Genomic DNA, 226,864 nt, shown 5'->3' on the forward strand with positions numbered 1-226,864 from the left:
CAGGACCGGCAGATGAGGTGGTGGTGGTGGCCCTGCGTCGTGCAGGCGCGATACAGCGCCTCACCCTCGGGACTCTGCAGCGAATCCGCGTCACCGGATGCGGCGAGCCCGGCGAGAGCGCGGTACACGGTGGCGAGGCCGATGCCCGTGTTGTCGTCGCGCAGCGAGGCGTGCAGGTTCTGCGCGCTCACGAAACCGCGCGCGTCGGCGAGTGCTTCGCGCACGCGTTCGCGCTGCCAGGTGTTCCGCTGAGCCATACGAAGAGTCTAGGCCGCGGCGGTTGGCGACGGCTGGGAGTGGATTTCAGGCTGCGACACGCCGCACCCTGGCGCGCGAACGCTGCACGATCCAGCACACGACGTAGATGGTGAACGAGAGGGTCGTGATGTACGGGCTGACGGGCAGGGTGCCGGCGAGGGCGAGCAGGATCCCGCCGACGGCCGAGACGAACCCGAACAGAGCGGACAGCAGCGGCACGGCGATGGGGCCGGCCGTGACCCGCATCGCGGCGGCTGCGGGTGTGACCAGCAGCGCCATCACCAGCAGCGCGCCGATGATGTGCACGCTCACCGCGACGATGAGACCCAGCAGCACCATGAACAGCAGGCTCACGGCGCGCGTGGGCACTCCGCGGGCGGCGGCCGATTCCGGGTCGAGCGAGTCGAACCGCAGCGGGTTCCACATCACCAGCAGCCCGATCAGCACGACCATGCTGATGCCGATGAGCCAGCCGAGGTCGGGGCTGGACACCGAGACGATCTGCCCGGTCAGCAGGCTGAACCTGTTGGCGCTGCGGCCGTCGTACAGGGAGAGGAACAGGATGCCGAGGCCCAGGCCGAACGGCATCAGCACTCCGACGATCGAGTTCCGGTCCCTGGCCTTGGCGCCGAGGATGCCGATCAGGATCGCCGCGACGAGGGCGCCGGCCAATGAGCCGAACACCACGCTGCCGCCGAACAGCAGGGCAGCTGCGGCACCCGCGAAAGACAGCTCGCTCACGCCGTGCACCGCGAAGGCCAGGTCGCGCTGCATCACGAAGACGCCGATCAGACCGCCGACGATGCCGAGGACAGCGCCCGCGATGATCGAGTTCGAGAGCAGGGCGACGAGCTCGCCGTAGTCCTGGAACGAGAAGACGTCGCTCCAGTCGACCATCGGCACCATGGCCGCGGAGACGCTCATGCCGCTCCTCCGTGTTCGTGGTGGTCGCCGTGGTCGTGGTGCGGCTCGGCATCCGGCACGCCGACGACGACCAGCCGGTCGCCCGCGCGGAGCACGAACACCGGGGTGCCGTAGAGGTCGCTGAGCACGCGGGTCTGCAGCACCTCATCCGGGGTGCCCAGGAGGAACCGGCCGCCGGCGATGTACAGGATGCGGTCGACGCGGCCGAGGATCGGGTTGATGTCGTGCGTGACGAACAGCACCGCGGCCTCGCGCTCACGGCGCTGGCGGTCGATGATGTCGGTCACGGCGAGCTGGTTGGCCAGGTCGAGGTTCGACAGCGGCTCGTCGCACAGCAGCAGCGCCGGCTCGTCGGCGAGAGCCTGTCCCACCCGCAACCGCTGCTGCTCGCCACCCGAGAGCAGGCCGACACGACGATCGGCGAAGTGCGAGGCGCCCACCGCATCGAGCAGCCGGTCGACCTTGGCGCGGTCACCGCGGTGCGGGACCGGGAACCCGAAACGGCTTCCGCTGACGCCGAGCCCCACCAGATCCCGAGCTCGCATACTGGTGTCGGGAGCGAGGTTGCGCTGCTGCGGGATGTACCCGATGCGGGAGTTGCCGCGGTGCACGGGCTCCCCCGCGACGCGGATCGACCCGGAAGACAGCGGCTGCAGGCCGAGGATGCTGCGCAGCAGCGTGGTCTTGCCCGACCCGGATGGGCCGAGCACCGCGATGAACTCGCCGGGCTGCACCGTCAGGTCGAGCCCTGACCAGAGTTCGCGATCCCCGCGGTGAAGTGCGGCGTCGGAGATCTCGAGGACCGGAGCGCCCCCGCTCACGGCTGGACGGCGGCGGCGAGGCTCTTGATCGCGTCACTCATCCACTCAGAGTACGACGATCCGTCCTCGAGCAGCTCCGTGAAGGCGACGACGGGGATGCCGGCATCCTTCGCGGCGGCCTCCACACGCTCGGTCTCCGCTCCTCCGGTCTGCGCGTTGGTCAGCAGAGCAGTGGCCTGTTCGTCTTCGATCACCGTGAGCGCTTCGAGCAGCACGGCAGGCGCGACATCACTGCCCTCCTCGACCGACTCGGCGAATCCCCCGGGGGTGACGTCGGTCAGGCCGGCGGCAGCAGCGAGGTAGCCGGGCAGCGGTTCGGTCATGAAGACCGTGGCCCCTGCGGCATCCGTCTTGATGGTCTCGAGGTCGGCCTCGAAGCCCTCCAGGTCGGCGATGAGGTCGTCGGCGTTGGCGGCGAACTCCTTCGCCCCGTCGGGGTCGAGCTCGGACAGCTCGTCGGAGATCGCCTCGACGACATGGATCATGGTGTGCGGGTCGAACCAGACGTGCTCGTTGAAGCCCTCGATGTGGTTGTGGCCCTCGTGACCCTCTTCGCCCTCGGCGTGATCGTGGTCGTGGGACTCATCCTCGGCGTGGTCGTGCTCGGCCTCGCCCTCGTGCCCCTCGTTGCCGGGGAAGTCGTGCGAGAACTCGACCGCCGTGACGACGTGCGGGTCGTTCGCGTCCTGCAGCAGCGTGTCGACGAAGGCGTCGTACCCGCCGCCGTTCTCGATCACCAGATCGGCCTTCTGCACCGTGAGGCGGTCGCGCGCGGTCGCCTCGTAGGAGTGCGGGTCCTGCGACGCGGAGGTGATGAGCGACTCGACGTCGACGCGGTCTCCGCCGATCGTCGCAGCGATGTTTCCGTAGACGTTGGTGCTCGCGACGACCGTGATGGTGCCGTCGTCGCCCTCTCCCGCTGCCGGGGTGGTGGAGCATCCGGCCAGCGTGAGAGCGGCGACGGATGCGAGGGCGAGGGCGACGACGGGCTTCTTCATGCCCTCACTCTAAACGCTAATGAGAACCATTATCAAATCGCCTACTCGGCCTCAGCCGAGCAACGCCGCCGGGGCGACCCACGCGGTGGCCTCACCGGGAAGAGCGGAGCCGGAGAGCGGAGCGCTCGAAAGCACGACGTCCGCGGCATCCGCACCGAGGTCGAACGGCTCGGTGCCGAAATTCGTCACGATCTGCCATCCGTTCGGGCGGGCGAAGCGCAGCACGTCGGCGCGTCCGGTGTCGATCCACTCCAGCGTCTCGCCGGTCTGCAGCAGGCGCCTCAGGCGCAGCGCCTCGCGGTACAGCGACAGCGTCGACGAAGAGTCGGCCGCCTCGACGTCGACGGCGGACTCGGCGAACCAGGCCGGTTGCGGCAGGTGCGCGCCCTCCGCGCCGAAGCCGTACGAGGAACCGCCGGCGGTCCAGGGCAGCGGCACGCGGCATCCGTCCCGGCCGAGACCGTCGAAGTCGGCGCCGCGGAAGAATCCGGGATCCTGACGCTGCTCCGGTGTGATCTCGGCCACCTCGTGCAGACCGAGCTCCTCTCCCTGGTACAGGTATGTGCTGCCGGGCAGGCCGAGCAGCAGCAGGGTCGCGGCGTGCGCCCTGCGGAGTCCGCCCTCGCGATCGAGGGCTTCTGCCGGACCGCCCGCCTTGACCCACTCGGTGCCCTGCTTCACCGCGCGCCCGTGCAGCGGAGCGAGCCCGTAGCGCGTGGCGTGACGGGTGACATCGTGGTTCGAGAGCACCCAGGTCGTCGACGACCCGGTGGCCTGCGCCTGCTCGAGGTTGTCGACGATGATCTCGCGGAACTGCGTCGCATCGAAGTCGGCGACCAGCAGATCGAAGTTGAACGCCTGTCCCAGCCCCTCGGCGGAGGCGTAACGCGCGCGGCGCTCCGGAGTGTCGACCCAGGCCTCGGCGACGGCCGTGCGGGGCGGGTCGTACTCGTTGAAGACCCGGCGCCACTCGGCGTAGATCTCGTGCACGTCGTCGCGGTCGATCATCGGATGGGTCCCCGAGGTGCGGTCCATCGCGTCGAGCTCGACCCGGCTCGGCAGCGGATCCCTCAGATCCTTCGTGAGCATGTGGGCGACGTCGATGCGGAACCCGTCGACTCCGCGATCGGACCAGAAGCGCAGGGTCTTCAGGAAGTCCTCGCGCACCTCCGGGTTGTCCCAATCGAGGTCGGGCTGCTCCTTCGCGAAGTTGTGCAGGTACCACTGGCCGTCCTCGACCCGCTCCCATGCGCTGCCGCCGAACACCGACACCCAGTCGGTGGGCGGCTCGGACCCGTCGGGGCCGGTGCCCTCGCGGAAGATGTACCGTCCGCGCGCAGCCGAGCCGCGACCGGCGGCCAGCGCCTCCTGGAACCACGCGTGCTGATCCGAAGTGTGATTCGGGACGATGTCGACGACGACGTGGATGCCGCGCGCGTGCAGCGCCTCGACCATCGCATCGAAGTCGGCGAGGGTCCCCAGGCGCGGGTCGACGTCGCGGTAGTCGGCGACGTCGTAGCCCCCGTCGGCGAGCTCAGAGGGATAGAACGGGCTCAGCCAGACCGCGTCGATGCCCAGCTCGGCGAGGTAGTCGACACGGGAGACGATGCCCGGGATGTCGCCGATCCCGTCGCCGTTCGCGTCGGCGAAGCTGCGGGGGTAGATCTGGTACACGGCGGCCTGGCGCCACCATGCAGCCGTCCTGTCGTCTTCGCGGGTCTCGGTGAGAAGCGAATCGGTCATGAGGGGTGAGTACTCCTTCTTCTTTCTTGCGGTGGTTCTCGTGGTGGGCCCTTCGACAAGCTCAGGGACCCAGTGTTGGGTTGCTGAGCCTGTCGAAGCATCCCTAGCCCTTGACGGCGCCTTGCGTGACGCCCTCCATGACGAAGCGCTGCGTGAACAGGTACGCCAGGATCGCCGGGGCCATCGCCATCAGGTACGAGGCGAAGGACACGTTGTAGTTGTTGCTGAACTGGTTCTGGAACAGGTTCTGCCGCACGGGCAGGGTCTGCATCGCCGGATCGGAGATGATCAGCGACGGCATCATGAAGTCATTCCAGGCGTAGAGGAAGGCGAAGATGCCGACCGTCGCACTCATCGGGGCGAGCAGCGGGAAGATCAACCTCCAGAACGTCTGCCACGTGGTGGCTCCGTCGATGCGGGCGCTCTCCTCGAGCTCGATCGGGATCGAACGCAGGAACGCGGTGAACAGCAGCACGCTGAAGCTGAGCTGGAACATCGTCGCCAGGATGATCACACCGAGCGGATTGTCGAGTCCGACACGTCCGGTGAGCTGGATCTGCGGCAGGGCGACGACGGGGAACGGGATGAACATCGCCGCGAGCAGGTAGAAGAACGAGTAGCGGAACAGGCGTCGGTCCCAGTTGCGCACGATCGCGTACGACGCGAAGGCCGCGAGCACGATGGTCGCGACCACGGTCCCGGCGGTGACGAGGAGCGAGATGCCGGCTCCGACCGGGAACTTCGTGAGGTTCCAGGCCTCCACGAAGCCGTCGATGCTGAACGGCGCGGGAAGCGAGAACGCATTGCCGTCGACAGCCTGCCCCGTCGTCTTGAATGCCATCGAGATCGTGACGTACAGCGGTAGCAGCACCGTGACGGCGCACAGGATGAGGATGATCGTGCCCGACCAGTTCACGCGCTCCATACGGGTGCGCGGCTTCTTGCCGGAAGCGGTCTGCGTGGTGATCGTCTGCGTCGACATCAGAGGGCGTTCCTTCCGCGCGTCAGCGACAGCTGGAGGAGGGAGATGAGCACGGCGACGATGAAGAAGATGGTCGCGTTGGCCATCTGATAGGCGTAGTCGCCGCCGTTGAAGCCCGCGATGATCGTCATCGCGACGCTCCGGGTAGAGGTTCCGGGTCCGCCGTTGGTGAGGCCGACGATGATGTCGTAGGCGTTGAGGAAACCCTTGAATCCGAGGATCACGTTGATCACGACGTAGCCCGCGACGAGAGGGATCGTGATGCGGGTCAGCTGCTGCGTCCTGCTGGCGCCGTCGATGCTGGCCGCCTCGTAGACCTCGCCGGGCACCGACAGGAGTCCCGCGATGTAGATGAGCAGGGTGCCGGGTACGGCCTGCCAGGCGGTGACGATCACGATGGCCACCCAGGCCAGGTCGGGGTTGGCGAGCAGGCTCGTCTCCAACCACGGGATGCCGGCCGCCGCGCCCGCCGCGGGGATCGAGTTCGAGAAGAGGAAGTTGAAGACGTACGCGATGATGATGCCCGAGATCACCATCGGGATCACGAAGATCGTGCGCAGCCCCGTCTTGAAGCGGATGCGGGAGGTGAGGCCGACCGCGAGCAGGAACGCGATCACGTTGACCACGATGACCGTGGCGATCGAGAAGCCGAACGTGAACAGGTAGCTCTGCAAGATCGCCGGATCACTGAACAGGGCGATGTAGTTCGTGAAGCCGTTGAAACTCCACGCGCCGATGCCGATCGAATCGGTGAAGCTGAAGAAGATGCCGATGACACCCGGGACCGTGATCGCGAGGGTGAAGATCACGAGGGTCGGCAACAGGAACAGGTAGTAGATGGGCTCGACCCGGCGGCTGCGCCGACGGAGCGTGCGTGCGCCACCGCCGGTGACGATCGCGGTCGTGTCGGTCGGGGCCGTCGTGGTGGTCATGGCGCGGACTCCTCTGTCTCGCCGGATGCGGAAGCGTCGCCGGACGAGGTTTCGCCGGTCGACGGGATGGGGGCGCGGAAGGCGATGCGCGCCCAGTCCGCGTCCATGGTGCGCAGGATGCCCGCCGGGGAGGCCCCGAGCACCATCGCCTGTGCGTAGTTGAAGATCGGGAGGGTCTTGGGCACCAGCACGGAGGGCCCCTGATAGATCCGTCCCTCCTCGTAGTAGGGGATCATCCCCTCGATTCGAGGGTCTTCCGGAGCCGGAGCATCCTTCGTCGGGGTGAAGCCGAGCTGCGAGGCGTTGTACTCCTCGATGTGCTCGGGCAGGTACAGGTACTCCAGGAAGTCGCGGGCGGCCTCCTGATGCTGCGACTCCTCCGGGATCATCACGGCGAGGTCCATGTTGACCCGCACCTCGAGGTCGGCGGGGTCGTCGGTCATCGGGAGCGGGAAGGTGCCGAGGGCCAGGTCGGGCGCGGTCTTCGCGATCTCGCTGAACGCCCAGGGCCCCTGGAGGTACATGGCCGCCTCACCCTTCCCGAAGGCCAGGTTCCCGTCGCCGTACGCGCGGCTCGCGGCATCCGCGTTGGTGTAGTCGTTCGCGAGCTGCAGCATCCGGTCCATGGGCTCGGCGAAGTCCTTCTCGAACGACACCTCCGAGTCAGGTCCGACATCCGCCCCCTCCTCGGCGAGCGCGTCGAAGAACTCGATGACGTCGACCGAGCCTCCCGCCGTGTAGTCGTACCAGCCCTGACCGACTGTCCAGTCGTCCTTGAAGGTGCCGTAGAACGGGTCGATGCCCGCGGCCTTCAGCTGGTCGCAGACGGCGAGCAGCTCGTCCCAGGTCTGCGGGACCTCGAGTCCCTGCGCCTCGAAGATGTCCTTGTTGTAGATGACGGATGCGGCCATCACCGAGTAGGGCAGGGCGCTCTGCCGCCCCTCGCACGAACCGTACTGGTCCATGAGTGGCTGCAGGTCGTCGCGGATGCTCGCCGCCGCATCGGTCTCGGAGAGGTCGGTGAGTGCGCAGCGCTGCACGAACCTCGCGACCTCATAGTTGTAGTTCGCCAGCATGATGTCGGGCGGGTTGCCGCGCACGAAGCTGGCGGAGACGACGTCGACTCCCGAAGTGTCGATCTCGACCTTCACGTCGCTCTGCGAGGAGTTGTAGTCGGCGACGAGAGCGGTCATGAATTCGATCGCCTCACGCTTGCTGAAGGTGAAGCGGATGGTCTCCGCCCCCGAGTCGGCGGAGCAGCCCGCGAGGGCGGTGCCGACCAGTGTCGCGCCGAGGGCTGCGGCTACGAGCCGCGTCGCGCGTGTTCGTTCAACAGACACCGTCGTCCTTTCGATGGGTAGATCCGCAAAGTAAATCTAGTGAGCGAATTTACTCTGACGAACGGTACTCTCTCATTCGGGCGACAGGAAGGCAAGGGGCGTGACAGAAGTCTCCGCAGGACTCGGCACCGGCCGCGCGAGCGTCGGCGCCATCCTCGGCTTCGCGTGGGACGCGGGCGAGTTCACCGCCACCGACGTCATGGCGAGCACGTCGCTGACCCGCTCGACCGCGATCGACGCGATCGACACCCTGGTCGGCGCGGAGGTGCTCCGTGAGCTCCCGAACGCTCGCGTCGCCGGAAGCTACCGCTCGGGGCGACCCGCCCGCCGATTCGCGCTCTCCCCCGACCTCGGCGTCGTGGTCGGCATCGACGCCGGCGACACCCACATCGCGGTCACCGTGGCCGATCCGCTCGACCAGACCCTGGTTCATCACCGCGTCTCGGCCGACCAGACGCAGTCCGCGGCCGCACGGCGCGCGCTGATCGTCGAATCCCTGGGCGCCGCACTCGATGAGGCGGGAGTCGCCCGCGACCGCGTGCTGGCCGTCTGCGTCGGCGTCGCGGCACCCGTCGACCGTGACGGCATCTCGCCTCCACACCCCGACGGCTTCTGGGAGCGCACCAACCCCGGCCTCGCCGAGGCGCTGGGCGCATGGGCACCCGTTGTCGAGATCAAGAACGATGCGCAGCTCGCCGCTGTCGCCGAGGGAGCACTCGGCGCGGCCATCGGATGCCGGGACTACGTCGCCCTGCTCTCGAGCGAGCGCTACGGCGGCGGGGTCGTCGTCGACGGGCACGTGCTCCACGGAGCCCACGGCGGCGTGGGCGAGGGCGTCGTGTTCGACCACATCGTCGGAGTCGGCTCCGCCAACGGACTGCCGTACTCCCTGCAGGAGGCGGCGCGAGCAGCTGTGGCCGAGCGCGCCGTCCCGGCCGACGGCGCGCTCGGCCGCCTGGTGGATGAGGAGCGCATAGACCCGCGCCTCGTGCTGACTCTCGCCGCGTCCGGTGACCCCGACGCCCTGCTCGTCGCCGAACGCGTGGGCGCGGTGGTCGCTCGAATCGTCGGCGTGCTCGGCAGCATGTACGACCCGGCACGCGTGGTCGTGTGCGGCGCGGTGGCCGAGAGCATCGAGCCCGTGCTCGCTGCCGCCCGACGCATCCTCCCGGAAGAGCTGCACCTCCCCGCGCCCGAGATCCTCGCCTCGACGCTCGGCGCCGAGGTCGTCTCGGTCGGCGCGGTCGCCACCGCGCGGCGCGCCGCCCGCGAACGCACCGTGCCGCTCCTCGCCGAGCAACGCCTGCGCGTGACCGCGTAGCGCAGGATCAGTCCGCGGCGCCTCGTCCGGCCTGTCCCCCGCCCCGCCCGGCCGCGCACAACGCGAAGGAGATCTCGCGTTGCGAAGGAGCATCCCGGGGATGGGGTCCTTCAGAACGCGAGATCTCCTTCATTCCGGATGCTGCGGCTAAGCCTCACTCAACCAGCAGCGCAGGCTCCTCGAGCACGGATGCCACGTCGGCGATGAAACGGCTCATGCCGTCGCCGTCGATCACGCGGTGGTCGAAGGATCCGGCGACGGTGGTCACCCAGCGCGGACGCACCTCGCCGTCGACGACCCACGGCTTCTGGCTGATGGTGCCCATCGCCACGATGCCGGCCTCGCCGGGGTTGATGATCGGGGTGCCGGCATCCATCCCGAACACGCCGATGTTGGTGATCGTGATGGTGCCGCCCTGCTGATCGGCCGGCGGCGTCTTGCCCTCGCGCGCCGTGAGCGTCAGGCGGTTCAGCGCCCGTGCCAGGTCCTTCATGCTCAGGTCCTGCGCGTCCTTGATGTTCGGCACGAGCAGGCCGCGCGGGGTGGCCGCGGCGATACCGAGGTTCACGTAGTGGCGCACGGCGATCTCGGCGCCGGCATCCGTCTCGATCCAGGCGGCGTTCACCATCGGCGTCCGGCGAGCCGCCCAGATCACGGCGCGGGCCACGATGAGCAGCGGCGAGACCTTGATGTCGGCATAGTCGGGCGAGGCCTTGAGTCGCTTCACGAGCTCCATCGTGCGGCTGGCGTCGACCTCCTTCCAGACCGTCACGTGCGGGGCCGAGTACGCGCTCTGCACCATGGCCGAGGACGTGGCCTTGCGCACACCCTTCACCGGAATGGACTCGGTGCGGTCGTCGCCGGCGGCGGAAGGACGGGTCGCGGTGAGGCCGCGAGCGAGGCCGGCTGGAGCGGCCTGCGGCGCGGGCACCGTCTCCTCGCGGACGTCGCCCCACTCCGGGGTCTCGATGTTGCGGAAGACGCTGGCCTGGGAGGCGTGCTTGACGACGTCGTCGCGGGTGACTTCGCCGTCGGCGCCGGTCGCGGCGACCGCGGTGAGGTCGACGCCGAGGTCGCGGGCGAGCTTGCGGATCGGCGGCTTGGCGATCACGCCCACCGAGGAGCGGACCGGGCGCTCTGCCGGACGCTTACGGCGCGAGGTCGCACCGCCGCCTGTGCCGTACCCGACGAGCACCGAGCCGCCGCCCTCCTCCGGCGCAGGGGCCTCGGCCGTGGCGACGACGCCGGGACCTGCGTCGTCGCGTGCATCCGTCACGAACGTGATGATCGGCGAACCGACCTCGACCGTTGATCCTTCGGCGGCGAGCAGCTCGCCGACGACGCCCGCGTGCGGAGACGGCAGCTCCACGAGCGACTTGGCCGTCTCGATCTCGCAGATGACGTCGTTGATCGCGACCGTGTCACCGGGGGCGACCTTCCAGGCGACGATCTCCGCCTCGGTCAGGCCCTCTCCGACATCGGGGAGGTTGAAGTTCTGCGTGCTCATGACGAGTCCTTTCGGCCGAGCGGGGATGTCAGTAGGCCAGTGAACGGTCGACGGCTTCGAGGATGCGGTCCGCATCCGGGAGATATGCGCCCTCGAGCTTCGCCGGCGGGAACGGGGTGTCGTAGCCGGAGACGCGCAGCACCGGAGCCTCGAGCGCATAGAACGCGCGCTCCATGACGGTGGCCGCGATCTCGCCGCCGATGCTCCCGAAGCCCTGGGCCTCCTGCGCGTAGACCATGCGTCCGGTCTTGCGGATGGAGTCGAGGATGGGCTCGTAGTCGACCGGCGAGAGGGAGCGCACGTCGACGACCTCACAGCTAGTGCCCTCGGCCTCGGCGAGCGCGGCCGCCTGCAGCAGCGTGGTGACCATGGCGCCGTGGCCGACGAGGGTCACGTCGCTGCCCGTGCGGACGACGCGCGAGGAGTGCAGCGGGACGGCGGAGGAGTCGAGCTCGACCTCGCCCTTCTGCCAGTACCGGCTCTTCGGCTCCATGAAGATCACGGGGTCGTTCGAGGCGATCGCCTCCTGGATCATCCAGTAGGCGTCGTTGGGCGTCGACGGCGAGACCACGCGCAGGCCGGGAGTGTGCGCGAAGTACGCCTCCGGGCTCTCCTGGTGGTGCTCGACCGCGCCGATATGCCCGCCGTACGGGATGCGGATCACGATCGGCATGCTGAGCGCACCCTCGTGCCGGTTGGTGAGCTTCGCGAGCTGCGTGGTGATCTGATCGAAGGCCGGGAACACGAAACCGTCGAACTGGATCTCGATGACCGGGCGGTATCCGACCATCGCCATGCCGATCGCGGTGCCGACGATCCCGGACTCGGCGAGTGGGGTGTCGAGCACCCGGCGGTCGCCGAAGTCCCGCTGCAGGTGCTCGGTCACGCGGAAGACGCCGCCGAGCTTGCCGATGTCCTCGCCCATGAGCAGGACCTTCGGGTCGTTCTCCATCGCCTTGCGCATGCCCGCGTTCAGGGCCTTGCTGAGCGGCATCGTCTCGAGGGTCATCGGGCTTCTCCTTCGAAGGACGCCTCGTACTGCGCGTGCCAGGCCTTCTGCTGGTCGATCAGCGGATGCGGTTCGCTGTACACGTGGTCGAACATCTTGTCGGCGCTGGGCGGTCCGAGCTCGACGCTGCGGGCGCGAAGGTCTTCCGCAGCATCCGCCGCCTCCGCCTCCACGTCGGCGAACAGCTGCGCGGATGCACCGCGGTTCTCGAGGAACGCGCGCATCCGGACGATCGGGTCGCGGCCGGCCCAGTACTGCTCCTCGTCGCTGCCACGGTACTTCGTCGGGTCGTCGCTCGTGGTGTGCGCGCCGAGGCGGTAGGTGACGGCCTCGATCGCCTGCGGGCCCTTGCCGCTGCGGGCCTCGTCGAGCGCGACCCGCGAGACCGCGTAGCTGGCGAGCACGTCGTTGCCGTCGACCCGGACGCTCGGGATGCCGTAGCCGGCGCTGCGCTGCACGAGCGGGACGCGCGACTGCGTGGACACGGGCACAGAGATCGCCCAGTGGTTGTTCTGGAGGAAGAAGACGGTCGGCGCCTGGTAGCTCGCGGCGAAGACCATCGCCTCGTGCACGTCGCCCTGGCTGGAGGCGCCGTCGCCGTAGTAGACCATCACGGCCTCGTCGCGGTCCGCATCACCGGTGCCCGTGCGACCGTCGAACGCGAGACCCATCCCGTAGCCGGCCGCGTGCAGCACCTGCGATCCGAGCACGAGCGTGTAGAGACGCGTGTTGCCGTTCTTGGGATCGGTCGGGTCCCATCCGCCGTGCGAGACGCCGCGCATCAGCTTGATGATGTCGACCGGGTCGACGCCGCGGATGCGGGTGACGGCGTGCTCGCGGTACGAGGGGAAGATCGTGTCCTGCGCTCGAGCGGCACGACCGGAGCCGACCTGCGCGGCCTCCTGTCCACGGCTCGGCGGCCACAGGGCGAGCTGCCCCTGCCGCTGCAGGTTCGTGGCCTGGGTGTCGATCGCGCGGATGACGACCATGTCGCGGTAGAACTGCTCGAGCTCCGCATCGCCGATCGCCTCGATCAGGGGAAGATATCGCTCGGCGGCGGCGGATGGCGCGAACCGTCCGGTCTCGTCCAGAACGCTCACAAGGGGGGTCTCGGGGGTGGTCACGCTCTCACGCTACCCGCGTCGGCATGCCCGGTCACGCATACCTAGGGGCCCCTTGTAACTGCCCGGAAGCCGGAGAAAACCGCGGAAAGCCGCGGCGAGCGCGGATCAGCGAACCGAGGCGGCGACCTCGAGCACGCGGTCGAGGGAGGCTTCCTCGCCGACGGAGATGCGGATGCCGTCGCCCGAGAACGGACGCACGATGAGGTCGTTCTCGACGAAGGCAGCAGCCACCTCGTCGGTGCGGTCGCCGGTCGGCAGCCACACGAAGTTCGACTGGGAGTCCGGGACGTCCCACCCCTGCGCGCGAAGCCCCTCCACCAGACGGCCGCGCCGCTCGACGATCACAGCCACGCGCTCGAGGAGTTCCGGTTCGGCGTCGAGGCTCGCGATGGCGGCGTTCTCGGCGGCGGACGTGACCGAGAGCGGGATGCCCGTGGTGCGTGCGGCATCCAGCACCTTCTCGTGCCCGATCGCGTAGCCGACCCGGAGGCCGGCGAGGCCGTAGGCCTTCGAGAAGGTGCGCAGCACGACCACGTTCGGATGCCGCTCGAACACGCGCTCGGCCAGACCGTCGACGGCATCCGGCGCCGTGACGAACTCGGCGTACGCCTCGTCGAGGATGACGAGGATGTCGCTCGGGACCCGCTCGACGAAGGCCGCGAACTCCGCCGAGGTGATGATCGGCCCGGTCGGGTTGTTCGGGGTGCAGAGGATGATCGCGCGGGTGCGCTCGGTGACGGCATCCGCCATCGCGTCGAGGTCGTGGCGGGAATCGGCGGTGAGCGGTACTTGCACCCCGGTCGCGCCGGCGACGAGCGGCAGGCTCGGGTAGGCCTCGAAGGAGCGCCAGGCGTAGATGACCTCATCGCCGACGGACGCGGTCGCGAGGATCAGCTGGTGCAGGATCGAGACGCTGCCGGAGGCGACGTGCACCTGCTCGGGGTCGACGCCGTAGCGCGCACCGAGGCGCTCGCGCAGACGGCCGGCGGTGGCGTCGGGGTAACGGTTGATCGGCGTCGTGCGCTGCAGCGCTTCGAGCACGGAGGGGAGCGGCTCGAACGGGTTCTCGTTGCTCGAGAGCTTGAACGCGTCGGGCCCTGCCTGCTTGCCTTGCCGGTACGGCGCGAGGGCGGCGATGGCGGGTCGGATGCGGGGCAGGGTCGGCTCGGTCACGGGTCGAGTCTACGAGGGGGCGGAGGCGGGGATGGCCCTGTTCACGCGACATCGGCGGTGGTACCATTTTGGTATGGCGATGACGGTGCGGCTCCCGGAAGAACTCGATGCACAGCTCGAGGCGATCGCGCGTGCGCGGCACATGTCGAAGCACGCGGTGATCATCGAGGCGGCGACGCGGTTCGCGAATGACACGAGCCGCTCGGCTCTCGTGGATTCCGCCGTTGACTTCGTGCTCGACAATGACAAAGCCCTGCTCGAGCGCCTCGAAGACGCATGACCGAGTACCTCACCCTGGAAGACGGTCTCCAGATCGTCGAAAGGCTCGGATTTCACGTTCGGGATGCAGGCCTGCTCGCCTCGGCCCTCGCGAGACCCGCGGCTTCACTGTTCGGCGACGACGCCTACGAAACGATCGATCGAAAGGCCGCTGCGCTCCTCGAATCTCTCGCACGCAACCACCCGCTGTTCGACGGCAACAAGCGGACAGCGTGGACGAGCTTCGTGGCGTTCCTGTGGATCAACGGATGGAAGCACCGCTTCACGACAGATGACGCATTCGATCTGGTCATCGGCATCGCCTCCGGCACGATCGATCTCGACGAGTCGGAGCAGCGCATCCGCGCGAACCGAATTCCCGTGAGCGACACCGCAGGCTGACACGTCCCGGCGTCCGTGCGACACTGGTCGGACTATGCGCTTCATCATCCGTGTCGTCGTCAACGCGTTCGCCATCTGGGTCGTCACGCTGATCCCCGCCCTCCAGGTCACGATCAGGGCGTTCCCGCCCGGCGAGACCCTGCAGGTCGTCCTGACACTGCTGGCGGTGGCCGCGATCTTCGCCATCGTCAACACGATCATCGGCACGGTCGTGAAGATCGTCGCGTTCCCGCTCTACATCATCACGTTCGGCCTGATCGGATTCCTGATCAACGGGTTCCTGCTGTGGCTGACCGCGTGGATCACGAGCGGCTTCGGCTGGGGTCTGACGGTCGGCGACTTCTGGTGGGGCGTGCTCGCTGCGCTCATCATCTCGGTGATCAACGGCATCTTCGGCTTCATCCTCCGCCCGCAGAAGAATCGCTCGCGCCGCGACTGAGCCCGGCGACTACGCCTCGACGTCGAGCCGGAGCGGACTGATCTCGGCGAGGAACTCGAAGTCCCTGTCAGCGTGCAGGAGCGGGATGTCGCGGCGTATCGCGACGGCGGCGATCAGGCAGTCGACCATGCTGCGGACCGGGTGCCCGTTCGCCGCCGAGGCTCGGTAGAGCTCTGCCGCATCTCGGAAGTCGGTGAGTGTGCGCAACGGCGCGAGCGGCAACCCGTTCGCGAGCGCCTCCACCCTCGCGAGCTCCTGCGGTCGCCGCGCCCCGGCGAGCAGCTCCATGATCACCGGCTCTGTGATCGCGATGTCCGCGCCCGCGCCGATCAGTCCATCGAGTCGTTCGACGACCGGCACGTCGAGGCCACGAAGGTAGGCGATCCACGCGGAGGATTCGACGAGGATCACGCGTCGCCCCACGGGGACGGCGGATCGTCGCGCATCGCGTCGAGGTCTCCGCTCCATCCCGTGCCCTTCAGACCGAGGAGGAAGTCCTTGGTCAGGGGCACGCCGACGAGACGGCGAAGCGCGAGATCGACCGCCTCCTTCTTCGTGGAGAGGTCGTATCTGCGCATGACCTCACGGACGAGATCGTCGTCGATGTCGATGTTCGTGCGAGCCATACACGCACGATACACCTCCGATACACCACCCCCCAGGGTCATTGCTCCCGCACCCGCTCGGCATGGAATTCGGTGCGTTCGATCTCGACGGCATCGCCGAGCTCCCGCCAGTAGGCGTCGAGCGCCTCGGCACGCGGATCGGAGGAGGCGTCCACCAGCTGCGCGGTCTCGATATAGGCCTCGAGCGCGTGCGGCTGCAGCGACAGGTCGTACAGGCCGTCCTGCGGGTCGACCTCGCGTGACGCGGTAAAGCTGTCGGGCGATCCGGTTCCCTCGGCCGATCCTCCCGCGGCGAGCCTGGCGACGACGTCGTCCGAGTGCGAGAGCTGGATGAGAGTCTGACCGTCGTCGAGCGACGATTCCTGGGGGCTGCCCGCCGTCAGCTGCATCGCGACGTCGTAGTCGCTCTCCATCGCGAGATGCGCGGCGATCATCCCGCCCTGCGAGTACCCGACGACGTCCACGCGGTCTCCGGGCTCTGCGCCCGCGGCGGCCAGGGCGTCGACGGTCGCCTGATACGACGCCGACCGCTGCCCCTGATAGAGCTCCAGGTTCGACTTCATGTCCCACGGATCCTCTTCGCCGGCCTCCCACGGCACGGAGTTCTGCGTGCCTTTGACGTAGGTCACATACCGGGTCGCGCCGTCGGCCATCGTGTACTTCTCGACCGCCACCTGCGCACTCGTCGACGGCATGCGCGTGAGCGCGCCGGCCACTCCCTTGGGCGCACCGGCCGGGGTCGACGTGGCGGTGGGCGTCACGCGCACCGGGTCGGCCACCCCCTTCAGGACGGTCCCGGCGGGCACCTTCCCGAGCAAGGAGGTGATGCCGGCGAACCCGCCGGCCAGGAGCAGCGACGGCAGCATCCCGAAGACTCCCATCGGCTCGGGCAGACCTCCGTGGCGGCGCCCCACCCAGTCGGCCACCAGCCAATCGGCCATCACTCCGACGCGCGCGTCGCCGTCGATGAGCCGATCGATTCGCGCCTGGATCGTCTTCGCAGCTGCATCGTCCGCGAGAGCGAGGGCGTCGGCCTGCGCGCGGAGCTCCACCACCTCGAACGCGTCCGCCATCAGGAGCGTGCCCGCACAGGCGTCCTCCAGTTCCGCCCGCAGCACGCCGACGCCTTCCCCGGTGCGATGCAACGCGCCGATATCGACCTGCGGGGCGACCTCGGGTTCAGTGGCCAGCAGCGCGCCGGCGCGGATGATCGCGGCCCGAGCCTCCTCGCACTGCATCGCCACCGTCCGCATCCGGCGCCCGACATCGCGCAGCTGCTCGGTGTCGACGGCGATCACCCCGCCGTGCTCGATGTTCAGGCCGCTCATCCCACTCCTCCGGCGTTCAGCTCCCACTGACGCACCTGAAGATGCCCGATCTCGGCGCCGCAGTCTTCGCGCAGTCGCGCCAGCCGCTCATGCAGGGCGCGGAACCCCTCGGACTGCCAATCCGACGCATCGACGAGCGACACCAGCACGGCTCCGACGTCTTCGAGCAGCGAGATCGCCGTGCCGATCTCGGAACTGGTCAGCATCCAGACCCAGCTGGCGTCGGAGGCGATGGCGTGATTGTGCGCGAGGGAGTACATGACCCTCAGCCTCGGCGTTCGGCGGGACCTCGACCGACCGGATTCCCGCGGTCGGTGGAGAGAGGAAAGCGGGATTTCGGTGTGCAGAGGAAGCGCGCCTGACCACTTCCGCTGTGCACGATCGGCGGAGGCGGGCAGAATGTATGTGTGACATCCCCGGATCCCTTCCGCGTGATCTTCGTCTGCACGGGGAACATCTGCCGCTCTCCCATGGCCGAGGTCGTCTTCCGCGACCTCGCGGAGCGGCAGGGACTCGGCTCTCGCATCGTCTCGCGCAGCGCCGGCACCGGCGACTGGCATCTGGGCGAGCGTGCCGACGACCGCACGATCGACTCCCTCGCCCGGCGCGGCTACGACGGCTCTCGGCATCGAGCCCGCCAGTTCACCGCAGCGGCCTTCGCCGACAACGACCTCGTGGTCGCCCTCGACCGCACCCACGAGCGCATCCTGCGGGAGTGGGCGCACGACGAAGACGAGGAGGGCAAGGTCACGCTCCTCTTGGCGTTCGATCCGAACGCCTCCACGCACGACGTCCCCGACCCGTACTACGCGGGGGCGGCGATGTTCGATTCGGTGCTCGGTATGATTGAGGCCGCGACTCAGGGCCTGTTCCGTCAGCTCGAACCTGCTCTTCGTCTCCCCCGCTCGCCCCGAACCTTCGGGGCCTCATCAGGAGGACTCCCCTGACTTTCCAGCCTTCGCTCCCGCCGCAGCCCCTGAGCCCCCTCGACGGTCGCTACCGCGGCGCCGTCACCGGTCTCGCCGACTTCCTCTCCGAGGCAGGGCTCAACCGCGCACGGGTCGAGGTCGAGGTGGAGTGGCTGATCGCCCTCACCGACCGCTCGCTGTTCGAGACGAGCCCGCTGTCGGATGCCGACAAGGAGCGCCTGCGTGCGCTGTACCGCGACTTCGGGCAGGACGAGATCGACTGGCTCGCCGAGAAGGAAGCCGTCACCCAGCACGACGTGAAGGCCATCGAGTACCTCGTGCGCGATCGGCTCTCGACGCTCGGACTCGACGGCATCGCCGAGCTCACGCATTTCGCCGCCACCAGCGAGGACATCAACTCCGCCTCCTACGCGCTCACCGTGAAGCGCGCCGTGGAGGAAGTCTGGCTGCCGGCCCTCGACACCGTGATCGCGAAGCTGCGCGAACTCGCGGTCGAGCACGCCGACGCCGCGATGCTCTCCCGCACGCACGGCCAGCCCGCGACGCCCTCGACCATGGGCAAGGAGCTCGCGGTCTTCGCGTGGCGCCTCGAGCGCGTGCGCGGCCAGATCGCCGCATCCGACTACCTCGCGAAGTTCTCCGGCGCGACCGGCACCTGGTCGGCGCACCTCGCCGCCGACCCGGATGCCGACTGGCCGACCATCGCCCGCGAGTACATCGAGGGCCTCGGGCTCGGCTTCAACATCCTCACCACGCAGATCGAATCGCACGACTGGCAGGTCGAGCTCTACGACCGAGTGCGTCACGCCGGCGGCATCCTGCACAACCTCGCCACCGACATCTGGACGTACATCTCGCTCGGCTACCTCGCACAGATCCCGGTCGCCGGCGCCACCGGCTCGTCGACGATGCCGCACAAGATCAACCCGATCCGCTTCGAGAACGCCGAGGCGAACCTCGAGATCTCGGGCGCCCTGCTCGCTTCGCTCGGTCAGACCCTCGTCACCAGCCGCCTGCAGCGCGACCTCACCGATTCGACCACGCAGCGCAACATCGGCGTCGCGTTCGGGCACTCGCTGCTCGCGCTCGACAACCTGCGCCGTGGCCTGAACGCCATCTCGCTCTCGCGTGACGTGCTGCTGGCCGACCTCGACGTGAACTGGGAGGTTCTCGCCGAGGCGATCCAGACCGTGATCCGGGCCGAGGTCGTCGCCGGTCGGTCCACGATCACCGACCCGTACGCGCTGCTCAAGGAGCTCACGCGCGGTCACCGGGTGGGCGCGGCAGACCTCGCGGAGTTCGTGCAGGGTCTCGAGATCGGCGATGCCGCCAAGCAGCGCCTCCTCGCTCTGACCCCCGCCACGTACACCGGTATCGCCGAGCGCCTCGCCCGCTAGCCCCGGTCTCCCTCTCCCACTCCCTCTCCCTCTCCCTCTCCCACTCCCCGCCCCGCATCCCGCGGGGGCGCCGAGCGCACGGGTTGTTGCCGAGCGGACGGCGTATTCGCGCAGGGATCCCGTGCGCTCGACGCGAAGCCGTGCACTCGGCGATGGCTGGGCGGGACGGACGGGACGGACGGGGCGCGGGATGGGCAGGATGAGCGCGGGCTAGGGGGCGGGCTCGCCGGAGTGGTCCTCGACCTTGTCCTTCGGCATGAACGCGGCGGCGAGCAGGGTGAGCAGGGCGGTCACGGCGACCGCGACGAACACCCAGACCGACGCGTGGATGATCGTGTCCGGGTCGTCTGGCCCGTCACCCTGGGCGATGGCCGCGTTCGAGATCGCCCCGAACACCGCGACGCCCACGGCGCTGCCCGCTGACCGCGCGAACGCGTTCATGCCGGTCACGGCTCCGCGCTCGCCCCAACCCACCGAGGACTGCGCCGCGATCAGGGTCGGCGCGGCGCTCCATCCCAGCCCGAACCCGAGGACGAACGCGATCAGCGACAGCACCCAGGGGTTCGGCCACGACGACACCGACGCGAGGACGATCGCGGCGACCGAGGCGATGCTCATCCCGATCAAAGTGGTGCGGCGGAACCCGATGCGCAGATACAGGCGTCCGACGTTCGCTGCGGCGATCGGCCACCCGAGCGTCAACGCCGCGACCGCGAGGCCCGACAGCAGCGGCGCGATGCCCAGTGAGCCCTCGAGGTAGGCGGGCGCGAAGCTCGTGACGCCGATCATGAGCGCCCCCACCCCGAGCGAGACGAGGGTCGTGGTCAGGATCAGCGGTCTGGCCGCGAGGCGGAGGTCGACGATGGGCTCGGCAACTCGTCGCTCGACCATCCCGAACAGCGCGAGCGCGACGATGCCGATCCCGAAGCACAGCGCGCTCTGCACGGAGATCCACGCCCAGGCGTTGCCACCCTCCAGCATCCCGAGGATCAGGCCGGTCAACCCGACGGTGAGCAGCACGGCTCCCGCGTAGTCGATCCGGTGGCGCTCTGTCTGCTTCTGCTCCTTGTACTTGAGCTGCAGCATCCAGGCCGCGATCAGGCACAGCGGGATGTTGACCCAGAAGATCCAGCGCCACGCGTCGAGCTGCGCGAAGACACCGCCGAGCGCCGGCCCGACGACGGACGAGATCGCCCACACGCTCGCGATGTAACCCTGCACCTTGGCGCGCTCGGCGACCGTGTAGATGTCACCGACGATCGTCATGGCCATCGGTGCGACGGCGCCGGCGCCGAGCCCCTGGATGATGCGGAACACGATCAGCGCCGGCATGCTCCACGCGAAGCCGCAGAGGATCGACCCGAGCAGGAAGAGTGCGATGCCGAGCAGGATGATCGGCTTGCGGCCGACCGTGTCGGCGAACCGGGAGTAGATGGGGACGCTCACGGCCTGCGCCAGCAGATACACCGAGAAGAGCCACGGGAACTGCTGATAGCTGCCGAGATCGCGGACGATGCTGGGCACCGCGGTCGCGAGGATCGTGGCGTCGATCGCGATCAGCCCGGTCGCGAGCATCAGCGCACCGAGGATGGGGCCTCTCGGCGACCGGAGTCCGATGGAGGCGCGGTCGACGGAGGCAGTCACTTCAGGGACAAGCCGATCCGCCGCGGCTCTATTCCGGATCCGCGGGCAGCGGTGCCGACGCCCGAAGACGCCGGCACCGCGACACAGCGTCGTCGACGCGTGCTCAGTCGGCCGGGCCGAGGTCGCGCATCGGCTTTCCGTTCTTCGGGTTGCCCGGCTTCACCTTGCGGCGCTGCCCGTTCACGACCACGATCACGTTGCTCATGTTCGGCGCCCGGTCGGCGACGACGTCGTAGGTCACGACCTTCCCGTCGCGCCACTCGCAGTCGACGCGGTAGCCGCCGCGTGCGCGGAGCCCCTCGAACGACCCGGTCGCCGACCAGTCCCCCGGAAGCGCGGGAAGCAGACGGATGACTTCACCGTGACTCTGCACCAGCATCTCGACGATCGCGCCGACGATGCCGAAGTTGCCGTCCAACTGGAAGGGCGGATGATTCGCCCACAGGTTCTGCAGCGTGTTGTAGGTGAGCAGCCCGCGGACCATGATCCCGGCCCGCTCGGCGTCTCCGAGTCGGGCGAATAGGCCGGCGCGCCACGGCCAGGTCCACGAGCGACGGCTGTCGCCGGAGACGGTGGCGGCGGTGAACGGCACCCCGTCCTTCTCGCCGCAGCGCGCCTTCAGCGAGACCAGGGCCGCTGCAGAGAAGTCGGGCGTCTCCGGGGTGATCTGGCGCCCCGGGTACACGGCGAACAGATGCGAGGTGTGCCGGTGGATGTCGTTCGGGTCATCCCGGTCGGTCTGCCATTCCTGCAGCTGCCCCCAGCGTCCGATCCGGTTCGGCGCGAGCCGCTCCTGCATGTCGGCGACGGTCCGTCGGTACTTCTTGTCGACGCCGAGGGCTTCCGCGCACTCGAGGTAGTTCTGGAACAGATCCCAGATGATCTGCTGGTCGTGCATCACGCCGTCTTCGCGAGGGCCGTGCTCGGGAGACCAACCCATCGGTGCGACCAGTGTGCCGTCCGGGAGCTCCTTGAGCTGGTCCTCCCAGAACTGGCAGATCTCCTTGATGAGCGGGTAGGCGAGGTCGCGCAGGTACTTCTTGTCCTGCGTGAACGCCCAGTGCTCGTAGAGGTGCTGCGCATACCAGGCGCTGGCGATCGTGTTCCACTCCCAGGCGTTGCCGCCGAAGATGCTCTGCGATGTCCGCGCCGTCCACCCGCGCACATCCGTCCCGAACGCGTTCCGCGTGGCGATCCTGCTGGGCACCGCCACCTCGCGGATGAAGGCGGCGAGCGCCTCGTGCGACTCCGGGAGGTCGGCGGTCTCGGCCCCCCAGTAGTTCATCTGGATGTTGATGTTCGTGTGATAATCGCTGGCCCACGCCGGCTGGTTGCTGTTGTTCCACAGTCCCTGGAGATTCGCGGGGAGCCCGCCGGGCTTCGACGAGCTGAGGAGCAGGTAGCGGCCGTAGGCGTACAGCGTCTGCTCGAGGGTCGGGTCGGCCTCGCCCTTCCCGTAACGGAGCAGTCGGCGGTCCATCGGCAGGGCCAGCACAGCGTCGTCGGTCAGACCCCACTCGACCTTCGCGCGCTGCATGAGGCTCTTGACCTGTTCGACGTGCGCTGAGCGGAGTTTCTTCCAGGATCGGGAGGATGCCGCGGACAGCGCCTTCTCGATCGCCGGCTGCGGGGCGGCGCCGCGCCAGCCGTGGGCGGCGCTCAGCCGGTAGTCGGTGCGTGCGTCGAGCAGCAGCGTGATCGATGTGGCACCGGAGATCTGCAGTCCGCTCTCCGCCGCGACCACCTCGCCGTCGGTCTCCGCGATGCGCACGACGGCGGCATGTGTGAGGTCGTTCGCCATCGTGCCGGAGAAGCTCAGCCGTCGGCCGGTCGCGTCCACCGCGGTCGCGACGCCTTCCTGCTTCGAGGTCATCGTGATCAGGGCGGTGAGCGCGCCGGGCCGATCGGTCGTGAACCGCACCGCGATGAGGTCGGCATCCCGACTCGCGAAGGCCTCACGCAGCACGGTGCCCTGTGCCGTCGCGAAGTGCGTGCTGTGGGTGCCGTCGGCGATGTCGAGCGCACGACGGTAGTCGACGACCGCCTTGGCCCCTGCCGTGCTGTAGCCGCTCCCGGTGAACGCGATGCCTCCGATGCGGATCGCGCCCGGCGCCGAGAACGAGATGCGGTACATCGCGAAGGCGGTGGAGTTCGCGAACGAGAAGGCCCGACCGCTGCCGCGCTGCGGGAACGTCTCCCCGGAGCGCGTGTCGAGCGTCTTCCAGTCGAGACCGTCGTCCGAACCGGAGACGACCCAGTCCCGCGGATCCTGTTCCGGAGCATCCGGCGCGCTCGTGAGCACATATCCGCCGAGCACGCGCTTCGCCCCGAGCTCGACCTGCCACACCGCCCCGGATCGGGCGGTCGGAACCGCCCACACGGTGGTCGGGTCGGCGTCGATGCTGCCGACGAGGGAATCGGCATGGCCGCTCGGGGAGGAGACGTAGACCGCACTGCCCTGCGCGAGGTCGACGCCGCCGAGAGCGATCTCACCCACCTGGAAGTGACTGACTCCCGCCTTGGGCGCGAAGACGATTCGATAGTGCGCGTAGGCCGTGGTGTTGGCCAACGTGAAGCTCTTGGTGAGGAGCCGCTGCGGGAAGGGCGCCTCGGCGCGGGTGTCGAGGGTGATCCAGGTCGTCCCGTCGGCGGACCCTTCGACCCGCCAGTCCTGCGGGTCGCGTGCCGGGACATCGTTGGCACTCGTGAGCGCATACGACGACACCGCCACCGGCTCGGCGAGGTCAGCCTGCCAGATCACCTCGGCCGGCGGTGCGATCAGACACCACTTGGTCGACGGGTTCCCGTCGAAGGTCTTCTCGACGGTCTCCCCACCCGAGACCTCGTAGGGCCCGCCGGGGGACGAGACCTTGCTGCGGGCGCCGAACGCCACCGTCACCTCTCCGAAGTCGCGGAAGGAGCCGAACCCGGTGACGCTGGTGTCGTATGCGCCGTCGGGCTGTCCGGCGAGGGCGTTGTCGTAGTCGTTGACACCGCCCCACAGGCTCTGTTCACTGAACTGGATGACCTCCGCATCGGGGTTGCCGAACAGCTTCGCGCCGAGTCTGGCGTTGCCGATCGGGAGCGCCTGCGTCTCCCAGTTCGTCGCCGGAGTCCCGTACCAGAGCGCATACGGCGACAGCTGCGGTCGCGGGATCGCGCGGTCGGCGACCCCGCGCAGGGGCGCCTGAGCCGAGATTCCACTCGCGCCGGCGGGCCGAGCCGCAAGGAACTGAGGGACGAGCGGGGCGAGGAGGGCGAGGCCGCCCACCTGTAGAGCCTGTCGGCGGGAAATGGGGTCCATCATCACAGCAAACCTCCGGAGCATCGTTGATCATCTGGTGCCGTGCGGTCCCGCCGGTCACTGCTGCGGGACGCGACAGGAGCCAGTGTGCGACAGCAGACATCGGATGTCTAGAGACGATCGGCCAGAGGGGCAGCCGAAAGTACCGCCGATGAGGGGGATCGGATCATGCTTTAATCCGATGTTCAGCGCGAGCAACCGAGCGTGCGGGCCCGATGCTCAGCTGCTCAGGAGGATGCCGGACGACCCGGCGCCTCGGAATCGGGGGTCTCCCCCTCGAGCGCCTCGCCCTCGGGCTCCGGGTCGTACAGCACCGGACGGTCGATGGTCTTGGTGACGTCGGCGGGGTCGACCGCGAGGATCAGCATCGCCAGGATCAGCAGCGTGACGATGAACGCCCCTCCGCCGACGACGAGGCCGAGCGCGACGGGAGTCAGACCGTCGTAGGTGCCGTTCGCGATCGCCGTGTTCACACGCGCGGTGAAAGCGCCGGTGGAGACGAGCGTGACCACCATGGCGAAGACGCCGCAGCCCAGCGCGATCAGCAGCAGGTGCAGCGGGCGCAGGATGTCCCGACGGGTGGGCTTCTCGTCGCTCATCGCTCTCCTCCGTGCTCCGCAGGGGCGGCGCTGTCGTTCGGTTCGGCGGCCGTGGCGGCGGCATCCACCCGCTTCGGGGTGAGTCCGGCGATGCCGAGGAAGACCGCGACGATCGCCGCGTAGCCGCCGAACATGCCGACACCGAGGATGATGCCGGACAGCACGAACGTGCCGGCCTTGTCGATCGTGTACTCCTGGAGGAAACCGGCCGGGATCAGCAGCAGGACGATTCCCAGCAGCACGCCCAGCGCGCCGACGGTGATCGCGTCGCGCGACAGCGGATCAGCGGTACGACGCGAGCGGATGCCGGCGAGGATCTCGACGCCGCCACTCACGATCGCCCAGGAGGACACCACGATGAAGAACAGGTCGTCGGAACGCCAGGCCGGGATGCCGCTCACACCGCCGGCGACGATGCCGAGCGCGGCGAGCAGGATGTACGACCAGCGCGAACCCGCCGGGAGCACCAGCCACGCCGCGAGCAGCTGGACGAGAGCAGTGGTGAAGACGAAGCCGCTGAAGACCGAGAGGCCGACGGGGGCGGAGTGGTCCGATGAGAACGTGATCATCAGTGCGGCGACGGCGGCGAACAGCGCGCGCAGCAATTGCACGTGGCGCATGGTGAATGCGCGAGCAGGGGCAGACATGACGGTCCAGAGTCCTCCGGGGTGTTCCTCCCAGTCTACGCGGGGGCGCGGAGCCGCGACGCCGACGGGCGTGCGGAGGAGGATTCGTGAAGCCCGGCGGATCTCCCCAGATCGATTGCCGGGCTTCACGACGTACGCAGCACGGGGGCATCACTGCGTCAGGTCGGTTTCGCAGGGACGGGCACCCTGCCTGCGATGACGACCAAGTGACCCCACATGCCCACCCGGTCCCCTGAGGTGTGCGCGTGCGGTCGTATGCTCACTTTAGGACGGTGGTATTCACATACCGGACGGGGGCTGTGATGAGTTACGAGTATGACGAACGCAGGTCCGGCTCCGATGCTTTCGCGGCGACTCTGCGCGACGCGATCAACGCGAGGCACGTGACGCTGTCGTGGCTGCATCAGCAGCTCAACATGCGCGGGAACCGGGTGTCGATGGCGACGCTCAGCTATTGGCGTTCGGGGGCGCGTCGCCCGGAAGGTGCGCAGTCGCTCGCCGCACTGGTCGACATCGAGGATCTCCTCTGTCTCGACGCCGGGGCGCTGCGCCGACACCTCGGCCCCACGAACAGGACCGGCCCGCTCGGACCGAACCAGTTCCCCCTCGACGAGGAGGAGCTCGAGCGCGCCGTCATGATGGCCTTCAGCGCGCTGGGCGCGTCGTACCCCGACACCTCGCGCGAGCTGACCACCCACTCCGTGACCGACGTCGACGCCGACGGGAACGTCGCCTACAGCATCACGCGCAGCATCGTGCAGTCCACGATCGGCACGATCACGGCCATCCCGTTCCTCGAGATCACGCCGGGCGTCAGCACCCCCGCGCCGATTCTGAGCGCGGTGTCGGGCGGACGCATCACCGCGCGCTACTCGCACCCCGATGGCGAGGTGCACGGGGTGCTCTTCGAACTCGACGTGCCGCTGACCGCGCCGGATACCGCGATGGTCGAGTGGTCGGTGACATATCCGCCCGACTATCCGCCGATGCGCGACACCGGCCATGCCCTGGCGCAGAAGGCCAGAGAACTGCTGGTGTGGACGCGCTTCCACCCGGATGCCGTGCCGGACTGGTGCGAGGAACGGGTCGAGACTCCGGACGGCGTCACCGTCACCGACGTGCCACTCACCCGAGGGACGTCGGTGCACCTGGTGCGTCGCGCGTTCGGCCCCGGCGCGCTCGGGCTGCACTGGGGATACGGCCCGCGGGAGGATCAGCCGGGCTGATCGCCCGTGGCGACCGGGCGGCCGGGCGTGTTGGACCACTGGCTCCACGAGCCGGGGAAGACCCGGGCGTCGATGCCCACCTCGTGCAGGACGAGTGCCGTGTGCGCGGCCGTGACACCGGATCCGCAGTAGGCGGCGACCGGAGTGCCGGGCGTCACCCCGATCTCGGCGAAGGACGCGAGGATCGTCTCGCGGTCGAGGATCCGGCCCGCAGCATCGAAGTGCACGGGCTCCGGGAGGTTCCGCGCGCCGGGGATGTGTCCGGCGACCGGGTCGTACGGCTCCGAGTCGCCGCGGTACCGGTCTGCCGCTCGCGCGTCGATCAGCACGCCCGACTGCGGGAACGCGGCCGTCTCGTCGATCGACAGCGCGTCGCCGCCGATCTCGTCGAGCACGACGTCGCCCTGCTCGGGCACCACGTCGTCGGTCGCGACCTCGAACCCCGCGGCCTGCCAGCCGCGGATGCCGCCGTCGAGCACCCGCACATCGACGCCGCCCTGACGCAGCAGCCACCAGGCGCGCGCCGCGGAGATGCCCTTGAAGTCGTCGTAGGCCACGACGGTGTCGCCGGCGCGGACTCCCCAGCGACGGGCCGCGGCCTGGAGCGTGGCGGTCGACGGCAGCGGGTGCCGCCCCTCCGACGGTTCGCCGTGCGTGGCGAGCTCGGTGTCGAGGGAGACGAACACGGCACCGGGGATGTGGCCCGTCAGGTAGTCGTCGTGCCCGGCCTCGGGTCGATCGAGCCGCCACCGCACGTCGATCACGCGCACGGGGGCACCTCCGCTCAGCAGGTCGTTCAGCTCGGATGCACTCACGAAGTCGCTCATCCTGCGAGGCTACCGAGTCCGCAGCGGCATCCGGTCCGTGGCCGTCTTCCGGTGTCACTTTCGAATCGCGCGAATGGCCCGATCCGACGGCCGTGTCGAACCCTCTGCGCGATTCGAGACCTCGACGCGCGACTATGCTCGATCCGGCCACGTCGAGAAAGGGGCTGCGAATGCCCCTTCGGTGGATGCGGTTCCGCCCGCAGGAGGCCGCGCTCATCGCGATCACCGCGGTGTGGGGCGGCACGTTCCTGCTCGTGCACTGGGCGATGGAGCACTCGGGTCCCTGGTTCTTCGTCGGCATCCGGTTCCTGATCGCCGGGCTGATCAGCGTGGTGATCTTCCATCGGGTGCTGCGCGGCATCCGCTGGCGCGATGTCGGCGCCGGCGTCGCGATCGGCATCATGATCTATCTCGGCTACGGACTGCAGACTCTCGGGCTGCAGACCATCGACAGCAGCACCTCGGCGTTCATCACGGCGATGTACGTGCCGCTGGTGCCGCTCGCGCAGTGGGCCGTGTTCCGAAAGCGACCGCCGGCGATGGCGTTCGTGGGCGCGGGGTTGGCGTTCGTGGGGCTGCTGCTGATCGCCGGGCCCGACGCCTTCGCGCTCACCCTCGGCACGGGCGAGATCGTCACCATGATCAGCACTCTGCCCATCGCGGCCGAGATCATCCTGATCAGCCTGTTCGCCGGGAAGATCGACCTCGGCCGCATCACCGTCATCCAGCTGCTGACCGCCGGGGTGCTGGGGCTGCTCACGATGCCGGTGGTGGGTGAGAGCGTGCCGGAGTTCTCGTGGATCTGGGTCGGCTGCGCGGTGGGGCTGGGTGCGGCGAGCTGCCTGATCCAGCTGACCATGAACTGGGCCCAGAAGTCGGTCTCCCCCACGCGCGCGACCATCATCTACGCCGGAGAGCCGGTGTGGGCAGGGGTCATCGGCCGTATCGCCGGAGAACGCCTGCCCGCGACCGCGCTCATCGGCGGCGCGCTCGTCGTGCTCGGCATCCTGGCCAGCGAGCTGAAGCTCGTGCGTCGGCGGGCTCGGGCCCGGGCGGCGCAGGCGGCCACCGAGATGACCGCACCTTCCGACGGCCAATCGCAGCTCTGACGGCCGGATCTGGCGGATCCGGCCGTCAGAACTGGATTTCACCGCACGAAGCGCGGGGCGAAGCGCGGAGCGAGGGTCGCGGACGCTCGGATGCTCGCGATGTCAGACCGTGAGCAGCACCTTGGTGGCGCGGCGCTCGTCCATGGCGCGATAGCCCTCGGCGGCATCCTCGAGCGGGAGGGTGAGGTCGAACACCTTGCCGGGGTCGATCTTCCGGTCCCAGATGAGCTGGATCAGCTCGGGCAGGAAGCGCCTCACCGGCGCGGGGCCACCGTGCAGGTGCACGCCGGAGAAGAACAGCTCTTCGCCGGGCAGTGCCACCTCGTGCGACACGCCCACGTAGCCGACATGTCCGCCGGGACGGGTCGAGCGGATCGCCTGCATCATCGACTCCTGCGTGCCGACCGCCTCGATCACCGAGTGTGCGCCGAGCCCGTTCGTGAGCTCCTTGATGCGCGCCACCCCCTCGTCCCCGCGCTCTTCGACGATGTCGGTGGCGCCGAACTCGCGCGCGAGCGCCTGCCGGTCGGCGTGCCGGCTCATCGCGATGATCCGTTCGGCGCCGAGTTCGCGGGCAGCGAGGATGCCGAGCAGGCCCACCGCTCCGTCGCCGACGACGGCGACCGTCTTGCCGGGTCCCGCCTCAGCGGCGACCGCCGCGAACCACCCCGTGCCGAGAACGTCGGATGCCGCGAGCAGCGAGGGGATCAGGTCGGCGTCGGGCTGCCCGGGCGTGACGACGAGCGTGCCGTCGGCGTGCGGGATCAGCGAGTACTCGGCCTGCGTGCCGTACTTTCCCATCGGGACGACGTGCACGCAGCGGGACTGGTAGCCGGCCTGGCAGATCTCGCAGGTGTTGTCCGAGGCCATGAACGAGCCGACCACGAAGTCGCCGACCTTCAGGGTCTGCACCTCGTCGCCGATCTCCTCGACGACGCCGACGTACTCGTGACCCATCGGCGTGTGGTCGACGTTGTCGTCACCGCGGTACGGCCACAGGTCCGACCCGCAGATGCAGGTCGCGGCGAGCCGGATGACGGCATCCGTCGGCCGGGTGATCGTCGGCTTCTCGCGCTCCTCGACCCGGACGTCGCCGGGGGCGTACATGACTACTCCACGCATTCGTGCTGCTCCTTCTGTCGTGTGGATCCAGTCAACGCTCATTCCGTCCCGGGTGGGAGGCTCTGTCGGGGCACCCCTCGGATCGCGATCCACGGGAATAGTTCGTCGAGCGGCGCGTTGCACCCGACATGATTGAAACTTCAACCGTCGCTCCGGTCGCCACGGAGCGCACCCGCGTCCGCGTGCCGCTGCGCTTCGGCGACGGCTTCTCCACCACCGCCGACGTCGTCACCTTCGACGGCCTGGTCGACGGCCGCGAGCACCTGCTGCTCGGTCTCGGCGACTGGCGCGCGGCACTCGAACGCGCCGTCGACGGCGGGGGTGCACCGCTGGTCCGCCCGCACAGCGAGTGCCTGACCGGCGACGTCTTCGGCTCGGAGCGCTGCGACTGCGGGCCCCAGCTGCGCGAGGCCGTCGAGCGCATCGCCGACGAAGGCGGCTTCCTGCTGTACCTGCGCCAGGAGGGTCGCGGCATCGGTCTGTACGCCAAGCTCGACGCGTACGCGCTGCAGGATGCCGGACTCGACACCTATGAGGCGAACGTCGCCCTGGGCCACGGCGAGGACGAGCGCGACTACACCGTCGCCGCGCAGATGCTGAACGCGGTCGGCGTCGACGGCATCCGTCTGCTGAGCAACAACCCCGACAAGGCCGTGCAGCTCGAGGCACTCGGCATCCGCGTGACCGAGCGGGTGCGCACCGAGGTGCACCTGTCGGAGGCCAACTCCCGCTACCTGCAGGCCAAGCGGGACCACACCGCCCACACGCTCGACCTGTCGGCGGCGTGACACAGGAGTGAGACTCGAGGAGGCACCATGACCGCGGAGCAGCAGCATCCGCGTCGACTCGACGACGGCGAGATGGCGACCTGGCTTCCCGTCATCCGGTTCGTCCAACTGCTCCCGCAGGTGCTCGACCGCACCCTGAAGGAGGAGGTCGGGCTCAACCACGCCCGCTATGCGTTCCTCATCACCCTCGCCGGGCAAGGTGAAGGCACGGTCACGATGACGGAGCTCGCCCGCATCGCCGGACTCAGCCGCTCGCGATTGAGCCATGCTCTGGACTCGCTCGAGGAGCGCGGCTGGGTGGAACGCACCTCGTGCAGCTCCGACAAGCGCACACTCTCGGCCACTCTGACCGCCGAGGGCCGCGAGATGCTGCGCACGGCCGCGCCGGTGCACGTCGAGCAGGTGCGCGAGCTGGTGCTCGACCCGCTCACGGATGAGGAACGCGAGCAGCTCGGCGCGATCCTCGGCAAGCTCCTGCCCGGCGTGACCGCGGCACTGTAGCCGGCGGCCGCTTCAGCCCCGGAGCGACCGCATCCGGATCATGCCTCCGGGATCGCGCGACCGAAGGTCTCGAGGGTGACGTCCTCGGGCTCCGGGCCGCGACGCTCGCCCGTGTCGAGCTCGTCGATCGAAGACAGCTCCGCCGCCGTGAGCTCGAAGTCGAAGACGTCGAAGTTCTCGGCGATGCGTGCCGGACGCACCGACTTCGGCAGGGCCGAGCGGCCCTGCTGCAGGTGCCAGCGGAGCATCACCTGGGCGGGCGACTTGCCGTGCGCGGCGGCGATCGCCTGGAGGGTCTCGTCGTCGAAGACGGAGGCTCCGGTGGGGCGGTACGCGGTGATCCCGCCGATCGGCGACCACGCCTGGGTGACCGTGCCGGCCGCGGCATCCGCCTCCTGCACGGCGCGCTGCGAGAAATAGGGATGCACCTCGATCTGGTTGATCGCCGGCACGATGCTCGTCTGCTCGGCAAGACGCGCAAGGTGGTCGACCATGAAGTTGCTGACCCCGATCGCGCGGACCCGGCCGTCGGCGAGCAGCGCCTCGAGCGCCTTGTATGCCCCGATGGTCAGGTCGAACCGGGTCGGCAGCGCCTGGTGGAGGATCAGCAGGTCGAGCTGGTCGACGCCGAGCTTTCCGGTCGACTTCTCGAACGCGTGCAGCGTCTCGTCGTATCCGTAGTCGCTGATCCAGACTTTGGTCTCGATGAACACATCTTCGCGCGGGATACCGGAGCGACGGATCGCCTCCCCCACCTCGCGCTCGTTGCCGTACGCCGCGGCGGTGTCGATGAGCCGGTAGCCGGTCTCGAGCGCGGTGGCGACGGCATCCACCGTCTCCTCGGGGGCTGCCTGGAAGACGCCGAAGCCGAGAGCCGGCATGGTGACGCCGTTGTTGAGGGTGAGATTCATGGTCATGCCTCCAGTGTGCGCCGCCGTCGAGATCGGAGGGAGGGCCTGGCATACCCCCTCTCTGCCCGGTACCGCCAGTACCTCCCTCGTCCGAGCCGGAGGGCGTAGCGTCGGAGCATGGACACCCGCAGCGAGGTGCGCGAATTCCTCTCGACGAGGCGCGCCCGCATCACCCCCGACCAGGCGGGCCTGCCCGTATTCGGCGGCAACCGCCGCGTTCCGGGACTACGCCGCGAAGAGGTCTCGCTGCTCGCGGGCGTCAGCGTCGACTACTACACGCGCCTCGAACGCGGCGACCTGTCCGGGGCTTCCGACAGCGTGCTCGACGCCCTCGCCAGGGCGCTGCAGCTCGACGAAGCCGAGACGGCTCACCTGTTCGACCTCGCCCGCGCCGCGAACGCCTCGCCGATCGTGCGGACTCCGCGGAAGAAGTCCGGTGAGCTGCGCGCCAGCATCCTCCGTCTGCTCGATGCGATGACCGAGGCCCCGGCGGTCGTGCGCAACAACTACTTCGACTACCTGGCCGCCAATGCGCTGGGCCGTGCTCTCTACGCTCCGGTGTTCGCGCAGCCGAAGCCGAACAGCGCACGCTTCGCCTTCCTCGACCCGGCCGCGCAGGACTTCTACCCCGAGTGGGATCGCAACACCCGGGAGCTGGTCGCGGCGATGCGGGGCGAGGCGGGACGCGACCCGTTCGACCGGAAGCTGACCGACCTCGTCGGCGAGCTCTCGACGAGGAGCGAGCGGTTCCGCACGCTGTGGGCCGCCCACGATGTGCGCTTCCATCGGACGGGCGTGAAACGCATCGCGCATCCGGTGGTCGGCGAGATCGAGTTGACGTACGAGGCGTTCGCGCTGCCGGCAGACCCCGGGCTGCACCTGTCGACGTACACGGCCGAGCCGGGGACGCCTTCGGCCGACAAACTCCGGATGCTCGCCAGTTGGGCGGCGACCGAGGCGGCAGCATCCGAAGCGGTGGCACCCGACGCCGCTTCGGAACGCACCGCTTCCGAACGCACCGCCGGCCGCGCCGACGCCTGAGCGCACGGTTCTGCTCTGAGCAGAACCGCTCGAACCCGCCGGATGCCGCGGTTTATCGTGAGGCATGGCCGACCTGATCTCGTTCCCGCGCACCCCTCGCACCGATCGCCCGAAGCCGAACGGTCCCGAGCCGCTGTGGCGTCAACTGCTGGGCGACCAGCTGCGTCGCCGTCGGCACGACCGCGAGGAGACCCTCACCGAGACCGCGGAGAAGGCTGGCGTCTCGCCGCAGTACCTCTCCGAGGTCGAGCGAGGCCTGAAGGAGCCCTCGAGCGAGATGATCGCTGCGATCGCCGGGGCACTCGACACGAGCCTGATCGAGCTCACGAGCGCCGTGGCTGATGACCTGCGCGCGGCCGCGGAGCCGGCATCCGCTGCGGTCTCGGTCTCGGTGTCGGTCTCGCGCGGCGCGTTCGCCCTCGCCGCCTGACCCGTACCCCGTCCGCTCCGCCCTCCCGCCGTTCGTTCCGCCGTCCGTTCGGCCACCCGTCGGGAGAATTCACGGATGTCGGGAGACACGCCGTCGATCCATCCGACATCCGTGCATCCTCCCGACATCCGCCCCCGACATCCGCCCCCGACGTCCGCGGGAAGCGTCCGACTCACACCGCCCGCGGGCCGAGCACCGTGTCGATCAGCCCGTAGTCCAGCGCCGCGGATGCCGTGAACACCCGGTCGCGGTCGGTGTCGGCGCGAAGCTCTGCGACCGTGCGTCCGCTGTGCCTGGCGAGGATCTCCTCCATGTCGGAACGCACCCGCACCACCTCGTCGGCTGCGAGGATCAGGTCGGGGATCGCGCCGCGCGACTGTCCGGCCGGCTGATGCAGCACGATGCGGGCGTGGGCCAGAGCGGCACGCTGCCCCGATCCTCCGGCGGCGACGAGCAGCGCGGCCGGGCCGATCGCCTGCCCGACGCACGTCGTCGCGATGGCGGGACGGATGTGCTGCATCGTGTCGTAGATCGCCAGCGCCGCCCCCGGATCGCCGCCCTCGCTGTTGATGTAGAACTGGATGCCGCTCTCCGGGCTGTCCGCGTCGAGGTGCAGCAGCTGCGCGATGAGGGCGTTCGCGACCCCCGCATCGATGCCCGTGCCGAGGTAGATGACGCGCTCGGCGAGCAGGTGGGAGTAGACGTCCATGATGCGCTCGCCCCGCGGATGCTGCGCGATGACGTTCGGGATCGAGTACGTGCTCATGCGTTCACCCCCAGTCCGACGCGCGCGCGTTGTCGCGGCATCACCTCGGCGATCGAGGCCACGATCCCATCGATGAACCCGTACTCCTGCGCCTGGGCCGCGGTGTACCAGCGGTCGTGCAGCGAGTCCTCGAAGATGCGGTCGAGGGGCTGCCCGGTGTCTGCCGAGATGAGACCCAGCACCGTGTCGCGCATGTGCCGCAGGTCGTCGGCCTGCGTCTCGATCTCGCCCGCGGAACCGCCGATGCCGGCCGAACCCTGATGCATGAGGATGCGCGCGTGCGGAAGCGCCCGCCTCTTGCCCGGGGTCCCGGCGGAGAGCAGGAACTGCCCCGCGCTGCACGCAAGTCCGAGGGCGAGGGTGGCGACGTCGTTGGGGATCAGCCGCATGATGTCGCGGATGGCCAGCATCGACGGCACCGAGCCGCCGGGCGAGTGGATCCAGAGGGCGATGTCGGCGACGGGGTCCTCGGCCGACAGCGCGAGCAGCTGCGTCATGAGCAGCGTGCCGTTGTCGTCGTCGAGCGCACCGTCGAGCACGAGCACCCGCTCGTGGAACAGCGCGCGCCGGGCCTCGGGGCCGAACTGCGGGATTGCGGGGTTGTCTTCGCTCATGTCCCCAGCATCCGTCGCCGCCGCACGCGATCGGCCGGATTCTGCCCTGAGCCGCTCTGCCCTGAGCGGATGCCGGTGGGAGGGCATCCGCCCCGGGCAGGGGTGGGGGTGGGGTGTGGTCAGGCGGCGAGGGCGAGGGAGCGGCGATGGCTGACGCGATGACCGACCCAGAAGCCGATCGCGATCAGGCCGGCGAGCGCGATACCGAGGATCCAGGGCAGCATCGACGGGGCGGCTCCGGCCGTGGCGGTCGCGAGCGTGCCCGATCCTTCCGCGATCAGGCCGTTGCCGTCGGCCAGGTCGGCGGCGCCGGCTTCAAGCTTGTCGCCGCCGGCCGCGAGGTCTCCCGAGCCCTGCGCCACGGCATCGGCTCCGGTCGCCAGCTTTCCGATGCCCTCGTCGAGGTCGCCGGCACCGGACTGGAGGGTGCCGACCCCCGTGGCGAGCGTGGTCGCGCCGTCGTTCAGCCGGGTCGCACCGGCGCTGAGGTTCGAGGTGCCGGCGTACAGCGAGGAGGCTCCGGAGGACAGCGTCTGCAGTCCCGTGGCCAGCTTGGCCGCACCGGCCGAGAGCTGCGCGGTGCCGGACTTCAGGGTCTGCGCGCCGGCGGCGAGGGCGGGGGCCGCTGCGGGGTCGACGAGGGCGACGGTTCCGGGCCATCCCTTCGACGGGTCGCCGTTCACGATCGCGCCCACTCCGGCCGTGACGCTCGTCGCACCGTCTGCGGCGCCGATGAGCCCCTGCGCGAGGGCGGGGGCCGCATACGTCGGTGCCGCCATGGCGTCCACCTGCTGATCCACGCCGGCCGCGAGGCGCGCGAGCGCCTTCAGCTGCGCGTTGTCCTGGTCGGCCGCCGACATCGCGGCGAGAGCGTCGGCGAGCTGTTGGGAGTTGCCCGGCGCGGAAGCTGCGAGGCCTTCGAGGGCAGTCTTCGTGTCGGGGTGGGCGAGGGTCTGCACCGAGGGGGTCACGCCCGCCGTCAACGCGTCCCTCAGTTTGGTCGCACCGTCGAGCACGGCGTTCGTGTACCGATGAGCACCGTCGACCCCGGCCGCGAGATTCGCTGCTCCCGTCGCGACGGTCTGCGCTCCGGCATCCGCCTTCACGAGCTTCGACGCGAGCTCCTGCGCTCCGGCGAGTGCGGTCTGGGCTCCCCCGCTGATCCTGCCCGCGCCGTCTACGGCCGAGGCGGCACCTGCGGCGAGACTTCCGGCGCCCTCCGCGAGGGTGGTCGCGCCGGCTGCCGCCTTCGTCGCACCGTCGCTCACCTTCTGCGATCCGTCCTTCACGCTGGCCGCACCGGATGCGAGGTCGTCGCTGCCCTCGGCGAGTCGGTCGGCGCCGTCCGAGAGATCGGTGGCGCCGGCGGCGAGTTCGGCCGAACCGCCCTTCGCCGAGGTCGTGCCGTCGGCCAGTTCGGAGGCGCCGGCGGCGATCTTGTTCGTCACCACGAAGAACAGGATCACCATCGCGGCCAGCAGCAGGCTGAGCACGATCACGGCGATGCGCATGCCGTTGCCGTGCGCGTGGGGTTTCGTACTCGTCATCGAGGACTCCCGGGGGTCAGTGGCGTCGTTGCCACGGGTGACTGTATGGGCGCGCCGGTACACGACCCGCGGATTTGCCGCTCGAAACCAAGTCTCAGCGATGCTGGCACTCAGTTTCTTGTGGCGAGTCCACAAACGGAGCCTGTGGCGGTCCGTCGTCGCCCCGAAAACGCCTCGTAACATCGCGGACTCACCCCCGGCCTACTCTCATGCCCATGGCGAAGCAGAAGGCACCGGCCTGGCAGTGGTCGGAAGACGGACTCAACTTCCGCACCCGCAAGTGGGTGCGGCCCGAGGATCTCAACGCGAACGGCTCCCTCTTCGGTGGGAGCCTGCTGAAGTGGATCGATGAGGAGGCGGCGATCTACGCGATCGTGCAGCTGGGCAACTACCGCGCGGTCACCAAGCACATCTCGGAGATCAACTTCGAGGCATCGGCGGTGCAGGGCGACCTGATCGAGATCGGCCTGCAGGCCACGCACTTCGGCACGACGTCGCTGACGATGCGCGCGGTCGCCCGCAACATGATCACGCGCAAGCGCATCCTCACGATCGAGAAGATCGTGTTCGTCAGCCTCGATGAGGACGGAGTGCCGACCCCGCACGGCTACCGCGAGATCACCTACGACCGTGACCGGATGCCGACCGAGCACAGCACGACCGGGACGATCCGACTCCCCTCGCTCTGACTGCCGCGACCGCGAACCGCCCGAACCACCCCGCTATGTGCGAACGGCCCCCCTGCGCGCGTCACTCATGGGGGTGGCTCGGACGGAGAGGGGTGGCTCGGCGGACGAAGACGCCGCGACTGCCGCGAACGCCTGAGCGAGGTCGGCGATCAGGTCGTCGACGTCCTCGAGGCCGATCGACAGACGCAGCACATCGGCGGACGGGCGGGCTTCGGGCGGCACCGGGCGGTGGGTGAGCGCGGCCGGATGCTGGATCAGCGAGTCCACTCCGCCGAGCGAGACGGCGTGCGTGAACAGGCGCGTCGCGGTCGTGACGGCGGATGCCGCGGCGAACCCGCCCCGCATCCGCATCGCGATCATCGCGCCCGTGCCGCGCATCTGTCGCTCGAGGATGCCTCGCGGGTCTCCGTCGAGACCCGGATAGAAGACCTCGGCGACCTCGGGACGGTCGATCAGCCACTGCACCACCCGCCGCGCACTCTCCTGCTGGTGCCGCACACGCACCGGCAGGGTCGTGAGACCGCGGTGGAGCAGGTACGCCCCGAGCGGATGCAGGAGCCCCCCGGTCACCGCCCGCACGCGGCGCAGCGCCTCCGCGGTCTCTTCGCTGCAGGCGACGACTCCGGCGATCACATCGCCGTGGCCGCCGAGGTATTTGGTCGCGCTGTGCAGTGACATCGCGGCGCCCAGGTCGATCGGGTTCTGCAGGATCGGGGTCGCGAACGTGTTGTCGACCACGACCGGCACCGGACCTGCCTGGCGCACCACTTCGGCGATGTCGGCGATGTCGAGCGTGGGGTTCGCGGGGGTCTCGACGACCACGAGCCCGGTGTCGGACCGCATGGACGCGGCCACCTCGTCGGGGTGGCAGTACGTCGTCTCGACGCCGAGCAGTCCGGAACCGAGCAGGTGGTCGGTGCCGCCGTAGAGCGGACGCACCGCGACGACGTGGCGAGCACCCGTCGCCCCCGTGTGCGCGAGGATCACCGCCGTCATCGCGGCCATGCCCGAAGCGAAGGCCACCGCGGCCTCGGCGTGCTCGAGCTCGGCGAGCGCCTCTTCGAAGCGGGCGACCGTCGGGTTCCACAGCCGCGCGTAGACCATGCTGCCGTCGGCGGGCGGGCGGCCACCGGTGGCCATCGCCTCGTAGGAGTCTCCGCCGCGTTCGATGTCGGGGAGCGGGTTGGTGGTCGACAGGTCGATCGGCAACGCGTGGACCCCGAGACCCTCGAGATCGGAACGCCCGCTGTGGACGGCGACGGTGTCGGGATGCAGCGGTGCAGTCATGCCTCCACGTTGCCGGATTCACGGCATCGGCGCAGGAACTCGACAGAACATGCAATTGATTCGGCATCCAACGCTATTCTGTGCAGCATCCGGCATCCGAAAGGGGAGCACATTGGCGAAAGCACAACTCGACGAGACGGATCTCGAGCTGCTCGCGATCCTCAGTCATGACGCCGAGACGACGAACAAGGCCCTGGCGCATCGCCTCGGCCTCGCCGAGTCGACGTGCGCGCACCGTGTGCGGGCGCTGCGCGAGCGCGGCGTGATCCGCGACACCCGCATCCGCATCGACGGGGCGGCTCTCGGCTTCCCCCTGCAGGCGATCATCAAGGTGCGCCTCGCCAACCACACCGGCGCAAAGGTGACTGCGCTGTTCGATGCGCTCGCCGACATCCCCCGGGTGCTGCAGGTCTTCCACGTCGCCGGCGTCGACGACTTCCTGGTGCACGTGGCCGTGCAGGATGCGACGGCGCTGCGTGACATCGTGCTCGAGCACATCACGGTGCACCCGGTCGTGCGCGGCACCGAGACCCAGCTCGTGTTCGAGCTGCGCGATGGCCCCGGCGTGCTCCCCCGCTGACCCCGGACCTGCCTCGCCTGCGTTCCGGTCGCACCCTTCCTCCGTGCCACCGCCTTCGTTCCGGTCGCACCCTTCCTCCGTGCCACCGCCTTCGTTCCGGTCGCACTTTCTGTCGCCCTGCGCGCGCGAAGGCGGCATGAACTGCGACCGGAACGGGCGAAGCTCGACACACGAGGCGGCAGGACTGCGACCGGAACGGGCGAAGCGCGACCGGAACCAGCGAAGCGCAACGGACTGTGCGCGAAGATGGAACGCACGCCAGCAAGGGAGCACCATGAGCCGCAGCGCTACCGCCGCCACGCACACCATCCGCGAGATGCGCGACTTCCTCTTCGCGAACGCCACCGACTATGCCGCGGCCCGCGCCGGGTTCGCCTGGCCGGAGGCTCCGGAGTTCAACTTCGCACTCGAGTGGTTCGACGTCATCGCCGGCGAGAACCCCGATCGTCCCGCGGTGCAGATCGTCGAAGCCGACCTGAGCCTGCGCACCTGGACGTACGGCGAACTCTCGACGCGCTCCGATCAGGTCGCGGCCTGGCTCACCAGCCTCGGCATCCGCCGCGGCGACCACGTGATCGTGATGCTCAACAACACGATCGAGCTGTGGGAGGTGATGCTCGCGATCACCAAGATCGGCGCCGTATCCATCCCGACCTCGACGCTGCTCTCCGCCTCCGATCTCGCATACCGCGTCGAACACGGTCGCGCCGGCGCGGTGGTCACCCTCGGCCCTCTCGCCGACCGTCTTGCCGACATCGACCCCGGCATCCTCCGCATCGGCGTGGGTGACGGCATCCCGACGGAGTGGGCGCGCTTCGCCGACTCGGCCACCGCACCGACCGTCTTCGAGCCCGACGGTCCGACCCCCGCATCCGACACCGCGCTGCTCTACTTCACCTCGGGCACCACGAACCGGCCGAAGCTGGTGCAGCATACGCACGTCTCGTACCCGGTCGGGCACCTGTCGACCATGTGGTGGCTCGGGGTGCGGCCCGACGACGTGCACCTCAACATCTCATCCCCCGGCTGGGCGAAGCACGCCTGGTCGAGCTTCTACTCGCCGTTCCTGGCCGAGGCGACCGTGTTCGTCTACAACTACGACCGGTTCGACGCGAACACTCTGATGCAGGTGATGGACACGCATCACGTCTCGACCTTCTGCGCGCCGCCGACGGTCTGGCGGATGCTGATCCAGGCCGACCTCGCCCGCCTCACGCACCCGCCGCGCGAACTGGTCGGCGCGGGCGAGCCGCTGAATCCCGAGGTCATCGACCGGGTGCGCGAGGCCTGGGGCGGCACGATCCGCGACGGCTTCGGGCAGACCGAGATGACGGCGTGCATCGGCAACTCCCCCGGTCAGACCGTCAAGGTCGGCTCGATGGGACGCCCGCTGCCCGGCTACCCCGTCGTGCTGCTGGATCCGGTCACCGGAGTGGTCGTCGAGAGCGAGGGGGAGATCGCCCTCGACCTGTCACAGCCGCCGCTCGGACTCATGGCCGGCTACTACGACGACCCCGAGAAGACCGCGGAATCCCGCGCGGGCGGCTTCCACCACACCGGCGACATCGCGGTGCGCGACGACGACGGCTACCTGACATACATCGGTCGCTCGGACGACGTGTTCAAGGCTTCCGACTACAAGATCTCCCCGTTCGAACTCGAGTCGGTGCTGCTCGAGCACGACCTGGTGATCGAGGCGGCCGTGATCCCGAGCCCCGACCCGACGCGTCTGGCCGTGCCGAAGGCGTACGTGTGCCTGACCCCGGATGCCGCCTCGAGCGCGGAGGATGCTGCCCGCGCGATCTTCACCTACGCGCACGACCGCCTGTCGGCGCACCTGTGGGTGCGGATCATCGAGTTCGTGCCGGAGCTGCCGAAGACGATCTCCGGGAAGATCCGCCGCGTCGAGCTGCGCGCGCGCGAGGCGGCGCGGGTCGAATCCGGCGATGAGACCGGACAGCACCGCGACCGCGACTACCGCTGAGCGCTCAGGGCACGACCGGTATCGACGCCGTCGCGGCGGACTTCGTCGCGAGCGACGGCTTCGACACAGCGGCCGGCTTGGCTGTGGAGGCCACCCGTGGCAGTGTGCCGACGGCGAGATCGTCGGTCCGCCCGACTCCGGCCGCGCTCATGATGGCCCGCACGACGCCGCCGATCACGAGCATCCCCACGAGTGAGGCGCACGCCAGTATCAGCGGCAGCCACTGCTGTGCGAACGACGCGGTGAAACTCATCAGCGCGCCCACGATCCACACGCCGACCGCGCCCCCCACGAGCCCCCCGGACCCGCGGATCACGGCCACCGCGGCGACGATCGCGCAGGCGCCGGCGATCGCCGCGCCCACGTACCCGATCGGCACCATCACCTCGGCCAAATCGTTGGCCACTCTCATTGTCGTCATGACGACCCCCCGGTCCAGCGGAAACTCCGCTACCTCGACACTAGAAGTGTGTCGTGGAAAGGCCATCCGTCTCAAGTCCCATCCGCATCATCCTGCAGACGGAGATCTCGCGGCGTGGAATCGGGTGTGGCGAGGGGTCAGCGGCGGCTCGGCCACCGCAGGCGACGGGCGCGGAGCACGCGCACCGGCTGGGTGACGACGGCATCCACCACCATCGAGCCGTCGGTCGGGCCGACGATCGCGATGGCCGAGGTCTCGGTGGCCTCGGCCGGTGCGACCGGAAGCCGGCCGAGCTCGCGGTGCGCACGCACATAGGCCGGGACCAGCAGCACGATCGCGCCGATCCAGGCGAGTGGGTTGCTCAGCGCGACGCCGTCGAACCCGATCCACGCGCCCAGTACGATCGCCGCGCCCACGCGCATCACCAGCTCGATCACGCCGGTCACCGTAGGCACGAGAGTGTGGCCGAGCCCCTGCAGCGCACCGCGCAGCACGAACAGCATGCCGAGCGCCCAGTAGCCGCAGCCGTTGATGATGAGCATCCGGTGGGCCATGTCGACCACGTCGTCCGAACCGGCGCCGATGAACAGACGCACCATGGGCGCCCCGAACGCGATCAGCAGGCCGCCGAGCACCACACCGGCGCCCACTGCCATCCAGGTGGCCTCGACGACCCCGCGACGGATGCGATCGGGGCGGCGGCCGCCGTGGTTCTGTGCGGCATACATCGAGACCGCGAGGCCCAGCGATGACAGCAGCGCGACGGCGAGGCTGTCGACCCGGGAACCGGTCGTGTAGGCGGCGACCGCATCGGCGCCGAGGGTGTTCAGCGCCACCTGCACCGTGAGCGTGCCGATCGCGATGATCGACGCCTGGAAGCCCATCGGCAGGCCGAGGCGCAGGTGCTCGGAGATGTCGTCGCGACGGATCCTCCAGTCGGCGCGACGCAGGTGCAGCATCGGCAGGCGGCGGCGCACGAACTCGAGACACAAGGCGACCGACACGGCCTGGGCGACGACCGTCGCAAGCGCGGCTCCGCCCACCCCCCACTCGAGAGGGCCGACCATCAGCACGACGAGCCCGACGTTCAGCGCGCACGAGACGGTGAGGAACACCAGCGGCGTCTTGGAGTCGCCGATCGCGCGGATGATCGCGGACAGGTAGTTGAAGAACATCGTCGCGCTGGCACCGAGGAAGCTGATCTGCGTGAAGATCGTGGCCTCGGCCATCAGCTCGGGTGGCGTCTGCAGCAGGGTGAGGATCGGGCCGGCGAGGAGAGGAGCGGCGACCGTCAGGATCACGCTCGTGATGGCGCTGAGGAGCACTCCCGTGGCCACCGAGCGGCGCACGGCCGCGTCGTCCCGCGCCCCGAAGGCCTGGGCGATGGGGATCGCGAATCCACTCGTCAGACCCCAGGCGAACCCGAGCAGCAGAAACAACAGGCTGCCGGTCGCGCCCACCGCCGCGAGGGAGGTGACGCCGAGGTGCCGTCCGACGACGATCGCATCGGCGAACTGGTACAGCTGCTGCACCACGTTGCCGAGGAGCAGCGGGATGGAGAAGGCGAGGATGACGCGCCACGGGCGGCCCGTGGTGAGGGAGGTGGCCATGAAGAAGCGGCTCGCAGAACTGAGGGGATGGATCGGGGCCGAACCAGACTATCGAATCGATTCGGCGAAGTGGTATCCCGGATCTCGATTCTGTCGCTCGGGATGGTGAAAGGTACCGTCGGAGCGACACCGTCGACGCAGACCGGAGGACGAGAGTGACGAAGCAGTATTCGGGGGGAACCGGAAGCCAGAGCGATACGGGAGCCGCCGGGGAGGAGGAGCACCTGCGGCGAGCGCTGAGCAACCGCCACATCCAGCTGCTCGCGATCGGCGGAGCGATCGGGACCGGCCTGTTCATGGGGAGCGGCAAGACGATCTCGGTGGCAGGACCGTCGGTGATCTTCGTCTACATGATCATCGGCTTCATGTTGTTCTTCGTCATGCGGGCGATGGGCGAGCTGCTGCTGTCGAACCTGAAGTACAAGTCGTTCAGCGACTTCGCGAGCGATCTGCTCGGGCCGTGGGCGGGATTCTTCACCGGATGGACCTACTGGTTCTGCTGGGTGGTCACCGGCGTCGCCGACGTGATCGCGATCGCCGGATACACGGATGCCCTCATCCCCGGCATCCCGCTGTGGATCCCGGGCGTCCTCGTGATCGTCATCCTCCTCGCGCTGAATCTGCCGACCGTCGCCGCGTTTGGCGAGATGGAGTTCTGGTTCGCCCTGATCAAGATCGTCGCGATCGTGGCGCTCATCATCACCGGACTCGTGATGATCTTCACCGGTTTCCAGCACGACGCGGGGACCGCCAGCTTCTCGAACCTGTGGGACCACGGCGGCATGTTCCCGCACGGCTTCATGGGCTTCGTCGCCGGGTTCCAGATCGCGGTGTTCGCATTCGTCGGCGTCGAGCTGGTCGGCACCGCGGCCGCCGAGACCAAGGATCCGAAGCGCAACCTGCCGAAGGCGATCAACGCCATCCCGATCCGCATCCTGCTCTTCTACGTGGGCGCACTGATCGTGCTGATGGCGGTGACCCCGTGGACCGAGTACGTCGCCGGGGAGAGCCCGTTCATCGCGATGTTCGCCCTCGCCGGGCTCGGCATCGCGGCGACGGTCGTGAACCTGGTCGTGCTCACCTCGGCCATGTCGAGCGCCAACTCCGGCATCTACTCGACCTCGCGCATGGTGTTCGGCCTCGCGCAGGACGGCGACGCCCCGCGACTGTTCGGCCGGCTCTCCCGCCGTCGCGTGCCCCAGAACGCCCTGTTCCTCTCGTGCATCCTGCTGCTGTCCGGCGTGGTGCTGCTGTACGCGGGCAAGGACATCGGCACCGCCTTCGACATGGTGACCACGGTCTCGGCGCTGTGCTTCATGTTCGTGTGGACGATCTTCCTCTGCAGCTACCTCGTGTACCGGCGCACCCGCAAGGACAAGGTCGCGGCATCCACCTTCCGGATGCCGGGCGGGGTCTTCATGGTCTACGTGGTGCTCGCGTTCTTCGTGTTCATCCTGTGGGCACTGACGACGCAGCCCGACACGCTGACCGCGCTGCTGGTGACGCCGATCTGGTTCGTGCTGCTGTTCGTGGCATGGCTGTTCGTGCGGAAGTCGCCGAACCACCTCTCACGCCATGCGGCGCACATCGCGCACCTCCGGGACGACTCGGTCGAGGCGGACACGGACTGAGCTCGGGCGGTCGCTGCCCACAGGTCAGGCCGCGACGGCGGCGGGTGCGGTGGGTGCGGCGGCGAACAGGCGCTTGCGCAGCGCCAGGAACAGCAGCACCATACCGGCGCTGAGCAGGATGTGCCCCATGCCGGCGATACCCGCGATCATGCTCGACGACTCCAGGCCGAGCACGGTCAGGCAGCCGTGCCAGATCATCATGGCCGACGTCAGCACGAGGCCCGCGTTGTACAGCCAGAAGAACCAGCCGAACAGGCGGCTCTCGGAGAGCGCGAACGCCTTCTCCAGCAGCAGGACGATCAGCAGCACGACGAAGCCCAGCACGAGCAGGTGCGTGTGCACGAGCCCCAGCTGCGTCGGCTCCCCCTCGGGGAAGTCGTTGATCTTGGTGAACTCCCGGTAGAAGAGTCCGGAGGCGACGCCCACGATCATGTAGGCGAACGCGGCGGAGAAGAGGCGGCGCATCGGGTTCCTTTCGGTCTGACTCCAGCCTCGGCGCAGCGGCCGATTCCGGGGATCCATCGAACGGTTGAGAAGCGAAAGCTCGATCTGACCGCCAGGCGCACAGAATCGACGTAACGGTGCGTGGCGAGTCTGCGGGCCGCCCTAGGATCACTCCATGGATCTGCGGAACATCTGGCCACTGTTCGAGCTCGAGATCGAGACACCACGACTGATGCTTCGACCGGTTCGCGACGAAGACCTCCCCGGTTTGGTGCAGGCGGCGCTGGACGGCGTGCACCCCCCGGGGCCGACGCCCTTCGGCGCCCCGTGGACCGATGCCTCCGCCGATCAGCTACCAGCCAATCTCGCGCAGTTCCAATGGGGTCTTCGCAATCGGGTCTCACCGCAGAACTGGATAGTCGCATTCGCCGTCCATCACGAAGGGCGCGTCATCGGTGCACAAGATCTCGGAGCGTACGGGTTCCCTGATCGGCGCACGGTGAACACGGGTTCATGGCTCACTCAGGCCGCTCAAGGGCGTGGCCTCGGGACCGAGATGCGTGCCGGCCTGCTCTCTTTCGCGTTCGAAACCCTCGGCGCCGAATGGGCGGAGTCCAGCGCGGCAGGCTGGAACACGGCCTCGCTTCGCATCTCGGAGAAACTCGGGTATCAGCCCAATGGGATCACGCGCGTCTCGCCCCGCACCGGCGAGCCGGTCGATGAGCAACGTGTCCGGCTGAACCGAGCGGACTTCGTCAAGCCCGACTGGTCGATCGCGGTTCGAGGCGAAGCCGCTGCGCTGAGACAGCTCGGCATCTGAAGGACCGCCGTGGGGACACTCCACTCGCCGGCGCGGTGTTGCCCCCGGTGCTCGATGGCAACGTAATGCGCGACCTCATCGCCTGCATGCGTCGGTCCCGGGGCTGAGGACTCCCGCTCAGAGGAGCCCGGAGTCGCGGGCGATCGCGATGGCGCGGGCGCGACTGTCGGCGCCGAGCTTCTCGAACACGTGCACGAGGTGCGTCTTCACGGTCGCCTCTGTCACGAACAGGGTCTTCGCGATCTCGCGGTTCGATGCGCCCGTGTCGAGCAGCCGGAGCACGTCGAGCTCCCGGTCTGTGAGCCGCACCCGCGGCGCGCGCATGACCTGCACGACCCGCTCGCTGAGCTCGGGAGTGAGCACGAGTCCGCCGGACGCTGCCTGCCGGATCGCGCGCACGATGTCGTCGGGCGCCACGTCTTTGAGCAGGTAGCCGGCCGCTCCCGCCTCGATCGCGCCGAGGATCTCGGCGTCGCGGTCGAACGTCGTCAGGATCAGCACCGCGGGGGCCGGATGCTGCGCGCGCAGCGCCGCCGTCGTCTGCACGCCGTCCATACCCTCGCCGAGCCGCAGGTCGCAGAGCACCACGTCGGGGTGCAGGTGCCGCGCGAGGGCGACGGCCTCTTCGCCGGATGCCGCCTCGCCGACCACCTCGACGTCACCGCGACGATCGAACAGCGAACGCACTCCGGCGCGGACGATGGGATGGTCGTCGACGAGCAGCACACGCACCGCGGTCATCCCTCCCCTCCGCTCCGTCGCGCCTGCACCGTGCCGCCGAACGGGACGTGCGCCGAGAGCGCGGTGCCGTCGCCCGGGGCGCTCTCGACGTCGAGTCCGCCGCCGAGTTCCCGCAGCCGCGCTCGCATCGAGCGCAGCCCGTAGCCGCCGCCCTGCCCGGCCACCCCACCCTGAGCATCCCACCGCGTCGCGTCGAACCCGATGCCGTCGTCGACGATGTCGAGTCGCACCGCATCCCCGGCATCGGCCAGGGTCACCACCACGCGCGACGCGGATGCGTGCGAGCGGACGTTCGCGAGCGCCGACTGCGCCGTCCGCAGCAGTGCCACCTCGACGTCGAGGCCGAGCGACGGCAGGTCATCGTCGGCGTGCAGGGTCGTCGCGATCCCGGTCTCGTCGGCCAGGCGCTCCAGCATCCGGGCGAGGGCGTCGCCGAGAGCCGTGGATTCGAGCTCCGCCGGCATCAGCGCGTTCACGATGCGTCGCGCATCGGCCATCCCCTCCGCGGCAAGCGCCCCGATCTGCTCGAGGGCGCGGGTGCGCTGCGCCGGATCGTCCGCCTCCAGGGCCGAGCGCGCCAGCATCCCGATCGACGACACACTCTGGGCGACCGTGTCGTGGATGTCGCGCGAGACCCGGGTGCGCTCCTCACTCGCCCCGGACTCGCGCTGAGTGCGGGCGAGCTCATCCTGCAGGGCCGCCATCTCCTCCTGCGTCGCCACGAGCGAGGCGATCAGCCGACGACGCTCGCGCCCGTCGCGCACGAGCTCGAGATACCCACGGGAGATCCCGAGGGCGAAGACGCCGCCCACCAGAGGTCCGATCACGTTCGCGTAGCTCGTCGTGCCGGTGTGGAGCAGCGGGGCGGTCACGACGACCGCGAGGATCGCGACACTCAGCAGCAGCGCCCATCGCAGCCGCATCACGAATCCGGCGAGCAGCCAGAGCGGGAATGCCAGCCATACGAACTCCGGCGAGACGACGACCGCTCCGAGCCAGATGAGCGTCAGCCCGAGCAACCACCAGGTGGCCAGACGGCGGTCGGAAATGCGATCGCTGAGCAGCAGTCCGCCGCCGTACCAACCGAGGAAGACGAGAGAGAGCGCGAGGACCCATGGGAGCGGCACACCGTCGGCGGCCGCACGCCACGCGCCGATCGCGAGCAGCACCACCGTGATGACGGCCTGGCCGATACGGATGGATCCGACCAGGCTCGCCCACGTGCGCGGGGTGCCGCGGACCGGCGACGCGGTGGACGGCGACTCGGCGGGCGGCATGCTGACATTCTTCCCCCGACGGGCCGCGCGCGCCTCCATCGTTCGATCGATCCGAGTGGCCAGGGAGGCTCCCGCGAACGGGGTTCCGTCAGGCCCTCCCCCGCTGCGGCCGCCGCGCGTAGCGTCGATTCCACGGCCGCAGATCGGATTCGCGGCCACGACGAAGGGACAGCTCATGCACACACGCACTCTCGGACAGGGACTCCAGGTCTCGGCGATCGGACTCGGCTGCATGGGGATGTCGCAGAGCTACGGTCCGAACCCCGGCAGCCGCGACGACATGATCGCGGTGCTGCGCTCGGCGGTCGACCACGGTGTCGACTTCTTCGACACCGCCGAGGTGTACGGCCCGTACGTGAACGAGGAACTCGTCGGCGAGGCGCTCGAGCCGATCCGCGACGAGGTCGTCATCGCGACCAAGTTCGGGTGGGACATCGAAGACGGCAAGAGCGTCGGGCTGAACAGCCGCCCCGAGCAGATCCGCCGGGTGGCCGAGGCGTCGCTGCGGAGTCTGCGCACCGACGTGATCGACCTCTTCTACCAGCACCGCGTCGACCCCGACGTGCCGATCGAAGACGTCGCCGGCACCGTGGGCGAGCTGATCGCCGAGGGCAAGGTGCGCCACTTCGGGCTCTCCGAGGCCTCGGCAGCGACCATCCGCCGCGCTCACGCCGTGCACCCGGTCACGGCGCTCCAGAGCGAATACTCGCTGTGGACCCGCGAGCCCGAGGCAGAGATCCTTCCGGTGCTCGCCGAGCTCGGCATCGGATTCGTGCCCTTCAGCCCGCTCGGCAAGGGGTTCCTGACCGGCACGGTCGACACCGCGGCAGACTTCGCGGCCGGCGACATCCGCGCCACCATCCCGCGCTTCACGGCCGAGAACCGGGCGGCGAACCAGGCGCTCGTGGCACACATCGCCGAGCTGGCCGCAGCGAAGGAGGCCACCCCCGGTCAGATCGCTCTCGCCTGGCTGCTCGCGCAGCAGCCGTGGATCGTGCCCATCCCCGGCACCCGGCGCACCGCGCGCATCGCCGAGAACGCGGGCAGCACCGCCGTCGCCCTCTCGGCCGACGAGGTCGCCGATCTGTCGGCACTCGCCACGCGGATCGGCGTGGCAGGCGACCGCTACAACCCGCAGCAGATGGCCTTCGTCGACCGTTGAGCCACCGGCGGCCTCGGTATCGTGAGGCGGGTGACCTCCGCCCGCAGCTACCCCGCGACCATCGCGGCCGCTGTCGAGCACGAGACGGTCATCCGCAAGTCGCGCTTCCTCACGCGCATCGAACCCGTCTGGTCGGTCGAGCAGGCCGAGGCCGTGATCGCCGGCATCCGCAAGCGGGCCTGGGATGCGAACCACAACTGCACCGCGATGGTCACCGGACTGCTCGGCGACCAGGCACGGTCGTCGGATGACGGCGAGCCCTCCGGCACCGCCGGCATCCCGATGCTCGAGGTGCTGCGACGCCGAGAGCTGACCGACGTGGTCGCGGTCGTTACCCGGTACTTCGGCGGCGTGAAGCTCGGGGCGGGCGGTCTCGTTCGCGCGTACTCCTCGGCGGTGTCGGAGGCTCTCGACCTGGCCGCGCTCGTGCGTCGCGCGGCGCTCCGGCAGGTGACGCTCGAGGTTCCGCATGCGGATGCCGGGCGCTATGACAACCTGCTGCGCGACTGGGCGTCGCATCACGGCGCGACGCTGGGCGAGCCGACGTACGCGGCGACCGCCACGCTCGAGCTGTGGGCGCCCGAGGACGAGCTCGCTCGCCTCACCGCCGACCTGGCCGCGGCATCCGCCGGTTCGGTCGTCCCCGTCCCGGGGGTCGAGCGCATCGTCGACGTCCCTGACTGACACCAGCGCCTTCGAACCGGGATCGGCGAAACCACAAGGATCGGCGGATATCCTGGATGCCGCGGTCGCGGAGGGAGAGCGATGTTCGACAGTCCGCTCTCGGCTTCGGCCTACGAGATCCTCGAGGTCGACCCCGGCGTCGACGACGTCGAGCTGCGCCGCGCCTACCGTCTGCGTCTGCGCCAGACCCACCCGGACACCGGTGGCGACGCGGCGATCTTCATCCAGGTGCAGCGCGCCTGGGAACTGGTCGGCACCGCGGAGGGCCGTGCCGCCTACGACCGCCGGACGGGTGTGACCCACGAGGCCGGCACGGAGTGGAGCGGATGGCGGCCACCGCCGACCCGCACCGACACCCGCCCCCGTGCCCGGTCGTACGGCCACCCCGGCGGTTGGCGGCGCGAGCGCTATCTCGACCTCATCCGCGAATGGGCCGGCCGCGGTGTCGAGGTCCCCGACCCCTACGACCCCGCACTCGTGCGCTCGGCGCCCCGGGATCTGCGCCGGCTCCTCGCCGATGCCTTGGCGGAAGAGGCAACGGCACGCACGGTCTCCGACCTCGGCATGGGTTACACGGTGTGGCACGACGTCGTCGCCGGAGCCGATGCCGACGACAAGCTCGACCACGTGGTGCTCGGCCCCTCGGGCCTGTACGGCGTGATGTCGGAGGACTTCGGCGGAGTCGTCGGCTTCCGCCGCGGTGAGATCACGGGCCCGAGCCTCGGCACCCGCGCGCCCGTCACCGCCGCGCTCGGCCGCATGCGCACGGTCGCCAAGGCCGCCCGCGTCAAGTTCGGCGGAGCGATCATCGTGCTGCCCGACGACGACCTCTCGCAGGCGGTCACGCCGCTCGGCACGACCCGGGGCGTTCCGGTCGTGGTAGTGCGACGCAGCGCGCTGGCGATGGTGCTGCGTCAGGGCGTTCCGCAGGCACGGGCGATCGGCGGTAACGAGCTGTTCGACGTGCGCACCCGGCTGCAGCAGACCGTCCGCTTCGTCTGACCCGGCCCCGACGGCCGGCCCCGGCCCGGTCAGCCCCGACCCGGCCCGGCCCGGCCCGACCCGGCCCCGGCCCGGTCAGCCCCGACCCGGCCCCGACGATCCGCGGAGTCCCGGACGATTCACCGAGAGATCCGGAGGGATGCCTCGGCGAATCGTCACCACCTCGGCGAATCGTCCGCCGCCGGGACTGTCGACCCACCGGTCCGGCGCCGACATCCGTTGACAGCCATCATCAAACCGGTTTACACTCATCAAACCGGTTCACCGATGAACATCTCGGTGCGTCCAGGTCCACGAGGAGGTGGCTATGAGCCGCACGACCATCGCTGATGTCGCCCGCGAGGCCGGCGTGACCAAGGCCACCGTCTCCCACGCACTCAGCGGCAATCGCCCGATCTCCGAGGAGACCAGGACGAAGGTGCTCGCCGCCGCCGAGAAGCTCAACTGGGTGCCGAGTCAGAGCGCACGCGCCCTCGCCACCCGACGCGCCAACGCCATCGCCGTTGTGCTGGCCCGCGACCCCGAGGTCATCGCGAACGACTCCTTCTTCCCGGCTTTCATCGCCGGCGTCGAGTCCGTGCTCGCCACGACCGAGACGGCGCTCCTGCTCCAGGTCGTGCCCGACCGCGCCGCTGAGGAGCGGGCCTACCGCACCCTCACCCACGGCCGCGCCGACGGTGCCCTGCTGCTCGATCTGCGCACCGACGACTGGCGCGTGCCGTTCCTCGACGACCTGGGCCTGCCTACGGTGCTGGTGGGCGCCTACGACCGGCCGACCCGGTTCTCGTGCGTCCGCACCGACGACGCCGCGCCGGTGCGCGAGATCATCGCCCGGCTCCGCGCCGACGGCCACGAGCGCATCGCCCACGTCTCCGGGCCGCTCGACTACGTGCACTCGAAGGCGCGCGCAGAGGCGTTCGTCGAGGCGATCGGCGACGACGAGCTGCTCCGCGAGGGCGACTTCACCGCGGCGAGCGGACGCACCCGCACGGCCGAGCTCCTCGCCCTGCCCGACCGCCCGACCGCGATCCTCTACTCGAACGACACCATGGCCATCGCCGGCCTGTCCTACGCGCGATCGCAGGGTCTCGCGATCCCGCGCGACCTCGCGATCTCCGGGTTCGACGACGACCACCTGTCCGCCCATCTCTCCCCCGCGCTGACCAGCGTCTCGTCGGATCCGGCCGCGCGAGGTCGCGCCGCAGCCCGACTGCTGCAGGCCGACATCCTCGGGGCGGAGCCGCGCACCGAGATCGTCGACTGCAACGTCGTGCACTTCCGCGAGAGCACCGCGTCACCCGCAACCGCATAACCCGCCAGTCATCACCCACCGTGTCGAGGAGGACACCATGAACAAGAAGATCAGTGCTGTCGCACTCATCGGCGCCGTCGCGCTCATCGCCACCGGATGCTCCGGCGGAGGAGGTGGCGGAGGGGAGGGCGAAGCTTCCGGCACCGGGCCCATCGACGTCTGGCTCTCGAACAACGAGCAGGAGGTCGCCTGGGGCAAGGCCGTCGTGGACGCCTGGAACAAGGAGCACCCCGACGAGAAGGTGAACGCCCAGGAGATCCCCGCCGGCTCGTCGTCGGAAGAGGCGATCACCGCCGCGATCACCGCCGGCACCGCGCCCTGCCTGGTGTACAACGTGGCACCGGCTGCGGTCTCCGGCTGGGTCAAGCAGGGTGGCCTCGTCGACCTCAGCAGCATCGAGGGGGGCAGCGACTACATCACCGAGCGCGGCGGCGACGTCGACGCGTATGCGACCGACGACAGCTTCTACCAGCTGCCCTGGAAGTCGAACCCGGTCATGGTCATGTACAACAAGGCGCTGTTCGAGGCGGCGGGCATCGACCCGGAGAACCCGCAGATGAACACGTACGACGCCTTCCTGGAGGGATCGCGCGCGATCGTCGACTCCGGCGTGCAGAGCGCCATCTGGCCCGCACCGACCAGCGAGTTCTATCAGCCGTGGTTCGACTTCTACCCGCTGTATCTCGCGGAGACCGACGGAACGATGCTGGTCGAGGACGGCAAGTCCACGTTCGATTCGGATGCCGGACGCACCGTGTCCGAGTTCTGGAAGACGTTCTACGACGAGAAGCTCTCTCCGAACGAGGCCTCCACCGACGACGCGATGTCGGCCGGCACCACCGCGATGCAGCTCGCCGGCCCGTGGGCGATCCCGTCGTACGCCGAGACGGTCGACGTCGGCTTCATGCCGGTGCCGACCAGCGACGGCCGGGAGAACCCGACCACCTTCGCCGACTCCAAGAGCGTGTCGATGTTCACGGCGTGCGAGAACCAGGGCACGGCGTGGGAGTTCCTGAAGTTCTCGACGAGCGAGGAGAGCGACGGACAGCTTCTCGAGGCCACCGGGCAGATGCCGATGCGTACGGATCTCACCGACACCTACGGCGACTACTTCGACGCGAACCCCAACTACGTCGCGTTCGCCGAACAGGCCGAGAAGACGGCCGACGTGCCCAGCATCCCGAACTCGGTCGAGGCGTGGCAGGCCTTCCGCGACGAATACTCGTCCGCCGTGATCTTCGACAAGGAGTCGATCGACGACTTCCTCGGCAACGCCGCGTCGAAGATCGATGACCTCGTCGCCGAGTGACGTCATGACCGACCGAAAGCGGTTGCGCACCCGATGGCTGGGTGCGCAACCCATCGGCGGCCTGTTCGCGCTGCCGTACTTCGTGTTCGTGCTCGCGATCTTCGCGTATCCGCTCGCGTTCGCGGTCTACATCGCCTTCCACGACTACTTCTTCACGGCACCGGGCACCGAGGTCGAGCGGCCGTTCGTCGGCTTCGACAACTTCGTCACGGTGCTCACCGACCCGCGGGTGCTCGGATCCTTCCGCAACACCCTGATCTTCCTGGTCATCAATGTGCCGCTCACGGCCGTGCTCGCACTTGTGCTCGCGGCGGCCCTGAACACCGGCATCCGGTGGGTCGCGGCCTACCGGGTCGCGTTCTACGTGCCGTACCTGACGGCGAGCGTCTCGCTCGTGGGCGTGTGGATGCTGCTGTTCTCGGGCAACGGCCTGATCAACACGATCCTCGGCCCGCTCGCGCCCGATCCCTCCTGGCTCGTGAACAGCGGGCTCGCGATGCCCATGATCGCGCTCTACGTGACCTGGAAGCAGCTCGGGTTCTACATCCTGCTGTACCTGGCCGCGCTGCAGAACGTGCCCAGGGAGCTGTACGAATCGGCCGAGACCGACGGCGCCGGGGTGCTCTCGCGGTTCCGTCACGTGACGATCCCCGGCGTGCGCAGCGCCACGACCCTGGTGCTGATCCTGTCGATCATCACCGGGGCCAACCTGTTCACCGAGCCCTACCTGCTCACCAACGGCGGCGGCCCTGACGGCGCATCGACCACGCCGGTGCTGCTCATCTACCAGCTGGGCATCCAGCAGCAGAACCCCGACACCGCAGCAGCCATCGGCATGATCCTCGTGGTCCTCGTCGGCATGCTGTCGCTGGCGGCCAACCGCGCGACCAGGGAGCGATGATGCGAAAGAAGCGTTCACTGCCCCGCATCCTGAGCATCATCCTGCTCACGATCGCGGCCATCGGTTTTGCCTTCCCGTTCTACTTCATGATCGTGGGGGCGTTTCAGGAGAGTCCGACGAACTCTCCGAGCGAGCTGTTCCCGACCGGCGGATGGACCGTCGACAACTTCGTCGCGATCGACTCGCGCATCGATCTGGTCGGCTCGCTGCTGAACTCGCTGATCTTCACGGCCGGCGTGCTGCTGGGCACGGTCGTGTTCGGCCTGCTCGCCGGCTATGCGATCGCCCGCCTCGACTTCCGCGGGCGGGGCGTGATCTGGGTGCTGATGCTGCTCGTGCAGATGGTGCCGTTCCAGCTGCTGATGATCCCGCTCTACGTGCAGATCACCCGAAGCTACGGCCTCGGCGACTCCTATCTGGGCATGATCCTGCCGTTCCTGATCAACACGACGGCGGTGTTCATCTTCGTGCAGTTCTTCAAGGCACTGCCCGTGGAGATCTTCGAGGCGGCGCGCATCGACGGCGCCGGCGAGATCCGCCTGCTGACGTCGGTCGCGATCCCGCTGATCAAGCCGGTGCTCGTGACTGTCGTGCTCGTCACCTTCATCGGGCCGTGGAACGAGTTCCTCTGGCCCTTCCTCATCACGAAGGATGCGAGCCTGCAGCCGCTGGCCGTCTCCCTCGCGAACTACATCTCCAACGTCGCGCAGTCCACGGCGAACCCGAACGGCGCGATCCTCGCGGGTGCCGCGGCGCTCGCATTCCCCGTCGTGATCCTGTTCATCGTCTTCCAGCGGTTCTTCCGCGCCACCGACCTCGGTGCAGCCGTCAAGGGCTGACCCCGCAACTCAGCCAGAAAGGGCATCCATGTTCACCGGAGCATCCTTCCCCCTCGGTCCATTCGTCCCGTTCGAGGGCAACCCGATCCTGCGTCCGCGCGGCGCCAGCTGGGAGTCGGCGAACCTCTACAACCCGGCGGCGCTCGTCGACGGCGACGAGGTGGTGCTGCTCTACCGGGCGCACGCCGACGACATCATCTCCCACATCGGCATCGCCCGTTCGAGCGACGGCGTGAACTTCACGCGCGAGGATGCGCCGATCCTCTCCCCTTCGGAGGACTACGAGACGTACGGCTGCGAAGACCCGCGCATCGCACTGATCGACGGCACCTACTACCTCACGTACACGGGCTGGGATCGACGGAGCGCTCAGCTGTGCCTGGCGACCTCGACCGACCTGCGCACGTGGACCAAGCACGGTCCGCTGTTCCACGACTTCGACACCTTCAAGACCATGGACCCGCGCGGGTTCAACTGGTCCAAGGCGGGAGTGATCGTGCCGCAGCGGATGCACGGCAAGTGGTGGATGTACTTCGGCGAGGGCGCGATCTACTGGGCGACCAGCGACGACCTGATCCACTGGACTCCGGGCACCGCCGACACCGAGCCGATGTACTCGCCCACGCCGGGCACCTGGGACGAAGCGCTGGTCGAGATCGGCACCTCACCCGTCGTGACCGACAACGGCCTGCTGCTGTTCCTCACGAACGGCGCCACCCGGGTCGTGCACGACGACGGCACGGTCGACGTCGACTACCGCTGCGGGCAGATCGCGATCGATCCGGATGAGCCGACCAAGGTCATCGCGCGGCTGCAGGAGCCCTGGCTGCGCCCACAGACGTTCGAGGACATGCACGGGCTCGTGTCGAACGTGACCTTCGTGGAGGGGCTCGTGAAGTTCCAGGACAAGTGGTTCGCGTACTACGGGCAGTCCGACACGACGCTGGCCGTGGCGATCCACGATCCCGCCGAGCCGTGGGGCCGGGCGCTGCGAACCTGACCGGAGCCCGTGGCGCGGAGGGGGCCGGCGGGGGTTACGGTGTCGTTGTGCCCGCACGCGAATCGACACTCGACCACCCGGCCCCCGAAGCACCGTCCGGAAAGCTCGTCCTCCTGCGCCACGGCGAGACCGAATGGTCCAGGGCCGGCAGACACACCGGGCTCACCGACATCCCCCTCACGGCGCGCGGGGAGGATCTGGCCCGCCGCGCCGGCGCCCTGGTGGCGGACTACGACTTCTCGCTCATCCTGACCTCCCCTCTCGTCCGGGCGCAGCGCACCGCGGAGCTCGCAGGTCTGCACGCCGAGATCGATCCCCTCCTCGTGGAGTGGGATTACGGCGGATACGAGGGCCGCACGACGAAGGACATCCGAGCGGAGCTCGGCTACGGCTGGAGCACGTTCACCCACGGCGTGATCAGCGGGCGCACCCCCGGGGAGACCGTGGAGGAGGTCGCCGCGCGGGCATCGCGGGTGCTCACGCGGGTCCTGCCGGCGATGGCCCAGGGCGACGTCGCGCTCGTGGCGCACGGCCACTTCCTGCGCATCCTGACGGCGGTGTACCTGCGGCTCGCTCCGCGGTTCGGCGCCCAGATCAGCTTGGATGCCGGATCGGTGTCGGTGCTCGGCTTCGCACGCGAGCAGCCCGCGATCCTGTCGTGGAACTATGGCCCGGAGCTGCCTTCGGCACCGGCCGAATCCTGATCGGACGGCTGTCGGTCCGCCTCGCCGAAGAGTAGCGTGCCCGCATGGCGATCTCGACGGAGACGATGGACTGGCTGCTCGACGGTGACCCCGCGCTGCGCTGGCAGGTGGAGCGCGACCTGCTGCACGAGCCCGAAGAGGTGTGGCAGGCGACGCGAGCCCGAGTGGCGACCGAGGGAATCGGCGCCGCTCTCCTCGCGCGACAGGATGACGACGGCCAGTGGGCAGGAGGCGCCTTCTTCCCTGCGGGCTTCTTCGGCAGCCCGGAGGCCGAGGAGCCGGGGCAGCCATGGACGGCCACGACCTGGTCGCTGAACGACCTGCGCGAGTGGGGCGTGGATGCCGATGTGCTCGGCGACACCGCAGAGCGCCTGGCGCGGAACAGCCGATGGGAGTACGACGACCTGCCGTACTGGGGCGGCGAGGTCGACGTGTGCATCAACGCCTACACGTTGGCGAACGGCGCGTGGCTGGGAGCCGACGTCGCAGCCCTCGCCCACTGGTTCCCGGCCCACCGCCTGGAGGACGGCGGGTGGAACTGCGAGGCGGAGGAGGGCGACTCGGTGCGGTCGTCCTTCCACTCCACGCTCAACGCCGTGCGCGGGATGCTCGCCTATGAGCGGCTCACCGGCGACACGTCGCTGCGCGAGGCGCGGCACTCGGGCGAGGAGTACCTGCTGCGGCGGCGGCTGCTGTACCGCGAGTCGACCGGCGAGCAGGTCGGTCCGTTCGTGGGGCGCTTCGTGTATCCGAGTCGTCACCGATACAGCGCGCTGACGGCCCTGGACCACTTCCGCGAGGTGTCGCTCGTCGAGGGCGTCGACCCCGACGACCGGATCGCGGATGCCGTCGAGCTGGTGCGGGCCGCGCGACGGGCGGACGACACGTGGGTGCAGAGCACTCCGCTCGCCGGTCGCACCTGGTTCCCCGTCGACGTCGGGGAGGGCCACCCCTCCCGCTGGCTCACGCTGATCGGCACCCGCGTGCTCGACTGGGCTGAAGGCGTCTGAGCCGCGAGATCACCGGCGCGGGGCAGCATCCCGATATGCGTTCTTTTGAGTTATTCAAATGAACGGGTATGCTCGAACCATGGAGACGGAACTCGACTCGGCGCTTCGCGTTGCCGGGCTGCGTGCGACAGCGGGCCGCGTCGCCGTTCTCGAGGCTCTGGACTCCATGGCCCATACGGATGCGGAGCGGGTCTACCGCGCCGTGTCCGAAGTGCTGCCGACCACGTCGATCCAGTCGGTGCACAACATCCTCGCGGACCTGACGACGGCGGGCCTCATCCGCCGGATCGAACCGGCAGGCTCCGCGGCGCTCTACGAGCGGCGCATCGACGACAACCACCACCACGTCGTCTGCACCTCCTGCGGTGCGGTCGGCGATGTGGACTGCGTGGTCGGCGAAGCGCCGTGTCTCACCCCGTCCTCGACGGGCGGATTCACCGTCCAGACCGCCGAGGTCACCTTCTGGGGCCTCTGCCCCAGCTGCCAGAACGCCGCGCAATAGCCGCTCGCCGATCGCCCATCCGCGGATGGGTGTATTCGTCGCGCCTGCGCGCAGAAGGAGAGAACCATGACGAACCCTGTTCCCGGCCGTCCGGCCACCACGACCCAGGCCGGCACCCCGATCGTGAGCGACGAGCACTCGCTGACGGTCGGCCCGGATGGCCCCACGGTCCTGCACGACCACTACCTGGTCGAGAAGATCGCGGCGTTCAACCGTGAGCGTGTGCCGGAGCGCAACCCGCACGCGAAGGGCGGCGGCGCGTTCGGAGAGTTCGTCGTCACCGAAGACGTGTCGCAGTTCACGCGGGCGGCCGTGTTCCAGCCGGGTGCGAAGGTCGAGGCGCTGATCCGCTTCTCGTCGGTCGCCGGCGAGCAGGGCTCTCCCGACACCTGGCGCGACGTGCGCGGCTTCTCGCTGCGGCTCTACTCGGAAGAGGGCAACCTCGACATCGTCGGCAACAACACCCCGACGTTCTTCCTGCGCGATGCGATGAAGTTCCCCGATTTCATCCACTCGCAGAAGCGCCTCGGCGACTCGGGCCTGCGCGACCCCGACATGCAGTGGGACTTCTGGACGCTCTCGCCCGAGACCGCACACCAGGTGACCTACCTCATGGGCGACCGCGGCCTCCCGCGCAGCTGGCGGCACATGAACGGCTACGGTTCGCACACCTTCTCGTGGGTGAACGCCGCCGGCGAGCTGTTCTGGATGCGGTACCACTTCGTGTCCCACCAGGGCGTCGAGGCGATGGGTGCCGAAGAGGCGCAGCAGCTCGCCGGATCCGACGCCGACCACTACCGTCGCGACCTGTTCGACGCGATCGCCCGCGGCGAGTACCCCTCCTGGGACCTCTACGTGCAGATCATGCCGTACGGCGAGGCGAAGGACTATCGCTTCAACCCGTTCGACCTCACGAAGACCATCTCGCTCAAGGACTACCCGCGCATCAAGGTCGGCACGCTGACCCTCAACCGGAACCCGGAGAACTTCTTCGCTCAGATCGAGCAGGCGGGCTTCACCCCGGGCAATCAGGTGCCCGGCACCGGCCTGTCGCCGGACAAGATGCTGATGGGCCGCATCTTCGCCTACCCGGATGCGCAGCGCCACCGCATCGGCCCGAACTACAACCAGCTGCCGGTGAACCAGCCGCACGCCGCCGAGGCGCGCAACTACCAGCACGAGGGTTCGATGCGGTACCAGTTCAACGACGCCGCGCACCGCACGTACCACCCGAACTCGTTCGGCACGGCCGGGGGCCCGGAAGCAGATCCGACCGTGGCGCACGAGGCGAACTGGGAGGCCGACGGAGAGCTCGTGCGCTCCGCCGCCACCCTGCACGCCGAAGACGACGACTTCGGTCAGGCGGGAACGCTCTACCGAGAGGTGTTCGACGGGGAGCAGCGGGCACGCTTCCTGGAGACCCTCACCGGTCAGGGCCGCTCGATCACGATCGACGACATCCGCGAGCGGTTCTTCCAGTACTGGACGAACGTGGATGCCGAGCTCGGCGCAGCGCTGCGGGATCGGGTCTGATCCGCGTCATCCGCTGAGACCCCGTCTTCGCGCCGAGACCCCCTCCTGCCCACGTCGGCAGGAGGGGGTCTCGGCGTTGAGGTGGGGTCTCGGCGTTGCGCGGGGGTCACCGCGCATGCCGCGGGAGCCGCGCCATCGGCACAGGAACAGGGCCAAGATGGAGGGGTGGCCACCCCCCTCTCCGACCTGACGAGCATGCCCGACCCTCAGCACGTGTACGCCGCGGACGGCACACGGCTGGCGACCTACACCTGGGGCGAGTTCGACGCCCCGGTGGTGGTGATCGTGCACGGCTTCGCGTCGAGCGCCCGCGACAACTGGGTCCTCACGGGCTGGGTGCGCGAACTCACGCGCGCCGGCTACCGCGTGCTCGCGCTCGACCAGCGCGGGCACGGGCGCAGCGAGAAGCCGCACGACCCGGAGGGCTACCGCATCCGGACTCTGGTGACGGATGTCGAGACCGTGATGGACACGTATCTCGTGGACGATGCGTTCTACGTCGGCTACTCGCTGGGCGCACGTGTGGGCTGGGAAGTGGTGCGCGAGCTGCCGCACCGCATCGGTCGGGCGGTGCTCGGCGGAGTGCCGGACGGCATCCCCCTGGCCCGCCTCGACCTGGACCAGGTGCGTGCGTACATCGCCGACGGCACTCCGGTCGAAGACCCCACGACGCAGAACTACATCTCGCTGACGGAGCGGGTGCCCGGCAACGACCTGCAGGCGCTGGTCGCGCTCGCGGAGGGAATGCGGTCGTCGGGCATGATCGACCCCGACCCTTCGGATGCCCCGACCCGGCCGATTCTGTTCGCCACGGGGTCGAAGGATGCGATCATCGAGGGCTCACGGGCACTGGCGTCCGCCGCCCCCGACGGTCGCTTCTTCGAGATCCCGAACCGGAACCACTTCAACGCTCCGGGCTCACGGGACTTCAAAGAGGCTGCGCTGGGCTTCCTCGCCGAGGCCTAGCCGCCCGCCCGCCCGTCCGTCCGCCCGTTGCGAAGGAGTTCGCACGGAATGAAGGAGCGGATGCGGCATCCACTCCTTCATTCCGCGAGTTCTCCTTCATTCCGTGCGAGCGGCGTGAAGAGCTCGCAGAGCCAGGCCTAGACGGCGGAGCTCTCCGCGCGCTTGGGCAGCACCCATCCCGCGCGCGGGAAGTGGCAGGTGTAGCCGTTGGGGTACTTGATCAGGTAATCCTGGTGCTCTTCCTCGGCCTCCCAGAACGGCCCCTCGGGCTCGATCGTGGTGACGGCCTTGCCCGGCCACAGGCCCGAGGCGTCGACGTCGGCGATCGTGTCGCGCGCGACCGTCTCCTGCTCGGGAGAGAGCGGGAAGATCGTCGAGCGGTAGCTCGAGCCGATGTCGTTGCCCTGACGGTCCTTCGTGGACGGATCGTGGATCTGGAAGAAGAACGCGAGGATGTCGCGGTACGTCGTCTTCGTCGGGTCGAACACGATCTCCACGGCCTCGGCGTGGCCGGGGTGATTGCGATAGGTCGCGTGGTCGTTCGAACCGCCGGTGTAGCCGACGCGGGTGCTGAGCACGCCGGGCTGGCGGCGGATCAGGTCTTCCATGCCCCAGAAACAGCCGCCGGCGAGGACGGCCGTCTCGGTCCCGGGCGTGCGGGTGATGGTTCCGGTGTCGGTCATGACTGCTCCTCAGAGGTGGTGGGGGTGTCGGGCGTCTTCGCGAAGAGGGGACTGTAGCGACCGTACCCCTCCTCCTCCAGCCTGTCAGCCGGGATGAAGCGCAGCGCCGCGGAGTTCATGCAGTAGCGAAGCCCGCCTTCATCGCGGGGACCGTCATCGAAGACGTGGCCGAGGTGGCTGTCGGCGTTCGCCGAGCGCGCTTCGGTGCGCTTCATGAACAGCGAACGGTCGGTGCGCGTCGTGACGGCATCCGCCTCGATGGGCTTGGTGAAGCTGGGCCATCCGGTTCCGCTGTCGAACTTGTCGGTCGACGAGAACAGCGGCTCGCCCGAGACGACGTCGACGTAGATGCCGTCGTCGTGGTTGTTCCAGTACGCGTTGCGGAACGGCGGTTCGGTCGCGTCCTGCTGGGTCACCTCGTACTGCAGGTTGGTGAGGCCGCTGACGGCCTCGGGGGTCTTGCCGTAGTCGTTCGACATGATCTGACTCCTTGTCCGACGTCGCTGGCTGCGGCGTCACAGAGAAGAACCGCGGACGGCGCTGTTTTGGTCCCTCAGGGCTGGGAGCGCGCTGTGAGTTTCGGCGGACTCGATAGAGTTGCCTCCGCACTGCACACCGCCCGAGGGGAACCACATGTCCGTTGGACTGCTCGCCGTCGTCGACGACATCCTGAGCGCCGCGATGAAGGCCTCGGCAAAGGCGGCGGGTGTCGTGATCGACGATGCCGCGGTCACGCCGCAGTACGTGCAGGGCATCACGCCCGCGCGCGAGTTGCCCGTCGTCGGCAAGATCGCGCTCGGCTCGCTCGCGAACAAGTTCCTCATCATCATCCCGGCGGCGCTGCTGCTCACCGCGTTCGCGCCGTGGGTGCTGCCATATCTGCTGATCCTGGGCGGCACGTACCTGTGCTTCGAGGGCGCCGAGAAGGTGCTGGAGTGGTTCGGCGTGCAACACGGCCACGCCGACGAGGGCGCCCGCGACGAGAAGAAGCTCGTCCTGGGCGCGGTGCGCACCGACCTGATCCTCTCGACCGAGATCATGCTCATCTCGCTGGCGAGCCTGGAGAAGGGCCTCGACATCTGGGCGACGCTCGCCATCCTCGCCGTGATCGCGCTCCTGATGACGGGAGTCGTCTACGGCGCCGTGGCGCTGCTGGTGAAGATCGACGACATCGGACTGAAGATGGCGAAGAACCCGGTGCGGCGCGTGCGGCACACCGGCACCCGGATCGTGCGTTCCATGCCGGCGGTGTTCCGCTTCATCAGCATCCTGGGCACGGTCGCCATGCTCTGGGTCGGCGGCCACCTCGTGCTGGTGAACCTGGGCGAAGTCGGCTGGCACTTCCCGGTCGACGTGCTGCACGGCGTGGAGCACGCGCTCCACAACCTCGGGCCGGTCGTCGTCTGGATCGTCGACACGATCATCTCGGCGATCGCCGGTCTCATCCTGGGGCTGCTCATCGTCGGGATCATCCTGGGCGTCGCGAAGCTGTTCGGCAAGAAGCCGAACTTCCACGAGGGCGAGGAATCCCCCGCCGACGTGCACGTCTGAGTCGGACGGCCCCCGAGCGCGAGTCACGGCCGGACACCTATTCGAACGTGAGCGGTTTTCTGGGGCCGCCCGGGCAACGGCACCACGGGCGGCCCTGTCGGGTGTATGGCCAGTCGACCAATTCTCCTTATGATCCGCGACTACTGCGCGTGCTGGGTCAGCGACGACTTGTTCACCGTGTAAATCGCCTTGAAGGTCGCAGCGAAGCTGACCGGTCCCCCCTTGATAAGGGCATGAAAAGTGCCCTTGCTCAGCACGTTGAACGACCCCTCAAACCAGGAATAGTTCGGAGACCATTGGAACGCACAGACACCCTCCTGGTACGAATTGCCGCGCAGGCTCTTGGAAGTGACCCTGTAGTTGCTCACGGTGGCGGCGAAGTCCTGTTTGACCCAGCATGCGCCCCCTGCAGGCACGCCGGCGAAGACACTGGAGGTGTAATAGGCGCGCGGTGTCAAGCTGACACGTTCCTCCGCCGCAGCATCATTCTCGAACGCAGTCAAAATATCCGCGGCGTAGGCTTCGGCGTCTCCACCGTAATGTGCGATGACGTCGCGATCCGCCTCGATCTTGACGTCGCCGAACGATGCGTTGAGATCTTTGCCGGAGACCGCGGCGTCCAGTTGCGACTTCAGCACCAGTTCAGCGTGGGAATTGAACTGCGCTATGTCGTCCGTCTCGACTGCCATGGCAGGAGTAGCTCCTGCCATGGCCCCGACGATGAAAGCGCATCCCAGCACAATGCTGCTGAGTTGGAGTCGTTTCATGGTGATTTCCTTTCTCGGTGGCTCTCCTCGCTGGCACTCACCACGACGGTGGCTGCAACCTTGTCAGCGAAGGTCTGTGCACGGCGGTCCCAAAGCGGCCAGAGGAATCCGATACCGAAACTCAGGATGTCGAGAAGGTGACAGGCGCCACGTACGGCCTGTTGGCTCCGGCGCGCCTCGCCACCGTGCAGATCGAGGGTCCGTAGACCGAACAGTCGTTGGGCCGGCGTCTGACCGTTCCTCGACAAGGTGGAACCGATGGCCACGATGAGCGCGAACGCGGCGAACGCGACCAAAGTGGCGGCCCGACCATCCGGCCAAGATCGGCGAAAGAAGATGGTGCCGAGGATCTGAGAAAGAAGTGACCAAGGGGCTACGGTCCCCAAGAGGAAATCGCCTGCTCGTCTCCACCAGAGGTTCTTCAAAGTTCCCCCTGGCCAGAGCTAGGGCACTGTAAGTCGGCCTTCATCGCTCTCATCCTCCATGTCGCTGCGGGGCCGTCCGTCGGAGTGCAGATACTCTGCCTGCCCGCTCCTGTGCACTGTCCGCACCGCCCGCATGGTCGTGCAAGATCGCCGCAGCGACACACCCGAGAGCGGAAGGCCCTATAGGTAGACGGTAGACAACCGATGAATGTCGACCGGTATACGATCAATCCGGCGCACCCGAGCGCAGCAGAAGAGAGACCACCCGCCGATGACAGCCGTCCGAATCAGGGACGCGGAGACCGCAGACCTCGAGACGATCACCGCGATCCACAACCATGCGGTGCTGCACACCACCGCGATCTGGAACGAGGATGCGGTCGACCTCGCGGACCGCGTGGCCTGGCTCGCCGATCGCACCTCCCGCGGCTACCCGGTGATCGTCGCGTTCGACGACTCCGGCGTGCTCGGCTACGCGTCGTACGCGCAGTGGCGTCCGCACAGCGGCTACCGGCACACGGTCGAGCACTCCGTGTACGTCGTCGGCGGTCAGCACGGCCGCGGCATCGGCACCGCGCTGATGGCCGCACTCGTCGAACGCGCCCGCGCCGCGGGGATGCACGTCATGATCGCCGGCATCGAAAGCGGCAACGCCGCCTCCATCGCCCTGCACCAGCGACTCGGTTTCGCCGAAGTCGGGCGGATGCCGCAGGTCGGGGCCAAGTTCGGACGCTGGCTCGACCTGAGCATGCTCCAGCTCGTGCTCGACGACCGCGCCGAACCCGGCGCAGCGTCCTGACCATGGATCTGCTGCAGTGGTTCGTCGACGCCTTCAACTCGAACTGGACGCTTCCCGGCGGGCAGACGCTCCTCGTCCGTGAGGTCGTGGGCAACGTATTCGGCCTGGCGAGCGCGCTCGGCGGCATGCGTCGGAAGATCTGGGCGTGGCCGGTCGGCATCATCGGCAACCTGCTGCTGCTGACCGTCTTCCTCGGGTCCGCTCTCAGCCCCGACCCCTCACTTCCGCATCTGCTGGGTCAGGCCGGCCGGCAGATCATGTTCATCGCCGTCGCGATCTACGGATGGGTTCGCTGGCGCAACGCCGAGGGTGGACAGGTCGTGCCGAGGTGGGCACCGACGGGGGCGCGCATCGGTCTGGTGCTCGTGATGATCGTGGGAACGGTCGCGCTGACCCCGCTGTTCCGCGCGCTGGGCTCGTGGGAGCCGGTGTGGGCCGATGCCTGGACCTTCGTCGGCTCGCTGCTCGCCACATACGGCATGGCCAAGGGGTGGACCGAGTTCTGGCTCATCTGGATCGCGGTCGACGTGGTCGGCGTGCCGCTGCTGTTCAGCTCCGGCTACTACGCGACCGGTTTCATGTACGTCTTCTACGGCGTCTTCACCGCGGTCGGATTCGTCATCTGGTGGCGGGCGCAGCGGAGTGCCGCGCATCCGGTCGTGATCCTGCCGCCCGATCCGAGCCCGCGGCGCCCGGAAGACGACGAACTCGCCTGAGGCCGACGGGCCAGGAATGTGTCCGCGCATTTCGGCGGCCCTGGACCCACCCCGCGCCGTTCGCCTTTCATGGGGGCATGACCCGTCAGATCCGCTTCAACGCGTTCGACATGAACTGCGTCGCCCACCAGTCATCCGGCCTGTGGCGGCACCCCGACGACCGATCCCGGCAGTACAACACCATCTCGTACTGGACCGATCTGGCGAAGCTGCTGGAGAGCGCGACCTTCGACGGGATCTTCATCGCCGACGTGCTCGGCACGTACGACGTCTACGGCGGCACGAACGAGGCCGCGATCCGCAACGGCGCCCAGGTGCCCGTGAACGACCCGATCCTGCTGGTGAGCGCGATGGCCGCGGTCACCGAGAACCTCGGCTTCGGCATCACGGCGGGCACCGCGTTCGAGCACCCTTATCCGTTCGCCCGTCGACTGAGCACGCTCGACCACCTGACCCAGGGGCGGATCGGCTGGAACGTCGTGACCGGATACCTGCCCAGCGCCGCGCGCAACATGGGCCAGGACGATCAGCTCGCGCACGACGACCGCTACGACCACGCGGACGAGTACGTCGAGGTGCTCTACAAGCTCTGGGAGGGCTCATGGGAAGACGACGCCGTGGTCGAAGACCGCGAGCGCGGCATCCTCACCGACCCCGCCAAGGTGCATCCGATCGGGCATGAGGGGAAGCACTTCAGCGTGCCCGGCATCCACATCTCCGAGCCTTCACCGCAGCGCACGCCGGTCATCTATCAGGCCGGCGCGAGCCCGCGCGGAGTGAAGTTCGCGGCCGAGAACGCCGAAGCCATCTTCGTCGCGGCGCCGTCGAAGGAAGTGCTCGCCGGCACCGTCAAGCGCATCCGCGACGCCCTCGAAGTGGCCGGTCGCGACCGCCACGACGCCCGCATCTACACGCTGCTCACCGTGATCACCGCAGCGACGAGCGAGGAGGCGACCGCGAAGCACGCCGAGTACCTGTCGTACGCGAGCCCCGAGGGCGCACTCACCTTCATGTCGGGCTGGATGGGTGTCGATCTCTCGCAGTACGCCGAGGACGAGCCGGTCGGGAACGTCGAGTCCAACGCGATCCAATCGGTGCTGCAGCATCTGAAGGAGGAGGCAGACCTCGGCCGCGAATGGACCGTCGGCGACTTCGGGCGCCACAACGCGATCGGCGGCCTCGGTCCCACGATCGTCGGTTCCGGCGCCGAGATCGCCGACGAGTTGCAGTCCTGGGTGGAGGAGACCGATATCGACGGCTTCAACCTCGCCTACGCGGTCACGCCCGGTACCTGGCAGGACATCATCGAACACGTGATCCCGGTGCTGCGCGAGCGCGGCGTCTACCCCGACGAGTACGCACCGGGCACATTGCGCAACAAGCTGCAGGGCAAGGGCGACCGTGTGCAGGACACGCACCGCGCCGCGAAGTACCGCGTCGGAGCGTTCGCACCGAGCGCCTGAGAGCAGTACTCCGATTGAGGGTTCGCTGACACCGGACTCCCGACTCGATACCCTCCGTAGATAAGTCACCTGACGCACCTCCACGGAAGGAGCAGACCATGGCTCGAGTGATCGTCCACGCGACCGTGACCCTCGACGGGTTCCTCGCGGAAGCGGACGGCGGAGTCGAGTGGATGTTCGGCCGCCCATCCGCTCCCGAAGACGATGTCGTCGTCGAGAACGTCATGAAGAACATCGGCGCCATCGTCGGCGGGGCGAACAAGACGCAGACCATCGACGACGGAGAGATCCCCTACGGCGGCATGCTCAAGGTGCCGGTGTACCTCATGACCCACACCGATCACCCGCCGATCGAACGCGACGGGATCACGTACACCTTCGTGGTCGACGACATCGCCCAGGCGGTCGAGTCAGCCACACAGGCGGCCGGCGACAAGTGGGTCAGCCTGCTCGGAGGGAGCATCTCGCGACAGTGTCTCCAGCTCGGACTCGTCGACGAACTCCACCTCGACGTCGCACCGGTCCTGCTGGGCGACGGCATCTCGCTGTTCGCCGGTCTCGGGCAGCGCATCGAGTTGGAACGCCTCGAGACCTCGGCCTTCGCGAGCGAGACCCACCTTCGCTACCGCGTGCTCCGCTAGAGACTCTCGCCGAGAACGCGTCCGACGAGGGGGCCGCGCCGTCAGTCGTCGCTGCGGCTGAAGATCCCGCGCAGAACGAGGAACACCACCACGGCGACGACCGCGACGATCGCGAGCTTGAAGATGAACGCGAGCACCGAGAACAGTGCGCTCACGATCCACCACGCGATCACGACGGCGAGGACGACGCCGAGGATGGTCCAGATGTTCTTGGTCATGCCTCCAGCCTACGGAGTCACGCGGCCGGGATCTCGTCGAGCGAGCGGTAGACCGGCAGCCCGCGCTGTTGCGCGATCTCCACGTCCTTGTCGGCGCCCGACGACTCGCCGGGCAGACGAAGCACGGCGTCGCAGTGCTGCAGCAGCCGGTGCGCCGTCTCGTACATGACGTCGCCGTCGCCGGCATCCGCCTCGTCCAGGGTGCGCAGGATCGGCAGCGCGACCCACTCCCCGATCATCGGAACGTGGCCGAGGCGGAAGATCGGGCCGGAGGCGTCTTCGAGGCGGGCGAGGTTCTGGGCGATGAGGTCGGGGTCGCCGTTCGTCCCCGAGCGGTAGGGGCCGGCGATCAGGATCAGGAGTGGTTTTGTCATGGAGGAGACTGTAGTCTGAATCATGCAAGAACGTGCAACTTCGGGAGAAAACATATGTTGGCCGCGCAACGCAAGGACCACCTGCTCGACCTCCTCGACCGTGACGGGCGAGTGGTGGCCAAGACCGTCGCCGACGACCTCGGGGTGTCGGAGGACGCCATCCGGCGCGATCTCCGGGAACTCGCCGACGAGGGAAAGCTCCTCCGCGTGTACGGCGGCGCCCTGCCGATCCCCGCGCCGGAGCCCCCGGTTCGCGAACGCACCGCGCTGGCGACCGCCAGCAAGGAGCGCGTGGCGCGCGAGGCCGTCGCCACCATCCGGCCCGACTCGACGATCATCCTCGATGCCGGCACGACCACTCTCGCCATGGCCCGGATGCTGCCCTCCGGCACGGGGCTCACGGTGATCACGGCGAGCCCGGCCGTCGCCCTCGCAGCGGCGGAGCACTCGGACGCGCGGGTGATCATGATCGGCGGCGAACTCTCCCGACACTCACTGGTGACCGGCGGCGGCCTGGCGATGGAGGCCATCCAGCATCTTGCAGCCGACACGTTCTTCCTCGGCGCCACCGGCATCGATCCCGAACGCGGCCTCACCACCGGCGAACTCGACGATGCCGTCACCAAGCGGGCGCTGGCCTCACGCTGCACCTCGACCGTCGTGCTCGCGAGCGAGGAGAAGATCGGCGCCGTCGCGCGCTATCCCGTCGTCGCGCTCGATGCCGTCACCGCGATCATCACAGACCCGACCGACGCCAATCCGCTCATCGCGAAGGTCAAGGGCAGGATCGGCGCATAGGAGTGATGGGCGTCGGCGGCGACGGCACTAGCGTGATGCCATGAGCTTCACGCCCCTCCGGTCCCGGTCGCGCAGTCTCAACGCCTGGTTCGCCGCACGCCCTGATCTCTTCGTGTCCGAGCGCTCGCCCCGGAAGTCGGCGACCTGGCTCGTGATCGCCGGGCTGATGGTCGTCGTGATGCTCGTGGTCTATCTCAACCCCGAGGCGACGGTCGAGACCCTCGGCGGACGCGTGCGAAGCGGACTCGCGATCGCCGGTGCCTTCTTCCTCCCCCCGGCGATCTTCGTCGCCAGCATCGTGATGTTCTTCGTCAGCGCTCGGCGGTGGCGGGTAAAGGGCGGCGGCGTGCTGACGAATCCGGTGATCCACGGCGTCGTCGCCGGATTCCCTCTCGAGCGGGCCACCGCCGCCCTGCAGCGTGGTAGCTCCGACAGCGCCGGCGTCGTCGCGGCACTCAAAGACGTGATCGAGCACCGAGGCGATGACCGACTGCTCACGATCTGGACCTCCGACGCCGACCGGGCGATGTACATCGGCGTCATTCGCGTCGCGGGGAAGGAACTCTGGATCGACTCCGAGCCGACAGCCGTCGATCCCGCGCTCTTCTTCGACGCGAAGGCGCTCGACCGCACCGCGATGCGCGAGCAGGCCGGCCTCGGCGGTCGCTGAACTGCGCCGGCGCCCCGGAGGCGCTGATCAGACCTGGGCGCTACCGAGCCCGGGGAATTCGAGCGAGGCCTGTTCCGGATCGCGCCAGGCACGGTGCACGAGGACGTCGGGACTCGTCACGCCATAGGCGTCGCGCAGCGCGGCGACGCACCGTTCGGCGAGTTCGCGGTAGTCGCTCGCGTACGCGGGCAGCGGGAGCTCCGAGGTCCAGTTCGGCTGCGCGGCTCCCGGCTCTTCCCAGCCGGTGGTCCGCAGCACCGTCTCGTCAGCATCCGCGACCAGATCGGCCGCCGGTGCCTCGGCGTGCAGCCTGTCGGGGCCACCGGCGAACTGGACGTAGCGCAGCGGGTCGCCGTCGACCGAGACGACGAGGAACACGCGGTCGGACACACCTCGCAGCGCCGTGATGAGACGGAGCGTGAACGCTCCCCACGCCGACGGCTCCGCGCCGGACGGCCGCGGGACCGCACGCTGCGCGACGGCGTCTCGGCTCGCCGGGGCCCACGGCATCGGCTCGGGCGTGCGGGTGGTCGTGAAGACGAGGTCGGGGTCGTCGACGGGCACGAACTTCAGCCACGACTGCAGCTCCGGCCGTTCGAACCCGAACCTCTCGAATCCCTGCTCGGCTGCGCGCGGATCGCGGGTGTCGAGCCGCGCCGATCCTCGACCGTCCGACTCGCCTCCCCCGGGCTCTACTGTGACCGGGATGCCTCGGTAGGTGCCGCGGTGATCGACGCGGAAGCACTCCAGCTGCTCGTCCGGCGCGATGTTGCGGACGTACCCGTTCCCGATCTTTCGGAAGCCTTCGACCGGGGTGCGGCTCCAGAGCGCCCAGTTGCCTCCGGGAGTGGCGAGCGGGTACTCCGTGTTCCCGAGCCGGACGTAGCGTCCCGACTTCTGCACGATCAGCACCCTCGCGTCCGGGTCGGCGCCACGATCGCGAGCATCGTCGTCGGCCACGGAACGCTGCATGTCATACGAGCCACCCTAGGCGAGCCGTCCGACGTCTCGGATGCCGGCGCGGATGACGAAGGGACTCACTCCGAATCGACGCGATCGGCGAGCAGGACGTGCAGATGCCCGGCCGCCGCGAGCAGCGCAACGCTGCGCCGTGTGAGCACGACCAGCCGGTCCTGGAGGATGCGCTCCATCTCGCCCGTGTCGGCATGCAGACGCACCTGTTCGAGGATGCGCGCGATCGCGGGAATGCCGTATCCGCCGGCCCGCAGCGCGGCGACGATGCGCGCCTCCGTGATCGCCGTCGAGTCGTAGGACCGCGACGACGCCGTACCGCGCAATGGATGCACCAGACCCTCCGCCTCCCAGTGGCGCAGGGCCGAGGAGCGCACACCGAGCGCCTGGGCGAGTTCGCCGATGCTCATCGCATCCGTGTCGTCGAAGTCGTCGTCGGCTTCGGCCAGGGCGACCCCGAGTCCGCGCAGCGCCTCGCGGACCCGGGCGCGCTCATCGGCGATTCCGGCGTGCAGCACGTCGATCCGCTCGGCCGCCTCCTCGACCGAACCGTCGATCAGGGCGGGCATCAGCTGCCGGGCGGGCACCGGTCCGATGGCCGCTGCCATCGCGCGATAGGCGCGCACGGCGATCTCGTGCCCCGACCCGTAGCGGCGATACCCGTTCGTTCCGCGCTGAGCGCGCGGGATGACCCCGAGCCGCTCGAGATCGCGCAGCTGCTGCGTCGAGTACCCCACCCGTCGCCCGAGCGCGACCGTGGTCATGACCTGCTCTGGAGGGTTTGGCATGATCTTCCAGGTCCTTTCGACATCCGAGTCCACATAAGCACGTGAAGCTCATCATTGAGGGATGGAGATCCAGGAGATCATCGAGACAGTCCGCGGCTTCGACGGCGTCCTCGTCGTCGCCCCCGAGGAGGGCAGCGATTTCCCGGCACTGTCGTGGGGAGACGCCTACTTCTCCTACGCGCCCGATGGACGGATGCCCGAGCGCACCCAGCCGTACGGAACGATCATCACGAAGGACTACCCCGACGACGTCGCGTCCGCGCTGAACGCTCCCGGGCGATTCCGGGTGAACATCCATGTCCGGCGGGAGCAGGTGCAGACGCTCGTCCCCGCGGATGGCGAGCCGACGGAGACGGACGTGTTCCATCGGCATCCGCTGTACGGCGCGTCCGGGTGGGTGTGCGTGGTCGACCCGGCGGAGCGGACGTCGGATGCCGTGCTCACCTTGCTCCGTGAAGCGCACGAGGCCGCCCGGCAGCGTGCCGAACGGCGGGCGGGGTGAACATGACCACCGTGCAGGGCATGACCGAGGCCGACCGGCGGATCGTCGCGGTGTGGGCGGCCGACTGCGCCGAGCGGGTGCTGCCCCTGTTCGAAGCGGAGGCGCGGGACGATGGCCGTGCACGCGATGCCATCGCGCGAGCGCGAGCCTTCGCGCGGGGTGCGCTCACCGCTGCCGAAGAGATCCGTCGGCGATTCGTCGCGGGCAGGGCCGCTCACAGCGCGACCTCACCGGCAGGGGTGGCTGCCGCCCGGGCGGCTGCGCAAGCGGCGGGCGTCGCACACATGGGCGCCCATGCGCTCGGGGCTGCGGCTTACGCCGCGAAAGCCGTGGAGCTGGCGCACCCCTCGGCCCCCGAAGCGCGCACCGCCGAGGTGCGCCGGCAACTCGCGGCCCTCTCCCCCGAAGCATCCGCCGCCCTGCGCATGCTTCCGCCTCTCGGTGAAGACTCCGCCGGTCCGCTCGGCCCCGGCCTGCTCGCCACCGGGACGCTGGGCGCGGTGATCCGCGAGATCCAGCAGCACCTGCGGCTTCTCCCCTGACCACTTTCGAATCGGCTTCAGCCCCGATTCAGCGGCGGACCGGCACACTGGAGGAATGCGGATCCTGGTGGTGGACGACGAGGTGCGCCTCGCCGAGGGCGTGCGCCGGGGCCTCGAGGCCGAAGGCTTCGCGGTCGACGTCGCGCACAACGGCGTCGACGGACTCTGGCGTGCACGGGAGACGCGGTACGACGCGATCGTGCTCGACCTGATGATGCCGGGCATGAGCGGCTGGAAGGTGTGCGAGGCCCTTCGCGCCGAGGAGAACTGGACACCCGTGCTGATGCTGACCGCCAAGGACGGCGAGTGGGACGAGGTCGAGGCGCTCGAGACCGGGGCCGACGACTACGTGACCAAGCCGTTCTCGTTCGCGATCCTCGTCGCGCGCCTCCGCGCCCTCGTGCGCCGCGGGGCCGTCGCACGCCCGGCGGTCCTGGAAGCCGGCGATCTGCGACTCGACCCCGCCGCCCACCGCGTGTGGCGCGGCGACACCCCCGTGACCCTCACCGCACGGGAGTTCTCGGTGCTCGAGTACCTGATGCGCCATCGAGGCCAGGTGCTGTCGAAGCGCGCACTCATCGAGGGCGTCTGGGACGACGACTTCGACGGCGACCCCAACATCGTCGAGGTCTACGTCGGCCACCTGCGCCGCAAGCTCGACAAGCCGTTCGGCCGCGAGGCGATCGAGACCATCCGCGGCGCGGGCTACCGACTGGCGGCCGACGGTGGCTAGTCGCAGCTGGCGCTCGGTGCGCGGCAGGACCACGCTCGGGGCGACCGTCGTCGTCGCTGTGGCCTTGCTCATCGGCGCCTTCTCGTTCTACGGCGTGCTCAGCGCGAGCATCCACGGCAGCACGGAGCGGGCGGCCGAGCAGCGCCTCGATGAGCTCGCCGAGCGCAGCGACGGACCGGGCCGCGGTGGGATCGACACCCTCGAGGACGAGTTCGTGCAGCTCATCGGCGCCGACGGATCGGTGCGCGCGGCCAGCGAGGACGCGAGGGAAGCGCTCGGTTCCACGGCCCTGCCGGTGTCCGACGATCCGCAGACCACGACCGTCGACGGTGAGCAGATGCTCGTCGTCTCGGACGACCTCGATGATGACCAGACGCTCGTGCTGGCCGTGTCGATGGACGACGACGCCGAGACCCTGACGACGGTCGCGACTCTGCTCGCCATCGCGGTCCCCCTGCTCCTGCTGCTCGTCGCGGTGACCACCTGGCTCGTGGTCGGGCGCGCGCTCCGCCCGGTCGAGCGCATCCGCGAGAAGGTCGACGGCATCACCGCCGAGCGCCTGCACGAGCGAGTGCCGGTGCCCCAGACGGCCGATGAGATCGCGGCACTCGCGACGACCATGAACGGCATGCTCGACCGACTCGACGCCGCCGCCACCGCGCAGCGGCGCTTCGTGTCGGACGCCTCGCACGAGCTGCGCTCCCCGCTCGCGACCATCCGTCAGCACGCCGAGCTCGCGCAGGCTCACCCCGACGTGACCAGCATCGGCGAGCTCGCAGAGGTCGTGTCGGAGGAGGGGCTCCGCCTTCAGGGCATCGTCGAGTCGCTGCTGCTGCTCGCCCGGCTCGACGAAGGCGCGAGCACGCACGACGAGCCGATCGACCTCGACGACATCGCGCTCGGCGAGGTGCGCCGGCTGCGCGCGGCCGGGCACGAGGTCGACGGCTCCGGCATCCAGGCGGCGAGGGTGCACGGTGATCCCCGCCTGCTCGGCCAGCTGGTACGCAACCTCGCCGACAACGCCGCGCGCCACAGCCGCGGCCGGGTCGCGATCAGCGTGATCCCCTCCGGTGGGCATGTGTTCGTGACTGTCGAGGACGACGGCGCCGGCGTGCCCGCCGAGGAGCGCGAGCGCATCTTCGAGCGTTTCGTGCGCCTCGATGAAGCGCGCAGCCGCGATGCGGGCGGCAGCGGGCTCGGTCTCGCGATCGCCCGCGGCATCGCCTCCTCCGCTCGCGGGACTCTCGCGGTCGATGATTCCCGCTGGGGCGGCGCGCGCTTCGTCCTCACGCTGCCGCTCAGCTGACGGCATCCTCCCGCCCCTGCCCCCTGCCCCTGCCCCTGCCCTTGCCCCTGCCCTTGCCCCTGCAGCACAACTTCGGAGATCCGAAGCGACACCCCCGAAGGCTTGGTCATCCGCGCGGCGTGGCGCGGCTCATCTCCGAAGTTGTGCCGGGAATCGCGCCGATACACCGGTTGCTGAAGAGTCCTTCAGGAGGCTTCAGGGAGGCTTCAGCGCCCGCGGGAGACCATCGGGACATGGACGACAAGACACCTACCCCGGACCAGACTCCCGACCAGACCCCCGCGAGCACCCCGGATGCGCAGACCGTCCCGGTCGCCCCCGCTCCGGACGCGGCAGCCCCGACGGCCGGCGCCGGTCAGCACCCGATGTTCTCCACGGCCGACCCGGTCGCCACCCCCGCGGCATCCGAGCCGAAGCCCGGGCGCAAGCGCGCTCTCCTCATCGGCGGCGGCATCGCCGCGGCCGTGATCCTCGCGGGCGGCGGCATCGCGGTCGGCGCGGCGATGGGCGACGAGTTCGGCGATGACGACGACCGGTCCTCGATGTCGGACGGCCCCCGTCACGACGAGGGAGCTCCCCAGGGCGATCACGACGATCGACACGACGACGACAGCGCCTCGTCGAACGAGCGTGGTCCGGTGACCGGCATCGGCACGGCATCGGCAGACGAGCTGATCGAGATCGCGGATGCCGCACGCGGTGCCGCCGAGGGCGAGGTCACATCGATCGACGCGAAGCGCGACGGCACGTGGGAGGTGCAGCTCACGACGGCTGACGGCACCGAGACCGACGTCCGCGTGGACGAGAGCCTCACGGCGTCCGTGATCGAGACCGATCCCGCCGACGGCGACGACACCGGCCCCGCGCTCACCCTCGACGACGCGACGATCCGCTCGCTGGTCGAGGCCGCGCTCGCGGAGGCCGACGGCATGATCACCGACCTCGACGTGGACGGCGACGACGTGAGCCCGTACGACGCGTCGGTCCTCACGTCGGACAACCGCTCGATCGACATCAACTTCGGCGCCGACTTCGCCGTCGTCGGAACCGACATCGACTGAGCCGGGGCCTCACCCCGGGCCGTCCTGCGACGTCCGACACTCCCGATGCCGCCGCCTTCCCCCCGGGGCGGCGGCATCGTCATGCGTGGCGGCGGACGCAGCGACGGATAGCATTCAGGGATGACGAACTCCGGACCGATCGACGACATCTCCATCGGCGGCGAAGTGATCCGCCTCGGACAGTTCCTCAAGTTCGCCGGCCTCCTCGACTCGGGCGGCGACGCCAAAGAGGTCATCATCGACGGATACGTGACGGTCAACGGCGAGGTGGACCGACGCCGTGGACGCCAGCTGCGCGACGGTGACCTGGTGTCGTTCGAAGGCCGAACGGTGCGCGTCCGCCCCTGACGCGGGAGTTCAGGTCCTTCAGGGAGGGCAAAAGAAAACTCGGCCCCGGAGGGGCCGAGTGGTATGACGACAGTCTAGCGCGAACGACGGTCAGGCAGTCACCGATCATCGGCTTCTGATTCACCGGAGAGCGTCGATTACCAACCAGGGGGTCGCGTGATCTTTCCGACGTTGGCCGGCAGCTGCGATGCCTCGATCTGAGCAGAACGCAACTGATGCCACCAGTGGCGGCCCACACCATCGGCAGCATTCCCGGCGAGCGCACCAGCGAGATAGCCGACCGTGGGGTTGACCGTACCGACGGGCACGCGCATCCGTGCCTGCACGATCGGGAACTTGAGATCGCTGTCGTTGCTGATGACTATCGCCGCATCGACGCGCTGCTCGAGAACGTCCAGCAACAGATGAGATGCGACATTGACATCCGAGCCCTTTTCTTCACGTCGCGCAACCGATGCCATGAAGGTCGCCTGCGGACTGTCGGCACCCTGCGAGTCTCGCACCATCAAGGGCCAGCCAGGGTGCGTGAGGACCGGTCGCTGGCGCCTGTCTGCAACCGCGAGCGGGGCGGTGGCGACGCGCGAGACATACGTGCCCATCTCCAGGACATCGACGGCGCCATGCGCCTTCAGCGCACGTAGGTAGACGTCCTGGTCACGCTGACCGGACTGATCTCCCGCACCCTTGATGCGTGCAGTGCAGTACACGACTCGTTCGATGGTCGCGCCCGGCCATGAGAATCCGGGACCAGCCAGGATCGCGTGCGACAAGGCGCGCAGGTCAAGCCACCGCCACCCCGGGGCGCCGCGGCCGCACAGGCGCCGTGCTCCGTAGTACAGGTTGAAACCGTCGATGTAGACGCCGACTCGCATGCGGGCAACCGTATCCATCTGGCGTGATCCTTGCTGCAGGGGTGTGCACTACTTCAGCCCTGGTCGCCCGGCAGGACCCGCCGCACGGTCACGACGATCAGGGCGATCAGCAGGCCGACCAGAGCCACGTCGGCCGCGATGTACGCGTAGTGCGCCCAGTTGGTCCCCGGCGCCGCGGCTCCCGAGATCACCAGGTCGCTGCGCTGGTTCAGCACGGGGCGGATGACCGAGACCTCGATGAGGTAGACGAGCCAGATCGCACCGAGGAGGCTCAGCGTCGCGCGGCTCGCCCGCGCGCGCACGCTCACCACTGTGAGCAGGATCAGCACGACGCCGGCGAGCACGTTCAACGCGGTGAAGACGAGCCGCCCGATGCCCAGCCCGATCGGATGGTGACACCGGGAGCGAGGAACTTCAGCGGCGCCTCGAGGAACGAGATGGCGATGATCGCTCCGAGCAGGAATGCCGGCAGCAGCAGACGGAGGGCCGTGGTCGTGCGTGCCATGCGTGTCACCTGTTCCCTTCGCACGTTGATGGTTCCGCGTTCGACGCTACCTCCGCGTGACCGGTGCGAGCGGGGCTGACGGCCGGGGATATGCGACCGTCACAGCCACTCGAGAACCTGCTCGATGAGGATCCCGACGCCGATGACGGTCATCGCGATCCCGGCGAGGCGGGTGACCAGCGAACTCGCGCGCGGGCGGGTACGCAGCAGGCGGCGGGCGAGGAGTCCGACCGTCGTGTAGACGACGGCGATGTTGAGCAGATGCAGTCCGCCGAGGGCGAGCATCTGCGTCGTCGATGACCAGCCGGCCGGGCTCGTGAATTGCGGCAGCAGCGCAAGCAGGAGGAGCAGTCCCTTGGGATTGATGCCGCTCACCCCTGACCCGCGCAGGAACTGGGACCATCCTCCGGTCGCGATCGGCTCACCGCTCTCGGCGATGGGTGCCGGACGGCTGGCGAGCGTCGTGGCGCCGAGGAAGATCAGGTAGAGCGCGCCGACGACGGTCAGGGTCGTGAGCGTGACCGGATACGCGGTGACGAGCGCGCCGAGGCCCAGCGCGACTGCGACGATGACGACCGTGTAGCCGGCGAGCATCCCCAGGATGGATGGCGCGATCGAGCGGGCCCGCAGACCGGCCGAGATCGCGTACGCCCAGTCGGCGCCGGGGGTCAACGCGAGCATGACCGCGACCAGCCAGAACTGCATGACCAGTGCGATATCCATCGGTCCTCCTCAATCCGAGGAAGAGACTACGAAGTATCCCGCGAAAGGTGCTTCGATTCTTCGCGTCAGGCGGGCTGTTTCCTGCAAGACTTGTCGCCATGGACGCACTTGATCGGGAGATTCTCTCGCTGCTGCAGGATGACGGCCGGATGAGCGCCACCCACCTGGCCTCGCACGTCGGCCTGAGCCTCTCCGCCTGTCATCGACGGCTCAAGGAGCTGGAGCAGTCCGGGGCGATCGAGCGCTACCGCGCGGTGGTGGCGCCGAAGGCGGTCGGCCTCACCTTCGAGGCGATCGTGTTCGTGACGATCGGGCGCACCGACAAGGACACCATCGTCGCGTTCGAGGAGGCCGTGGTGGCGATCCCGGCGGTGGTCGAGGCGCAGCGCCTGTTCGGTGACCCCGACTACATGCTGCGCATCCTCACCCGCGACATGGGCGCGTACCAGGAGCTCTACGACAACACCCTCGGCGCGCTCCCCGGGGTGCAGCGGCTCACCTCGACGATGGTGATGAAGCGGCTCGGCGCGGACCGTGCGGTGCCGATCCTCTGACGCGCCGAAGCGACACTCGCACAGGCGGTCACTCCCGTGCGAACCGCGCGGCCAGCGCCGGGTCGACGGCGACGTCGCCGAAGGATGCCGTCCACGCACCGTCCACCGCGATCGACTCGCCGCTGAGGTAGGGGGCTTCGTCCGAGAGCAGGAACGCGGTCACCGCGGCCACCTCTTCGGCACGGGCGATGCGTCCTATCGGCGGGCCCTCGGCGAGCCCGCGCTCTTCGGCGTCCGGGTCGGGTGCTGCGGCGATCATCGCTTCGAGGTGCGGGGTGCGCACGCCGCCCGGGGCAACCGTATTGGCACGGATGCCGAGACGGCCGTAGCTCACGGCCACGCTGCGGGTCAGCGCATCGATGCCGCCCTTGGTGAACTCGTAGGCGGCGTGGTGGGGGTGGCTGGCGCGGCCGTGGATCGAGCCGACGTTGACGATCGCCCCCGGGATGCCCTGATCGATGAACGCCGACACGGCGGTCGAGCAGCCCCAGATGTACCCGAACCCGTTGATGTCGAGGATCTCGCGCACGACGCTCTCATCGAGCTCGTGCAGCGGGGTGTGCTTGGTGATGCCGGCGTTGTTCACCCAACCGGCCAGCGGCGCCCGTGCGAGCGCGGCCTCCGCGGCCCGCTGGTGGACGGCGCGGTCGGAGGCGTCGCCGAGCACGACCTCGGCCACGATCCCCTCCTCGAGGGTCCCCGATCCGGGCGACCGTTCCAGCCCCACGACGACCCATCCGTCGGCGGTGAGTCGTTCGGCGATGGCGCGGCCGATGCCCTTTCCGCTGCCGGTCACCACGACGCTGCGTGCGGATTCGGTCATGACGTGTCCTCTCGGCGCTGTAGCGGCTCGGAAGCGAACCGCGTTTTGCTATAGCAATCACGAGCATAGCCGGGAGGACTGTCGTGGGCGCAAGCGGATCGGTGCGGAACAGCGGCCGCGGCTCCTCGTCGCGGAGGAAGGCTGCTCAGACCGCGACCGCGCTGATCGACGCGTGCGGGCGCCGGCCCTCCTGCACGCGGGCCTCACTGTCGATGACCGCGAACCCCGCCCGTTCCAGGTGCCCGGACATACCGCCGATCGACCAGAAGTGCGCGGTCGTGACGGCGTGCGCGAACGGCTTCCCGTCGGCGCCGTCGAAGAATCCGAGGAGCAGGGCGCCGCCATCGCGGAGCGCGAGCCGAGCCGCAGCGAGCAGGGCGGGAAGCTCCTCCGGAGCGGCATGGATCAGGGAGTACCACGCGAGGATGCCACCCAGCGAGCCGGGTTCGGTGCCGGACTCGGCGAGCGATGCGACGCGATAGGAGACGTGGGGAAACCGGGCGCTGGCCGTGGCGACGAAGTCCGGGACGAGGTCGATCCCCTCCACCTCGTTGCCTCGTTCGGCGAGGAACGCCGTCCAATGGCCGGGGCCGCACCCGGCATCGAGGATACGGCCCTCGACGCCGTCGGCCCACCGCCCGATCCACTCCCGGTCCACCGCATCCATCTGTGCGATCTCGCCGAAGAGCTCGGTGTACTCGGTCGCCCGTGCGGCATAGCCTTCGCGGATACGCGCGTCGCTCGTCGGGTTCGCCGTCACGGCAGGTCTCCTCGGGGATGGCGGATGGTGTGGGTGCGCCGGACTCATCTGAGCGCGATCGCACCCAGCCCGTCGGAGGCGATCGCTCCAGACGACATGCCGGGAACGAGGACGCACGGCTGATAGCTGACGCCTGGCTGTCGTGCCGCGGGATCGTCCGCCAGCAAAGCCTCGGCCGCCATCCTGCCCAGGCTGTTCAGCCGAGGGTCCACCGAGGTGAGGAATCGATCGGGGCTCCCGCTGTATTTCGACCAATTGTCGTAGCCGACCAACGCGACGTCGTCCGGGACCCGGACCCCCGCCTGTTCGAAGGCGCGGGCAACGCCGAGCGCGATGTAGTCGTTGCCGCAGAACACGGCATCGAACTCGCCCCGGCGTTCGAGGAGCTCGAGACCCGCTCGGTAGCCCCACGGGATGGTCCAGTCGCCGAACAGGGGTTCCGACAACGCGATCTCCGCGCCCGCGCCACCGAGCTCGGCGCGAAAACCGCTCAGACGATCCTGGACCGCACGCGAATACTCCATCGCGGTGACATGCGCGATCCTCGTTCTCCCCTGGCTAAGGAGGTGCCCGGCGGCCAGCCGCCCGGCCTGCACGTCGTCAGGAAGGAAGCACGTGTCTTCCGGGTTGTCCGAGAGTCCGAAGACGTGGATCACCGGCGTCTGGAACGACTCCGAGATCGAGGGGAACGGAACGTCTGTGCCGTCACCGACAACGATGATCCCGTCGACACGACGGGCCTGCAGCGTGCGGAGATTCTGCGGCCGGGCGGCGACATTGTCCTCGTCGTCGTAGACCAGCACGGCGACGTCGTGCTTGCTGAGCTCCCCGATGATTCCGGTGATGACCGGAGTCGAGAAGTTGCCCGATGCCTTCTGGGCGAGCACCCCGACCGTGAAGCTGCGGCCGAGCGCGAACGACTGGGCCAGCGCATTGGGCCGGAAGTCCAGTCGGCGCGCGGCCTCGTGGATGCGCTGCCTCGTCTCGGCGGAGACATGTCCGCCGCCGTTGAGCACGCGCGACGCGGTGGGGACAGAGACACCCGACTCCGCCGCGACATCCTTCAAGGTGACTGGCCTCATCGCGCTCCCTCCCCGCTCCTCATCCTCTCAGGATCCCATGGGCCTCCGAGCAGCGCGCATCTTCTATGACCCGGCGAGGTCCGAGATCGACTGCCCGGACAGCCAGGATTCGTTCATCGTGACCTCGGCGTCGGAGACCGCTTGCGCGAGTGCGGAATCGAACATCTCCCGCGCGACGACCTGCGCGGCGATCGTGCGATCTGCGGTATCGGCCATGTCCAGACCTTCGGCCGCGTCCGGTCGAGCGCGGATCGCGGCGTCCAGGGCTTCCGGATCATCTGTCAACGCGGCGGCATCCGCCTTCTCCTGCTCGGATGCCGCATCAGCCATCTCCTGGAACTCATACTGCTCGAGGGTCTTCTCCACCGGCCCATAGAGCACTTCCCCTGCCTGAGCGGCCGCCTCCCGGGCAGCGTTGTCGGCGCTCCACCGCTCGACCAGGCTCTCGAAGGACGCATCGTCGATGAGCGTGAGGGCGACCGCGCCCTGTCGACGGACGACTCCATCGGTGCATCGCGCCGCTGCACGGTCGACCAGAAGCTCGCCCGCGCGGCTGTCGCGCACCGGGTCCGCGTCGTCCACGGCCCATCCCTTCTTGGACGCGGTATCCCACACGGTGGCGCGAACCTGCCCGACGCAGTGCCGGAACTCATCCGCATGAACCGGTGTCCCGTTCACCGTCATCGCGGTGTCGTTCGTGGTGGAGCCCGGCGATGCGGGGGCGGGAGCACATGCAGAGAATCCCAGCGCCATGAGAAGGGCGATGCATGCCGCGACATACGGTCGTCTCACTGTCGTCTCCTTTCCATCTCGGCCGTAATCACGGCGTCGGTTCTGACTCCACCGGGTGCTCGAACGATCGATGCTCCGACCGCTCGAACACCCGGCGGTGAGGCGACTACTCGCCCTTCGGCACGACCGCGCCGTTGTAGGCGCCGATGTTCGGGCCTGTCGTCTCCGGCACCGCGTTGCCCCAGTAGTCGCGGCCTCCGTTGCCGGGGATGACACGACCGGCGGCGATCGCGGGCGATCCGGCCGTCAGCTTGTAGCCGTCGACGGTGCCGAGACCGTCGCCGCCCTTACCCGGGTCGGCGAACAGCGGATCGGCGTTGATGGCGTTGATGTCTGCCGTGGGGCCGTTGAACCCGTGGTAGACGTTGCGGTCGACCGTGATCCCCCGGTCGGTGTCGAACCGGGTCAGGCTCGAGCCGACGAAGATGTTGTTGGCGACCAGCGAGTTCGCGGCAAGCCGGATATCGAACGCGCCGCCGGGGTTGTAGAGCGTGTTGTTGTACATCTCGAGCTTGACATCGGCGTTGCCGCCGTTGCCGGCATTGACGATCCGCTCGCCCTGGGAGACGTTGTACCGCACGACCAGCTTGGGGGTGTCGGTCTGTGCCGGACCGAAGCACGTGAGGCACTCGAGGTAGAACCCTCCGGCGTTCTCATGGCTGTAGTTGTACTGGTACGTGCAGGAGCCGGTGATGCCCCAATCGCAGTCCCACCCCATCGAGTCGGGTCCTGGCTGGGTGCGGGCGGACTCGTTGAACTGAAGAACCGGATTCGCACTCGTATAGGCCCAGATGCCGGCGATGGCTTTACGGTTCACCGCGCCCTGTCCGGCGTCATAGCTCACGTTGCGCTCGACCAGGGGGTCGATGGAGACGCCGATCAGGATCGAGTCCGCGGCCGCGCGAAGCACGGAGTTGCCGCGGATGACGACGTTGCGGTTGTGGTTGATCGTGTCGTCCCCGTTCGGGGATCCGACGACCGCGATGCCCATCGATTTCACGTCGCGGATCGAGTTGTCCTCGATGGTGACCCCATCGAAGGACCCCGTGAGTCCGCTGGCCTTGGCCGGCAGCCGAACCTGGATTCCTGCCGAGACGTAGCGGTCCACGGCGTCTCGGTCCGAGCGGCCGGTGACGTCGTGCACATTCAGGTTCTTGATGGTGATGCCGGACTTCACCTCATTGCCGGTGTTCTCCACCAGCACGCCGCTGCGCTTTCCCTCCTCCGCAGCGATGTTCGTCACCTCCAGGTCTTCGACCGTCCAGTAGCTGACGTCTCTCAGGGCGACGGGCGCTTCGACAGCGCCTCCCCCATTGATGATCGGCTTCGCCCCGGTGCCGTAGCTGCCCAGGACGATACGTTTCGCGGAAGTGCCGCTCCCCGACGCGGTGAAGGAACCCGTGCAGGTCGTCCCGGTTTTGAGTCTGATCGAGTCCCCGGCAGCGAAAGACCCACCGGGAGCCTGGATCGCGGCGAGCGAGTTCCACGGGCTGTCCTGCGTGCCGGTCCCGTTGGCCGTCGCTGCGCAGTCGACGAAGTACGACGCATCCTCGGCCTGAGCGGGAGGCGCTCCGGGCCCGATCAGGGCCAGGAACGCCACGGCGGCAGCGATCGCCGCTGCGGCTGCGGTCCTCACGTGACGCGGCTTCTGTCGTGTTGCCGCGATGGCGGCTGGAGCAGAATGCATTTTCTCTTCCTTTCTTCAGAGGTCCGAGCGGGCGCTCAGACCGGGGGTCAGGTCTTCACGGCACCCGCCGACATGCCGGCGACGACGTAGCGCTGCAGGAAGCTGAACACCAGAACGAGAGGCAGGACACCGAGCAGCGCTGCCGGGAACAGGGTCGTGGGCTCCACCGTGTTCGGGTCGATCAGGGCGTAGGCGTTGGCCATGATCGTGCGGTTCTGCTCGCCCTGGAGGAACACGAGCGGCACGATCAGGTCGTTCCATACGACGAGGCTGATGTACGTCACCAGGGTCGCCGTCACGGGAGCAAGCAGCGGGAAGATCACGACGAAGAAGATGCGCAGCGGACCCGCGCCGTCGATCGCCGCGGCTTCCTCCAGCTCCGTCGGCACCTGGCGCATGAAGCTCGTGTAGAAGAACACGGCGATCGGCAGGTTCATGGCCGTGTAGACGAGGATGACGCTGAGATGCGTGCCCAGGATGTGCAGATCACGCACCAGCAGATACAGCGGCGCGATGAGCACGTAGATCGGGATCGTGGTCCCGATGATGAACACGCGGTACGTGGTGTTCGTCCAGGAGCGTCCGATCCGGCTCAGCGGGTAGCTGGCCATGGCCCCGAAGGCGACGGTCAGCACGCAGGAGGACACCAGGATGATCAGGGTGTTCGCGACGCTCTGCGCGTAGTTGATGCGCTGGAAGGCATCCACGACGTTGTCGAGGGTGAGGTGCTCGGGCCAGCCGAGTGGATTCGCCGACACGTCAGCGGCCGGTCGGATCGCTGTCAGCACCGCGAAGGCGAACGGCGTCACGAGCAGGGCGACTCCGATGATGAGCCCAATGTCGCCAAGCCGCCGTTTACCGGCGTTCCACAGTCGGTGGTCGCGTGACCCGGTCGGTGCGGGGAGAGATGCGGACATGGGCTCAGATCCTTTTCTCGCGCATGCGCAGCACCGACGTGGCGACGCTGCTGAGCACGACGACGATGACGAGAAGGAGGACCGCGATCGTCACTCCGTAGGCGAACTCGCCCGCCCCGCCGAAGACCTTGCGGTAGACGAGGAGGGTGAGCGTGGTGGTCGACCCCGCGGGACCGCCGTTGGTGAGCACGAACGGGAACTCGAACACCTTCAGCGAGCCGATGAGGGAGAGCGTGATGTTCACCGTGAGCGACGGTGCGAGAAGGGGCCACTCGATCGTGCGGAAGCGGCGGAATCCCGTCGCACCGTCGAGGTCGGCGGCTTCCAGCACGTCGGCGGGCAACGCGAGGTATCCGGCCAGGAAGATGGCCGCGGAGTATCCGGCGAACATCCAGATGTTGACCAGGGCCACGGCGCCCAGTGCCGTGCCCGGCTCCCCCAGCCAGATTCGGGTGAGGGAGTCGAGCCCGAGGGCGCGGAGCACCTCGTTGATCGTTCCATCGGGTGCATAGAGGTAGGAGAAGATGAACGATGCCATCACCGGAGCGACGAGCGTCGGCATGAGGATGAGGACGCTGACCGGCTTGCGGATGCGCGGCCGGTTGTAGAGCGCTCTGGCCAGAAGCAGCCCGAACAGGTTCTGGAAGACGACGACAAAGACGGCGTAGATCACGGTGGTGCCCACCGCTCGGAGCACCTCCCCGTCGGTGAGCAGTCGCGAGTACTGCTCGAATCCGACGAAGTCCGCCCGAGGACCGCCGCTGCTGTCGGTGAAGCTGAGCCAGAGGCCGTTGGCCAGCGGGTAGAGGATGAGGAGCCCGTAGACGACGAGCGCGGGAAGAAGGAACCCGAGAGCGACGAGGGGACGTTTGGAGATCATGACACACCTTCAGCGAGTGCGGTGCGGCCGCCGCACACAGCGCAGCCGCACCAGGAACGGGACTACTCCGCCTTCTTCGCGATCCCGTCCATCTCGTCGAGGAACTCGTCGACGGTGATCTCGTCGAGGAACAGCGCCTGCAGGCGAGAGCCCATCTGCGTCTGCACGTCTCCCGCCATCCAGGTGTTCGTCTGCATGAAGCGGTAGTTCCCGGCCTCGTAGGACGCGAGGAACTCGGCCGTCGCGTCGGTCTGAGGGCTCGTGCCCGATGTGAACGGAGAGATCGCGTTCTCCGCCTCGAGGAACAGATCGAGGTTCTCGGGCTGTGACCAGAAGTCCACGTACTTCTCGGCGGCCTCCTTGACGGGAGACGCCTCGTTGACACCCCACATCGTGCCGACGAACAGCAGCTCGTTGGGGTCGACCCCCGCCGCCCCACCGGGCCACGCAGTGAACCGGCTGTCGACACCGGCTTCGGCGACACCGCCGAGGTTCCATGCGCCCTGGAGCCAGAAGCCCGTGTCGCCCGCCGTGAAGTCGTCGACGCCCTGCGACCACTCGTCTTCGCCGAGCTCGGTCTTCCAATCGATCAGACCCTGCTCCTGCAGGTCGAGCAGCTGCTCGACAGCCGGCTTCCAGTCCGAGAAGCTCGCATCGCCGCGGTAGAACTCCTCGTCCCAGCCCTTGTCGACGGTCGTGGCCGCGGCATTGAGCAACGCCATCGCGCCCGTCCACCCCGCCTTGTCGGGAAGGGTGATGGGGACATGGCCGGCAGCCTTCAACTTGGCGAGCGCATCGACGAAACCGTCCCAGTCCTTCGGCACCTCGGTCACGCCGACCTCGCTGAGCAGTTCCGTGTTCGAGTACAGGCCGACGCCGATGGCTTCCATGGGCATGGCGAGCACATCGCCGTCGTAGGTCGCGAAGCTTTCGACCTCGGGCGTGATGTCGTCGGCCCATGACGCCGAGGACAGGTCTGCGAGGTATCCCGACTTCCCCCAGGTCGCGAGAAGGTTGCTGTCGAGCATGATCACGTCGGCAGCGTTGCCGGCCAGCAGCTCGGGCTGCACGCGTTGCGAATAGGCCTCATTCGCGGGGATCGCCTCGAACTCGAGTTCGATGTCGGGGTTGGCCTTCTCGAAGGCCGCGTTGATCTCGGCGACATTCGCGGGCTCACCTTCGCCGCCCTTCCAGCCGTACACCTTGAGGACGGTCCGACCGTCTGCGGTCGTCGTCGACGGACTGCCGGATGTGCATCCGGCCAGAACCAGCACCGTCACGACGGCGGCGAAGGCACTGGCGGAACGCATCATTCGTTGCTGCGGCTTCTTCATCGAAGGATCTCCTTATCGGGAAGCGAGGACGTCGTCGAGGGTCGTCTCATGACCCAACCGATATTTAGGTAACCGGTTGCCTAAACGTTGCTGGCGAGCGTAAATTGATGCGCGTTGCCTTGTCAAGTGCTCGCAGCTGCGGGCGACGAAACCCCGACCACGCCCTGGACGAAGAGAGCCGATGCCCACCGCCACGCATGCCACTCCGGCACCTCACGCCGCGAGTTCCGTCCACCGTTCCCGCCTGGAGTGGTTCCGCTCCGCCTCGTTCGGACTGTTCATCCACTTCGATCAGGCGAGCCAGCTCGGAGTCGACCTGTCCTGGCCGATGGTCGGGCTCACCAGCGACGACGGCTCGGGCGTGCACGCACGACGGGCCGTCGACTACTTCGCCGAGGCGGACCGATTCGATCCTCGGGAGTGGGATCCTCGGGCGATCGCCCAGGCGGCGAGGGGGGCGGGGATGCAGTACGCCGTCTTCACGACGAAGCATCACTCGGGCTGGGCGTCGTGGCCGAGCGCGGCGACGCCGCTCAACATCTCCACGTCTCCCTATGGGGCGCGCGGGGGCGATCTCGTCCGCGACTACGTGGATGCCTTCCGGGAGGTGGGACTGCGCATCGGGCTCTACTTCTCGGTTTCCGACTGGTCGGACCCCGACTACCCGGCCTGGCGCGCGGAGTTCGCGCCGTACGGGTTCGAGGAGTATCCGCGCGCGACGCCCGCGCAGTGGGCCGGATATCGCGAACGGATGAAGGCGGAACTCACCGAGCTGCTCACGAACTACGGGCGCATCGATCTGCTGTGGTTCGACGGCGGGTGGGAGCGCACGGCAGAGGAATGGGACAGCGCCGATCTGGAGAGGCACATCCGGTCCCTTCAGCCGGATGTCGTCCTCAACGACCGCATCCCCGGAATCGGCGACTACGTCACGCCGGAGCAGTCGATCCCTGCCGAGCTTCTCCACGACGCATGGGAAGCGTGCATCACCATGAACGACACGTGGGGATGGGATCCGGACGACCAGGACTACAAGACCACCGCGCATCTCATCCGCACACTCGTCGACTGCGCCGCGAACGGCGGCTCGCTCCTGCTGAATGTGGGACCGAGCATCACCGGCGCTCTGCCGGCGAAGGAAGAGGCGACGCTGCACGAGATCGCCGACTGGATGCGCACCCACCGCGAAAGCGTGATCGGCGCGCGACCGGGGCTCGAGCCCTGGCAGTTCTACGGCCCGTCGACCAGGAACGCGGACGACCTGTATCTGCACCTCGTCGCCTGGCCGGACGAGACCGCCACCGTGCGGGGCGTCCGGCCTCAATCCGTGCTCGGCGTCGAGCTCCTGACGACGGGAGAAGACCTCCCCTTCCGAGCCATCGTCGACCCCGCGCACGCCCGGGACGACGACCCCCTGGGCAACCTGGTCATCTCGATCCCGCAGGCCCGGCCGGCAGGCCCTCTCCCCGTGATCCGCATCCGTTTCCGGGAAGGAACGCCCCGGGTCTTCGGGTAGCCCACGCGGAACGAGGGTGCCGGCGTGGACCGGCTGGGCGCATGCATCGACGACTTCACCCGACGCGTGCCGCAAATCCCCCTCACGCTCGACGAAGCTGCGAAGCTGGAGCCGTCGTCATCCCCCACCCCCGTCGCCTTCATGCTCCTTCCAGAGCGGGAACTGCAGGGGCCTCGAAGCAGGAGCCGTCCCGTGAGCGTCGCGTCCGCCCTTCCCCTCATCCGCCGCCCGCTCACCGATGGCTGGCGCGTCCGTCCGAGCGCCGGTCCCGCACAGGTGCCCGGGGCGTGGATCCCCGCCGTCGTCCCAGGTGTGGTGCATCTCGACCTGCTGCGGGCAGGCCTCGTCCCCGACCCGTACCTCGACGACAACGAGTCCGCGCTGGCGTGGATCGGCCTGGTGGACTGGACCTACGAGGGCAGCTTCGTCCTCGAGGCGGATGACCAGGCGGCCGACCGTCACGAGCTCGTCTTCGACGGGCTCGACACCGTCGCCACGGTCACGGTGAACGGGAACGTGATCGCCGAGGTCGCCAACCAGCATCGCTCCTATCGCCTGGATGTGACCGCGCTGCTCACCCCGGGCGACAACACGGTCACCGTCGCCTTCCGCAGTCCCGTCCGATACGCCGACGCGCAGAGCGTGGCGCTGGGTGCGCGCCCGCGCCCCTACCCCTCGCCATTCAACGCCCTGCGCAAGTCGGCGTGCAGCTTCGGCTGGGACTGGGGCATCGCCACCGCCTCGAGCGGCATCTGGCGCGAGGTGCGTCTGGAGTCCTGGTCGGACGCCCGTCTGAACGACGTCCGCGTCCATGCGACGCCGGACGGCACGGATGGCACGGTACGCGTCGCCGTCGAAGTCGAGCGCGCCTCGGCACTCCCGCTCGACCTGACGGTCGACGTCGCGGGAACGGTCCGCACGGTACCGATCGCCGCCTCGGAGACGTCGGCGGAGATCGAGGTCTCAGTGAGCGACGTCGAGCGCTGGTGGCCCGCCGGCCATGGCGACCAGCCGCTCTACGACGTCGATGTCGCCCTCCTGTCCGAGGGCACGGCTCTCGACTCCACGACGAGGCGAGTCGGTTTCCGCGACCTGCGCTGGGACACGACGGCGGATGCCTCCGGCACGCCGTTCACCCTGATCGTGAACGACCGCCCGATCTACGTGAAGGGTGTCAACTGGATTCCGGACGACGCGTTCCCGAGCCGCGTCGACCGCGCGCGGTATCGCACCAGGCTCGAGCAGGCGAAGAACGCGAACCTCAACCTCATCCGCGTCTGGGGCGGGGGGATCTATGAGTCCGAGGACTTCTACGATCTCGCCGACGAGCTCGGCCTGCTGGTCTGGCAGGACTTCCTGTTCGCCTGCGCCGCCTACGCGGAGGAAGATCCGCTGCGTGGCGAGATCGAGGCGGAGGCGAGGGAGAACGTGTCGCGCCTCGCCCACCGTGCTTCACTCGCTCTGCTCACCGGCAACAACGAGAACACCTGGGGATACGAGGACTGGGGTTGGAAGACCCTGCTCGACGGCAAGAGCTGGGGCGCGCGCTACTACTACGAACTGTTCCCCGCGATCATCGACGAGCTCGCTCCGCACGTGCCGTATGCCCCCGGAAGCCCCTTCAGCCCCGGCGCCGGGTGGGACGGGCGTCAACAGACCGGACCGCACCCCAATGCCGAGGCGCACGGCTCCATGCACCTGTGGGAGCAGTGGAACCGCCGAGACTGGCCGACCTACCGCGACCACCGCCCGCGTTTCGTCGCCGAGTTCGGGTGGCAGGGCCCGCCCACCTGGCCGACGCTGAAGCGATCCATCTCGGACGACCCGATCACCCCCGACTCCCCCGGCATGATCGTGCACCAGAAGGCGGCGGACGGGAACGCGAAGCTGGGCGCGGGACTCGTCGCGCACTACCCGATCCCCGACGACATCGAGACCTGGCACTGGGCCATGCAGCTCAATCAGGCGAATGCGGTGGGTTTCGCGCTCGACTGGTTCCGCTCGCTCGCCCCGCACAACGCCGGCGCGATCGTGTGGCAGTTGAACGACTGCTGGCCCGTGACCTCGTGGGCGGCGATCGACGGCGACGGACGGGAGAAGCCGCTGCTGTTCGCCATCGAGAAGGCCTTCGACCCGCGAGTGGTGACGGTGCAGCCGGCGGGCGAGGGCCTCGAAGCGGTGCTGCACAACGACACCGACGACACCTGGTCGGGCAGCGTCTCGCTGCGACGGATCGGCTTCGACGGCGCGGTGCACGCCTCCGCCGAGGCGGCGGTGTCGATCGAACCGCGGGGGTCGGCACGTGTGACCGTTCCGGATGCCGTCGCTTCGCCCGGCGACGTCGCCGCGGAACTGATCGTCGCCGAGGCATCCGGCATTCGCGGACTCTGGTGGTTCGCCGAGCCCCGCGACAGCGCCCTCGCCGAGCCTCGTCTCGCCGCCGAGGTGGAGCGCATCGACGGCGGCGGGCATCTGGTGACCGTCACGGCGGGTGCACTGGTGCGCGACCTCACCCTGCTCGTCGACCGGCTCTCCCCCGACGCCCGGGTCGACCGTGGTCTGGTGACGCTGCTACCCGGCGAGCGCGCGGTGTTCCGCGTCGACGGCGTCGACCAGCTCGACGCCGTCACGGTGCTCGATCCCCTGGTCGCGCGCTCCGGCAACCAGCTGGTCGCCGGAGCCTGACGCCGGGACCACACCGGCCGCCACTGAACAGGCGAAGGGCCTCCGCACGGGCGGAGACCCTCCACTGTTCAGGCCCGGGGCAGCCGCAACGTCGCGAGCTGGAACGGACGCAGCGCCAGACGGATGCCGTCGGCATCCTGACCCGCCAGCACCGCCTGCTCGCTCTCACGCTCGAGCAGGTCCACTTCGCTGGCGTCGCCGCTCGGGAAGCCCACCGTGACCGTGGCGTCTGCGCGACGCCCGAGCGCCTCGTACAGACGGACGATCACGTCGCCGCTGCCGTCTTCGGCGAGCTTGACCGCCTCGACCAGCACACCCGGGTGATCGATCGAGATGAGGGGCTGCACATCGTCGGCGCCCTCGATGCGGCGCTCTGCGAGGTTCGTGCGGTACCCCTCGGCGATCGCGTCGACGAGCTCGCCGCCGACGACGATGCCCACCTCCAGATGATGCCGCCCCTGGTCCTGCTGCGGGTCGGGGAACAGCGCGGCCCTGACGAGCGAGAGCCGCACGGTCGAGTACGTGCCGCCCGTCTCACGCGGGTGCCGGGTGATGTCGTGGCCGTAGGTGGAGTCGTTGGTGACCGCGACGCCGAAGTCGCTCTCCCCCACTCTGACCCACCGATGCGCCACGGTCTCGAAGCGCGCAGCATCCCACGAGGTGTTGGTGTGGGTCGGACGCACGATGTGCCCGAACTGGACCTCGGAGGCGGCGTGGTCGGTGTGCACGTCGACGGGGACACTCAGCTTGAGCAGCTTCTGCCGCTCGCGCCAGTCGACGTCGATGGCCAGCTTCAGGGTTCGCGACCCCTCGTCGAGACGGATGCTGTGCACCAGCGTCGACGCGCCGAAGGAGCGCGAGATCACCACGCCGCCGCCGACGATCTCGATGCCGTCCACCTCGAGGAGGTCGGTGACGTTGCGGCGATAGTGCTCGTCGATGTCCCAGGCGTCCCACTGCGTCGGGGTGTCCCGGTGCAGCTGGAAGACGCCGGCGCTCTGGCCGGCCGGCACGACCTCACGGCCGCTCGCCCGGTCGATGATCGAGGTCAGCACCCCGCGGGCGTCGATCGTCGCGCGCACGAGCCCGTTGTCGAGCACGAACCCGCCGTCCACCGCGACCGGCGCGACCGGTGCGGCCGCATCCGCCTCGCCGATCGACAGTGCGCCGACCGAGTCGTGTCCGTGCGGGGCCGCGTTGGCCACGAGGCTGCGCGTGCCCTCACCTACCAGCGCACGCAGCGAGTCGGAGATGATCTGCTCGAGCTCCACGGCGATCGCCGCGTAGTTGCGCTCGGCATCCTGATGCACCCAGGCGATCGACGTTCCGGGCAGGATGTCGTGGAACTGCTGGAGGAGGACGAGCTGCCAGAGGCGCTTCAGCTGCTCGGCCGGGTAGGCGCGTCCGGTGCGGACGGATGCCGTCGCCGCCCACAGCTCGGCCTCGCGGAGCAGGTGTTCGCTGCGACGGTTGCCCTGCTTGGTGTTCAGCTGACTCGTGTACGTGCCGCGGTGGAACTCGAGGTACAGCTCGCCGCTCCACACCTCGGGCGACGGGTACTCGGACTCGGCCTGCTCGAAGAATGCCCGAGGCGTGGAATGCCGGGCGACCGGCGACCCTTCCAGCGACCCCGCACGCTCGACCTGCGCCGCCATCTCCCGGGTCGGTCCGCCTCCGCCGTCGCCGTAACCGTATGGCAGCAGCGAGACACGGGCTCGACCCTTGTCCTGGAAGTTCCGCTGCGCATGCGCGAGATCGGCCTGCGAGGCGTCCGAGTTGTACTTGTCGACCGGAGGGAAGTGCGTGAACACGCGCGTGCCGTCGAGCCCCTCCCAGAGGAAGGTGTGATGCGGCATCCGGTTCGTCTCGTTCCAGGAGATCTTCTGCGTGAGGAACCACTTCGATCCCGAGGCCTTGATGATCTGCGGAAGGGCACCGCTGTAGCCGAAGGAGTCGGGCAGCCAGACCTCGGGGGTGTCGATCCCGAACTCGCGAAGGAAGAAGCCCTTGCCCTCGACGAACTGACGGGCGAGGGCTTCGGAGCCGACCATGTTCGTGTCCGACTCGACCCACATGCCCCCGACCGGGACGAAGCGGCCTTCGCGCACGCGCTCGACCAGACGCTCCCAGATCTCCGGGTAGCGCTCCTTGATCCAGGCGAACTGCTGCGCCGACGAACTCGCGAACACGACGTCGGGGTTCTCGTCCATCAGCGAGAGCACGTTCGAGAAGGTGCGCGACACCTTGCGAGCCGTCTCGCGCACCGGCCACAGCCAGGCCGAATCGATGTGTGCGTGCCCGACGGCATGCAGCACGTGTGCGCTGGCATGGGCGGGACTCGCCAGCACCGCTCGGAGCGCCTCACGGCCCTCGGCCGCCGTGCCCGCGACATCATGCGGGTCCACGAGGTCGATCATCCGGTCCAGTGCCTGCACGATCTCCGCCCGCCGCGGCGACGCAGCATCCAGCTCGCCGAGGAGCCCGCGCAGGATCACGGTGTCGTCGAGCAGCGACTCGACGGTCAGATCGCGCAGGGCCACGTCGACGACGCGGAGCACGTAGATCGGATCGGCACCTGCGGTCTCGGGGTCGCCGAGCGCGGTCGGGTCGAACGTGAAGATGCTGCCCACGTCGGGATTCGACGCCGCCTCGAGCAGCACGTCGATGCGGCCGTCCGACTGCACCGCCGCGGCGACCGCGTTGTTGAACGGCGAGATGCCTTTGATCGGACTCCCGTCGAGACCCCAGACGAGAGCCTCGGCCTGGAAGCCGCTCTGTCCGGCCGTGAAGCCGAGGTCCACGACGAGCTCTGCCCGGGTGCCGTCGGGGAGATCGCCGGATGACGTACGCCATTCGGTCGGGACCTCCCCGCTCACACGGAACCAGGTCGTGCCCCACGGGCGCCCCCACGGGGTGCCGACCGCGGTCGGCGTGTAGTCCGCCTGCATGGCATCCGTGAAGGGCACCGGCTCCCCCGGCACCTCCCACGCGCGCACCTCGAGCGGGTGGCTCAGGCGGTGACGCGCCGGACGGAGGCGCTCGCGGATGAATCGGTCGATGCGCATCTCGATGAGCGCGGTGCGGTCGTGCATGTGTGGTGCTTTCTGGATCGTGGGGATTGTGCGAGGAGGCTGTGGATCAGCCCTTGACGCCGCCGGCCAGCGCGAAGCTGCTGCCGGAGAGACGCTGCACGAGCAGGTACAGGACGAGGATCGGCACGGAGTACAACATGGCGAACGCGGCGAGCTGCCCGTAGGCGACGGCCCCGTTGGTGCCGAAGAAGGTGAAGATCGCGACGGCCGCCGGCATCTTCTCCGAGCTGAACAACAGGACGAACGGGACGAAGAAGTTCCCCCACGCCTGCGTGAACACGAAGATGAAGACGACGCTGATGCCTGGGCGCATGAGCGGCAGGACGATGGTCCACAGCGCCCGCATGGCGGAGGCGCCGTCGACCCATGCCGCCTCTTCGAGGGAGACCGGCACCGAGTCCATGAAGTTCTTCAGCATCCAGATCGCCATGGGCAATGACGTGGCGGCCATGAACAGGATCACGCTGACCTGCGAATCGAGCATCTTCAGCTGCACGAACAGCGCGTAGACCGGCACCATCATGGCCGTGATCGGCAGGCAGGAACCGAAGAGGACCGAGTACATGAAGCCCCGCTGGAACCGCGAGTTGTGCCGCGAGAGCGGATACGCGGCGAGCACGCCGACGACGACGGTGATCAAGGCGGTGCCGAACGAGATCAGCGCCGAGTTCCATAGCGGCAACAGCGTCATCGACCAGTCGAACACCGAGGCGAAGTTGTCGAACGTCACACTCTCCGGCACCGAGATCGACACGGTGGCCTTTGGGGACACCGAGGAGAACACGATCCACGCGATCGGCACGAGGAACACGACCCCGATCACGATCAGCACGGTGTTGGCGAGCCACGCGGAGCGGCGCTTCGCGGGCGTCGCGACGGAGATCCGCTGGCCGCGCCTCACTGCGGGGCGGACGATTGCTTCAGTGGCAGTCATCAGTCGACCTCCGGCTTGAGGATGCGGATGTAGAAGATCGCGAAGATCGCGCCGAGCACGAGGGTCACCGCAGCGATCGCCGTGCCGTAGCCGATCTGGGAGTACTGGAAGGCCTCCTGATAGGCGAGGACGGGAAGGGTCGAACTCGAGACGCCCGGACCTCCCTTGGTCATCACCCAGATGAGACCGAAGGTCCCGAGCGTCTGCAGGGTGGTGAGCATCAGGTTCGTCGAGATAGATCGGCGGATCATCGGGATGGTGATGAGGAAGAAGCGCTGGGCGGCGTTCGCGCCGTCGATCTGTGCAGCCTCCATCACCTCGGGCGGCACTTCGTTGAGGGCGGCCCCGTAGACGAGCATCGAGAACGCCGTGCCCCGCCAGACGTTGGCGAGGATGACGGCGAACATCGGGTACTCGATGAGCCAGCTCACGGCAGGGATGCCCACGGCCTCCAACAGCGCGTTGAGCGTGCCGTCCTTCGAGAAGTAGGCGTAGAGGGCGAAGGCTGCGACGATCTCGGGCATCACCCAGGCGACGACGACGAGTGCGCCGACCACGCTGTTGACCGACTTCGAACCGATGCGCATGAGCGCGGCGACGCCGAGACCCAGCACGTTCTGACCGATGATCGCGGAGAACAGCACGAAGACGACCGTGAGGACCAGTGCGGTCCAGAAGTTCGGGTCGGTGAACAGCGAGACGTAGTTGTCGAGTCCGATGAACTCGGGCTGCGCCGCCCGATAGCCCGTGAGCGCGCGGTTGGTCAGCGATCCCCAGATGGCGTAGATGATCGGCCCGAGCAGGAACACGACCAGCAGCACCACGGCGGGCAGCAGCGGAACCGAGCGCATCAGTTCGCGGAGCGGGGCGCGCCTCCCGGCCCCGGTCTGCACCGGGGCCGGGCTGTGCGTTGTGGAAGCGGAGGTCACTGCAGGGTTCCTACTCGACCTTGTCCGCGCCGACGATCTGGGTGAGCGCGTCGTCGTAGGTCTTGGCCGCGTCCTCCGGGCTCGCTTCTCCGGTGATCACCGATTCGGTGGCCTGCTGAAGCGCGCTGGTGATCTGCGAGTAGTCCGGCGTGGTCGGGCGGAAGTGCGTGTACTGCACGAGGTCGGAGAAGAACGCGAAGGTCGGGTTGTACGAGAGGTACGCATCGTCGGTCGCGACGTCTTCGCGGACGGCGATCTGGCTGTTCTCGGTGTCGTACTTGAGCGAGTTCTCCTGGTTCAATGCCATGGCGATGAAGTCGAAGGACGTCTGCGGGTGCTTCGTCTGAGCGCCGACCGCGAGGGTCCAGCCCCCGGACATCGAGGTGAAGCCGGGGTCGCCGCCGTCCTGCGTCGGCATCTTGGCGAGACCGATCGTGTCCTCCCAGCCGTCCCAGGCGCTTTCGCCGCTGATCCAGCCGCCGGGGAGCCACGACCCGTCGATGGCCATGGCGAGCTTCCCCTCGGGGAGCAGCTCCGTGGGGACGCGGCTGCCGATGTTCGAGTCGAGGGCGAGATCGAGCGGAGTAGCCAGATCGTTCTTGTAGAGCGTGTCGTAGAAGCCGAATGCATCCGTGAGACCCTCGGAGTCCACCGCCCACTTGTCGGAGTCGGCGTCGTACAGAGTGGACTCGGTGCCGTAGAGCAGCATCTCGAGACCCTGCATCGACGTCTGCTCACCGGCGCTCTTGCTGCCGTAGATGTTCAGCGGGATCAGGTCGGCGTCGTACGCCTTCACCGCTTCGGCGGCATCGAGGATGTCCTGCCACGACGTGGGCTGCCAGTCGGCGGGGAGTCCCGCCGCGGCGAAGATCTCCTTGTTGTAGTAGATCGCGCGGGTGTCGGTGCCCATCGAGACGCCGTAGGTGCTGCCGTCTCCGCCGAGCCCGGCCTCCTTGGCCGCGTCGTAGAACTGGTCCCAGTCATCCCAGTCGGCGAGGTAGTCATCGATCGGGAGCAGGTAGCCGGCAGCGGCGTCCGAGCGCAGCTGGAAGGTGTCCTCGTAGATCACGTCGGGTGCCGTGTCGGGCGAGCCGTTCATCAGGGCGAGCTTCGTGAAGTACTCGTCCTCGGACTCGATCGGCTGGAGCTTCACCGTCACACCGGGGTTCGCGGCCTCGAACTCGGGTTTGACCTTCTGGAAGAGATCGTCGAGCTGGTGGAACGCGGACGTCATCTGATAGGCGACCGTGATGGTGCGGTCTCCGCTGTCGGACGTCTCCGCGTCCTCGGACGCACTGCATCCCGAGAGGACGACCGCGCCGACCGCGATCGCGCCGATGGCGGCGAGGGGCTTGGTTCGCATCTGATTTGCTCCTTTGCATGCGGACCTCGCTGTTGAGGCCCTCAGACGGATAATCCTATCAAATGGGATAAATGGTTCGAGAGCAGCACGTAACAGTTCCGTCACGGAACGCCATTCCGTCCGGCCGCAGCGGCAGCCTGCCGTCAGCGGCTGATCATGAGCCGCGACGGCCGTGCCGTGAGGGCATCGTCGAGCACGAGGCACGCGGCACCGACCGCGGCTGAATCCGCTCCCATCTGCGAGGGGCGCAGGTGCACGGGTTCCGTGGACGTGCTGACGGCCGAGGTGTGCACCCAGTGATCAAGCGCCGGGAGAAGCCGTTCGCCGAGCCTCGACCACGCCGGGCCTCCGAGGACCACGATGCCGAGATCGAGGAGGTTGTTCACCTCGACGATCGCGGTCGCGAGGTGCCTTCCTGCGCGCTCCAGGGCTGCAAGCACTCCCTTGTCTCCGGCGGCGGCCAAGGACGACAGCAGCTCGAGCTGCATCCGTGCATCCGCCGTGCCGCTCGGCGAAGTCGTGCGCTCCGCCTGGGCCAGGAGCACCCTCGGCTCCATGATCACGCCGATGCAGCCACGCGATCCGCAGGTGCAGAGCGGTCCCTCCGGATCGACGACGATGTGCGCGATGTTGCCGGCGTTGCCCGTCCTGCCGTGCACCGGTGCCCCCGAGACGGAGAGCCCGAGGCCGAGGCCGGCACCGTAGTAGAGGAACATCGCGTCGGCGAGCTCTTGCCCCGCGTCGAACCACTGCTCCCCGACGACCGTCGCCACGACATCCTTCTCGAGCAGCGTCGGCAGCCCGCTGACCCTTTCCAGCTCGGTGCGCACCGACACGTTGTGCCAGGCGGGGAGGAGCGGCGGATTCAGCAGGCGCCCCGCGTCGCGGTCGAACGGGCCCGGCGCCGCCACACCGATCCCGAGCACGCGCTCGGCCGGAAGCCGCGCCTCGACGATGAGCGATCGGACACTCTCCCCGAGACGGCCCACGAGTTCGTCCGGCGACGCATCCGCGCCTCCGGGGGTCTGCTCGGTCCGCGCGACGACAGCGCCGGCGGCATCCACGACCACGACGGTGTCGACGGCCGGGTCGAGATGCACCCCGACCGCGTAGCGCGAGTCCGACCGCAGCGCGAGGAGCGTCCGCGGCTTTCCCGGCCCCGAGATGACCTTCCCGGTCTCCTCGATCAGTCCCTCGTTGGCAAGTCGGCGAGTGACATTGCTGAGCGTCTGCGTCGACAACCCCGTGCGTTCGGCGAGCTCGCTGCGGCTGAGCCCTTCCTCGGACCGGCGGATGAGGTCGAAGACGAGCGCCTGGTTGTACACGCCCACAGCAGGGAGGTTCGACCCACGCTGCATATTCCGCTCCTCACCCGTGCGCCTCCGTCGGCGCGTGAACCTCATGATCGCCGCGCAGCACCGCAACGGTCAAACCCGGGCTCGCGAGTTCGAGATTTCGCCCCCGCGCGTTGCGAGAGACGGTCAGTTGAAGTCTCCGCCCGGGGCCATGTCCATGAAGCGGGAGTAGTGACCCTGGAACGCGACGGTGATCGTGGCGGTCGGACCGTTACGGTGCTTTGCGACGATCAGGTCGGCCTCGCCGGGCCGCACATCCTTGTCGTACACCGAGTCGCGGTGCAGCAGGATGACCATGTCGGCGTCCTGCTCGATCGAGCCGGACTCACGCAGGTCGCTGATCGCGGGCTTCTTGTCGGTGCGCTGCTCGGGACCACGGTTCAGTTGCGACAGGGCGATCACGGGAACCTGCAGCTCCTTGGCGATGAGCTTGAGGCTTCGCGAGAACTCCGAGACCTCCTGCTGACGCGACTCGACGCGCTTGCCCGAGGTCATCAGCTGCAGGTAGTCGATGATGACCATGCGCAGGCCCTCGCGCTGCTTGAGTCGACGGCACTTCGCGCGGATCTCGACGAGCGTCATGTTGGGGCTGTCGTCGATGTAGAGGGGCGCGTCGTTGATGCGGCCTCGGGTCGCGGCGACGGTGGTCCAGTCGCGCGGGTCGAGGTTTCCCTTGCGCATGTTCTGCAGCGGGATCTGGCCCTCGGCGCTGAGCAGACGCATCGCGATCTCGCTCTTGCCCATCTCGAGCGAGAAGAAGACCGAGGGGATGTTGTGGCCGATGGATGCCGAGCGAGCGAAGTCGAGCGCGAGCGTGGACTTACCCATGGCAGGACGCGCGGCCACGACGATCATCTGCCCACCGTGGAGGCCGTTGGTGAGTTCGTCGAGCTCCCGGAACCCGGTGGGCACACCCGTCATCGAGCCGTCGCGGCCACTGGCGGCTTCGATCTCTTCGAGAGCCGCATCGACCGCGATCTGCAGCGGGACGTAGTCCTCGGCGGTCTCGGATCCGGTGATCGAGTAGATCTCGGCCTGAGCGTTGTTGACGATGTCGGTCGCGTCGCCCTCACCCGCGTAGCCGAGCTGCACGATGCGGGTGCCGGCGTCGACCAGGCGGCGGAGGATCGCGCGCTCCGAGACGATGCCCGCGTAGTAGCCGGCGTTCGCCGCGGTGGGGACGATCGAGGTGAGGGTGTGCAGGTAGTCGGCGCCGCCGGCGCGACCCAGCTCGCCGGTCTTGATGAGCTCGTCGGTGACGGCCACGACGTCGGTGGGCTCGCCGTGCGAGTAGAGCGAGAGGATCGCCTCGAAGATCAGCTCGTGCTTCGGGATGTAGAAGTCGGCGCCCTTGAGCGTCTCGATCACGTCGGCGACGGCATCTTTCGAGAGGAGCATTCCACCCAGCGCGCTCTGCTCCGCGAGGAGGTCGTGCGGAGGGGTGCGCTCCGGCGGACGCTGCCCTCCCAGGCGCTCCTCTGAGATGTCGGCGATCGACACAGTCTTCCCTTCGATGCGACGTTTCCGATGCGATGTTCTGATGAGGCGCTTCGGCGGCGGGGCCGCGTGGCTCTCGGCCGACGAACCGCTTCGCACAGCGAAACAGGTGCCTCCGACATTCGGTCGCTCGCCCACGCTACGAGCGACGGTTTCCACATGCAACACGGCCTGTGGATAACCATGTGGAAAGCGTGCGGACAAAGCCGGAGTGTCTGTGCACAACGGGTGTGGATAACCCCGTGGATGGGTGGGAGTTCAATCTTTTTTCTGCCGGTTGAACTGGTCTTTGTTGTTTCCCCAGCCTGTGGATGGGAATCAGTTTAAATCGCGCATTGAAGGTTGCCCCTCCGCGGAGGGGGATGTGTAGAACCTGGGGAAAGTCAAGCCGAGTTTTCACCGGGCGCGTCACAACCCGACATCCCCGGAAACGCGCGCAAAACCCCCTAGACAGAACCTCCCCTCGCGAGTATCGTCACCCGCAATCGACGCATCTGCGTCGACGTACGTTGCCTTCGGAGGGGGAGGTAGACGTGGACGTTTCGGCCACCCGACGCGGCGTTCCTGCCGTGGCCCTCTGGGGTGCCGTCGGAGCGCTCGCCTGGGCGACGCTCACCGTCCTCCTCGGAGGCGGTTCCGCGCACGCGGATGAGCAGCAGGACGGCCCGCTCGACGGGCTGACCTCGCTCGTGAATGAGACCGTCTCGACCGTCACCTCTCCCGTGGCGCCCGTCGTCTCGAAGGTCGTCGCACCCGTCGTGACGAAGGTCGTCGCCCCCGTGCAGAAGGCCGTTCCGGCCGTGGTCGAGACCGTGACGCAGGCCGTCGCCGAGACCCCGGTCGTGGGTCCCGCCACCGCCCCGGTCGTGCACGCCGTCACCGAGACGGCGGAGGCGGTCGTCGCACCGGTCACCGAGGCACTCACGGATTCGCCGGTATCGCAGATCACCGATCCGATCCTCGACACCGTCGCGGGCGTCCCCGTCGTCGGCGACCTGGTCTCTGATCTCGGCGTGATCTCCGCCGTGGACGACGTGGTCGGAGTGGTCGATGACACGACCGCCCTTCTCGGAGAGGTGACGAACGGAACCGTCCCGCCCGTGCTCGAGGCGCTCGATCCGACGACACCCGATCCGGCCCCCGGCACCGACGGCGTCATCGACACCCCCACGACTTCGGTCCTCGACATCGCGGTCACTGCGACGGCCGCCGCGCCGGCACCGATCCTCGGCGCCTCGGGCGTCGCTTCCGCGCGCGCCGCGGCCCTCTCGTCGTCGCCCGCCGTCTCCCTCGCGGGCTCGCAGTCTGCTCCGGCCGCGCAAGACACCGCGACTGCGCCCACCGGCTCCTCTTCCGGGAACCCGCCGGGCGCCCCTGCACCCGCTTCTTCCTCCGCCGGTCCCGGTGGAGGCTCCAGCCCTGCCCACGCGCGCCTCAGCGACGTGGATCCTGCTCCGCTCCGCGCTGGCGAGCGGACATCCGGCGCATCCGACGACGTTCTTCCTTCGTCGCCGGTCGCCGACACCGACGTCTCTCCTGACTGACGGTCCGTCACGTCGTTCCCCCGGGAACGACAGATGCCGTGCTGCGCGCGCACTCTCATCGCGCGCACCCATCAGACGATCCATCCAGTCAGGAGAAACGATCATGCGCACTTACCTCAAGCGGGCCCTGTGGGGCACGCTCATCGCCGGGGGCATCACGCTCCTCGGCGCGACGGCCGCGAACGCGGCCGAGACATCCGGAGAAGACGGACTGCTCTCCGGCACGCAGGCGGAGACAGCGATCACGGCACCGATCTCGGCGGTCGGCAACGCGATCTCCGTGCTCGGCGACGTCGTCGCGGCACCCGCACCCGCACCGGCTCCCGCGCCGGCCCCAGCTCCGGCTCCGGCCCCCGCACCGGCACCGGCACCGGCACCGGCTCCAGCTCCGGCGACCAGCGGGTCCTCGGGCACGGCATCCGGCACCCAGGCCGTGGTGACCGTGAACCTCCCTGTCACGGTGTCGGGCAACGCGGTGAGCGTGCTCGACGACAGCTCATCGACCAGCGCCCCGGCCGCAACTCCCCAGAACTCGGCTCCCCAGGCCGAGACCCCGGCCGGGGCGCCCCTCGTGACCACGAACGGTGTGGACGGCGTGCTCTCGGGCACGCAGGCGCTGCTCGCGGTCAACGCACCGATCACTGTCACGGGCAACGCCGTGTCCGTGGTCGGCGACACCGAGAGCGCCCCGTCGAGCGGAGAGGCAGCCGCAGCACCGGCATCCTCTGCGCCGGCCACATCGGGCGTCACGTCCGGCGACGACGGGACCGGCAGCGGCACGCAGGTGATCGCGCCCATCACGGCACCGGTGACGGTGTCGGGCAATGCGATCTCGCTGCTCGGCGACAGTGCGTCGACCGGATCCGGCACGGCCGGCACCGGCGACTCTTCCGCTCCCGCCACGACGGCGGGAACCTCAGGTGAGGACGCGACCCTCGGCGGCACGCAGGTGATCGCACCCGTCACGGCACCCGTGAAGGTGTCGGGCAACGCGATCTCCCTGCTCGGCGACAGCGCGACGACCGGATCCGGCACCGGCACCGGCACCGGTGGCACCACGGCACCCACCACCCCCGCCACCGGAGGCAACACCACCACCGGAACCGACGGCATCCTCGGCGGCACCCAGATCACCGCACCCGTCACCGCCCCCGTGGCCGTGACCGGCAACGCGATCTCCGCCCTCGACGACGCCACCGTCACCGGCACCGGCACCGGCACCGGCACCGGCGGCACCACGGCACCCACCACCCCCGCCACCGGAGGCAACACCACCACCGGAACCGACGGCATCCTCGGCGGCACCCAACTGGGACTGCCCGTGACGCTGCCGATCACCATCGGTGGGAACGCCATCTCGGTGGTCGGAGAGGCGACGGTGACCGACCCGGGCCCCGGGACCGACCCGGGAACCGACCCCGGCACCGACCCCGGCACCGACCCCGGAACCGACCCGGGAACTGACCCCGGAACCGACCCCGGCACGGACCCGGGCACGTCGTCCGGCGCCGCCACCGCCGCTTCTGGCGCGGTGACCGCGGGCCAGGCGGAAGGACTCGCCATGACCGGTGGAGCTCCCTCGGAAGGACTGATCGCACTCGCCGCAGCCCTGCTCCTCCTCGGAGGTGCGGGACTCCTGCGACGCCGTCGGCTGATGGCGTAGCGAAGACGCCGGTGGTGCGGTCGTCCTCGGGGGAGGAGACCCCGCACCGCCGGTGCGCCGCCGCGTCCATCCCCACTCCGACGGGTCCCCAGCTCGTCGCTCGACGCCGGCGCCACAAGGGCGGATGCCCCGTGGACCCCACCACGGGGCATCCGTCGCGCCCGCCGCGGCCTCAGTTCGCTCGGAGAACAGCAATTCCCTCGGCCTCTCTGCGGGAAAGTGGCCGAGGGAACTGCGAATCTCCGACGGAACCGCCGGGCCCGACGGAGTGCCGGCCCGACGGAACCGCCGGATCGGGAGCGCCCGGAGCGGATCAGGGGATGTCGTCGACCTCGCCGTGCGGGATGATCGCGGCACGGTACCGCTCGACGAGGTCGCGCCAGCCGAAGCCCTCGGTGTACTCGTGCTCATAGACGGCCTCTGTGAAGTGCCACAGCAGATACGGATGCGCGCCGAGACCGTACAGCGCACCGTAGTCGCGGTTCACGAACGCCTCGCGCTCCTCGGGCGTCAGCATCCGGTCATCGGTGACCGCGTCGGGCCCCGCTCCCCCGGCGAGCCAGCCGTCGACGAATCCCTCGGTGTCGGCGACGTAGGCGTTCACGTTCGCGGTGCTCATCTCGACGGCGCGGATGAACTTGTTCATCATGTACCGGCTCACGATGCGGCCCTCCACAGGAAGAACGGGCTGGAGGCGAAGCGCGAGGTCGTGGCCTCGGCGAGTTCGGCCGGACGCCCCTGCATCGCGGCGAGCGCGGCCACGATGTTCACGTACTGATAGGTCACGTTGCCGGCCGCCATGATGCGGTCGTAGCGGCATCCTGCGATCGCACCGTCGAGGTCGCCGTCGCGCATCCACCCGACCGCTTCGGCGTCGAACTCCGGGTCGGGCGAGCCGTTGAACGTGCGCGGCCCGCCGACGTCGGTGGCCATGTGCCCCGAGGTGAGCACCCCCACCCTGGCGTCGCTGTCCCACGCCTCGACCGCGCTGCGCAGGTGCTGCCCGAGAGCGGCGAACCGCGCGGCTGTCGGCAGCGGCGGCAGGATCGAGTTCGCGTGGATCGGCACGATCGGCAGGTCGAGCTCGGGCCGCACGTATTGCAGCGGCAGCACGAAGCTGTGATCGAGTCGCCACTCGTGCGAGACCGAGAAGTCGATCGTCTCGGGCAGCACCTCGCGGCCGGTGATCTGCGTCGCCAACTCCGGATTACCGGTCAGCTCGGCGTACTCCATGCCGAAGGTGCGCACCTCGTTCTCATAGGTGCCGTGGTACGACGCCGCCTTGCCGACGATGAACGCGGGTGAGTTGTCGGAGAAGAACTGCCGCACGTGGTCGGTGCCGAGCACGATGAGCGTGTCGACTCCGGCATCCGTGATCGCCTCGCGGATGCGGCGGAAGTTCGCCTCGACTTGGACGAGATCGTCGGGCATCGGCTCGCGCATCGCCCGCCACAGCAGCGGATTGTGCGGGGTCGCCGCGGCCATCACCAGTTCAGCCACGATCGGCTCCTTCCTTCGCGCTCACAGCCGGAACAGCTTGCGTGCGTTGTCGAGCAGGATCTTCCGGCGCGACTCCTCCTTGAGTCCGAGCTCGTCGAACTCGGCCATCCAGCGGTCCGCGGTCATCACGGGCCAGTCCGAGCCGAACAGCACCCGGTCGGAGATCAGCGAGTCGGCGTAGCGGACCACCTCGGGCGGCAGGTACTTCGGCGCCCAGCCGGACAGGTCGAGGTACACGTTCGACTTGTGCCAGACCATCGCGAGGTTCTCGAGGTGCCATGGCCACGCCGGATGCGCGCTGATGATGTTGAGCTCGGGGAACTCGGCAGCCACGTCGTCGATGTACGGCACGGGGCGCGCGTTCTCGAGCCGATACCCGCCGCCGCCGGGGGTGCCCGCACCGGCCCCGGGGAATCCGGAGTGGAACATGACCACGAGTCCGAGTTCGGCGCAGGTCTCCCAGATCGGGAAGAAGCGCCGGTCGTTGGCGAGGAACTTCTGCCGCGAGGGGTTGAGCTCGCCGACGCCCTTGATGCCGTATTCGTCGTGCATCCGACGGATCTCGGCGACCGCCGCCTCGCCCTTCCACGGGTCGATACCGGCGAAGGCGAGGAACACGTCGGGGTGGTCCTGCTGCGCCTTGCCGAGGAGGTCGTTCGGTGCGCCCTTGATGCCGCTCGTGGTCTCCGAGTCGGAGTTCACGATCACGGCCATCATCTTGCGGTCGCGGTACTGGTCGGCCTGCTCGGCGAACGACACGACCGGCCGCTCCCGCCCGAAGTGCGCCGACATCTGCGAGTGCCGCTGCCCCATCGCCGCGATGAACTCCTCGGTCTGCGGGTGGGTATGGACGTCGATCGCGACGAGGTCGTCGATACCGGGCATCAGGCTGCCCCTTCCTTCGCTCGTGCGGGTTCGGGATCGGATCCGGACCGCAATCCGGTCAACGCTTCGGTGTCGGCGCCGAGCCCTGGCGCGTACCGCAACTCCGGCCGACCGGAACGCTGGAATCGGATGCTGGGCACCGGCACGCGCAGAGCGCCGTCCGGCCCGTCGATCTCCTCCACCAGCCCCATGCTCGCGATCTGCGGATCGTCGAACAGGTCGCCCATCGTGTTCAGCGGACCGTGCGGGATGTCGTGCGCGGCGAGCCGGTCGAGCCAGTACTGGCGGGGGCGGGTGGCCGCGATCTCCTTGAGCACCACGTCGAGCTCGTCGTAGTTGCGCACGCGCCCCTCACGCGTCGAGAAGCGGGGGTCGTCGGCGAGGTCGGGCCGCTCGAGCACGTCGAGCAGGCCGGTCCAGAACTTCTCCGGCACCGACATGTGGATCACGAATGCCTTGTCGTCCGACCCACGGCAGGCGTAGGCCTGGGCGCGGCGCGGACGCGAGTCGGGCGATGAGACCTGACCCGTCTCGAGGAACGCGGACGCCGACTCGGTGAGGAAGTCGAGCAGCGCCCCCACCATCGTCACCTCGACGTGCTCCCCCACTCCGCTCACATCTCGGGCATGGAGCGCGGCGAGCACGGCCTGCACGGCCGACATCCCGGACAGCAGATCGGAGAAGGCCGGCCCGAGCGGACGGATCGTGGAGGCCGGGACAACTTGGCTGTACATGCCCCCGGTGGCGGAGATGACGGTGTCGTACGCGGGGCGCTTCGCGGCGGGACCGGTCGGCCCGAAGCCGGTGATCGAGCACGTGATCACCCGCGGGTTGCGGGCATGCAGCGCCTCGGGGCCGAAGCCGAGACGCTCGGCCACACCGGGGCGGAAGTTGTCGAGCACGATGTCGGCGTCGTCGACCAGGCCGAACAGCGCAGCGAGCCCTTCGGCGCTCTTGAGGTCGAGCACCACCCCGCGCTTGCCCCGGTTGTAGGCGGCGAACTGCGGACTCATCGTCGCGCGGCCCTCCCAGCGGCGCATCGGGTCGCCCTCGGGTGACTCGACCTTGACGACGTCGGCCCCGAGGTCGGCGAGCAGCTTGGCGGCGAACGGGCCGGAGATGTACTGGCCCAGCTCAACCACGCGGATCCCGGCCAGCGCTCCCGCGCCGGGTGATGCAGAACTCGTCACTTCAGGTCTCCTCTTCGATACCGAGGGCGGTCAGCGCACATCGACGACGACCTTCCCGTCGCCCTTGCGGGGGAAATCGCGATACGCAGTGGCGATGTCGTCCAGCGCGTAGCGGGTGCCGACGAGCGAGGGCAGCGCCCCCGACCCGGCGAGCGCGAGCGCCTCGGCCACGTCGGCGTAGCGCGCGCTGGCGACACCCGACAGCTGCTTGCGGCGCAGGTAGAAATCGCGGGCGTCGATGCGCAGGTCGCTGTCGACGGATGCCGCGCAGAACACGGCCCTCCCGCCCCACCGCAGCGCCGAGATTCCGGCGCTCAGGGTCGGGGCGTGGCCGGACACGTCCAGCACGACGTCGAAGCCCGCTCCCCCATCCAGCGCAGAAGCGAGCTCCGCGGCATCCGCCGCCTGGATGATCTGCTCGTCGGCGAGCGGGGCGATCTCCCGGCGTGACGCGGCGACCACGTCGGCGCCGCGGGCGAGGGCGATGGCCACCGCCGCACGTCCGAGCGTGCCGCCGGCGCCGGTGATCAGCACGCGGTCGTCTGCGGCGAGCGCGACGGTGCGGGCGGCGTTGATGACGATCGAGGCACTGTGCACCACGGCGGTCGCCTGCGCGGCGTCGAGGCCGTGACGGTCGATCGCGTTGCGGGCGGGGACGGTGACGAACTCGGCCGCTCCGCCGTCGCGGTGCACGCCGACGACGGCCTGTGCCGGGCAGTTCGCCTCGTCGGCGGCCAGGCAGTGCGCGCAGGTGCCACACGCGATGTTCGGCTTGACGACGACGGTCTGTCCGATGCGCCTCGGGTCGACACCCGCCCCGACGGCGACGATCTCGCCCGCCGGGTCGATGCCGAGGATGCGGGGCAGCTGCGCCTGCGCTCCCGGTCCGATGCCGGCGATGACGTTGAGGTCGAGCTGGTTCAGGCCGACGGTGTCGACGCGCACGAGCACTTCGCCCTCCCCGGGCGTCGGCTCGGCCGCCTCCTGGACGGTCAGCCCGTCCAGGTCATGACGGCTCAGCACGGCGGCACGCATCTTCACCTCTTCATCGCGGGAATCTGTTTGGGATACTGTATCCAATTTGCATCACGGCCGTCTAGACCCTCTTCGAGCACGATATCCCGCAAACCGTGGACACGTGATCCCAAATTGGATACCGTATCCCAAAATCCGCGTGAGGCGCCCCACTCCACGGAGGAGTCGCACGCACTTGCCCGAATGGAGAGTCATGCGCACGACACGAAACAGACTCGGCATCGCCGTGGTCGGAGGAGCCGCAGCACTGACGCTGCTGGCCGCCTGCGCCGCGCCGACGCCGACACCGGCAGAACCCGTCGACCTCGGCGATGGCGAACCCGGAGCCGCCGAAGACACCGACATCACGGTGGCCATCCCCTTCCCCGACATCACGATGTACTCGATGTTCACCCTCGCAAGCGACCTCGGCTACTACGAGGAGGAGGGCCTCACCGTCGAGGTCATCACCGCCGACAACGTCACGGCGGCGGTCGCCAGCGGCAGCGCCGACATCGGCGTCGAATCCACCGGCACCGTGATCGACGCCATCCGCGGCGGTGTCGAGATCGACCTGGTCTCCGGTCACTACTGCCGGCAGAACTTCGATTTTGCGGTGCAGTCCGACGTGAAGAGCGTCGACGATCTCGACGGCACCTCGATCGTGCTCGCCGGAACCCCGGGCGATCCTGCCGAGTTCCAGCGGGCGCAGGTGCTGAAGGAGGAGGGCTGGGACGTCTCGTCGATCGACGCCGAGGTCGTCTACCCCGGACCCGGATCGGAGTCGTGGACCGAGTTCTTCGTCAACGACAAGATCAGCCTGCAGCCGTTCTATGCCGACGACCGCGCCGCCCTCGAGGAGCACGGCGCGAACGTCGTCGTGGAGTCGCTTCGGAACTGGGCGAACGACGTGCAGATCGCCGGCACGAAGTGGGCGCAGGAGAACCCGAACAGCCTGGTCCGGTTCCTGCGGGCCACACTCAAGGGCACCGACTTCATGACGGCGCCCGCGCCCGGCGAGTTCCCCGAGAACGCGGAGGAGGCGCTGGACATCTACGAGGCCAACGACTTCGACGTCGCGGAGCTGCGGGAGTCGGACAGCGTCTGGATCCTCGACGGTCACCTCGCCTGCCCGAACCTGTACTTCGACGGCGAGGCGTGGGACACCACCATCGAGACCCAGAAGCTGGAGCCGCTCGAGTTCGACGACAGCCAGCTCGCGTACCTGTTCAAGGCGCAGGAGCTCCTGGGCCTCGACAACGAGGGCCCGGCGACACTGCCCTACCCGTGAGTCGCTGACTCACACGAGAGGCCCCACCGTTGCGCATGGCGGTGGGGCCTCTTCATGTGTCTGCACCCGCCCGCACCCGCACCACCCACCCGCCCGTACCCCCCACCTGAGGAGTCAGAACACGCCGCGTGCGCGGGTGCGCGTACGGCGTGTCTTGACCCCTCAGGTGGGGGGACGCGAAGACCCCACCGTTGCGCATGGCAGTGGGGCGTCTTTCTGGGGATAGACCAACCGATCTTTTTGATCGTTTGTTACCATTGGTCCATGACTGATGTGCTGCCCGTCTCCGATGCCAAGAGCCAGCTCGGCGCGCTCGTCGATCGCGCCCACCTCATGCACGAGCCGGTGTTCCTCTCCCGCCGCGGACGCCGCGTCGTCGCCATCGTCGATGCAGATGAATTCGATCGCCTGCGAGAGCTCGCCGAGGACGCGGAGGACGCAGCCGCCGCCGTCGCGGCACGCCGCGAGGCTGAAGAAACCGAAGCGATCCCCGTACCGTGGGAGGAAGTGAAGGCGGAACTGGGGCTCGTGTGAGCTACCGGATCGACGTCGCTGCGCCGGCACAGCGGCAGTTGCGGAAGCTCGATCCACAGGCCCGGCGTCGCGTGCAGGCGGCGATCGAACTCCTGGCCGAAGAGCCGCGACCGCCTGCGGCGAAGATGCTCGTCAACAGCGATGGCGCGTGGCGCGTCCGCGTGGGCGACTACCGGGTGATCTACGACATCGAAGACGATCGTCTGCTCGTGCTCGTGCTCGCCGCCGGGCATCGCCGCGAGATCTATCGCTGAGCGAACAGCTCCATGACTCCAGCGGGATACAGCGGCAGCGCCTCGGCATCGTCATCGGAGCTACGCCAGACGACGGGAACCACCGCCCCGTTGCTCTCCGTGAGAGTCGCGCCTTCCGCTGCGGGTTCGGGGTCGAGGCGTCCGGTGTGGACGAAGACGATCTCGTGTCCGACCGCGCCGTCCAGGTGGAAGATGCTCTCCCCCACACGCCCCCACGCGCGAGGAGTCAGAACACGTCGCATGCGCGGGTGCGCGTACGGCGTGTCTTGACCCCTCAGGTGGGGGTGAAAGACCCGACCCCCGTCGCGCATGAGACGGGGGTCGGGAGTCGAGAGTCGGCGCGGGGTCAGCCGACGATCTTGCGCTCGTCGTACCAGGGGGCGAGCCGGCGTCGGAGGATCGAGATGAGCAGCAGCGTGAGGTTCGCGATGATGACCATGACCACGACCATCGCGATGGCCTCGTCCATGCGGAACTGGTACGCCGCGAACTCGAGCAGGTGGCCGAGGCCGCCGGTGCCGCCGAGGAACTCTCCGAGCACCTCTCCCGTGAAGCCCAGAGCCGCGCCGCGCTGGATGCCGGAGAGGCTGTACGGCAGCGTGGCGGGGAAGATCACCTTCCAGCCGAGGCCGATCCCCTTCGCGCCGTAGACCCTGGCCGCGTTGACGAGCGAGGGGTTCACGGTGACCGCGCCCTCCATCGTGTTCAGCAGGATCGGGAACACCGCGAGCAGGATCACGAGCGCGATCTTCGACTCGCTGCCGAGCCCGAGCCCGAGGATGAACAGCGGCGCGAGTGCGACCTTGGGCGTCGAATACAGCACCCACAGGAACGGTGCCACCATGAAGCGCAGCACCGGCGACCAGCCGACCGCGAGGCCGACGACCACACCCACGACGATCGCGATCGCGAGGCCGATCAGCAGGTTGGTCACGCTGAACGCGAAGGCCGACCAGAACTCCGGATCGACCATGAGCTGCCCGAAAGCCACAGCCACCGCGGTCGGTGCGGGCAGGAAGGCCTCGGGGATCCAGTGGAACCAGTTGACGGCCGCCTCCCACAGGAGCAGCACGGCGGCGATCACCCCGATCAGGAGCAGCGTCCACTTGCCCTCACCCGAGCGCACCACGCGCCGCGGCCGCACGATGCGCACGGTTCCGGTTGCCGAGACGACACTCATCGCTTGCCCTTCCTCGTCCAGGGCGCGACCCCGCGCTCGATGGCCGTGACCACCTGGGTCATGCCCACGCTCCACAGCACGACCACCGCGATCGCGGCGAACGCCTGGTCGGTCTGATAGGTGTTCGAGGCGCGGATGATGAGCGCACCCATGCCGCTCGATGAGCCCGCGAGCTCGGCCACGACCATGCCGATCGTGGCGAGCACGACCGCCTGCCGCAGGCCCGCGAACAGGAACGGCACCGTGGAAGGCAGGTACACCGAGCGATAGAGCCGCATCCGTCCGGCACCGTAGACGCGGGCGGCACGGATGATCGAGGGGTTCGTGGTGCGCATGCCCGCGGCGACGTTGAGCAGGATCGGGAAGATCGCACTGATCGTCACGAGGAAGATCACCGGGCCGATCCCGAAGCCGAACCAGGCCTTCGCGAGCGGCTGATAGGCGATCGACGGTGTCGCGTAGATGGTCCACGCGATCGGGCCGATCACCCGGTCGACCGGAAGCGAGGCACCCATGAGAAGCCCGACCGGGATGCCGACGACCACGGCGAGCGCGAAGCCGGTCAGCCACGCCTGCACGGAGATGCCGGCGTTGGCGGCGAGTGTGCCGTTCGCGACGATCTCGCCGAAGCCCTGCGCGATGGCGAGGGGAGGCGGGAGGAAGACCGGGCTGATCCATCCGAAGACCCCGACGACCACCTGCCAGAGCACGAGGAGGATGACCACCTCGATCGCGATGACGGCGGCCTTGCCGCGCGCGCTCAACCCCGCGAGCCAGGCGGCGACTCCACCCCGGCCGAGGTTCGGCCCGGTGGCGAGCAGCGCGGTCATTTCGACACCGCTGCCGCCGTCGCCTCGCCCTCCAGCGCCTCCCAGAGGTGGTCGCGGAGTTCGAGGAAGCGCGGATCGTGCTGCACCGACCGCTCCGACCGAGGACGCGGGATGCCGGTGGTGATGATCTCCTTGATCGCGCCGGGGTGGCTCTTGAAGACGACGATGCGGTCGCCCAGGAGGATGGCCTCCTCGATCGAGTGCGTGATGAAGAGGACGGTCTTGCCCGTCGCCTCGATGAGCTTCTCGATCTCGTCGCGCATCACCTCGCGGGTGAGGGCGTCGACGGCGCCGAGCGGCTCGTCCATCAGCAGGATGCGCGGCTCGGCGACGAACGCGCGAGCGAGGCCGACGCGCTGCTGCATGCCGCCGGAGAGCTCGCGGGGATACGACGACTCGAATCCCTTGAGCCCCACCATGTCGATGGCCTCCTGCACCTTCGCACGCCAGTCGGCGGTGCGCAGGCCCTTCTGCATCTCGAGCCCGAACTTCACGTTGTCGAACACGGTGCGCCAGGGCAGCAACGCATAGTCCTGGAAGACCACGGCCCGGTCGGGTCCAGGGCCGTCGACCTGCTTCCCATCGACGAGGACCGAGCCGGTGCTCGGCGCGACGAGGCCGGCGATGACGTTCATGAACGTCGTCTTTCCGCACCCCGACGGGCCGAGCACCGTGATGAACTCACCTTCGAACACGTCGAGGTCGACGTTCTCGATGGCTATCAGCTTCTTCCCCGTCCGCGCGACGTCGTAGCTCACCGAGAGCCCGGTGACCGAGATCAGCGGATCCGCCGAGTCCCGTGCGGTGTCGTTCACGTCAGTCATCGTCGACCTCTCGTCTCATCGCCGCGCGTCGGTGCGCGGCTTATCGCAGCTTAGGAAGCACCTCGGTGCCGAGGAGTTCGATCTGCTCGAAGAACCGATCGAACTTGAATCGGAAGTCGAACACCAGGTGCTCGGTGCCGACCTCCTCGAACCGCTTGATCTGCTCGACCGCCTCGTCGGGGCTGCCGACGATGAGCTGACCCTCGAGGTCTTCGACGGTCTCGAAGCTGCCGGACGGCGGCTTCACCGCGAACTTGGCCTTGTTCGCCCAGGCGAGAAGGCCCGGGATGTTCACGTGCTTCAGCGCCTCTTCGCGGGTGTCCTCGATCGAGGTGGGCGGGATGACGGCGATGGTCGGCATCGGGCGGCCGTTCTCGTCGGTCATCTCGCGCATCGTCTTGATGCGCTTCTCCATGGTGAGCAGCCCCGTGCGTCCCGGCATCCATCCATCGGCGAACTCCGCCGCGAGACGGGCCGAGCGCGGAGTCGCGCCGCAGTACCAGAACGGGATGCGTCCGCCGACGGGCTTGGGCTCGATCGTGACGTTCTCGAACTTGAAGATGCCGTCGTCGTAGGTGACGTCGTTCTCGGTGAACACCCGGCGCAGGATCTCGGCGTTCGAGCGCACCATCTCCACCCGGTCGAGGTCGCCCCAGCCGATCGCGTCGAACTCGTGGTCGAACGTGCCGGCGCCGAAGCCGAGGATCAGGCGCGGGCCGAGCAGCTGCGTCATGGTGCCGGCCATCAGGGCTGTGACCAGCGGGTGACGGAACGGGATGAGCGATCCGGTGCCGAGCTCGATCTTGTCGGTGACGGCGCCGATGGCGGTGAGGGTCGTCAGCGCGTCGTAGAACGTGCGGTTCGGCTTCTCCATCTCGCCGTGCGGCTCGAACACCAGGTGATCGCGCACCCAGACGGAGTCGAATCCGAAGCTCTCGGCGAGCTTCGACCCCTCCAAGAGCTTCTCCTTGCTCGCCTCCTCGCCGAAGTGCGGCAGCAGCAGTCCGAATTTCATGTCAGTTCCCTTCCGCGGCGAATGCCGCCCTGTCTTCCGCCGATGCGGCGAGCTTTCCGAATGTGCGATCGCCGACGACCTCGTCGCCGACGTAGACGTCGACACCGCGCACGAGGGTGCGCTGGATGCGGGCGCTGATCGTGCGCCCGTCGTAGGGGGTCCAGCCGATCTTCGACAGCACGCCGTCGTTCGTGATGGTCCACTCCTCGGCGAGGTCGGCGATGACGATGTCGGCATCCGCCCCGATCGTGAGCGAGCCCTTGACGCCTTCGAGGCCGAACTTGGCGGCGGGGATGTGGGCCACCATGTCGATCGCGCGCTGCAGGTCGAGCTCGCCCTTGTTCACCGCGTCGAGCATGAGCTCGTAGTAGTACTGGATGCCGGGGGTGCCGGTGTGCGAGCTCCACATCTGCGTCCAGCCGACCTCCTTCTCCTCGCGGGTGTGCGGGGCGTGGTCGCTGGCGGCGATGTCGATCGTCCCGTCGCGCATGCCCTCCCAGACGGCCGCGCGGTTGTCGTCGGGCACCCAGTAGCTGAGCGCGTACGGCCCGAGGGTCTCGACGTCGTTCCAGGTCGACAGGAACGGCGCCCAGTGGTTCACCTCGCAGGTCACGTCGATGCCGTTCTGCTTGGCGCGGCGCACGGCCTCGATCGAGCGTCGGGTCTGGATGTGCGCGATGTGCACGGGGCAGCCCGAAGCCTCGGCGAGGCGCAGCACGACGTCGATCGCGGTGTCCCAGATCACCCCCTCGCGGGCGGCGTAGGCAGACGCGTAGCCCTCCGGGGTGTTCTCGCCGCGGGCGAGGTAGGCGCCCTCGATGTAGTCCATGAGCGCCTGGTCGTGCGGGTGCACGATGAAGCGCTTGCCGGTCTGGGCGATGTGATCCATGATCTCGAGCAGGTGCCCGTGGTTGTGGATGCCGGTGCCGGAGGGGTGCGGGTAGTCGCGGCCGGTGTCGACGACCATGTAGATCTTGTAGGCCCGGATGCCCATCTCGCTCATGCCGGCGATCTCGTCGAACTTGGTCGGGGCGGGGTTGTGGTTCCAGTCGACGATCGACGATTCCTCGTATCGGTGGAACACGTCGGTCAAGGTCGCGACGTCGGTAGTCGGCGGCTTGAGGTTCGGCATCCCGAACATCGTGGTGACACCTCCGGCCGCGGCCTGCAGGCTCGTCGTGTAGATGTCGTCCTTGTGCTCGTAGCCGGGTTCGCGGGTGTGCACGTGCACGTCGACCATGCCGGGGAGCACGAGCTTGCCGGTGGCGTCGACCGTGCGCTCGGCCGTGATCTCGGTGCCGGCGGCCACGATGCCGGCGACCTTGCCGTCGGCGACGAGCAGGTCGGCTTGGACCGGGCCTGCGGGGGTGACGACGGTGCCGCCGGTGATCTTCAGATCAACGCTCATGGCGCGACCTCCTGCTTCTGAACGGATTCGGTGGTGACGGACTCGCCGATCGCGGGCGACGGCGAAGAGCGGTGGATGAGATGTGCCGGGCGCACGTACTGTTCGAACCAGCCGACGATCACCGGGGTGGTCTGCTCCCAGTACGCGTCGTACGCGGCGTAGTGGGTGGTGTGCCGCTGCATGATGAGCTGCTTCGGCCCGCGCGCGGCCTCGTACAGCGCCTCGGCGTGATCGGTCGGGGTGGTCGCATCGCCCTCGACGCCGATCACGAGCAGCGGAGTGGTCAGGCGGGCGGCGGCTTCGATCGGCCGGTAGGCGATGATGCCCTCGGCGCACGCCAGCGGCACGGCGGTGGGGATGCGGTCGTCGACATCGGCCTTGATCTTGGTGGCACGGCGTTCAGCAGTGGGGATCATGATCTCCTCGCGGGGGTGCACGATCCGCCCCTCCCCCGTGGTGACGCGCAGACGGCGGTCTTCGGCGAGGGAGTTCTGGAAGTCGAGCCATTCGTACTCGCTGCGCATGCGGTGCAGCCAGTCCTCGCCGTCGGCGACGGGCACCTGGCTGACCGCGGCCTTGATGCGCGGGTCGGCATCGGCGAGGAGCACGGCATTGCCGCCTCCGGTGCCGCCGGTGCCGAAGACGCCGATCGCGTCGGCGATCACGTCGTCGCGGGTGGTGAGGTAGGTCACGGCGTTCACCAGGTCCTGCAGCTGCCAGGCCGGCGAGAGGTAGCCGCGGTCACCCTCGGAGTCGCCGAAGCCGCGGTAGTCGATCACGAGCACGGCGAAGCCGGCCTCGACGAGGGCCTCGTGGTAGCGGACGTAGAGCTTGGCGTCCTTGAGCCCGAGCCAGCCGGGCCCCTGCACGATCGCACGATACGGCCCCTCGTGGTCGGGGGTGCGCCACACGGCGGAGATGCGCTGACCCTCGCTGAAGTACGAGACGGGTGTGGTCTGCATGGGTTCCTCTCGGCTGAACGCGGCGTCGCGATCGGCGAACTGTGCCGCTGCGGTGGGGCGTTTCTCATCTTGACCTATTTTGGATCCAGAATCCAGTATTGATTTGGATCCAGAATCCGCGTTAGCATGACCGCATCACGTCGACCCGATTGGCCGACGCCGGTGGTCCCGACCTGGACTGCGAACGTGCACGCTCTTGCGCCCTTTCCCGTCCTCGTCTCCCGGAGAACCATGCCCGCCACCGCCCGCGCTCTCAGCGCCGCTCCCGCCCTCGCCCTCCTCCTCGCCGCCGGATTGAGCGGATGCGCCACCACTCCCGCCGCTCCCGCCGCTGCCGCAGATCCGAAACCCGTCGTGCTCGACAACTGCGGCACCGAGGTGTCCATCGATGCCGCACCGCAGCGCATCCTCACCCTCAAGTCATCGACGCTCGAACTCGCCCTGGCGCTCGGCGCGGGCGAGCGGATCATCGGCTCCGCCTTCTCCGACGGCCCGCTGCCCGACGATCTCGCGGCGGGTGCCGAGGACATCGACGTCGTCTCCGACAAGGTGCCGTCGAAGGAGGCCGTGCTCGAACTCGAACCGGACCTGGTGTTCGCCGGCTGGGAGTCGAACTTCTCGGTCGACGGCGCCGGCGAGCGTGCCGACCTGGAGGCGCTGGGCATCACCACGTACGTCGCGCCCGCCGCGTGCAAGGCCGCGGGGTACATGCCCGATCCCCTCACTTTCGACACGGTCTTCGACGGCTTCACCGAGGCCGGAGAGCTGCTCGGCGAGGAGGAGGCCGCGGCCGCGCTGGTCGAGGAACAGCGCGCGGCCCTCGACGCGATCACCCCCGACGACCGCGGCCTCACCGCCGTCTGGTACTCGTCGGGCACGGATCAGCCCTTCGTCGGCGCCGGCATCGGGGCACCGCAGATGATCATGTCGACCGCCGGGCTCGACAACGTGTTCGCCGACGTGCATGACACCTGGACGTCGAGTTCGTGGGAGCTGATCGCCGAAGCCGACCCCGACGTGATCGTGCTGGTGGATGCCGCGTGGAACACGGCGGAATCCAAGATCGCGCTGCTCACGTCGAACCCGGTCACGTCGCAGCTCGACGCCGTGAAGAACGAACGGTTCGTGATCGTCGACTTCCCCGCGACCGAGGCCGGCATCCGCAACGTCGACGCCGTGGAGTCGATCGTGACCCAGCTCGGAGAGCAGTGAGCGTCACCGTCCCGTTGCGGGCGGCGATCCCGGTCGCGGCGGCATCGACCACCCACCCGCGACGGCGGCGCACGGTCTCGGCGATCGCGGTGCTGCTGCTCGTGCTGACCGGCAGCGTCGTCGCGGCGGTCGCGATCGGACCGGCTGACATCACGCCCGCCGAACTCGTGGCGAGTGTGTGGTCGCATGTGTCGGGCGCCACCAGCGGGCTCACCCCGATCCGCGACGCGATCATCTGGGAGGGCCGGGTGCCCCGGGTGCTCACCGCCGCCGCCGTCGGTGGTGGTCTGGCCCTGTGCGGTGCCGTGATGCAGGCGCTCACCCGCAACCCGCTCGCCGATCCGTATCTGCTCGGGCTCTCATCGGGCGCATCCACGGGCGCGGTGATCGTGATCGTCCTGGGCGCCGCGGTGGCGCTGCCGTTCGCCGCGTTCGCCGGTGCCCTGCTCGCCCTCGTGTTGACGCTCGGTCTGGCCCGCGCGGCCGGTTCTGCGGGACCGACCGCCGTGGTGCTCGCCGGTCTCGCCGTGTCGGCCGTGCTCGCCGCGCTGACGAGCCTCGTGATCTTCTGGAGTGCGACGAACGACAGCTACCGCGAGATCCTCGCCTGGCTGCTCGGTTCGCTCGGCGGTGCGGACTGGGCGGATGCCGCTCTCGCCGGGGTCGCCGTGGTCGTGTGCGCGGTCCCGCTGCTCGCCTCGGCCCGCCCGCTCGACAGCCTCGTGCTCGGCGACACCGCGGCCGAGGCGCTCGGGATCCCGGTCACGCGCCTGCGGGTGCTGCTCTTCGTGTGCACGGCGCTGCTGACCGGAGCCCTCGTCGCCGTCAGCGGCTCGATCGGCTTCGTCGGCCTGATCCTGCCGCACGCCGTCCGCGCGGTCGTCGGCGCCCGGCATCGCGCACTGCTGCCGGTCTCGTTCCTCGCCGGGGCGGTGTTCCTCATCTGGGCCGACACCATCGCCCGCACCGTGTTCGAGCCCCGCGAGCTGCCGGTCGGCATCGTCACGGCCCTGATCGGCGGGCCCGTGTTCGCGCTGCTGATGCTGCGCATGCGGAAGAGCCGCGCATGACCGGTATGCGGGGAAGCGGCCTCGACGCCCGCTGCATCCGGTTCGGTCACGGCGACCGGCTGATCATCGACGGCATGCACATCGCGGCTCCCGGCGGCGCTGTGACCGCGCTGCTCGGCCCCAACGGCTCGGGCAAGAGCACACTGCTGCGTCTGATCGCGGGCACGCTGCGCGGCGAGGTCGAGAGCCTCGCGCTCGACGGTGTCTCCCTCTCTGCGATGCGGCGACGCGAACGTGCGCAGCGGGTGGCGCTGGTGGAGCAGGAGTGGTCGGCGGCCGAGGGCATGACCGGTCGCGACATCGTCGACCTCGGGCTGCTCCCGCACCGCGGGTGGCTGTCATTCGAGGGCGAGGCGGCGGATGCCGCCGCCTCGGACGCGGCCCTGACGCGCGCCGGTGCGCTCGAGTTCGCCGACCGTGACGCCGCGACCCTGTCCGGCGGCGAGCGCCAGCGCGTGAACCTCGCGCGGGCGTTGGCTCAGCGTCCGTCACTGCTGCTGTGCGACGAACCGACGAACCACCTCGACATCCGGGCGCAGCTCGACGCACTCGTGCTGCTGCGCTCCCTCGCCCACGAGGGGATGACCATATTCGCCGCGCTGCACGACCTCAATCACGCCGCGGCCTTCGCCGACCGGGTCGTGGTGGTCGCAGAGGGACACGTGCAGGCGGCTGGTCTGCCGCAGGATGTGCTGACACGCGAGCTCATCGCCCGCGTGTGGCGTGTCGACGCGGAGGTGCTCACGCGTCCGGGGAGTGATCGACCGCTGATCGTCTTCGACGCCGCGATGGCTCCGACGCCGGGTCGCTGAGCGGCTCAGGCAGGTCCGCGGAGCGGAACTAGGCGTGCGCCAGGCTCGGCGCGCGGACGAACGCGCTCAGCCGCAGCGAGAGCGCTTCGGCCTCGGCCTCGTGGTCGGCCTCGGCCTCGGAGAGCTCGGGAGGGAGAGCACCCGACCCTCCGCTGACACCGGCGAGCGCGCAAGACCGGGCCGGAGTCCGCAGCTGGTCGAAGGTCATCGGCAGGGTCTCGCATCGCGCGTGCCCGCAGAGCACGTGCGCGAGCTCATGGGTGACGGCGTGCAGCCGAAACCATCGCGGGTCGGAACCGCGCACGGGTATCCGCACGCGATCGCCCTCGGCGAGGGTGAACGGCGCGACCGTCGTCCACTCTGTTTCATCGAGGACCTCGATCTCGATGTCCATGCCGGTCAGCGCCGACACCCGGTCGGCGAGGCACTCCACGCTGGTGCCGCACTCGGCCTCCAGCTCTTCGAACAGCCGATCCACGCGGCGTCGATCCTTCACGATTCACTCCCCCTCCTGCCCGGCCCCCTTTCGGCCGAACATTCCCTCACGGGGAGAGACGGCGGGAGTGGTCCGGTCATTACGTCGAAAGGCCGAAAACCTTCGTCCAGTCTTCGCGCGGCGGTCTACGACCTTTGGCCTATCGGAGGCTCGCGCGGCGGACCCGGCCCTTGTGAACCGGTCAGGCGGGGAGTCCGACCTCGAGGGCATCCGCGGCCAGACGCGCCGAGGTGTCGAGGTCGCGCATCCACAGCGGACGCACCGGCGCACAGAGCCCTTCCCCTTCGAGCACCCCGGCGAGCGCCGCATCCTCCTCGCCGATGAGCCAGGCGTCGAGCAGACCGCCCGCCCCGACCTCCCGAGCACAACTTCGGAGATCGGGCTCGACACCCCCTTCCCGAGCACAACTTCGGAGATCGGGCTCGACACCCCGGAGGTCGGACGGATGCCGCGGCGTGTCGGCCGCGATCTCCGAAGTTGTGCCGTCGGCCGCGATCTCCGAAGTTGTGCCGCGGGCGTCGAACAGGCTCCGGGCGGCACGCGCACCGTAGTGTCGGCCGACCGCATCCGCCGTGGCGGGGATCCCGACGGCGGCAAGGCAGGCGTCGGCCATGCCGCGCACCGGAGCGCCCGCGATGATCGGCGACACCCCGACCACGGTTCCGGATGCCGCACGGACCGCGTCGGCGATGCCGGGCACGGTGAGGATCGGGCCGATCGAGACCATCGGATTCGACGGCGCGAAGAGAATGACGTCGGCCGCCCCGATCGCTTCGAGCACGCCGGGTGCCGGCGTGGATCGCTCGATGCCCGGCCAGTCGAAGCTCTGCGCCGGAAGCGATGCCCGGTGCCGGGTCCACCACTCCTGGAAGTGCATGCGGCCGCGCTCGGTCGTCACGTGCGTGTCGACCTCGGCATCCGTCATGGGCAGCAGCCGCACCCCGAGCGGCCAGCGCGACGCGAGCCGGGCGACGACCTCGGTGACCGAGGCGCCATCGCGCAGCCAGCCCGTGCGCGCGATGTGCGCGCCCAGGTCGAGGTCGCCGAGCGTGAACCACGGCCATCCCGCACCCCAGGCGTGCAGTTCGGCGGCCACGCGCTCCGACTCCCCCGTGCGCCCCCAGCCGCGCTCGGTGTCGTTCACTCCGGCGAGCGCATAGATCATCGAATCGACGTCGGGCTGCAGCCGCAGGCCGCTCAACCACAGGTCGTCACCGGTGTTGGCGATCACCGTGATCTCGGCGCGGGTGCCACCCGCGGCATCCGGCCACCGTCGACGCGCGGCTTCGCGCACCCCGACGACGAACTTCGACCCGCCCACGCCGCCCGCGAGCACGACGACCCGAGGGGTATCGGTCGCCGTCATGAGGCGAGGACCAGGGGCCGGTCGACGAGCGCGGAGGTGCGGGGGCCCAGACCGGCGCGACGCGCGTCACGGAGATGCTCGGCGCGGTCGAGGTCACGACGCAGTCCGCTCAGCACCGGAAGACCGACCTCGGTGAATCCGGCGGCGCGATGGGCGGCCGCCGAATCTCCGCCGAAGCAGGTGCGCAGGTCGAAACCCGCGCGCGCGGTGGCGAGCACCGTGCCGGTCCCCTCCGCATCCGGCACGAACGCCCGCGGATGCGACGAGGCGAACGCGAGCGCCCTGGCGAGCTCGTCCGGACGTAGCGCGGGAAGGTCGCCGAGCAGCACCGCTCGCGGCCGGTCACCCGGTGCCGCTCCTACTCCCTGCTCGATCGCCGCAGTGAGACCCTCGCTGCGGTCGCGCACCAGACGCACCCGGGGCAGCAGCCGCAGCGCGGTCGCCGTGACCTCATCTCTCGTCACCACGATTACCTGGGCGACCCGCTCGCACGCGGCTGCGGCTTCGACCGTGTCGAGCGCGATCGCGCGGGCGAGGGGTTCGCGATCCACGCCCGGGATCCGCAGCCGCGACTTGCCGATCTCGGCGCGCTTCACCGGGATCACCACGACCCATTCCCGCACCGGCGCACCCGGCAGCGGCACCCCGACCCCCGAACCCCGGATCATGTCGGACGCCTAGCCGCGGGCCGTATCGCGCAGCCGGGGCGCGATGTCGCGCTCGAATAGCTGCAGGAAGCGGCGCTGGTCGTGCCCGGGCGCGTGGAAGACGAGGTGGTTGAAGCCCCAGTCGATGTACTGTTGGATCTCGGCGGCCACGGCATCCGGGTCGTTCCCGACGATCCACCGCTTCGCAATGGTCTCCAGCGGCAGCGCATCGGCGGCCTTCTCCATCTCGACCGGATCGGTGATGTCGTGCTTCTGCTCCTTCGAGAGCGACAGCGGCGACCAGAAGCGGGTGTTCTCCAGCGCCGCCTCCCGGGTCTCCTCGTACGACAGCTTGATCTCGATCATCCGGTCGTACGTGTCGAACGAGCGCTCCGACTGCTCCAGCCCCTCCTTCACGGCGGGGAGCAGCTGGTCGACGTAGAGTTCCTGCCCCTTGCCCGAGGTGCAGATGAAGCCGTCGCCCGCGCGGCCGGCGTAGCGCGCCACCATCGGTCCACCCGCGGCGATGTAGATCGGGATGCCACCCTCGGGGCGGTCGTAGATCGAGGCGTCGTGCGTCGAGTAGTACTCGCCGTCGAAGTTCACGCGGTCGCCCGACCACAGCGCCCGCATCAGCCGCACCGATTCGCGCAGCCGCGCATAGCGCTCCTTGAACTCGGGCCACTCCTGCTCGCCCGCGCCACGGAAGCCGGTCGCGATCTCGTTCAGCGCCTCACCGGATCCGACTCCGAGGATGATGCGGTCCTGGTACAGGCAGCCCAGGCTCGCGAACGCCTGCGCGAGCACGGCCGGGTTGTAGCGGAAGGTCGGGGTCAGCACCGAGGTGCCGATGCGGATGCTCGACGTGCGCTCGCCGACCGCCGCCATCCAGGTGAGCGAGAACGGGGCATGTCCGCCGGTGTGGCGCCAGGGCTGGAAGTGGTCGCTGGCGAACACCGACTGCATGCCGTGCGCCTCGGCCGCGACCGAGATCTCGACGAGCTCCCGCGGGTCGAACTGCTCCGCGCTGGCCTTGTATCCGAGGGTCAGTGTCATGTCGCATCCTTCTGTTCATGTTCCGGCTTGCCGGGTTCTTGCTGTTCGTGTTCTCTGAGGTCGGTCAGGGCGGCCGCGTAGCCGTCGCGGTAGCCCTGGTCGAGGGCTTCGGCCGTTCCCAGCCAGAAGAGGTCGCGCTCCGAGGAGCGCACGATGCTCGAGGCACCCGGGAGGTCGAGGGGCCCGACGAGGTCGGCGCGCCCGCGCACCACGGCCACGGGGTTGCCGCTGGCCTTGCCCTTGACGAGGTCTGCTGCCGCGGCGAGCTCATCCGCGACGCACGGGGTCGTGACGCTGAGCACCTTGCCCGCCTGGTCGGTCGTGCCGCGGAGATCGGCGATCATGCGCACGCCTCCACCGCCGATCGCCACGTCGGTCTGCCCTTCGCGCCAGGGGCGGCCGAGGGTGTCGCTGAGGATCACACCCACCTCGGCCCCCGTGGCCGCACGCAGGCCTGCGGCGAGCGCACGCGCCGACCGGTCGGGGTCTTCGGGCAGCAGCAGCACCCAGCCGTCGGGGGTGTTGCTGGCGTCGACCCCGGCGGCCGCGGCGACCATGCCGAGGCGGTTCTCGACGATGCGCATGGTGTGCCCGTCGAAGGTGCGGGAGGCGACGAGGCGCACGGTCTCGGCGGTGATCGCCTCCTCGCGGTCGGAGGCCTGCACGTAGCGACCCTCGGCTTTGGAGACGATCTTCGAGGTGACGACGAGGATGTCGCCGTGGGCGAGCTCCACGCCGGTCGCCAGGATCAGGGCCACGAGGTCGTCGCCCGGCTGCACCTCGCCCATGCCGGTGAGGGCGAAGACGCTGATGGCAGGGGCGTTCATGCGTGCACCTTCGGGAGCACATCGCGGCCGAAGACCTCGAGGAACTGCCGCTGGTCGGGGCCGACGTTGTGCAGATAGATGCGGGTGAAGCCGAGGTCGGCGTAGCGCTGGATCTGTGCGCGATGCGCGTCGGGGTCGGCGGAGATGAGCATCGACGCCCGCATGTCGTCGGCCGTCACTCCGCGCACGAGCTGCTCGAAGTCGTACGGCGAGCGCACGTCGCCGCGGCGCATCCGGAGTCCGGCGACCGGCCACTCGGTGAGTGCGTTCTCGAGCGCCTGCTCCTCGGTCGGCGCCCAGGAGAGGCGCAGCTGCAAGACCTTCGGAAGAGCCTCGGGATCATGGCCCGCCTCGCGCGCGCCTTCGGCGAACCGGGCGAGCAGCGGCGCGAGGCGCTCGACTTCGGCGGAGGTCGTGATCAGGCCGTCGGCGTTGCGGCCCGCACGGCGCGCGGTGGCGGGGCCGGCGGTGGCGACGTAGACGGGAGGGGCGGTGGGCGGCATCGTCCAGAGGCGGGTGGACTCCATGCGGAAGTGCTCGCCGCGGTGGCGGGTGTCACGACCCGCGAGCGACGCGGTGAAGAGCTTGCGGATCAGGTCGACCGCCTCGAACATTCGGTCGATGCGCTCGGCGGGCTCGGGCCAGTAGTCGCCGACGATGTGCTCGTTCAGCGCCTCGCCCGATCCGACGCCGAGCCAGGTGCGCCCGGGGTAGAGCGTCGCCAGGGTCGCCGCGGCCTGCGCGACGACGGCCGGGTGCGTGCGGAAGCCCGGCGTGGTGACTCCGGGGCCGAGGTCGCCGGTGGTGTGCGCACCGATCGCGCCGAGCATCGTCCAGACGTGGGCGGCGTTGCGGTGGCGAGGAAGCCAGGGCTGGAAGTGGTCGGTGGCCATGATCCCGCGGAACCCGTGCGCCTCGGCGAGGACGCAGTTTCCGATCACGGCGGTCGGCTCGACCTGCTCGAGCATCGCGGCGTACCCGATGTGCATGTCGCCTCCTCACCGTCCTCTTCCTGCTGTTCCTATTGAATGGATACTGGATCCAAAAGTCAAGAGACGCACTCTCCCCCTCCTCCCCCTCGCTCCCCCCTCCAGGTCCGCCGAGTGCACGGCACCCTGCCGAGTGCACGGGTTCTTCGCCTCGAGAAGCCGTGCACTCGACGAGAAGCCGTGCACTCGCCGCCTGGGGCGGAGGCGGGCGGAGGCGGAGGGAGGCGGAGGGAGGCGTTCGGAGGCGGGCGCGGGCGGGGACGGGACGGGAATCAGCGCTTCTGCCGCTGCACCGCCAGGGTCACCGTCGCGGAATCGGCGGGAGCGGGAGCGGCGGCGGCGAGGTCGGGGAGACCGGCGGCGACGGGCTTCCGCGCCCGGCCGATCGCCCGACGCGACAGCGCCCACTGCAGGCCGTAGCCGATCGCGAACACCATCAGCGTGAAGATCAGCGCCATCGCGGCCCCCTGATCCGGCGCGTACAGCTGCGCGGATCGCGGGTTGATCATCGCGTAGATGTACATCGACAGCGGACGCGACGACGGGGTGGCCAGGAACGCCGGGAGGGTGAACTCGTTGGTGCCGAGGATGAACATCTGGATCCACACGGCCATCACCGTCGGCATCAGCAGCGGCGCGATGATGCGGCGGAACCCCTCGAAACGGCTGGCTCCGCTGGTGAGAGCCGCCTCCTCCAGCTCGGGCCGGATCTGCAGCGTGGCGCTGTACGAGGAGCGGTAGGCGATCGACACCCGGTACGAGTACGCGATGACGAGCGCCAGCAACGTGCCCGCGATCGGGATGTACGGGTTGATCACCATGAAGGTGAGGAACATCGCGAAGCCGGCGATGGTCGCGGGGATCGCGACCGACGACGAGGCGAACAGGTCCATCGCCTTCACCCACCAGGTCTTCTTGCTGCGCGCGATGCCGTAGGCGAGCACGGTGGCGAAGACGACGGCGATCGTGGCGCTGCCGCCCGCGATGATGACCGTGCGTCCGAGCGACACCCAGAACTCCGGGTCGGTGAGCACCGTGCCGAACGCCCCGAAGTCGGTGTTGCCCAGCAGCGCGTCGATCGAGAACGCCACGGGATAGGGCGTGATCGCCGCCCACAGCAGGGCGAGCAGCGGAAGGATGCCGGTGAGCAGCACGAACACGGCGACCAGCACCATGACCGGGATCTTCCACGGCCCCATCCGCATGGTCGAGGGCCGGAAGCCCTTGCCCGACACCGACGCTCTGCGCTCGGCGTTGCGGGTCGCCCGCAGATAGACCGCGAACGCGATGGTCGTGATCACGAGGAACACCAGTCCCCACGCGGCGGCCAGCCCGTACTGCGGCAGCTCGCCCGCGTTGGAGCTGATGAGCGTCCAGAGTTTGAGGGCGAAGATGTCGCGTCCCGACTCCTGGCCGAACAACAGCGGCACCTCGAGACTGCCGAGGCCCAGGATGAAGGTGAGCACGGTCACCCCGAGCAGGCCCGGCCACAGCATCGGCAGGGTCACCCGACGCAGGGTCTGCGGCCAGGAAGCCCCCGACACCCGCGCCGACTCCTCGAGCGAGCCGTCCATGTTCGTCAGGATGGGCACGATCATCAGGTACGGGAACGTGACGTTCGTGAGCGCCTGGATGAAGATCATGGTCGGGAACGCGTAGGGATCGATCGGCACGTCGCTCGCGAAGGGCAGCAGCCGCAGCATCTGGTTGAGCACGCCCGACTCCGGCGACAACATCAGCAGGTAGGCCTGCGCCTTCACGATCGGCGGGATGATGTACGGCACGATCACCAGCACCGAGATGAGGCGACGCCACGGCGCATCCGTCCGCACGGTGACCCACGCGAGACCGAACGCCATCAGGAGTGTGAGCAGCGTGGATCCGCCGACGAAGGCGCCGGTGGCGCCGAGCACGCCCCAGAAGTCCTCGCGCAGCTGCCACAGGGTGACGAAGTTCTCGACACCCCACTGGGCCGATGAGACGCCGAAGGGCAGGAACGGACCACGGAACGCGGTGATCACCTGGACGATCAGCGGTACCGCGAGAAGGATGAAGATGACCGCGCCCGAGACGACCATGGCGATCGTCATCGAGGTGGGGCGCTTTCGCCCCGTGGTCCGTCCTGCCTTGAACATGGTTATCCGTTCAGCGCCTTGTCGGCGGCGTTGATCATGGCCTGCCAGTCGTCACGAGTGGCCTGCGTCTCGGTCTCGGCACCGCTTTCGAGGCCGAGCAGCAGCGCGTCGGAGTTCGTCTTCATGAGTCCGGTGGACTCGGCGAACGTCTCGGCGGGGAGCCCGGCGAACGGCACCTGCGTGCTGGCGAAGCGCTCGTCCGTCATGCGGAGGCTGATCCAGTCGGGGTCGAACGCGTTCCACAGCGTCCACAATGCGGCACCGGGCTTGTTCTTCCCGTCGGAGTTGACGCCGGAGAACTGCGCCCAGACCCCCGCGTGCTCGAACGGCGAGACCTGCAGCGCCGGGTTCGGGTTGAACAGCGTCTGGTTCAGCGCGATGGGCACGTCTCCGCTCGACAGCGGGGCACCCTGGTCCTCCAGCAGCTTCAGGTTGCCCGAAGACATCAGCTCGTCGATCAGGTCGACCATCTTGTCTTCACCCTCGGCCATGCCGTACCCGGCGAAGACCACCGCGTTGTAGCCGGCGACCGAGACCTTGTCCTTGTACTCGGGCGCGAGCAGACCGTCGAGCGTCTCCGGAACGGCATCCACCTTCTCGGTGTTGTACTGGATGAGAGTGCCGTTGATGCTGTCGGGCATGAGCTCGGGGGCGCCGATGGTGAGGTACTCCTCCGGCACGCCGAAGCTCGCCCAGTCGACCTTCTCCCAGAAGCCCTCGTCGTACATCGCGGCCATCGAGGTGATCGAGCCGGACACCACGTCGGTGTTGCGCGATCCCGTGGCCTTGGCCGAGATGATCGCCGACGAGAGGTTGTAGGTCAGACCGCGGGTCTCGACCTTGATGTCGGGGAAGCGCTCGTTGAACTGTGCGATGACATCCGGCGACAGCTCGTACCAGTCCCAGATGACCAGCGTGCCGTCGTCGGCCTTCTTCGCCTCTTCGTAGAGGGCGTCGAGCTGCTTGTCGATCTCGGGCCAATAGTCGTCGTAGAAGTTCTCGCAGCGGGTGATCGCGCCGACTTCGACGGCGTCGCAGACTGCCGAGGCGGCATCGCCCTTGAGCGCGCTGTCGCCGGATGCGGCCTCGCTCTGCGTGCCGCAGCCGGTCAGGGCGAGCGCGAACGTCGCCGTGACGGCGATAGCTCCCAGTGTTCTCTTCATGATCTGAATGTCCTCTCTGACATCAGGTGTGTGATTGCGGGTGTGGTGCGGATCAGGCGCCCAGCACGCGGCAGGCGTGCGGGACCAGTTCGAGGAAGACCCTGCCGCCCTCGGGGGGTGTCGCTAGCGGTGCGCCGCGGCCGACGATCGTGGCGACGGACTCACCCTCGGTGAGCACCTCGGCCTCGTACTCGACGATCTCGCCGAGGAACTCCACCCGCACGATGCGCACGGGGAGCACGTTGGGGCGCTCGACGTCGGTCTCGTGCCAGCGCACGGTCTCGGGACGGAAGGTCAGCGTGACCTCGTCGCCCGCGGAGACGCCGTCGGGCACGGGCGTCTGCAGCCGGGTGCCCAGGGCCTCGACCACCGCGTCGCCGGCGCCGTCGCGCTCGATCACCACGGCGGGGATCATGTTCGCGCGGCCGACGAAGTTCGCCACGAAGCGGTCGGCCGGCTGGTCGTAGAGCTCGCGAGGCGTGGCCTCCTGCACGATGCGCCCGCCGTTCATGACGGCTACGCGGTCGGACATCGACAGCGCCTCGGACTGGTCGTGCGTCACGTACAGGGCGCTGATGCCGAGGGTGCGCTGCAGGCTCCGCAGCTCGTTGCGCATGGTGTCGCGCAGCTTGGCGTCGAGGTTCGACAGCGGCTCGTCGAGCAGCAGCAGCCGCGGGCGGTGAGCAAGGGCCCGGGCGAGTGCGAGCCGCTGCTGCTGGCCGCCCGACAGCGCGGTGGCCGGACGCTGCGCGAGGTGGTCGAGCTGCACCAGCTCCAGCGCCTCCATCGCCCGCTTTCGCGCCTCCTGCTTCGGCAGCTTCGAGCCCGCGACCTGCAGCGGGAAGATCGCGTTGGCGAACACGGTCATGTGCGGCCAGATCGCGTAGTTCTGGAACACCATGCCGATGTCGCGCTTGTCAGGAGACACGTGCTCGGTGCCCGTCGAGAGCACGGTGCCGTCGAGCGAGATGACCCCGCCGTTGCTCCGCTCGAGCCCGGCGACACAGCGCAGCGTCGTCGTCTTGCCGCACCCCGACGGTCCGAGGAGCGAGTAGAACGTCCCCGGCTCGATCGTGAAGGTGACGTCCTTGACCACGGGGACGGCGGCGCCGTCGAGCTCGTAATCCTTCTTCAGGGCGTCGACGACGAGTCGGCCGCCTCCGGATCTCTCGGTCATGGGAGCCTTCTCCTGCTTCCTGGTTCTGGATGTTGGATCCACTGCGAGTGCCGTCATCATCGTCCCTCTCTCACGACCGAGCTCACCGTCTGCGGGGCGGCCGGTGCGCCCCAGGGCCGCGGCTTCTCGAAGAACACCACGACGATCGCGCACACCGCGAAGGCGATGGCCGAAAGGAGCAGCGACTGCGACATGGCCGCGGCGAGTCCGCTGCCGTCCTCGGCCGTCAGCTCGGTTCCCGGGTGGATCGCGCCGGGGACGAAACCGGTGATGTGCGCGGCGAGCGTCACGTTCATCAGCACGGCCAGCAGAGCCGATCCGATCACCGACCCCATCTGCCTGGTCGTCGAGTAGACGCCCGATCCCGCTCCCGCCTGCGTGTGCGGGAGGTTCCGCGTGGCCGTCGACGCGAGCGGGCCGAACATCCCGGAGACGCCCACACCCAGCAGGGCAGAGGGCAGCAGCAGGAGCCAGAACGGAGCATCGAGGGTCATGGTCGCCGCGTACCAGACCATGGCCGCGGCCGAGATGACGAAGGCCGCGAAGGTCACCCAGCGCGGGCCGATCCGGTCGCTCAGCTTGCCGACGAACGGCCCGAGCGCGCCCGAGACGACCGCCATCGGCGCGAGCATCAGCGCTGCGAGCGTCGGGTCGAGGCCCCGGGCGACCTGGAAGTAGAAGGCGAGCGGCACGGGCATCGCGGTGATGCCGACACCGACGAGGAAGATCGTGGCGTTCGCGACCGAGAAGTTGCGGTCGCGGAAGAGCGCGAGCGGCATGAGCGGCTCGGCACGATTGAAGCGCTGCCACAGCACGAAGAGCACCAGCAGCACGACGCCGGTGACGATCACGCCCCACACCGTGATCGGGCCGAGGATCACACCCCAGTCGTAGACCTCGCCCTCCTGGATGCCGAACACCAGCAGGAACAGTCCGAGTCCGGACAGGGCGACGCCGATGCCGTCGAAGCGGTGCGGATGCCCCTCGAGGTTAGGAACCAGACGCCAGGCGACGACGAAGGCGACGATCCCGACGGGCACGTTGACGAAGAAGATCCACTCCCAGCCGACCGTGTCGGTGAGCACGCCGCCGAGGATCGGACCGACGAGCGTCGCCAGTCCGCCGACCGCGCCCCACGCCCCCATGGCCTGACCTCGACCGCGCGGCGGGAAGACCCGCGCGATGATCGCCATCGTCTGCGGCGTCATCAGCGCGGCACCGAAGCCCTGCACGGCCCGCGCCGCGATGAGCATCTCGATGCTGCCGGCCAACCCGCACGCCAGCGAGGCGACGGTGAACACCACGAGGCCCACGAGATAGACCCGCTTGGGGCCGAACCGGTCACCGAGCCGGCCGGTCACCAGCAGCGGGACCGCATAGGCGAGCAGGTAGGCACTGGTGACCCAGATGACCGTGGTGAGGTCGGCGTCGAAGGCAGCGAGGATGACCGGGTTGGCGATCGCCACGATCGTCGTGTCGACGAGGATCATGAAGAAGCCGATGCACAGCGCCCACAGGGCCGGCCACGGTCGGACGTTCTGGTTCATGGATCTCTTTCGGGAGGGATCGTCGCGGGTCGGGAGCCGGTGTCCGTCCACTCAGCCCCTGATGTGGAGGACGGACACCGGAGTTTCCGGGAAGCGGTCAGGAGCCTGCAGCGGGGATGCCGGTGACGAGCTCGCCCAGCAGGGGGGTCGAGACCGCGTAGATGCCGTGGTTGGCGAAGAGCCAGATCACGTTGCGGTCCCACTCGACGAAGATGCCGTGCACGGGTGCGGCGAGGTCATCGTCGTCCTTGAGCCCCATCGGCGGCACGAAGTACGCACCCACCTTCGGGTGCTCCGGGTCGCGCACGTCGAAGATCTGCAGCCCCGCCGCGTAGAACGCGTAGGGGATCACTCCGCCGTGCGGTGTGCCCGTGTTGGTGAAGTAGCCCGAGCGCTTGGGGCCGAACGACCCGCGGCGCTGCGCCCAGTCGGTGAACGCAGCCTCTGCCGGCGGCGTCGGGCGAGGCAGCGTGCGAACGACCCGCGGGTTCGTCGGGTCGCTCACATCGATCTGGTAGATCTCCTTGGCCGGCTCGTAGCAGTCGGTGTTCATCGGGTAGCCCGAGACGTAGACGTAGCCCGTCTCCTCGACCTGGGTGGTGTCGACGTTGTCGCCCTCGGTGCCGGCGACGCTGACCGGGAGGTGGCACCAGCCGACGTGGTGGATGTTCGTGGGATCCGACACGTCGAGCACGAAGAAGCCCTGACCACCCTGGGCGGCGTAGCCGTACTTCCACCCGGACTCGACCGAGCGCGGCATGAAGATGCCCATGCGCGAACCGAACCACGAGGTCTTGTTGTTCCAGCGCTCGTTGTCGGCGAGGTACTCGGAGTCCGCCTCCTCGCCGGCGCGGGAGCCGGGCACCCACCAGTTCGAGAGCAGTTCGGGCTTCGCGGGGTCCGACACGTCGTAGGCGGCGTGCCCCGCCGTCCACAGCGTGGTCTTGTACGGCTGGTTGGTGAAGGTGTTGTCGGGCGCGGTCGCCACGAAGAGGTACTTGTCTCCGTAGTAGACCGGCAGGTCGAGCACGCCGTTGCCCTCCTGGATCTCGTCCGGCCCGTGATTCGGGTCGGTCGAGACCTCGGTGATGAGGGTCCAGTCGCGCGGGCTCGGGCCGTTCATCTCCCAGGTGCGGAAGCCGCGCAGGCCCTCCCACTCCTTGAGCTGCCCCTCGACGGTGTCGTCGATCCACTTGTTGGCGACGCGTCCCTTGAGGAAGTACCGCGGGGTCTCGCTCGCCTGGATCGCGATGTGCTTGCCGAGCTTCTGGTTCCACTGCACCGTGGTGGCGCCGAACTGCGGGCGAGGGTCGTCCCAGCCCCACTGCTCCTCGTCGACGATGGCGAGGTCGCGCGGGTCGGTGATGTCGTAGAGCTTCCAGTGGTTGCCGCCGCCGTAGTGCAGCATGAGGCGGCGGCCGTCCCAGTCGTAGATGCACTGCCAGGAGTGGCTGGTGTTCACCACGATCGGGTAGAACGCCTCGGCGGTCGCGTTGAGCGAGTACGTCTCGGGGTCGCGGTAGTCGAGCTGGCCGGGCCAGTCGACGAAGACGTCGCGCGGCACCGACGGCGTGTGCTCCGGCGGCAGGAAGGTGCCGTCGGGCTGCATGCCCCAGGTGGAGGAATCGGGATCAGCCGGTTCATCCTCGACGCGCTGGAAATCCTCCGGGCGGTACTTCTTCGCATCGGGCACGTAGGGAGAGCCGGCCATGTCGCCTCCATTGGCTGAATCGGGTGAGATCGTCACGACGTCGTGTCGTCTCATCAGGTTCACCCTGCGGGAGCGATGCTGTCCAATATCCATACGGGTCAGAGCTATGACCATTCGGACATATCAGCCGGCGAAGCGCGGCTCCGTCTGCGCATACTCGCGCTCGAGTTCGGCGAGACGTGCACCCTCTTCGCGCAGATGGGCCAGCAGCGCAGATGCGGCGGGTGAGGGCGCCCGGTCCTTCGGCACCGTCACACCGACCGAACGGCGGATGGAACTCAGCGGAGTGGGCAGGATCCGCAGCTCGCGGTCGTCGACGGCGATGAACATCGGCAGGGCCGCGATCACGTCGGTCGAGATGAGCAGGGTCCGCAGCGTCAGCATCGAGGTGCACTCGACACGGTCAGGCGGCAACGGCAGCCCCTCGTGGAAGAAGACGGCCTCGAGCTCGGCGCGCAGGGCCGTCTGGGCGACAGGGAAGATCCACGGATACGAGATCAGCTCGGCGAGCGAGTTGGCCTTGATGCCGCCGAGCACCGGATGCCCGGCTCGCGCGACCAGGCGGATCGGCTCCTGGTGAAGGCGCTCCTGCTCGAGCCGCACCGGCACGGTGGGCGACAGGCGCCCGACCGTGAGGTCGAGGTCGCCGGCGAGCAGCAGCTGTTGCAGGGTGTCGGGCGTGCCCTCGCGAACGACGACGGTCAGCCGCGGATACTCGGCCTTCAGCGCGGCGATGGCCCGCGGCAGCAGCAGGTTCGAGCCGGCGAGGTGGGTGCCGACCGTGACGGTGCCGAGCTGCCCCGACTGCAGCAGCCGCACCTCCTCCCCGGCGGCGCGCAGCTCGGCGAGCACGGAGCGGGCGCGCTCGATGAACGAGTGCCCGTACTGCGTCGGCCTGACCCCGCGGGGCAGCCGTTCGAACAGCGGCACGCCCAGCACCTCCTCGACCTCGCGGAGGCCGCGGGTGACCACGGGCTGGGTGATGTGCAGCGACTCGGCGGCGCGCACCAGGGTGCCTTCGTCGGCGATGGCGGTGACGAGGACGAGGTGACGGATCTTGACCCGTCCGTCGAGCAGTCGATCGGTGACCATGATCCGGACTATAGCCGTATGGGCATGGCAGTGCATCAAGAGAGTATTTGTCGGCATCCCTCGAACCTTCCTAGCCTGAGCCCATGCCTTCCGAGACGATGACGCCTCCCCTCCGTGCCGCCGAGGCGGGACGGGCGCCGCGCGCGATCCACAACATGATCGCCGGCGAGCGCGTGGAGGGCGTCGCCACCTTCCAGAAGATCAGCCCGGTCGACGGCGCGATCATCGCCGAGGTGCACGAAGCCGGCACCGAGCAGGTCGACCGCGCCGTGGCCGCTGCCCGTGCGGCGTTCGACGGACCCTGGGGACGGATGACGGTGGCCGAGCGCGCCCGTCTGCTGCGCGGGGTGGCCGATGCGATCGACCGCCGCGCCGAAGAGCTCGTCGCGGCAGAGGTCGGCGACACGGGCAAGCCCGAAGCCCTCGCCCGCGACCTCGATGTGGCGCGGGCCGCCGCGAACTTCCGCTCCTTCGCCGACACGGTCTCGTCGGCCGGACTCGACTCCTTCCTGACCGAGCTGCCGGACGGGCGTCGCGCCCTGAACTACGCGGTGCGCAAGCCGCTCGGGGTCGTCGCCGTGATCGTGCCGTGGAACCTCCCGCTGCTGCTGCTCACGTGGAAGCTCGCCCCGGCTCTCGCCACCGGCAACACGGTCGTGATCAAGCCCTCGGAGGAGACGCCGTCGTCGGCCACACTGCTCGCCGAGATCCTGGCCGAGGCCGGCGTCCCCGCCGGGGTCGTGAACGTCGTGCACGGCTTCGGCGCCGACTCCGCCGGCGAGGCGCTCACGAAGCACCCGGGCATCGACGGCGTCACCTTCACCGGAGAATCGTCCACCGGATCCGCCATCATGCGGGCGGTCTCGCCCCGCGTGCGCCCCGTCTCGTTCGAGCTCGGCGGCAAGAACGCCGCTGTCGTGTTCGCGGATGCCGACCTCGACGCCGCCGTCGCCGGTCTCGCCCGCTCCACCTACCTCAACACCGGCCAGGTGTGCCTGTGCACCGAGCGCATCTATGTGCAGCGTGCGGTCTTCGACGATGTCGCGGCCGGCCTCGCCGAGCACGCCTCCCGCCTGCGTCTGGGTCGCCCCGAGGATCCGGCCACGACCACCGGCCCCCTCATCTCGCAGGCGCACCGCGACAAGGTGCGCTCCTACTTCGACCTCGCCGTCGCCGAGGGCGCGACCGTGCTCGCCGGCGGTGGCATCCCGACCCTCGGCGACGGACTCGACGGCGGATCGTGGATCGAACCGACCCTGTGGACGGGCCTCGACAACAGCCACCGCACCGTGCGTGAAGAGGTGTTCGGTCCGGTCGCCGCTCTCATCCCCTTCGACACCGAGGAGGAGGCGATCGCGCTGGCGAACGACACCGACTACGGCCTCGCCGCCGTCACCTGGACCACCGACCTCACCCGCGGACACCGCGTGGCGCAGCAGATGCGCACGGGTATGTCGTGGGTCAACACCTGGTATCTGCGCGACCTGCGCAGCCCCTTCGGCGGCGTCGGCCTCTCCGGCATCGGCCGCGAGGGCGGGCACCACTCGCTCGAGTTCTACACCGAGCCGACGAACGTGTGCGTGCAGCTGTGACCGGCATCCACGATTCGGATGCTGTCCGTGCGGCGGACGAGCGGCTGCGGCTCGCGGCCGAATCCGGGCGCCCGTGCACCCCGGTGCGCGACCTCCTCGGCGAGACGGATCAAGATGCCGCGTACGCGGTGCAGTCGCTCGGCATCGCCCGGCGCCTCGAAGGGGGCCGCCGGGTCGTCGGCCGCAAGATCGGCCTCACCTCGCCCGCCGTGCAGACGCAGCTCGGCGTGGACAGCCCCGACTACGGCGTGCTGCTCGACGACATGATGTTCGCCGACCGTGAGCCGATCGACCTCGCGCGCTTCCTGCAGCCGCGGGCCGAGGCCGAGGTCGCGTTCGTGCTGGGCCGCGACCTCGACTCCCCCACCACGCACGTCGCCGATGTGATCCGGGCCACGGAGTTCGTGCTCCCCGCGATCGAGGTCGTCGACTCCCGCGTGGCCGGGTGGGACATCCGCATCACCGACACCATCGCCGACAACGCCTCCAGCGGGGCGGTCGTGCTCGGCACCACGCCGCGACGCCTCGATGGGTTCGACCTGACCGCGCTCGGCATGACCCTCGACCGCGAGGGCCACCCGGTCTCGACGGGATCAGGGGCCGCGTGCCTCGGGAGCCCGGTGATCGCGGTGGCCTGGCTGGCACGCGAGGTCGCCCGGCGCGGAGAACCCCTGCGCGCGGGCGAGGTCATCCTCTCCGGCGCGCTCGGCCCCATGGTCGATGCGGCCGCCGGGGTGTACCGCGCCCGGCTCGACGGGCTCGGCGAGGTGCGCGCCGACTTCTTCGGTGCGGCATCCGGAACAGCATCGAGCACGTCATCGGAAGGGGCTGCGGCATGACCGTCGGCATCGCCATCATCGGCTCGGGAAACATCGGCACCGATCTGCTCATCAAGGTCAAGCGGCTCTCGACCACGCTGCATGTGGTCGCGATGGCCGGCATCGACGAGCAGTCCGACGGGCTCGCCCGTGCACGCCGACTCGGTGTCGCCACCACTCACGAGGGCGTGGACGGACTCATCGCGATGCCCGAGTTCGCCGATGTCGAGCTGGTGTTCGACGCGACCTCGGCCGGCGCCCACGCCCGCAACGACGCGCTCGTGCGCAACGCCGGACGAGTGATGGTCGACCTGACCCCCGCGGCCATCGGCCCCTACGTCGTGCCGGTCGTGAACCTCGAGGCGCACCTCGGTGCGACGAACGTGAACATGGTGACGTGCGGTGGCCAGGCCACGGTGCCGATGGTGGCCGCGGTGTCGCGCGTCGCCCCGGTGGCCTACGCCGAGATCGTCGCGTCGATCGCGTCGAAGTCGGCCGGTCCGGGCACCAGAGCCAACATCGACGAGTTCACCGAGACCACCGCCCGCGCGCTGGAGGTGATCGGCGGCGCCGACCACGGCAAGGCGATCATCGTGCTCAACCCCGCCGACCCGCCGCTCATCATGCGCGACACCGTCTTCTGCCTGGTCGAGGGCGACCCCGCTGCGCTGGACCGCGATGCGGTCACCGCCTCGGTGGCCGACATGGTCGCCGACGTGCAGGCCTACGTCGGGGGCTACCGCCTCAAGCAGCAGGTGCAGTTCGACGCGGTCGACGAGGCCTACGTGCCGGCGCTCGACCGCCCGTTCCGCGGCACGCGCGTGAGCGTGCTGCTGGAGGTGGCCGGCGCCGGGCACTATCTTCCGGAGTACGCGGGCAATCTCGACATCATGACCTCGGCCGCCCTGCGCACGGCCGAGCGACTCGTCGCCGAACGGACAGGGGTTCCCGCATGACCGCCTCATCTCCCCGTGTGTACGTGCAAGACGTCACCCTCCGCGACGGCATGCACGCCATCGGCCACGGCTACACGACCGAACAGGTGCGTGACATCGCCCGAGCTCTCGAAACCGCGGGGGTCGATGCCATCGAGGTCGCGCACGGCGACGGCCTCGGCGGGTCCAGCGTCGCCTACGGCCAGGGCGCGCACACAGACTGGCAGTGGATCGAAGCGGCGGCCGAGGTGCTCGACCGCGCCGTCCTGACCACCCTGATCCTGCCCGGCATCGGCACGATCGACGACCTCGCCCGGGCCCGTGACCTCGGTGTCGCGAGCGTCCGGGTCGCGACGCACTGCACCGAGGCCGACGTCGCGATCCAGCACATCACCTGGGCGCGCGAGCACGGCATGGACGTCTCGGGGTTCCTGATGATGAGTCACCTCAACGATCCGGGCGGGCTCGCCGAGCAGGCGAAGATCATGGAGACGGCCGGCGCGCACTGCGTGTACGTCACCGACTCGGGCGGGCGTCTCACGATGCGCGACGTCGCCGACCGCGTCGACGCCTACCGCGACGTGCTCGATCCGGGCACGCAGATCGGCATCCACGCGCACGAGAACCTCTCGCTGAGCGTGGCCAACAGCGTCACCGCCGTCGAGCACGGCGTGTACCGGGTCGACGCCTCGCTCGCAGGACAGGGCGCCGGGGCGGGCAACTGCCCGATCGAGGCGTTCATCGCGGTGGCCGACCTGCTCGGCTGGGAGCACGGCTGCGACCTGTTCGCGCTGCAGGATGCGGCGGAAGAGCTGGTTCGTCCGCTGCAGCGCCGCCCCGTCCGCGTCGACCGTGAGACCCTCACGCTCGGCTACGCGGGGGTGTACTCGAGCTTCCTGCTGCACGCCGAGCGCGCGGCCGAGAAGCACGGTCTCGACGCCCGCGACATCCTCGTGGAGCTCGGTCGCCGCCGGATGGTGGGCGGCCAGGAAGACATGATCGTCGACGTGGCCCTCGACCTCGTCGCCGCCCGCTCGGGGGTGACCTCATGACCGCGGATGCCGTGTTCGCCGCCGCGCTCGACACCGCGCAGCGCACCGCGAGCCCGATCAGCCAACTCTCCTCGACCGAAGACGTCGGCCTCGACACCGCCTACGCCACGCAGCACGCTCTGATCGCCCGCCGACTCGCCCGCGGCGAGCGCATCACGGGTCTCAAGCTCGGCTTCACGAGCCAGGCGAAGGCGCAGCAGATGGGCGTGCACGACGTGATCATGGGCACCCTCACCGATGCCATGCGCCTCGACGACGGAGCAGAGTTCGACCGCCGGTCTGCCATCCACCCGCGCATCGAGCCCGAGGTCGCCTACCTCCTGGCGGCCGACATCGACGGGCCCGAGTCCGATCGTCCGCTGGCAGAGGTCGTCGCCGCGGTCGCTCCCGCGCTGGAGATCATCGACTCGCGGTACCGCGACTTCCGCTTCAGCCTCGCCGACGTCGTGGCCGACAACACCTCAGCCGCCGCGTACGTCATCGGTCCGTGGACCCCGTTCCCGCAGGCCGGTGCCCTCGACAACAGGGCCGTGCGGCTCGAGGTCGACGGCAGGGTGAGTGCCACGGGATCGACCGCCGCGATCCTCGGCAACCCCGGCCGTGCCATCGCCGCCGCCGCACGACTCGCCGCCCGCCACGGATTCACGCTGCGCGCCGGCACGGTGCTGCTCGCCGGCGCCGCGACCGCCGCCGTCCCCCTGCCCGACCACGGCGTCGTCGAGGCGACCATCACGGGACTCGGCCGCGTCGGCATCCGTACGCGCGACGGGGCTCACAGCCTCGCGCAGGAGGGATCACGATGACCGGGTCAGGCGGCATCCTCGTCGAGGGCAAGGCGACCCCGCGAGGTCGTTTCCCGCACGTCAAGGTCTCCGGCGACCTGGTCTTCGTCTCCGGAACCTCGAGCAGGCGCCCCGACAACACCATCGCCGGCGCCGAGGCCGATGAGTTCGGGGCCACCCGCCTCGATGTCGCCGTGCAGACCCGCGCGGTCATCGAGAACATCCGCGAGGTGCTGGCCGCCGCCGGCTGCACGCTCGACGACCTCGTGCAGGCGACGAGCTTCCTCGTCGACATGAACGACTTCGCCGAGTACAACGCCGTCTGGGCCGAGTACTTCGACGAGCAGGGCCCGGCCCGCACCACGGTCGCCGTGCACGCCCTGCCGCATCCGCACCTGCGCATCGAGATCCAGGCGATCGCGCGACGCCCCGAACCCGTAACCACCACCGACCACAACACCGCTGCCACTCTCGAGGAGGAGAAATGAGCACCACCACACCCGTCATCCCACCCGTGATCGATTTCCCCGCATGGATCAAGGAGAACGAGCACCTCCTGAAGCCGCCGGTCAACAACAAGGCCGCCTGGACGCCGATGGGCGACTTCATCGTGCAGGTCGTCGGCGGCCCGAACCAGCGCACCGACTTCCACTTCGACCCGTACGAGGAGTGGTTCTACCAGTACCGCGGCAACATGCACGTGAACATCCAGACGCCCGAGGGCCTGCGGCGCATCGACATCCGCGAGGGCGAGATGTGGCTGCTGCCCGGCAACGTCTTCCACTCGCCGCAGCGACCCGAAGAGGGTTCGATCGGCATCGTGATCGAGCGCATCCGCGAAGAGGGGACGCTCGAGAAGTTCGCCTGGTTCTGCCCGAACTGCAACGCCAAGGTGCACGAGGTCGAGCTGCAGGTGCGTGACATCGTCGAGGACCTGCCGCCGGTGTTCCGCGATTTCTACGAGAGCGAAGAGGGGCGCACCTGCCCGGAGTGCGGCGCCGTCCATCCCGGCAAGGGCTGAAGCCCCTTGGGCACGATCGACGTCCACACCCACTTCGTGCCGAGTTCCTGGCCCGACCTGTCCACGCAGGTCGGGCCGGGTCTCTGGCCGACGCTGCGCGTGGACTCCGAGCGCGAGGCGATGATCATGCTCGGCGAGACCGAATTCCGACGCATCGGCGACGACTGCTGGGATGCCGAGGTGCGCCTAGCCGACATGGATGCCGACGGCGTCGAGATGCAGGTCGTCTCCCCCACGCCCGTGTTCTTCTCCTACGACAAGTCGGGTGACGAGGCAGTCAAGGTCGCGCGCATCTTCAACGACCTGGCCCTGGAGATCTGCGCACCCGCACCCGATCGGCTGATCCCGTTCGCGCAGGTGCCGCTGCAGGATCCGGATGCCGCGTGCGCCGAGGCCGACCGCGCCATCGCCTCCGGCCATGCGGGTGTCGAGATCGGCAACCACGTCGGCGACCGGGATCTCGACGACGAGGGCACCGTGACGTTCCTGCAGCACTGCGCCGATCGCGGCATCCCCGTCTTCGTGCATCCGTGGGACATGGCGGGCTCCCCGCGGCTCGATCGGTGGATGGCTCGCTGGCTCACGGGCATGCCCGCCGAGACGCACCTGTCGATCATCGCCCTCATCCTGGGCGGCGTCTTCGATCGCGTGCCGCCGTCGCTGCGCCTGGCGTTCGCACACGGCGGCGGATCCTTCGCCTTCTGGCTGGGCCGGTTCGAGAACGCCTGGCTGCAGCGACCCGATCTGATCGGCGTGAGCGAGCGCCCGCCGTCGGCCTACCTCGACCGGTTCAGCGTCGACAGCGTCGTGTTCGACCCGGTCGCGCTGCGGGTGCTGGTCGAGACACTCGGCACCTCGCAGGTGATGGTCGGCAGCGACTACCCCTACCCGCTGGGCGAGCGGCCCGTCGGCGGCGTCGTCGACCGTGCCGACTTCCTCGACGAGGCGCAGAAGAGCGCCATCCGCCGCGACAACGCCCTGCGCTTCCTGGGGCGCTGACCCCGCACGACCTCGAACGGACCCTCATGAGCACCACCTCCACCCGCCCCGCCATCGACCGTGCGACCTGCACGGCCCTCGACGAGACCGACCCGCTGGCCTCGATGCGCGACCGCTTCGTGCTGCCCGACGGCGTGATCTACCTCGACGGAAACTCGCTCGGCGTGCTGCCGCGGCACACCGCTGCGCACCTGCAGCGCGTGATCACCGAGGAGTGGGGCACGGGACTCATCCGCAGCTGGAACGACGCCGGGTGGTTCGCCAAGCCGCGCACGGTCGGCGACCGCATCGCGCCGCTGATCGGGGCGGATGCCGGCGAGGTCGTGCTCGGCGACTCGACCTCGGCGAGCCTGTTCCAGGCGACGGTCGCCGCTGCCCGGCTGCGGCCGGGCCGACGCGTGATCGTCGCGGAACGCGGCAACTTCCCCACCGACCTCTACATGCTGGAGGCGGTGCAGGAGCTGCTCGGCGGTGGAACACCCCTGGAGCGCCGGCTCATCTCCGACGACGGCCCCACCCTCGACGACGTGCTCGACGATCACGTCGCCGTCGTCGTGCTCACCCAGGTCGACTACCGCACGGGACGGATGCACGACATGGCCGAGGTCACGCGCAAGGTGCACGCCGCCGGTGCGCTGGTGGTCTGGGATCTGTGCCACAGCGCCGGCGCGGTGCCGATCGACCTGAACGGCGCGGATGCCGACTTCGGGGTCGGCTGCACCTACAAGTACCTCAACGGCGGCCCCGGCTCGCCGTCGTTCATCTGGGCGGCCACCCGCCACCACGATGCGGCTCGCCCGGCGCTCACCGGGTGGCACGGCCACGCCCGCCCGTTCGACTTCACCGTCGACTACGCTCCCGCCGCGGGCATCGAACGCTTCCGCGTCGGCACGCCGCAGCTGCTGTCGGTCGCCGGACTCGAAGCCAGCCTCGACGTCTGGGACGACGTCGACATGGAGCTCGTCCGCGAGAAGAGCCTGCGGTTGACCGAGCTCTTCATGTCCCTGGTCGACACGCGGCTGACCCCGCACTGGGGCATCGAGCCCGTCACGCCTCGGGAGTCCAGCCGCCGCGGCAGCCAGGTGTCGCTCCGCCACGAAGACGGCTACGCGGTGATGCAGGCCCTGATCGAGCGAGGGGTCATCGGCGATTTCCGGGCGCCCGACCTCATCCGCTTCGGCTTCACGCCGCTCTACACCTCGTACGCCGACGTGTGGGATGCCGTCGATGTGCTGGAGGATGTGCTGCGCACCGAGATCTGGCGCGAGCCGCGCTTCGCCCGCCGCGGCACCGTCACCTGAGACTCGGCACGATGCTATGAGGGGACCGGCGATGCGTCGCCGGTCCCCTCATTCGCGTTCGCGCGTCTGCGCCGTGTGTGGCGTCAGGCGCTGTCGCCCGCAGCCTCGGTCGCCGCGGCGTCGAGCAGGGCGATGACGCCGTCGCGCACGTGGTTCAGGTGCGATTCGAGCACGCGCAGCGCCTCGTCCGTGTCTCCGGCGGCGACGACGTCGATGAGCTCGCTGTGCGAATGGTCGTGAGCGCCGGGCGAGACCAGGCGCCAGCCGAGCACATAGCGCCCGAGCTTCAGGCGCAACTGCTCGATCATCTCCCACATCAGCGGGCGCGACTCGGCGTCGTAGAGCGTCGCGTAGAACTCGGTGCGCGCCTCGACGAACTCGCCGCCCTCGGAGATGTCGTCCGCCGTCTTGGCGAGCTCACGCAGGCGGTCGACCCGCTCGGGCGTGATCTCAGCCATCGCCAGCCGCAGCGCCTCTTTCTCGAGCAGAGTGCGCAGGTGGTAGACCTCTGTGGCCTCCTCGACCGAGAGCGCACGCACCATCGCGCCGCGGCGGGCGTGGAAGATCACGAGCCCGTCGGCCTCGAGTTGGATCAGGGCGGAGCGGATCGGCAGCCGGGAGATGCCGATGGACTCGGCCAGCGTCTCCTGCCGCAGCTTCATTCCCGGCGGCAGCGTTCCGTCGAGGATCGCATCGCGGATGATGTCGTACGCCATCGCCCCGACCGACCGGTATCCGGCTCCGTGCCGCTGCGCGAGCTTCTGCAGCGCCTCGGCCCGCTCCTTGGGCGACACCACGTTCCCTGATTGCACCATGGGCCGAGGTTATCGGATCGCGGCCCCGAACTCTGCATTCTGGATCCAGAATCACTCGAGTCGGGTCCGACGTCCCGGCGTCCAGCGCCGGATGTCGGGAGCTCGCACACGTGCCGGGCGAAACTGCCGCGCCGATGCCGATCCCGTCCCGTTCCAGTGCCGGATGTCGGGAGCTCGCACACCTGTCGGGAGAAACCGCCGCGTTTCGCCCGACATCTGTGCTTCCTCCCGACGTCCGTACCCTCGCACCTGGCACGACGCGGGGCGCACGGCCGGCCCGCCAGAGCGAAGCGCACACACAGAACGCCCCCTGTCCCGAAGGACAGGGGGCGCACTTCGACGGGCTCAGTGGCCCATCGGGGAGTTACTTGGCGGCGACGACCTGCAGCGTGATGACTGCGGTGACGTCTTCGTGCAGACGCACGGTCGCCTCGTGGTCACCGGTCACCTTGATGGGCGACGGGATGTGCACCTTGCGCTTGTCGATCGAACCCAGGCCGGCGGCTGCGACAGCATCCGCGACGTGGTCGGTCTTGACGGAGCCGAAGAGACGACCCTCCTTGCCGGCCTTGACCGTGAGGCGCACCTTGGTGCCCTCGAGAGCGTTCTTCAGTGCGACAGCGTCGTCACGATCGTGGATCGCGCGTGCCTGACGCGCGGCCTGGATCGAAGCGACCTGCTTTTCGCCACCGCGGGTCCACGCCGTAGCGAAGCCCTGCGGGATGAGGAAGTTACGGGCGTACCCGTTCTTGACCTCGACAACGTCGCCGGCGCTACCCAGCCCGACGACCTCGTTCGTGAGAATCAGCTTTGCCATCTCGATACCCCTTACCGGCCGGCGCCAGCGTAGGGCAGGAGCGCCATTTCGCGCGCGTTCTTGATCGCCGTGGCGATCAGACGCTGCTCCTGCACCGAGACACCGGTGATACGACGGGCACGGATCTTGCCGCGCTCCGAGACGAACTTGCGAAGGGTGGCGACATCCTTGTAATCGATGACACCGACCCGGATGGACTTCGCGGGAGCGGTGGGCTTGCCACCCTTCCGCGGCTTGCGGCGGTCGCCGCTCGACTTTCCAGCCATTGTTTTTCCTTAGTGATGAGCGGCCCTTCGACAAGCTCAGGGACCCAAGTGGGGCCGAGCTCAGGGCCAGAAGTTGTTCAGAACGGGGTGTCGTCGCCGAAGCTGCCCGGAGTGCTCCAGGCATCTGCGCTCGTCGAGGAACCGGGGGTCGACCACGGCTCTTCCGACACCTGCTGCTGCGCCGGGCGAGACTGTCCGCCGCCACCGGCACCGCCGGCACCGCCGGTCGAGGCCGCACGGGTGACCTGCGCGGTCGCGTACCGGAGCGAGGGGCCGATCTCGTCGACCTCCAGCTCGATAGCGGTGCGCTGGTTGCCCTCGCGGTCCTGGTAGGAGCGCTGACGCAGACGGCCCTGCGCGATGACGCGCATGCCCTTCGTCAGCGAACCCGCCACGTGCTCGGCGAACTCGCGCCAGACGGATGCACGGAGGAACAGCGCATCGCCGTCCTTCCACTCATTCGCGGCACGGTCGAAGTTCCGAGGCGTCGAAGCGATGGTGAAGTTCGCCACCGGCAGCCCGTTCTGCGTGTAGCGCAGCTCGGGGTCGGCCGTGAGGTTTCCCACAACGGTGATGACGGTTTCGCCGGCCATGGACGTCAGGCCTTCGCAGCCTTGGCGGCCTTGCGAGCAGCCTTCTCTTCGGAGCGCTTGGCCTCCGAAGCGACCATCGCCTGAGCCTCTTCCGAGCGGAGGACCTTGGTGCGCATGATCTGCTCGTTCAGCTTCAGCTGACGGTCGAGCTCCTGCGTGGCCTCGCTGGTAGCGGTGAAGTTGACGACGGCGTAGATGCCTTCGTTCTTCTTCTGGATCTCGTAGGCCAGACGGCGCTTACCCCAGATGTCGACCTTGTCAATCGAGCCACCATCGTTGGTGATGACCTTCAGGAACTTGTCGAGCGTAGGTGCGACCTGGCGCTCGTCGATCTCGGGAGTCAGAATGACCATGAGTTCGTACTGGTGCGTCACTTACCCACCTCCTTCGGACTAGAACGGCTCTCGGGACTTTCCCGGGAGCAGGAGGGTGTGTGCACGTGCCCGCCCCAGGAATCCCGAATGGACGCCGGAAGGCAGACAACCTCGACAGTCTAGCGGAGATTCCTCCGTGTCGCCCGCACGGGTCGGAGCTCACCCTTGACATGCTGGAGGGCGTGCCTGTGACAGTCGCCGGCACTCGACCAGAGGGGGGACGCCATGCGCGTCAACAAATGGGGGGTCGGCGTGATTCTCGCCGCCGCCGTGCTGCTCACCGGATGCTCGGCGGGCGGGTCCGACAAGCCGGCCGAATCGAAGCCCAGCAGCGGCGCTTCGCAGGAGGCCGAGGCGCAGGCCGCGGACTGCCCTGAGCTCAAGGACGGCGCCACCGTCGACGGCACGGCACTGAGCACCTGCATCTCCGACGCCATGTCCGACACGGCGGGCTACGCAGCGAAGACCGACGTCATGGGCATCGAGTCGACGGCCAAGTTCAACCCGTCCGAGAAGGCCCTCGAGTCGACCTCTCCGGCCGGTTCGCTGATCGCCATCGGCGACGACGTCTGGGTGAAGTCGGCGACGAGCGAGTGGCAGCCCGCCGATCCGAAGTCGAGCGACCCGGTCATCGCCGCGCTGAGCGCCGCCGCCTCCGACATCTCGTCGCTCGACCCGACGACGGCAGCCGAGGCCATGACCGGCGAATTCACGGTGACCGGCACCGGCGAGCGCCTGGGTGAAGAGGTCTACCTGGTCTCGGGAACGATCGAGCAGCAGGGCACCGCGGTCGACGTCGTCTTCGAGGTCACCGCGGACTACGTCAACCTCGCGATGACCAGCACCGCCTCGGTCGAGGGCCAGTCGGTCGAGATCTCGATGGAGATCACCGAGTGGGACGTGAAGCAGGACATCGTCGCACCGCTCTGATCCAGAGCTGATGCTGCGGGCCGGGGCTGCTGCCTCGGCCCGCAGTGCGTTCGGTCATCCCGCTGGACCGGGATGAACTGGACTCCGGGTCACACGGAATGAAGGAGATCACGCGTTATGAAGGAGCCCCTGCCCGATCCGGTCCTTCACGTCGGGATATCTCCTTCGAGTCTCGCGCTCAGTACGTGACCGGTGGGATCTCGGCCCACACCGTGCGGTCGTCGACCGAGGGTGCGGCGGGGATGCGGCCGGCGCCGTCGGGCTCCGGGATCGCGGCCAGCAGCGCCTGCGTGTACGGGTGCTGCGGCGCAGCCCAGAGCTGATCCGTCGGGCCCGACTCGAGCACACGGCCGCCGAACATCACGAACGTGCGGTCGGCGATGCGGCGGACCACGGCGAGGTCGTGCGAGATGAACAGCATCCCCGCTCCCGACTCCGCCACCAGGTCGCGCATGAGCCCCGCGACGCTCGTCTGAGTGGAGGCGTCGAGTGCCGAGATCGGCTCATCGGCGACGAGGAGCGATGGCCGGGCGGCCAGGGCTCTGGCGATCGCGATGCGCTGCTTCTGCCCGCCCGAGAACTGGTGCGGGAAGCGGGTGCTGACCGTCGTCGGCAGGCCGACGCGCTCGAGCCACTCGTCGACGGTCGAGCCCTCGGCGCCGCGCGCACGGGCGGTCGCGATGCCATCGGCGATCTGGTCGCCCACGCGGCGGCGGGGGTTCAGCGAGGTCGCCGGATCCTGGAACACCATCTGGATGCCGGTCATCGCGGTCGGCCGACGACGGATGCCGAGCGGCGCCACGGGAGCGTCACGGAAGAGCACCGTTCCGCCGGCGATCTTCTCGATGCCGACGACCGCGCGGGCGAGGCTGGACTTGCCGCTGCCGGACTCCCCGACGAGCGCGACCGTCTCACCGGCGGCGACGCTGATCGACACGCCGTTCACGGCGATCACGGGCGGGTTGCCGGGGTAGCGCACGACCACGTCCTGCGCGTCGAGGACTCGGACCTCACTCATCTGCGGCCTGCCCTTCCGGTGCCTCATCGATGCGCGAACCCGGCAGGGCCGCGAGCAGCATCCGCGTGTAGTCGTGCTGCGGGTCGAGGAACAGCGTCTCGCGATCGGCGAGCTCGACCACGCGTCCGTCCTTCATGACGGCCACCCTGTCGGCGATCGCACTCATCACCCCCAGGTCGTGCGTGACGAGGAGCACGGCGAGGTTTCGCTCCACCGCGAGGTCGCGCAGGAGTTTCAGGATGCCGGCCTGCACCGTGACGTCGAGGGCCGTGGTCGGCTCATCGGCCAGCAGCACCTCGGGGTCGCACGCGAGGGCGCACGCGATCGCGATGCGCTGCCGTTGTCCGCCCGAGAACTGGTGCGGGTAGCGCTTCAGCGCCTCGGCGGGGTTGGGCACCTGCACGGTCTCGAGCAGTTCGATCGCCCGCTCGCGAGCAGCCGCGCCCTTGAGCCCGAGATGCACGCGCATGTGGTCGGTGAGCTGGCGGCCGACCGGCAGCTGCGGGTGCAGCGACGCCGACGGATCCTGGAACACCATCGCGATGCGCTTGCCGCGCACCTGGTTGAGGGAGCGGCGCCCCCGGCCGACGAGCTCTTCGCCGCCGAGCAGGATCGATCCGCCGGTCTTCGCCTGGCGGGGCAGCAGCCCCAGCACGGCGAGCGAGGTCAGCGTCTTGCCCGATCCGGACTCGCCGGCGAGGCCGTGGATGCGACCGGCCTCGAGTTCGAGCGAGACGCCCTTCACGAGCGGGCGACCGATGTCGATGGTCAGATCGCGGATGCTGAGCACGGAGGATGCCTGCGCGGAGGTCATGCTGCCACCCCCGTCGCCGAGGCCTTGTGTTCCGCGGCCTTCTCGTGCGTGATCTCGGCGGTCGGGTCGAGCACGTCGCGCATCGCGTCGCCGAGGAAGTTGAACGCCAGCACCACGGTCAGGATCGCGAGACCCGGGAAGACCCCGAGCCACCAGGCGTCGAAGTTCTGCATCGCACCCGAGATCATCGAGCCCCACTCGGCGGTCGGCGGCTGCGCACCGAGACCGAGGAACGACAGGCCGGAGAGCAGCAGGATCGCCGCACCGATGTCGAGCGTCGCGAGCACCAGCACCGGACCGGCGATGTTCGGGAGGATGTCGACGAACAGCGTGCGAGCGGGTGAATGGCCGAGCAGCCGTCCGGCGATCACGTAGTTCTGCCCGCGCAGACCCAGCACGATGCTGCGGGTGACGCGCGAGTATTGCGGCCACGACACCACGATCGCCGCGATCACCGCGTTGAACAGCGACGGACCGAGCGAGGCCGCGACCACCATCGCGAGGATCACGGTCGGGAAGGCCATGAACAGGTCGGTGATGCGCATCAGGGTCTCGTCGACCCAGCCGCCGAAGTACCCGGCGACGGCGCCGATGACCGTGCCGATGATCATCGCGGCGATCACGAGCATGAGCGCGAGCGGGAGACTCACGGTCGCACCCGTCATCAGGCGGGAGAAGATGTCTCGGCCGTTGCCGTCGGTTCCGAGCAGCGTGTCGATACCCGGCGCCTGCAGGCGGGGCAGCACTTGGGCGTTCGGCGGATACGGCACCCACCACTGCGCGGTGAAGGCCACGATCACCCAGGCGCCCGCGATGACGGTGCCGATGATGCCGAGCGGGGTGCGCCAGGCGCGGGGCCAGCGGAAGCGGAAGCGGCCGGCCGGCGTGGCTGCGGCGATGCGGCTCATGCGATCCTCACTCTCGGGTCGAGCACGCCGTAGAGGATGTCGACGATGAAGTTGATGAGGAGGTAGATCATGCCGACCACCAGACCGACGCCCATGATGCCGGGCAGGTCGAGGTTGGCGGCGGAGTTGTAGGCGTAGGTTCCGAGCCCCGGCCAGGCGAACACCGACTCGACGAGCACCGTTCCGGAGAGCAGTGCGCCGAAGGCGACGCCCACCACGGTGAGGATCGGCAGCGAGGCCCCGCGGAGCACATAGTCGAGGATCACGCGCATGGCAGGAAGCCCCTTGGCGCGGGCGGCGCGCACGTAGTCGCTGCCGAGCACCTCGAGCACCGAGGTGCGGATGAAGCGGGTGAGCAGACCGATCGTCACGAGCGAGAGCACCATGACCGGGAGCGCGAGGTGCGCGAGGGCGTCGAAGAAGCCGACCGCGTCGCCGTTCAGGAGGTAATCGACCGTGTAGAGGCCGGTCACGCGCGGCGGCGGTGTGATCGAGGGCGAGATGCGTCCGGATCCCGGGGCGATGCGCAGTTCGAGGAAGAAGACGTAGAAGCTGACGAGCGCCAGCCAGAAGGTCGGCACACTCAGCCCGACCAGGGTGACGACGCGGATGACCTGGTCGGTGACGAGGCCACGACGGTAGGCGGCGAGGGTGCCGAGCACGATGCTGACCGCGAGGCTGACGATGATCGCGCCGATCGCGATCTCGATGGTCGCGGGAACAGCGGTGGCGAGGTCGCTGGTGACCGGGCGTCCGGTCACCAGCGACGTGCCGAGGTCCCCGCGGAGCAGGTTCCCCATATAGATGAAGTACTGCACGAACAGTGGCTGGTCGAGTCCGTTCGCCTTGATGAACGCCTCGCGCGTCGCGGGGTTCTGCGAGGCGCCCTCGCCGAGGGCGGCCGAGACCGGGTCTCCCGGCACCAGGTTGGTGAGCGCGAACGTCACGATCGTCACACCCACCAGCAGGAGCAGGGAGGTGCCCGCCCGCCTCAGCAGGTATCCGACCAGAGGCGATCGGCGCCGCTGCGCCTGCCTCTGCACCGCCACTGTCGTCATGGGATGCCCGTTCAGCCGGCGGGCGTGATCTCGGCGATGTCCATCTCCCAGACGGAGTTGTACACCGCACCGCTCACGCTGTCGGCCGACGAGATGTTGCGACCCGGGACGATCAGCGGGACGAACGGACCCTCGGCCTGCATCGCCTCGGCGAACTCGGTGAACGCGGCCGTGCGCTGCTCGGGGTCGGTCGCTGCCGCGGCGCCCGCGGCGATTCCGGCGATCTCGGGGTTGGCCTCCGCTGCCCAGCCGGCACGGAGTCCGACCTTCAGACCGGGAGCGAAGGGCAGGAAGTTCGCGGAGTCCGCGTAGTCCGGACCCCAGAACCACAGGCCGAAGCCCTCGGTGCCGTTGACGTAGGAGTCGAGCTCGGTCGCGAAGGGCGCGGGGGCCAGCTCCACCGTGATGCCGGCATCCTCGAGCTGCGCCTGGATGCGCTCGGCGAGCGGGGTGAACTCGACGCCGCCGACCGGGTAGTCGTTCGGGAACTTCAGCTGGAGGGTCTGACCCGTGTAACCGGATTCCGCGAGCGCGGCCTTGGCCTTGTCGAGGTCCTTCTCCACACCGGACTCCAGGGCGCCTTCGAATCCGGGCGGGATGACGCCGGTCGCCTGCACGGAACCGGCACCGGCCAGCTCGAGCAGTGCGTCGTAGTCGAGTGCGTAGCGGATGGCCTCGGAGATCTTGACGTTCGCCAGCTCACCGGCGACCGCCTCGGACTGGTTCAGCAGCAGGAAGATGGTCTGCCCGGAGGGAACCGAGTCGACCGTGACGTCGTCGCCGAGGCCGGCGACCTGGTCGCCGTTGAGGTCCATCGCGACCATCGAGTCGCCGCCCTTGAGGTTGGCGAGCTGCGTGGCGCTCTCCGAGACGTTGCGGACGACGACGCGCTTGTACGCCGACTCCTCGTCGCCGTTGTACTCGTCGCTCTTGGTCAAAACGACCTGCGACGAGAGGTCGAGGGTGTCGAGCACGAAGGGACCGGAGCCCGCGGACTCGCCGTCGAGGAACTTCTGTGCGGAGTCGGTGCCGTCGGTCGTGCCGCCGTTCTCGATCACGACGTCGGAGTTGACGATGCCGAGCGCCGGGTTCGCCAGGATCGCGGGCAGCTGCAGCAGCGGGGTCTCGGACGTGAACCGGATCGTCTTGTCGTCGACCTCGGTGATGGTGAGGCCGCCGAGCAGGAAGTTCGGCTTCGCGTCGGCCATGCCCTGGATGCGCTGGAGCGAGAAGACGACGTCCTTCGCCTCGATCGGCGAGCCGTCGGAGAAGACGCGGTCGCCCTCGAGAGTGAAGGTGAACTCGGTCGCCTCGTCGTTCTGCTCCCACGAGGCGAGTCCGGGAACCGGCGTCGAGACGTCGGAGCCTTCGAAGTCGACGAGGGTCTCGTACAGCGCCTTCGCGATCATGTTGCCGGTCGGGTCGTAGGTGTGACCCGGGTCGGTCGTCTCGATCGAGAACGCGGTGTCGATGACGAGTGAGTCGGAACCTGCGGAATCGCCGTTGCCGGCCGAGTTCCCTCCCGAGCATCCGGCGAGCGCGAAGATCGCGACCGCTCCGAGCGCGATGACCGGCGTGATGCGGCGTGACGACATGAGGACCTCCAGGGGCGAGGAGTACATTCGGGTGAGTCGCCACCGATGTGGACGACCGGGGATCAGATTCGCATCATATGCGACGATGTGTCCAGCGAGTGTGGGTGGTCTCGACACGCTCTGTCCAGAACGTCGGTCGTGAGGAGCAATATGTCCAGCAAGGATGCGGATCAGTCGAAGCATTCTGGACGAAGTGCCGCCCCATTGGACGAGACGGCATACAGAATCCTCGATGTGCTGCGTGATAACGGTCGCGTCTCGATCGCCGCCCTCGCCGACAAGGTCGGCATCTCCCGCGCGAGCGCGTACACGCGGGTCGAGTCGCTCGTGCACGACGGGGTCATCACGGGCTTCAGCGCCCGGGTCGATCAAGCCAAGGCCGGACTCTCGATCGGCGCGCTCGTGTTCGTCACCGTGATGCCGCAGGCCTGGGCGTCGTTCCGCGAGCGCGTGCTGGAGATGCCCGACGTCGAATGGTGCGCCATCACCACCGGAGAGCACGACGCGATGCTGCTCATCCGCGCGGTCGACGTGAGCGGCGTGCACGAGTTCTCCACCGGGGTGATCGCGCAACTCCCGGAGGTGCGCACCGTGGTCAGCGTCGTCGTGCTCGACGAGGTGATCCGCCGGCCCTACCTGCTGCCGGCCGATCTGCCGGAGCGCAGCACCGAGATCCCGCTCGGGATGACGCGCTGGACGCCGGCCACCGCCGGCCGCGACGCACTGCCCCCGCGCTGAGCCCCGCGCTCCGCGCCCCGCTCCCCGCTGAGGGGTCCCGCTCCCGCTCCCCGCTCCTCGCCGAGGGGTCAGGAAACGCCGCATCCCCACGCCGCGATACGGCGTGTCTTGACCCCTCAGCGCACGGGAGCGCACGAGGCCGACTGCTCGCCGCACGGGGGTGCGGGCTCAGGCGGCCGCGATCTCCTCGCACACGCTCAGCTGCGGGAGTCCGTGCATCTCGTAATGCTCGACCAGGCGGATGCCGCCGTCGTCGGTGAGTTCGAGCTCGCTCTCGCCGTCGCCGGTCACGACCGTGCCGTCGGCCTTGAGCACATGCACGAACGAGACCCAGATCTTGTCACCGGTGCGGGTACCGACGAACTTGCCGAAGGTGACCGTGTCGCCCTCGTATCCACCCCAGATCGCACCGTCGCGCTCGAAGTACTCGAAGATGCTCGGAGATTCGGGGTCGACCGCGGAGGTCGTGGACGACACCATCCGGAAGCGGCGGCCGTCGAGGGAGGGGAGGGTTGCTGTCGCAGTCACATCCTCGATTATGCGGGATGCGTCGGAAACCCTCACCCGCCTCGGGTGAACTGGCCGCTGGGCTCCGCCTCGTCGTCCTTAGGCTCTGCAGCAAGAGGCGACGCGTGCCCCGTCGCCGAGAGTCGTAGGAGTGTCATGTCCGACGTGCAGCGTTCCAGCCTTCCGATCCCCGACCTCGCCTACACCGGCACGGTCACCTACGACGCGACCGATCCCGACACCGCGTTCCCGCCCATCACACCGGTGCGCCCGCCGGCGGGAGCGCCCAACGTCTTGGTCGTGCTCATCGACGACACCGGTTTCGGGGCATCCAGTCCGTTCGGCGGGCCCGTGCACACGCCGAACTTCGAGCGCGTCGCCGCCGCGGGCCTGAAGTACACGCGATTCCACACGACCGCCCTGTGCTCGCCCACTCGAGCGGCCCTGCTCAGCGGTCGCAACCACCACACCGTCGGGATGGGCGGCATCACCGAGATCGCGACCTCCGCGCCCGGTTACAGCTCGCTGCGACCGAACAGCTGCGCGCCGCTCGCCGAGACCCTCAAGCTCAACGGCTACAACACCTCGCAGTTCGGCAAGTGTCACGAGGTCCCGGTCTGGCAGGCCAGCGCCATCGGCCCGTTCGACGGATGGCCGACGCCCGGCAACGGGTTCGAGTACTTCTACGGCTTCATCGGCGGCGAGACGAACCAGTGGTACCCCGCGATCTACGAGAACACGTCTCCGGTGGAACCGTGGGGGACGCCGGAGGACGGATATCACTTCATGGGCGATATGACCGACAAGGCGATCGCGTGGGTGCGCGAGCAGAAGTCGCTCGCTCCCGATGTCCCGTTCTTCACCTACTTCGCTCCCGGCGCCACGCACGCACCGCATCACGTCCCCACCGAATGGGCGGACAAGTACAAGGGGAAGTTCGATCAGGGCTGGGACGAGGTGCGCAAGGAGACCTTCGCCCGCCAGCTCGAACTCGGCGTCATCCCCGCCGATGCCGTGCTCACCGAGCGCAGCCCCGGCATCCCCGCCTGGAACGAGATGAGCGATGTGATCAAGCCCGCCCTCGCCCGGCAGATGGAGGTGTACGCCGGGTTCCTCGCCTATGCCGACCACCACGTCGGCCGCCTGCTCGACGCCTACGAAGAGCTCGGCATCCTCGACGACACCCTCGTCTACGTGATCATCGGCGACAACGGCGCGAGCGCCGAGGGATCGATGCACGGCACCACGAACGAGGGCTTCACGATCAACCACATGAACGAGATCGAGACCGAGCAGTACGTCGCCGACCACATCGGCGACATCGGCACTCCGAGCTCGTACAACCATTACGCGGTCGGCTGGGCGCACGCCATGGACACCCCCTACCAGTGGACCAAGCAGGTCGCCAGCCATTGGGGCGGCACCCGCAACGGCACGATCGTCAGCTGGCCCAACGGCGGCGTCGAGAAGGGCGGCATCCGCAACCAGTTCAGTCACGTGATCGACGTCGCGCCGACCGTGCTCGAGGCTGCGGGGATCCCGGAGCCGACCACCGTCAACGGCGTCACCCAGCGCCCCTACGAGGGGACGCCGATGAACTACACCTTCTCGGATGCCGACGCCGCGGAGCAGCATGAGACGCAGTACTTCGAGATGCTCGGCAACCGCGCGATCTACCACAAGGGGTGGACCGCAGTCGCGAAGCACAAGGATCCCTGGGTGGGTTCCTCACACGGTCTCGACGACGACGTGTGGGAGCTCTACAACGTCGAGGAGGACTGGACCCAGTCGAACGACCTCGCCGCCGCTGAGCCCGAGCGCCTCGCGCACCTGCAACGCCTCTTCCTCATCCAGGCCGCACGCTTCAACGTCCTCCCGATCGACATCCGCTCCGCCGAACGGATGAACCCCGACATTGCGGGACGACCCCAGCTCGTGGTCAGCGACTCGCAGAAGTTCTACCCCGGCATGAAGCGCATGAGCGAGAACACGACCATCAACATCAAGAACAAGTCGTGGACCGTCACCGCACAGGTGTCGGTGCCCGATGCGGGCGCCGACGGCGTGCTCATCGCCCAGGGCGGCGCATACGGCGGCTGGTCGTTCTACGCGAAAGACGGATCCCTCGCTTTCGCCTACAACCTGCTCGGGATCGACGTGGACATCATCCGTTCCTCCATCGCGGTTCCGGCCGGGGAGCAAGAGCTCCGTGCGCACTTCGCCTACGACGGCGGCGGGCTCGCAAAGGGCGGCACCGTCACCCTCTACGCCGGAGAGCAGAAGATCGGCGAGGGCCGCGTGAAGAAGACGATCCCGTTCCAGTTCACGTTCGACGAGACTGTCGACGTCGGCTGCGACCTGGCATCGCCGGTATCACCCGACTACGGCGCGACTGGCAACGGGTTCACGGGCGCCATCGAGTGGGTACGCATCGACCTCGGCGACGACGACCATTCGCACCTGATCGACGACGAGCACAAGCTCGCGGTCGCGATGCTCAAGCAGTGACCGGGCGCCCGCGCCATTCGTCTTCGAGGAGCGCGTAGACCAGCAGAGTCGCCCACTCGCCCTTGAACCACTCGCTCTCGACGAACCGCGCCTCGCGCCGGAAGCCGAGTCGTTCGACGACGCGTGCCGATGCGGTGTTGCGCTCGTCGATCCGCGCGGCGATCCGGTGCAGCCCGAGCCCCTCGAAGCCGATAACAAGGAGGGCATGCACGGCCTCGGTGGCATAGCCGCGCCCGCCGACGCGGGGGTCGAAGATGTAGCCCACCTCGCCCGCACGGTCCTCCTCGCTGCGCCAGAACAGCACGACGTCGCCGACGAGCGTGCCTGTTGCGCGCTCTTCGACGGCGAGACTCACCGCGTCACCCTCGTTGTCGAAGCGCGTGTTCGACCACGTCGTGGCGATGCGCCGCTCGATGTCCGTCTGCTCCAGCGGGCCATAGGGCACGTAGCGGACGGAATCCGGGTCGGACTTGTACGCGTGCATCGCGGCGGCGTCGCCGGGAGCGATCGGACGCAGGATCAGGCGTTCGGTACGGATCGGATATTCCGGGGCGAAAGCACCAGGGGAAGGCTCGGCTGTCGGGGACACGGCTCTCACCCTACGGGCGCGCGACCCGCTCAGTGGGCGACCGCCCCGGTAGCGTGGTCGCATGGAGTGGATGTCTGATCCCTCGGCGGGGGCCTGGGTACGCGAGCGACTCGATACGAGCCTCGACACGATGCACTCGGTGGTCCCCCGGGGCTTCCCCGCCTATGCGCGCATCCTGCATCCGGCGATCGTGCGGTCACTGCCCGACCGCACGGTGCCGACCTCGGACGAGTGGGAGCGGCTGCCCGAGGCGGAGCAGCATGCACGTCTCGCGCAGTTCGTCGACGAGCCCGCCACCTGGGCGCAGACGGCCGCCGCCTTCGACACGATCCTGCACCCGCTCGCACAGTGGCACCGGATCGTGCGGACGCCGGCGGATGACGATTGGCGCACGCGGATCGCTCCGGACGGACGGGAGTTCTCGGCCCCGCTGGAGGGCGAGCTCGCGCCCGAGCACCTGGCCGCGATCGCCGCGCACCTCGTCGACCACACCCAGACCCCGGATGCCGGCTTCGCCGCGCTCTGGGAGGGCCGCGGCGATCTGTTCGGCTTCTACGGCATCACTCCCGCCGGCGGTTCCCTGACCTTCACGGACGACCCGAACCACCAGGCGATGCTCGATCGCAGCACGCACGATCCGTTCAACAACGTCTTCCGCAAGCCCACCTGGCAGGAGGGCATCCTCTCGCGCGAGATCTCGGAGGGGCCGCGCCTTCGCCTCCCGATGCGCGACCACGTGCTGTTCTCGGCGCCGCCGCGCGCCTTCGCCGACCCCGAGTGGGACCGGAAGGTTCCGTGGCGCGACCGCGCCGCCGAAGAGCGCGGGTTCCCGCGGCCGCCCCAGAGCCCGAGCCTCCTGTGGCCGGAAGATCATGCCTGGGTGCTGGTGAGCGAGGTCGACTTCGACTCGACGATCGTGGCCGGCTCCCCCGCGCTGGTCGACGCGATCTGCGCGGACGAGCGGCTCGAGGCCTTCGCGATCCCGGAGGGCGCCGACCTCACGTGGGATGCGGACACGGTGAACCGGTGACTTCGCCCCCGACGACGTTCGACGCGCGGCCGCTCATCGATCCGGTCGACGCGGCCGCCGTGCGCGCCTTCGCCGCGGAGCTGCGGTCGCGGCCGTCGTCGCGCATGTCGGCATCCACCGTCATCGGCATCGTCGCCGTGGCGATCGCCGCCGTGGTGCTGATCCCGATCATGGTCACCGTGATCGTGAGCATCGCCTCCCTCGGCGGTAGCCCCTCGGCCATGGCGATCCCGCTGGTGCTGATCGTCCTGCTGCTGGCGGCGGTCGGCGTGATGATCTGGATGGGCGTGCGCAACGCGCGGACCACGCGGTATCGGCTGCACCGCTTCGCGCAGGCGAACGGCATGTCGTACGAGCCGAGGGTGGCCGACCCTCCCCTGCCCGGCATGATCTTCAGTCTCGGCCGTTCGCGTCAGTCGACCGACCTGATCCGGGGCACGACGCCGCGCTTCGTGGAGTTCGGCAACTACCAGTACACGGTGCAGTCGGGGAAGAACTCGACCACCTACCGCTGGGGATACGTGGCCGTGAAGCTCGACGTGCCGCTGCCGAACATCGTGCTCGACGCCAAGGGGAACAACGGCTTCGGCTCGAACCTGCCCGCCTCGTTCCACAAGGAGCAGCGGCTGTCGCTCGAGGGCGACTTCGATCAGCACTTCACGCTTTACTGCCCGTCCGGCTACGAACGCGATGCGCTCTACCTGTTCACGCCCGACATCATGGCGCGGTTCATCGACAACGCGGCACAACTCGACGTCGAGATCGTCGACGACTGGCTGTTCCTGTACACGCAGCGCAAGGTGTCGACGCTCGATCCCGCGACATGGGCGTGGCTGTTCGGCACGGTCGGCGCGCTGTTGACGAAGTTCGATCAGTGGGCGCGGTGGCGCGACGAGCGCCTGATCGCCGAGAACCCGGAGGCACCGGCATCCAGCACGGTGACGAACCAGGCGCTGCCGTTCGCTCCGCCGGCAGGCCTGCTCACGCCGCCGCCGGGAGTCGCACCGCAGGGGCGACGGCTGAAGCGCGGGGGAACGTGGGTGCCGCTGATCGTCGTGATCGCGTTCGTCGCGTTCTGGTTCCTGAGCCGCATGAACTGAGGCGCAGCGACTGAGGCGGAGTCCGAGTGTGGGGGTGGGTGTCGGCTGGGGACCGAACTCCCACCCCATCCCCCCTCGGGATCGAAAGAAGATCGACTCTCCCTCCGCATGGCGGCTGAGCCGCCCCGCCCGCGTTCAGCTGGGGACTGACACTGCTGGGCGTATAAGGGAATGGTATACCGGATGGGGTTGCAACGCGTTGCATCCATGCATCGGAATGCGCTTTCTTTCGGCAGAATCAGCCCCGCGCTCCCCCGCGCACGCCGGCCCAGCGGCCGGTGAGTTCGTCGAGGCAACCGTCGAGCGCTCGCCACGCATCGGCGTCGCGCATGGCCGCTCCGATCCGCTCGGCGTTCGCCCGATACGAACGATCGGACCGGACGCGGTCCACGGCGCGCGCGACCTGCGCCGGCGTCGCGGTGCTGGTGCGCAGATTCACCCCGGCACCCGACCACCCCACTCGCGCGCAGACCTCGACCTTGTCCTCGGTCTGCCCGGCGACAACGAGCGGGACCCCGTGCGCGAGCGCCTGCTGAACGCCGCCGTAACCGCCGTTCGTGACCAGCACATCGACGAGGGGCAGCAACCTGTCGTACGGGAGGTACTCGGCGACGCGCACGTTGTCGGGCAGCCTGCCGGCGAGCGCATCGACCGGGCGGCCTCCCGTCGACACCACGACCAGGGCATCGGATGCGGCGAGCGCGGCGATGGTCGGCTGCACGAGCTGACCGAAGTCGGAGTTGGCGATGGTCCCCTGGGTGACGTGCACGATCGGTCGCGAACCGTCGAGGTCGGACCACCACTCCGGCAGGACGGGGTCGGACGGCGACGGAGGCAGCGGGCCCGCGAAGTGCACGGTGGCGGGAAGGTCGGCGCGCGGATACTCGAACTCGGGCACGGTGAACTGCACGTAGGCGTCGGCGCGGCCGGCCCAGTCGAGCACGAAGCCGCCGAGGTCGCGGCCGACCTCGCGCCGCGCCATCGCATCGGCCTCCTTCTGCACGCCACCGAAGATCGCACGCTCGGCGACCGTGCGCAGGGCGGCGTTGCGCAGTCGACCGAGTGGACCGGGCATCGGGGTGACCCCGAGCCCGAACGGCGCCGTGTCCGCGCTGCGCGCCCCGAGCGGGAAGATGCCGAGCACGACGACGGGCGGCCTCTCGTCTGCGGGCAGCAACTGCAGGAGCGCACCGCCGACGAAGAGCGGCTCGGTGAGGACGGCGTCCACGGGACGGGCGTCGATCTCGGCCCGGACCGCGGCGAGCTGCGCCGCGCCGGGACGGACGAACAGGTTGGTCATGTCGAAGCGCAGGGCGGCCGGGCCGGTGAGCCCGCGGCGCTCGGGGAAGGCGCCGTCGGCGTCGTCGAGGTCGACATCGGCGTCGACGGGCAGCGGGAGGAAACGCGCACCGGCGGCCTGCACGCGTTCGGCATAGCGGCTGCTCGTGAGGAAGCTCACGTCGTGGCCGCGGGAGAGGAGGTGGCGAGCGACCTGCAGCAGCGGCACGACGTGGCCGTGCGCGGGTGTGCAGGTGATGAGGTAACTGGACATGGCGGGTTCTTTCCCTAAGATCGAATGTACCGTCGTAGTATTCATCACCCCGTTAGGAAAGTCAATGGTTGAGGCCGCTCCCCGCGCCTATCGATCGGAACTGCGCGCCCGCCAGGCGCAGGAGACCCGCGCACGCATCGTCGCCGCATCCGCCCGCCTGTTCGCGACGCAGGGGTACCAGGCCACCACGATCGCCGCGATCGGACGCGAGGCGGGAGTGTCCGCCGAGACCGTGAAGACGACGGCCGCGAAGGCGGAGTTGCTCATCGCCGCGTTCGAGGTCACATTCTCGGGCTCGGAGGGCGCGGACTCGCTCACCGAGACCGAGGTCGCGGCAGGACTCCTCGAACTGCCCGACGAGGTCTTCCTCGACGTGGTGCTGTCCCAGATCACCACCGCGAACGCGCGAGGCCACGGCCTGTGGACCGTGCTGCTGGGAGCCGCACTGTCCGACCCCATCGTCGACGCCGCCCTGCACCGCATCCTCGAGCGTCGCGGCGCCGACTACCGCGCGCTCGTCTCGGAACTGCGGCGGCGCGGCATCGCCGCCCCCGGCATCGACGAGGCGACGACCGCCGACGCCCTGTCGTTCCTGCTCTCTCCCGAGAGCTACCAGCAGCTCGTCGCGCAATCCGGGTGGACGGCCGATCGCTACGCCGCGTGGCTGCGCGCGGCGGTGGATGTCGAGATCACGGCGACGAGGCTGTCTCCCGCTGACTAGCGGACCCCGACCACCCGTGACGTCTGCCCTCGCTGCCTCTCGCCTTACAACTGGCCCAATGCGGCGCTCAGCGCGATGTTGGCGACGACGAACGCGATCAGCGTGAGGGCGACGCCACTCGTCGGGATAATCCAGGACCTTCGGATTCGAGACCTGAAGTAACCGTAGGAGCCTGCGGCGACGATGAAGAGCGAGAGATCCGTCCACCAGAACGCGTGAGTGGACGAGCCTATTGCGGGATAGTCGCAGCGAGCCGTGCACCCAGCGATCTCGAGAATCCTCAGGTGACGGGTCCGGCCCGATCGGGATGCGTCGCGTTGCGCGACGCATCCCGATCTGTCCTCACATCAGACCCACCCCGGCACCTCCAGATGAAGGCGGAGGCGCCCCCTGCGTCGGGCGAGCCGCCTACTGGGCGGACCCAGAGGGGGTTACGCCTGCGCTACCGCGCGACGTCGGCGAAGGATCCACATCGACATGAGAACGACAAGTCCCAAAACCAGTACGACGCCATCGATGAACAAGAAGATCCGCCATCCCTCATCGACTGCGGTAGCGGCTGCACCAAACGCCATGCACGCGGCGAGGAAGACGAAGGTCCAGCCGGCCAGCGCACGACCAAAGGACTGCGCGCGAACGGGCTTACGTTCTGTGCTCACGGTTTCATTCCTCTCCATCGTCAGCATGTGAAGTACCCATTAGACATATGCTCCTGAGCCATCTGCCCGAGGTATGCGGCCAGAGCTGCAGGGGACAGCCATGGTGCTGTAACGGTAGTCCCAATCACCACAACCCCTCCACCTACGACCCTGGGGCGATCTCAACCGCCTGCGCAGGAGCAGCAACCCCTAACGCCACCAGCAGAGCAACGGCTGTCGCGGCCCCGATCCCGAATGTTCTCCGAATACGCATAGTGCTCTTCCGTGTCGAGTGAGGCTCCAAGCTCATGGAGTCATGAGCTATAACGTTACGTGCTAAGTAGTTAAACGTCTGTCCCCTCTTCGGCCGACAGACGAACGTCTAGGGCGATCTGTCACGGGACGCGGCAATCGCCCTGCCTCGCCGCCGACCGCAATGACGAACCCGTGGCTGAGCGTCGGACCGCGTTACCCCGAGTGACGAGCCCGGCCCCGCCCCCTTCTGCATGCAGGAGAATTGAAAGTGATGTCTGAACGCGAAGAGCACACCCACTGGCAGGCCGAGCGCCGTGCCTCCGTCACGTCCGCCACCGGCAACCTCGCCCTGGTCGAGACGCGCTGGACCGGCGAGCGCCCCGACCTGGATGCCGCACGGCGCGCCGCATCCCCCACCGAGACCGTGACGCCGATCCAGCGCACGGACATCGAGACCGGCCAGGCGGAGCACGGCCTGCGGGTCTGGGATGCCGATGCCCCCGCGATCCGCGCATTCGACCGCATCGACACGTACGAGTACGACCCGGCGTGGGTGCTCGAGGGCCACTTCACCCCCGTGTCCGGTGACCGCCGGGTCTCGTTCGAGCACATCCGCGACAACGGCGGCACCCGCGACCTCGTCGTTCCCGGCGACATCCGCCTCGAGCTGAACGGCCGCGAGTACGACCTCGCAGCCTTCGACGACGGCGGCACACTGCTGCTCGTCTTCGGCGACGAGACGAACGGCTCGGAGACCTATGGGTCCGGTCGCTTCCTGTTCGTCCAGCTGCGCGATGACGAGGGCTCCGTCACCCTCGACTTCAACCGCGCGTTCGTGCCGCCCTGCGGATTCAGCGCCCAGTACAACTGCCCGCTGCCGCCGGCATCCAACCGCTTCCCCCTGCCTATCCGAGCAGGCGAGAAGAACGTCGTCTTCCGCGACGGCTTCGACATCTACGCGGCCTGAGCCGCGCACTCTCACCCTGGAGTACCCATGAGAAGAACTCGCATCCTCGGCGCGCTCGGCGCCGTCGCCACGCTCGCCCTCGTGGCCGGCTGCGCGTCGGGCACGACCGACGACGCCCCGAGCGAAGACGCCACCATCTTCATCGGTTCACTGTACGAGCCCACCAATCTGAGCAACACGCAGGGTGGCGGCCAGGGTGTGACCGAAGCCCTCACCGGCAACGTCTACGAGGGCCTGTACCGGCTCACGGACGACGGCGAGGTCGAGCCCCTCCTCGCCGAAGACGCCCAGGTGTCCGACGACGGTCTGACCTACACGATCACTCTGCGCGACGACGTGACGTTCCACTCGGGCGACCCGCTCACCTCCGCCGACGTGAAGTCGAGCGTCGAGGCCGTCACCGCCGAGGACTCGGTCTCGGCGCGCAAGTCGAGCTTCGGAGTGATCTCCGACATCGCCACGCCGGACGACACCACTGTCGTGTTCACGCTGTCGCAGCGGTCGATCTCGTTCCTCTACAACCTCAGCTACGTGTGGATCGTCAACGACGAGGCCGGCGACATCACCAGCACCGAAGACGGCACCGGCCCGTACACGCTCGACGAGTGGAAGAAGGGTTCGACCCTGACACTCGAGCGCTGGGACGACTACTGGGGCGAGCCCGCCAAGAACGGCGAGGTCGTCTACACCTACTTCACCGACGCGACGGCCGAGAACAACGCCCTCCTCACGGGTGAGATCGACGTGATCACGAGCGTGCAGAGCCCCGACTCCCTCTCGCAGTTCGACTCCGACGACTACGTCGTGAGCGAGGGCACCTCGACCACGAAGGAGCTGCTCGCGTTCAACGACCGCGTCGCCCCCTTCGACGACGCGCTCGTGCGCAAGGCGATCTACTCCGCGATCGACACCCAGAAGCTCCTCGAGTCCATCTGGGGCGACTACGGCACGCTCATCGGCTCGATGGTTCCGCCGACCGACCCCTGGTATGAGGACCTCACCTCCGTGAACCCGTACGACGTCGAGCTGTCGAAGGACCTGCTCGCGCAGGCCGGCTATGCCGACGGCTTCACGTTCACGCTCGACACCCCGAGCTACGACCCGCACCCCGCCGTCGCGGAGTTCCTGCAGTCGCAGCTCGCCGAGGTCGGCATCACGGTCGAGATCAACACGATCAGCGCCGACGAGTGGTACACGAAGGTGTTCAAGGAGCAGGACTTCGAGGCCACCCTCCAGGAGCACGTGAACGACCGTGACGTGGTCTGGTACGGCAACCCCGACTTCTACTGGGGCTACGACGACGCCGACGTGCAGAAGTGGGTCGCCGACGCCGAACAGGCCACCACGACCGACGAGCAGACGGCCCTGCTGAAGCAGGTCAACGAGAAGATCGCCGAGGACGCGGCGAGCGTATGGTTGTACCTCTACCCGCAGATCGTGGTCGCCTCGAGCGACCTCAGCGGATACCCGGTCAACGGCCTGAACTCCCAGTTCTTCGCCTACGACATCGTCAAGTCCTGACGCGCGAGGGGGATGCCGCGCGTCGGCATCCCCCTCGTCATCCTGAACAGTCATGCTCGCTTATCTGATCCGCCGTCTCGCCTTCCTCGTGGTGTCGCTCGTCGTCGCGATGGTCGCGATCTTCGTGCTGCTGCGCCTGCTTCCCGGCGACCCGGCCAACGCCCTGCTCTCGGTGAACGCGACCCCCGAGCAGATCGCCGCGGCCCGTGAGCAGGTCGGCTCCGACCAGCCGCTGCTGCAGCAGTTCACGACCTGGGCGGGGCAGCTGCTCCGCTTCGACCTCGGCGAGTCGTTCCTGAGCTCGCGCCCGGTCGGACCCGACATCGCCGACCGCCTCGCCGTGACGCTTCCGCTCACGCTCATCGCGTTCACGATCGCCCTCCTGGTCTCCCTCGTGATCGGCATCACCGCCGCCGTGAAGTCCGACCGCTGGTACGGCATAGCCCTCTCCGGCTTCGCGCAGCTCGGCGTCGCCGTCCCGGTGTTCTGGGTCGGCGTCGTGCTCGTCTGGGTGTTCGCGCTCGGGCTCGGCGCATTGCCCTCCGGGGGCTTCCCCCGTGACGACTGGGAGGACCCCGCCGACGCGCTGCGATCGCTCGCCCTGCCGATCATCACGATCGTGATCGTCATGAGCGCCTCCCTCAGCCGCTACGTGCGCTCCGCCACCCTCGACGTGCTCGGCAGCGACTATCTGCGCACCGCTCGCGCGGGAGGCTCCGGCATGGGTGAGGCGCTGCTGCGTCATGGTGTGCGCAACGGGGCCGTGCCGGTCGTCGCGGTCCTCGGCATCGAGCTGTCGACGACGCTGCTCGGCGCGGTCGTCGTCGAGAGCGTGTTCACCCTCCCCGGTCTCGGCAGCCTGCTGCTGTCGGCGATCGAGCAGCACGATTTCCAGGTCATCCAGGGCGTTCTCGTCGTCAGCACCCTCTTCGTGCTGCTCGTCGGGTTCGCCGCCGATATCGTGCAGCGCCTGATCGATCCGCGTCTGCGCACGAGCGTCTCGGGGAATCGATGAGCCGCGTCGCCGAACAGCTGATCACCGGATCCGTGCCCGCGCGGAGGCGCCCGAAGGCGACGCTGCTCATCGGGATCGTGCTCACCGGCGTCATCGTCCTGATCGCGCTGGTCTCCTTGTTCTGGCTCCCGTATCCGCTCGCCGACACCAGTGGCAGCCGCCTGGAGGGCCCGAGCGCACTGCACCTGCTCGGCACCGATCGCCTCGGTCGCGACCTGCTCTCGCAGCTGATGTGGGGCGCGCGGATCGCGCTCATCGTCGGAACCTGCTCGGTCGCGATCGCGGCGGTCCTCGGCACGATCGTCGGTCTCCTCGCCGCGTTCGCCCGGCCGTGGGTGGACGACACGCTCTCGGCTGGACTCGATGTGGTGATCGCGTTCCCGGTGCTGCTGCTCGCGATGCTCGTGGTCGCCGTCCAGGGCGCCTCCCTGTGGTCGGCGGTGCTCGCGATCGGGCTCGCGATGTCGGCGGTCGTGGCTCGACTCACCCGCATCCTCGCGCGTCGCGTGCTGCAGGAGCAGTTCGTCACGGCCGCCCGCACGAGCGGCACCGGCGCGCTCGGCATCGTGTTCCAGCATGTGCTGCCGAACATCGCGCCGACGCTCGCCGTGAGCCTCGCGCTGCAGTTCGGCGCCGCCGTGCTCGCCGAGGCGAGCCTGTCGTACCTGGGCCTCGGCGCACCGCCGCCCAACGCGTCGTGGGGACGGATGCTGCAGGAGGCGCAGGGCACCGTGCTCACGGCTCCCGTCGGCGCGATCGCACCCGGTGTCGCGATCATCGCGCTCGTGCTCGGCGTGAACTTCCTCGCCGACGGTCTGCGCGACCTCGCCGACCCGACCCGCAGGAGGAGCCGATGAGCCTTCTCGACGTCACCGGCCTCACGGTGCGCTCGGCATCCGGTGTGCTGGTGCGAGACGTGTCGTTCTCGCTGGAGCCCGGCGAGCGCCTGGGGCTGATCGGCGAGTCCGGCTCCGGCAAGTCGCTCACCTCGCTCGCGGTCACCGGGCTGCTGCCGGATGCCCTCGTCGCGTCGGGCTCGGTGCTGCTCAGCGGGCATCAGGTCGTCGGCGCTCGGGATGCCGACCTTCGGCCGTTGCGCGGACCCGTCGCGCAGATCGTGTTCCAGGAGCCGCTGACCGCGCTCGACCCGCTGATGCGGGTGGGCCGGCAGGTCGCCGAGCCGCTGCGCCGGCATCGCGGCCTGCGGGGTGCCGAACTGCGCGCGGCTGTCGCGGGGGCGCTCGAGGAGGTCGCCCTCACCGATCCCCGCATCGCCCGCGCCTACCCGCACGAGTTGTCGGGTGGTCAGCGTCAGCGGGTGGCGATCGCGATCGCCCTCGCCGCCGAACCGCAGCTGCTCATCGCCGACGAGCCGACCACGGCGCTCGACGTGACGGTGCAGGACGGTGTGCTCGCGCTGCTGGAGCGGCTGATCGCCGAACGGGGCATGGCTCTGCTGTTCATCAGCCACGACCTGGCCGTGGTCTCGCGCATGGTCGATCGCATCGTGGTGCTGCGCGACGGAAGTGTCGTCGAGACAGGGCCGGTGGCGCAGGTGCTGAGCGAGCCGGCCGAGGCGTACACGCGGATGCTGGTCGACAGCGCCCGCGCTCTCGATGCCTACCTCGACGCCGAGGAGGGCACGCGATGACGATCCTCGAACTGCGGGGCGCAGGCTTCGCCTATGGCTCTCACCGGGTGCTGGACGATGTGTCGCTGAGCCTCTCCGACGGCGACTCGCTCGGTCTCGTGGGCGAGTCGGGTGCGGGCAAGTCCACGATCCTGCGGCTGATGCTCGGGCTCGCCGCACCGCGTGATGGCGAGGTGCTGTTCGACGGCGCGCCCCTGTCGCTGCGTGACCGCGCGCAGATGCGGCGGTTCCGCGCGAGCGTGCAGCCCGTCTTCCAGGATCCGTATTCGTCGCTCGACCCCCGGCAGCGCATCGACCGGATCATCGGCGAACCGCTCCGCTCACTGGGACTGGCAGCCGGTTCCGACGCCCAGCGCCGCATCACGGAAGCCCTCGATTCGGTCGGCCTTCCCGCCGACACCGCGCGCCGGTACCCGCATGAGTTCTCCGGCGGACAGCGCCAGCGCATCGCGATCGCGCGGGCTGTGGTGTCGCGCCCCCGAGTGCTTCTGGCCGACGAGCCGGTCAGCGCTCTCGATGTCACGACGCGGGTGCAGGTGCTCGAGCTGCTCGACCGACTGCGCCGCGAGAACGGTCTGTCGCTCGTGATGGTGTCGCACGACCTGACCGCGATCTCCGCAGCATGCGACCGCACGGTCGTGCTGCAGAAAGGCCGCGTCGTCGAGCAGGGCGCGACGGCGGATGTGCTGCACGACCCCCAGGATCCGTACACCCGGGCGCTGGTCGACGCGGTTCCGCGACTGCCGCGCTGATCGTCCCCCGGCTCAGGCGACGGCAGGGTGGAGCCGCGGGTCCGCGGCTACCTGCATCAGGAATCGTATTCCGATGTTTCGTCCACTACCTCTCGCTCGACGATTCATCGCCGGGCGTGCCGGGAATACGGTGTCGGAGTGGCCGGGCCGATCTCTCACATGTTCTACGCAGACGACTCCGGAAACCTCGAGGAGGGATGGATCGTCTACGGCTGGGTCGAGCTCGCGGTCGAGGACTGGGATGCGGTGCTCACTCACTGGCTCACGTTTCGGAAGCGGCTTGTCGCAGACTACGGAATTCCGACCGCACAGGAATTGCACATGACTGCGCTCGTCAACGGACGCGGCCACGTCTCGACGGCGCCGCCCTCTCGTTTCGTCAGGGGAGGGGAAACTCTCTGGAAGCCTCTCGGACGCGAAGTGGCGGTGCGCTGTCTCGAAGCAGTACGGGAGTGCCCGCACATCGAGATCGGAGTGTGCTTCAGAAAGTCCTCTCTCCGGAACAAGAAGCTCAACCGCGACCGTGAAGCGGTCTACTCGTCGCTCGTCGCTCTCTGGGATTCCCAACTACGCAGGTCCCGCGAATACGGGATAGTCGGAATGGATGGGGATGGCTCCGATCCCATCTATTACAGCGCGCACCGGGCGCTGAGCCTTTCCACACGTCGGATCATCGAGGATCCGATGTTCCACAGCTCGCGGCGATCTCAATGGACTCAGATCGCGGACATCGTGGCCTGGTCGGGGTTCACCCATCTGAACCCTCATGCGGGCAACGAGTTTGCGTGGACCTGGTACGACCACTACCTCAGGGACTTGAATCCGCTCGGGGATCCGATCGAACTGGCCTGACAAACAGCAAGACCCGCTTATCCACGAGAGTGGGGCGGGCCTGCATCTACATTCTACGCAGCCTGAGCGTCGCTCGTCGGCTCAGCCAGCTTGCATTCCGGAACACGTGGCCTCAAGCTTCAGGCCATACGTCCCTCAGGCCTCCGAAGACGCCAACCCGAAGTACGCCAGCTCCGCGTCGTTCAGCATCCGGGAGCGGATCAGGAACCGCATCCCGGTCGGACCCTCGACCGAGAAGCCGGCGCCGCGCCCGGGCACGACGTCGATCGTCAGGTGCGTGTACTTCCAGTACTCGAACTGCGACTCCGACATATAGACCTCGACGGGTGCTTCCAACCCGACGTCGAGCCGCCCGAGCAGCACATCGCCCGGGCCGGTGAGGTACATGCCGATCGGGAAGCACATGGGTGCGGACCCGTCGCAGCATCCACCCGACTGGTGGAACATGAGCGGACCGTGTTGCACGGTGAGATCACGGACGAGGGATGCCGCGGCGTCCGTCACGTCCACTCGCTGATACGTGCCGGTGCTGACCATGATCCCGACCTTTCGTGCGGATGGTTCCGGGCGGACGCCGAAGCGCCCGCCCGGAGAGGCCCGAACTCAGAAGAAGCCCATCGGCCCTTCGGCGTACGAGACGAGGAGGTTCTTCGTCTGCTGGTAGTGGTCGAGCATCATCTTGTGGTTCTCGCGACCCACGCCCGACTGCTTGTACCCGCCGAACGCGGCGTGTGCCGGGTACTGGTGGTACGTGTTCGTCCACACGCGTCCGGCCTCGATCGCCCGTCCTGCACGGTAGGCGGTGTCGCCGCTGCGGCTCCACACACCCGCGCCGAGCCCGTAGAGGGTGTCGTTGGCGATCGAGATCGCGTCGTCGAAGCCGTCGAACGAGGTGACCGACAGCACGGGCCCGAAGATCTCCTCCTGGAAGATGCGCATGTCGTTCGTGCCCTCGAACACGGTCGGGGCGACGTAGAAACCTTCGCTGAGGTCACCGCCGAGGTCCACACGGTCGCCGCCGGTCAGGAGCCGCGCCCCGCCCTGCTTGCCGATGTCGATGTAGCTGAGGATCTTCTCCAGCTGGTCGTTCGACGCCTGCGCCCCGATCATGGTCGCGGGGTCGAGAGGGTTTCCCTGGACGACCTTGCCGACCCGCTCCAGCCCGTCGGCGAGGAAGCCGTCGTAGATCGACCGCTGGATCAGCGCGCGCGACGGGCAGGTGCACACCTCGCCCTGGTTCAGCGCGAACATCGTGAAACCCTCGAGCGCCTTGTCGTAGAACGGGTCGCTGGTCGAGCGCGCGACGTCTTCGAAGAACACGTTCGGGCTCTTGCCCCCGAGTTCCAGAGTCACGGGGATGAGGTTCTGCGAGGCGTACTGCATGATGAGCCGCCCGGTCGTGGTCTCTCCGGTGAAGGCGACCTTGCGGATGCGCTTGTGCTGCGCGAGCGGAGCGCCCGCCTCGATGCCGAACCCGTTGACGATGTTCACGACACCGGCGGGCAGCAGGTCGCCGATGATGTCGAACAGGAAGAGCAGGGATGCCGGGGTCTGCTCGGCCGGCTTGATCACGACGCAGTTGCCCGCGGCGAGCGCCGGAGCAAGCTTCCACACCGCCATGAGGATCGGGAAGTTCCACGGGATGATCTGGCCGACCACCCCGAGCGGCTCGTGGAAGTGGTACGCGACGGTGTTCTCGTCGAGTTGGCTGATGCCGCCCTCCTGCGCGCGGAGCACCCCGGCGAAATAGCGGAAGTGGTCGACGGCGAGCGGGATGTCGGCGGCGAGCGTCTCGCGCACGGGCTTGCCGTTCTCCCAGGTCTCGGCGACCGCGATCTCCTCGAGGTGCTGCTCGATGCGGTCGGCGATGCGGTTGAGGATCACCGACCGCTCCGCCGGGCTGGTCTTGCCCCAACTCGCGAAGGCCTTCCAGGCGACGTCGACCGCGCGGTCGATGTCTTCCGCGGTTCCGCGGCCGACCTCGGTGAAGGGCTTGCCGTTCACCGGACTGACGTTCTCGAAGTACTGGCCCTTGACGGGCGCGACGAACTCGCCGCCGATGTAGTGGCCGTACTGCGGGCGGTAGTTCGCGACGGCGCCCGGCTGACCGGGAGCGGCGTAGGCGAGGGACACGTCTTCTTCGACGATGCTCATGGGGGTCTCCTTCGACGGAGCCGCGCTTCGGTTCGCGGCTGTGCTCCGAAGGTAGGTCGTGCGAGGTTGCACCCCGATGCGCAACGTTGCAATATATTGCGTCACTCACGGAGGGCGGCGGCGAAGGCCCGAAAGCGCTCGGCCATGGCCTCCGGTGCTTCTGCCACGGTGAAGTGCCCGCCCCGATCGAGCCGTTCGAAGACGCGCAGGTCCGTGTAGAAGCGCCGGGCGAGCGACTCCGGGTAGTCGTGCTCGTGGCGCTGCACGTAGACGACGGCGGGAACGTCGACCGGCGGCATCGCATCCGGGGTGTCGGCCCCCTCGTAGTAGGGGCGGAAAGAAGTCCCGATGCTCTGCGTGAGCCAGTAGATCATCGCCTCGGTGAGGATGCGATCTCGCGAGATGACCGCCTCGACGGATGCGGGATCGTCGCTCGGGGTGTCCGACCACTCGGCCAGCTTCTCGGCGATCCAGGCGAGGAGCCCGGCCGGAGAGTCGTTGAGAGCGGTGGCGAGCGTGTCGGGGCGTGCCCACTGCACGTGCCCGTACGATCCGTTCGGGCCGTGTTCGGCCTCGAGCCGCGCGAAGAACGCCCGGACCTCCGGCTCGTCCGATGCCTCACGCTCGGCGGGCGTGCCGAAGTGGGCGTGCGTCGCGACGATGCCGGCGACCTGGCTCGGATACGCCCCGGCGATGAGGTCGCTGACGTTGGCCGTGACGTCTTCGCCGTAGGTGATGTAGCTCTCGTAGCCGAGCACATCGGTCATGAGCCGGTGCATGGTCTCGGCGATCCGACGCTCGCTCATCGGTCCGTCTGCGTACGGCTGCGAGAAAGCGAATCCCGGGAGGCTGGCGACGACGACGTCGAAGTCGGGCAGCATCGTCGTGATGTCCAGCTGCAGCGCGAAGGTGTGGGGCCAGCCGTGCATGATCAGCAGCACCGGGGCATCGGCGCGCTCCGATCTCACGTGAGCGAAATGGATGTCGGTGCCGTCGATGTCGACCAGGAACTGCGGGAACCCGGCCAGCCACTCCTCGCGTGCTCTCCAGTCCCAGTCGCCCCAGGTCTCGACCAGTTCTCGCAGCCACCGGGCGTTCATCCCCGATGGCATCCGCCTCGGGGAATCCTCGAGGAGCCTGGTCTTTCGGAGTCGCGCTCGCAGGTCGTCGAGCACTTCGTCGGGGACGTGGAGTCGGAACGGCCGGATCTCGGACATGCGTGCACGGTACTCCTCGCCTCCGACACCGGGTGACTACCCTTCGAAGCGAGCCCTCAGTCGGCGGCGAGGCGCTCGATGCGGGCGACCACTCCCGCGCGCTTCGGCGATCGCGCCGGGAGCATCTCCAGGGCGAGGCGCAGCGCTTCGGCATCAGCCTGGCCCTCCGGGATCTCCGCGTAGGAGAGCAGCACGTCGAGGCTGGCCTCGGACAGCATCGCCTCGTGCAGCGCCGCCCGCACCGATTCGCGGAAGTCCTCGACTCCGGGCGACGTCGACTCGGGCAGCACCGGTCCCCGATAGGCGGTGAGCGCCACACGGTGAGCTCCTCGGTCGAGCAGGGAGAGCACATCGTGCGCATCCGTGTCGAGCGCGACGGGCAGTCGATACGGGCGCGACTCCGGTACCAGGTCCGGGGCCGTGCGCTCGAGCACCTTGCGCAGACGCACCATCTCCGGCCGCAGAGTGTCGGGTGAGACGGAGGGGCCGTAGACGAGCTCGGACAGCCGCTCTGCGGACAGCCCCTGACGATGCACGGCGAGCATCAGCAGGATGGCGGCGTGCCTCGCACTGAGCTCGATCACCGACTCGCCGTGCTCCGACTCCGTCTCCAGCCGAGCACGGTCACGGCCGAGCACATGCAGAGTCGCCCGAGCGGTCACCGGCGTGCGCGGCTTCGACGTCGTGGGCTTGCTCCGGGGCGCCTCGCTCCGTTCCCGCAGGCGCGCCACCATCAGCTCCGACTCCACGGCACGTGCGGTCGCGTCGACCAGCAGCCGAGCCTGCGGCGAGACGACATCCGAACCACCGGTGATGTCGATCACACCCAGCACGCGCTTCGTCTCCGGGTCGCGCACAGGCGCGGCCGTGCAGGACCACGGATGCACGAGCCTGTTGTAGTGCTCGGCACCGCGGATCTGCACCGACTGCCCGAGTTCGAGGGCGGTTCCCGGTGCACTCGTGCCGACGGCATCCTCCGACCAGTTCGCTCCGGCGACGAAACCCATATCGTCGGTGAGCGTGCGGAGTCGATGATCGCCCTCGATCCAGAGCAGACGCCCGGCCTGGTCCCCCACCGCGATGATCACCCCCGTGTCCTCGGTGTCGCCGGGCAGCAGCAGTGCACGGATCATGTCCATGGCCGACGCGAGCGGGTGCGCGAGGCGATACTCGTCGAGCTCGTCGCTGACCAGTTCGAGTGGAGGAGCCGCCTCGGGCCCGACCCTGCGCCGCCACGACCGCTCCCACGACTCGCGGACCAGGGGTCGCACCTCCTGCAGGCGCCGGTCGTCGAGGTTGCCGGCGAGGAGCTCCTCATGCGCACGCTCGATGAGCAGTCGCGATGTCGCCGGAAGCGACTCGCCGGGTACCTGCCACGGCGCAGACACAGCGGTCTCCGATCGTCGAGAGCATGCGTTGCCTCAGTGTACGAGCCGCGCGTGCCCGAGGGAACACCCGCCCCGTCAGCGGATGAGCCCGGCGACCAGGTCGTCGATCACCTCGTCGGTGGAGGTGTCCGGATCGATCGGCGAGGTGAGCCGGTCGAGCAGCAAGCCATCGATGGCGTAGTGGAACAGGGCGATCTCCCGGCGTCCGCCCGGGAGGCCGGCCTCGGTGTTGAAGGCGACGTCGCCGTCGAAGCCCGCCCGCTGCCAGGCGCCGAGGACCGCGGCGATCTCGGGCCGACGCCCTCCTTCGAGTCGCAGTTCGAACAGGGCAAGGGTCACGTCCCGGTCCTCGGTCAGCCGTCGCACGATGTCGCGGATGTAGTCGGCGAACAGAGCAGGGCCGGGCGTGGCGGTCGCACGCCGCTCCATGTCGTCGGGGGTGGGTGCGAGGCGCTCCCCGATCCGCTCGACGAGGCCCTCGATCAACGCATCCCGACTGCGGAAGTAGTTCGAGGTCGTGCCCGTCGGAACCTGCGCGGCGATGTCGACCGCACGGTGGGTGAGGCCCCGGGAACCCTCTCGTGCGAGGACCGTGAGCCCGGCATCGGCGATCGTCCGCCGGCGTGAATCGTTCTTGACCATGAGAAGAGACTAGCGCAATCACTACACCTGTTGTACTGTAACTGCTACATCTGTAGTTATTGGAGAATCATGCGAGAACTCGTGTATTACGCCGCCGTCACCCTCGACGGCTACATCGCCGGCCCGAACGGCGAGTTCGACGCCTTCCTCATCGAGGGCGACCACATGGACGGCATCAATCGCCGCTTCGCCGACACGCTCCCCACCGTCGCGGCCGAAGCGCTCGGCATCCCCCAGAAGCGCGACGTGTTCGACACGGTCCTGATGGGCTGGAACACCTATCAAGTGGGCGGGCTGCCCAGCCCGTACTCGCACCTGCGCCAGATCGTGTTCAGTCGCACGAAGACCGCCGAGGCCGAGAACCTCGAGGTCACCGCTGAGAACCCGGTCGACGTCGTGCGGCGACTGAAGCAGGAGGACGGCGCCGACATCTGGCTCTGCGGAGGCGGGGCTCTCGCCGCATCGCTCGCCGACGAGATCGACCGTCTCGTGCTGAAGCGTCAGCCCCTGCTGTTCGGATCGGGAATCCCGCTGTTCGGCGAGCGCCCGTATCACCCCGAACGCTTCGACCCGGTCGAGACCATCGCGTACGAGAGCGGGGTCGTGTTCACCGAATTAGAGCGCCGACGCGAGGGGTGACGCAACGCGGGACGAGTGCTAGCATTGTGCTGTCAGGAGGCAGACATGGCAACCGTGACCATCCGCAATCTCAGCGATGACGTCGTCGTCGCGCTCAAGGAACGTGCCCGGCGAAACTCCCGCTCGATGGAGGCCGAGGTGCGCGATGTGCTGACCCGGTTGGCGAAGGGCGACGCGAGCGGGCTCGAGGCGCAACTCGAGCAGCGGGTGCCCCGGCCGCGGCGGTGGTCCGTTCCATCGAGCGAGATCATGGCATGGATCGACGCGAATCCCTCGACTCCGGAACAGGACAAGATGCGGGAGGAATGGGCGGCGGAACTCGAGGCCGATCGGAAGAACCCGCTGTTCGACGAGTCCATCCGTGACCCGTGGGAGAACCGTGATTCTTCTTGACACGGATGTGCTCATCCGCATCCGGTACGTACGCCTTCCGGCGGACGAAGTCGCCTTGAGCGCGCTCTCTTTCGCAGAACTTCGATTCGGTATCGAGCGCGCGACCGAACCCGACGTCCGCCGCGAGCGCCAGATGGACCTCGCTCGGGTCACGACCATGTTCCACAGCGACTGGCTGCCCTTCGACACCGCCGCCGCCGATTCATATGCCAGACTCGCGGCGCACGTAGCCACAAGACGTCCCGCCCACGCCCGAAGCACGGACATCATGCTGGCCGGTCACGCCTACGCGCTCGGCGCGGCATTCCTCACCTTCAACCCGAAGGATTTCGAGCTCGTGTCCGACGAAGTCGAGATCATCGTCCCCGAGCTGCGTTGAGGCGTCAGTCGCGCGCGGCCCACCACTCCCGAAGCCGCTGCTCGGCGACTTCGGGGCCGAGAACACCCTCGTCCAGACGCAGATCGAGCAGGAACTTGTACGCCTCGCCCACCTCACGGCCGGGCGAGATGCCGAGCACCTCCTGGATGCGGTTGCCGTCGATCTCCGGACGGATGGAGTCGAGTTCCTCCTGCTCGCGCAGCGCTGCGATGCGCGACTCGATGTCGTCGTAGGCGCTTGCCAGTCGACCAGCCTTGCGCTTGTTGCGGGTGGTGACGTCGGCGCGGGTGAGGATGTGCAGGCGCTCCAGCAGGTCACCCGCATCCCGCACGTAGCGCCGCACCGCGGCATCCGTCCACGCTCCCTCCGCATAGCCGAAGAAACGCAGATGCAGTTCGATCAGGGTGGACACCGCATCCGTCGTGGCGGTGTCGAACCGCAGCGACTGCAGGCGCTTGCGAGCCATGCGCGATCCGACGACGTCGTGGTGGTGGAAGGTCACCACTCCCCCGGGCTCGAGCTTGCGCGTGCGCGGCTTGCCGATGTCGTGCAGCAGCGCGGCGAGGCGCAGCGGCACATCGGGGGCGGCACCCGGATGCCGGGAGTTCTCGAGCTCGATCGCCTGACTGAGCACGGTGAGCGAGTGCTCGTAGACGTCTTTGTGGTGGTGGTGCTCGTCGACTTCGAGGCGCAGTTCGGTGACCTCGGGGAGGAACTCGTCGATCAGGCCCGTCTCGACCAGGACGCGGATGCCGCGCACCGGGTCGTCGGTCTGCATGAGACGCACGAGTTCGGACTGGATGCGCTCCGGGCTAACGATTTTGAGGGTCTCGCGCAGTTCGGCGATCGCCCCGGCCGTGGCCTCCTCGACGCGGAATCCGAGTTGAGCGCTGAAGCGGGCTGCACGAAGCATCCGCAGCGGGTCGTCGCCGAACGAGATCCGGGGGTCTGCGGGAGTGCGCAGGGTGCCGGCGAGGAGGTCTTCCACCCCGCCGGTCGGGTCGACGAGCTTGACGGACGGCACCTGCAGCGCCATGGAGTTGACGGTGAAGTCGCGGCGCACGAGGTCGCCGTCGATCGTGTCGCCGAACTCGACCGTGGGCTTGCGGGTCACGCCGTCGTAGCTGTCGGCGCGGTAGGTCGTGATCTCGACCTGCTCGCCCTGCACCCGCGCGCCGATCGTGCCGAACGCGCGGCCGATGTCCCACTGCGCGGTCGAGATCGGCGTGACGATGGCGAGGATCTCGTCGGGAGAGGCGTTCGTCGTGAAGTCGAGGTCGTGCGTCGCCCGGCCCAGCAGCGCATCGCGCACCGGACCACCGACCACGGCCAGATCGAAGCCGGCATCCGCGAACGCCGTCGCGAGGGTGCGCACGACCGGGTTCTCGGCGAGCGCGCCGAGACGGGCGAGGCCGTCGGCCATGTTGAGCATGGTTTCCAGCGTACCCGGGTGGGCCGATGGGGATTCGGCAGGTACCGGACGCACCGTTCACCCGAGATGTTCCTCAGTCAGCAGCCAACGCAGGCGGATTCCACAGATCCATGGCAGTCCAATTCGAGGGGAAGCCCATGCTGTCGATACCAAGGTGCGCAACGGTTGGAAAGGTGGCGATGAGACCCCTCAGGTGCTCGACCCACTCCGCGTGTCCGGAGATGCTGCGAAGCAGATAAGCCATCACAGCCAAAGCGTTGTACAAGCCAAAATCCTTCGTCGGGGTGCTGAGTTCACGAAGGTGCGCGAGTTCGGGCACGCTGTTGCTCTTGGGACGGGTAGGGGCGACGACGAGTCTCCTGTTGAACAGTCGAGCCTGATGAGCCGCGACATTTCTCACGTAGTTCGTACTTGCGATCCAACTCGCGAGCACAGTCTTGCTGGGCACCCGATAGTGGCGAGCGACACGGGTGGCGACGTCGTTCTGCAGTCCGGTGTAGAGCGTCGCGAGGTGCCCGAGTTCGAGGACTTCAGTCAGTGCCCAGATCGGCATCTGACCGTCGTACTTCTTCCGAAAGTGCTCAACGAACGCCTCCTTGGAATTGACGCGTCGTGCATCAACACGGGCCAGCCATTCGGCATGCTTACTCGTCTTCCTATCGCTCACAGGATCGGCGCGAGGCTCGACGAATGATGTCGTGAACGTTCGTTGATCGAGGTGTGCGAAGGCTGACCGCTGACCCAGAATGTAGCCGATTTGGGTGCGAAGCGAGACTTCGATGCGTTCCACGGCTTCGAGGACGTGGAGTCGCAGCGCGCGATCGAACTGGATGAGCGCCGAAGCATGTTCGATTCGTGTGCCATGCCGGTAGTTGCTGAGCACGCGTACAGACCGACGTCCTGACTCCTCGACGACGCTCAGGGACTCGCGGGACGGGTAGAGGTACCCGGTGAGACGGTAGTACCCAACTTCTTCAAGCAGAAGTAGTGCGTTCTCCTCGTCGTCCACGATCAGTCCCCTACCGCACAACTGCGCGACCTGATCTTCGATCGACAGCCATGGTTTGGTGTACTCGACCACACGTCCCCCAAAAGAAAATCAGCCCGAGCCGTGAGGCGAGCGGGCTGATCGTGATGTCACCACTCTACCAGCCCCCGCGCAGGATCACCCCTCACGACAAGGAGAACCAGCCCAGAGCCGCACCGTATATCGGAAGCAGCGCAAGCGCCGCGAGCTCAAGCACCGCCACGGTCGACGAGACGACCCACCCGGCGATGATCAAGCCACGGCGGGCATCCGCTTCAAGGCGCCGTTGCCACGTGGCGGCGATCGCCAAGACGAGTGCAAGAGGGGGCAGCGGGCTCACACAGATCGCTATCCCTGCCAAAGCCCGCCATACCCGAGGTTCGGCCTTCAGTTCCTGTTGCTGCAAACGGGCGATCTGTAACTCGAGATTCTGTCGTGCCACGGAGAACAGAGGCGACGTGACCCGCCCTCGGCCACGCGGGATGAGAAGAACAGCCACGGTCATTGCCGCGGGTAAAGGCAGAGCAAGTCCATAGCCGAGCCCCTGCAAGTAGACGACGGTGTCGTCCTCACCTCCGACTCGCATCGCTGTCGCTGTCGTCGCTGCCTCCATGGCGACGACGACGGTGACCATCGCCGGAGGAACGAGGGTCACCACCACATCGAGGATCTTCGACTGGAGTAGCGACGGGAGCACCTGAACGGCGGTTCCCACCGCGAAGAGCGTGAGCACGAGCGCGAAGATCACAAAGACGCCCGTGAGGGCGCCGTCGTGAAACACCTGGTGGACACCCACACCTGCGACGCCGATGAACACCAGGCCGAAGATCGCACCCTGCATCCCCATCGAGGTCTTCGGGTGAGGATCGCTCCGTCCAATAACGCGTCTGAGGGCCGCTTCCATCTGCCCAACCGTCCGCGCGACGCGCTCCTTCCCCAATTCGAGGCGCGCTGCTTCGGCATCGGCCTGAACCGCTGCGTCCGCCGCGATGAGCATGGTGAGTGTCGCGCCGATCGGCACCCCGAAGACCTCGACGACATTGACGGTGGCCGCGGGCAGATTCTGTGCGCACGCACCGACGAAAGTCGAGAGCGCGACGTAAGAGGAGGCCAGCGCCACGAAGAAGGCCACACGGCCCCAGAACTGGCGGTGCGCGACAGCATCGTCACGCCCGTGGTTTTCCGGATCGCGCGGCATCCTGAGCAACAGTTGCAATGCGATGGAAGCGGGCAGAAGCAGGATGAGGGCGCTGCCTCCCTGCTCGACGGCCAGGGCTGCGGGCTTGAGGACTGCGGTGGCTGGTCCGCCGCCGGCGCTGGAAGCTAACAGTGATGCCAGCAGCGCCTGCATGCCAACCAGAAGCACGGCGAGGGCAGCGACTACGCCCACCGCTCGTCCGAGCGAATGCGCGTATCGGGTCTCGGCCAGCAGGACAGCGTCACTTTCGACCACAGCGTCCGGTGCGGTCGCGGCACGAGGAGTGAACGCGCCCCTCCAGAGACCTGTGAATCGTCGGACGAGGCGGGATCTGGGCACTGGGCTCCCTTCAGTGGCCCCCGCCCAACAGGACCGTAGCGAAATCTCTGTCGACCGGAACGTCGGACCCTCCGATTTCGACAGGCGGCATTCCGATACTCGGCGCGCTGTTCACCTCCCCGTCGCCCGCGGGCCAGACCCCGGCCATCCGACACCGATGGGGTGGAGGAGCCCCGTGCGGCTGAGCACGGAACCCCACCCCACGAAGGACTGACATGACCTCCCCCACCCCTGCGGTGCGGTGGCGGCGTCACGGACTGACGTCCGTCGCGCTCCTCGCCCTGCTCGGCGGCGCCGTCGTCGCCCCCGCGGCCCTCGCCGCCCCGGAACCCGAGGTGCCGACCGGCTCGCTGGTCACCGGCGACACCGCCTGGCACTATCTCGACGATGGATCCGACCCGTCGCCCGCACCGGCCGCGATCCGCGACTGGACGCAACCGACGTTCGACGACGGCTCCTGGAAGACCGCCCCGGGCTCGTTCGGGGCGAAGAACGGCAAGCTCGGCGCCGTGGGCCCGCAGACGCCGAAGACGCTCCTGAACCACTACCTCGACGGCGTGAAGGCGCCGACCGTGCCGACGTACTTCTTCCGCACGACGTTCGAGCTGGAAGCGGGCGTGGCCGAGAAGGTCGCGGCGCTGCAGAGCACGATCACCTACGACGACGCCGTGATCGTGTGGATCAACGGCCAAGAGGTCGCCCGTTACGTCGACGGCCGCATCACCGACACCAAGAACGTCGAGTACGCCGGCGACTCCAACGGCGACCCGCTCACGAGCACGTTCAGCGCCGAGGGGGAGCTGCTGCACGACGGCACCAACACGATCGCCGTGTCGCTGTTCCAGGACCGCGAGACCAGCTCGGACATCTACTTCGACATGTCGTCGCTGACCCTGGTCGAGGCATCCGACCCCGGCACGCCCGTGATCGCCCCGCCGACCCGGGTCATCCTGACTCCCACCGAGCAGCCCGCCGTCTCGCAGGCGTTCTCGTGGCTCGCCGGTGACGCCTCGCACACGGTCGGACAGGTCGAGATCGCCCCGACGGCGGGTGGCGACGTCCGCACCGTCGACGCCTACGACGCCGGCGTGGTCAACGGAAACCCGAACAAGCACTTCTCGGCGACCGTCACGGGGCTGACCGCCGCGACCCAGTACCGCTATCGCGTCGGCCTTCCCGGCAGCTGGAGCGACTGGTACGAGTTCCGCACGGCTGACCCGTCGGCGACCGACTTCCAGTTCATCTACTACGGCGACGCGCAGATCGGCCTCGACACCACGTGGCCGAGCGTCGTGAAGCAGGCCGAGGCGAACGCTCCCCGCTCGATCGGCTCGGTGCACGCGGGTGACCTCATCAACACGTCCAGCAACGAGAACGAGTGGGTCAACTGGTTCAAGGGCATGAAGGACTCGGCCGTACGCACCAACGTGATGGCCGCCCCCGGCAACCACGAGTACTCCGGCGACAAGCTGCTCACGGCATGGAAGGCCGCTTTCGAGTACCCGCACAACAACCCGTCGATGAGTTCGATCGGCGAACTGGCCGACCTCGCCAAGGGCGACACCGAGGTCGCGGCCCAGTACCGCTCGCTGTTCGAGCACTGGAGCGCATTCGCCGCCGAGACCGCGTACTACACCGACTACCAGGGCGTGCGCTTCATCACGCTCAACGCGACGCGCGACGCGACCTTCCTCACCCCGCCGGCACTGCCGTCGTGCTCGGGTGCGGACTGCCCGATCGTGAAGGGCGAAGAACTGTGGATCCGCTTCCAGGGCGCCTGGCTCGACCTGCTGCTGCAGAACAGCCCGTCGAAGTGGAACGTCGTCACCTTCCACCAGCCGGTCTTCTCGGCATCCGAGGGTCGCGACGAGCCGAAGCTCCGCGCCGACTGGGTGCCCGTGTTCCAGCGCAACGACATCGACCTGGTCCTCATGGGCCACGACCACACGTACGCCCGCGGCTACGTGAACACCGACGCGACCGAGACGCCCGGCATCACCACGGGCCCGGTGTACGTCGTGTCGAACTCGGGCGCGAAGCACTACGAGCTCGAGACGCCGGAGAAGAACGTCTGGACCAACAACGGCGCCACCCAGGTGCTGCGCGGCCAGGGCGTCACGACCTACCAGGTGATCGACGTGTCGAAGAACCAGCTCGTCTACCGCTCGTACCTGGCGGAGAAGCAGCCGGATGCCACCACCGATCTCCCCGTCGGAGCCGTGTACGACACGTTCACGGTGACGAAGTCGGATGCCGGCGAGAAGTGGGTCACCGAGAAGGGCGTCGCGCCTCCGGTCACGCCGGAGCCCGAGGCTCCCGCCGAGATCGAGCTGGGCGCAGCATCCGTCACGGCCGGCGGCACCCTCGCGGTCTCGGGCAGCGGCTTCGCGGAAGGCGCTGAGCTGCGGCTCGAACTGCGCTCCGACCCGGTGCAGCTGGGCACGGCCACCGCCGACGCCGACGGGTCGTTCCAGCGCACGGTGACCATCCCGGCGAATACCCCGGCCGGGGCGCACACGCTCGCCGCGATCCTGCCGGACGGCACAGAGGTCACGGCCTCGGTCACCGTCACCGCGGTGTCCGGTGGCGGAGCGGTCACTCCGGGCGACGGTTCGGGCGGCGCGACGGACGGCGACCTCGCCACCACGGGCGCCGACAGCATGCCGTACCTCGTCGCGGCGGTCGTGCTCCTGGCGGCGGGCTTCGGCCTGTTCGCGATGCGCCGCCGTCGGCAGCACGCGGCGGTGGAGGTCGTCGACGCGGAGTAGTCCGCAGCATCCGCTCTCCAGGGCGCCGTCGGATTCGTCCGGCGGCGCCCTTTTGCGCCCCCGTCCCGACACAACTTCGGAGTTCCGCCGCGACACGCCGCAGGCGGCCGGCTCGGTGCGGCGTGTCGGCCGCGATCTCCGAAGCTGTGTCGGGAGCTCGGGAGCCTGGGCGCGAGGGGCGGCACAGCCATAGGATCGCGGCATGGCCGACGATGACGTGCATTCCTCCCCCGCACCCGACACCTCGCGCCGAGGTTTCTTCAAGATCGGCGGTGCGGCCCTCGCGGGCGCGGTCGTCGGCGGCGCGGGGGGTGCGGCGATCGGAGCGTCGGTCGCGGCCGGTGCTCGCGACGGGTTCGCCGACGAGCCGGACCCCTTCGCCGCGCTGACCCCGCGCAGCGAACCCGGGTTCGACCACATCGTGGTCGTGATGGGCGAGAACCGCTCGTTCGACAACCTCCTCGGGTATCTGTACTCGAAGGAGAACCTCCCGGCGGGTGAGAAGTTCGAGGGCCTGGCGTTCGGCACGCACAACAACACGGCTTCCGACGGCACGGTGGTCGAGGCGCACGTCTACGAGGGCGAGACCGATCGCATCATGAGCCACCCCGACCCCGATCCGGGTGAGGAGTATCCGCACGTCAACACCCAGATCTTCGGAACCGTGGACCCGAAGTCGAACGCCGAGCTCTTCGTCGACCAGATGGAGGCGCCGTACAACGCGCCGACCGACGGCGAGAAGGCGTCGATGTCGGGATTCCTCCAGGACTACATCATCAACTTCCGCCGCCTGCGCAAGGGCAAGGAGCCGACCGTCGACGAGGCGAAGCACATCATGGGCTCCTTCTCGCCCGCGATGCTGCCGGTGCTGTCGACGCTCGCGGCCGAGTTCGCGGTGTTCGACCACTGGTACGCCGGCGTCCCGTCGCAGACGTTCTGCAATCGCTCGTTCTTCCACGCCTCGACCTCGCACGGCTTCGTGACGAACCAGGGCGGCGGCGGCTACGACAAGTGGATCGACGCGCCCGCGGCCCCGACCGTGTTCAACCGGCTCGAGGAGAAGAAGCTCGACTGGAAGATCTACATCGACAAGCTCCAGCTCGTCTCCTTCACGGGCATGCTGCACGCGCCGGTGCTGGAGAAGTACTGGCGCACGGACCACTTCGGCACTATGGAGGACTTCTACGCCGATGTGAAGGACGGGAAGCTCCCCGCCTACGCGTTCATCGAGCCGCGGATGGTCTACGACCACAACGACTTCCACCCGCCGTTCGGCTCACCGCGCGAGAGCTTCGTCGAGGGCGAGGAGGTCTTCGACAGTGCGATCTCCGACGTGCGCGCCGGCGATCTGCTGATCCACGAGATCTACGAGGCGGTGCGCACGAGCACGTCTCCGACGGGGTCGAACGCCGTCAACACCCTGCTGCTGATCACATTCGACGAACACGGCGGATGCTACGACCACGTACCGCCGCCCGCGGCGACGAAGCCGACCAAGGATACGAAGGCGGGCGAGATGGGGTTCACCTTCGATCGACTCGGATGCCGCGTCCCGGCGATCGCGGTGTCGGCGTACACGAAGCGCGGCACCATCATCCACGACGAGATGCACCACGGGTCGGTCACGGCGACGCTCTCGCGCCTGCACGGCCTGAAGCCGCTCAACGACCGGGACGCCTCGGCCAACACGCTGTTCAACGTGGTGAATCTCGATCAGCCCCGGCATCCGGCCGACTGGCCGACGACGAAGCCCTCCTACACGCCGCCGAACCCGGAGGAAGCGGTGCCGCAACCCGATCTCAAGGAGCACCTCAAGCCGCTGACGCCGCCGGCGCGCGGACTGCTCGGGCTGCTTCTGGCGCGCTACGGCAAGCCCGGGGAGAAGGAGCCGGAGACGTTCGCCGACGCGTACAAGCTCCTCCATGAGCACGGCGAAGAGCTCTTCGGCCCCGCGAAGAGCAGCTGAGCGCGGTCGCGCACTCTTCGCCTGCGGTCGCACGATTTCCCGGGAAATGTGCGACGCGGGTGCGGTTCTCCGTCGTGGCTACTTCCGCGCGGAGCGCCGGCGGCCGAGGATCAGGAGTGTCGCGCCGAGCACGAGAACGGCAGCACCGCCTGCGGCCCAGGCCAGCGTCTCGGGCCCCAACCCGGTGGCGGGCAACGCATCGCTCCCTCCACCGGCCGGCGGAGTGCTCGGGTCCGGCGGGTCCGTGGGGTCCGGCGGCACCACGACGACATCCGCGGCGAGCGTGAAGTCCTGCTCGGCGATGACGTCACCGGCGGCGGTGATCACGACCGTGCGCGTCGGCGAGCCGACGACGCTCGTGCCCGTCGGAGGAACCACCGTGAGGGTGTAGGTCCCGGGCGGCAGGGCGCCCAGCCCGAACGCGCCGTCCGCGTCGGACGTGAGCTGCTGTGGGGCGCCGGGTCCGGTGAGCGTCACCACCACTCCAGCGACGGGGGCACCGTCGTCGTCGCGCACGGTTCCGTCGATGGCGCCGAGGCGCGCCAGCTCGAAGTCCACGTTCTCCACGTCGACCGCGGCCACCTGTTCGTTCCGCGTGACGGGAGACGTCGCGACGAACCCTGCGGGCGTCGTCATCGTGATCGCGTAGTCACCGGCAGCGAGGCGGGGGAACGAGTAGGCCCCCGATCCATCCGTCACGCGCGTGAGGGTCGCCCCTCCCGGAGCGACCGCAGTCACGGTCACACCGGCCACACCCGTCCCGTCGAACCGAACCGTGCCTCGCAGGTCGGCGTTCTCGGCGACCACGAAGTCGACGTCCGTGATCGGGACCTCGCTGCCGCCCGGAACCGTCACGGGAGACGGCTGAGTGGCGATGGTGTACCCGGGCGGGGTCGTGAGCGAGACCGGATGCGTCCCGACCGCCACCTGGTCGAACAGGTAGCTCCCGTCGGCATCCGTCGTGGTGCTCTGCCCGTCGATCGTCACGGTCGCCCCGGGGATCGGGGCGCCGGTGGTGTCGGTCACTGTTCCGGAGACCGCGACGGGCACGATGTCGCGCAGTCCGAAGTCGGCGACGGCGTCCCCGCCGCTCAGGTTCGCGGCGACCGTGGTCGGCCCGGTCGAGATCTTGCCCGTGGGCGGAGTCACGCGCACGGTGTAGCCGTCAGCGGCGACGAACCCGGGGAAGGAGTACGTTCCGTCCGCAGCGGTCGTCGTGGTTCCTACAACCGTGCCGTTCGCATCGGTCAGCGTGAGCGGGATCCCCCCCACCGGGGCGCCGGTGTCGGTGACCGTGCCGGTGACGTCCTGGGCGATCGACGCGAACCAGGTCTGATAGACCGGCAGTCCCGAGCGGCGCGTGAAGATCAGGCTGAGGGAGCTGATCGGCGTGCTCGGCTCGAACCATGCCGCCGCGCCACTGGTGTCCAGGGCCGCCGCGTTGCCGGTGAGGGTGAGGGTGGTGGCATCCCAGCTCGGCACGTCATCGGCAGCACCCGTGCACGACGGCTTGCCCACGATCCCCGGGGCGCAGTAATTGAACCGTTCCCGCAGCCCGATCTCCGTCGCGTCGAGCACGTGTCCGTCGGGGGCGACGGCGTGGATGCGCACCGAGTCCGCGTCGATGTCTCCGACCGCGAAGGCCCATCCCGAGGTCGGGGTCGGCGTCGCGAAGGAGTAGGTCGTCGTCGAGGGACTCGTGGCCTTGTCGGCCCGGGGGCGCAGGTTCAGGTACGGCTGGTCCCTGCTCGAGCCGTACTTCGCCCCGATCGCGGTGCCATCCGACAGCCAGGTCGAGGCACCGCTGATCACTCCCACCTGTCCGCCGCGTGAATCGCTGGTGACCGTCGCGGTGATCGCGGGCTTCGCCGCCACCTGGACCGACGTCGTGAAGGCTCCGCCCACACCGACGAGCGGCTGCCAGGTCGCCCAGGAGGCGACGGTCGCGGCCGAGGCGGGAAGGGCGCCGACGAGCACGGCGATGAGGACGACGGTTCCGGCGATGGTCGCTCTGCGAGAGGCACGCATGCGGTCAGAGTACTGGTATACCGATCGACGGGGAAGTGAATTCCCGTCGACAGGCGCCCGGTGACCGCGCGAGCCTCACTCAGACGGCGTCGCCCTGAACGGGTCCCTCCGTGTTGGGCTTCCAGCCGAGCGCCGGGGCGACGTGCGTCGCGAACGCCTCCAGCACGTGCAGGTTGCACTCCGGTCCGAGCTGGTTCGGTCGAGGCATTCATTTCGCCTCAACGAGTTGCACCGAGTTCGCGTCAGCTCAGCCTTGGTCTATCGCTGCCGGGAAGCAAGGAACTGACGGACAAGGTGAACAGTTGCAAAAGACAGACCGAACAGGGCGAAGAGCAGGCCTAGAAGCGGCTGAGACTGCCACATCCACTGGACCTCTCCGGCTTCAAAAGTGAACGCAACAGCGAGCAATCCGAACGCGATGCCCACCGGCAAGAAGATTGAACCGACTCGCTTGTTCTTCTCCATCGTGGCTCCTTCATTGGTTCCGGATATCCCGAACGCTACACCCGACTACTTTGATGCGTAAGTGCGAGCCTTATCTGCGGCTACTGGCGCCGGATGATTGATCAGTCGATCGCGTATCCCTCGACGGGGCCCTCCGTGTTGGGCTTCCACCCGAGCGCCGGTGCTACATGCTCAGCGAACGCCTCGAGGATATGTACACAATAAGCAACACCCAATTGGTTCGGGATCGTCAGAAGAAGGGTGTCGGCGGCCATCACGGCCTCGTCCTGCTTCAGCTGCGCGATGAGCACATCCGGCTCGGCGGCGTACGTCTTGCCGAAGGTCGAGCGGAAGCCGTCGATCACACCGATCTGATCGGCGTTCTCCTCGCTGCGCAGCCCGAAGTACGCCCGGTCCATGTCGGAGACGAGCGGGAAGACGCTGCGGCTCACCGAGATCCGAGGGCGGCCGGTGTGCCCTGCCGCTTTGTATGCGGAGCGGAACAGTTCGATCTGCTCGCGCTGCAACTCGTGGAACGGCTGCCCGGTCGCCTCGGTCACGAGGGTCGAGCTCATCATGTTGAGCCCCTTGCGCCCCGTCTCCTCGGCCGTGGCGCGCGAACCCGAGCCCCACCAGATGTGGTCGCGGAGGGTCGGCGACTGGGGCTCGATCGCGAGGTACCGACCGGCACCCACCATGCGCGGGTCGCCGGGAGCGATGCCCTCGCCGTCGATCGCCCGCAGGAACAGGTCGAACTTCTCCCGCGCGAGCACGCTGCCGCGCTCCGGGTCCTCCTCGTCGACGTAGCCGAACGTCTCATAACCGCGCAGAGCCGTCTCGGGTGAACCACGGCTCACGCCGAGCGCGATCCTGCCGTCTGCGATCAGGTCGAGGGCGGCTGCCTCCTCGGCGAACTGGAACGGGTTCTCGTAGCGCATGTCGATCACACCCGTGCCGACTTCGATGCGCTTCGTGCGCGCGGCCATGGCCGACAGCAACGGCATCGGCGACGCCGCCTGGCGTGCCCAGTGATGCACGCGCACCGAGGCGCCGTTCACACCGATCTCGTCGGCGCCTTCGGCGATCTCGATCGTCTGCTTCAACATGTCACCCGCAGTGCGGGTCGCCGATCCGGGAACGTCGGCGTAGTGACCGAAAGAGAGGAATCCGAAAGCCTTCATGATCTATTCCAACGCATGAATCGGAGGACTATTCCCCCGGCAGCAGGATGCCGTCGAGGATGAGAGCGCGGATGCGGGGCTCGAGGTCCGCCCACAGGTCGGCGAGCGGCACCTCGAACAGGTCAGCCAGCGCGGCCGCGATCTGCACCACGGTGAGTTCGCCGTCGCACGCGCCCACGAGACCGGCGAGCGCAGGGTCGACCGAGATCGTGCGCCCGAAGCCTCCGCCCTGACGCAGCTCGATCACGCTCGGGTCGTCGTCGCCCGGCATCAGGTGGCGTGCCTCAGTGACGTCGGAGGCCACCACCAGCGTCGTCGGCAGCCCGTCGGCGAGCACGTCCTGTGCCGCGAGACCGGTGGCGAGCGCGGCGCCGACGTTCGAGATGTGCTGGGCGATGCGCTCGGTGCGCCGCAGCGGTTCGCCGGACGTTCCCCGACGCATCAGCACGTAGCCGAAGCCGATCGAGGTCACTCCGCGGGCGGCGAAGTCGTCGAGCCACGCGGTCAGCAGCGGCGTGAAAGCGGGGTCGCGCGGCGTGGTGCCGCCATCGCGGATCCACAGCTCCGCATAGCCCAGGGGCGTGAGTTCCTCCCGCTCGATCACCCACAGGTCGAGGTCGGCGGGCACCCAGGCCTCGAGGCGTGCGAGCCCGGTGACGGCGGCCCTCGACTCCCAGTTGCCGAGCAGCTGCGCGATGCCGTTCCGCGTCAGATGGGCGGGGGCGCTGCGCACGAACTGCTCGACCAGCGCATCCCCGACGAGCCCGCCGTCACGGTATTCGTACGCCGGAACCCCCTCGACGCGCGGGGTGATCACGAACGGAGGATTCGAGACGATCAGGTCGAACGCCTCCCCCGCCACCGGTTCGAACATACTGCCGTGGCGGAACTCGATGTTCGTCACCCCGTTGAGGCGCGCATTGAGCTCGGCGAACGCGAGCGCCCGCGTCGAGATGTCTGTGGCGACCACGGTGCCCGCCCGTCGCGCGACGAGGAGCGCCTGGATGCCGCATCCGGTGCCGAGGTCGAGCGCGCGGTCCACTTCGATCGGGACGACGGTCTCGGCGAGCGTACGCGACGCTCCGCCGACACCGAGCACATGGTCTGGGGGCAACGGTCCGTCGAGCGCGACCTCATCGAGGTCGCTCGCGATCCACCATTCTCCGATTCCCTCTGCATCCACGAACGACTGCGGTCTCAGCAGGGCCGTCGGTGTCACGGTGTCGGCGTCGGTCTCGGCGAGACCCAGCGCCACGAGTCCGTCCACGCCCAGCTGCGGCAGGGCCTCGACCACGTGCGTGCGCGGTTGCGGCATCCCCAGCACGAGCAGACGACCGAGCGTCGCGAGCGTGCCGGAGTCCCCGTCGATGGCTCGTAGGATCGGCTCCCGCATCCCGCGGGCGAGTGCGTCGTCCGCCTCCTCGCCCCACAGGCGCCGCAGCGGCTCGGAGCGGAGGTCCGCGGCGTCGAGATCCGCGGCGAGCGCGGCCGTACGGAGCGGGTCGGGGACGGGAGCGGGGGTGTCGGACACGGCCGTCACTCTACGCGTCTTCAGGGTTCTCTTTCGTGGAGCCTCCTAGAATCACTAGGTCAGTACTCACGAGCAGCCCCGTCCCGGGCGTTCGAGGAAGACCTTCATGACCGCGATCACCCCCGACATCGGCCTCCGTGCGCGCCTGCGACGGCTCGCAGGCAGGACGGCTGTTCTCGCGATCGCACTCGGCGGCTGCGCGTTGGTCGCGCCGAGCGTGGCCGTCGCCGCCGATCAGGCGCAGACCGGCGACGAGCCAAGCGTCGAGCTGCATGTCTCGGCCGGTCTTCGCGGCCTCGTCGCGCCGGGATCCTCCACGTCGGCGATCGTCACGGTGCAGAACGGTGCCGACTCGGCGCTCAGCGCGGGTCAGGTCGAGGTCGAACTCAATCGCACGCCGCTCACCGATGCGGCGGCCGTGTCCACGTGGCTCGACGACGGCGACGCCGCAGGCGATTTCGCCTCCATCGGCGCGGATGACACCGACCCGATCGACGGCGATGCGTCGGCGACGACCACCGTCTTCGTGTCCGAGGCCACCCTGGGCGACCTCGCGCCCGGTGTCTACCCGCTGCGCGCGGAGCTCAGCGCATCGACCGGTGACCCCGCAGCCGAAGACACCGAGACCGTCGACGCGACCGCGACGAGCGTGCTGGTCGTCGCGGCCCCCCAGACCTCGCAGGTCGGAGTGCTCGTTCCCCTCACGGCGACGCCGGAAGGCGGCGCCCTGCTGTCGAGTGCTGAGCTCTCGGAGCTCACCGGTCCCGACGGAGCCCTGACCGCCCAGCTCGACGGCGTCGCCGGGACGACCGCCGTGCTGGCCATCGACCCGTCCATCCCCGCTGCGATCCGGGCGCTCGGCACCGCCGCCCCGGAGACCGCCCGTGACTGGATCACACGACTCGACAACCTGCCGAACGCGCGTTTCGCGCTGCAGTTCGGTGATGCGGATGCGACGGCGCAGGCGCAGGCGGGTCTGCCCGAGCTGCTCCAGCCCCGGGCTCTCGCCCCGTTGCTCGATCCCGCGAACTTCCCGCGCGTGCCGGTCACGGCCACACCGACCGATGCGACCGATGCGACGCCCGGTCCAACTCCGAGTGTCACGGAGTCCCCGGCACTTCCCAGCGACGACGAGCTCGCCGCGATCGACGGAGCGCTGCCGCACATCCTGTGGCCGCAGAGCCCGCTCACCTCAGCCGACCTGACCGCCTTCGCCGGCTACGTGGGCGACGACACCACGACGATCGTCTCGTCGGCGACGGTCGGCGGTCAGAGCACTGCTCATGCAACGGCCGGCGGCAACGACCTCCTGGTCACGGATGCTGCGACGTCCGACGTGTTCTCGCGGGTGGCGGCAGAGCGGAATCCCGCCGAGCGTCAGCGTCTTCTCGCCGAAGCCGCGGCACTCCTCCAGTTGGCACAGGGCAGCGCGCCCGCGGCTCCTCTGCTCATCGGACTCGACCGGGACGAGAACCGCACCTCCGACGCTCTCCGCGACGCGATCACCGCAGCCGATTCGGCCGGGTTCGAGCTCGCGACGCTCCGGGCAACCGCACCCGTCGCGGCGACCGTCGCCGGGGAGCCGGATGCCGCGCGAGCCAACGCCGTCACGACGCTCCTCGCGGATGAGTCCCGGCTCACCGCCTTCTCGTCGATCCTCGCCGACCCGCAGGTGCTGCTCAGCCCCGAGCGTATCCGGATCCTGCGCACGCTCTCCGTCGGAACGTCGGCCGACGCTTTCGCCGAGCGTCTTGCCGATCATCAGGCACAGACGACCGCCACTCTCAACGCGGTCAACATCCCTCAGTCCAGCACGATCCAGCTGCTCACGGCGAATGCCGATCTGCCGATCGCGGTGCGCAACGACCTGCCGTGGCCCGTGACGGTGCAGCTCTTCGTCTCGCCCACGGATCCGCGTCTCGAGGTCAGGTCCCCGGACGAGACGGTCGTGCAGGCTCAGTCCACGACCCGCATCAAGGTGCCGGTTTCGGCGCGGGTCGGCAGTGGCGAGGTCGACCTCCGACTCAGTCTCTACAGCCCCACGGGCGTGCAGATCCAGGGGGATCAGACGCTCAGGGTCGCGGTGCGTGCGGAGTGGGAGACGATCGGCCTCGTCGTCCTCGGCGGCATCATCGTGCTGCTGATCGCGCTCGGCGTGATCCGCACCGTGCGTCGCAAGCGCCGTGAGGCGTCCGAGGAATCGGCCGTCGAAGCGCAGATCGAAGCCCTGGAGGAAGAGGAAGCCGTGGAAGCCCGCCCGGATGCCGCCACGACAGAAGACCCGCGTGAGTAGCCTCGGCCGCGCCAGCGCCGTCATCGGCGCCGGCACGCTCGTCTCGCGCCTCACCGGCCTCCTGCGCAGCATCGTCCTGGTCGGCGTCCTCGGGTCCGTCGCATCCGAAGCGGCAGATGCGTTCACCTACGCGAACCAGCTGCCGAACAGCGTTTTCTCTCTGATCTCGGTCGGAATCCTTACAGCCGTCATCGTCCCCCAGATCGTCAAGGCGACGGCGGACGCTGACGGCGGCAACGCGTTCATCTCCAAGTTGTTCACCCTCGGCACCGTCGTTCTGGTCGTGGTGACGGGAATCGCGACCGCGGCGGCGCCATGGCTGGTGCATCTGGTCGCCGGCAAGGCGAACGAGTCCACTCTCGCCCTCGCCACGGCACTCGCCTATTGGTGCCTGCCACAGATCCTTCTCTACGGTCTCTACGCGATGCTCGGCGAGGCCCTCAACGCACGGAAGATCTTCGGTCCGTTCACGTGGGCACCTGTCGTCAACAACATCGTGTCGATCGCCGGCTTCCTCGCACTCGGCGCCCTCTTCGGCCCCGTGTCCACGAAGGCCGCTGACTGGACGCCGGAGATGATCACCCTGCTCGGTGCCACGGCCACTCTGGGCATCGCGCTCCAGGCCGTCGTACTGCTGGTTTTCTGGCGTCGCACAGGCCTCGCCCTGAAGCCCGACTTCCACTGGCGCGGCGTGGGTCTCGGCAACGTCGGACGCCTGGCGGGCTGGACGTTCCTCATGGCTTTCGCAAGCCTCTCCGCCGGAGTCCTCCAGGGTTACATCGTCAGTGAGGTCGCCGGTCTCGGTGCCTCCGCCACGGTGACGGCGAACGCCTGGCTCATCTTCATGCTCCCCTACTCGGTGATCGTGCTCTCGATCGGCACTCCTTACTTCACCCAGATCAGCGGTCACGCCGCCGCCGGGCGCGATGACGAGGTCCGCGCCGACATCGCACGGAGCATCCGCACCCTGCTGTTCTTCATCGTCGCAGCCACCGCCGCCGTCGCGGCCGCGGCTATCCCCGCGTCGCGGGTGTTCACTGACTCGGCCCCAGACGCCCAGGCTGCCGCCCTGGTGCTGATCGCCTACCTCGTCGGACTCATCCCGCTCACGATCCTGTTCATCGTCCAGCGCACGTTCTACGCGTACGACGACACGCGCACCCCGTTCTGGTTCACGATCTTCCAGTGCGTCCTCATCGTGGTCACCGCCCTCATCGCTCTCGGGATGCGCGAGGCGGGCATCATCCCGCTCACCGCTCTCGCCGCTGCCGTCGCACTCGGACAGTCCATCGCCAGCATCCTGCAGACGATCGTCGCCACCTACCTGCTGCACCGAAAGATCGGCGGCCTGCGGATCCGCTCCTGGATGTCTGCCATCGGTCGCTTCGCGATCGCCGGCATCCCCGCGGGTCTGGCCGGATGGGGCGCTTTCGCACTCCTGGGCGGCACCGCGGGATGGACGATGGACGACAAGATCCAGGGAGCCATCGGCACCGCCATCATCGGCCTCACCGTCGTGGTCGTCTACGTCGCGATCCTCGCCCTCATGCGCGCGCCCGAGCTCAAGGCGGCAGGCTCCCTCGTCCGTCGTTTCCTTCCCGGTCGCTGATCCGCGCGCGGAGGCGTCTCCCAGCCCGGTGGCGCACACTGGCGAGGGAATGCCGCGCGGTTACCATGGGTTGAAGCAGTCGAAGGTCATTCGACCGCAGTTTCTAAGACGGAGAGCACATGCGTCAGGTCATCATCATCGGCTCCGGCCCCGCCGGATTCACGGCTGCCATCTACGCGGCCAGGGCGAACCTCAAGCCGCTGCTCATCGCGAGTTCGGTCGAGGTGGGCGGCGAGCTCATGAACACCACCGAGGTCGAGAACTACCCGGGCTTCCCCGAGGGCATCCAGGGTCCCGAGCTGATGGCGAAGTTCCAGGAGCAGGCCGAGAAGTTCGGCACCGAGGTCCTGTACGACGACGTCACCGAGCTGCATCTCGACGGTCCCGTCAAGAAGGTCGTCCTCGGCAGCGGTGCAGAGCACGAGGCCCAGTCGCTGATCTACGCGACCGGCTCGGCATACCGCAAACTGCAGATCGAGGGCGAAGAGCGCCTCTCCGGCTACGGCGTCTCCTGGTGCGCGACCTGCGACGGGTTCTTCTTCCGCGAGAAGACGATCGCGGTCGTCGGCGGCGGTGACTCGGCCATGGAAGAGGCTACGTTCCTCACCCGTTTCGCCGAGAAGGTCTACGTGATCCACCGCAAGGACACGCTGCGGGCCTCCAAGATCATGCAGGAGCGCGCGTTCGCGAACGAGAAGATCGAGTTCGTGTGGAACAGCGAGGTCGCCGAGGTCCTCGGTGGCGACTCCGTCTCCGGTGTGCAGCTGCGCAACACGGTCGACGGCACGCTCAGCGACCTGCCCATCGACGGACTCTTCATCGCGATCGGCAACGACCCGCGCACGCACCTGGTGCACGACAAGCTCGAGCTGACCGCAGAGGGCACCATCTGGGTCGACGGCCGCTCGTCGAAGACCTCGGTTCCCGGTGTGTTCGCCGCCGGCGACGTGATCGACCCGACCTACCGCCAGGCCATCACGGCTGCCGGCACCGGAACGATCGCGGCGCTGGATGCAGAGCACTTCCTCGCGGATCTCGAGGATGCCTCCGTGGAGGTTCCGGCGGCGGAGGCCGCCGAGATCATCGTCGCCTGAGGCGGCGGGAACACTTTTCCCTCGTCCGCTGTTGTAGCAGGCGAACCCCAATCAAGGAGAACTCTGATGAGTGCAAAGGCTACGAGCCAGGCGACCTGGGAGCAGGACGTTCTGCAGGCCGACGGTCCGGTGCTGGTGGACTTCTGGGCTGAGTGGTGTGGTCCGTGTCGCATGGTCGCGCCGGTTCTGGACGAGATCCAGGCCGACAACCCCGACAAGATCACCATCGTCAAGCTCAACGTCGACGAGAACCCCGAGCTGGCGATGAAGTATCAGATCACGTCGATCCCGGCGATGAAGGTCTTCCAGGGCGGTGAGGTCAAGACGACCATCATCGGTGCGAAGCCGAAGTTCGCGCTCGAGAAGGACCTCGCCGCGTTCATCGGCTGATCCTCTGACGTCGAAAAGGCCGCCATCCCCCGGGGGTGGCGGCCTTTTCGTGTTCTCGGGCGGTCAGGACGCGTCTGCGACGCTGGGGTCCCAGCGACGGTGGCGCTGCTTCTCGTCGAGGAGCCCCCAGACGGCCGAGGTCAGTTCGGGATCCTCCAGCGCGATCTGGCGCAGCACACGGTAGTGCCGAGCGGCGTTCGGGCGCACTCCGTCGTTAGCGTTGATGTTGTCAGCGCGCAGGAGGTAGACGACCAACTCGTCGACACTCGGAAGCTCCTCCATGAACTCCCAGGGGTCCTCCCCACCGAGGAGGCGCTCCTGGATGAGCACCGCGAGTTCGTCCGCCGCCTCCGCGCGCAGCACTTCCAAGCTGGCTCGGCGCTGTACGGACTCGGTCATGCATCCAGCCTACGTCTGCTGTGCACCCCCGCGGCGCACGACCTTCATGTTCTCGGTCATCTCCTCGAGCTCCTTGCCCTTGGTCTCCGGAACCTTGAAGAACACGAAGAAGAACGACAGGAGGGCGAAGAACGCGTAGAAGCCGTAGGCGAACGTGAGTCCGATCTCGGCGAAGGCCGGGAACGTGGTCGAGATGAAGAAGTTCGCGACCCACTGTGCGGCTGCGGCCACGGCGAGAGCGCCGGCGCGGATGGAGTTCGGGAAGATCTCGCCCAGCAGAACCCATACGAGCGGGCCCCAGCTCGCGCCGAAGAAGACCACGAAGCCGTTCGCGCAGATCAGGGCGATGGTCGCCCACGGGTCGGGAAGCGTCGCCGTGCCCTGGGCATCGAGGGTTCCGAACGAGAACGCGACTGCCATGAGCCCGAGTGTCACCGTCATGCCGACGGAACCCACGAGGAGCATGATCCGTCGCCCGATCTTGTCGACCAGGAGGATCGCCACGATCGTGACGACGATATTCGTGACCGACGTGATGACAGAGGTGAGCAGCGCGCTCGACTCGTCGAAACCGACGGACTGCCAGAGGGTCGTCGAGTAGTAGAAGATCACGTTGATGCCGACGAACTGCTGGAACACCGAGAGCAGGATGCCGATCCAGACGATCGGCTTCAGCCCGAGGCGGTTACCCCGGAGGTCCCGCAGGGACTCAGAACGCTCCGTGTTGATCGTTCCGGTGATCTCCTTGATCTTCGCGTCGGTGTCGACCGTCCCCGTGACGGTCTCCAGAACCTCGGCTGCCCGTTCCAGCTCACCTTTTCGCACCAGATAGCGCGGCGATTCCGGTAGCCGCAGCGACACGAGCCCGTAGACGAGGGCGGGGATCGCCGCGACCATGAACATCCAGCGCCAAGCAGTGAGCCCCCAGAGCGGCTGATCGGCGGCGCCGGCGATGTTCGCGAGCAGCGCGTCGGAGAGGAGCGCCGCGAAGATACCGGTCACGATGGCAAGCTGCTGCAGGGATCCGAGGCGCCCGCGCACGGCGGCCGGTGAGACCTCGGCGATGTAGGCGGGAGCGATGACCGACGCCGCCCCGACACCCAGTCCGCCGATCACTCGCCAGACGATCAGATCGATGACCCCGAACGCGAGTCCGGAACCGATGGCGGAGACGAAGAACATCCCCGCAGCGACCACCATCACGGGGATGCGCCCGTACTTGTTGGACACCGGCCCCGCGAACCAGGCACCCACGGCGCAGCCGATGAGGGCCGAGGAGACGGCGAAGCCCTTCAGTGCGGTGCCGAGGTCGAACCCGGAGACGTCACCGGCGAGCGCGTCGACGGCTCCGTTGATCACGGCGGTGTCGAATCCGAAGAGGAAACCACCCAACGCGGCCGCGATACTCACCGCGATCACGCGGCGTTTGATGGCAGCTGGACCTGATGCTTTGGACATGACTGACTCCCCCTCGACGTCAAGATGACGCGAGTCTAGATGAAGGGTGGACGACGGTGGGTGTTACCTGGCGGAGCCGTAACCGCTCTCGCCAAGCTCTTCGAGAATGCGATTGAGATCCTGGATCGAGGCGAAATCAATCGTGACCTGGCCTTTTCGAGCGCCCAGTGCGATCTTGACGCGGGTGTTCAGCCGATCGCCGAGCTTTCCGGCGACCTCGTCGAGGTATGCCCGACGCGCGCCGGGAGTCGCCTTCGTCGTCTTGCCGGCCGAGGGCTGCGACTTGGCCGCCTCTTCCGTCGCGCGCACGGACAGGTCTTCGTTCACGACCTTGTCGGCGAGGCGCTGCATCGATTCCGGAGTCTCGAGGCTGAGGATCGCGCGGGCGTGGCCTGCCGTGAGCACGCCCGCGGCGACGCGCTGCTGCACCGGGACAGGCAGTTTCAGCAGGCGGATCGTGTTGCTGATCTGGGGGCGCGAGCGGCCGATGCGGGTCGCCAGCTCCTCCTGCGTGATGCCGAAGTCCTCAAGGAGCTGCTGGTACGCGGAAGCCTCTTCCAACGGGTTGAGCTCGGACCGGTGCAGGTTCTCGAGCAGGGCGTCGCGGAGGAGATCCTCATCGGCCGTCTCACGGACGATCGCGGGAATCGTGTCGAGACCTGCCTCACGAGCGGCCCGCGTACGCCGCTCCCCCATGATCAGCTCGTACTCGCCCTCGGTGTTCTTGCGAACGACCACGGGCTGCAGCACGCCGAACTCGCGCACGCTGTGCACCAGTTCCGCCAGGTCTTCCGGGTTGAAGTGCGTCCGCGGCTGGCGCGGGTTCGGGACGATCGCGTTCGGGTCGACCTGGATCAGATGGATCCCCGGAACCTCTTCCAGTGCCTGCACCTCGGCGTCGGGTCCGACGGTCGCCTCGGCGACGCTCGGCCGCAGGCTCGCACCGGGGAAGAAGACGTCGACGGGACGCTCCGCCTGATCAGCCGTGGGGATCAGGGCTCCGATACCCCGACCCAGTCCAGTGCGCTTGGCCATCATTTCTCCTTGCTCTGCGTCGCGGTCCGCGACGCGATCTCGACAGCGGCCTCGCGGTAGGCGATGGCGCCGGCGGATTGTCCGTCATAAGCGATCACGGTCTGCCCGAAGCTCGGCGCCTCCGATACTCGGACCGAGCGTGGAATCACCGTCTCCAGCACCTGCTCCGGGAAGTGCGTCCGCACCTCGTCCGCAACCTGCTGGGCGAGGCGGGTCCGGCCGTCGAACATCGTCAGCAGGATCGTGGAGAGATGCAGGTCGGGATTCAGATGCTTCTGGATCATCTGGATGCTGCCGAGCAGCTGGCTCAGCCCTTCCAGGGCGTAGTACTCGCACTGAATCGGTATGAACACCTCGGATGCCGCCGTGAACGCGTTGATCGTGAGCAGCCCCAGCGACGGCGGGCAGTCGATGATCACGAAGTCCATCGGGTTGTCGGCGAGGTAGTCCACGAGCGCGCGACGCAGGCGGTGCTCACGGGCCACCTGTGCGACGAGTTCGATCTCCGCCCCTGCGAGGTGGATCGTGCTGGGCGCGCAGAAGAGATTGGGGTCTTCCGGACTCGGCTGCACGATATCTGCGAGAGGGAATTCCTCGATGAGGACGTCGTACACGCTGGGGATATCGGCGCTGTGAGGAACACCCAACGCCGTCGAGGCATTGCCCTGCGGGTCGAGATCGATGACGAGGACCTTCGCCCCCAAGCCGGCGAGGGCGGAAGCGATGTTGACGGCCGTCGTGGTCTTTCCCACGCCGCCCTTCTGGTTCGATACCGTCAGGACGCGCGTCTCGCCGCTGAACTCCACCGACGTGGCTTCCAGCGCACGCCTCCGGGCTGAAAGGTCGGCGATCTCCCGCGCGAGCGGCGTGTCCATCCCGAACGATTCGTTCGACGATGTCTTCTCGGATTGTTTCACGTGAAACATCCACTCCTTTCGGGGCCGCGTTCCACTCTAATCGCTGCCGGCGACACCGGCTTACGCCCGCACCGAGCGGGATCTCGCAACCCCCAAGAATGGGCCGTACACCTGGCGGGGAAGGACGCTGCGTCAGATCGGTGCGCCCATCGGCCCACCCGCACTTGGATGGACAGGGCGCCATGCTTCACGTGAAACATGGTCTTCGTCTGCTGATTCTCAGTCCGAGACGACATGCCGAGAGGTCACCGGTGTCAGAGTATCCCCCAGCGGCGTGTCGGTTGTCCGGCTCCTATCCGCCCCGCACACCGAAGCGATAGGCGAATGCCGCTGCGCCTGCGACGTCGGCGTCCTATTCCGACGTCCGTGGTGTGCCCGAACGCAGTCTCACGACACAGTGCCCACACGAAACATGCCCCGCCCTCCCCCAACGAGCCACCCCCACAGCTCATTCCCCACGGGGCGCTCCCCCTGGCCCACCGCCCGTGGGAGGCCGCCCGCGGCTCACTCCCGACGGCTCGCTCGCTCGGCTCACCCCCAAGGACACACTCCCAGGAACACTTCCACACGGTGCACTCCCAGGGCGCACTCCCGCGGTTTCCCGCATGCCGCACTCCCCTCCGAGCTCGCCCGCGTGCCGCTCCCGCGCGCGGCCGCCGAAGAAGGCTTCCGTTTCACGTGAAACAATGCCCCAGCCGCGGTGTGAGCCCGTGCTCGTCACATCTGGTCGTCGCGTCCGAACGTCCCAGGTCGGCAGAGGTGTCGCGCGCCCCAGTCGTCGATCGGCACCGCGTCCCCGAGCGTCAGGCGATCCTCCGTCGCAGCACGCACCCTGGAGGACGGCTCGCCCGCCGCGGCCACGCACCCGCCCCACTCGTGTTATCTCAGGCTCCTCATCGTCGCAAACCCCTCGCCGCGCCATCGCATCCGCGGATCGTGCCAGACACATCCTGCTCAGCCCCACCCACGGATGTCGTTCCCCTGAAAGAGGCGTTCGCCTCCTCAACCCGATACCTCGAACGCCAGACTGAGAACGACGCATCGACAACTGCCCTCAGGAGTCGACCGTGTGCCCCTCACCCGACTCGCTTGGGCCTGCAAGCAGTCGAGCAGGTCTCCAACGCCATCGTGTCCGCAAACCGACGCGGAAAGCGCTACTCGGTCCGCTCCCGCTGCCGGTCAGCGCAGGTTAGGTGCGAGAAGACGTCCGCGCCACGACTCGGTGCGACCCCCCACCACGCCGAACAACATCCGACCACCGAGAAGTACTTGTCCCAGTGGCACCGTCTGCGCAGCCCCACGAGGCATCGGACAGCCTCAGCGTCAAGGGGGCATCCAGATCCACCATATGTCGCGCCCCTCAGTTCCCCGCCGGGCCAGCACCCTTCCGTTTCACGTGAAACATCGCGACTACCCACGACACGAAGCTGGCTCCGAGAATGGCGCCCAATGCCTCGGGAGCGATCAGATGGGACGGAGGGTCATCCACTTCCGCATCAGTACTGATTCCGACTGGTCCGTCGGGGTTGCCTCAATAGATCAAGTGTTCGGTGCGCAGTCGCCACGGGAAGCCACCACCTGGTCTTCAATTCCACGAACGTCAGCCACTCCAACGTCCATCGCGCATTCGGCGCTCAGCGCGATGATCGTCAAATCCTGAACAAGCACGGGGTCCGGCGCACAGGACTCCACACAGCACCGATGTTTCACGTGAAACATCCACACCGAAATACCCCCACACACGAAAACGGGGTGTTTCACGTGAAACACCCCGTTAGCGATTCGTGAGAAGTTCAGCGAACGCGAGCTCGCACCACGCGGGTCGTCTCTGGGAGCACGCCATCACCCAGCACTTCCACACGCACGTCAGAGAGACGGAACTTCTTGATCTGCTTCTGGGCGGCCTCGACCTCGTTCGCCGCATTCATTCCCTTGAGCAGCGTGAGCTCTCCCCCGTCGCGCACCAGTGGTGCCGTGATCGGGATCAGAGTCCGGAGCGCACTCACCGCGCGGGCGGTAACCACGTCGAAGTCACCGGCAGGCACGTCTTCGGCGCGCGAACGCAGCACGGTGGTGTTGGTGAGGCCCAGGGCTGACACCTGCTCATTCAGCCAGGTGACTCGGCGTTCCATGGGTTCGACCAGCGTCCACTGCACGTCAGGGCGTGCGATAGCCAACACGATCCCGGGGAGACCGGCGCCGGACCCGATATCGGCGACAGCACCGTGGAAGAGCGGCGCGGCGATCACACTGTTCAGGATGTGTCGAGTCCACAGACGAGGAAGCTCCAGAGGACCGATGAGTCCCCGCTCCTCACCTTCGCGTGCGAGCGCTTCCGTGAAGGCACGTGCGACGTCGATGCGATCCCCGAACAGTTCCGCAGAGATCGCCGGCTCCTGCTCGAGCTCACTCATGGTTGTCCGGAAGGCACAGATGTTTCACGTGAAACATCAACGACGGCGGAGAACCGTGTGACGGTCGGCGCCCTCGCCGTACGACTCGGAGACGAGCCCGCGCTCCGCCGCGATGTCATGCACGAGCTTGCGCTCATAGCTCGACATCGAAGGCAGAGATGCCTGCGACGAACCCTCATCGAGCATGGCAGCAGCCGCGTCGACGAGAGTCTCGAGCTGGCGGCGGCGCGTGTCCCGTGAGCCGGCGATGTCGAGGATGAGTCTCGAGAACGAACCGGTCTTGCTCTGCACCGCCAGACGCGTCAGCTCCTGCAGCGCCTGCACAGTGTCGGGTGCGGAGAGCAGGGAGAGCCCATCGCCCTCCGCTTCGATCGAGACGTAGGCTCGGCCCTGACGAACGTCGAGATTCAGGTCTCCGTCGATGTCGGCGATGTCGAGGAGTTCCTCGAGGTAGTCCGCCGCGACATCGCCTTCGTTCTCGAGCTGAGCAACGGTCGGCTCGGTGTTCTCGGTCATGGTCTCGCTCATGAACCGCTCCCCTTCTTCTTCGCGCGCTTCTTGCCCACCGGCTGCTGACGCTTCGGTGCTTCGGCCTTCGCCTTCTCGGCCTCTTCGAGCAGGCGCTGCTGCTCCGCCTCATAAGCGGCCATCGGGACAACCTTGCCGGAGGAATCGATCGCCTTGCCCTTGCGAGCCAGCCGTTCTTCACGGGCCTTCGCGGCTTCCGAACCAGGCGTGGGCATCTCACGGATGACGAGGAACTGCTGTCCCATGGTCCAGAGGTTCGAGATGAACCAGTACACGACGACGCCGAGGGGGAAGAAGATACCCGAGAAGATGAAGCCCAGCGGCAGCACGTAGAGCATGATCTTCTGCATCTGGTACGCCTGGCCGGTCTTGGCCTCGGGCGACAGGTTCTTCGAGATGATCTGCAGCTGCGTGAAGAACTGCGAGCCGATCATGAGCACCACGAGCGTGACCAGGATGATGATCGCCGTGGTGTTCTGAGCGTCGACCGCGTCACCCAGGGTCTCGTGCAGCGAAGCGACGCCGAACAGCTTGGCGTCATAGAACTCCATCGTGAGTTCCGGGCTCAGCAGCCCGACGCCACCCACGTTGTCCTTCGCATGCTTACTGACGTCACTCAGAACGCTGAACAGCGAGAAGAAGATCGGCATCTGGACGAGAAGGGGAAGGCAGCTCGACATCGGCGTCGTGCCGTGCTTCTTGTACAAGCCCATGGTCTCGCGGCTCATGGCCTCACGCGAGAGCTGATCCTTCTTGCCGCGGTACTTCTCCTGAACTTTTCGCAGTTCAGGAGCGATTTCCATCATCTTTCGCTGGCTCTTGATCTGCTTCACGAAGAGCGGGATCAGCGCAGCGCGGACGACGATGACGAGTCCCACGATCGACAACACCCAGGTGAGACCGGATGCAGCAGGAAGGCCGACGGCCGTCAGAAGCCAGTGCCAGGCGACGAGGATGAGTTCGACGACCCACTTCAGCGGCCAGAGGATGGTGCCGATCAGATCGAAGCCACCCGCAGCAGGGGCATCGCTGGGAGTGGAGCTGGCTAGCAGAAGGTCAAGACCCACCGATCAGTCCTTTCGGGAAGGGACGACGAAACCGTGTGCAGTCAGGTCGTAGCGGAAGTGTTCATGCGGACGGACGTCGTCGACGCCACCGCTGGTCCAGGGATTGCAGCGGAGGATGCGCCATGCCGAGAGCACCGCCCCCTTCACCGCGCCGTGCTGCTGCACCGCACCTACAGCGTAGGCGGAACAGCTGGGGTAGTACGCACAGACATCTCCATACATCGGGGAGATGACCTTGCGGTACGCCGTGAGGAAGCCCAGCACGAGATTGCGGGGGATCACGGGGATGCTGCGAAGGAGGTCTCGCGTATGCAGATGTGCGTTCCCGACGGAAGAGGCGGGCAGCGCGGTCATGCCGACACCGCGGGCTGCACGGGCGCGAGTCTGTTCAGACACCGATCTACGTCGGCACGGAGTTCCGCGAACGACGCGGTCGCCGACGCAGGAAGGGCACGGATGACGACATCCGTGCCCTCGGGTACACGTTGCAGCGCCTCCGCGCACACGGCTTTGAGTCGCCGACGCACGGTGTTGCGCACCACAGCGGTGCCCACCTGCTTGCTGATGATGAATCCGAACCTTGCGGCTCTGCTCTCGCCCGTCGTCAACATCGAGGTGATGACGCGCGCCCCGCCACAACGGGATCCGCGTCGAACGACCAGACGGTAGTCGCTCCCGCGGGTCAGCCGATACGGGCGGGCGAGCACAGTGGACTACGCAGAGAGCTCGGTGCGGCCCTTCGCACGGCGGGCAGCGAGGATGCCGCGGCCGGCACGCGTGCGCATGCGGGCACGGAAACCGTGCTTCTTGGCGCGACGACGGTTGTTGGGCTGGAAAGTGCGCTTGCTCATGGAATCACTCCGGGAATGCTGCCACCGGATTCACTTCGACCGGAGACATGGGGAACTGCCGAAAAAGGCATAAGTCAACCGACTTAGGGTACGTCTTACCGGCGCGCAGAGCAAATCTGCGCGCTTCCGTGGTGTGACACCGGCACGAACCGCACAGCCATTATCCACAACCGGGGCGCGCCCGGCGAGTACAACACGCGCGCGTATTTTCAAGGGCAGGTTGCCGTTCACAGCCGCGATGACTACCGTGGCATCCTAAGTTATCCACAGGGGCACGGTACGTCGACCCCGCCTCGATTCCTCGTCCGGAGCGTCATGTCATCACCTGCCCAGCCCGACGTCCCGATCTGGACCACGGTGCAGGAGCTTCTGGTCGATGATGATCGCGTCACTCCCCAACTGCAGGGATTCCTGAGTCTGGCCGTCCCGGCCGGCGTCATGTCCGCGACGCTGTACCTCGAGGTACCGAACGACCTGACGGCCGCGCAGATCAACAAGCGTCTCCGGCTGCCGATCATGGAAGCCCTCTCGCACATCGGCGACGAGGTCACCTCGTATCGGGTCGTGGTCAACCACGAGCTCGCCGAACAGCAGGCGGCTCCGATCGCGGTCGGTGACTTCGGGCGGCACGAGCAGGTCCGCGTGGAGTCGCCGATGGAGCAGCCGACGCAGCTGCGCCACGAATCGCGACTCAACCCGAAATACACCTTCGACAACTTCGTGATCGGCCAGTCCAACCGCTTCGCACACGCAGCGGCCGTCGCTGTAGCCGAAGCCCCGGCGAAGGCCTACAACCCGCTCTTCATCTACGGCGACTCCGGACTCGGGAAGACGCACCTCCTCCACGCCATCGGAGACTATGCGCAGTCCCTCTATGCCGGGGTCAAGGTCCGCTACGTCTCGAGTGAGGAGTTCACCAACGACTTCATCAACTCGATCGCGAACAACCGTGGCGCCGCGTTCCAAGCCAGGTACCGCGACGTCGACATCCTCCTGATCGACGACATCCAGTTCCTGCAGGGGCGAGCCGAGACGCAGGAAGCCTTCTTCCACACCTTCAACACGCTGCACGATCACAACAAGCAGGTCGTGATCACGAGCGACGTGGCCCCGAAGCACCTGACCGGCTTCGAGGATCGGATGCGGAGCCGCTTCGAATGGGGTCTGATCACCGACGTGCAGGCGCCCGACTTGGAGACACGCATCGCCATCCTTAGGAAGAAGGCGCAGAGCGAGGCACTGCACATCCCGGACGAGGTTCTCGAGTACATCGCGACCGTCGTCTCGTCGAACATCCGTGAGCTCGAGGGCGCCCTCATCCGGGTTTCTGCCTTCGCCAGCCTGAATCGGTCGGCACTCGACATCTCGTTGGCTCAGACTGTGCTCCGCGACATCATCGATACGGCCGAGGACAACATCATCTCGCCGACCGACATCATCACGGCCACCGCACAGTACTTCAAGCTCACTGTCGACGATCTCTACGGCTCCAGTCGATCGCAGCAGATCGCCACTGCTCGTCAGATCGCCATGTACCTCTGTCGAGAGCGCACCAGCCTGTCCCTGCCGAAGATCGGTCAGCTGTTCGGCAACCGTGATCACACCACCGTCATGTACGCGTACAAGAAGATCAGCGAGCTCATGAAGGAGCGCCGCTCGATCTACAACCAGGTCACCGAGATCACCACGCAGCTCGGTCGTCGCTGACCCCGCGACCACACGCACGAGGGGGACTCGGCATCCGAAGGGGTGCCGAGTCCCCCTTTTTCGCGTCTTGACAGGACGGCCAGGCGTCCGATAAATGCTTCTATGCACATGTGGATAACTTGTGGATGACGGGCACTCAGATCGGGACGGATGTGGGTCAATCGGTCAAACCTGTGGATAACTGTGGAAGAGCCACCGCACCTCCAGTAGGCCCTAGCCCCCGGATTCCTCAGGGATTCCACAACTGACAAGCTTGTAGTTCCCTACTCGCTCTTGCTATCCACCGGGTTATCCACAGTATCCACAGCTGTTAACACCGTTAAGGAGTTAAGTCTTTCAAGGCGCGATCCCATCACCAGACGGTGGGGAGAACCGTCGAACGAGTGACAAGAACTCCGGCGTAGGGAACAAGCCGGACTGGGGGCTAGCATGGGAAGCCCTGCACCGGCAGGACCGACGACAACGCGTCACAGTTCGACGACAAGGGAGCACCAGTGAGGTTTCAGGTCAACCGCGATGTCTTCAGCGAGGCTGTCTCGTTCGTCGTCAAGCTTCTGCCGCAACGCAATCCGCAGCCGATCCTGGCCGGAGTGCTGATCGAGGCAGACGGTTCCGGTCTCACGCTCTCGGCATTCGACTACGAGGCTTCCGCCCGCACCACGATCGAAGCCACCGTCGACACACCGGGCACGATCCTCGTGCACGGTCGGCTTCTCTCCGACATCGCCAGCCGCCTCCCGAACGCTCCGATCGAGATCGCGGTCGAGGAAGACGGCGGCATCGCCGTCACCTGCGGCTCCGCCCGCTTCACCCTTGCTGCCATGCCGGTCGAGGAATACCCGTCGATCCCCGAGGTGAGCGGATCGTCCGGCGTCGTTCCCGCCGATGACTTCGGAACCGCGATCTCGCAGGTCGGTTTCGCCGCATCACGCGACGACGTCACCCCCGTGCTCACGGGTGTGCAGCTCGAGGTCTCCGGTCACAGCCTCAGCCTGGTCGCCACCGACCGCTACCGCGTATCGCTCCGCGACGTGCCGTGGGACGGCGAATCCGTCGAGGCGACCGCACTGGTTCCGGCGCGCACGCTGCTCGAGGTCGGTAAGACGTTCGGTCACGCCGGCACGATCCAGATCGCCTTCTCCGGGGCGGGGGACCGCGAGATCATCGCCTTCACCGCCGGCAACAAGACGGTCACATCGCTGTTGATCAAGGGCAACTTCCCGCCGGTCCGCCGGCTGTTCCCCGAGCAGACCGATCACTACGCGGTCGTCAACACCGCTGATCTGGTCGAGGCCGTGCGGCGTGTTTCCCTCGTCCTCGACCGCGCGGCACCGCTGCGTTTCACGTTCTCGAACGACAGCGTGACGATGGACGCTTCGGGCAGCGAGCACGCCAGGGCTTCCGAGTCGGTCGATGCGATTCTCTCGGGCGGCGAAGAGGTCACTCTCGGCCTGAACCCGCAGTACTTGATCGAGGCACTCGGTGCGGTGAAGAGCGAGTTCGTCCGCGTGACCTTCACATCGAGCGACAACGCGAACAAGCTCAGCCCCGTGCTCATCACGAGCCAGACCTCGGTCGATCAGGCCGGTCTCGATTCGTTCAAGTACCTTCTTCAGCCGAACCTCCTCCTCCGCTGATTCCTCACTCCCCGTCATACCCGAACGTCCCCGGATCAGCCAGTAAGACGATCCACGGAACCGTCGCAGGGGACGATGCTCCCGGAGCGAGCATCGGGAGGGGCCCACGAAGTGGGAGGGAACCCGCTCTGCGAGCGAAGGGTGCGTCGTCGCCTGCGACCCACAAGCACCAAAACCGAGACGAACAAGTGTCAGACCCCGAAGGTAGGCTGACTCCGTGATTGTGGAGCACCTGAGTCTGGTCGATTTCCGCAATTACGCGACCGCCGAACTGGCGCTTCACCGCGGTCCCAACGTGCTGGTCGGTCGTAACGGGCAGGGCAAGACGAATCTGGCCGAGGCGGTCGTGTTCCTCGCGACTCTCGGTTCGCACCGTGTGTCGTCGGATGCGCCGATGGTGCGCGACGGCCAGGAGTTCGCGGTCATCCGTGCACGACTCTCGCACGGCGAGCGGCGGGTCCTCGCCGAGGTGCAGGTGAACCGGCAGGGGTCGAACAAGGCCAGGATCAACGGGTCGCCGTCGAAGCCGAACGAGCTTCCGCGCTACGCGCATGTCGTGCTCTTCGCCCCGGAGGACCTGCAGATCGTGCGGGGAGATCCGTCGGCTCGTCGTCGATTCATGGATCAGCTCCTCATCCAGCGCATTCCTCGAATCTCGGCGGTGCTCGCGGACTACGACCGTGTGCTCAAGCAGCGCAACGCTCTGCTGAAGTCGGCGCGGGCTCGCGGCATCCGCGGGGAGGGCCTGAGCACGCTCGATGTCTGGGACGACAAGCTCGTCGCCCTCGGTTCCGAGATCATCACGGCGCGGCAGCGGCTGGCAGCCGATCTTCAGCAACCCGTGGCCGACGCGTACGAGGCCATCGCCGGCGCCGATCATCGTCCGCAGCTGGAGTGGGCGCTTTCGGTGGGCGGCGGGGATCCGGAGGAGGACGACGACGACATGACGGGGGCCGATGAGGCGTCCTCCCTCGGCAAGCTCGGTGACACGCAGCGCATCGCCGAGATGTTCCGCGCATCGCTGGCGGCGAAGCGGTCGAAGGAGATCGATCGCGGTCTCACACTCACGGGCCCACATCGTGACGACCTGGTTCTGCGCGTGCGCGATCTCCCGGTGAAGGGGTACGCCTCGCACGGTGAATCATGGTCGGTGGCACTCGCGCTCCGGCTGGCATCGGCCGAGCTGCTGCGCAGCGAATCCCCCGCCGGGGATCCGGTACTGATCCTCGACGATGTGTTCGCCGAACTCGACGCCGACCGGCGCCAGCGGCTCGCGACTCTGACGGCGGGCTACGAGCAGGTGGTGGTGACCGCGGCCGTGGAGGAGGATATCCCCGAGGTGCTGCATGCGCATGTCGTGCGGATCAGCGCCGGGACGATCAGCGACCAACGGGAGGCAGCGGATGACTGACGCCGCATCGACTCCGCCGGCCGACGTGCCGGAGACCGTGGGCACATACCTGCGCCTGCGTGGCCTTCAGCCGAGTTCGAAGAGCTGGAAGCGCAAGCGTCGCATCGTCACCGACGACGACAACGCGCCGTTCACTCCGGGCCGGGATCCGGGTGCTCTCGGCGCGGTGCTCGACAAGTTGAGCCGCGACTCCGGGTGGCAGATCACGCTCGCCCGCGAGGATCTGGTCCGACAGTGGGCCGATCTGGCCGGCGCCGACACCGCGAAGCACTCGGAACCGGTCTCTCTCGAGCGTGGATTGCTCACGGTGAAGTGCGACTCGACGGCCTGGGCGAAGAACCTCCAGTTCATGCGCGCGACCATTCTCACGGAGATCGGTCGTCGCTATCCGGATGCGGGTGTCGAGAACCTCCGCTTCATCGGACCGGACGTCCCCTCCTGGAAATGGGGTCCCAGAGTCGTTCCAGGGCGGGGCCCGCGCGACACCTACGGGTAGGACACCACGAATGGGGTCCGCAACGCTCAGAGGGCCACACACGGCCGTTGAGCGGCATTTCCCGACGAAACCCCGCTAGAATGGGAGTTCGTGATATCGATGTGGAGAATGCCCTCTGATGACGCCTGAATCCCCTGCTGACGAGACGGAATCCAACACCGGGAGCACCCCCGACCCCGTCGACGGGTCCGAGACCACGAGCAACACGATCTCCCCCAAGATCAAGCAGCCCGGCGAGTACGGCGCCGATTCGATCCAGATCCTCGAAGGTCTCGAGGCCGTGCGCAAACGCCCCGGCATGTACATCGGTTCCACGGGTCCGCGAGGTCTGCACCACCTGGTCTACGAGATCGTCGACAACTCGGTCGATGAGGCACTCGCCGGTTACGCCGACACGATCCTCGTGACGATGCTCGCCGACGGCGGTGTGCGCGTGGTCGACAACGGTCGAGGCATCCCGGTCGACCCGCACTCCTCCGACCCGAACAAGTCGACGGTCGAGGTCGTGCTGACGATCCTGCACGCCGGTGGAAAGTTCGGCGGCGGCGCCTATGCCGTCTCCGGTGGTCTGCACGGCGTCGGCTCCTCGGTCGTGAACGCGCTGTCGACCCGGTTCGACGTCGAGGTCAAGCAGAAGGGTTACGTCTGGCGGCACTCTTTCGCCGAGGGAGGCATCCCGCAGCAGAAGCTCGAGAAGGGCGAGGCAACCGACGAGACCGGAACCAGCATCACGTTCTGGCCGGACGCGTCGATCTTCACCGAATCGATCGACTTCGACTACGACACGCTGCGCACGCGCTTCCAGCAGATGGCGTTCCTCAACAAGGGACTGCGCATCGAGCTGCGCGACGAGCGCGAGTCCTCCGCCTACGAGGTGGAGGAAGACGGCTCGACCGTCACGAAGCAGCCCGGCGATGTGTTCTTCTACGAGCGCGGCCTCGTCGACTACGTCGAGTACCTCAACAAGGTGCGTCACGCCGAGGTCGTGAACGACGAGATCATCGCGTTCGAGTCCGAGGACACGCAGCGCAAGATCTCTCTCGAGATCGCGATGCAGTGGACCACCTCGTACACCGAGAACGTCTTCACCTACGCGAACACGATCAACACCCACGAGGGTGGAACGCACGAAGAAGGATTCCGTGCCGCCCTGACCACTCTGGTGAACAGATACGCCAGGGCGAACAACATCCTCAAGGAGAAGGACGACAACCTCTCCGGCGACGACGTGCGCGAGGGGCTCACGGCGGTCATCTCGATCAAGCTGGGCGAGCCGCAGTTCGAGGGTCAGACCAAGACCAAGCTCGGCAACACCGAGGCCAAGGCCTTCGTGCAGAAGGTCGTGGGCGATCAGCTCGGAGACTGGTTCGAGCGCAACCCGGTCCAGGCGAAGAACATCATCCGCAAGGCTCTCGACGCGGCGACTGCTCGCCTCGCGGCTCGCAAGGCCCGCGAGACCGCCCGCCGCAAGAGCGTGTTCGAGTCGGCCGCCATGCCCGACAAGCTCAAGGACTGCACCAGCAAGGATCCTTCGATCAGTGAGATCTTCCTCGTCGAGGGTGACTCGGCCGGTGGTTCCGCCGTGCAGGGTCGCGACCCGCACACGCAGGCGATCCTGGCTCTCCGAGGGAAGATCCTCAACGTCGAGCGCGCACGCCTCGACAAGGCTCTGGGCAACAAGGAAGTCCAGGCGATGATCCAGGCCTTCGGCACGGGCATCGGTGAAGAGTTCGACATCGAGAAGGCGCGATATCACAAGATCGTGCTGATGGCGGATGCCGACGTCGACGGACAGCACATCACCACGCTGCTGCTCACGCTGCTGTTCCGCTACATGCGCGGACTCATCGAGGCCGGCTTCGTGTACCTCGCGATGCCGCCGCTGTATCGACTGAAGTGGTCGAACTCCGCTCACGAGTACGTGTTCAGCGACGCCGAGCGCGACGCCCTGCTCAAGCACGGCCTCGAAAACGGCAAGCGCATCCCGAAGGATGCCGGCATCCAGCGCTACAAGGGTCTCGGTGAGATGAACCCGAAGGAGCTGTGGGAGACGACGATGGATCACACCACGCGCACCCTGCAGCAGATCACCATCGAGGACGCCGCTGCCGCCGACGAGATCTTCAGCGTGCTGATGGGTGAAGACGTCGAGTCCCGACGCAGCTTCATCCAGCGCAACGCCAAGGACGTCCGCTTCCTCGACATCTGACGCCCCCGCGGGCTCAGACCAGATGTGTGACAGAGAGATTGATTGATGACTGACGAAGAACGCACCGAGCCGGAACACGACCACGGCAAGATCGACCAGGTCGACCTCCAGTTCGAGATGCAGCGCAGCTACCTCGACTACGCCATGGCGGTCATCGTCGGGCGTGCCCTCCCCGACGTGCGCGACGGCCTCAAGCCCGTGCACCGTCGTGTGATCTACGGCATGTACGACGGCGGTTTCCGCCCCGACAAGTCGTTCTCGAAGTGCGCCCGTGTGGTGGGCGAGGTCATGGGTCAGTACCACCCGCACGGCGACTCGGCGATCTACGATGCCCTCGTGCGACTGGTGCAGCCGTGGTCGCTGCGGTACCCGCTGGCTCTCGGCCAGGGCAACTTCGGCTCCCCCGGCAACATGGGGGCCGCGGCCCCGCGATACACCGAGACCAAGATGGCCCCGCTCGCGCTCGAGATGGTGCGCGACATCGAAGAGGACACGGTCGACTTCACCGACAACTATGACGGTCAGACCCAGGAGCCGACGGTCCTCCCGGCCCGCTTCCCGAACCTGCTCGTCAACGGATCGGTCGGCATCGCGGTCGGTATGGCCACGAACATCCCGCCGCACAACCTGCGCGAGGTCTCGGCCGCGGCGCTCTGGGCGCTCGACAACCCCGGGATCTCCCGTGAGGAGCTGCTCGACGGGCTGATCCAGCGCGTGCCCGGTCCGGACTTCCCGACCGGTGCGCAGATCCTCGGAACCAAGGGCATCCACGAGGCGTACCGCACCGGCCGCGGCTCGATCACGATGCGCGCGGTCGTCAACGTCGAAGAGATCCAGGGACGCACCTGCCTCGTCATCACCGAGCTGCCGTACCAGGTCAACCCCGACAACGTCGCGGTGAAGATCGGCGACCTCGCCCGCGACGGCAAGATCACCGGCATCGCCGACATCCGCGATGAGTCGTCCGACCGCACGGGTCAGCGTCTGGTCGTCGTGCTCAAGCGCGACGCGGTCGCGAAGGTCGTGCTCAACAACCTCTACAAGCACACGCAGCTGCAGGAGAACTTCGGCGCGAACATGCTCGCGATCGTCGACGGCGTGCCGCGTACGCTCGCGATCGACGGTTTCATCACGCACTGGATCACGCACCAGATCGAGGTGATCGTCCGGCGTACGGAGTTCCGACTGCGCGAGGCCGAGAAGCGCATGCACATCCTGCGCGGCTACCTGAAGGCGCTCGATGCGCTCGACGAGGTCATCGCGCTCATCCGCCGGTCGCAGACCACGGCGGATGCGAACGAGGGACTCCAGAAGCTCCTCGACATCGACGAGATCCAGGCCGAGGCGATCCTGCAGATGCAGCTGCGCCGACTGGCGGCGCTCGAGCGTCAGAAGATCATCGACCAGGCGAACGAGCTCGAAGCGCAGATCACCGACTACAAGTCGATCCTCGCTGACGAGGGCCGCCAGCGCACCATCATCCGTGAAGAGCTGACGGGAATCGTCGACCGCTTCGGCGACGAGCGCCGCACGCACATCCTGCACGGTTTCGACGGCGACGTCTCGATGGAAGACCTCATCGCCGAAGAGGAGATGGTCGTCACCGTCACGCGCGAGGGCTACATCAAGCGCACACGCAGCGACAACTACCGCTCCCAGCACCGCGGCGGCAAGGGCGTCAAGGGCGCGCAGCTTCGTGCGAACGACATCGTCGAGCACTTCTTCGTGACGACGACGCACCACTGGCTGTTGTTCTTCACCGACAAGGGTCGCGTCTATCGCGCGAAGACCTATGAGGTGCCGGAGGCCGGGCGCGACGCCAAGGGCATGCACGTCGCGAACCTGCTGGCGCTGCAGCCGGATGAGAGCATCGCCCAGGTGCTCGACATCCGCGACTACGAGGTCGCCGACTACCTGGTGCTGGCCACTCGAGAGGGTCTCGTCAAGAAGACCCGCCTCGAGGCGTACGACACCAACCGCCAGGGCGGCGTCATCGCTATCCGTCTGAACGACGAGGACGAGCTGGTCAGTGCGCTCCTCGTGAACGCCGAGGACGACATCCTCCTCATCAGCCGTCGCGGCATGTCGGTGCGCTTCGAGGCGACCGACGAGGCCCTGCGTCCGATGGGCCGCGCCACCGCCGGTGTGCGCGGAATGAAGTTCAAGATCGACGAGGACTGCCTGCTGTCGGCGTCGGTCGCCGCTCCCGGGAAGTTCGTGTTCATCGTCACCGACGGCGGCTACGCGAAGCGCACCGCGGTCGAGGAATACCGGGTCCAGGGACGCGGTGGAACAGGCATCAAGGTCGCCAAGCTGAACGACGATCGGGGCACTCTCGCGGGTGGTCTGATCGTCGCCGAGGACGACGAGGTCTTGGTGGTTCTCTCCAGCGGCAAGGTGGTACGCTCTGCCGTGGCCGAGGTCCCTGCGAAGGGTCGAGACACCATGGGAGTGGTGTTCGCCCGGACGACGGAGGCCGACCGCATCCTCGCCATCGCCCGTAATGGCGAGCGTGGCCTCGCTGAAGACGAGGCGGATGCGGAGGATGCCGAGACCCAGGCACCTGAGACGACAGAGACCCCCGAGGATACAGACGCATGAGTACAGTGGCCGACAAGCTGGCGAAGAAGTCGACACGCAAGACCAGTGGCAAGCAGGTTCGTCTGCGTCTGGTCTACGTCGACTTCTGGTCGGCCGTGAAGCTCTCGTTCCTCGGAGCGGTCGCTCTCGCCGTGGTCACCATGGTCGCGTTCTTCCTCATCTTCCTGGTGCTTCAGGCGACCGGGATCATGAACACGGCCGAGGGCTTCCTGCTCGGCATCACCGGCAACGAGTTCGTGCTGTCGGAGGTCGTCGGCCTGCCGCAGGTCATGGCGTTCGCCGCCGTCGTGGCGATTCTGAACCTGATCGTCTTCACGGTGCTCGGCGCCGTCGTCGCCGGCATCTACAACCTCGCGGTGAAGGTGACGGGCGGATTGCTCGTCGGTTTCATGTCGAACTGATCCTCGGTCATCGAGCCGGATTCACGAAGGGCGGATGCTGCGGCATCCGCCCTTCGTCGTTCCCGAGGTCGTCGGGGTCAGACGACGCCGGTCGTGCCGAGGAGCGTGCCGATCAGCCACGTCGCGACGAGAGCGAGCGCCCCGCCGATGACCAGCCTGATCGATGCCCGCAGAGGCGGAGATCCGCCGATCCTGGCCGACACCGCGCCGGTGATCGCGAGGGCGATGAGGACGGCGACGAAGGTGACGGGAACACGCCATTCCGGCGGCGGCAGCAGGATGGCGAGCAGCGGGAGCAGCGCGCCGAGAGTGAAGGCGACCGCCGAAGAGATCGCCGCATGCCACGGATTGACGAGGTCGTTCTGGTCGATGCCCAGCTCGACCTCCAGGTGGGCGGAGAGCGCGTCGTGTGCGGTGAGCTCCTCGGCGACCTGGCGCGCCGTCTCCTCCGAGAGGCCGCGGTCACGATAGAGCCCCGTGAGTTCGGCGAGCTCCGCGGTCGGCATCGTGCGCAGCTCTTCCCTCTCCTTCGCGATCAGCGCGCGTTCGCTGTCGCGCTGGCTGCTCACCGAAACATACTCACCGAGCGCCATCGAGATCGCCCCGCCGACGAGTCCGGCGATCCCCGCGGTGAGGAGTGCGGCGTTGTCGGTCGTCGCGCCGGCCACGCCCACGACGAGTGAGGCGACCGAGACGATTCCGTCGTTCGCGCCGAGTACTCCTGCGCGCAACCAGTTCAGGCGCTGACCGAGACCTGCGCCGTGAGGTTCTCCTTCGTGGGCTGTCATGCAGCCAGTGAACCAGACCGTGCGTTCGACAGGGGCGGAAAGCACCCGCGTTCGTTTACGGAAAACCCGAAGCGCAGTGTCCGGTTGACTCGGTGTCGTGCGTGTCGGCCCCGCCGTACCTTGGAACCATGACCACTCAGACTGCGACCCCGGCTCCCGCAACGGCGGTGAAGCCGCCGTTGCGCATCTTCCTCACGATCCTGCATCTCGCGGGCGTCGGCGCGCTCGGCGGTGCCATCTTCGGCATGCTCGGTGGCCTTCTCGGCACCGGCCTCGGGCTCCTCTTCGTCGCCGGCGTCGGCCTCGTCCTCCTCGTCGGACTCGTGTACGCCCTGTACGGCCTCGGCTGGTTCGAGGTCGCCCGTGTCGGTGCCCTTTACCGCGCGTCCATCACTCCGCTGCGCCCGCAGCGGCGTGATCGCCCCGGATTCGGCGGCTGGCTGCGCTCCCTCGGACGCCAGGCGATCGACCCCCGCATGTGGCGTGCGGTCGCGAACTTCGCGATCTCGGCCGTGCTCGGCTTCATCGTGCTGCGGCTCGCCTGGAGCGTCGTATGGTCGATCATCATCTCCTTCGCCCCGCTCACCGCGGCGGACGCCGTGATGGGTCCGTTCGGCGGCGGAGGCATCCCCGTCGCCTGGGCGCCCCTGGTCGGCATCCTCGGCATCGCGGCCTCGGTGGTCGGGATGATCGGCTTGGCTCTGCTGCACCGCACGCTGTCACTGGCGATCGTGGTCCGCAGCAAAGAGACGGAACTCACGGAGCGGGTCCGCACCTCGACCGCACAGCGGGAGGGAGCGGTGCGTGCCGCCGATGTGGAGCGCACGCGCATCGAGCGCGACCTGCATGACGGCGTGCAGCCGCGGCTCGTCTCGGTCGGTATGACGCTCGGGCTCGCTCAGCAGAAGATCGACAGCGACCCGGAGACCGCAAAGGAACTCATCAACGAGGCGCACACCTCCACCAAGGCGGCCATCACCGAGCTGCGGCAGCTCGCCCGCGGCATCCACGCCTCCGTGCTCGACGACCGCGGCCTCGACGCTGCGCTGTCGGCACTCGCCGGCCGGTCGCACATCCCCGTGCACCTCGATGTGCGTATGGACCCTTCGACAGGCTCAGGGACCCAGCGGCCTGGAAGGGAGGCCGAGGCGGCCGTGTACTTCTCGATCGCCGAGTCCCTGACCAATGCCGCGAAGCACTCGAGGGCCAGCGAGGCCCGCGTCATCGTTCGGCTCCGCGAGGGCAACACCCTCTGGGCGCGGGTGGAGGACAACGGCATCGGCGGCGCGCAGGTGCAGCCCGGTGGCGGCCTCGACGGCATCGCGAACCGCATCCTCGCCGCGGGCGGAACGTTCCGCCTCGACAGTCCGCAGGGCGGACCGACCAGCCTGGAGGTGAACGTCCCGTGCGCATCCTGATCTGCGAGGACTCGGTCCTGCTGCGAGAAGGTCTCGTCCGTCTGCTCGAGGACGCCGGCCACGAGGTGGTCGCCGCTCTCCCCGACACGCAGGGACTCGAGGAAGCCGTGCTGAACACGGCACCGGACCTCTGCATCCTGGATGTCCGGCTTCCGCCGACGTTCACGGATGAGGGGATCCGGGCGGCGCTCGGACTGCGGTCGATGCATCCGTCGCTCGCCATCCTCGTGCTGTCGCAGTACGTCGAGGAGCGCTACGCCTCCGACCTGATCGCGGCGCAGGGCGGGCCGCTCGGATACCTGCTCAAGGATCGGGTCGCCGATGTCTCGGAGTTCCTCGCCTCGGTGCAGCGCATCTCGGAGGGTGCGACGGTGCTCGACCCCGAAGTGGTGGCGCAGCTGCTCACGCGGCGCAACCGTGACGACAGGATGATGCGTCTCACGGAACGGGAGCGCACCGTGCTCGCGCTGATCGCGGAGGGCAAGTCGAATCAGGCGATCGCCGGCCTCCTCTTCCTCTCGGAGGCGAGTGTCGAGAAGCACATCACCTCCATCTTCCAGAAGCTGGGCTTCGAGCAGGACGAGTCGGGCAACCGCCGCGTGCTCGCCGCCCTCGCCCACATCGAGAACACCGGTGGCCCGACGCCGCCGACCGGCCAGACAGGAGTGGCACGATGACCACCGACAACAACGGCGCCCCGGGCGAGCACACCCCGCTCACCCCGCCGCCCGCTTCTCCCCCGCCCGCTTCCGCACCGCAGCTGCCGTCGCCTCCCGCGCCCGCCCCGCATGCGGCTCCGACGGCACCCCCGCCCGGAGCCTCGGGCGGTCGCTCCTCGGGAACCACCGCGGTCATGGTCATCACGGCCGTGGTCGGCGGCATCGCCCTGCTCGGCTCCGGGGGAACGGCCGCTGCGGCCGCCGCCGGGAACATCATCTCGTCCAGCCGGCCCGACTCGGTGCAGACCGTGGGCGTGGACGGTATCGAGGGTATCGACGTCGATGCGGATGCCAGCAGCATGCGTGTCGAGTTCGGTGATGTCGAGGAGGCGCAGCTCTCCATCACCAACGGCCGCGGCACCGCGTGGACGTTCGACCGCGACGGTGACGAACTGATCGTCCGGAGCCCCGACGGCGTGTTCGGCTGGTGGTTCGGCAACTGGTTCGGTGACGAGGAGATCGCCGTTCTCACTCTGCCGGAGAGCCTGCGCGGTGACGCGCTGGATGCCGACCTCGATCTGGACGCCGGCAGCCTGGATGTGGTGGGAGACTACGGAGTGCTCGACGTCCGGGTCAACGCCGGCGCCCTCGATGTCGAAGGATCGGCCGTCGAGCTCGACGCGGAGATGAACGCCGGCCGCGCCGATATCCTGCTCGATGGAGTCACCCGCGCCGACCTCGGGGTCTCTGCCGGCGACCTCACGGTCGAGCTGACCGGCACGGCACCGACGCAGACCACGGTCGACGTGAGCGCCGGAACGCTCGATCTGACGGTGCCCGATGTCGAATACGCGATCACTCAGAACGTCAGCGCCGGCACGTTGAACGCCAAGGTCGACGAGGCCTCGAGCGCGCGGAGGACCATCGACGTGTCGCTCTCCGCGGGCACGGCGACGATCCGCCCCGGCCGCTGAACGTCGTCGAGGGGGAGGACTCTCCGGGGTCCTCCCCCTCGATTCGGATTTTCCGTGTTTCTCCGGTAAAGTCTTGGAGGTTGACGGGGCTATAGCTCAGGCGGTTAGAGCGCTTCACTGATAATGAAGAGGTCCCAGGTTCAAGTCCTGGTAGCCCCACCCTTTAACTCAAGAAATTCCCTCACGGGGCCTTAGCTCAGTTGGTAGAGCGCCTGCTTTGCAAGCAGGATGTCAGGAGTTCGAATCTCCTAGGCTCCACAGGATCGAGAAGCCCCTGGCACCTGCCGGGGGCTTCTCTCATTGGTCCACGTTTTCTGGCCATCAGCGCGCATCGCCGTCGGGGTTCGAGACCCGACCATAGGCACGGCAGATCTCCGCGAGGTAGGTCAGGGAACCGCTCTCGTCGCCCTCCGGCGACACCGAGGCCAGGGGCTCGACCCACTCGTTCCATCCGTGCTTCTCAGAACCGCCGTTGTTGACCTTGTCGAAGGCGTCTTGCTCGATGACATGGAGAAGTGAATCAGCCTGGGCACCGAAGGGTTCGTCGAGCGTCTCCGGAGGGTACCCGGCACCGTCGAGGTAAGCGGACATCAGCGTGCGTGCAGTATTTGCCCACGGCTGAAGCTGCGCGGACGTCGACGGATCGTGGAACGCTCGTTCATGGATGAGCGTCAATTGCGAGACCATCGTCACAGCGGATTCCCACACTTCCGCCTTCACGTCGGACCAGAAGAACCCGATCGCAGCCGAAAGGTAGTACCGGGCCTTGACGACCCATTCCGAAACGTGATCGTAGAGGTCTTCGGGGTGAACGACGACCCCGCGGCTGATGGGCAGCTTGAAGCTGTCGCCCTTGCTCTTGTCGACGTACTGCTTGACGACGAGAGGATCGAAGAAGCGGTAGTGAACGGCTGTGGGCTCGTGGGAGACGACGGCTATGACGAACGTCGGTGTTCCCGCTTGTGCACCGAGCTGCCACGCAGCCGCCGTCTCTCGCGTGATTGCAGGCAAGCTCGTCGTCCTCGTCGTCTTGACCTGCACATGCGCGGTCGAGCCCGACATCGACCAGGACTCATCATCCGCTTCGGGGACCCTGACGGGAAGTTGGACATGGAGGTCGAGACCGAAATCCATGAACGGCAGGAAGTTGACCGCGCATCCGGCCTTGACGAAGACCTCTGCCACGCGAAGCTCGCCGAGCTTTCCCTGCTGGTTGTTCCGGTCGTTTCTTGCCATCAGGGGTGCTCACTTTCGGGTTGGACCCGGACAGATGCCGGGCTCGTCTCGTCGTAGGTCTCCTCGATCGACGTGTAAGGCGACGTCGGGCGCGACGACCTCAGTCGACCGGACGCAGGTCCCGCAGGATCGTCGCGTGCCGGACGAGGAAGGTGCGCTCGTCGAGCTTCTTGCGCCGGAGCCAACCGGTCACCTCGGCGTTGTGCTTGCTGGCGTTGCAAGAGGCGCAGGCCGGGACGACGTTCTCGATCGTGTAGCGGCCACCGCGCGAGATGGGCTGGATGCAGTCGCGCTGCAACGCAGCCCCCTCACCGCCGCAGTAGGCGCATCCGCCCCAGGCATCCATGAGGTCATGCCATTGTGCGTCGGTGAGGTCGTTGTCGACGCGTGCGAGCCGATTCTTCCGCCGCTTGGCATAGCGGGCTCGGGTCGCCGGCGACGCGTTGGCGGACGAGACCTTGCGGGGGCGGCGCATGCGCTGATGTTACCGCTGGGTGACGACGCTGGAACTCAGGCCAAGCCGACCGCGGTCAGCTCGTGCGGCGCGACGTTCAGCCGCTCGCCACCATCGGCCGTGACGATCACGATGTCTTCGATGCGTGCGCCCCATTCACCGGCGAAGTAGATGCCGGGCTCGATGCTGAACGCCATCCCCTCTCGCAGCACGAGGTCGTTGCCAGGCGCGATGTACGGCTCCTCGTGCACCGAGACGCCGATGCCATGGCCGGTGCGGTGCAGGAACGCCCCGCCCAGGCCGGCGTCGGCGAGCACGGTCCGCGCTGCAGCATCCACCTCGGCGGCCGTGGCGCCAGGGCGCACCGCATCCACCGCGGCCTGCTGCGCCCGCACGAGAACCGCGATGCGCTCGGCCGCTTCGGGGTCGGGGCTGCCGACGACGTAGGTCCGCGTGCTGTCGGAGTTGTAGCCACTCGGCACCGCGCCGCCGATGTCGACCACGACGACGTCGCCCTCTTCGATCACCCGGTCCGAGACCTCGTGGTGCGGGTCGGCGCCGTTCGGGCCCGAGCCGACGATCACGAACTCGACGGTGCGGTGGCCCTCCGCCACGATGGCCTCGGCGATGTCGGTCGCAACGGCGAGCTCGGTGCGCCCGGCCCGAAGCCACTCGTGCACGCGGCGGTGCACCGCGTCGATCGCGTCTCCGGCTCGGCGCAGCTCGGCGATCTCCTCGGCGTCCTTGATCATGCGTCCCTCGCGAAGCACGGGTGTCGCCAGCTCGAGACGCACGCCGAGACGCTCGCCGATCGGGACGACGTGCAGTGCGGGCAGCGCATCCGAGACACCGACGCGGGTGACCGACCCCGCGGCGGCGGTCACGAGCGCGTAGGGATCTTCGCCGTCGACCCAGTCGGCGAGGGTCAGACCCAGCTCGCCGACCGCCGTGGTGCGCACCTTCGCGAGCTCCATCCGGGGAACCACGACCGTCGGAGCGATGTCGGGGCCGATCACCAGGGCGGTCAGCCGCTCGATCGTGTCGCCCTCGACGCCCAGTAGATACTGCAGGTCGGGTCCCGGCCCGACGATGATCGCATCCAGGCCCGATTCGGCGGCGAGGGATGCGGCACGGGCGAGACGGGCGGCGTACACGGAGGCGGGGAAGGGCAGTGTGCTCACGGGTTCCACGCTACTGCGCGGGTGCCCGCAGCGGCACGCGGGTTCTGTGATCGAGGGTCAGCGGCCGCGCACCGCGCGGGGAGGCACTCCATACTGGGCGCGGAACACGCGGCTGAAGTGCGCTGCATCGACAAACCCCGCGCCGATCGCGATCTCGGCGATGGAGCGGTGGGCCTGATACGGGTCGATCAGAGCGTCGTAGCACCGCTGCAGTCGCCGCCGTCGGATGACCGTGGACACCGAGGCGCCCTGCTCGCTGAACATCGAATGCAGGTGACGCACCGAGATGTAGTGCGCAGCCGCGATCTGCGAGGGAGACAGTTCGCTGTCGGCGAGGTGCACGTCGATGTAGGTGAGGATGTGCGTCAGCGTCGTGGAATGCGCGCTCACCGGGCCGTCGGTCGCGGCGAGGTTCGCCTCGAGCACCGTGCTGAGCATGTCGACGGCGGTTCGCAGCATCCGCCGGGCGACGCGGCCGTCGAGGTGGTGCGCACCTTCGGCCAGCGAGCCGAGGTAGGGGCCGACCATCGCGCCCAGCGCCCCACCGGCGTTGAGGCGGGTCGCGGTGATGCGGCTGGTGTCCTCCGTGGGGATGTCAAGGAGGACCTTCGGGAACATCACCACCGACATCTGCACGGCGTCGTCGAAGAGGAGGGAGTACGGGCGGTCGGTGTCGTACAGGGCCATGTCACCGCTGCCGAGGGCGGTCTCGCGGCCGTCCTGCACGATCATGCCGCTGCCGCGCTCGATGCGGGAGAACTTGAAATACTGCTGCGGGGCACGGGAGATGAGCGAGGGGGTGCGGTGCACGCCATGCCCGTCGGCGTCGATCGCGAAGACGTGGATGTCTCCGGCAGCGGTGGCATCGATCGCGCCACGGAAGCGATCCTGCTCCGGCGCCGTCACGTCGAGCGCGACGACAGCGCGGGAAACCGCATGGCGATAGTCGAGGAACGACAGACTCTGCATCAGGGCTCACCTCACTGTGGCCGATCATATACGATGACGCATTTTAGCACTCGGTCGGTGTGCCCGCGTAGACAAGTGTTCTGCCCTCGCCGTCAATCGACGACGGCTCCCCCTGGCGAGTATGAGGACTGACCCGAGCATCGAAGGAGCTGTGCCATGGTGACGTCCCCTCCCACAACGTCGACGACGAGAACGGCCGAACATCGGCGCCTCGGCGTCTTCGCGGTCGCTTTCATGATCATCGCGGCCTCCGCGCCGCTCACCGTTCTCGCCGGCGGAGTGACCAGCGCCTACGCGGTTACACACGTCGACGGCATCCCCTTCGGCTACATCGTGCTCGCGGCGGCACTCGCCGTGTTCGCGATCGGCTACGCCGCCATGAGCCGGTTCGTCACGAATGCCGGTGCGTTCTATGCGTACGTCGCGCAGGGAATCGGTCGCCCGACCGGCGTCGGGGCGTCGGTGCTCGCGTTCCTCTCTTACAACGCCATGCAGATCGGCATCTACGGGATGCTCGGCTTCCAGATCAGCTCGTTCATCGAGGCGAAGACCGGGTGGGCGAGTCCGTGGTGGGTGTGGGTGCTCCTCACGATCGTGCTGGTCGGTGTGCTCGGCGTCCACCGGGTCGATCTCTCGGCGAAAGTGTTGGGCGTGCTCGTCGCGCTGGAGTTCGTGGCGGTGATCGTGTTCGACCTGTTCGCCTTCGGGAACCCGGCTGAGGGATTCACGGCGGCACCCATCACCCCCGCGGCCCTGTTCGTTCCTGGAGTGGGAGCGGTCCTCGCGTTCGGCATCGCCGCGTTCATGGGCTTCGAGTCGGCAGCGATCTACGGCGAGGAGTCGAAGGATCCGAAGCGCACCATCCCGCGCGCGACATTCCTCGCTGTCTGCGTGTCCGGCATCTTCTACGCCATCTCCTCCTGGGCGCTCGCGCTCGCTGTCGGCCCGAGCAAGATCACCGACCCCGCGGGCATCTCGCCGGAAGAGGCCGGCCCTCCGCTGTTCTTCAACTTCGTCGCCGAGCACCTGGGCGTGATCTGGGTCGACGTGATGTCGATCCTCTTCATCACCAGCCTGTTCGCCGCCCTCGTCAGCTTCCACAACGCGGTCGCCCGGTATGCCTTCTCGCTCGGTCGCGAGGGTGTGCTGCCGCGCGTGCTGGGAACCGTCCGCATCACGAGCGGTGCACCGTGGGCAGGGTCGTTGCTGCAGTCCGCGATCGCGGTGGTCGTGATCATCGGCTTCGCGATCGGCGAGCAGGGCTGGAATCCCGAGAACGGCCCGTATCCGGTGATCACCCTCTTCACCTGGCTCACCAATCTCGGTGCCTTCGGGCTCGTGCTGCTCCTGGTGCTCGTCTCCGTCGCGGTGATCGGCTTCTTCCGACGCGACAGCCGAGAGGTGGGCGCCGGCAGCAGGCTGGTCGCACCGATCATCGCGTTCGTGGCGCTCGGGATCGTGTGGGTGCTGATCCTTCTGAACTGGGACGTGCTGCTCGGTCAGGCCGAGTCCACCCCGACGACCTTCATCCTCCCGGCTGTGCTGCTCGTGCCCTCGGCGCTGGCCGTGGTGTGGGCGCTGTGGCTGCGCAGGGCGCGGCCCGAGGTCTACCGCCAGATCGGCCACGGCACCGAGCTGCCGGAGGCATCACTCCTCGGTGAGCCAGTGGTCGACGCGACGAGAGGAAACCTGTGAGCGCCCCCGACACCAGGCTGACGTTCCGATATCTGTCCGAGCCGGACACGGTTGCGGCGGGCGTCACAGACATGAGTCTGTGCGTCGACGTGATGGAGGAGACCCTGCGCCTCGTCGACGCCGGTGACTACCGGATGGGTGGGCCGGACGGGAACTCCCACGGGTCGATGGTCACCTTCCCCACCGAGTCCCCTCACGACGGCATGCCCCTGGACGGTCCGCATCGACGGATGATGGCGATGCCGGCGTATCTCGGCGGCACTTTCCAGACGGCCGGATGCAAGTGGTACGGGTCGAACATGGCCAACCGCGAGAACGGTCTGCCGCGATCGATCCTGATGCTCACGCTGAGCGACAAGGACACCGGTGCACCCCTCGCACACATGTCGGCGAACCTGCTGAGCGCCTACCGCACCGGCGCCGTGCCGGGTGTCGGCGCGCGACACCTCGCGAACGCCGATGCCCGGAGCGTGGGCATCGTGGCCCCCGGCGTCATGAACCGGACGACGCTCGAAGCCTTCGTGGCCGTGCGCCCCGAGCTCGACACGCTGAAGGTCGCCGGCCGCAGCCGATCCGGTATCGACTCCTTCATCGAGTGGGTCCGGCGCGAGTACCCGCAGTTCACGACGGTCACGGTCGTCGACAGCGTGGAGGATGCCGTGCGCGGCAGCGATCTGGTCACCATCGCCCCCACGACGGCGGCCGGGTCGGCGAACTACGTGCGCATCGAGAAGCAGTGGATCAAGCCCGGCGCGCTGGTGAGCCTGCCCGCCGACATCATGATCGACGACGAGCTGCTCCACGGTGCGCGCCACATCGCGGACTTCCGCGGCCTGTACGAGGCGTGGAGCGAAGAAGTGCCCCATCCCGCGCACGAGCACATCGGTCTCCACGGCATGTACCTGCTCGACCGCATCCGCTCCGGCGACGTGGGCGCGGAGACCCTCGAGAACCTGCCGGCGATCATGAGCGGCGAGGCCGAGGGCCGCCGGGGTGACGACGAGATCTTCCTGTACTCCGTCGGCGGGATGCCGGTGGAGGACGTCGCCTGGGGAACCGTCGTCTACCGGCGCGCGGTGGCCGAGGGCATCGGCGCCGAGCTGCTGCTCTGGGACACGCCGGCTCTCGCATGACCGGCGTCCGTCTCGCATCGATCATTCGTCAGGAGTACCCATGAGTGCGCAGGTCAGGAAGCGGATCGTCATCGTCGGGCTGGGGGCGGTGGGTGCGCTCGCCGCGTGGCGCCTGTCGCAGCGCGATGATGTCGAGGTCGTCGGCGTCGAGCAGTACGGCAAGGTGCACGACAGGGGCTCGTATGCCGGGGAGTCGCGAGTGTTCCGCACTGCCTACCACGAGGGCGGGCGCTACGTGCCGATGCTCCAGGAGTCGCGGCGACTGTGGCGAGATCTCGAGCAGCAGTCCGGCCGGGAGCTCTACCTCGAGGTAGGGGCCCTGTCGATCGCCCAGCCCGACCGGGTCGAGATGCGCACGACCCTCGAGACCGCGCGCGAGTTCGACCTGCCCCACACGCTGTACGACACCGAGGAGCTGCGGCGCGCCCACCCGCAGCACAACGTGCACGACGGCGACGTCGGGGTGCTCGACCACCACGGCGGCGGCATCCGTCCGGAGGTCTCGCTCCTGGCAGCACTCGACCTCGCCGAGGCCGCCGGCGCACAGCTGCACTTCCATACCCCGGTGCTCGCGATCGAGGAAGAGCCGGGAGGCGTGGTGGTGCGCACCCCGAACGAGGCGATCAGGGCCGACACCGTGATCCTCGCCTCCGGCTCCTGGTCCACCCGACTCGACGGTCGCCTGCGCGATCTGTTGCGGCTGCAGGTGCTGGGTCTGACCTGGTTCATGCCCACGGACATCGCCGACTTCCTTCCGGCGCGCTTCCCCGCGTTCCTGCGCGATGTCGGACCTGTGCACTTCTTCGGGGCGCCGAGCCTCGACGGCTACTCGATCAAGGCGAGCAGCAACCCGACCTGGCCGGTCGCCCGCGACGTCGACGAGGTTCCGCGGGAGTACACGCGACGCGAACTCGCGAAGATCGGGCAGCAGGCCAAGGAGTTCTTCCCCAGCCTGAACCCCGAACCGGTGCGCTCCAGTGTGCACCACTGCGCCTACACGCCCGATCGCACGCCGATCGTGGATGTGAGCGAGAGTGAGCGGGTCGTGACGGTGACCGGACTCTCCGGGCATGGCTTCAAGTTCGCGCCCGTGCTCGGGGAATGGGCGGCTCGGCTCGCCACCCAGCCGAGCGCATCCGACATCGACCCGCACTTCTCGCTGGGCGCCCACCTCGACCGCTTGGCGACCGTCGGTGCATACCGCGGCGGTGGACACTGATGGCTTCCGTGCGACGCCCTTCGGTCACGGACCGGCAAGCGCGCCGCGCGGGCAGTCAAACTCAGCTCGACCCGTGAGCACAGACTCGAACTGCGCGATGAACCTGTCGTGCATCCCATCGTGAGGAGACAGTGATGTCGGAGATCGCCCCGGTTCTGGATGAGGCCGCCCTGCTGGAGCGCGTCGGCGTGCCCGCGGGTCAGGGTCGCGAAGTGGTCGATGCGGCGACACGGGAGCCCATCGGTCGGGCACCCGTGGAGACGGTCGAAGAACTCGACGCCGCGGTCGCGCGGGCGAAGGCGGCTCAGCCGGCGTGGGACGCGCTCGGCCATGCGGAGCGCAGTGCGCTCCTGAACCGCGTGGCCGATGCGATCGACGCGAACGCCGAGCCGCTCGCCCGCCTGCTGTCGCGGGAGCAGGGGAAACCGCTCAACGGCCCGAACGCCCGCTTCGAGGTGGGCGCGTGCTCCGCCTGGCTGCGCACCGCGGCCGCGACAGCCCTCGAACCCGAGCTCGTGGTGGACGACGGCGACACGCATGCGGAGCTGCACTACCGCGCGATCGGCGTGGTGGGCGCGATCGGACCGTGGAACTGGCCGCTGATGATCGGCATCTGGCAGATCGCCCCGGCGCTGCGCATGGGGAACACGGTGGTCGTGAAGCCGAGCGGGTACACGACGCTGAGCGTGCTGGCGTTGATCGAGGTCATGAACGAGGTTCTCCCCCGCGACGTGCTGATCGGGGTCGCCGGAGACCGAGAGGTGGGAGCCCGGATCGCCTCGCACCCCGACATCGGCAAGGTCATGTTCACGGGCTCGACCGCGACCGGCCGCAGCATCGTCGAGAGCTCGGCGAAGAACCTCGCCAGGCTCACGCTCGAGCTGGGCGGCAACGATGCGGGGATCGTGCTGCCGGGCGTCGACGCGGCGGCCATCGCGCAGGACCTCTTCTGGGGCGCCTTCATCAACACGGGTCAGACCTGCGCCGCACTCAAGCGCCTCTATGTGCATGACTCGGTCTACGACGAGGTCGTCGACGCGCTGGCGGATGTCGCGCGGCAGACGCCGATGGGCAACGGCCTGGATGAGCAGAACGTGCTCGGTCCGCTGCAGAACCGTGCGCAGTTCGAGATCGTTCGCGACCTGGTCGACGACGCGGCGCGAGGCGGCGGCCGGATCGTCACGGGCGGTGCACCCGCGACCGAGCTCGGCGAGCTCTTCTACCCGATCACACTCGTCGCAGACGTGACCGATGGCGTGGCCCTGGTCGACGAGGAGCAGTTCGGTCCCGCGCTGCCGATCATCCGGTACACCGATGTGGACGAGGCGATCGCCAGCGCCAACGGACTCGATGTCGGCCTCGGAGCGTCGGTCTGGGGTGAGCGCGAGGAGGCCCGCAAGGTCGCCGCGCGCATCCAGGCCGGGACGGTCTGGATCAACTCGCACGGCGGTGTGCATCCGATGATCCCGTTCGGTGGCCACAAGTCGTCCGGCTACGGCCTCGAGTTCGGCGTCGAAGGGCTGAAGTCGGTCGCGGTGCCACAGGTCATCAACGGCTGAGGGAGAGGGTGCGCGGCGCCTGGCCGCGCACCCTCTCGGCAGAGGAGAGTCAGCTGATCGCGAGGCGGATGCGCTCGGCGAGGAACTCGAGGTCGGCCTTGGTGAGATCTGTGACCGCATAGGCGGTGGGCCAGACGCTGCCATCGTCGAGGTTCGAGATCGGCTCGAAACCGAACGTGCCGTAGCGCACCTTGAACTTGCTCGCC

At 68.3% G+C, this 226,864-nt stretch carries 223 protein-coding genes, 2 tRNA genes and 1 pseudogene (2 of these 226 running past the window's edge); 101 read left to right on the forward strand and 125 right to left on the reverse strand.

The features are described 5' to 3' along the window. The 8 genes from ACFC14_RS04690 to ACFC14_RS04725 all read right to left on the reverse strand — a co-directional run. On the reverse strand, positions 1-257 hold the 5' portion of the coding sequence (locus ACFC14_RS04690; RefSeq protein ID WP_136041922.1) for a Fur family transcriptional regulator. It extends 160 nt beyond the left edge of the window; 257 of the gene's 417 nt are visible here — the first part of the coding sequence; the start codon lies at positions 255-257; its stop codon lies beyond the left edge, outside the window. 46 nt (positions 258-303) lie between these two features. Then, positions 304-1,164, reverse strand: coding sequence for a metal ABC transporter permease (locus ACFC14_RS04695; RefSeq protein ID WP_376107105.1), 861 nt, complete (start codon positions 1,162-1,164; stop codon positions 304-306). Between the two features lie 14 nt (positions 1,165-1,178). Continuing rightward, entirely contained in the window at positions 1,179-2,003 is an 825-nt protein-coding gene (locus ACFC14_RS04700) for a metal ABC transporter ATP-binding protein (protein WP_376101438.1), read from the reverse strand. Continuing rightward, on the reverse strand, positions 2,000-3,001 hold the full coding sequence (locus ACFC14_RS04705) for a metal ABC transporter solute-binding protein, Zn/Mn family (protein WP_376101439.1): 1,002 nt from the start codon (positions 2,999-3,001) through the stop codon (positions 2,000-2,002). The genes ACFC14_RS04700 and ACFC14_RS04705 overlap by 4 nt, the downstream gene beginning before the upstream one ends. A 51-nt stretch (positions 3,002-3,052) precedes the next feature. Further along, entirely contained in the window at positions 3,053-4,744 is a 1,692-nt protein-coding gene (locus tag ACFC14_RS04710; RefSeq protein WP_376101440.1) for a glycoside hydrolase family 13 protein, read from the reverse strand. 103 nt (positions 4,745-4,847) lie between these two features. Then, positions 4,848-5,726 carry a carbohydrate ABC transporter permease gene (locus ACFC14_RS04715; protein ID WP_376101441.1) on the reverse strand — a complete coding sequence of 293 codons (879 nt, stop codon included), beginning with the start codon at positions 5,724-5,726 and terminating at the stop codon, positions 4,848-4,850. Then, positions 5,726-6,658 carry a carbohydrate ABC transporter permease gene (locus tag ACFC14_RS04720; protein WP_205820304.1) on the reverse strand — a complete coding sequence of 311 codons (933 nt, stop codon included), beginning with the start codon at positions 6,656-6,658 and terminating at the stop codon, positions 5,726-5,728. The genes ACFC14_RS04715 and ACFC14_RS04720 overlap by 1 nt, the downstream gene beginning before the upstream one ends. Continuing rightward, positions 6,655-7,998 carry an ABC transporter substrate-binding protein gene (locus ACFC14_RS04725; protein ID WP_376101442.1) on the reverse strand — a complete coding sequence of 448 codons (1,344 nt, stop codon included), beginning with the start codon at positions 7,996-7,998 and terminating at the stop codon, positions 6,655-6,657. Before ACFC14_RS04725 ends, ACFC14_RS04720 begins: the two co-directional genes overlap by 4 nt. A gap of 100 nt (positions 7,999-8,098) precedes the next feature. Here ACFC14_RS04725 and ACFC14_RS04730 point away from each other — a divergent pair, with 100 nt between their 5' ends. Further along, the gene (locus tag ACFC14_RS04730; RefSeq protein WP_376101443.1) at positions 8,099-9,319 is read left to right on the forward strand and encodes an ROK family protein; all 1,221 of its coding nucleotides are present in this window, start codon (positions 8,099-8,101) and stop codon (positions 9,317-9,319) included. 154 nt (positions 9,320-9,473) lie between these two features. Here the strand turns inward: ACFC14_RS04730 and ACFC14_RS04735 are convergent, their stop codons facing one another. The 4 genes from ACFC14_RS04735 to ACFC14_RS04750 form a co-directional block, all read right to left on the reverse strand. After that, positions 9,474-10,826, reverse strand: coding sequence for a dihydrolipoamide acetyltransferase family protein (locus tag ACFC14_RS04735; RefSeq protein WP_376101444.1), 1,353 nt, complete (start codon positions 10,824-10,826; stop codon positions 9,474-9,476). Between the two features lie 28 nt (positions 10,827-10,854). Further along, complete coding sequence (locus ACFC14_RS04740; RefSeq protein WP_136041914.1) at positions 10,855-11,835, reverse strand: alpha-ketoacid dehydrogenase subunit beta; 981 nt, start codon at positions 11,833-11,835, stop codon at positions 10,855-10,857. Next, positions 11,832-12,959 carry a thiamine pyrophosphate-dependent dehydrogenase E1 component subunit alpha gene (locus tag ACFC14_RS04745; RefSeq protein ID WP_376101445.1) on the reverse strand — a complete coding sequence of 376 codons (1,128 nt, stop codon included), beginning with the start codon at positions 12,957-12,959 and terminating at the stop codon, positions 11,832-11,834. Before ACFC14_RS04745 ends, ACFC14_RS04740 begins: the two co-directional genes overlap by 4 nt. 105 nt (positions 12,960-13,064) lie before the next feature. Then, complete coding sequence (locus tag ACFC14_RS04750) at positions 13,065-14,132, reverse strand: histidinol-phosphate transaminase (RefSeq protein WP_376101446.1); 1,068 nt, start codon at positions 14,130-14,132, stop codon at positions 13,065-13,067. 73 nt (positions 14,133-14,205) lie between these two features. On the opposite strand from ACFC14_RS04750, the gene ACFC14_RS04755 reads away from it, so the two are divergent. From ACFC14_RS04755 to ACFC14_RS04765, 3 genes are read left to right on the forward strand one after another with little or no spacing between them, the layout of a single operon-like run. After that, positions 14,206-14,412 carry a ribbon-helix-helix protein, CopG family gene (locus ACFC14_RS04755; RefSeq protein WP_105711711.1) on the forward strand — a complete coding sequence of 69 codons (207 nt, stop codon included), beginning with the start codon at positions 14,206-14,208 and terminating at the stop codon, positions 14,410-14,412. Beyond that, positions 14,409-14,792 (forward strand): type II toxin-antitoxin system death-on-curing family toxin, encoded by a 384-nt coding sequence (locus ACFC14_RS04760; RefSeq protein ID WP_376101447.1) that lies wholly within the window; start codon positions 14,409-14,411, stop codon positions 14,790-14,792. The genes ACFC14_RS04755 and ACFC14_RS04760 overlap by 4 nt, the downstream gene beginning before the upstream one ends. Before the next feature lie 34 nt (positions 14,793-14,826). Then, on the forward strand, positions 14,827-15,231 hold the full coding sequence (locus tag ACFC14_RS04765) for a phage holin family protein (RefSeq protein WP_136041909.1): 405 nt from the start codon (positions 14,827-14,829) through the stop codon (positions 15,229-15,231). Between the two features lie 9 nt (positions 15,232-15,240). Here ACFC14_RS04765 and ACFC14_RS04770 read toward each other — a convergent pair whose 3' ends face one another. Genes ACFC14_RS04770 through ACFC14_RS04785 form a run of 4 tightly spaced genes read right to left on the reverse strand, consistent with a single transcriptional unit; the run spans position 15,241 to position 17,445 of the window. Then, on the reverse strand, positions 15,241-15,642 hold the full coding sequence (locus ACFC14_RS04770) for a PIN domain nuclease (RefSeq protein ID WP_376101448.1): 402 nt from the start codon (positions 15,640-15,642) through the stop codon (positions 15,241-15,243). Next, positions 15,639-15,857: a type II toxin-antitoxin system VapB family antitoxin gene (locus tag ACFC14_RS04775; RefSeq protein WP_136041907.1), complete on the reverse strand. Its 219-nt coding sequence runs from the start codon at positions 15,855-15,857 to the stop codon at positions 15,639-15,641. Before ACFC14_RS04775 ends, ACFC14_RS04770 begins: the two co-directional genes overlap by 4 nt. A 38-nt stretch (positions 15,858-15,895) precedes the next feature. After that, on the reverse strand, positions 15,896-17,185 hold the full coding sequence (locus tag ACFC14_RS04780; protein ID WP_376101449.1) for a hypothetical protein: 1,290 nt from the start codon (positions 17,183-17,185) through the stop codon (positions 15,896-15,898). Further along, positions 17,182-17,445: a hypothetical protein gene (locus ACFC14_RS04785; protein WP_376101450.1), complete on the reverse strand. Its 264-nt coding sequence runs from the start codon at positions 17,443-17,445 to the stop codon at positions 17,182-17,184. The genes ACFC14_RS04780 and ACFC14_RS04785 overlap by 4 nt, the downstream gene beginning before the upstream one ends. A gap of 147 nt (positions 17,446-17,592) precedes the next feature. Here ACFC14_RS04785 and ACFC14_RS04790 point away from each other — a divergent pair, with 147 nt between their 5' ends. Then, positions 17,593-18,132, forward strand: coding sequence for a low molecular weight protein-tyrosine-phosphatase (locus ACFC14_RS04790; RefSeq protein ID WP_205820302.1), 540 nt, complete (start codon positions 17,593-17,595; stop codon positions 18,130-18,132). Beyond that, on the forward strand, positions 18,129-19,511 hold the full coding sequence (gene purB, locus ACFC14_RS04795) for an adenylosuccinate lyase (protein ID WP_376107108.1): 1,383 nt from the start codon (positions 18,129-18,131) through the stop codon (positions 19,509-19,511). The genes ACFC14_RS04790 and purB overlap by 4 nt, the downstream gene beginning before the upstream one ends. A 210-nt stretch (positions 19,512-19,721) precedes the next feature. Here the strand turns inward: purB and ACFC14_RS04800 are convergent, their stop codons facing one another. The 4 genes from ACFC14_RS04800 to ACFC14_RS04815 all read right to left on the reverse strand — a co-directional run bounded on the left by ACFC14_RS04800 (position 19,722) and on the right by ACFC14_RS04815 (position 25,705). After that, a complete protein-coding gene (locus ACFC14_RS04800; protein WP_376101451.1) occupies positions 19,722-21,155 on the reverse strand; it encodes an MDR family MFS transporter in 1,434 nt (477 codons plus the stop codon). A gap of 103 nt (positions 21,156-21,258) precedes the next feature. Continuing rightward, positions 21,259-24,462 (reverse strand): glycoside hydrolase N-terminal domain-containing protein, encoded by a 3,204-nt coding sequence (locus tag ACFC14_RS04805; RefSeq protein WP_376101452.1) that lies wholly within the window; start codon positions 24,460-24,462, stop codon positions 21,259-21,261. A 224-nt stretch (positions 24,463-24,686) separates the two neighbouring features. Next, positions 24,687-25,058 carry a hypothetical protein gene (locus ACFC14_RS04810; RefSeq protein ID WP_136041903.1) on the reverse strand — a complete coding sequence of 124 codons (372 nt, stop codon included), beginning with the start codon at positions 25,056-25,058 and terminating at the stop codon, positions 24,687-24,689. Beyond that, positions 25,055-25,705: an acyl-CoA synthetase gene (locus ACFC14_RS04815; protein WP_376101453.1), complete on the reverse strand. Its 651-nt coding sequence runs from the start codon at positions 25,703-25,705 to the stop codon at positions 25,055-25,057. The genes ACFC14_RS04810 and ACFC14_RS04815 overlap by 4 nt, the downstream gene beginning before the upstream one ends. A 302-nt stretch (positions 25,706-26,007) precedes the next feature. On the opposite strand from ACFC14_RS04815, the gene ACFC14_RS04820 reads away from it, so the two are divergent. Next, on the forward strand, positions 26,008-26,931 hold the full coding sequence (locus tag ACFC14_RS04820; RefSeq protein ID WP_136041901.1) for a hypothetical protein: 924 nt from the start codon (positions 26,008-26,010) through the stop codon (positions 26,929-26,931). Here ACFC14_RS04820 and ACFC14_RS04825 read toward each other — a convergent pair. Continuing rightward, entirely contained in the window at positions 26,919-27,758 is an 840-nt protein-coding gene (locus ACFC14_RS04825) for a sulfurtransferase (protein ID WP_376101454.1), read from the reverse strand. The two genes, ACFC14_RS04820 and ACFC14_RS04825, sit on opposite strands and share 13 nt — an antisense overlap. Positions 27,759-27,928: 170 nt before the next feature. Between ACFC14_RS04825 and ACFC14_RS04830 the strand changes: the two genes are divergently transcribed. After that, positions 27,929-28,867, forward strand: coding sequence for a DMT family transporter (locus ACFC14_RS04830; protein ID WP_376101455.1), 939 nt, complete (start codon positions 27,929-27,931; stop codon positions 28,865-28,867). 102 nt (positions 28,868-28,969) lie between these two features. Here the strand turns inward: ACFC14_RS04830 and ACFC14_RS04835 are convergent, their stop codons facing one another. Continuing rightward, complete coding sequence (locus tag ACFC14_RS04835) at positions 28,970-29,989, reverse strand: zinc-dependent alcohol dehydrogenase family protein (protein WP_167632769.1); 1,020 nt, start codon at positions 29,987-29,989, stop codon at positions 28,970-28,972. Positions 29,990-30,117: 128 nt separating this feature from the next. Here ACFC14_RS04835 and ribA point away from each other — a divergent pair, with 128 nt between their 5' ends. Together ribA and ACFC14_RS04845 are read left to right on the forward strand one after the other, a co-directional pair. After that, positions 30,118-30,777 carry a GTP cyclohydrolase II gene (ribA, locus tag ACFC14_RS04840; protein ID WP_376101456.1) on the forward strand — a complete coding sequence of 220 codons (660 nt, stop codon included), beginning with the start codon at positions 30,118-30,120 and terminating at the stop codon, positions 30,775-30,777. Between the two features lie 27 nt (positions 30,778-30,804). Then, a complete protein-coding gene (locus ACFC14_RS04845; RefSeq protein ID WP_376101457.1) occupies positions 30,805-31,278 on the forward strand; it encodes a MarR family winged helix-turn-helix transcriptional regulator in 474 nt (157 codons plus the stop codon). Between the two features lie 38 nt (positions 31,279-31,316). On the opposite strand, the gene ACFC14_RS04850 is transcribed toward ACFC14_RS04845, so the two are convergent. Beyond that, positions 31,317-32,189: an aldo/keto reductase gene (locus ACFC14_RS04850; RefSeq protein ID WP_376107111.1), complete on the reverse strand. Its 873-nt coding sequence runs from the start codon at positions 32,187-32,189 to the stop codon at positions 31,317-31,319. 117 nt (positions 32,190-32,306) lie between these two features. On the opposite strand from ACFC14_RS04850, the gene ACFC14_RS04855 reads away from it, so the two are divergent. Both ACFC14_RS04855 and ACFC14_RS04860 read left to right on the forward strand, forming a co-directional pair. Further along, entirely contained in the window at positions 32,307-33,230 is a 924-nt protein-coding gene (locus ACFC14_RS04855) for a helix-turn-helix transcriptional regulator (RefSeq protein ID WP_376101458.1), read from the forward strand. A 64-nt stretch (positions 33,231-33,294) separates the two neighbouring features. Beyond that, entirely contained in the window at positions 33,295-33,660 is a 366-nt protein-coding gene (locus ACFC14_RS04860; protein ID WP_376101459.1) for a helix-turn-helix domain-containing protein, read from the forward strand. Between the two features lie 172 nt (positions 33,661-33,832). On the opposite strand, the gene ACFC14_RS04865 is transcribed toward ACFC14_RS04860, so the two are convergent. The 3 genes from ACFC14_RS04865 to ACFC14_RS04875 form a co-directional block, all read right to left on the reverse strand. Then, complete coding sequence (locus tag ACFC14_RS04865) at positions 33,833-34,426, reverse strand: ClpP family protease (protein WP_376101460.1); 594 nt, start codon at positions 34,424-34,426, stop codon at positions 33,833-33,835. Beyond that, complete coding sequence (locus ACFC14_RS04870; RefSeq protein ID WP_376101461.1) at positions 34,423-35,040, reverse strand: ClpP family protease; 618 nt, start codon at positions 35,038-35,040, stop codon at positions 34,423-34,425. Before ACFC14_RS04870 ends, ACFC14_RS04865 begins: the two co-directional genes overlap by 4 nt. 119 nt (positions 35,041-35,159) lie before the next feature. Next, positions 35,160-36,587 (reverse strand): hypothetical protein, encoded by a 1,428-nt coding sequence (locus tag ACFC14_RS04875; RefSeq protein WP_376101462.1) that lies wholly within the window; start codon positions 36,585-36,587, stop codon positions 35,160-35,162. Between the two features lie 215 nt (positions 36,588-36,802). On the opposite strand from ACFC14_RS04875, the gene ACFC14_RS04880 reads away from it, so the two are divergent. Further along, positions 36,803-37,276, forward strand: a complete 474-nt coding sequence (locus ACFC14_RS04880; RefSeq protein WP_136041891.1) for an acyl-CoA thioesterase — start codon at positions 36,803-36,805, stop codon at positions 37,274-37,276. A 33-nt stretch (positions 37,277-37,309) separates the two neighbouring features. On the opposite strand, the gene ACFC14_RS04885 is transcribed toward ACFC14_RS04880, so the two are convergent. After that, positions 37,310-38,563, reverse strand: coding sequence for a trans-sulfuration enzyme family protein (locus ACFC14_RS04885; protein WP_376101463.1), 1,254 nt, complete (start codon positions 38,561-38,563; stop codon positions 37,310-37,312). 112 nt (positions 38,564-38,675) lie between these two features. Between ACFC14_RS04885 and ACFC14_RS04890 the strand changes: the two genes are divergently transcribed. After that, positions 38,676-39,143 carry an Lrp/AsnC family transcriptional regulator gene (locus ACFC14_RS04890; protein ID WP_376101464.1) on the forward strand — a complete coding sequence of 156 codons (468 nt, stop codon included), beginning with the start codon at positions 38,676-38,678 and terminating at the stop codon, positions 39,141-39,143. 274 nt (positions 39,144-39,417) lie between these two features. Then, the gene (locus ACFC14_RS04895) at positions 39,418-41,127 is read left to right on the forward strand and encodes an AMP-binding protein (protein WP_376101465.1); all 1,710 of its coding nucleotides are present in this window, start codon (positions 39,418-39,420) and stop codon (positions 41,125-41,127) included. A gap of 4 nt (positions 41,128-41,131) precedes the next feature. Here the strand turns inward: ACFC14_RS04895 and ACFC14_RS04900 are convergent, their stop codons facing one another. Continuing rightward, complete coding sequence (locus tag ACFC14_RS04900) at positions 41,132-41,533, reverse strand: hypothetical protein (protein WP_376101466.1); 402 nt, start codon at positions 41,531-41,533, stop codon at positions 41,132-41,134. 152 nt (positions 41,534-41,685) lie between these two features. After that, positions 41,686-43,158 (reverse strand): MATE family efflux transporter, encoded by a 1,473-nt coding sequence (locus tag ACFC14_RS04905; RefSeq protein ID WP_376101467.1) that lies wholly within the window; start codon positions 43,156-43,158, stop codon positions 41,686-41,688. Positions 43,159-43,313: 155 nt separating this feature from the next. Here ACFC14_RS04905 and cycA point away from each other — a divergent pair, with 155 nt between their 5' ends. Next, positions 43,314-44,789 (forward strand): D-serine/D-alanine/glycine transporter, encoded by a 1,476-nt coding sequence (cycA, locus tag ACFC14_RS04910; protein ID WP_376101468.1) that lies wholly within the window; start codon positions 43,314-43,316, stop codon positions 44,787-44,789. Between the two features lie 24 nt (positions 44,790-44,813). Here cycA and ACFC14_RS04915 read toward each other — a convergent pair whose 3' ends face one another. Next, the gene (locus tag ACFC14_RS04915; RefSeq protein ID WP_376101469.1) at positions 44,814-45,254 is read right to left on the reverse strand and encodes a DUF2871 domain-containing protein; all 441 of its coding nucleotides are present in this window, start codon (positions 45,252-45,254) and stop codon (positions 44,814-44,816) included. 154 nt (positions 45,255-45,408) lie between these two features. Here ACFC14_RS04915 and ACFC14_RS04920 point away from each other — a divergent pair, with 154 nt between their 5' ends. Continuing rightward, complete coding sequence (locus ACFC14_RS04920) at positions 45,409-46,053, forward strand: GNAT family N-acetyltransferase (RefSeq protein WP_376101470.1); 645 nt, start codon at positions 45,409-45,411, stop codon at positions 46,051-46,053. A 117-nt stretch (positions 46,054-46,170) separates the two neighbouring features. Here ACFC14_RS04920 and ACFC14_RS04925 read toward each other — a convergent pair whose 3' ends face one another. Together ACFC14_RS04925 and ACFC14_RS04930 are read right to left on the reverse strand one after the other, a co-directional pair. Further along, positions 46,171-46,794, reverse strand: a complete 624-nt coding sequence (locus ACFC14_RS04925) for a response regulator (protein ID WP_376101471.1) — start codon at positions 46,792-46,794, stop codon at positions 46,171-46,173. Next, on the reverse strand, positions 46,791-48,071 hold the full coding sequence (locus tag ACFC14_RS04930) for a sensor histidine kinase (protein WP_376101472.1): 1,281 nt from the start codon (positions 48,069-48,071) through the stop codon (positions 46,791-46,793). Before ACFC14_RS04930 ends, ACFC14_RS04925 begins: the two co-directional genes overlap by 4 nt. Positions 48,072-48,246: 175 nt before the next feature. Here ACFC14_RS04930 and ACFC14_RS04935 point away from each other — a divergent pair, with 175 nt between their 5' ends. From ACFC14_RS04935 to ACFC14_RS04995, 13 genes are all read left to right on the forward strand, one after another. Then, positions 48,247-49,233: an aldo/keto reductase gene (locus tag ACFC14_RS04935; protein WP_376101473.1), complete on the forward strand. Its 987-nt coding sequence runs from the start codon at positions 48,247-48,249 to the stop codon at positions 49,231-49,233. Between the two features lie 30 nt (positions 49,234-49,263). Further along, on the forward strand, positions 49,264-49,917 hold the full coding sequence (locus tag ACFC14_RS04940; RefSeq protein WP_376101474.1) for an IMPACT family protein: 654 nt from the start codon (positions 49,264-49,266) through the stop codon (positions 49,915-49,917). An 81-nt stretch (positions 49,918-49,998) separates the two neighbouring features. Beyond that, on the forward strand, positions 49,999-50,919 hold the full coding sequence (locus ACFC14_RS04945; protein WP_376101476.1) for a J domain-containing protein: 921 nt from the start codon (positions 49,999-50,001) through the stop codon (positions 50,917-50,919). Positions 50,920-51,226: 307 nt separating this feature from the next. Continuing rightward, positions 51,227-52,231: a LacI family DNA-binding transcriptional regulator gene (locus ACFC14_RS04950; RefSeq protein WP_376101478.1), complete on the forward strand. Its 1,005-nt coding sequence runs from the start codon at positions 51,227-51,229 to the stop codon at positions 52,229-52,231. A 37-nt stretch (positions 52,232-52,268) separates the two neighbouring features. Further along, complete coding sequence (locus tag ACFC14_RS04955) at positions 52,269-53,540, forward strand: extracellular solute-binding protein (protein WP_136041877.1); 1,272 nt, start codon at positions 52,269-52,271, stop codon at positions 53,538-53,540. Positions 53,541-53,544: 4 nt separating this feature from the next. Continuing rightward, positions 53,545-54,441, forward strand: a complete 897-nt coding sequence (locus tag ACFC14_RS04960) for a carbohydrate ABC transporter permease (protein ID WP_376101481.1) — start codon at positions 53,545-53,547, stop codon at positions 54,439-54,441. Continuing rightward, on the forward strand, positions 54,438-55,280 hold the full coding sequence (locus ACFC14_RS04965; RefSeq protein ID WP_376101483.1) for a carbohydrate ABC transporter permease: 843 nt from the start codon (positions 54,438-54,440) through the stop codon (positions 55,278-55,280). The genes ACFC14_RS04960 and ACFC14_RS04965 overlap by 4 nt, the downstream gene beginning before the upstream one ends. A gap of 28 nt (positions 55,281-55,308) precedes the next feature. After that, positions 55,309-56,280 (forward strand): glycoside hydrolase family 130 protein, encoded by a 972-nt coding sequence (locus tag ACFC14_RS04970; RefSeq protein ID WP_376101485.1) that lies wholly within the window; start codon positions 55,309-55,311, stop codon positions 56,278-56,280. A 47-nt stretch (positions 56,281-56,327) separates the two neighbouring features. Next, positions 56,328-56,984, forward strand: a complete 657-nt coding sequence (locus ACFC14_RS04975; protein WP_376101487.1) for a histidine phosphatase family protein — start codon at positions 56,328-56,330, stop codon at positions 56,982-56,984. A 44-nt stretch (positions 56,985-57,028) separates the two neighbouring features. After that, positions 57,029-57,994 (forward strand): squalene cyclase, encoded by a 966-nt coding sequence (locus ACFC14_RS04980; RefSeq protein WP_376101488.1) that lies wholly within the window; start codon positions 57,029-57,031, stop codon positions 57,992-57,994. Positions 57,995-58,073: 79 nt separating this feature from the next. After that, positions 58,074-58,496, forward strand: coding sequence for a Fur family transcriptional regulator (locus tag ACFC14_RS04985; protein WP_029264333.1), 423 nt, complete (start codon positions 58,074-58,076; stop codon positions 58,494-58,496). A gap of 66 nt (positions 58,497-58,562) precedes the next feature. Beyond that, positions 58,563-60,029, forward strand: coding sequence for a catalase (locus ACFC14_RS04990; protein ID WP_376101490.1), 1,467 nt, complete (start codon positions 58,563-58,565; stop codon positions 60,027-60,029). Positions 60,030-60,194: 165 nt separating this feature from the next. Further along, on the forward strand, positions 60,195-60,995 hold the full coding sequence (locus ACFC14_RS04995) for an alpha/beta fold hydrolase (protein WP_376101492.1): 801 nt from the start codon (positions 60,195-60,197) through the stop codon (positions 60,993-60,995). A gap of 137 nt (positions 60,996-61,132) precedes the next feature. Here the strand turns inward: ACFC14_RS04995 and msrA are convergent, their stop codons facing one another. Beyond that, entirely contained in the window at positions 61,133-61,678 is a 546-nt protein-coding gene (msrA, locus tag ACFC14_RS05000; RefSeq protein ID WP_376101494.1) for a peptide-methionine (S)-S-oxide reductase MsrA, read from the reverse strand. Further along, positions 61,675-62,157, reverse strand: coding sequence for a peptide-methionine (R)-S-oxide reductase MsrB (gene msrB / locus ACFC14_RS05005; RefSeq protein WP_376101496.1), 483 nt, complete (start codon positions 62,155-62,157; stop codon positions 61,675-61,677). The genes msrA and msrB overlap by 4 nt, the downstream gene beginning before the upstream one ends. A 154-nt stretch (positions 62,158-62,311) precedes the next feature. Here msrB and ACFC14_RS05010 point away from each other — a divergent pair, with 154 nt between their 5' ends. Next, positions 62,312-63,229 carry a DUF808 domain-containing protein gene (locus ACFC14_RS05010; protein WP_376101498.1) on the forward strand — a complete coding sequence of 306 codons (918 nt, stop codon included), beginning with the start codon at positions 62,312-62,314 and terminating at the stop codon, positions 63,227-63,229. A 140-nt stretch (positions 63,230-63,369) separates the two neighbouring features. Here the strand turns inward: ACFC14_RS05010 and ACFC14_RS05015 are convergent, their stop codons facing one another. Beyond that, the gene (locus ACFC14_RS05015) at positions 63,370-63,996 is read right to left on the reverse strand and encodes a hypothetical protein (RefSeq protein ID WP_376101499.1); all 627 of its coding nucleotides are present in this window, start codon (positions 63,994-63,996) and stop codon (positions 63,370-63,372) included. Beyond that, positions 63,993-64,421 carry an RDD family protein gene (locus tag ACFC14_RS05020; protein ID WP_376101501.1) on the reverse strand — a complete coding sequence of 143 codons (429 nt, stop codon included), beginning with the start codon at positions 64,419-64,421 and terminating at the stop codon, positions 63,993-63,995. Before ACFC14_RS05020 ends, ACFC14_RS05015 begins: the two co-directional genes overlap by 4 nt. 271 nt (positions 64,422-64,692) lie before the next feature. On the opposite strand from ACFC14_RS05020, the gene ACFC14_RS05025 reads away from it, so the two are divergent. From ACFC14_RS05025 to ACFC14_RS05040, 4 genes are all read left to right on the forward strand, one after another. Then, complete coding sequence (locus tag ACFC14_RS05025; RefSeq protein WP_376101503.1) at positions 64,693-65,220, forward strand: GNAT family N-acetyltransferase; 528 nt, start codon at positions 64,693-64,695, stop codon at positions 65,218-65,220. 2 nt (positions 65,221-65,222) lie between these two features. After that, complete coding sequence (gene pnuC, locus ACFC14_RS05030; RefSeq protein ID WP_376101505.1) at positions 65,223-65,936, forward strand: nicotinamide riboside transporter PnuC; 714 nt, start codon at positions 65,223-65,225, stop codon at positions 65,934-65,936. 77 nt (positions 65,937-66,013) lie between these two features. Beyond that, positions 66,014-67,399: an LLM class flavin-dependent oxidoreductase gene (locus tag ACFC14_RS05035; protein WP_376101507.1), complete on the forward strand. Its 1,386-nt coding sequence runs from the start codon at positions 66,014-66,016 to the stop codon at positions 67,397-67,399. Positions 67,400-67,497: 98 nt separating this feature from the next. Continuing rightward, positions 67,498-68,040 (forward strand): dihydrofolate reductase family protein, encoded by a 543-nt coding sequence (locus ACFC14_RS05040; protein WP_376101509.1) that lies wholly within the window; start codon positions 67,498-67,500, stop codon positions 68,038-68,040. Between the two features lie 41 nt (positions 68,041-68,081). Here ACFC14_RS05040 and ACFC14_RS05045 read toward each other — a convergent pair whose 3' ends face one another. Next, the gene (locus ACFC14_RS05045) at positions 68,082-68,258 is read right to left on the reverse strand and encodes a hypothetical protein (RefSeq protein WP_166804669.1); all 177 of its coding nucleotides are present in this window, start codon (positions 68,256-68,258) and stop codon (positions 68,082-68,084) included. A gap of 17 nt (positions 68,259-68,275) precedes the next feature. After that, positions 68,276-68,632, reverse strand: a complete 357-nt coding sequence (locus tag ACFC14_RS05050; RefSeq protein WP_376101511.1) for a DUF4406 domain-containing protein — start codon at positions 68,630-68,632, stop codon at positions 68,276-68,278. Positions 68,633-68,686: 54 nt separating this feature from the next. Here ACFC14_RS05050 and ACFC14_RS05055 point away from each other — a divergent pair, with 54 nt between their 5' ends. Beyond that, on the forward strand, positions 68,687-69,430 hold the full coding sequence (locus ACFC14_RS05055; protein ID WP_376101513.1) for a DeoR/GlpR family DNA-binding transcription regulator: 744 nt from the start codon (positions 68,687-68,689) through the stop codon (positions 69,428-69,430). A 40-nt stretch (positions 69,431-69,470) separates the two neighbouring features. Further along, entirely contained in the window at positions 69,471-70,100 is a 630-nt protein-coding gene (locus ACFC14_RS05060; RefSeq protein ID WP_376101514.1) for a hypothetical protein, read from the forward strand. Between the two features lie 27 nt (positions 70,101-70,127). On the opposite strand, the gene ACFC14_RS05065 is transcribed toward ACFC14_RS05060, so the two are convergent. Together ACFC14_RS05065 and ACFC14_RS05070 are read right to left on the reverse strand one after the other, a co-directional pair. Continuing rightward, on the reverse strand, positions 70,128-71,072 hold the full coding sequence (locus tag ACFC14_RS05065; RefSeq protein WP_376101515.1) for a hypothetical protein: 945 nt from the start codon (positions 71,070-71,072) through the stop codon (positions 70,128-70,130). A 65-nt stretch (positions 71,073-71,137) separates the two neighbouring features. Further along, complete coding sequence (locus ACFC14_RS05070; RefSeq protein ID WP_376101517.1) at positions 71,138-71,860, reverse strand: MerR family transcriptional regulator; 723 nt, start codon at positions 71,858-71,860, stop codon at positions 71,138-71,140. Between the two features lie 61 nt (positions 71,861-71,921). Between ACFC14_RS05070 and ACFC14_RS05075 the strand changes: the two genes are divergently transcribed. The 6 genes from ACFC14_RS05075 to ACFC14_RS05100 all read left to right on the forward strand — a co-directional run bounded on the left by ACFC14_RS05075 (position 71,922) and on the right by ACFC14_RS05100 (position 76,352). Continuing rightward, a complete protein-coding gene (locus ACFC14_RS05075) occupies positions 71,922-72,362 on the forward strand; it encodes a DUF6194 family protein (RefSeq protein WP_376101519.1) in 441 nt (146 codons plus the stop codon). Positions 72,363-72,364: 2 nt separating this feature from the next. Continuing rightward, positions 72,365-72,904, forward strand: a complete 540-nt coding sequence (locus ACFC14_RS05080; protein ID WP_376101520.1) for a putative immunity protein — start codon at positions 72,365-72,367, stop codon at positions 72,902-72,904. A 55-nt stretch (positions 72,905-72,959) separates the two neighbouring features. Next, positions 72,960-73,637, forward strand: coding sequence for a response regulator transcription factor (locus tag ACFC14_RS05085; protein WP_376101522.1), 678 nt, complete (start codon positions 72,960-72,962; stop codon positions 73,635-73,637). Continuing rightward, positions 73,630-74,943: an ATP-binding protein gene (locus tag ACFC14_RS05090; RefSeq protein ID WP_376101524.1), complete on the forward strand. Its 1,314-nt coding sequence runs from the start codon at positions 73,630-73,632 to the stop codon at positions 74,941-74,943. Before ACFC14_RS05085 ends, ACFC14_RS05090 begins: the two co-directional genes overlap by 8 nt. Before the next feature lie 233 nt (positions 74,944-75,176). Continuing rightward, the gene (locus tag ACFC14_RS05095; RefSeq protein ID WP_376101526.1) at positions 75,177-76,004 is read left to right on the forward strand and encodes a PepSY domain-containing protein; all 828 of its coding nucleotides are present in this window, start codon (positions 75,177-75,179) and stop codon (positions 76,002-76,004) included. 120 nt (positions 76,005-76,124) lie between these two features. After that, complete coding sequence (locus tag ACFC14_RS05100; RefSeq protein WP_136041943.1) at positions 76,125-76,352, forward strand: RNA-binding S4 domain-containing protein; 228 nt, start codon at positions 76,125-76,127, stop codon at positions 76,350-76,352. 137 nt (positions 76,353-76,489) lie between these two features. On the opposite strand, the gene ACFC14_RS05105 is transcribed toward ACFC14_RS05100, so the two are convergent. The 4 genes from ACFC14_RS05105 to ACFC14_RS05120 all read right to left on the reverse strand — a co-directional run bounded on the left by ACFC14_RS05105 (position 76,490) and on the right by ACFC14_RS05120 (position 78,452). After that, positions 76,490-77,242, reverse strand: a complete 753-nt coding sequence (locus ACFC14_RS05105) for an NYN domain-containing protein (RefSeq protein WP_376101527.1) — start codon at positions 77,240-77,242, stop codon at positions 76,490-76,492. A 35-nt stretch (positions 77,243-77,277) separates the two neighbouring features. Next, positions 77,278-77,574, reverse strand: a complete 297-nt coding sequence (locus ACFC14_RS05110) for a hypothetical protein (RefSeq protein WP_376101529.1) — start codon at positions 77,572-77,574, stop codon at positions 77,278-77,280. Then, complete coding sequence (locus ACFC14_RS05115) at positions 77,571-77,729, reverse strand: hypothetical protein (protein ID WP_376101531.1); 159 nt, start codon at positions 77,727-77,729, stop codon at positions 77,571-77,573. The genes ACFC14_RS05110 and ACFC14_RS05115 overlap by 4 nt, the downstream gene beginning before the upstream one ends. A gap of 99 nt (positions 77,730-77,828) precedes the next feature. Further along, a complete protein-coding gene (locus ACFC14_RS05120; protein ID WP_376101532.1) occupies positions 77,829-78,452 on the reverse strand; it encodes a LysE family translocator in 624 nt (207 codons plus the stop codon). 98 nt (positions 78,453-78,550) lie between these two features. On the opposite strand from ACFC14_RS05120, the gene ACFC14_RS05125 reads away from it, so the two are divergent. Beyond that, complete coding sequence (locus ACFC14_RS05125) at positions 78,551-79,006, forward strand: Lrp/AsnC family transcriptional regulator (RefSeq protein WP_136041946.1); 456 nt, start codon at positions 78,551-78,553, stop codon at positions 79,004-79,006. A gap of 28 nt (positions 79,007-79,034) precedes the next feature. Here the strand turns inward: ACFC14_RS05125 and ACFC14_RS05130 are convergent, their stop codons facing one another. The 8 genes from ACFC14_RS05130 to ACFC14_RS05165 all read right to left on the reverse strand — a co-directional run bounded on the left by ACFC14_RS05130 (position 79,035) and on the right by ACFC14_RS05165 (position 87,281). Continuing rightward, a complete protein-coding gene (locus tag ACFC14_RS05130; protein ID WP_376101534.1) occupies positions 79,035-79,829 on the reverse strand; it encodes an SDR family NAD(P)-dependent oxidoreductase in 795 nt (264 codons plus the stop codon). A gap of 145 nt (positions 79,830-79,974) precedes the next feature. Continuing rightward, positions 79,975-80,589, reverse strand: coding sequence for a class I SAM-dependent methyltransferase (locus ACFC14_RS05135; protein ID WP_376101536.1), 615 nt, complete (start codon positions 80,587-80,589; stop codon positions 79,975-79,977). A 44-nt stretch (positions 80,590-80,633) separates the two neighbouring features. Further along, positions 80,634-81,671 (reverse strand): LacI family DNA-binding transcriptional regulator, encoded by a 1,038-nt coding sequence (locus ACFC14_RS05140; RefSeq protein WP_376101538.1) that lies wholly within the window; start codon positions 81,669-81,671, stop codon positions 80,634-80,636. Between the two features lie 63 nt (positions 81,672-81,734). Next, the gene (locus tag ACFC14_RS05145) at positions 81,735-82,463 is read right to left on the reverse strand and encodes a hypothetical protein (protein WP_376101540.1); all 729 of its coding nucleotides are present in this window, start codon (positions 82,461-82,463) and stop codon (positions 81,735-81,737) included. A gap of 106 nt (positions 82,464-82,569) precedes the next feature. Further along, positions 82,570-84,099: a hypothetical protein gene (locus ACFC14_RS05150; RefSeq protein ID WP_376101542.1), complete on the reverse strand. Its 1,530-nt coding sequence runs from the start codon at positions 84,097-84,099 to the stop codon at positions 82,570-82,572. A gap of 98 nt (positions 84,100-84,197) precedes the next feature. Further along, the gene (locus tag ACFC14_RS05155; RefSeq protein ID WP_376101544.1) at positions 84,198-85,067 is read right to left on the reverse strand and encodes a carbohydrate ABC transporter permease; all 870 of its coding nucleotides are present in this window, start codon (positions 85,065-85,067) and stop codon (positions 84,198-84,200) included. A 4-nt stretch (positions 85,068-85,071) separates the two neighbouring features. After that, positions 85,072-85,947, reverse strand: coding sequence for a carbohydrate ABC transporter permease (locus ACFC14_RS05160; RefSeq protein ID WP_376101546.1), 876 nt, complete (start codon positions 85,945-85,947; stop codon positions 85,072-85,074). Between the two features lie 62 nt (positions 85,948-86,009). Continuing rightward, positions 86,010-87,281 carry an ABC transporter substrate-binding protein gene (locus ACFC14_RS05165; RefSeq protein ID WP_376101548.1) on the reverse strand — a complete coding sequence of 424 codons (1,272 nt, stop codon included), beginning with the start codon at positions 87,279-87,281 and terminating at the stop codon, positions 86,010-86,012. A gap of 181 nt (positions 87,282-87,462) precedes the next feature. Here ACFC14_RS05165 and ACFC14_RS05170 point away from each other — a divergent pair, with 181 nt between their 5' ends. Further along, positions 87,463-88,797 (forward strand): alpha-L-fucosidase, encoded by a 1,335-nt coding sequence (locus ACFC14_RS05170; protein ID WP_376101550.1) that lies wholly within the window; start codon positions 87,463-87,465, stop codon positions 88,795-88,797. A 192-nt stretch (positions 88,798-88,989) separates the two neighbouring features. Then, positions 88,990-91,482: a glycoside hydrolase family 2 protein gene (locus ACFC14_RS05175; protein ID WP_376101551.1), complete on the forward strand. Its 2,493-nt coding sequence runs from the start codon at positions 88,990-88,992 to the stop codon at positions 91,480-91,482. Positions 91,483-91,550: 68 nt separating this feature from the next. On the opposite strand, the gene ACFC14_RS05180 is transcribed toward ACFC14_RS05175, so the two are convergent. The 6 genes from ACFC14_RS05180 to dnaB form a co-directional block, all read right to left on the reverse strand. Continuing rightward, positions 91,551-94,574, reverse strand: coding sequence for an alpha-mannosidase (locus tag ACFC14_RS05180; protein ID WP_376101553.1), 3,024 nt, complete (start codon positions 94,572-94,574; stop codon positions 91,551-91,553). 46 nt (positions 94,575-94,620) lie between these two features. Beyond that, on the reverse strand, positions 94,621-95,508 hold the full coding sequence (locus ACFC14_RS05185; RefSeq protein WP_376101555.1) for a carbohydrate ABC transporter permease: 888 nt from the start codon (positions 95,506-95,508) through the stop codon (positions 94,621-94,623). Continuing rightward, a complete protein-coding gene (locus ACFC14_RS05190; protein ID WP_376101557.1) occupies positions 95,508-96,437 on the reverse strand; it encodes a carbohydrate ABC transporter permease in 930 nt (309 codons plus the stop codon). The genes ACFC14_RS05185 and ACFC14_RS05190 overlap by 1 nt, the downstream gene beginning before the upstream one ends. A 10-nt stretch (positions 96,438-96,447) precedes the next feature. Continuing rightward, the gene (locus ACFC14_RS05195) at positions 96,448-97,800 is read right to left on the reverse strand and encodes an extracellular solute-binding protein (RefSeq protein WP_376101558.1); all 1,353 of its coding nucleotides are present in this window, start codon (positions 97,798-97,800) and stop codon (positions 96,448-96,450) included. Positions 97,801-97,943: 143 nt separating this feature from the next. Beyond that, positions 97,944-99,158 (reverse strand): ROK family protein, encoded by a 1,215-nt coding sequence (locus ACFC14_RS05200; protein ID WP_376101560.1) that lies wholly within the window; start codon positions 99,156-99,158, stop codon positions 97,944-97,946. A gap of 123 nt (positions 99,159-99,281) precedes the next feature. Continuing rightward, positions 99,282-100,655 (reverse strand): replicative DNA helicase, encoded by a 1,374-nt coding sequence (gene dnaB / locus ACFC14_RS05205; RefSeq protein ID WP_136041971.1) that lies wholly within the window; start codon positions 100,653-100,655, stop codon positions 99,282-99,284. Positions 100,656-101,185: 530 nt separating this feature from the next. Here dnaB and ACFC14_RS05210 point away from each other — a divergent pair. Together ACFC14_RS05210 and ACFC14_RS05215 are read left to right on the forward strand one after the other, a co-directional pair. Then, positions 101,186-102,196, forward strand: a complete 1,011-nt coding sequence (locus tag ACFC14_RS05210) for a hypothetical protein (RefSeq protein WP_376101562.1) — start codon at positions 101,186-101,188, stop codon at positions 102,194-102,196. A 103-nt stretch (positions 102,197-102,299) separates the two neighbouring features. Continuing rightward, complete coding sequence (locus ACFC14_RS05215; protein ID WP_376101564.1) at positions 102,300-103,859, forward strand: hypothetical protein; 1,560 nt, start codon at positions 102,300-102,302, stop codon at positions 103,857-103,859. A gap of 313 nt (positions 103,860-104,172) precedes the next feature. Here ACFC14_RS05215 and ACFC14_RS05220 read toward each other — a convergent pair whose 3' ends face one another. From ACFC14_RS05220 to ACFC14_RS05240, 5 genes are read right to left on the reverse strand one after another with little or no spacing between them, the layout of a single operon-like run. Further along, entirely contained in the window at positions 104,173-104,520 is a 348-nt protein-coding gene (locus ACFC14_RS05220) for a hypothetical protein (RefSeq protein ID WP_376101565.1), read from the reverse strand. Beyond that, positions 104,517-105,359: a hypothetical protein gene (locus ACFC14_RS05225; protein ID WP_376101567.1), complete on the reverse strand. Its 843-nt coding sequence runs from the start codon at positions 105,357-105,359 to the stop codon at positions 104,517-104,519. The genes ACFC14_RS05220 and ACFC14_RS05225 overlap by 4 nt, the downstream gene beginning before the upstream one ends. A gap of 21 nt (positions 105,360-105,380) precedes the next feature. After that, positions 105,381-106,244, reverse strand: a complete 864-nt coding sequence (locus ACFC14_RS05230; protein WP_215069079.1) for an amidohydrolase family protein — start codon at positions 106,242-106,244, stop codon at positions 105,381-105,383. Continuing rightward, positions 106,244-107,434: a CaiB/BaiF CoA transferase family protein gene (locus tag ACFC14_RS05235; RefSeq protein ID WP_376101569.1), complete on the reverse strand. Its 1,191-nt coding sequence runs from the start codon at positions 107,432-107,434 to the stop codon at positions 106,244-106,246. The genes ACFC14_RS05230 and ACFC14_RS05235 overlap by 1 nt, the downstream gene beginning before the upstream one ends. 30 nt (positions 107,435-107,464) lie before the next feature. Continuing rightward, a complete protein-coding gene (locus tag ACFC14_RS05240; protein WP_376101571.1) occupies positions 107,465-108,469 on the reverse strand; it encodes an alcohol dehydrogenase catalytic domain-containing protein in 1,005 nt (334 codons plus the stop codon). Between the two features lie 193 nt (positions 108,470-108,662). Between ACFC14_RS05240 and ACFC14_RS05245 the strand changes: the two genes are divergently transcribed. The 3 genes from ACFC14_RS05245 (at position 108,663) to ACFC14_RS05255 (ending at position 110,527) form a co-directional block, all read left to right on the forward strand. Further along, positions 108,663-109,739, forward strand: coding sequence for an ABC transporter substrate-binding protein (locus tag ACFC14_RS05245; RefSeq protein ID WP_376101573.1), 1,077 nt, complete (start codon positions 108,663-108,665; stop codon positions 109,737-109,739). Between the two features lie 264 nt (positions 109,740-110,003). After that, entirely contained in the window at positions 110,004-110,273 is a 270-nt protein-coding gene (locus ACFC14_RS05250; RefSeq protein WP_136042473.1) for a type II toxin-antitoxin system Phd/YefM family antitoxin, read from the forward strand. Beyond that, positions 110,270-110,527 (forward strand): type II toxin-antitoxin system RelE/ParE family toxin, encoded by a 258-nt coding sequence (locus ACFC14_RS05255; RefSeq protein WP_376101575.1) that lies wholly within the window; start codon positions 110,270-110,272, stop codon positions 110,525-110,527. The genes ACFC14_RS05250 and ACFC14_RS05255 overlap by 4 nt, the downstream gene beginning before the upstream one ends. On the opposite strand, the gene ACFC14_RS05260 is transcribed toward ACFC14_RS05255, so the two are convergent. The 7 genes from ACFC14_RS05260 to ACFC14_RS05290 all read right to left on the reverse strand — a co-directional run bounded on the left by ACFC14_RS05260 (position 110,518) and on the right by ACFC14_RS05290 (position 116,746). Continuing rightward, positions 110,518-110,769 (reverse strand): hypothetical protein, encoded by a 252-nt coding sequence (locus ACFC14_RS05260; protein WP_376101577.1) that lies wholly within the window; start codon positions 110,767-110,769, stop codon positions 110,518-110,520. The genes ACFC14_RS05255 and ACFC14_RS05260 overlap by 10 nt on opposite strands. Before the next feature lie 104 nt (positions 110,770-110,873). Continuing rightward, positions 110,874-111,707 (reverse strand): ABC transporter permease, encoded by an 834-nt coding sequence (locus ACFC14_RS05265; protein ID WP_376101579.1) that lies wholly within the window; start codon positions 111,705-111,707, stop codon positions 110,874-110,876. Further along, a complete protein-coding gene (locus tag ACFC14_RS05270) occupies positions 111,704-112,537 on the reverse strand; it encodes an ABC transporter permease (protein ID WP_376101581.1) in 834 nt (277 codons plus the stop codon). Before ACFC14_RS05270 ends, ACFC14_RS05265 begins: the two co-directional genes overlap by 4 nt. Beyond that, on the reverse strand, positions 112,534-113,361 hold the full coding sequence (locus ACFC14_RS05275) for an ABC transporter ATP-binding protein (RefSeq protein ID WP_376101582.1): 828 nt from the start codon (positions 113,359-113,361) through the stop codon (positions 112,534-112,536). Before ACFC14_RS05275 ends, ACFC14_RS05270 begins: the two co-directional genes overlap by 4 nt. A gap of 40 nt (positions 113,362-113,401) precedes the next feature. Beyond that, positions 113,402-114,376: an LLM class flavin-dependent oxidoreductase gene (locus tag ACFC14_RS05280; protein ID WP_105668873.1), complete on the reverse strand. Its 975-nt coding sequence runs from the start codon at positions 114,374-114,376 to the stop codon at positions 113,402-113,404. A gap of 1 nt (position 114,377) precedes the next feature. After that, a complete protein-coding gene (locus ACFC14_RS05285) occupies positions 114,378-115,784 on the reverse strand; it encodes a dihydroorotase family protein (RefSeq protein ID WP_376101584.1) in 1,407 nt (468 codons plus the stop codon). Further along, complete coding sequence (locus ACFC14_RS05290) at positions 115,781-116,746, reverse strand: alpha/beta hydrolase (protein ID WP_376101586.1); 966 nt, start codon at positions 116,744-116,746, stop codon at positions 115,781-115,783. The genes ACFC14_RS05285 and ACFC14_RS05290 overlap by 4 nt, the downstream gene beginning before the upstream one ends. 231 nt (positions 116,747-116,977) lie before the next feature. Here ACFC14_RS05290 and ACFC14_RS05295 point away from each other — a divergent pair, with 231 nt between their 5' ends. Genes ACFC14_RS05295 through ACFC14_RS05305 form a run of 3 tightly spaced genes read left to right on the forward strand, consistent with a single transcriptional unit; the run spans position 116,978 to position 119,840 of the window. Continuing rightward, positions 116,978-117,958: a putative F420-0 ABC transporter substrate-binding protein gene (locus ACFC14_RS05295; RefSeq protein WP_376101588.1), complete on the forward strand. Its 981-nt coding sequence runs from the start codon at positions 116,978-116,980 to the stop codon at positions 117,956-117,958. Further along, a complete protein-coding gene (locus ACFC14_RS05300) occupies positions 117,955-119,028 on the forward strand; it encodes a putative F420-0 ABC transporter permease subunit (RefSeq protein WP_376101590.1) in 1,074 nt (357 codons plus the stop codon). The genes ACFC14_RS05295 and ACFC14_RS05300 overlap by 4 nt, the downstream gene beginning before the upstream one ends. Further along, positions 119,025-119,840 (forward strand): ABC transporter ATP-binding protein, encoded by an 816-nt coding sequence (locus ACFC14_RS05305; protein WP_376101591.1) that lies wholly within the window; start codon positions 119,025-119,027, stop codon positions 119,838-119,840. The genes ACFC14_RS05300 and ACFC14_RS05305 overlap by 4 nt, the downstream gene beginning before the upstream one ends. A gap of 28 nt (positions 119,841-119,868) precedes the next feature. Here the strand turns inward: ACFC14_RS05305 and ACFC14_RS05310 are convergent, their stop codons facing one another. The 12 genes from ACFC14_RS05310 to ACFC14_RS05365 all read right to left on the reverse strand — a co-directional run bounded on the left by ACFC14_RS05310 (position 119,869) and on the right by ACFC14_RS05365 (position 134,046). Beyond that, positions 119,869-120,336, reverse strand: coding sequence for a hypothetical protein (locus ACFC14_RS05310; RefSeq protein ID WP_376101593.1), 468 nt, complete (start codon positions 120,334-120,336; stop codon positions 119,869-119,871). 181 nt (positions 120,337-120,517) lie between these two features. Continuing rightward, the gene (gene cofD / locus ACFC14_RS05315) at positions 120,518-121,702 is read right to left on the reverse strand and encodes a 2-phospho-L-lactate transferase (protein ID WP_376101595.1); all 1,185 of its coding nucleotides are present in this window, start codon (positions 121,700-121,702) and stop codon (positions 120,518-120,520) included. After that, a complete protein-coding gene (gene cofC, locus ACFC14_RS05320) occupies positions 121,699-122,370 on the reverse strand; it encodes a 2-phospho-L-lactate guanylyltransferase (RefSeq protein WP_376101596.1) in 672 nt (223 codons plus the stop codon). Before cofC ends, cofD begins: the two co-directional genes overlap by 4 nt. A gap of 9 nt (positions 122,371-122,379) precedes the next feature. Further along, on the reverse strand, positions 122,380-123,405 hold the full coding sequence (fgd, locus tag ACFC14_RS05325; RefSeq protein WP_376101598.1) for a glucose-6-phosphate dehydrogenase (coenzyme-F420): 1,026 nt from the start codon (positions 123,403-123,405) through the stop codon (positions 122,380-122,382). Then, positions 123,402-124,232, reverse strand: coding sequence for a coenzyme F420-0:L-glutamate ligase (cofE, locus tag ACFC14_RS05330; protein ID WP_376101600.1), 831 nt, complete (start codon positions 124,230-124,232; stop codon positions 123,402-123,404). Before cofE ends, fgd begins: the two co-directional genes overlap by 4 nt. Beyond that, positions 124,229-125,221 (reverse strand): TIGR03557 family F420-dependent LLM class oxidoreductase, encoded by a 993-nt coding sequence (locus tag ACFC14_RS05335; RefSeq protein WP_376101602.1) that lies wholly within the window; start codon positions 125,219-125,221, stop codon positions 124,229-124,231. Before ACFC14_RS05335 ends, cofE begins: the two co-directional genes overlap by 4 nt. A 272-nt stretch (positions 125,222-125,493) precedes the next feature. Beyond that, positions 125,494-127,356, reverse strand: a complete 1,863-nt coding sequence (locus tag ACFC14_RS05340; protein WP_376101604.1) for an ABC transporter permease — start codon at positions 127,354-127,356, stop codon at positions 125,494-125,496. Between the two features lie 2 nt (positions 127,357-127,358). Beyond that, the gene (locus ACFC14_RS05345) at positions 127,359-128,519 is read right to left on the reverse strand and encodes an ABC transporter substrate-binding protein (protein ID WP_376101605.1); all 1,161 of its coding nucleotides are present in this window, start codon (positions 128,517-128,519) and stop codon (positions 127,359-127,361) included. A 52-nt stretch (positions 128,520-128,571) separates the two neighbouring features. After that, a complete protein-coding gene (locus ACFC14_RS05350) occupies positions 128,572-129,696 on the reverse strand; it encodes an ABC transporter ATP-binding protein (RefSeq protein WP_376101607.1) in 1,125 nt (374 codons plus the stop codon). A gap of 56 nt (positions 129,697-129,752) precedes the next feature. Then, complete coding sequence (locus tag ACFC14_RS05355; protein ID WP_376101609.1) at positions 129,753-131,243, reverse strand: DHA2 family efflux MFS transporter permease subunit; 1,491 nt, start codon at positions 131,241-131,243, stop codon at positions 129,753-129,755. Between the two features lie 97 nt (positions 131,244-131,340). Next, positions 131,341-132,954 (reverse strand): LVIVD repeat-containing protein, encoded by a 1,614-nt coding sequence (locus ACFC14_RS05360; RefSeq protein WP_376101611.1) that lies wholly within the window; start codon positions 132,952-132,954, stop codon positions 131,341-131,343. 123 nt (positions 132,955-133,077) lie between these two features. Next, on the reverse strand, positions 133,078-134,046 hold the full coding sequence (locus tag ACFC14_RS05365) for a LysR substrate-binding domain-containing protein (protein WP_136042492.1): 969 nt from the start codon (positions 134,044-134,046) through the stop codon (positions 133,078-133,080). An 83-nt stretch (positions 134,047-134,129) separates the two neighbouring features. Here ACFC14_RS05365 and ACFC14_RS05370 point away from each other — a divergent pair, with 83 nt between their 5' ends. The 9 genes from ACFC14_RS05370 to kynU are packed head-to-tail and all read left to right on the forward strand — an operon-like array spanning position 134,130 to position 142,546. Next, the gene (locus tag ACFC14_RS05370; protein WP_376101613.1) at positions 134,130-135,638 is read left to right on the forward strand and encodes a 2-hydroxymuconic semialdehyde dehydrogenase; all 1,509 of its coding nucleotides are present in this window, start codon (positions 134,130-134,132) and stop codon (positions 135,636-135,638) included. After that, entirely contained in the window at positions 135,635-136,477 is an 843-nt protein-coding gene (locus ACFC14_RS05375) for a 2-keto-4-pentenoate hydratase (RefSeq protein WP_376101615.1), read from the forward strand. The genes ACFC14_RS05370 and ACFC14_RS05375 overlap by 4 nt, the downstream gene beginning before the upstream one ends. After that, positions 136,474-137,412 carry an acetaldehyde dehydrogenase (acetylating) gene (locus tag ACFC14_RS05380; RefSeq protein WP_376101616.1) on the forward strand — a complete coding sequence of 313 codons (939 nt, stop codon included), beginning with the start codon at positions 136,474-136,476 and terminating at the stop codon, positions 137,410-137,412. Before ACFC14_RS05375 ends, ACFC14_RS05380 begins: the two co-directional genes overlap by 4 nt. Continuing rightward, positions 137,409-138,443 carry a 4-hydroxy-2-oxovalerate aldolase gene (gene dmpG, locus ACFC14_RS05385; protein ID WP_376101618.1) on the forward strand — a complete coding sequence of 345 codons (1,035 nt, stop codon included), beginning with the start codon at positions 137,409-137,411 and terminating at the stop codon, positions 138,441-138,443. The genes ACFC14_RS05380 and dmpG overlap by 4 nt, the downstream gene beginning before the upstream one ends. After that, positions 138,440-139,246 (forward strand): 2-keto-4-pentenoate hydratase, encoded by an 807-nt coding sequence (locus ACFC14_RS05390; protein ID WP_376101620.1) that lies wholly within the window; start codon positions 138,440-138,442, stop codon positions 139,244-139,246. The genes dmpG and ACFC14_RS05390 overlap by 4 nt, the downstream gene beginning before the upstream one ends. Then, positions 139,243-139,713 (forward strand): RidA family protein, encoded by a 471-nt coding sequence (locus tag ACFC14_RS05395; RefSeq protein ID WP_136042497.1) that lies wholly within the window; start codon positions 139,243-139,245, stop codon positions 139,711-139,713. Before ACFC14_RS05390 ends, ACFC14_RS05395 begins: the two co-directional genes overlap by 4 nt. Then, the gene (locus ACFC14_RS05400) at positions 139,710-140,246 is read left to right on the forward strand and encodes a 3-hydroxyanthranilate 3,4-dioxygenase (protein WP_136042498.1); all 537 of its coding nucleotides are present in this window, start codon (positions 139,710-139,712) and stop codon (positions 140,244-140,246) included. The genes ACFC14_RS05395 and ACFC14_RS05400 overlap by 4 nt, the downstream gene beginning before the upstream one ends. Before the next feature lie 6 nt (positions 140,247-140,252). Beyond that, a complete protein-coding gene (locus ACFC14_RS05405) occupies positions 140,253-141,245 on the forward strand; it encodes an amidohydrolase family protein (RefSeq protein ID WP_376101622.1) in 993 nt (330 codons plus the stop codon). Between the two features lie 26 nt (positions 141,246-141,271). Continuing rightward, the gene (gene kynU, locus ACFC14_RS05410) at positions 141,272-142,546 is read left to right on the forward strand and encodes a kynureninase (RefSeq protein ID WP_376101624.1); all 1,275 of its coding nucleotides are present in this window, start codon (positions 141,272-141,274) and stop codon (positions 142,544-142,546) included. Positions 142,547-142,629: 83 nt separating this feature from the next. On the opposite strand, the gene ACFC14_RS05415 is transcribed toward kynU, so the two are convergent. The 5 genes from ACFC14_RS05415 to rpsF all read right to left on the reverse strand — a co-directional run bounded on the left by ACFC14_RS05415 (position 142,630) and on the right by rpsF (position 145,411). Then, positions 142,630-143,361, reverse strand: coding sequence for a GntR family transcriptional regulator (locus ACFC14_RS05415; protein ID WP_376101626.1), 732 nt, complete (start codon positions 143,359-143,361; stop codon positions 142,630-142,632). 364 nt (positions 143,362-143,725) lie between these two features. Beyond that, the gene (gene rplI, locus ACFC14_RS05420; RefSeq protein WP_136042503.1) at positions 143,726-144,178 is read right to left on the reverse strand and encodes a 50S ribosomal protein L9; all 453 of its coding nucleotides are present in this window, start codon (positions 144,176-144,178) and stop codon (positions 143,726-143,728) included. A gap of 11 nt (positions 144,179-144,189) precedes the next feature. Continuing rightward, positions 144,190-144,444: a 30S ribosomal protein S18 gene (rpsR, locus tag ACFC14_RS05425; RefSeq protein WP_017829850.1), complete on the reverse strand. Its 255-nt coding sequence runs from the start codon at positions 144,442-144,444 to the stop codon at positions 144,190-144,192. Between the two features lie 77 nt (positions 144,445-144,521). Next, positions 144,522-145,037: a single-stranded DNA-binding protein gene (locus ACFC14_RS05430; RefSeq protein ID WP_021201451.1), complete on the reverse strand. Its 516-nt coding sequence runs from the start codon at positions 145,035-145,037 to the stop codon at positions 144,522-144,524. Between the two features lie 5 nt (positions 145,038-145,042). Next, positions 145,043-145,411, reverse strand: coding sequence for a 30S ribosomal protein S6 (rpsF, locus tag ACFC14_RS05435; protein WP_029264265.1), 369 nt, complete (start codon positions 145,409-145,411; stop codon positions 145,043-145,045). A gap of 225 nt (positions 145,412-145,636) precedes the next feature. On the opposite strand from rpsF, the gene ACFC14_RS05440 reads away from it, so the two are divergent. Further along, a complete protein-coding gene (locus ACFC14_RS05440; RefSeq protein WP_376101629.1) occupies positions 145,637-146,341 on the forward strand; it encodes a hypothetical protein in 705 nt (234 codons plus the stop codon). Positions 146,342-146,519: 178 nt separating this feature from the next. Here the strand turns inward: ACFC14_RS05440 and ACFC14_RS05445 are convergent, their stop codons facing one another. Genes ACFC14_RS05445 through ACFC14_RS05465 form a run of 5 tightly spaced genes read right to left on the reverse strand, consistent with a single transcriptional unit; the run spans position 146,520 to position 151,734 of the window. Then, a complete protein-coding gene (locus tag ACFC14_RS05445) occupies positions 146,520-147,359 on the reverse strand; it encodes an ABC transporter ATP-binding protein (protein ID WP_376101631.1) in 840 nt (279 codons plus the stop codon). Beyond that, on the reverse strand, positions 147,352-148,173 hold the full coding sequence (locus ACFC14_RS05450) for an ABC transporter ATP-binding protein (protein ID WP_376101633.1): 822 nt from the start codon (positions 148,171-148,173) through the stop codon (positions 147,352-147,354). The genes ACFC14_RS05445 and ACFC14_RS05450 overlap by 8 nt, the downstream gene beginning before the upstream one ends. After that, complete coding sequence (locus ACFC14_RS05455) at positions 148,170-149,081, reverse strand: ABC transporter permease (protein ID WP_105712017.1); 912 nt, start codon at positions 149,079-149,081, stop codon at positions 148,170-148,172. The genes ACFC14_RS05450 and ACFC14_RS05455 overlap by 4 nt, the downstream gene beginning before the upstream one ends. Next, on the reverse strand, positions 149,078-150,139 hold the full coding sequence (locus ACFC14_RS05460) for an ABC transporter permease (protein ID WP_105712016.1): 1,062 nt from the start codon (positions 150,137-150,139) through the stop codon (positions 149,078-149,080). Before ACFC14_RS05460 ends, ACFC14_RS05455 begins: the two co-directional genes overlap by 4 nt. 11 nt (positions 150,140-150,150) lie before the next feature. After that, entirely contained in the window at positions 150,151-151,734 is a 1,584-nt protein-coding gene (locus tag ACFC14_RS05465) for an ABC transporter substrate-binding protein (RefSeq protein ID WP_376101635.1), read from the reverse strand. 150 nt (positions 151,735-151,884) lie between these two features. Here ACFC14_RS05465 and ACFC14_RS05470 point away from each other — a divergent pair, with 150 nt between their 5' ends. Further along, a complete protein-coding gene (locus ACFC14_RS05470; protein WP_237682566.1) occupies positions 151,885-152,472 on the forward strand; it encodes an Lrp/AsnC family transcriptional regulator in 588 nt (195 codons plus the stop codon). Between the two features lie 168 nt (positions 152,473-152,640). Here ACFC14_RS05470 and ACFC14_RS05475 read toward each other — a convergent pair whose 3' ends face one another. Further along, positions 152,641-153,000: a hypothetical protein gene (locus ACFC14_RS05475; RefSeq protein ID WP_376101636.1), complete on the reverse strand. Its 360-nt coding sequence runs from the start codon at positions 152,998-153,000 to the stop codon at positions 152,641-152,643. 135 nt (positions 153,001-153,135) lie between these two features. On the opposite strand from ACFC14_RS05475, the gene ACFC14_RS05480 reads away from it, so the two are divergent. Further along, on the forward strand, positions 153,136-155,487 hold the full coding sequence (locus ACFC14_RS05480; protein ID WP_376101638.1) for a sulfatase-like hydrolase/transferase: 2,352 nt from the start codon (positions 153,136-153,138) through the stop codon (positions 155,485-155,487). Here ACFC14_RS05480 and ACFC14_RS05485 read toward each other — a convergent pair. Further along, positions 155,477-156,076, reverse strand: coding sequence for a GNAT family N-acetyltransferase (locus ACFC14_RS05485; RefSeq protein ID WP_376101640.1), 600 nt, complete (start codon positions 156,074-156,076; stop codon positions 155,477-155,479). The two genes, ACFC14_RS05480 and ACFC14_RS05485, sit on opposite strands and share 11 nt — an antisense overlap. A 70-nt stretch (positions 156,077-156,146) precedes the next feature. On the opposite strand from ACFC14_RS05485, the gene ACFC14_RS05490 reads away from it, so the two are divergent. Together ACFC14_RS05490 and ACFC14_RS05495 are read left to right on the forward strand one after the other, a co-directional pair. Then, complete coding sequence (locus tag ACFC14_RS05490) at positions 156,147-157,106, forward strand: hypothetical protein (protein ID WP_376101641.1); 960 nt, start codon at positions 156,147-156,149, stop codon at positions 157,104-157,106. Next, entirely contained in the window at positions 157,103-158,206 is a 1,104-nt protein-coding gene (locus ACFC14_RS05495) for a hypothetical protein (protein ID WP_376101643.1), read from the forward strand. The genes ACFC14_RS05490 and ACFC14_RS05495 overlap by 4 nt, the downstream gene beginning before the upstream one ends. Positions 158,207-158,444: 238 nt before the next feature. Here the strand turns inward: ACFC14_RS05495 and ACFC14_RS05500 are convergent, their stop codons facing one another. Continuing rightward, positions 158,445-159,758, reverse strand: coding sequence for a nucleotide disphospho-sugar-binding domain-containing protein (locus ACFC14_RS05500; protein ID WP_376101645.1), 1,314 nt, complete (start codon positions 159,756-159,758; stop codon positions 158,445-158,447). A gap of 64 nt (positions 159,759-159,822) precedes the next feature. Here ACFC14_RS05500 and ACFC14_RS05505 point away from each other — a divergent pair, with 64 nt between their 5' ends. After that, the gene (locus tag ACFC14_RS05505; RefSeq protein ID WP_376101647.1) at positions 159,823-160,479 is read left to right on the forward strand and encodes a TetR/AcrR family transcriptional regulator; all 657 of its coding nucleotides are present in this window, start codon (positions 159,823-159,825) and stop codon (positions 160,477-160,479) included. A 431-nt stretch (positions 160,480-160,910) separates the two neighbouring features. On the opposite strand, the gene ACFC14_RS05510 is transcribed toward ACFC14_RS05505, so the two are convergent. Beyond that, positions 160,911-161,138, reverse strand: coding sequence for a hypothetical protein (locus ACFC14_RS05510; RefSeq protein ID WP_376101649.1), 228 nt, complete (start codon positions 161,136-161,138; stop codon positions 160,911-160,913). Between the two features lie 505 nt (positions 161,139-161,643). On the opposite strand from ACFC14_RS05510, the gene ACFC14_RS05515 reads away from it, so the two are divergent. The 7 genes from ACFC14_RS05515 (at position 161,644) to ACFC14_RS05545 (ending at position 168,130) form a co-directional block, all read left to right on the forward strand. After that, on the forward strand, positions 161,644-162,339 hold the full coding sequence (locus ACFC14_RS05515; protein WP_376101651.1) for a DUF1684 domain-containing protein: 696 nt from the start codon (positions 161,644-161,646) through the stop codon (positions 162,337-162,339). A gap of 27 nt (positions 162,340-162,366) precedes the next feature. After that, positions 162,367-163,860, forward strand: coding sequence for an ABC transporter substrate-binding protein (locus ACFC14_RS05520; protein WP_376101653.1), 1,494 nt, complete (start codon positions 162,367-162,369; stop codon positions 163,858-163,860). Positions 163,861-163,912: 52 nt separating this feature from the next. Then, positions 163,913-164,875 carry an ABC transporter permease gene (locus tag ACFC14_RS05525; RefSeq protein WP_376101655.1) on the forward strand — a complete coding sequence of 321 codons (963 nt, stop codon included), beginning with the start codon at positions 163,913-163,915 and terminating at the stop codon, positions 164,873-164,875. After that, on the forward strand, positions 164,872-165,732 hold the full coding sequence (locus ACFC14_RS05530) for an ABC transporter permease (protein ID WP_376101657.1): 861 nt from the start codon (positions 164,872-164,874) through the stop codon (positions 165,730-165,732). The genes ACFC14_RS05525 and ACFC14_RS05530 overlap by 4 nt, the downstream gene beginning before the upstream one ends. Further along, positions 165,729-166,526, forward strand: coding sequence for an ATP-binding cassette domain-containing protein (locus ACFC14_RS05535; RefSeq protein ID WP_376101659.1), 798 nt, complete (start codon positions 165,729-165,731; stop codon positions 166,524-166,526). Before ACFC14_RS05530 ends, ACFC14_RS05535 begins: the two co-directional genes overlap by 4 nt. Next, the gene (locus ACFC14_RS05540) at positions 166,523-167,278 is read left to right on the forward strand and encodes an ABC transporter ATP-binding protein (protein ID WP_376101661.1); all 756 of its coding nucleotides are present in this window, start codon (positions 166,523-166,525) and stop codon (positions 167,276-167,278) included. Before ACFC14_RS05535 ends, ACFC14_RS05540 begins: the two co-directional genes overlap by 4 nt. A 138-nt stretch (positions 167,279-167,416) precedes the next feature. Further along, the gene (locus ACFC14_RS05545; RefSeq protein WP_376101662.1) at positions 167,417-168,130 is read left to right on the forward strand and encodes a DUF3800 domain-containing protein; all 714 of its coding nucleotides are present in this window, start codon (positions 167,417-167,419) and stop codon (positions 168,128-168,130) included. A gap of 135 nt (positions 168,131-168,265) precedes the next feature. Here ACFC14_RS05545 and ACFC14_RS05550 read toward each other — a convergent pair whose 3' ends face one another. From ACFC14_RS05550 to ACFC14_RS05570, 5 genes are all read right to left on the reverse strand, one after another. Continuing rightward, a complete protein-coding gene (locus tag ACFC14_RS05550) occupies positions 168,266-168,667 on the reverse strand; it encodes a DUF779 domain-containing protein (RefSeq protein ID WP_376101664.1) in 402 nt (133 codons plus the stop codon). A gap of 66 nt (positions 168,668-168,733) precedes the next feature. After that, positions 168,734-170,284, reverse strand: coding sequence for an aldehyde dehydrogenase family protein (locus ACFC14_RS05555; RefSeq protein ID WP_376101666.1), 1,551 nt, complete (start codon positions 170,282-170,284; stop codon positions 168,734-168,736). Positions 170,285-170,385: 101 nt separating this feature from the next. After that, positions 170,386-171,501, reverse strand: a complete 1,116-nt coding sequence (locus tag ACFC14_RS05560; protein ID WP_376101668.1) for an epoxide hydrolase family protein — start codon at positions 171,499-171,501, stop codon at positions 170,386-170,388. 56 nt (positions 171,502-171,557) lie between these two features. Next, on the reverse strand, positions 171,558-172,889 hold the full coding sequence (locus tag ACFC14_RS05565; protein ID WP_376101670.1) for a GAF domain-containing protein: 1,332 nt from the start codon (positions 172,887-172,889) through the stop codon (positions 171,558-171,560). 75 nt (positions 172,890-172,964) lie between these two features. Next, the gene (locus ACFC14_RS05570) at positions 172,965-173,531 is read right to left on the reverse strand and encodes a TetR/AcrR family transcriptional regulator (protein ID WP_376101672.1); all 567 of its coding nucleotides are present in this window, start codon (positions 173,529-173,531) and stop codon (positions 172,965-172,967) included. A 69-nt stretch (positions 173,532-173,600) separates the two neighbouring features. Between ACFC14_RS05570 and ACFC14_RS05575 the strand changes: the two genes are divergently transcribed. Genes ACFC14_RS05575 through ACFC14_RS05585 form a run of 3 tightly spaced genes read left to right on the forward strand, consistent with a single transcriptional unit; the run spans position 173,601 to position 174,942 of the window. Beyond that, positions 173,601-174,170: a dihydrofolate reductase family protein gene (locus ACFC14_RS05575; protein WP_376101674.1), complete on the forward strand. Its 570-nt coding sequence runs from the start codon at positions 173,601-173,603 to the stop codon at positions 174,168-174,170. 45 nt (positions 174,171-174,215) lie between these two features. Beyond that, positions 174,216-174,563: a hypothetical protein gene (locus ACFC14_RS05580; protein ID WP_168429610.1), complete on the forward strand. Its 348-nt coding sequence runs from the start codon at positions 174,216-174,218 to the stop codon at positions 174,561-174,563. Next, complete coding sequence (locus ACFC14_RS05585) at positions 174,550-174,942, forward strand: PIN domain-containing protein (RefSeq protein ID WP_376101676.1); 393 nt, start codon at positions 174,550-174,552, stop codon at positions 174,940-174,942. The genes ACFC14_RS05580 and ACFC14_RS05585 overlap by 14 nt, the downstream gene beginning before the upstream one ends. A gap of 4 nt (positions 174,943-174,946) precedes the next feature. Here ACFC14_RS05585 and ACFC14_RS05590 read toward each other — a convergent pair whose 3' ends face one another. The 3 genes from ACFC14_RS05590 to ACFC14_RS05600 form a co-directional block, all read right to left on the reverse strand. Next, positions 174,947-176,374, reverse strand: coding sequence for a CCA tRNA nucleotidyltransferase (locus ACFC14_RS05590; protein WP_376101678.1), 1,428 nt, complete (start codon positions 176,372-176,374; stop codon positions 174,947-174,949). A gap of 73 nt (positions 176,375-176,447) precedes the next feature. Continuing rightward, positions 176,448-177,455 carry an Abi family protein gene (locus tag ACFC14_RS05595; protein ID WP_376101680.1) on the reverse strand — a complete coding sequence of 336 codons (1,008 nt, stop codon included), beginning with the start codon at positions 177,453-177,455 and terminating at the stop codon, positions 176,448-176,450. A 91-nt stretch (positions 177,456-177,546) separates the two neighbouring features. Then, positions 177,547-178,752: a hypothetical protein gene (locus ACFC14_RS05600; protein ID WP_376101682.1), complete on the reverse strand. Its 1,206-nt coding sequence runs from the start codon at positions 178,750-178,752 to the stop codon at positions 177,547-177,549. Between the two features lie 401 nt (positions 178,753-179,153). On the opposite strand from ACFC14_RS05600, the gene ACFC14_RS05605 reads away from it, so the two are divergent. Next, on the forward strand, positions 179,154-181,706 hold the full coding sequence (locus ACFC14_RS05605; protein ID WP_376101684.1) for a fibronectin type III domain-containing protein: 2,553 nt from the start codon (positions 179,154-179,156) through the stop codon (positions 181,704-181,706). A gap of 202 nt (positions 181,707-181,908) precedes the next feature. Next, positions 181,909-183,672: an alkaline phosphatase family protein gene (locus ACFC14_RS05610; RefSeq protein ID WP_376101686.1), complete on the forward strand. Its 1,764-nt coding sequence runs from the start codon at positions 181,909-181,911 to the stop codon at positions 183,670-183,672. A gap of 78 nt (positions 183,673-183,750) precedes the next feature. Here ACFC14_RS05610 and ACFC14_RS05615 read toward each other — a convergent pair whose 3' ends face one another. From ACFC14_RS05615 to ACFC14_RS05635, 5 genes and pseudogenes are all read right to left on the reverse strand, one after another. Continuing rightward, a complete protein-coding gene (locus ACFC14_RS05615) occupies positions 183,751-185,700 on the reverse strand; it encodes a collagen binding domain-containing protein (RefSeq protein ID WP_376101688.1) in 1,950 nt (649 codons plus the stop codon). Between the two features lie 79 nt (positions 185,701-185,779). Continuing rightward, positions 185,780-185,899 (reverse strand): annotated as a pseudogene (locus tag ACFC14_RS05620) (alkane 1-monooxygenase); the annotation flags it as partial. A gap of 59 nt (positions 185,900-185,958) precedes the next feature. Beyond that, complete coding sequence (locus tag ACFC14_RS05625) at positions 185,959-186,165, reverse strand: hypothetical protein (RefSeq protein WP_376101690.1); 207 nt, start codon at positions 186,163-186,165, stop codon at positions 185,959-185,961. A gap of 101 nt (positions 186,166-186,266) precedes the next feature. After that, the gene (locus ACFC14_RS05630; RefSeq protein WP_376101692.1) at positions 186,267-187,325 is read right to left on the reverse strand and encodes an LLM class flavin-dependent oxidoreductase; all 1,059 of its coding nucleotides are present in this window, start codon (positions 187,323-187,325) and stop codon (positions 186,267-186,269) included. 28 nt (positions 187,326-187,353) lie between these two features. Then, the gene (locus tag ACFC14_RS05635; protein ID WP_376101694.1) at positions 187,354-188,865 is read right to left on the reverse strand and encodes a class I SAM-dependent methyltransferase; all 1,512 of its coding nucleotides are present in this window, start codon (positions 188,863-188,865) and stop codon (positions 187,354-187,356) included. A gap of 97 nt (positions 188,866-188,962) precedes the next feature. Between ACFC14_RS05635 and ACFC14_RS05640 the strand changes: the two genes are divergently transcribed. From ACFC14_RS05640 to trxA, 4 genes are all read left to right on the forward strand, one after another. Beyond that, the gene (locus tag ACFC14_RS05640) at positions 188,963-191,149 is read left to right on the forward strand and encodes a DUF6049 family protein (protein ID WP_376101696.1); all 2,187 of its coding nucleotides are present in this window, start codon (positions 188,963-188,965) and stop codon (positions 191,147-191,149) included. Then, positions 191,142-192,758: a murein biosynthesis integral membrane protein MurJ gene (gene murJ / locus ACFC14_RS05645; protein WP_376101697.1), complete on the forward strand. Its 1,617-nt coding sequence runs from the start codon at positions 191,142-191,144 to the stop codon at positions 192,756-192,758. Before ACFC14_RS05640 ends, murJ begins: the two co-directional genes overlap by 8 nt. Before the next feature lie 119 nt (positions 192,759-192,877). Next, positions 192,878-193,852 (forward strand): thioredoxin-disulfide reductase, encoded by a 975-nt coding sequence (gene trxB, locus ACFC14_RS05650; RefSeq protein WP_376101699.1) that lies wholly within the window; start codon positions 192,878-192,880, stop codon positions 193,850-193,852. A 66-nt stretch (positions 193,853-193,918) separates the two neighbouring features. Then, positions 193,919-194,242: a thioredoxin gene (gene trxA, locus ACFC14_RS05655; protein ID WP_136042550.1), complete on the forward strand. Its 324-nt coding sequence runs from the start codon at positions 193,919-193,921 to the stop codon at positions 194,240-194,242. A 63-nt stretch (positions 194,243-194,305) separates the two neighbouring features. Here trxA and ACFC14_RS05660 read toward each other — a convergent pair whose 3' ends face one another. The 10 genes from ACFC14_RS05660 to rpmH all read right to left on the reverse strand — a co-directional run bounded on the left by ACFC14_RS05660 (position 194,306) and on the right by rpmH (position 202,911). After that, on the reverse strand, positions 194,306-194,641 hold the full coding sequence (locus ACFC14_RS05660; protein WP_376101701.1) for a tryptophan synthase subunit alpha: 336 nt from the start codon (positions 194,639-194,641) through the stop codon (positions 194,306-194,308). A gap of 9 nt (positions 194,642-194,650) precedes the next feature. Next, positions 194,651-196,099, reverse strand: a complete 1,449-nt coding sequence (locus ACFC14_RS05665; RefSeq protein WP_376101703.1) for a sugar porter family MFS transporter — start codon at positions 196,097-196,099, stop codon at positions 194,651-194,653. A 63-nt stretch (positions 196,100-196,162) separates the two neighbouring features. Next, positions 196,163-197,134 (reverse strand): ParB/RepB/Spo0J family partition protein, encoded by a 972-nt coding sequence (locus ACFC14_RS05670; RefSeq protein WP_376101705.1) that lies wholly within the window; start codon positions 197,132-197,134, stop codon positions 196,163-196,165. Further along, on the reverse strand, positions 197,134-198,060 hold the full coding sequence (locus ACFC14_RS05675) for a ParA family protein (protein ID WP_376101707.1): 927 nt from the start codon (positions 198,058-198,060) through the stop codon (positions 197,134-197,136). The genes ACFC14_RS05670 and ACFC14_RS05675 overlap by 1 nt, the downstream gene beginning before the upstream one ends. 1,784 nt (positions 198,061-199,844) lie before the next feature. After that, positions 199,845-200,465 carry a 16S rRNA (guanine(527)-N(7))-methyltransferase RsmG gene (gene rsmG / locus ACFC14_RS05680; RefSeq protein WP_376101709.1) on the reverse strand — a complete coding sequence of 207 codons (621 nt, stop codon included), beginning with the start codon at positions 200,463-200,465 and terminating at the stop codon, positions 199,845-199,847. Positions 200,466-200,501: 36 nt separating this feature from the next. Next, on the reverse strand, positions 200,502-200,993 hold the full coding sequence (locus ACFC14_RS05685) for a protein jag (protein ID WP_376101711.1): 492 nt from the start codon (positions 200,991-200,993) through the stop codon (positions 200,502-200,504). Further along, a complete protein-coding gene (gene yidC / locus ACFC14_RS05690) occupies positions 200,990-202,060 on the reverse strand; it encodes a membrane protein insertase YidC (RefSeq protein WP_376101713.1) in 1,071 nt (356 codons plus the stop codon). The genes ACFC14_RS05685 and yidC overlap by 4 nt, the downstream gene beginning before the upstream one ends. A 3-nt stretch (positions 202,061-202,063) precedes the next feature. Then, on the reverse strand, positions 202,064-202,414 hold the full coding sequence (gene yidD, locus ACFC14_RS05695; RefSeq protein ID WP_376101715.1) for a membrane protein insertion efficiency factor YidD: 351 nt from the start codon (positions 202,412-202,414) through the stop codon (positions 202,064-202,066). Continuing rightward, entirely contained in the window at positions 202,411-202,767 is a 357-nt protein-coding gene (gene rnpA, locus ACFC14_RS05700) for a ribonuclease P protein component (protein ID WP_376101717.1), read from the reverse strand. Before rnpA ends, yidD begins: the two co-directional genes overlap by 4 nt. 6 nt (positions 202,768-202,773) lie before the next feature. After that, positions 202,774-202,911 (reverse strand): 50S ribosomal protein L34, encoded by a 138-nt coding sequence (gene rpmH / locus ACFC14_RS05705; RefSeq protein WP_013584598.1) that lies wholly within the window; start codon positions 202,909-202,911, stop codon positions 202,774-202,776. Between the two features lie 438 nt (positions 202,912-203,349). Between rpmH and dnaA the strand changes: the two genes are divergently transcribed. The 7 genes from dnaA to ACFC14_RS05740 all read left to right on the forward strand — a co-directional run bounded on the left by dnaA (position 203,350) and on the right by ACFC14_RS05740 (position 213,373). After that, positions 203,350-204,618: a chromosomal replication initiator protein DnaA gene (gene dnaA, locus ACFC14_RS05710; protein ID WP_376107113.1), complete on the forward strand. Its 1,269-nt coding sequence runs from the start codon at positions 203,350-203,352 to the stop codon at positions 204,616-204,618. Between the two features lie 494 nt (positions 204,619-205,112). Next, a complete protein-coding gene (gene dnaN, locus ACFC14_RS05715; protein ID WP_376101720.1) occupies positions 205,113-206,255 on the forward strand; it encodes a DNA polymerase III subunit beta in 1,143 nt (380 codons plus the stop codon). 217 nt (positions 206,256-206,472) lie between these two features. Next, complete coding sequence (gene recF / locus ACFC14_RS05720; RefSeq protein ID WP_376101722.1) at positions 206,473-207,666, forward strand: DNA replication/repair protein RecF; 1,194 nt, start codon at positions 206,473-206,475, stop codon at positions 207,664-207,666. Next, positions 207,659-208,162, forward strand: a complete 504-nt coding sequence (locus ACFC14_RS05725) for a DUF721 domain-containing protein (protein ID WP_376101724.1) — start codon at positions 207,659-207,661, stop codon at positions 208,160-208,162. The genes recF and ACFC14_RS05725 overlap by 8 nt, the downstream gene beginning before the upstream one ends. 118 nt (positions 208,163-208,280) lie before the next feature. Continuing rightward, a complete protein-coding gene (gene gyrB / locus ACFC14_RS05730) occupies positions 208,281-210,371 on the forward strand; it encodes a DNA topoisomerase (ATP-hydrolyzing) subunit B (protein WP_376101726.1) in 2,091 nt (696 codons plus the stop codon). 45 nt (positions 210,372-210,416) lie between these two features. Then, positions 210,417-212,972, forward strand: coding sequence for a DNA gyrase subunit A (gene gyrA, locus ACFC14_RS05735; RefSeq protein WP_376101728.1), 2,556 nt, complete (start codon positions 210,417-210,419; stop codon positions 212,970-212,972). Next, positions 212,969-213,373, forward strand: a complete 405-nt coding sequence (locus ACFC14_RS05740; protein WP_376101730.1) for a DUF3566 domain-containing protein — start codon at positions 212,969-212,971, stop codon at positions 213,371-213,373. Before gyrA ends, ACFC14_RS05740 begins: the two co-directional genes overlap by 4 nt. Before the next feature lie 77 nt (positions 213,374-213,450). Here ACFC14_RS05740 and ACFC14_RS05745 read toward each other — a convergent pair whose 3' ends face one another. Next, entirely contained in the window at positions 213,451-214,161 is a 711-nt protein-coding gene (locus ACFC14_RS05745; protein WP_376101732.1) for a VIT family protein, read from the reverse strand. 128 nt (positions 214,162-214,289) lie between these two features. Between ACFC14_RS05745 and ACFC14_RS05750 the strand changes: the two genes are divergently transcribed. The 5 genes from ACFC14_RS05750 (at position 214,290) to ACFC14_RS05770 (ending at position 217,470) form a co-directional block, all read left to right on the forward strand. Next, positions 214,290-215,579, forward strand: a complete 1,290-nt coding sequence (locus tag ACFC14_RS05750) for a histidine kinase (protein WP_376101734.1) — start codon at positions 214,290-214,292, stop codon at positions 215,577-215,579. Beyond that, entirely contained in the window at positions 215,567-216,256 is a 690-nt protein-coding gene (locus tag ACFC14_RS05755) for a LuxR C-terminal-related transcriptional regulator (protein WP_376101736.1), read from the forward strand. Before ACFC14_RS05750 ends, ACFC14_RS05755 begins: the two co-directional genes overlap by 13 nt. After that, positions 216,253-217,212, forward strand: a complete 960-nt coding sequence (locus ACFC14_RS05760) for a hypothetical protein (RefSeq protein WP_376101738.1) — start codon at positions 216,253-216,255, stop codon at positions 217,210-217,212. The genes ACFC14_RS05755 and ACFC14_RS05760 overlap by 4 nt, the downstream gene beginning before the upstream one ends. An 85-nt stretch (positions 217,213-217,297) precedes the next feature. After that, positions 217,298-217,371, forward strand: a tRNA-Ile gene (locus tag ACFC14_RS05765). A 26-nt stretch (positions 217,372-217,397) separates the two neighbouring features. Then, a tRNA-Ala gene (locus tag ACFC14_RS05770) sits at positions 217,398-217,470 on the forward strand. A 63-nt stretch (positions 217,471-217,533) separates the two neighbouring features. Here the strand turns inward: ACFC14_RS05770 and ACFC14_RS05775 are convergent. The 4 genes from ACFC14_RS05775 to ACFC14_RS05790 form a co-directional block, all read right to left on the reverse strand. Next, positions 217,534-218,448: a hypothetical protein gene (locus ACFC14_RS05775; RefSeq protein ID WP_376101740.1), complete on the reverse strand. Its 915-nt coding sequence runs from the start codon at positions 218,446-218,448 to the stop codon at positions 217,534-217,536. A 100-nt stretch (positions 218,449-218,548) separates the two neighbouring features. Further along, positions 218,549-218,923 (reverse strand): HNH endonuclease, encoded by a 375-nt coding sequence (locus ACFC14_RS05780; protein WP_376101741.1) that lies wholly within the window; start codon positions 218,921-218,923, stop codon positions 218,549-218,551. A 35-nt stretch (positions 218,924-218,958) separates the two neighbouring features. After that, positions 218,959-220,083, reverse strand: a complete 1,125-nt coding sequence (locus ACFC14_RS05785) for a M24 family metallopeptidase (protein WP_376101743.1) — start codon at positions 220,081-220,083, stop codon at positions 218,959-218,961. 57 nt (positions 220,084-220,140) lie between these two features. Beyond that, positions 220,141-221,052: a helix-turn-helix domain-containing protein gene (locus ACFC14_RS05790; RefSeq protein WP_376101745.1), complete on the reverse strand. Its 912-nt coding sequence runs from the start codon at positions 221,050-221,052 to the stop codon at positions 220,141-220,143. Positions 221,053-221,208: 156 nt separating this feature from the next. On the opposite strand from ACFC14_RS05790, the gene ACFC14_RS05795 reads away from it, so the two are divergent. The 4 genes from ACFC14_RS05795 to ACFC14_RS05810 all read left to right on the forward strand — a co-directional run bounded on the left by ACFC14_RS05795 (position 221,209) and on the right by ACFC14_RS05810 (position 226,658). Next, positions 221,209-222,747: an APC family permease gene (locus ACFC14_RS05795; RefSeq protein ID WP_376101747.1), complete on the forward strand. Its 1,539-nt coding sequence runs from the start codon at positions 221,209-221,211 to the stop codon at positions 222,745-222,747. Continuing rightward, positions 222,744-223,880 carry a tyramine oxidase subunit B gene (locus tag ACFC14_RS05800; protein ID WP_376101749.1) on the forward strand — a complete coding sequence of 379 codons (1,137 nt, stop codon included), beginning with the start codon at positions 222,744-222,746 and terminating at the stop codon, positions 223,878-223,880. The genes ACFC14_RS05795 and ACFC14_RS05800 overlap by 4 nt, the downstream gene beginning before the upstream one ends. 40 nt (positions 223,881-223,920) lie before the next feature. After that, positions 223,921-225,099: an N-methyl-L-tryptophan oxidase gene (gene solA / locus ACFC14_RS05805; RefSeq protein ID WP_376101751.1), complete on the forward strand. Its 1,179-nt coding sequence runs from the start codon at positions 223,921-223,923 to the stop codon at positions 225,097-225,099. Between the two features lie 134 nt (positions 225,100-225,233). Further along, the gene (locus tag ACFC14_RS05810) at positions 225,234-226,658 is read left to right on the forward strand and encodes an aldehyde dehydrogenase family protein (protein WP_376101753.1); all 1,425 of its coding nucleotides are present in this window, start codon (positions 225,234-225,236) and stop codon (positions 226,656-226,658) included. A 49-nt stretch (positions 226,659-226,707) separates the two neighbouring features. Here ACFC14_RS05810 and ACFC14_RS05815 read toward each other — a convergent pair whose 3' ends face one another. Further along, positions 226,708-226,864, reverse strand: partial view of a hypothetical protein gene (locus tag ACFC14_RS05815; RefSeq protein WP_376101754.1) — the end only. 290 nt of this gene lie beyond the right edge of the window; the window shows 157 of its 447 coding nt (coding positions 291-447); its start codon lies off the right edge, out of view — the gene reads right to left on this strand; the stop codon is at positions 226,708-226,710.

The sequence above is a fragment of the Microbacterium sp. NPDC055988 genome (assembly GCF_042269505.1).
GTDB lineage: Bacteria > Actinomycetota > Actinomycetes > Actinomycetales > Microbacteriaceae > Microbacterium.

Coding starts and splice junctions, on each gene's coding strand:
- ACFC14_RS05010 (WP_376101498.1), top strand. CDS start 62,312: ATGTCCGTTGGACTGCTCGCCGTCGTCGACGACATCCTGAGCGCCGCG.
- ACFC14_RS04780 (WP_376101449.1), bottom strand. CDS start 17,185: ATGAGCGGCCTGAACATCGAGCACGGCGGGGTGATCGCCGTCGACACC.
- ACFC14_RS04860 (WP_376101459.1), top strand. CDS start 33,295: ATGGCCGACCTGATCTCGTTCCCGCGCACCCCTCGCACCGATCGCCCG.
- ACFC14_RS05550 (WP_376101664.1), bottom strand. CDS start 168,667: ATGGTCAGCACCGGCACGTATCAGCGAGTGGACGTGACGGACGCCGCG.
- ACFC14_RS05625 (WP_376101690.1), bottom strand. CDS start 186,165: ATGGAGAAGAACAAGCGAGTCGGTTCAATCTTCTTGCCGGTGGGCATC.
- ACFC14_RS04985 (WP_029264333.1), top strand. CDS start 58,074: ATGGAGACGGAACTCGACTCGGCGCTTCGCGTTGCCGGGCTGCGTGCG.
- ACFC14_RS05380 (WP_376101616.1), top strand. CDS start 136,474: ATGACCGTCGGCATCGCCATCATCGGCTCGGGAAACATCGGCACCGAT.
- rpmH (WP_013584598.1), bottom strand. CDS start 202,911: ATGAGCAAGCGCACTTTCCAGCCCAACAACCGTCGTCGCGCCAAGAAG.
- ACFC14_RS05195 (WP_376101558.1), bottom strand. CDS start 97,800: ATGCGAACCAAGCCCCTCGCCGCCATCGGCGCGATCGCGGTCGGCGCG.
- ACFC14_RS05780 (WP_376101741.1), bottom strand. CDS start 218,923: ATGCGCCGCCCCCGCAAGGTCTCGTCCGCCAACGCGTCGCCGGCGACC.
- trxA (WP_136042550.1), top strand. CDS start 193,919: ATGAGTGCAAAGGCTACGAGCCAGGCGACCTGGGAGCAGGACGTTCTG.
- ACFC14_RS05155 (WP_376101544.1), bottom strand. CDS start 85,067: ATGTCCGCATCTCTCCCCGCACCGACCGGGTCACGCGACCACCGACTG.
- ACFC14_RS05025 (WP_376101503.1), top strand. CDS start 64,693: ATGACAGCCGTCCGAATCAGGGACGCGGAGACCGCAGACCTCGAGACG.
- ACFC14_RS05065 (WP_376101515.1), bottom strand. CDS start 71,072: ATGCAGCGTTCCGTGGCCGACGACGATGCTCGCGATCGTGGCGCCGAC.
- ACFC14_RS05140 (WP_376101538.1), bottom strand. CDS start 81,671: ATGAGGCCAGTCACCTTGAAGGATGTCGCGGCGGAGTCGGGTGTCTCT.
- ACFC14_RS04905 (WP_376101467.1), bottom strand. CDS start 43,158: ATGGCCACCTCCCTCACCACGGGCCGCCCGTGGCGCGTCATCCTCGCC.
- ACFC14_RS05040 (WP_376101509.1), top strand. CDS start 67,498: ATGGCTCGAGTGATCGTCCACGCGACCGTGACCCTCGACGGGTTCCTC.
- ACFC14_RS05170 (WP_376101550.1), top strand. CDS start 87,463: ATGCCCACCGCCACGCATGCCACTCCGGCACCTCACGCCGCGAGTTCC.
- ACFC14_RS05060 (WP_376101514.1), top strand. CDS start 69,471: ATGAGCTTCACGCCCCTCCGGTCCCGGTCGCGCAGTCTCAACGCCTGG.
- ACFC14_RS05100 (WP_136041943.1), top strand. CDS start 76,125: ATGACGAACTCCGGACCGATCGACGACATCTCCATCGGCGGCGAAGTG.
- ACFC14_RS04845 (WP_376101457.1), top strand. CDS start 30,805: ATGACCGCGGAGCAGCAGCATCCGCGTCGACTCGACGACGGCGAGATG.
- ACFC14_RS05200 (WP_376101560.1), bottom strand. CDS start 99,158: ATGCAGCGTGGGTCGAACCTCCCTGCTGTGGGCGTGTACAACCAGGCG.
- ACFC14_RS05035 (WP_376101507.1), top strand. CDS start 66,014: ATGACCCGTCAGATCCGCTTCAACGCGTTCGACATGAACTGCGTCGCC.
- ACFC14_RS04895 (WP_376101465.1), top strand. CDS start 39,418: ATGAGCCGCAGCGCTACCGCCGCCACGCACACCATCCGCGAGATGCGC.
- ACFC14_RS05120 (WP_376101532.1), bottom strand. CDS start 78,452: ATGGATATCGCACTGGTCATGCAGTTCTGGCTGGTCGCGGTCATGCTC.
- ACFC14_RS05240 (WP_376101571.1), bottom strand. CDS start 108,469: ATGCGTGCCGCCGTGCTGAGCCGTCATGACCTGGACGGGCTGACCGTC.
- ACFC14_RS05725 (WP_376101724.1), top strand. CDS start 207,659: ATGACTGACGCCGCATCGACTCCGCCGGCCGACGTGCCGGAGACCGTG.
- ACFC14_RS05615 (WP_376101688.1), bottom strand. CDS start 185,700: ATGCGTGCCTCTCGCAGAGCGACCATCGCCGGAACCGTCGTCCTCATC.
- ACFC14_RS05750 (WP_376101734.1), top strand. CDS start 214,290: ATGACCACTCAGACTGCGACCCCGGCTCCCGCAACGGCGGTGAAGCCG.
- ACFC14_RS05085 (WP_376101522.1), top strand. CDS start 72,960: ATGCGGATCCTGGTGGTGGACGACGAGGTGCGCCTCGCCGAGGGCGTG.
- ACFC14_RS05450 (WP_376101633.1), bottom strand. CDS start 148,173: ATGACCTCCGCGCAGGCATCCTCCGTGCTCAGCATCCGCGATCTGACC.
- ACFC14_RS04950 (WP_376101478.1), top strand. CDS start 51,227: ATGAGCCGCACGACCATCGCTGATGTCGCCCGCGAGGCCGGCGTGACC.
- ACFC14_RS04830 (WP_376101455.1), top strand. CDS start 27,929: ATGCCCCTTCGGTGGATGCGGTTCCGCCCGCAGGAGGCCGCGCTCATC.
- ACFC14_RS05335 (WP_376101602.1), bottom strand. CDS start 125,221: ATGCACATCGGGTACGCCGCGATGCTCGAGCAGGTCGAGCCGACCGCC.
- ACFC14_RS05500 (WP_376101645.1), bottom strand. CDS start 159,758: ATGTCCAGTTACCTCATCACCTGCACACCCGCGCACGGCCACGTCGTG.
- ACFC14_RS05050 (WP_376101511.1), bottom strand. CDS start 68,632: ATGACAAAACCACTCCTGATCCTGATCGCCGGCCCCTACCGCTCGGGG.
- ACFC14_RS04765 (WP_136041909.1), top strand. CDS start 14,827: ATGCGCTTCATCATCCGTGTCGTCGTCAACGCGTTCGCCATCTGGGTC.
- ACFC14_RS05525 (WP_376101655.1), top strand. CDS start 163,913: ATGCTCGCTTATCTGATCCGCCGTCTCGCCTTCCTCGTGGTGTCGCTC.
- ACFC14_RS05045 (WP_166804669.1), bottom strand. CDS start 68,258: ATGACCAAGAACATCTGGACCATCCTCGGCGTCGTCCTCGCCGTCGTG.
- ACFC14_RS05515 (WP_376101651.1), top strand. CDS start 161,644: ATGTCTGAACGCGAAGAGCACACCCACTGGCAGGCCGAGCGCCGTGCC.
- ACFC14_RS04865 (WP_376101460.1), bottom strand. CDS start 34,426: ATGAGCACGTACTCGATCCCGAACGTCATCGCGCAGCATCCGCGGGGC.
- ACFC14_RS05610 (WP_376101686.1), top strand. CDS start 181,909: ATGGCCGACGATGACGTGCATTCCTCCCCCGCACCCGACACCTCGCGC.
- ACFC14_RS05275 (WP_376101582.1), bottom strand. CDS start 113,361: ATGACTGACGTGAACGACACCGCACGGGACTCGGCGGATCCGCTGATC.
- ACFC14_RS05445 (WP_376101631.1), bottom strand. CDS start 147,359: ATGAGTGAGGTCCGAGTCCTCGACGCGCAGGACGTGGTCGTGCGCTAC.
- ACFC14_RS05130 (WP_376101534.1), bottom strand. CDS start 79,829: ATGACCGAATCCGCACGCAGCGTCGTGGTGACCGGCAGCGGAAAGGGC.
- ACFC14_RS05490 (WP_376101641.1), top strand. CDS start 156,147: ATGTCTGATCCCTCGGCGGGGGCCTGGGTACGCGAGCGACTCGATACG.
- rpsR (WP_017829850.1), bottom strand. CDS start 144,444: ATGGCTGGAAAGTCGAGCGGCGACCGCCGCAAGCCGCGGAAGGGTGGC.
- ACFC14_RS04875 (WP_376101462.1), bottom strand. CDS start 36,587: ATGACGAGTACGAAACCCCACGCGCACGGCAACGGCATGCGCATCGCC.
- cofD (WP_376101595.1), bottom strand. CDS start 121,702: ATGACGGCGACCGATACCCCTCGGGTCGTCGTGCTCGCGGGCGGCGTG.
- ACFC14_RS04920 (WP_376101470.1), top strand. CDS start 45,409: ATGGATCTGCGGAACATCTGGCCACTGTTCGAGCTCGAGATCGAGACA.
- solA (WP_376101751.1), top strand. CDS start 223,921: ATGAGTGCGCAGGTCAGGAAGCGGATCGTCATCGTCGGGCTGGGGGCG.
- ACFC14_RS04740 (WP_136041914.1), bottom strand. CDS start 11,835: ATGACCCTCGAGACGATGCCGCTCAGCAAGGCCCTGAACGCGGGCATG.
- rplI (WP_136042503.1), bottom strand. CDS start 144,178: ATGGCAAAGCTGATTCTCACGAACGAGGTCGTCGGGCTGGGTAGCGCC.
- ACFC14_RS05415 (WP_376101626.1), bottom strand. CDS start 143,361: ATGGTGCAATCAGGGAACGTGGTGTCGCCCAAGGAGCGGGCCGAGGCG.
- ACFC14_RS04850 (WP_376107111.1), bottom strand. CDS start 32,189: ATGAATCTCACCCTCAACAACGGCGTCACCATGCCGGCTCTCGGCTTC.
- ACFC14_RS05430 (WP_021201451.1), bottom strand. CDS start 145,037: ATGGCCGGCGAAACCGTCATCACCGTTGTGGGAAACCTCACGGCCGAC.
- ACFC14_RS05570 (WP_376101672.1), bottom strand. CDS start 173,531: ATGGTCAAGAACGATTCACGCCGGCGGACGATCGCCGATGCCGGGCTC.
- ACFC14_RS05745 (WP_376101732.1), bottom strand. CDS start 214,161: ATGACAGCCCACGAAGGAGAACCTCACGGCGCAGGTCTCGGTCAGCGC.
- ACFC14_RS05480 (WP_376101638.1), top strand. CDS start 153,136: ATGTCCGACGTGCAGCGTTCCAGCCTTCCGATCCCCGACCTCGCCTAC.
- ACFC14_RS04760 (WP_376101447.1), top strand. CDS start 14,409: ATGACCGAGTACCTCACCCTGGAAGACGGTCTCCAGATCGTCGAAAGG.
- ACFC14_RS05345 (WP_376101605.1), bottom strand. CDS start 128,519: ATGAAGAGAACACTGGGAGCTATCGCCGTCACGGCGACGTTCGCGCTC.
- gyrB (WP_376101726.1), top strand. CDS start 208,281: ATGACGCCTGAATCCCCTGCTGACGAGACGGAATCCAACACCGGGAGC.
- msrA (WP_376101494.1), bottom strand. CDS start 61,678: ATGACCGACACCGGAACCATCACCCGCACGCCCGGGACCGAGACGGCC.
- ACFC14_RS05640 (WP_376101696.1), top strand. CDS start 188,963: ATGACCGCGATCACCCCCGACATCGGCCTCCGTGCGCGCCTGCGACGG.
- ACFC14_RS05460 (WP_105712016.1), bottom strand. CDS start 150,139: ATGACGACAGTGGCGGTGCAGAGGCAGGCGCAGCGGCGCCGATCGCCT.
- ACFC14_RS05125 (WP_136041946.1), top strand. CDS start 78,551: ATGGACGCACTTGATCGGGAGATTCTCTCGCTGCTGCAGGATGACGGC.
- msrB (WP_376101496.1), bottom strand. CDS start 62,157: ATGTCGAACGACTACGGCAAGACCCCCGAGGCCGTCAGCGGCCTCACC.
- ACFC14_RS04855 (WP_376101458.1), top strand. CDS start 32,307: ATGGACACCCGCAGCGAGGTGCGCGAATTCCTCTCGACGAGGCGCGCC.
- ACFC14_RS05775 (WP_376101740.1), bottom strand. CDS start 218,448: ATGGCAAGAAACGACCGGAACAACCAGCAGGGAAAGCTCGGCGAGCTT.
- ACFC14_RS04885 (WP_376101463.1), bottom strand. CDS start 38,563: ATGACTGCACCGCTGCATCCCGACACCGTCGCCGTCCACAGCGGGCGT.
- ACFC14_RS05400 (WP_136042498.1), top strand. CDS start 139,710: ATGAGCACCACCACACCCGTCATCCCACCCGTGATCGATTTCCCCGCA.
- rsmG (WP_376101709.1), bottom strand. CDS start 200,465: ATGAGTGAGCTCGAGCAGGAGCCGGCGATCTCTGCGGAACTGTTCGGG.
- ACFC14_RS05340 (WP_376101604.1), bottom strand. CDS start 127,356: ATGTTCAAGGCAGGACGGACCACGGGGCGAAAGCGCCCCACCTCGATG.
- ACFC14_RS05660 (WP_376101701.1), bottom strand. CDS start 194,641: ATGACCGAGTCCGTACAGCGCCGAGCCAGCTTGGAAGTGCTGCGCGCG.
- ACFC14_RS05685 (WP_376101711.1), bottom strand. CDS start 200,993: ATGAGCGAGACCATGACCGAGAACACCGAGCCGACCGTTGCTCAGCTC.
- ACFC14_RS05075 (WP_376101519.1), top strand. CDS start 71,922: ATGGAGATCCAGGAGATCATCGAGACAGTCCGCGGCTTCGACGGCGTC.
- ACFC14_RS04970 (WP_376101485.1), top strand. CDS start 55,309: ATGTTCACCGGAGCATCCTTCCCCCTCGGTCCATTCGTCCCGTTCGAG.
- ACFC14_RS04960 (WP_376101481.1), top strand. CDS start 53,545: ATGACCGACCGAAAGCGGTTGCGCACCCGATGGCTGGGTGCGCAACCC.
- ACFC14_RS05360 (WP_376101611.1), bottom strand. CDS start 132,954: ATGGCCGGCTCTCCCTACGTGCCCGATGCGAAGAAGTACCGCCCGGAG.
- ACFC14_RS05055 (WP_376101513.1), top strand. CDS start 68,687: ATGTTGGCCGCGCAACGCAAGGACCACCTGCTCGACCTCCTCGACCGT.
- ACFC14_RS04775 (WP_136041907.1), bottom strand. CDS start 15,857: ATGGCTCGCACGAACATCGACATCGACGACGATCTCGTCCGTGAGGTC.
- ACFC14_RS05265 (WP_376101579.1), bottom strand. CDS start 111,707: ATGAGTGTCGTCTCGGCAACCGGAACCGTGCGCATCGTGCGGCCGCGG.
- ACFC14_RS05470 (WP_237682566.1), top strand. CDS start 151,885: ATGTCCAGCAAGGATGCGGATCAGTCGAAGCATTCTGGACGAAGTGCC.
- ACFC14_RS05270 (WP_376101581.1), bottom strand. CDS start 112,537: ATGACCGCGCTGCTCGCCACCGGGCCGAACCTCGGCCGGGGTGGAGTC.
- cofE (WP_376101600.1), bottom strand. CDS start 124,232: ATGAACGCCCCTGCCATCAGCGTCTTCGCCCTCACCGGCATGGGCGAG.
- ACFC14_RS05370 (WP_376101613.1), top strand. CDS start 134,130: ATGCCTTCCGAGACGATGACGCCTCCCCTCCGTGCCGCCGAGGCGGGA.
- ACFC14_RS04785 (WP_376101450.1), bottom strand. CDS start 17,445: ATGTACTCCCTCGCGCACAATCACGCCATCGCCTCCGACGCCAGCTGG.
- ACFC14_RS05165 (WP_376101548.1), bottom strand. CDS start 87,281: ATGAAGAAGCCGCAGCAACGAATGATGCGTTCCGCCAGTGCCTTCGCC.
- ACFC14_RS05670 (WP_376101705.1), bottom strand. CDS start 197,134: ATGGCCAAGCGCACTGGACTGGGTCGGGGTATCGGAGCCCTGATCCCC.
- ACFC14_RS05095 (WP_376101526.1), top strand. CDS start 75,177: ATGGACGACAAGACACCTACCCCGGACCAGACTCCCGACCAGACCCCC.
- ACFC14_RS05740 (WP_376101730.1), top strand. CDS start 212,969: ATGAGTACAGTGGCCGACAAGCTGGCGAAGAAGTCGACACGCAAGACC.
- ACFC14_RS04965 (WP_376101483.1), top strand. CDS start 54,438: ATGATGCGAAAGAAGCGTTCACTGCCCCGCATCCTGAGCATCATCCTG.
- ACFC14_RS05440 (WP_376101629.1), top strand. CDS start 145,637: ATGCGCGTCAACAAATGGGGGGTCGGCGTGATTCTCGCCGCCGCCGTG.
- ACFC14_RS05245 (WP_376101573.1), top strand. CDS start 108,663: ATGCGCACGACACGAAACAGACTCGGCATCGCCGTGGTCGGAGGAGCC.
- ACFC14_RS04925 (WP_376101471.1), bottom strand. CDS start 46,794: ATGACCGCGGTGCGTGTGCTGCTCGTCGACGACCATCCCATCGTCCGC.
- ACFC14_RS05280 (WP_105668873.1), bottom strand. CDS start 114,376: ATGAAATTCGGACTGCTGCTGCCGCACTTCGGCGAGGAGGCGAGCAAG.
- fgd (WP_376101598.1), bottom strand. CDS start 123,405: ATGACACTGACCCTCGGATACAAGGCCAGCGCGGAGCAGTTCGACCCG.
- ACFC14_RS04805 (WP_376101452.1), bottom strand. CDS start 24,462: ATGATGGACCCCATTTCCCGCCGACAGGCTCTACAGGTGGGCGGCCTC.
- ACFC14_RS04955 (WP_136041877.1), top strand. CDS start 52,269: ATGAACAAGAAGATCAGTGCTGTCGCACTCATCGGCGCCGTCGCGCTC.
- trxB (WP_376101699.1), top strand. CDS start 192,878: ATGCGTCAGGTCATCATCATCGGCTCCGGCCCCGCCGGATTCACGGCT.
- ACFC14_RS04835 (WP_167632769.1), bottom strand. CDS start 29,989: ATGCGTGGAGTAGTCATGTACGCCCCCGGCGACGTCCGGGTCGAGGAG.
- ACFC14_RS04715 (WP_376101441.1), bottom strand. CDS start 5,726: ATGTCGACGCAGACGATCACCACGCAGACCGCTTCCGGCAAGAAGCCG.
- ACFC14_RS05115 (WP_376101531.1), bottom strand. CDS start 77,729: ATGGCACGCACGACCACGGCCCTCCGTCTGCTGCTGCCGGCATTCCTG.
- ACFC14_RS04870 (WP_376101461.1), bottom strand. CDS start 35,040: ATGAGCGAAGACAACCCCGCAATCCCGCAGTTCGGCCCCGAGGCCCGG.
- kynU (WP_376101624.1), top strand. CDS start 141,272: ATGAGCACCACCTCCACCCGCCCCGCCATCGACCGTGCGACCTGCACG.
- ACFC14_RS05520 (WP_376101653.1), top strand. CDS start 162,367: ATGAGAAGAACTCGCATCCTCGGCGCGCTCGGCGCCGTCGCCACGCTC.
- ACFC14_RS05455 (WP_105712017.1), bottom strand. CDS start 149,081: ATGAGCCGCATCGCCGCAGCCACGCCGGCCGGCCGCTTCCGCTTCCGC.
- ACFC14_RS04930 (WP_376101472.1), bottom strand. CDS start 48,071: ATGCCGCCCGCCGAGTCGCCGTCCACCGCGTCGCCGGTCCGCGGCACC.
- ACFC14_RS05580 (WP_168429610.1), top strand. CDS start 174,216: ATGGCAACCGTGACCATCCGCAATCTCAGCGATGACGTCGTCGTCGCG.
- ACFC14_RS05795 (WP_376101747.1), top strand. CDS start 221,209: ATGGTGACGTCCCCTCCCACAACGTCGACGACGAGAACGGCCGAACAT.
- ACFC14_RS05070 (WP_376101517.1), bottom strand. CDS start 71,860: ATGCCAAACCCTCCAGAGCAGGTCATGACCACGGTCGCGCTCGGGCGA.
- ACFC14_RS04815 (WP_376101453.1), bottom strand. CDS start 25,705: ATGTCTGCCCCTGCTCGCGCATTCACCATGCGCCACGTGCAATTGCTG.
- ACFC14_RS05465 (WP_376101635.1), bottom strand. CDS start 151,734: ATGTCGTCACGCCGCATCACGCCGGTCATCGCGCTCGGAGCGGTCGCG.
- ACFC14_RS05260 (WP_376101577.1), bottom strand. CDS start 110,769: ATGCGACGTGTTCTGACTCCTCGCGCGTGGGGGCGTGTGGGGGAGAGC.
- yidD (WP_376101715.1), bottom strand. CDS start 202,414: ATGACCGCGCTGCCCGCCTCTTCCGTCGGGAACGCACATCTGCATACG.
- ACFC14_RS05790 (WP_376101745.1), bottom strand. CDS start 221,052: ATGCAGAGTCTGTCGTTCCTCGACTATCGCCATGCGGTTTCCCGCGCT.
- ACFC14_RS04980 (WP_376101488.1), top strand. CDS start 57,029: ATGGCGATCTCGACGGAGACGATGGACTGGCTGCTCGACGGTGACCCC.
- ACFC14_RS05540 (WP_376101661.1), top strand. CDS start 166,523: ATGACGATCCTCGAACTGCGGGGCGCAGGCTTCGCCTATGGCTCTCAC.
- dnaA (WP_376107113.1), top strand. CDS start 203,350: ATGTCCGCGACGCTGTACCTCGAGGTACCGAACGACCTGACGGCCGCG.
- ACFC14_RS05600 (WP_376101682.1), bottom strand. CDS start 178,752: ATGCAGGCGCTGCTGGCATCACTGTTAGCTTCCAGCGCCGGCGGCGGA.
- ACFC14_RS05505 (WP_376101647.1), top strand. CDS start 159,823: ATGGTTGAGGCCGCTCCCCGCGCCTATCGATCGGAACTGCGCGCCCGC.
- ACFC14_RS05675 (WP_376101707.1), bottom strand. CDS start 198,060: ATGTTTCACGTGAAACAATCCGAGAAGACATCGTCGAACGAATCGTTC.
- ACFC14_RS05215 (WP_376101564.1), top strand. CDS start 102,300: ATGCGCACTTACCTCAAGCGGGCCCTGTGGGGCACGCTCATCGCCGGG.
- ACFC14_RS05180 (WP_376101553.1), bottom strand. CDS start 94,574: ATGCACGACCGCACCGCGCTCATCGAGATGCGCATCGACCGATTCATC.
- ACFC14_RS05575 (WP_376101674.1), top strand. CDS start 173,601: ATGCGAGAACTCGTGTATTACGCCGCCGTCACCCTCGACGGCTACATC.
- ACFC14_RS05355 (WP_376101609.1), bottom strand. CDS start 131,243: ATGAACCAGAACGTCCGACCGTGGCCGGCCCTGTGGGCGCTGTGCATC.
- ACFC14_RS05560 (WP_376101668.1), bottom strand. CDS start 171,501: ATGTCCGAGATCCGGCCGTTCCGACTCCACGTCCCCGACGAAGTGCTC.
- ACFC14_RS05160 (WP_376101546.1), bottom strand. CDS start 85,947: ATGATCTCCAAACGTCCCCTCGTCGCTCTCGGGTTCCTTCTTCCCGCG.
- ACFC14_RS04945 (WP_376101476.1), top strand. CDS start 49,999: ATGTTCGACAGTCCGCTCTCGGCTTCGGCCTACGAGATCCTCGAGGTC.
- ACFC14_RS04915 (WP_376101469.1), bottom strand. CDS start 45,254: ATGCGCCGCCTCTTCTCCGCCGCGTTCGCCTACATGATCGTGGGCGTC.
- ACFC14_RS04705 (WP_376101439.1), bottom strand. CDS start 3,001: ATGAAGAAGCCCGTCGTCGCCCTCGCCCTCGCATCCGTCGCCGCTCTC.
- cofC (WP_376101596.1), bottom strand. CDS start 122,370: ATGATCCGGGGTTCGGGGGTCGGGGTGCCGCTGCCGGGTGCGCCGGTG.
- ACFC14_RS05015 (WP_376101499.1), bottom strand. CDS start 63,996: ATGAAACGACTCCAACTCAGCAGCATTGTGCTGGGATGCGCTTTCATC.
- ACFC14_RS05590 (WP_376101678.1), bottom strand. CDS start 176,374: ATGCTCAACATGGCCGACGGCCTCGCCCGTCTCGGCGCGCTCGCCGAG.
- ACFC14_RS05530 (WP_376101657.1), top strand. CDS start 164,872: ATGAGCCGCGTCGCCGAACAGCTGATCACCGGATCCGTGCCCGCGCGG.
- ACFC14_RS04990 (WP_376101490.1), top strand. CDS start 58,563: ATGACGAACCCTGTTCCCGGCCGTCCGGCCACCACGACCCAGGCCGGC.
- ACFC14_RS04710 (WP_376101440.1), bottom strand. CDS start 4,744: ATGACCGATTCGCTTCTCACCGAGACCCGCGAAGACGACAGGACGGCT.
- ACFC14_RS04695 (WP_376107105.1), bottom strand. CDS start 1,164: ATGGTGCCGATGGTCGACTGGAGCGACGTCTTCTCGTTCCAGGACTAC.
- ACFC14_RS05605 (WP_376101684.1), top strand. CDS start 179,154: ATGACCTCCCCCACCCCTGCGGTGCGGTGGCGGCGTCACGGACTGACG.
- ACFC14_RS05285 (WP_376101584.1), bottom strand. CDS start 115,784: ATGAGCGTTGATCTGAAGATCACCGGCGGCACCGTCGTCACCCCCGCA.
- ACFC14_RS04880 (WP_136041891.1), top strand. CDS start 36,803: ATGGCGAAGCAGAAGGCACCGGCCTGGCAGTGGTCGGAAGACGGACTC.
- ACFC14_RS05365 (WP_136042492.1), bottom strand. CDS start 134,046: ATGGTCACCGATCGACTGCTCGACGGACGGGTCAAGATCCGTCACCTC.
- ACFC14_RS05295 (WP_376101588.1), top strand. CDS start 116,978: ATGCCCGCCACCGCCCGCGCTCTCAGCGCCGCTCCCGCCCTCGCCCTC.
- ACFC14_RS04810 (WP_136041903.1), bottom strand. CDS start 25,058: ATGAGCGACGAGAAGCCCACCCGTCGGGACATCCTGCGCCCGCTGCAC.
- ACFC14_RS04720 (WP_205820304.1), bottom strand. CDS start 6,658: ATGACCACCACGACGGCCCCGACCGACACGACCGCGATCGTCACCGGC.
- pnuC (WP_376101505.1), top strand. CDS start 65,223: ATGGATCTGCTGCAGTGGTTCGTCGACGCCTTCAACTCGAACTGGACG.
- ACFC14_RS05555 (WP_376101666.1), bottom strand. CDS start 170,284: ATGAGCATCGTCGAAGAAGACGTGTCCCTCGCCTACGCCGCTCCCGGT.
- ribA (WP_376101456.1), top strand. CDS start 30,118: ATGATTGAAACTTCAACCGTCGCTCCGGTCGCCACGGAGCGCACCCGC.
- ACFC14_RS04825 (WP_376101454.1), bottom strand. CDS start 27,758: ATGAGCGACTTCGTGAGTGCATCCGAGCTGAACGACCTGCTGAGCGGA.
- ACFC14_RS05395 (WP_136042497.1), top strand. CDS start 139,243: ATGACCGGGTCAGGCGGCATCCTCGTCGAGGGCAAGGCGACCCCGCGA.
- ACFC14_RS05290 (WP_376101586.1), bottom strand. CDS start 116,746: ATGCAGACCACACCCGTCTCGTACTTCAGCGAGGGTCAGCGCATCTCC.
- dmpG (WP_376101618.1), top strand. CDS start 137,409: ATGACCGCCTCATCTCCCCGTGTGTACGTGCAAGACGTCACCCTCCGC.
- ACFC14_RS05665 (WP_376101703.1), bottom strand. CDS start 196,099: ATGTCCAAAGCATCAGGTCCAGCTGCCATCAAACGCCGCGTGATCGCG.
- ACFC14_RS04755 (WP_105711711.1), top strand. CDS start 14,206: ATGGCGATGACGGTGCGGCTCCCGGAAGAACTCGATGCACAGCTCGAG.
- gyrA (WP_376101728.1), top strand. CDS start 210,417: ATGACTGACGAAGAACGCACCGAGCCGGAACACGACCACGGCAAGATC.
- ACFC14_RS05630 (WP_376101692.1), bottom strand. CDS start 187,325: ATGAAGGCTTTCGGATTCCTCTCTTTCGGTCACTACGCCGACGTTCCC.
- ACFC14_RS04935 (WP_376101473.1), top strand. CDS start 48,247: ATGCACACACGCACTCTCGGACAGGGACTCCAGGTCTCGGCGATCGGA.
- ACFC14_RS04820 (WP_136041901.1), top strand. CDS start 26,008: ATGAGTTACGAGTATGACGAACGCAGGTCCGGCTCCGATGCTTTCGCG.
- ACFC14_RS05250 (WP_136042473.1), top strand. CDS start 110,004: ATGACTGATGTGCTGCCCGTCTCCGATGCCAAGAGCCAGCTCGGCGCG.
- ACFC14_RS05535 (WP_376101659.1), top strand. CDS start 165,729: ATGAGCCTTCTCGACGTCACCGGCCTCACGGTGCGCTCGGCATCCGGT.
- ACFC14_RS05305 (WP_376101591.1), top strand. CDS start 119,025: ATGACCGGTATGCGGGGAAGCGGCCTCGACGCCCGCTGCATCCGGTTC.
- ACFC14_RS05185 (WP_376101555.1), bottom strand. CDS start 95,508: ATGACTGCCACTGAAGCAATCGTCCGCCCCGCAGTGAGGCGCGGCCAG.
- ACFC14_RS05080 (WP_376101520.1), top strand. CDS start 72,365: ATGACCACCGTGCAGGGCATGACCGAGGCCGACCGGCGGATCGTCGCG.
- ACFC14_RS05760 (WP_376101738.1), top strand. CDS start 216,253: ATGACCACCGACAACAACGGCGCCCCGGGCGAGCACACCCCGCTCACC.
- ACFC14_RS05810 (WP_376101753.1), top strand. CDS start 225,234: ATGTCGGAGATCGCCCCGGTTCTGGATGAGGCCGCCCTGCTGGAGCGC.
- ACFC14_RS04735 (WP_376101444.1), bottom strand. CDS start 10,826: ATGAGCACGCAGAACTTCAACCTCCCCGATGTCGGAGAGGGCCTGACC.
- ACFC14_RS05350 (WP_376101607.1), bottom strand. CDS start 129,696: ATGACCGAGAGATCCGGAGGCGGCCGACTCGTCGTCGACGCCCTGAAG.
- ACFC14_RS05105 (WP_376101527.1), bottom strand. CDS start 77,242: ATGGATACGGTTGCCCGCATGCGAGTCGGCGTCTACATCGACGGTTTC.
- ACFC14_RS05390 (WP_376101620.1), top strand. CDS start 138,440: ATGACCGCGGATGCCGTGTTCGCCGCCGCGCTCGACACCGCGCAGCGC.
- ACFC14_RS05230 (WP_215069079.1), bottom strand. CDS start 106,244: ATGCCCGGTATCGACGACCTCGTCGCGATCGACGTCCATACCCACCCG.